This is a genomic window from Streptomyces sp. NPDC054047, assembly GCF_055585065.1.
This window is the reverse complement of record NZ_JBVJKV010000006.1, coordinates 271,485-463,486: the sequence shown is the minus strand read 5'-3', so window position 1 is coordinate 463,486 and position 192,002 is coordinate 271,485. Positions and strand designations below refer to the sequence as shown.

The 192,002-nt window shown below is 71.4% G+C and carries 190 protein-coding genes, 2 pseudogenes and 2 riboswitches (1 of these 194 only partly in view); of the genes and pseudogenes, 95 read left to right on the top strand and 97 right to left on the bottom strand.

Annotated elements, in window-relative coordinates:
- The coding region (locus ACZ6ZP_RS24520) for a DNA-directed RNA polymerase subunit alpha C-terminal domain-containing protein (protein WP_351164454.1) at positions 1-239 on the top strand (239 nt) is incomplete at its 5' end.
- A 164-nt stretch (positions 240-403) separates the two neighbouring features.
- A complete protein-coding gene (locus ACZ6ZP_RS24515; protein WP_469408373.1) occupies positions 404-760 on the top strand; it encodes a hypothetical protein in 357 nt (118 codons plus the stop codon).
- A 16-nt stretch (positions 761-776) separates the two neighbouring features.
- On the opposite strand, the gene ACZ6ZP_RS24510 is transcribed toward ACZ6ZP_RS24515, so the two are convergent.
- A complete protein-coding gene (locus tag ACZ6ZP_RS24510) occupies positions 777-1,235 on the bottom strand; it encodes a MarR family winged helix-turn-helix transcriptional regulator (RefSeq protein ID WP_351164495.1) in 459 nt (152 codons plus the stop codon).
- Positions 1,236-1,361: 126 nt separating this feature from the next.
- On the opposite strand from ACZ6ZP_RS24510, the gene ACZ6ZP_RS24505 reads away from it, so the two are divergent.
- A complete protein-coding gene (locus ACZ6ZP_RS24505) occupies positions 1,362-1,739 on the top strand; it encodes a VOC family protein (protein ID WP_469408371.1) in 378 nt (125 codons plus the stop codon).
- Positions 1,740-1,887: 148 nt separating this feature from the next.
- A complete protein-coding gene (locus ACZ6ZP_RS24500; protein ID WP_469408370.1) occupies positions 1,888-3,474 on the top strand; it encodes an amidase in 1,587 nt (528 codons plus the stop codon).
- 51 nt (positions 3,475-3,525) lie between these two features.
- On the opposite strand, the gene ACZ6ZP_RS24495 is transcribed toward ACZ6ZP_RS24500, so the two are convergent.
- The 4 genes from ACZ6ZP_RS24495 to ACZ6ZP_RS24480 all read right to left on the bottom strand — a co-directional run bounded on the left by ACZ6ZP_RS24495 (position 3,526) and on the right by ACZ6ZP_RS24480 (position 7,813).
- Complete coding sequence (locus tag ACZ6ZP_RS24495) at positions 3,526-4,464, bottom strand: sigma-70 family RNA polymerase sigma factor (protein WP_351164450.1); 939 nt, start codon at positions 4,462-4,464, stop codon at positions 3,526-3,528.
- 10 nt (positions 4,465-4,474) lie between these two features.
- On the bottom strand, positions 4,475-5,665 hold the full coding sequence (locus tag ACZ6ZP_RS24490) for an NAD(P)/FAD-dependent oxidoreductase (RefSeq protein WP_366464886.1): 1,191 nt from the start codon (positions 5,663-5,665) through the stop codon (positions 4,475-4,477).
- A gap of 139 nt (positions 5,666-5,804) precedes the next feature.
- Positions 5,805-6,545, bottom strand: a complete 741-nt coding sequence (locus ACZ6ZP_RS24485; RefSeq protein WP_469408368.1) for a VOC family protein — start codon at positions 6,543-6,545, stop codon at positions 5,805-5,807.
- A gap of 182 nt (positions 6,546-6,727) precedes the next feature.
- Positions 6,728-7,813: a chitinase gene (locus tag ACZ6ZP_RS24480; RefSeq protein WP_469408392.1), complete on the bottom strand. Its 1,086-nt coding sequence runs from the start codon at positions 7,811-7,813 to the stop codon at positions 6,728-6,730.
- A 198-nt stretch (positions 7,814-8,011) separates the two neighbouring features.
- Here ACZ6ZP_RS24480 and ACZ6ZP_RS24475 point away from each other — a divergent pair, with 198 nt between their 5' ends.
- Complete coding sequence (locus ACZ6ZP_RS24475; RefSeq protein WP_469408366.1) at positions 8,012-8,746, top strand: ankyrin repeat domain-containing protein; 735 nt, start codon at positions 8,012-8,014, stop codon at positions 8,744-8,746.
- Between the two features lie 249 nt (positions 8,747-8,995).
- Here ACZ6ZP_RS24475 and ACZ6ZP_RS24470 read toward each other — a convergent pair whose 3' ends face one another.
- From ACZ6ZP_RS24470 to ACZ6ZP_RS24445, 6 genes are all read right to left on the bottom strand, one after another.
- A complete protein-coding gene (locus ACZ6ZP_RS24470) occupies positions 8,996-10,171 on the bottom strand; it encodes a GDSL-type esterase/lipase family protein (RefSeq protein ID WP_351164445.1) in 1,176 nt (391 codons plus the stop codon).
- Between the two features lie 127 nt (positions 10,172-10,298).
- Positions 10,299-10,868: a TetR/AcrR family transcriptional regulator gene (locus ACZ6ZP_RS24465; RefSeq protein ID WP_351164444.1), complete on the bottom strand. Its 570-nt coding sequence runs from the start codon at positions 10,866-10,868 to the stop codon at positions 10,299-10,301.
- Between the two features lie 89 nt (positions 10,869-10,957).
- Positions 10,958-11,740: an oxidoreductase gene (locus ACZ6ZP_RS24460; protein ID WP_351164443.1), complete on the bottom strand. Its 783-nt coding sequence runs from the start codon at positions 11,738-11,740 to the stop codon at positions 10,958-10,960.
- A gap of 153 nt (positions 11,741-11,893) precedes the next feature.
- On the bottom strand, positions 11,894-12,472 hold the full coding sequence (locus ACZ6ZP_RS24455; protein ID WP_351164442.1) for a TetR/AcrR family transcriptional regulator: 579 nt from the start codon (positions 12,470-12,472) through the stop codon (positions 11,894-11,896).
- A 45-nt stretch (positions 12,473-12,517) separates the two neighbouring features.
- Complete coding sequence (locus ACZ6ZP_RS24450) at positions 12,518-14,044, bottom strand: DEAD/DEAH box helicase (RefSeq protein WP_351164441.1); 1,527 nt, start codon at positions 14,042-14,044, stop codon at positions 12,518-12,520.
- A gap of 162 nt (positions 14,045-14,206) precedes the next feature.
- Positions 14,207-14,410 (bottom strand): cold-shock protein, encoded by a 204-nt coding sequence (locus ACZ6ZP_RS24445; RefSeq protein ID WP_100598391.1) that lies wholly within the window; start codon positions 14,408-14,410, stop codon positions 14,207-14,209.
- Positions 14,411-15,067: 657 nt separating this feature from the next.
- Between ACZ6ZP_RS24445 and ACZ6ZP_RS24440 the strand changes: the two genes are divergently transcribed.
- Positions 15,068-16,189: a sugar ABC transporter substrate-binding protein gene (locus ACZ6ZP_RS24440; RefSeq protein WP_468615923.1), complete on the top strand. Its 1,122-nt coding sequence runs from the start codon at positions 15,068-15,070 to the stop codon at positions 16,187-16,189.
- Between the two features lie 34 nt (positions 16,190-16,223).
- Here the strand turns inward: ACZ6ZP_RS24440 and ACZ6ZP_RS24435 are convergent, their stop codons facing one another.
- Together ACZ6ZP_RS24435 and ACZ6ZP_RS24430 are read right to left on the bottom strand one after the other, a co-directional pair.
- Complete coding sequence (locus ACZ6ZP_RS24435) at positions 16,224-17,186, bottom strand: ankyrin repeat domain-containing protein (RefSeq protein WP_469408362.1); 963 nt, start codon at positions 17,184-17,186, stop codon at positions 16,224-16,226.
- Between the two features lie 40 nt (positions 17,187-17,226).
- A complete protein-coding gene (locus ACZ6ZP_RS24430) occupies positions 17,227-18,162 on the bottom strand; it encodes a LysR family transcriptional regulator (protein ID WP_469408360.1) in 936 nt (311 codons plus the stop codon).
- 226 nt (positions 18,163-18,388) lie between these two features.
- Here ACZ6ZP_RS24430 and ACZ6ZP_RS24425 point away from each other — a divergent pair, with 226 nt between their 5' ends.
- Positions 18,389-19,141: a sulfite exporter TauE/SafE family protein gene (locus ACZ6ZP_RS24425; protein WP_361470996.1), complete on the top strand. Its 753-nt coding sequence runs from the start codon at positions 18,389-18,391 to the stop codon at positions 19,139-19,141.
- Positions 19,142-19,285: 144 nt separating this feature from the next.
- Complete coding sequence (locus ACZ6ZP_RS24420) at positions 19,286-19,759, top strand: carboxymuconolactone decarboxylase family protein (RefSeq protein WP_383821145.1); 474 nt, start codon at positions 19,286-19,288, stop codon at positions 19,757-19,759.
- Here the strand turns inward: ACZ6ZP_RS24420 and ACZ6ZP_RS24415 are convergent.
- Entirely contained in the window at positions 19,756-20,694 is a 939-nt protein-coding gene (locus ACZ6ZP_RS24415) for an AraC family transcriptional regulator (RefSeq protein ID WP_351164435.1), read from the bottom strand. The two genes, ACZ6ZP_RS24420 and ACZ6ZP_RS24415, sit on opposite strands and share 4 nt — an antisense overlap.
- Positions 20,695-20,806: 112 nt before the next feature.
- Positions 20,807-21,730, bottom strand: a complete 924-nt coding sequence (locus ACZ6ZP_RS24410) for an NADP-dependent oxidoreductase (protein WP_469408356.1) — start codon at positions 21,728-21,730, stop codon at positions 20,807-20,809.
- Positions 21,731-22,017: 287 nt separating this feature from the next.
- Here ACZ6ZP_RS24410 and ACZ6ZP_RS24405 point away from each other — a divergent pair, with 287 nt between their 5' ends.
- From ACZ6ZP_RS24405 to ACZ6ZP_RS24395, 3 genes are all read left to right on the top strand, one after another.
- Positions 22,018-22,365, top strand: coding sequence for a DoxX family protein (locus tag ACZ6ZP_RS24405; RefSeq protein ID WP_351164433.1), 348 nt, complete (start codon positions 22,018-22,020; stop codon positions 22,363-22,365).
- A gap of 169 nt (positions 22,366-22,534) precedes the next feature.
- Positions 22,535-23,050, top strand: a complete 516-nt coding sequence (locus ACZ6ZP_RS24400) for a lytic polysaccharide monooxygenase auxiliary activity family 9 protein (RefSeq protein WP_351164432.1) — start codon at positions 22,535-22,537, stop codon at positions 23,048-23,050.
- A gap of 163 nt (positions 23,051-23,213) precedes the next feature.
- The gene (locus tag ACZ6ZP_RS24395) at positions 23,214-24,392 is read left to right on the top strand and encodes a serine hydrolase domain-containing protein (RefSeq protein ID WP_469408354.1); all 1,179 of its coding nucleotides are present in this window, start codon (positions 23,214-23,216) and stop codon (positions 24,390-24,392) included.
- Between the two features lie 62 nt (positions 24,393-24,454).
- Here ACZ6ZP_RS24395 and ACZ6ZP_RS24390 read toward each other — a convergent pair whose 3' ends face one another.
- The 5 genes from ACZ6ZP_RS24390 to ACZ6ZP_RS24370 all read right to left on the bottom strand — a co-directional run bounded on the left by ACZ6ZP_RS24390 (position 24,455) and on the right by ACZ6ZP_RS24370 (position 32,187).
- Positions 24,455-27,319 (bottom strand): NHLP bacteriocin export ABC transporter permease/ATPase subunit, encoded by a 2,865-nt coding sequence (locus tag ACZ6ZP_RS24390; RefSeq protein WP_469408352.1) that lies wholly within the window; start codon positions 27,317-27,319, stop codon positions 24,455-24,457.
- A 1-nt stretch (position 27,320) separates the two neighbouring features.
- The gene (locus tag ACZ6ZP_RS24385; RefSeq protein ID WP_469408349.1) at positions 27,321-29,609 is read right to left on the bottom strand and encodes an NHLP family bacteriocin export ABC transporter peptidase/permease/ATPase subunit; all 2,289 of its coding nucleotides are present in this window, start codon (positions 29,607-29,609) and stop codon (positions 27,321-27,323) included.
- A complete protein-coding gene (locus tag ACZ6ZP_RS24380) occupies positions 29,606-30,412 on the bottom strand; it encodes an HlyD family efflux transporter periplasmic adaptor subunit (RefSeq protein ID WP_351164428.1) in 807 nt (268 codons plus the stop codon). Before ACZ6ZP_RS24380 ends, ACZ6ZP_RS24385 begins: the two co-directional genes overlap by 4 nt.
- 129 nt (positions 30,413-30,541) lie before the next feature.
- The gene (locus ACZ6ZP_RS24375; RefSeq protein WP_351164427.1) at positions 30,542-30,769 is read right to left on the bottom strand and encodes a type A2 lantipeptide; all 228 of its coding nucleotides are present in this window, start codon (positions 30,767-30,769) and stop codon (positions 30,542-30,544) included.
- A 428-nt stretch (positions 30,770-31,197) separates the two neighbouring features.
- A complete protein-coding gene (locus tag ACZ6ZP_RS24370) occupies positions 31,198-32,187 on the bottom strand; it encodes a TauD/TfdA dioxygenase family protein (RefSeq protein ID WP_469408346.1) in 990 nt (329 codons plus the stop codon).
- Between the two features lie 1,166 nt (positions 32,188-33,353).
- On the opposite strand from ACZ6ZP_RS24370, the gene ACZ6ZP_RS24365 reads away from it, so the two are divergent.
- A complete protein-coding gene (locus ACZ6ZP_RS24365; protein WP_351164490.1) occupies positions 33,354-33,812 on the top strand; it encodes an RrF2 family transcriptional regulator in 459 nt (152 codons plus the stop codon).
- Here the strand turns inward: ACZ6ZP_RS24365 and ACZ6ZP_RS24360 are convergent.
- Positions 33,809-34,249, bottom strand: a complete 441-nt coding sequence (locus ACZ6ZP_RS24360) for a hypothetical protein (RefSeq protein WP_469408344.1) — start codon at positions 34,247-34,249, stop codon at positions 33,809-33,811. The genes ACZ6ZP_RS24365 and ACZ6ZP_RS24360 overlap by 4 nt on opposite strands.
- A 4-nt stretch (positions 34,250-34,253) precedes the next feature.
- Complete coding sequence (locus ACZ6ZP_RS24355; protein WP_469408343.1) at positions 34,254-34,481, bottom strand: hypothetical protein; 228 nt, start codon at positions 34,479-34,481, stop codon at positions 34,254-34,256.
- Between the two features lie 217 nt (positions 34,482-34,698).
- Between ACZ6ZP_RS24355 and ACZ6ZP_RS24350 the strand changes: the two genes are divergently transcribed.
- The 3 genes from ACZ6ZP_RS24350 to ACZ6ZP_RS24340 all read left to right on the top strand — a co-directional run bounded on the left by ACZ6ZP_RS24350 (position 34,699) and on the right by ACZ6ZP_RS24340 (position 37,755).
- Positions 34,699-35,904: an acyl-CoA dehydrogenase family protein gene (locus tag ACZ6ZP_RS24350; RefSeq protein WP_469408341.1), complete on the top strand. Its 1,206-nt coding sequence runs from the start codon at positions 34,699-34,701 to the stop codon at positions 35,902-35,904.
- Between the two features lie 67 nt (positions 35,905-35,971).
- Complete coding sequence (locus ACZ6ZP_RS24345; RefSeq protein ID WP_351164417.1) at positions 35,972-36,754, top strand: thioesterase family protein; 783 nt, start codon at positions 35,972-35,974, stop codon at positions 36,752-36,754.
- A 179-nt stretch (positions 36,755-36,933) separates the two neighbouring features.
- Positions 36,934-37,755, top strand: coding sequence for an endonuclease I family protein (locus ACZ6ZP_RS24340; RefSeq protein WP_366465025.1), 822 nt, complete (start codon positions 36,934-36,936; stop codon positions 37,753-37,755).
- 56 nt (positions 37,756-37,811) lie between these two features.
- On the opposite strand, the gene ACZ6ZP_RS24335 is transcribed toward ACZ6ZP_RS24340, so the two are convergent.
- Together ACZ6ZP_RS24335 and ACZ6ZP_RS24330 are read right to left on the bottom strand one after the other, a co-directional pair.
- Positions 37,812-38,789 (bottom strand): 2-hydroxyacid dehydrogenase, encoded by a 978-nt coding sequence (locus ACZ6ZP_RS24335; protein ID WP_399980971.1) that lies wholly within the window; start codon positions 38,787-38,789, stop codon positions 37,812-37,814.
- Positions 38,786-39,958, bottom strand: a complete 1,173-nt coding sequence (locus tag ACZ6ZP_RS24330) for a lactate 2-monooxygenase (RefSeq protein WP_399980968.1) — start codon at positions 39,956-39,958, stop codon at positions 38,786-38,788. Before ACZ6ZP_RS24330 ends, ACZ6ZP_RS24335 begins: the two co-directional genes overlap by 4 nt.
- A 125-nt stretch (positions 39,959-40,083) precedes the next feature.
- Here ACZ6ZP_RS24330 and ACZ6ZP_RS24325 point away from each other — a divergent pair, with 125 nt between their 5' ends.
- Positions 40,084-41,280 (top strand): PucR family transcriptional regulator, encoded by a 1,197-nt coding sequence (locus ACZ6ZP_RS24325; RefSeq protein WP_469408338.1) that lies wholly within the window; start codon positions 40,084-40,086, stop codon positions 41,278-41,280.
- A gap of 217 nt (positions 41,281-41,497) precedes the next feature.
- Positions 41,498-42,181, top strand: a complete 684-nt coding sequence (locus ACZ6ZP_RS24320; RefSeq protein ID WP_468615946.1) for a hypothetical protein — start codon at positions 41,498-41,500, stop codon at positions 42,179-42,181.
- 44 nt (positions 42,182-42,225) lie between these two features.
- Here ACZ6ZP_RS24320 and ACZ6ZP_RS24315 read toward each other — a convergent pair whose 3' ends face one another.
- The 4 genes from ACZ6ZP_RS24315 to ACZ6ZP_RS24300 all read right to left on the bottom strand — a co-directional run bounded on the left by ACZ6ZP_RS24315 (position 42,226) and on the right by ACZ6ZP_RS24300 (position 46,361).
- Entirely contained in the window at positions 42,226-43,356 is a 1,131-nt protein-coding gene (locus ACZ6ZP_RS24315) for an LLM class flavin-dependent oxidoreductase (protein ID WP_469408337.1), read from the bottom strand.
- Positions 43,357-43,370: 14 nt separating this feature from the next.
- The gene (locus ACZ6ZP_RS24310; RefSeq protein ID WP_469408334.1) at positions 43,371-44,795 is read right to left on the bottom strand and encodes an NtaA/DmoA family FMN-dependent monooxygenase; all 1,425 of its coding nucleotides are present in this window, start codon (positions 44,793-44,795) and stop codon (positions 43,371-43,373) included.
- Between the two features lie 22 nt (positions 44,796-44,817).
- Positions 44,818-46,095 (bottom strand): LLM class flavin-dependent oxidoreductase, encoded by a 1,278-nt coding sequence (locus ACZ6ZP_RS24305; RefSeq protein ID WP_399980956.1) that lies wholly within the window; start codon positions 46,093-46,095, stop codon positions 44,818-44,820.
- Positions 46,096-46,172: 77 nt separating this feature from the next.
- On the bottom strand, positions 46,173-46,361 hold the full coding sequence (locus ACZ6ZP_RS24300) for a putative leader peptide (RefSeq protein WP_361470957.1): 189 nt from the start codon (positions 46,359-46,361) through the stop codon (positions 46,173-46,175).
- Between the two features lie 49 nt (positions 46,362-46,410).
- A riboswitch (SAM riboswitch) is annotated at positions 46,411-46,526 on the bottom strand.
- Between the two features lie 258 nt (positions 46,527-46,784).
- Here ACZ6ZP_RS24300 and ACZ6ZP_RS24295 point away from each other — a divergent pair.
- Both ACZ6ZP_RS24295 and ACZ6ZP_RS24290 read left to right on the top strand, forming a co-directional pair.
- A complete protein-coding gene (locus ACZ6ZP_RS24295; protein ID WP_351164401.1) occupies positions 46,785-46,922 on the top strand; it encodes a hypothetical protein in 138 nt (45 codons plus the stop codon).
- Positions 46,923-46,997: 75 nt separating this feature from the next.
- On the top strand, positions 46,998-47,729 hold the full coding sequence (locus ACZ6ZP_RS24290; RefSeq protein WP_366464763.1) for a glutathione S-transferase family protein: 732 nt from the start codon (positions 46,998-47,000) through the stop codon (positions 47,727-47,729).
- Here ACZ6ZP_RS24290 and ACZ6ZP_RS24285 read toward each other — a convergent pair.
- The 3 genes from ACZ6ZP_RS24285 to ACZ6ZP_RS24275 form a co-directional block, all read right to left on the bottom strand.
- On the bottom strand, positions 47,717-50,548 hold the full coding sequence (locus tag ACZ6ZP_RS24285; protein WP_469408331.1) for a beta-L-arabinofuranosidase domain-containing protein: 2,832 nt from the start codon (positions 50,546-50,548) through the stop codon (positions 47,717-47,719). The genes ACZ6ZP_RS24290 and ACZ6ZP_RS24285 overlap by 13 nt on opposite strands.
- A gap of 177 nt (positions 50,549-50,725) precedes the next feature.
- Positions 50,726-52,678 (bottom strand): M13 family metallopeptidase, encoded by a 1,953-nt coding sequence (locus tag ACZ6ZP_RS24280; RefSeq protein WP_351164398.1) that lies wholly within the window; start codon positions 52,676-52,678, stop codon positions 50,726-50,728.
- A gap of 61 nt (positions 52,679-52,739) precedes the next feature.
- A complete protein-coding gene (locus ACZ6ZP_RS24275) occupies positions 52,740-55,004 on the bottom strand; it encodes an excinuclease ABC subunit UvrA (protein ID WP_351164397.1) in 2,265 nt (754 codons plus the stop codon).
- Between the two features lie 217 nt (positions 55,005-55,221).
- Here ACZ6ZP_RS24275 and ACZ6ZP_RS24270 point away from each other — a divergent pair, with 217 nt between their 5' ends.
- Together ACZ6ZP_RS24270 and ACZ6ZP_RS24265 are read left to right on the top strand one after the other, a co-directional pair.
- A complete protein-coding gene (locus ACZ6ZP_RS24270; protein ID WP_399980946.1) occupies positions 55,222-56,367 on the top strand; it encodes a S1 family peptidase in 1,146 nt (381 codons plus the stop codon).
- A gap of 180 nt (positions 56,368-56,547) precedes the next feature.
- Entirely contained in the window at positions 56,548-57,531 is a 984-nt protein-coding gene (locus ACZ6ZP_RS24265; RefSeq protein ID WP_361470948.1) for a DUF3048 domain-containing protein, read from the top strand.
- Between the two features lie 87 nt (positions 57,532-57,618).
- On the opposite strand, the gene ACZ6ZP_RS24260 is transcribed toward ACZ6ZP_RS24265, so the two are convergent.
- Positions 57,619-59,847, bottom strand: coding sequence for an MMPL family transporter (locus ACZ6ZP_RS24260; protein ID WP_351164394.1), 2,229 nt, complete (start codon positions 59,845-59,847; stop codon positions 57,619-57,621).
- A gap of 368 nt (positions 59,848-60,215) precedes the next feature.
- Between ACZ6ZP_RS24260 and ACZ6ZP_RS24255 the strand changes: the two genes are divergently transcribed.
- Both ACZ6ZP_RS24255 and ACZ6ZP_RS24250 read left to right on the top strand, forming a co-directional pair.
- Positions 60,216-61,430: a hypothetical protein gene (locus ACZ6ZP_RS24255; protein WP_399980940.1), complete on the top strand. Its 1,215-nt coding sequence runs from the start codon at positions 60,216-60,218 to the stop codon at positions 61,428-61,430.
- 193 nt (positions 61,431-61,623) lie between these two features.
- Positions 61,624-62,652, top strand: coding sequence for a tetratricopeptide repeat protein (locus ACZ6ZP_RS24250; RefSeq protein WP_361470944.1), 1,029 nt, complete (start codon positions 61,624-61,626; stop codon positions 62,650-62,652).
- Positions 62,653-62,661: 9 nt separating this feature from the next.
- Here the strand turns inward: ACZ6ZP_RS24250 and ACZ6ZP_RS24245 are convergent, their stop codons facing one another.
- The 4 genes from ACZ6ZP_RS24245 to ACZ6ZP_RS24230 all read right to left on the bottom strand — a co-directional run bounded on the left by ACZ6ZP_RS24245 (position 62,662) and on the right by ACZ6ZP_RS24230 (position 65,740).
- On the bottom strand, positions 62,662-63,048 hold the full coding sequence (locus ACZ6ZP_RS24245) for a PPOX class F420-dependent oxidoreductase (RefSeq protein WP_351164389.1): 387 nt from the start codon (positions 63,046-63,048) through the stop codon (positions 62,662-62,664).
- Positions 63,049-63,092: 44 nt separating this feature from the next.
- Positions 63,093-63,494, bottom strand: coding sequence for an iron chaperone (locus ACZ6ZP_RS24240; RefSeq protein ID WP_361470942.1), 402 nt, complete (start codon positions 63,492-63,494; stop codon positions 63,093-63,095).
- A 98-nt stretch (positions 63,495-63,592) separates the two neighbouring features.
- Entirely contained in the window at positions 63,593-64,093 is a 501-nt protein-coding gene (locus ACZ6ZP_RS24235) for a hypothetical protein (RefSeq protein WP_351164387.1), read from the bottom strand.
- Positions 64,094-64,294: 201 nt separating this feature from the next.
- Positions 64,295-65,740 carry a helix-turn-helix domain-containing protein gene (locus ACZ6ZP_RS24230; protein ID WP_351164386.1) on the bottom strand — a complete coding sequence of 482 codons (1,446 nt, stop codon included), beginning with the start codon at positions 65,738-65,740 and terminating at the stop codon, positions 64,295-64,297.
- Between the two features lie 244 nt (positions 65,741-65,984).
- Between ACZ6ZP_RS24230 and ACZ6ZP_RS24225 the strand changes: the two genes are divergently transcribed.
- The 6 genes and pseudogenes from ACZ6ZP_RS24225 (at position 65,985) to ACZ6ZP_RS24200 (ending at position 71,688) form a co-directional block, all read left to right on the top strand.
- Positions 65,985-67,325, top strand: coding sequence for a M64 family metallopeptidase (locus ACZ6ZP_RS24225; RefSeq protein WP_361470937.1), 1,341 nt, complete (start codon positions 65,985-65,987; stop codon positions 67,323-67,325).
- A gap of 81 nt (positions 67,326-67,406) precedes the next feature.
- A pseudogene (locus ACZ6ZP_RS24220) lies at positions 67,407-67,847 on the top strand (Fur family transcriptional regulator); the annotation flags it as partial.
- Between the two features lie 102 nt (positions 67,848-67,949).
- Positions 67,950-68,432 (top strand): GNAT family N-acetyltransferase, encoded by a 483-nt coding sequence (locus tag ACZ6ZP_RS24215; protein ID WP_469408390.1) that lies wholly within the window; start codon positions 67,950-67,952, stop codon positions 68,430-68,432.
- A gap of 187 nt (positions 68,433-68,619) precedes the next feature.
- Positions 68,620-69,804: pseudogene (locus tag ACZ6ZP_RS24210) on the top strand (MFS transporter); the annotation flags it as partial.
- 54 nt (positions 69,805-69,858) lie between these two features.
- The gene (locus ACZ6ZP_RS24205) at positions 69,859-70,764 is read left to right on the top strand and encodes an aminoglycoside phosphotransferase family protein (protein WP_351164487.1); all 906 of its coding nucleotides are present in this window, start codon (positions 69,859-69,861) and stop codon (positions 70,762-70,764) included.
- 57 nt (positions 70,765-70,821) lie between these two features.
- Positions 70,822-71,688 (top strand): GNAT family N-acetyltransferase, encoded by an 867-nt coding sequence (locus ACZ6ZP_RS24200; RefSeq protein WP_469408325.1) that lies wholly within the window; start codon positions 70,822-70,824, stop codon positions 71,686-71,688.
- On the opposite strand, the gene ACZ6ZP_RS24195 is transcribed toward ACZ6ZP_RS24200, so the two are convergent.
- Complete coding sequence (locus ACZ6ZP_RS24195; RefSeq protein WP_351164381.1) at positions 71,670-72,674, bottom strand: GlxA family transcriptional regulator; 1,005 nt, start codon at positions 72,672-72,674, stop codon at positions 71,670-71,672. The two genes, ACZ6ZP_RS24200 and ACZ6ZP_RS24195, sit on opposite strands and share 19 nt — an antisense overlap.
- 146 nt (positions 72,675-72,820) lie before the next feature.
- Here ACZ6ZP_RS24195 and ACZ6ZP_RS24190 point away from each other — a divergent pair, with 146 nt between their 5' ends.
- The gene (locus tag ACZ6ZP_RS24190; protein WP_361466998.1) at positions 72,821-73,468 is read left to right on the top strand and encodes an HD domain-containing protein; all 648 of its coding nucleotides are present in this window, start codon (positions 72,821-72,823) and stop codon (positions 73,466-73,468) included.
- A gap of 81 nt (positions 73,469-73,549) precedes the next feature.
- Positions 73,550-74,290, top strand: a complete 741-nt coding sequence (locus ACZ6ZP_RS24185) for a Clp protease N-terminal domain-containing protein (RefSeq protein ID WP_383821233.1) — start codon at positions 73,550-73,552, stop codon at positions 74,288-74,290.
- Here ACZ6ZP_RS24185 and ACZ6ZP_RS24180 read toward each other — a convergent pair.
- Both ACZ6ZP_RS24180 and ACZ6ZP_RS24175 read right to left on the bottom strand, forming a co-directional pair.
- On the bottom strand, positions 74,277-75,332 hold the full coding sequence (locus ACZ6ZP_RS24180; protein ID WP_469408323.1) for an isopenicillin N synthase family dioxygenase: 1,056 nt from the start codon (positions 75,330-75,332) through the stop codon (positions 74,277-74,279). The two genes, ACZ6ZP_RS24185 and ACZ6ZP_RS24180, sit on opposite strands and share 14 nt — an antisense overlap.
- Before the next feature lie 50 nt (positions 75,333-75,382).
- Positions 75,383-76,273, bottom strand: a complete 891-nt coding sequence (locus tag ACZ6ZP_RS24175; protein ID WP_351164486.1) for a (2Fe-2S)-binding protein — start codon at positions 76,271-76,273, stop codon at positions 75,383-75,385.
- A 201-nt stretch (positions 76,274-76,474) separates the two neighbouring features.
- On the opposite strand from ACZ6ZP_RS24175, the gene ACZ6ZP_RS24170 reads away from it, so the two are divergent.
- The 9 genes from ACZ6ZP_RS24170 to ACZ6ZP_RS24130 all read left to right on the top strand — a co-directional run bounded on the left by ACZ6ZP_RS24170 (position 76,475) and on the right by ACZ6ZP_RS24130 (position 88,301).
- Complete coding sequence (locus tag ACZ6ZP_RS24170; RefSeq protein ID WP_361466991.1) at positions 76,475-77,494, top strand: FecCD family ABC transporter permease; 1,020 nt, start codon at positions 76,475-76,477, stop codon at positions 77,492-77,494.
- Positions 77,491-78,546 carry a FecCD family ABC transporter permease gene (locus ACZ6ZP_RS24165; protein ID WP_469408321.1) on the top strand — a complete coding sequence of 352 codons (1,056 nt, stop codon included), beginning with the start codon at positions 77,491-77,493 and terminating at the stop codon, positions 78,544-78,546. The genes ACZ6ZP_RS24170 and ACZ6ZP_RS24165 overlap by 4 nt, the downstream gene beginning before the upstream one ends.
- 13 nt (positions 78,547-78,559) lie before the next feature.
- Positions 78,560-79,426: an ABC transporter ATP-binding protein gene (locus ACZ6ZP_RS24160; protein WP_469408320.1), complete on the top strand. Its 867-nt coding sequence runs from the start codon at positions 78,560-78,562 to the stop codon at positions 79,424-79,426.
- A 92-nt stretch (positions 79,427-79,518) separates the two neighbouring features.
- Entirely contained in the window at positions 79,519-80,523 is a 1,005-nt protein-coding gene (locus tag ACZ6ZP_RS24155) for an ABC transporter substrate-binding protein (protein WP_361466982.1), read from the top strand.
- A 108-nt stretch (positions 80,524-80,631) separates the two neighbouring features.
- Positions 80,632-81,846, top strand: coding sequence for an ATP-grasp domain-containing protein (locus tag ACZ6ZP_RS24150; RefSeq protein ID WP_361467029.1), 1,215 nt, complete (start codon positions 80,632-80,634; stop codon positions 81,844-81,846).
- Positions 81,847-82,358: 512 nt separating this feature from the next.
- Positions 82,359-84,059, top strand: a complete 1,701-nt coding sequence (locus ACZ6ZP_RS24145; RefSeq protein WP_469408386.1) for an IucA/IucC family protein — start codon at positions 82,359-82,361, stop codon at positions 84,057-84,059.
- Positions 84,059-85,285: an MFS transporter gene (locus tag ACZ6ZP_RS24140; protein ID WP_399981057.1), complete on the top strand. Its 1,227-nt coding sequence runs from the start codon at positions 84,059-84,061 to the stop codon at positions 85,283-85,285. Before ACZ6ZP_RS24145 ends, ACZ6ZP_RS24140 begins: the two co-directional genes overlap by 1 nt.
- Positions 85,285-87,102, top strand: a complete 1,818-nt coding sequence (locus ACZ6ZP_RS24135) for an IucA/IucC family protein (RefSeq protein ID WP_469408319.1) — start codon at positions 85,285-85,287, stop codon at positions 87,100-87,102. The genes ACZ6ZP_RS24140 and ACZ6ZP_RS24135 overlap by 1 nt, the downstream gene beginning before the upstream one ends.
- Positions 87,099-88,301 (top strand): type III PLP-dependent enzyme, encoded by a 1,203-nt coding sequence (locus ACZ6ZP_RS24130; protein WP_469408317.1) that lies wholly within the window; start codon positions 87,099-87,101, stop codon positions 88,299-88,301. The genes ACZ6ZP_RS24135 and ACZ6ZP_RS24130 overlap by 4 nt, the downstream gene beginning before the upstream one ends.
- A 31-nt stretch (positions 88,302-88,332) precedes the next feature.
- On the opposite strand, the gene ACZ6ZP_RS24125 is transcribed toward ACZ6ZP_RS24130, so the two are convergent.
- Both ACZ6ZP_RS24125 and ACZ6ZP_RS24120 read right to left on the bottom strand, forming a co-directional pair.
- Positions 88,333-89,331, bottom strand: a complete 999-nt coding sequence (locus ACZ6ZP_RS24125; RefSeq protein ID WP_361466967.1) for a D-2-hydroxyacid dehydrogenase — start codon at positions 89,329-89,331, stop codon at positions 88,333-88,335.
- Between the two features lie 98 nt (positions 89,332-89,429).
- Positions 89,430-89,939, bottom strand: coding sequence for a hypothetical protein (locus ACZ6ZP_RS24120; protein WP_351164368.1), 510 nt, complete (start codon positions 89,937-89,939; stop codon positions 89,430-89,432).
- Positions 89,940-90,183: 244 nt separating this feature from the next.
- On the opposite strand from ACZ6ZP_RS24120, the gene ACZ6ZP_RS24115 reads away from it, so the two are divergent.
- Positions 90,184-91,122, top strand: coding sequence for a GlxA family transcriptional regulator (locus tag ACZ6ZP_RS24115; protein WP_361466963.1), 939 nt, complete (start codon positions 90,184-90,186; stop codon positions 91,120-91,122).
- 20 nt (positions 91,123-91,142) lie between these two features.
- On the opposite strand, the gene ACZ6ZP_RS24110 is transcribed toward ACZ6ZP_RS24115, so the two are convergent.
- Positions 91,143-91,871 carry a class I SAM-dependent methyltransferase gene (locus ACZ6ZP_RS24110; RefSeq protein WP_469408385.1) on the bottom strand — a complete coding sequence of 243 codons (729 nt, stop codon included), beginning with the start codon at positions 91,869-91,871 and terminating at the stop codon, positions 91,143-91,145.
- A gap of 120 nt (positions 91,872-91,991) precedes the next feature.
- Here ACZ6ZP_RS24110 and ACZ6ZP_RS24105 point away from each other — a divergent pair, with 120 nt between their 5' ends.
- On the top strand, positions 91,992-92,822 hold the full coding sequence (locus tag ACZ6ZP_RS24105; protein ID WP_351164366.1) for a slipin family protein: 831 nt from the start codon (positions 91,992-91,994) through the stop codon (positions 92,820-92,822).
- Between the two features lie 227 nt (positions 92,823-93,049).
- Positions 93,050-93,877, top strand: a complete 828-nt coding sequence (locus ACZ6ZP_RS24100; protein WP_469408316.1) for a hypothetical protein — start codon at positions 93,050-93,052, stop codon at positions 93,875-93,877.
- Between the two features lie 89 nt (positions 93,878-93,966).
- Here ACZ6ZP_RS24100 and ACZ6ZP_RS24095 read toward each other — a convergent pair whose 3' ends face one another.
- Positions 93,967-94,650: an alpha/beta fold hydrolase gene (locus ACZ6ZP_RS24095; RefSeq protein WP_361466951.1), complete on the bottom strand. Its 684-nt coding sequence runs from the start codon at positions 94,648-94,650 to the stop codon at positions 93,967-93,969.
- Positions 94,651-94,816: 166 nt separating this feature from the next.
- Here ACZ6ZP_RS24095 and ACZ6ZP_RS24090 point away from each other — a divergent pair, with 166 nt between their 5' ends.
- The 5 genes from ACZ6ZP_RS24090 (at position 94,817) to ACZ6ZP_RS24070 (ending at position 100,860) form a co-directional block, all read left to right on the top strand.
- Complete coding sequence (locus tag ACZ6ZP_RS24090; RefSeq protein WP_469408314.1) at positions 94,817-97,261, top strand: polysaccharide lyase 8 family protein; 2,445 nt, start codon at positions 94,817-94,819, stop codon at positions 97,259-97,261.
- A gap of 334 nt (positions 97,262-97,595) precedes the next feature.
- Positions 97,596-98,039, top strand: a complete 444-nt coding sequence (locus ACZ6ZP_RS24085; RefSeq protein WP_351164360.1) for an SSI family serine proteinase inhibitor — start codon at positions 97,596-97,598, stop codon at positions 98,037-98,039.
- A 143-nt stretch (positions 98,040-98,182) separates the two neighbouring features.
- Positions 98,183-99,124 carry an aminoglycoside phosphotransferase family protein gene (locus tag ACZ6ZP_RS24080; RefSeq protein WP_469408311.1) on the top strand — a complete coding sequence of 314 codons (942 nt, stop codon included), beginning with the start codon at positions 98,183-98,185 and terminating at the stop codon, positions 99,122-99,124.
- 150 nt (positions 99,125-99,274) lie between these two features.
- Entirely contained in the window at positions 99,275-99,625 is a 351-nt protein-coding gene (locus ACZ6ZP_RS24075; RefSeq protein ID WP_366464307.1) for a YciI family protein, read from the top strand.
- Complete coding sequence (locus tag ACZ6ZP_RS24070; RefSeq protein WP_469408310.1) at positions 99,625-100,860, top strand: RNA polymerase sigma factor; 1,236 nt, start codon at positions 99,625-99,627, stop codon at positions 100,858-100,860. The genes ACZ6ZP_RS24075 and ACZ6ZP_RS24070 overlap by 1 nt, the downstream gene beginning before the upstream one ends.
- A gap of 8 nt (positions 100,861-100,868) precedes the next feature.
- On the opposite strand, the gene ACZ6ZP_RS24065 is transcribed toward ACZ6ZP_RS24070, so the two are convergent.
- A complete protein-coding gene (locus ACZ6ZP_RS24065; protein WP_469408308.1) occupies positions 100,869-101,402 on the bottom strand; it encodes an AAA family ATPase in 534 nt (177 codons plus the stop codon).
- Positions 101,399-101,785 carry a YunG family protein gene (locus tag ACZ6ZP_RS24060; RefSeq protein WP_469408307.1) on the bottom strand — a complete coding sequence of 129 codons (387 nt, stop codon included), beginning with the start codon at positions 101,783-101,785 and terminating at the stop codon, positions 101,399-101,401. The genes ACZ6ZP_RS24065 and ACZ6ZP_RS24060 overlap by 4 nt, the downstream gene beginning before the upstream one ends.
- Before the next feature lie 114 nt (positions 101,786-101,899).
- Here ACZ6ZP_RS24060 and ACZ6ZP_RS24055 point away from each other — a divergent pair, with 114 nt between their 5' ends.
- Positions 101,900-102,454, top strand: a complete 555-nt coding sequence (locus tag ACZ6ZP_RS24055) for a GNAT family N-acetyltransferase (RefSeq protein ID WP_469408305.1) — start codon at positions 101,900-101,902, stop codon at positions 102,452-102,454.
- Between the two features lie 27 nt (positions 102,455-102,481).
- Here the strand turns inward: ACZ6ZP_RS24055 and ACZ6ZP_RS24050 are convergent, their stop codons facing one another.
- The 4 genes from ACZ6ZP_RS24050 to ACZ6ZP_RS24035 form a co-directional block, all read right to left on the bottom strand.
- Positions 102,482-103,714, bottom strand: a complete 1,233-nt coding sequence (locus ACZ6ZP_RS24050; protein WP_469408303.1) for an epoxide hydrolase family protein — start codon at positions 103,712-103,714, stop codon at positions 102,482-102,484.
- Positions 103,715-103,770: 56 nt separating this feature from the next.
- Positions 103,771-104,730: a TauD/TfdA dioxygenase family protein gene (locus ACZ6ZP_RS24045; RefSeq protein WP_469408301.1), complete on the bottom strand. Its 960-nt coding sequence runs from the start codon at positions 104,728-104,730 to the stop codon at positions 103,771-103,773.
- A gap of 176 nt (positions 104,731-104,906) precedes the next feature.
- Positions 104,907-105,755 carry an SAM-dependent methyltransferase gene (locus ACZ6ZP_RS24040; RefSeq protein WP_383821637.1) on the bottom strand — a complete coding sequence of 283 codons (849 nt, stop codon included), beginning with the start codon at positions 105,753-105,755 and terminating at the stop codon, positions 104,907-104,909.
- A 129-nt stretch (positions 105,756-105,884) separates the two neighbouring features.
- The gene (locus tag ACZ6ZP_RS24035; RefSeq protein ID WP_469408300.1) at positions 105,885-107,288 is read right to left on the bottom strand and encodes an 8-oxoguanine deaminase; all 1,404 of its coding nucleotides are present in this window, start codon (positions 107,286-107,288) and stop codon (positions 105,885-105,887) included.
- Positions 107,289-107,491: 203 nt separating this feature from the next.
- Between ACZ6ZP_RS24035 and lpdA the strand changes: the two genes are divergently transcribed.
- Both lpdA and ACZ6ZP_RS24025 read left to right on the top strand, forming a co-directional pair.
- The gene (gene lpdA / locus ACZ6ZP_RS24030) at positions 107,492-108,895 is read left to right on the top strand and encodes a dihydrolipoyl dehydrogenase (RefSeq protein WP_469408298.1); all 1,404 of its coding nucleotides are present in this window, start codon (positions 107,492-107,494) and stop codon (positions 108,893-108,895) included.
- 231 nt (positions 108,896-109,126) lie between these two features.
- Entirely contained in the window at positions 109,127-111,304 is a 2,178-nt protein-coding gene (locus ACZ6ZP_RS24025) for an MMPL family transporter (protein ID WP_366464312.1), read from the top strand.
- Positions 111,305-111,320: 16 nt separating this feature from the next.
- Here ACZ6ZP_RS24025 and ACZ6ZP_RS24020 read toward each other — a convergent pair whose 3' ends face one another.
- Positions 111,321-112,133: an isocitrate lyase/PEP mutase family protein gene (locus ACZ6ZP_RS24020; RefSeq protein ID WP_399980867.1), complete on the bottom strand. Its 813-nt coding sequence runs from the start codon at positions 112,131-112,133 to the stop codon at positions 111,321-111,323.
- 201 nt (positions 112,134-112,334) lie between these two features.
- Here ACZ6ZP_RS24020 and ACZ6ZP_RS24015 point away from each other — a divergent pair, with 201 nt between their 5' ends.
- From ACZ6ZP_RS24015 to ACZ6ZP_RS24000, 4 genes are all read left to right on the top strand, one after another.
- Positions 112,335-112,751 (top strand): YciI family protein, encoded by a 417-nt coding sequence (locus tag ACZ6ZP_RS24015; protein WP_351164341.1) that lies wholly within the window; start codon positions 112,335-112,337, stop codon positions 112,749-112,751.
- A gap of 11 nt (positions 112,752-112,762) precedes the next feature.
- On the top strand, positions 112,763-113,983 hold the full coding sequence (locus ACZ6ZP_RS24010) for an RNA polymerase sigma factor (protein ID WP_469408295.1): 1,221 nt from the start codon (positions 112,763-112,765) through the stop codon (positions 113,981-113,983).
- 14 nt (positions 113,984-113,997) lie between these two features.
- Positions 113,998-114,645, top strand: coding sequence for a formylglycine-generating enzyme family protein (locus tag ACZ6ZP_RS24005; protein WP_383821276.1), 648 nt, complete (start codon positions 113,998-114,000; stop codon positions 114,643-114,645).
- A 224-nt stretch (positions 114,646-114,869) separates the two neighbouring features.
- The gene (locus ACZ6ZP_RS24000; protein ID WP_351164338.1) at positions 114,870-115,196 is read left to right on the top strand and encodes a plasmid mobilization protein; all 327 of its coding nucleotides are present in this window, start codon (positions 114,870-114,872) and stop codon (positions 115,194-115,196) included.
- A gap of 24 nt (positions 115,197-115,220) precedes the next feature.
- On the opposite strand, the gene asnB is transcribed toward ACZ6ZP_RS24000, so the two are convergent.
- Both asnB and ACZ6ZP_RS23990 read right to left on the bottom strand, forming a co-directional pair.
- Positions 115,221-117,062 carry an asparagine synthase (glutamine-hydrolyzing) gene (gene asnB, locus ACZ6ZP_RS23995; RefSeq protein WP_469408293.1) on the bottom strand — a complete coding sequence of 614 codons (1,842 nt, stop codon included), beginning with the start codon at positions 117,060-117,062 and terminating at the stop codon, positions 115,221-115,223.
- A gap of 176 nt (positions 117,063-117,238) precedes the next feature.
- Positions 117,239-117,814: a TetR/AcrR family transcriptional regulator gene (locus ACZ6ZP_RS23990; RefSeq protein WP_366464326.1), complete on the bottom strand. Its 576-nt coding sequence runs from the start codon at positions 117,812-117,814 to the stop codon at positions 117,239-117,241.
- A gap of 182 nt (positions 117,815-117,996) precedes the next feature.
- On the opposite strand from ACZ6ZP_RS23990, the gene ACZ6ZP_RS23985 reads away from it, so the two are divergent.
- Complete coding sequence (locus tag ACZ6ZP_RS23985; RefSeq protein ID WP_366464318.1) at positions 117,997-118,941, top strand: DMT family transporter; 945 nt, start codon at positions 117,997-117,999, stop codon at positions 118,939-118,941.
- On the opposite strand, the gene ACZ6ZP_RS23980 is transcribed toward ACZ6ZP_RS23985, so the two are convergent.
- The 3 genes from ACZ6ZP_RS23980 to ACZ6ZP_RS23970 form a co-directional block, all read right to left on the bottom strand.
- The gene (locus ACZ6ZP_RS23980) at positions 118,914-119,360 is read right to left on the bottom strand and encodes a cupin domain-containing protein (RefSeq protein ID WP_351164334.1); all 447 of its coding nucleotides are present in this window, start codon (positions 119,358-119,360) and stop codon (positions 118,914-118,916) included. The genes ACZ6ZP_RS23985 and ACZ6ZP_RS23980 overlap by 28 nt on opposite strands.
- Positions 119,361-119,429: 69 nt before the next feature.
- On the bottom strand, positions 119,430-120,035 hold the full coding sequence (locus tag ACZ6ZP_RS23975) for a TetR/AcrR family transcriptional regulator (RefSeq protein WP_351164479.1): 606 nt from the start codon (positions 120,033-120,035) through the stop codon (positions 119,430-119,432).
- Between the two features lie 22 nt (positions 120,036-120,057).
- Positions 120,058-121,536 (bottom strand): MFS transporter, encoded by a 1,479-nt coding sequence (locus ACZ6ZP_RS23970; RefSeq protein WP_469408292.1) that lies wholly within the window; start codon positions 121,534-121,536, stop codon positions 120,058-120,060.
- A 221-nt stretch (positions 121,537-121,757) separates the two neighbouring features.
- Between ACZ6ZP_RS23970 and ACZ6ZP_RS23965 the strand changes: the two genes are divergently transcribed.
- The 4 genes from ACZ6ZP_RS23965 to ACZ6ZP_RS23950 all read left to right on the top strand — a co-directional run bounded on the left by ACZ6ZP_RS23965 (position 121,758) and on the right by ACZ6ZP_RS23950 (position 125,916).
- Entirely contained in the window at positions 121,758-122,645 is an 888-nt protein-coding gene (locus ACZ6ZP_RS23965) for a Gfo/Idh/MocA family protein (RefSeq protein WP_366464322.1), read from the top strand.
- Positions 122,646-123,100: 455 nt separating this feature from the next.
- Positions 123,101-123,922: an MmyB family transcriptional regulator gene (locus ACZ6ZP_RS23960; RefSeq protein ID WP_351164330.1), complete on the top strand. Its 822-nt coding sequence runs from the start codon at positions 123,101-123,103 to the stop codon at positions 123,920-123,922.
- A 114-nt stretch (positions 123,923-124,036) separates the two neighbouring features.
- Positions 124,037-125,077, top strand: coding sequence for a PhlD (locus ACZ6ZP_RS23955; RefSeq protein WP_351164329.1), 1,041 nt, complete (start codon positions 124,037-124,039; stop codon positions 125,075-125,077).
- 50 nt (positions 125,078-125,127) lie between these two features.
- Entirely contained in the window at positions 125,128-125,916 is a 789-nt protein-coding gene (locus ACZ6ZP_RS23950; RefSeq protein ID WP_351164328.1) for a GNAT family N-acetyltransferase, read from the top strand.
- A 94-nt stretch (positions 125,917-126,010) separates the two neighbouring features.
- Here ACZ6ZP_RS23950 and ACZ6ZP_RS23945 read toward each other — a convergent pair whose 3' ends face one another.
- From ACZ6ZP_RS23945 to ACZ6ZP_RS23935, 3 genes are all read right to left on the bottom strand, one after another.
- Positions 126,011-126,559, bottom strand: a complete 549-nt coding sequence (locus tag ACZ6ZP_RS23945) for an isochorismatase family protein (protein WP_351164327.1) — start codon at positions 126,557-126,559, stop codon at positions 126,011-126,013.
- Between the two features lie 88 nt (positions 126,560-126,647).
- Complete coding sequence (locus ACZ6ZP_RS23940) at positions 126,648-127,091, bottom strand: MarR family winged helix-turn-helix transcriptional regulator (RefSeq protein WP_361466889.1); 444 nt, start codon at positions 127,089-127,091, stop codon at positions 126,648-126,650.
- Between the two features lie 162 nt (positions 127,092-127,253).
- A complete protein-coding gene (locus tag ACZ6ZP_RS23935; protein ID WP_351164325.1) occupies positions 127,254-128,480 on the bottom strand; it encodes an acyl-CoA dehydrogenase family protein in 1,227 nt (408 codons plus the stop codon).
- Positions 128,481-128,647: 167 nt separating this feature from the next.
- On the opposite strand from ACZ6ZP_RS23935, the gene ACZ6ZP_RS23930 reads away from it, so the two are divergent.
- On the top strand, positions 128,648-129,295 hold the full coding sequence (locus ACZ6ZP_RS23930) for a TetR/AcrR family transcriptional regulator (protein ID WP_351164324.1): 648 nt from the start codon (positions 128,648-128,650) through the stop codon (positions 129,293-129,295).
- Positions 129,296-129,352: 57 nt separating this feature from the next.
- On the opposite strand, the gene def is transcribed toward ACZ6ZP_RS23930, so the two are convergent.
- Positions 129,353-129,892 (bottom strand): peptide deformylase, encoded by a 540-nt coding sequence (gene def / locus ACZ6ZP_RS23925; RefSeq protein WP_351164322.1) that lies wholly within the window; start codon positions 129,890-129,892, stop codon positions 129,353-129,355.
- A gap of 142 nt (positions 129,893-130,034) precedes the next feature.
- Between def and ACZ6ZP_RS23920 the strand changes: the two genes are divergently transcribed.
- The 5 genes from ACZ6ZP_RS23920 (at position 130,035) to ACZ6ZP_RS23900 (ending at position 134,538) form a co-directional block, all read left to right on the top strand.
- Positions 130,035-131,273 carry a MurT ligase domain-containing protein gene (locus ACZ6ZP_RS23920; protein ID WP_249585950.1) on the top strand — a complete coding sequence of 413 codons (1,239 nt, stop codon included), beginning with the start codon at positions 130,035-130,037 and terminating at the stop codon, positions 131,271-131,273.
- A gap of 40 nt (positions 131,274-131,313) precedes the next feature.
- Positions 131,314-132,042 carry a type 1 glutamine amidotransferase gene (locus tag ACZ6ZP_RS23915; protein ID WP_351164321.1) on the top strand — a complete coding sequence of 243 codons (729 nt, stop codon included), beginning with the start codon at positions 131,314-131,316 and terminating at the stop codon, positions 132,040-132,042.
- Positions 132,043-132,185: 143 nt separating this feature from the next.
- The gene (locus ACZ6ZP_RS23910; RefSeq protein ID WP_351164320.1) at positions 132,186-133,211 is read left to right on the top strand and encodes a 6-phosphofructokinase; all 1,026 of its coding nucleotides are present in this window, start codon (positions 132,186-132,188) and stop codon (positions 133,209-133,211) included.
- Positions 133,212-133,340: 129 nt separating this feature from the next.
- Positions 133,341-134,291 (top strand): cytochrome c oxidase assembly protein, encoded by a 951-nt coding sequence (locus ACZ6ZP_RS23905; protein WP_351164319.1) that lies wholly within the window; start codon positions 133,341-133,343, stop codon positions 134,289-134,291.
- 85 nt (positions 134,292-134,376) lie between these two features.
- Positions 134,377-134,538, top strand: coding sequence for a hypothetical protein (locus tag ACZ6ZP_RS23900; RefSeq protein ID WP_351164318.1), 162 nt, complete (start codon positions 134,377-134,379; stop codon positions 134,536-134,538).
- A gap of 36 nt (positions 134,539-134,574) precedes the next feature.
- On the opposite strand, the gene ACZ6ZP_RS23895 is transcribed toward ACZ6ZP_RS23900, so the two are convergent.
- Positions 134,575-134,991: an SSI family serine proteinase inhibitor gene (locus ACZ6ZP_RS23895; RefSeq protein WP_361466880.1), complete on the bottom strand. Its 417-nt coding sequence runs from the start codon at positions 134,989-134,991 to the stop codon at positions 134,575-134,577.
- A 269-nt stretch (positions 134,992-135,260) separates the two neighbouring features.
- Here ACZ6ZP_RS23895 and ACZ6ZP_RS23890 point away from each other — a divergent pair, with 269 nt between their 5' ends.
- A complete protein-coding gene (locus tag ACZ6ZP_RS23890; RefSeq protein ID WP_351164316.1) occupies positions 135,261-135,989 on the top strand; it encodes a lysophospholipid acyltransferase family protein in 729 nt (242 codons plus the stop codon).
- A gap of 78 nt (positions 135,990-136,067) precedes the next feature.
- The gene (locus tag ACZ6ZP_RS23885; RefSeq protein WP_351164315.1) at positions 136,068-136,562 is read left to right on the top strand and encodes a YbaK/EbsC family protein; all 495 of its coding nucleotides are present in this window, start codon (positions 136,068-136,070) and stop codon (positions 136,560-136,562) included.
- A 75-nt stretch (positions 136,563-136,637) separates the two neighbouring features.
- Here the strand turns inward: ACZ6ZP_RS23885 and ACZ6ZP_RS23880 are convergent, their stop codons facing one another.
- From ACZ6ZP_RS23880 to ACZ6ZP_RS23845, 8 genes are all read right to left on the bottom strand, one after another.
- Entirely contained in the window at positions 136,638-138,239 is a 1,602-nt protein-coding gene (locus ACZ6ZP_RS23880; RefSeq protein WP_469408281.1) for an alpha/beta hydrolase, read from the bottom strand.
- 151 nt (positions 138,240-138,390) lie between these two features.
- Entirely contained in the window at positions 138,391-139,164 is a 774-nt protein-coding gene (locus tag ACZ6ZP_RS23875) for an urease accessory protein UreD (RefSeq protein ID WP_469408280.1), read from the bottom strand.
- Positions 139,161-139,844, bottom strand: a complete 684-nt coding sequence (gene ureG, locus ACZ6ZP_RS23870) for an urease accessory protein UreG (protein ID WP_351164311.1) — start codon at positions 139,842-139,844, stop codon at positions 139,161-139,163. Before ureG ends, ACZ6ZP_RS23875 begins: the two co-directional genes overlap by 4 nt.
- 91 nt (positions 139,845-139,935) lie before the next feature.
- Complete coding sequence (locus ACZ6ZP_RS23865; RefSeq protein ID WP_399980800.1) at positions 139,936-140,610, bottom strand: urease accessory protein UreF; 675 nt, start codon at positions 140,608-140,610, stop codon at positions 139,936-139,938.
- Between the two features lie 11 nt (positions 140,611-140,621).
- On the bottom strand, positions 140,622-142,343 hold the full coding sequence (locus tag ACZ6ZP_RS23860; RefSeq protein WP_469408277.1) for an urease subunit alpha: 1,722 nt from the start codon (positions 142,341-142,343) through the stop codon (positions 140,622-140,624).
- The gene (locus ACZ6ZP_RS23855; protein ID WP_351164307.1) at positions 142,336-142,665 is read right to left on the bottom strand and encodes an urease subunit beta; all 330 of its coding nucleotides are present in this window, start codon (positions 142,663-142,665) and stop codon (positions 142,336-142,338) included. Before ACZ6ZP_RS23855 ends, ACZ6ZP_RS23860 begins: the two co-directional genes overlap by 8 nt.
- 14 nt (positions 142,666-142,679) lie before the next feature.
- Positions 142,680-142,982, bottom strand: coding sequence for an urease subunit gamma (locus tag ACZ6ZP_RS23850; RefSeq protein WP_135330105.1), 303 nt, complete (start codon positions 142,980-142,982; stop codon positions 142,680-142,682).
- A gap of 199 nt (positions 142,983-143,181) precedes the next feature.
- Positions 143,182-143,802: a TetR/AcrR family transcriptional regulator gene (locus ACZ6ZP_RS23845; protein ID WP_366463873.1), complete on the bottom strand. Its 621-nt coding sequence runs from the start codon at positions 143,800-143,802 to the stop codon at positions 143,182-143,184.
- 124 nt (positions 143,803-143,926) lie between these two features.
- Here ACZ6ZP_RS23845 and ACZ6ZP_RS23840 point away from each other — a divergent pair, with 124 nt between their 5' ends.
- Positions 143,927-144,943 carry an ABC transporter permease gene (locus tag ACZ6ZP_RS23840; protein WP_361466863.1) on the top strand — a complete coding sequence of 339 codons (1,017 nt, stop codon included), beginning with the start codon at positions 143,927-143,929 and terminating at the stop codon, positions 144,941-144,943.
- A gap of 101 nt (positions 144,944-145,044) precedes the next feature.
- Here the strand turns inward: ACZ6ZP_RS23840 and ACZ6ZP_RS23835 are convergent, their stop codons facing one another.
- A complete protein-coding gene (locus ACZ6ZP_RS23835; protein ID WP_351164304.1) occupies positions 145,045-145,332 on the bottom strand; it encodes a type II toxin-antitoxin system Phd/YefM family antitoxin in 288 nt (95 codons plus the stop codon).
- 131 nt (positions 145,333-145,463) lie between these two features.
- Positions 145,464-145,787, bottom strand: a complete 324-nt coding sequence (locus ACZ6ZP_RS23830; RefSeq protein ID WP_351164302.1) for a helix-turn-helix transcriptional regulator — start codon at positions 145,785-145,787, stop codon at positions 145,464-145,466.
- 133 nt (positions 145,788-145,920) lie between these two features.
- Here ACZ6ZP_RS23830 and ACZ6ZP_RS23825 point away from each other — a divergent pair, with 133 nt between their 5' ends.
- On the top strand, positions 145,921-146,310 hold the full coding sequence (locus tag ACZ6ZP_RS23825) for an ANTAR domain-containing protein (protein WP_469408273.1): 390 nt from the start codon (positions 145,921-145,923) through the stop codon (positions 146,308-146,310).
- A 138-nt stretch (positions 146,311-146,448) separates the two neighbouring features.
- On the top strand, positions 146,449-146,742 hold the full coding sequence (locus ACZ6ZP_RS23820) for a WhiB family transcriptional regulator (RefSeq protein ID WP_351164300.1): 294 nt from the start codon (positions 146,449-146,451) through the stop codon (positions 146,740-146,742).
- Here ACZ6ZP_RS23820 and ACZ6ZP_RS23815 read toward each other — a convergent pair.
- The 13 genes from ACZ6ZP_RS23815 to ACZ6ZP_RS23755 form a co-directional block, all read right to left on the bottom strand.
- Complete coding sequence (locus tag ACZ6ZP_RS23815) at positions 146,723-147,733, bottom strand: Ppx/GppA family phosphatase (protein ID WP_351164299.1); 1,011 nt, start codon at positions 147,731-147,733, stop codon at positions 146,723-146,725. The two genes, ACZ6ZP_RS23820 and ACZ6ZP_RS23815, sit on opposite strands and share 20 nt — an antisense overlap.
- A 57-nt stretch (positions 147,734-147,790) precedes the next feature.
- Entirely contained in the window at positions 147,791-148,084 is a 294-nt protein-coding gene (locus ACZ6ZP_RS23810) for a gas vesicle protein K (protein WP_351164298.1), read from the bottom strand.
- Positions 148,081-148,269, bottom strand: coding sequence for a gas vesicle protein (locus ACZ6ZP_RS23805; RefSeq protein ID WP_160509195.1), 189 nt, complete (start codon positions 148,267-148,269; stop codon positions 148,081-148,083). The genes ACZ6ZP_RS23810 and ACZ6ZP_RS23805 overlap by 4 nt, the downstream gene beginning before the upstream one ends.
- Positions 148,266-149,066: a GvpL/GvpF family gas vesicle protein gene (locus ACZ6ZP_RS23800; RefSeq protein ID WP_366463876.1), complete on the bottom strand. Its 801-nt coding sequence runs from the start codon at positions 149,064-149,066 to the stop codon at positions 148,266-148,268. The genes ACZ6ZP_RS23805 and ACZ6ZP_RS23800 overlap by 4 nt, the downstream gene beginning before the upstream one ends.
- Positions 149,063-149,485 carry a gas vesicle protein gene (locus tag ACZ6ZP_RS23795; RefSeq protein WP_361466851.1) on the bottom strand — a complete coding sequence of 141 codons (423 nt, stop codon included), beginning with the start codon at positions 149,483-149,485 and terminating at the stop codon, positions 149,063-149,065. Before ACZ6ZP_RS23795 ends, ACZ6ZP_RS23800 begins: the two co-directional genes overlap by 4 nt.
- Positions 149,482-150,651 (bottom strand): SRPBCC family protein, encoded by a 1,170-nt coding sequence (locus tag ACZ6ZP_RS23790; RefSeq protein ID WP_366463877.1) that lies wholly within the window; start codon positions 150,649-150,651, stop codon positions 149,482-149,484. The genes ACZ6ZP_RS23795 and ACZ6ZP_RS23790 overlap by 4 nt, the downstream gene beginning before the upstream one ends.
- Positions 150,644-151,366, bottom strand: coding sequence for a DNA primase (locus tag ACZ6ZP_RS23785; RefSeq protein WP_469408270.1), 723 nt, complete (start codon positions 151,364-151,366; stop codon positions 150,644-150,646). The genes ACZ6ZP_RS23790 and ACZ6ZP_RS23785 overlap by 8 nt, the downstream gene beginning before the upstream one ends.
- The gene (locus ACZ6ZP_RS23780; protein WP_351164292.1) at positions 151,363-151,626 is read right to left on the bottom strand and encodes a gas vesicle protein GvpG; all 264 of its coding nucleotides are present in this window, start codon (positions 151,624-151,626) and stop codon (positions 151,363-151,365) included. The genes ACZ6ZP_RS23785 and ACZ6ZP_RS23780 overlap by 4 nt, the downstream gene beginning before the upstream one ends.
- Before the next feature lie 3 nt (positions 151,627-151,629).
- Positions 151,630-152,409, bottom strand: a complete 780-nt coding sequence (locus ACZ6ZP_RS23775; RefSeq protein WP_351164291.1) for a GvpL/GvpF family gas vesicle protein — start codon at positions 152,407-152,409, stop codon at positions 151,630-151,632.
- Positions 152,406-152,831, bottom strand: a complete 426-nt coding sequence (locus ACZ6ZP_RS23770; RefSeq protein WP_351164290.1) for a gas vesicle structural protein GvpA — start codon at positions 152,829-152,831, stop codon at positions 152,406-152,408. Before ACZ6ZP_RS23770 ends, ACZ6ZP_RS23775 begins: the two co-directional genes overlap by 4 nt.
- A gap of 65 nt (positions 152,832-152,896) precedes the next feature.
- Positions 152,897-153,268: a gas vesicle protein GvpO gene (locus ACZ6ZP_RS23765; protein ID WP_351164289.1), complete on the bottom strand. Its 372-nt coding sequence runs from the start codon at positions 153,266-153,268 to the stop codon at positions 152,897-152,899.
- Positions 153,269-153,337: 69 nt separating this feature from the next.
- Positions 153,338-153,811: a phage holin family protein gene (locus ACZ6ZP_RS23760; RefSeq protein WP_383821329.1), complete on the bottom strand. Its 474-nt coding sequence runs from the start codon at positions 153,809-153,811 to the stop codon at positions 153,338-153,340.
- Positions 153,771-155,303 carry an amidase gene (locus ACZ6ZP_RS23755; protein WP_351164287.1) on the bottom strand — a complete coding sequence of 511 codons (1,533 nt, stop codon included), beginning with the start codon at positions 155,301-155,303 and terminating at the stop codon, positions 153,771-153,773. The genes ACZ6ZP_RS23760 and ACZ6ZP_RS23755 overlap by 41 nt, the downstream gene beginning before the upstream one ends.
- A 217-nt stretch (positions 155,304-155,520) precedes the next feature.
- On the opposite strand from ACZ6ZP_RS23755, the gene ACZ6ZP_RS23750 reads away from it, so the two are divergent.
- The 4 genes from ACZ6ZP_RS23750 to ACZ6ZP_RS23735 all read left to right on the top strand — a co-directional run bounded on the left by ACZ6ZP_RS23750 (position 155,521) and on the right by ACZ6ZP_RS23735 (position 158,170).
- A complete protein-coding gene (locus tag ACZ6ZP_RS23750; protein ID WP_469408269.1) occupies positions 155,521-156,156 on the top strand; it encodes an ATP-dependent Clp protease proteolytic subunit in 636 nt (211 codons plus the stop codon).
- 7 nt (positions 156,157-156,163) lie between these two features.
- The gene (locus ACZ6ZP_RS23745; RefSeq protein WP_351164284.1) at positions 156,164-156,472 is read left to right on the top strand and encodes a hypothetical protein; all 309 of its coding nucleotides are present in this window, start codon (positions 156,164-156,166) and stop codon (positions 156,470-156,472) included.
- A 363-nt stretch (positions 156,473-156,835) separates the two neighbouring features.
- Positions 156,836-156,999, top strand: a riboswitch (cyclic di-AMP (ydaO/yuaA leader).
- Positions 157,000-157,002: 3 nt separating this feature from the next.
- A complete protein-coding gene (locus ACZ6ZP_RS23740) occupies positions 157,003-157,476 on the top strand; it encodes a C40 family peptidase (protein ID WP_351164283.1) in 474 nt (157 codons plus the stop codon).
- Positions 157,477-157,615: 139 nt separating this feature from the next.
- The gene (locus tag ACZ6ZP_RS23735; protein ID WP_351164281.1) at positions 157,616-158,170 is read left to right on the top strand and encodes a DUF6328 family protein; all 555 of its coding nucleotides are present in this window, start codon (positions 157,616-157,618) and stop codon (positions 158,168-158,170) included.
- Here the strand turns inward: ACZ6ZP_RS23735 and ACZ6ZP_RS23730 are convergent.
- Complete coding sequence (locus tag ACZ6ZP_RS23730) at positions 158,148-158,777, bottom strand: LysE family translocator (RefSeq protein ID WP_469408268.1); 630 nt, start codon at positions 158,775-158,777, stop codon at positions 158,148-158,150. The two genes, ACZ6ZP_RS23735 and ACZ6ZP_RS23730, sit on opposite strands and share 23 nt — an antisense overlap.
- Before the next feature lie 130 nt (positions 158,778-158,907).
- Here ACZ6ZP_RS23730 and ACZ6ZP_RS23725 point away from each other — a divergent pair, with 130 nt between their 5' ends.
- Positions 158,908-159,819 carry a LysR family transcriptional regulator gene (locus ACZ6ZP_RS23725; RefSeq protein ID WP_351164278.1) on the top strand — a complete coding sequence of 304 codons (912 nt, stop codon included), beginning with the start codon at positions 158,908-158,910 and terminating at the stop codon, positions 159,817-159,819.
- Here the strand turns inward: ACZ6ZP_RS23725 and ACZ6ZP_RS23720 are convergent.
- Positions 159,808-160,275, bottom strand: a complete 468-nt coding sequence (locus ACZ6ZP_RS23720) for an ATP-binding protein (RefSeq protein ID WP_351164277.1) — start codon at positions 160,273-160,275, stop codon at positions 159,808-159,810. The two genes, ACZ6ZP_RS23725 and ACZ6ZP_RS23720, sit on opposite strands and share 12 nt — an antisense overlap.
- Before the next feature lie 270 nt (positions 160,276-160,545).
- On the opposite strand from ACZ6ZP_RS23720, the gene ACZ6ZP_RS23715 reads away from it, so the two are divergent.
- The gene (locus ACZ6ZP_RS23715) at positions 160,546-161,406 is read left to right on the top strand and encodes a helix-turn-helix domain-containing protein (RefSeq protein ID WP_469408267.1); all 861 of its coding nucleotides are present in this window, start codon (positions 160,546-160,548) and stop codon (positions 161,404-161,406) included.
- 9 nt (positions 161,407-161,415) lie between these two features.
- Entirely contained in the window at positions 161,416-161,640 is a 225-nt protein-coding gene (locus tag ACZ6ZP_RS23710; RefSeq protein WP_249585990.1) for a DUF397 domain-containing protein, read from the top strand.
- On the opposite strand, the gene ACZ6ZP_RS23705 is transcribed toward ACZ6ZP_RS23710, so the two are convergent.
- On the bottom strand, positions 161,641-162,783 hold the full coding sequence (locus tag ACZ6ZP_RS23705; RefSeq protein WP_361466823.1) for an 8-amino-7-oxononanoate synthase: 1,143 nt from the start codon (positions 162,781-162,783) through the stop codon (positions 161,641-161,643). It abuts the gene before it with no gap.
- 163 nt (positions 162,784-162,946) lie between these two features.
- On the opposite strand from ACZ6ZP_RS23705, the gene bioB reads away from it, so the two are divergent.
- The 4 genes from bioB to ACZ6ZP_RS23685 all read left to right on the top strand — a co-directional run bounded on the left by bioB (position 162,947) and on the right by ACZ6ZP_RS23685 (position 167,416).
- A complete protein-coding gene (gene bioB / locus ACZ6ZP_RS23700; protein WP_469408265.1) occupies positions 162,947-164,203 on the top strand; it encodes a biotin synthase BioB in 1,257 nt (418 codons plus the stop codon).
- Entirely contained in the window at positions 164,196-165,485 is a 1,290-nt protein-coding gene (locus tag ACZ6ZP_RS23695) for an adenosylmethionine--8-amino-7-oxononanoate transaminase (protein ID WP_366463883.1), read from the top strand. Before bioB ends, ACZ6ZP_RS23695 begins: the two co-directional genes overlap by 8 nt.
- Before the next feature lies 1 nt (position 165,486).
- Complete coding sequence (gene bioD, locus ACZ6ZP_RS23690) at positions 165,487-166,209, top strand: dethiobiotin synthase (RefSeq protein WP_469408263.1); 723 nt, start codon at positions 165,487-165,489, stop codon at positions 166,207-166,209.
- 535 nt (positions 166,210-166,744) lie between these two features.
- Positions 166,745-167,416 (top strand): class I SAM-dependent methyltransferase, encoded by a 672-nt coding sequence (locus tag ACZ6ZP_RS23685; protein WP_469408261.1) that lies wholly within the window; start codon positions 166,745-166,747, stop codon positions 167,414-167,416.
- A gap of 8 nt (positions 167,417-167,424) precedes the next feature.
- Here the strand turns inward: ACZ6ZP_RS23685 and ACZ6ZP_RS23680 are convergent, their stop codons facing one another.
- On the bottom strand, positions 167,425-167,787 hold the full coding sequence (locus ACZ6ZP_RS23680) for a VOC family protein (protein WP_351164268.1): 363 nt from the start codon (positions 167,785-167,787) through the stop codon (positions 167,425-167,427).
- 50 nt (positions 167,788-167,837) lie between these two features.
- Between ACZ6ZP_RS23680 and ACZ6ZP_RS23675 the strand changes: the two genes are divergently transcribed.
- The gene (locus ACZ6ZP_RS23675; protein WP_351164266.1) at positions 167,838-168,188 is read left to right on the top strand and encodes a VOC family protein; all 351 of its coding nucleotides are present in this window, start codon (positions 167,838-167,840) and stop codon (positions 168,186-168,188) included.
- A 30-nt stretch (positions 168,189-168,218) separates the two neighbouring features.
- Here ACZ6ZP_RS23675 and ACZ6ZP_RS23670 read toward each other — a convergent pair whose 3' ends face one another.
- Positions 168,219-168,590 (bottom strand): fic family toxin-antitoxin system, toxin component, encoded by a 372-nt coding sequence (locus tag ACZ6ZP_RS23670; protein ID WP_351164265.1) that lies wholly within the window; start codon positions 168,588-168,590, stop codon positions 168,219-168,221.
- 4 nt (positions 168,591-168,594) lie between these two features.
- The gene (locus ACZ6ZP_RS23665) at positions 168,595-168,822 is read right to left on the bottom strand and encodes an antitoxin (RefSeq protein WP_190078868.1); all 228 of its coding nucleotides are present in this window, start codon (positions 168,820-168,822) and stop codon (positions 168,595-168,597) included.
- 233 nt (positions 168,823-169,055) lie between these two features.
- On the opposite strand from ACZ6ZP_RS23665, the gene ACZ6ZP_RS23660 reads away from it, so the two are divergent.
- The 3 genes from ACZ6ZP_RS23660 to ACZ6ZP_RS23650 are packed head-to-tail and all read left to right on the top strand — an operon-like array spanning position 169,056 to position 173,427.
- Entirely contained in the window at positions 169,056-169,910 is an 855-nt protein-coding gene (locus ACZ6ZP_RS23660; RefSeq protein WP_469408258.1) for an ABC transporter ATP-binding protein, read from the top strand.
- Positions 169,911-169,923: 13 nt separating this feature from the next.
- A complete protein-coding gene (locus ACZ6ZP_RS23655; protein ID WP_469408256.1) occupies positions 169,924-172,488 on the top strand; it encodes an ABC transporter permease in 2,565 nt (854 codons plus the stop codon).
- 48 nt (positions 172,489-172,536) lie between these two features.
- Complete coding sequence (locus ACZ6ZP_RS23650) at positions 172,537-173,427, top strand: LLM class F420-dependent oxidoreductase (protein ID WP_361466797.1); 891 nt, start codon at positions 172,537-172,539, stop codon at positions 173,425-173,427.
- 18 nt (positions 173,428-173,445) lie between these two features.
- Here ACZ6ZP_RS23650 and ACZ6ZP_RS23645 read toward each other — a convergent pair whose 3' ends face one another.
- Together ACZ6ZP_RS23645 and ACZ6ZP_RS23640 are read right to left on the bottom strand one after the other, a co-directional pair.
- Positions 173,446-175,071 carry an outer membrane protein assembly factor BamB family protein gene (locus ACZ6ZP_RS23645; RefSeq protein WP_469408255.1) on the bottom strand — a complete coding sequence of 542 codons (1,626 nt, stop codon included), beginning with the start codon at positions 175,069-175,071 and terminating at the stop codon, positions 173,446-173,448.
- 97 nt (positions 175,072-175,168) lie between these two features.
- Complete coding sequence (locus ACZ6ZP_RS23640; RefSeq protein WP_469408254.1) at positions 175,169-176,737, bottom strand: outer membrane protein assembly factor BamB family protein; 1,569 nt, start codon at positions 176,735-176,737, stop codon at positions 175,169-175,171.
- 100 nt (positions 176,738-176,837) lie between these two features.
- On the opposite strand from ACZ6ZP_RS23640, the gene ACZ6ZP_RS23635 reads away from it, so the two are divergent.
- The 4 genes from ACZ6ZP_RS23635 (at position 176,838) to ACZ6ZP_RS23620 (ending at position 181,443) form a co-directional block, all read left to right on the top strand.
- On the top strand, positions 176,838-177,263 hold the full coding sequence (locus ACZ6ZP_RS23635; RefSeq protein ID WP_399980745.1) for a GNAT family N-acetyltransferase: 426 nt from the start codon (positions 176,838-176,840) through the stop codon (positions 177,261-177,263).
- A 181-nt stretch (positions 177,264-177,444) separates the two neighbouring features.
- On the top strand, positions 177,445-178,776 hold the full coding sequence (locus ACZ6ZP_RS23630) for a hemolysin family protein (protein ID WP_351164256.1): 1,332 nt from the start codon (positions 177,445-177,447) through the stop codon (positions 178,774-178,776).
- Positions 178,773-179,786: a hemolysin family protein gene (locus ACZ6ZP_RS23625; protein ID WP_351164255.1), complete on the top strand. Its 1,014-nt coding sequence runs from the start codon at positions 178,773-178,775 to the stop codon at positions 179,784-179,786. The genes ACZ6ZP_RS23630 and ACZ6ZP_RS23625 overlap by 4 nt, the downstream gene beginning before the upstream one ends.
- A 10-nt stretch (positions 179,787-179,796) precedes the next feature.
- Entirely contained in the window at positions 179,797-181,443 is a 1,647-nt protein-coding gene (locus ACZ6ZP_RS23620) for an ABC-F family ATP-binding cassette domain-containing protein (protein WP_351164254.1), read from the top strand.
- Here ACZ6ZP_RS23620 and ACZ6ZP_RS23615 read toward each other — a convergent pair.
- Positions 181,428-181,676, bottom strand: coding sequence for a holin (locus ACZ6ZP_RS23615; RefSeq protein ID WP_351164253.1), 249 nt, complete (start codon positions 181,674-181,676; stop codon positions 181,428-181,430). The genes ACZ6ZP_RS23620 and ACZ6ZP_RS23615 overlap by 16 nt on opposite strands.
- A gap of 307 nt (positions 181,677-181,983) precedes the next feature.
- Here ACZ6ZP_RS23615 and ACZ6ZP_RS23610 point away from each other — a divergent pair, with 307 nt between their 5' ends.
- On the top strand, positions 181,984-184,200 hold the full coding sequence (locus tag ACZ6ZP_RS23610) for a WD40/YVTN/BNR-like repeat-containing protein (protein ID WP_361466784.1): 2,217 nt from the start codon (positions 181,984-181,986) through the stop codon (positions 184,198-184,200).
- A gap of 72 nt (positions 184,201-184,272) precedes the next feature.
- Here the strand turns inward: ACZ6ZP_RS23610 and ACZ6ZP_RS23605 are convergent, their stop codons facing one another.
- The 5 genes from ACZ6ZP_RS23605 to ACZ6ZP_RS23585 form a co-directional block, all read right to left on the bottom strand.
- Positions 184,273-185,409, bottom strand: a complete 1,137-nt coding sequence (locus tag ACZ6ZP_RS23605) for an acyltransferase family protein (RefSeq protein WP_383821644.1) — start codon at positions 185,407-185,409, stop codon at positions 184,273-184,275.
- 151 nt (positions 185,410-185,560) lie between these two features.
- Positions 185,561-186,586, bottom strand: a complete 1,026-nt coding sequence (locus tag ACZ6ZP_RS23600) for a hemolysin family protein (protein ID WP_351164250.1) — start codon at positions 186,584-186,586, stop codon at positions 185,561-185,563.
- Positions 186,583-187,920: a hemolysin family protein gene (locus ACZ6ZP_RS23595; RefSeq protein WP_468616050.1), complete on the bottom strand. Its 1,338-nt coding sequence runs from the start codon at positions 187,918-187,920 to the stop codon at positions 186,583-186,585. Before ACZ6ZP_RS23595 ends, ACZ6ZP_RS23600 begins: the two co-directional genes overlap by 4 nt.
- A gap of 204 nt (positions 187,921-188,124) precedes the next feature.
- Positions 188,125-189,057 (bottom strand): M56 family metallopeptidase, encoded by a 933-nt coding sequence (locus tag ACZ6ZP_RS23590; protein ID WP_469408249.1) that lies wholly within the window; start codon positions 189,055-189,057, stop codon positions 188,125-188,127.
- Positions 189,058-189,063: 6 nt separating this feature from the next.
- On the bottom strand, positions 189,064-189,453 hold the full coding sequence (locus ACZ6ZP_RS23585) for a BlaI/MecI/CopY family transcriptional regulator (protein ID WP_351164247.1): 390 nt from the start codon (positions 189,451-189,453) through the stop codon (positions 189,064-189,066).
- A 352-nt stretch (positions 189,454-189,805) separates the two neighbouring features.
- Between ACZ6ZP_RS23585 and ACZ6ZP_RS23580 the strand changes: the two genes are divergently transcribed.
- The 4 genes from ACZ6ZP_RS23580 to ACZ6ZP_RS23565 all read left to right on the top strand — a co-directional run.
- Entirely contained in the window at positions 189,806-190,231 is a 426-nt protein-coding gene (locus ACZ6ZP_RS23580) for a VOC family protein (protein ID WP_351164246.1), read from the top strand.
- 384 nt (positions 190,232-190,615) lie between these two features.
- Positions 190,616-191,548, top strand: a complete 933-nt coding sequence (locus ACZ6ZP_RS23575; RefSeq protein ID WP_351164245.1) for a trypsin-like serine peptidase — start codon at positions 190,616-190,618, stop codon at positions 191,546-191,548.
- Between the two features lie 10 nt (positions 191,549-191,558).
- Positions 191,559-191,861, top strand: coding sequence for a carboxypeptidase-like regulatory domain-containing protein (locus tag ACZ6ZP_RS23570; protein ID WP_361466771.1), 303 nt, complete (start codon positions 191,559-191,561; stop codon positions 191,859-191,861).
- A gap of 79 nt (positions 191,862-191,940) precedes the next feature.
- Positions 191,941-192,002, top strand: the beginning of a protein-coding gene (locus ACZ6ZP_RS23565) for a hypothetical protein (RefSeq protein ID WP_351164243.1). It continues 199 nt past the right edge of the window; the window shows 62 of its 261 coding nt (coding positions 1-62); it begins with the start codon at positions 191,941-191,943; the stop codon falls past the right edge of the window.

The window sequence follows — 192,002 nt, the reverse complement described above, 5'->3', positions numbered from 1 at the left end:
AGCGCGAGGGCATCCACTCCGTGGGCGAGCTCGTGGCCCGCTCCGAGGCGGACCTGCTCGACATCCGCAACTTCGGTGCGAAGTCGATCGACGAGATCAAGGCGAAGCTGCACGGCATGGGCCTCACGCTCAGGGACAGCCCGCCCGGGTTCGACCCCATCGCCGCGGTCGACACCTTCGCCGCGACGGACGACGCGGACGCCGCGGACGCCGGTTTCGTCGAGACCGAGCAGTACTGATTCCTGCTCCAGGTCGCGCGGAGGTCCCGGGAGCCACTCCCGGCCTCCGCGCCGACCAGGCGCACGTCGGTGCCATCTCAGAGGCGTGCCTCTGAAGCGGGCCGCTCCAGCTTTTTGCTGGGGCGGCCTTTTTTGCTGGAGCGGCCCCGCGCTGCTGTCGGGTCATGTGTACGACACAGGACGCACCGAGCGATCGCGCTCGGCGAGCTTGGATCGGCCCGCTGCTCTCCACCCTGCTCACCCTCCCCACGGCCTTCTTCGCCTTGGTGGGCGCCGCCCTCTCCCCCATGTCCTGCGACTCCTGCACTCAGGCGCAGGCGGCCCGCTTCAGCCCCAGCTTCGACACCGCGTTCACCGTCTTCCTCTACGGTCTCGTCATTCCCGCGGTGCTGCTGCTCGCCGCCTGGTCCCTGCCGCGACGCCGACGCCACGCCGCCCGCCGCACGCTCCTGGCGACGCTCGCTCCCCTCTCCGTACTCGCCCTGTATCCGCCGTTCACCCGTCTCGTCGACTGGCCGTGACCGGCCTCGGGCCGCTTCACCCGCCGAGTGTCGCCGTCAGGCGGTCCAGGTCCGCCAGCAGCGCCGCGAGGCGTTTCGGGGGGATGGCGTCGGTCATCTGCCGGTCGATCGTGTAAACGGCCGTGCGTGCCGCCGCGAGGTGGCGGTGGCCCTCCTCGGTGAGGTGGGCGGGGAGGGCGCGGCCGTGGTCAGTGGTGGTCGCGCGGATGATCAGGCCGGCGTCCTGCAGTCCGCGCAGGACGACGTTCATGGACTGCCGGGTGACGAAGGTGCCGCGGGCCAGCTCGGCGTTGGACAGCCCGGGTTGCTGGTCGAGGAGTTCGAGGCAGGCGTACTGCGGCACGGTCAGTCCGTGCTCGCGCAGGGCCTTGTCCATCGCACCGCGCAGGGCGGCCGCGGCGCCCTTGAGGCGGTAACCCAGTCGCTCCGTCACGTCGGGGACCGGCTCGGTCACGTCGAGGACCGGCTCCGTCATGTCGGGGACCGGGATCGGGTCGGGGGTTGTCCCATCACTCATGTCAGGAGTTTGACATAGGTGAGCGCACACACCTACCTTCCCTTATGTCAAAGTCCTGACATCGAGCATGTTTGAGGAGCCCCCATGACCACCGCCGTTTCCGTCACCGGGCCCGACTTCATCGCACTCCAGGTGCGCGACGTCGACACGGCCGCCACCTTCTTCGAGACACAGCTCGGCCTGCGCCGGGCCCCGGCCTCACCCCCTGGCGCCGTGGTGTTCAGCACCGAGCCGGTACCGTTCGCCGTCCGCGAGCCCCTGCCCGGCGTGGACCTCGACAGCGTGGAGCGCCCCGGCCTCGGCGTCGCCCTGTGGTTCCGGACCAACGACGCCCAGGCTCTCCACGACCGCCTCCAGGCCGCCGGGACGCCCATCGTCACAACCCCGCAGGACGGCCCGTTCGGCCGGATGTTCACCTTCCTCGGCCCCGAGGGCTACGCCATCACCGCACACGGCAGCTGACCGGGCACGCCTTCGCCTTCACCCGCGGGGCGCCTCCCCCGGCCCGCCCCGCCATGGGCGGGCCGGAGCGGCCACGCTCTCCGCAAGACCGCACCCTTGCGCCGGACGCCGCCCGTGTAGTCGGCTGATCCGCATGGGGAAGAAGAGCATGGCCACACTGACCGCCGCCCTTGTCGCGGGGTCCCTTCTGACGGGCGTACCGCATGCCGGTGCGCAGGACGCAAGGCAGGGCACCGACAGCTCGTCGCCGCCGACCGGGTCATCTCTCGTACCCGGAGTCGACCTGGACACCGCCACGATTCCGGAGTTGCAGGCGCGCATGGCGCACGGTTCGCTGACCTCGGCGAAGCTGACCCGGGCCTACTTACGGCGCATCGAGAACGTCGATCCCAGGATTCACTCGGTGCTGCGCACCAGCCCGACGGCCCTGCGCCAGGCGGACGCGAGCGACGCCAGGCACCGGCGTGGCAAGACCCTCGGGCCACTGGACGGCATCCCCGTTCTGCTCAAGGACAACGTGAACACCCGCGACATGCCGACGACGGCCGGGTCACTCGCACTCGCCGGGAGCCCGCCCGCCACCGATGCCGCGCTGGTGACCCGGCTGCGCAAGGCGGGCGCTGTGATCCTCGGCAAGACCAACCTGTCCGAGTGGGCCAACTTCCGCGCGGCCAAGCCGACATCGGGCTGGTCGGCGGTGGGCGGGCAGACCAACAACCCCTATGTCCTGGACCGGAACCCGTGCGGTTCCTCCTCCGGCTCGGCCGCCGCGCTCGCCGCGTCGTTGTCGCAGGTGGCGATCGGCACCGAGACGGACGGCTCCATCGTGTGCCCGGCCGGGATGAACGGCGTCGTCGGCCACAAGCCCAGCCTCGGCCTGGTCAGCCGGTCGGGCGTGGTGCCGATCTCCGCCGAGCAGGACACGGCCGGGCCCATGGCACGCAACGTGATCGACACCGCGCTCACGCTCTCGGTGCTGAGCGGGGGCGAGAGTTCGCGTGGCCGCCCGGCCGAGGACGCGGCGCCCGAACAGCGAACAAGCCTTCGCGGCAAGCGGATCGGACTGTGGCGCCTGCCCTCGCTGGGACCGGAGGTGGACGCGGTGATGACCCGTACGGCGAAGAAGCTGCGCAAGGCCGGAGCCGTGGTCGTCGAGGTGACACCCCCGTACCAGGCGCGACTCGCCGAGCTCGAGTTCCCGGCGCTGCTCAGCGAGTTCCACCGGGACATCGACGCCTACCTCGGCACGCGCGAAGGGCCCCGCGACCTCGCCGAGCTGATCGAGTTCAACCGCGGCCGTCCCGAGGAGCAGGCCTGTTTCGCCGGCCAGGAGCTGTTCGAGCAGGCACTGGCCGCGCCGCCCACCACCGACCCCAAGTACCGTGCCATGCGCGCCGAGTTGAAGGACCTCTCGCGGCGCTCCCTCGACCAGACCATGGCCGCCCACCACTTGGACGCCATCGCCGCGCCCACGAACCCGCCCGCCTGGACGACCGACTGCGCGCGCGGCGACAACGACGTCATCCCGTCCTCCACACCGGCGGCCGTCGCCGGCTATCCGTCCCTCTCGGTGCCCGCCGGGTCCGTGGACGAACTGCCGGTCGGGATGCTCCTGATGGCCGGTGACCACCAGGACGCCGAGCTTCTGTCGCTGGGGGCCGCGGTGGAGCACCGGCTGAAGGCCTGGCGAGCACCGCGCTACCTGCCGACGGCCGAATCCGGCGCCCGGCGGTGAGCACGGGGTCCGGTCCGCGGACAGCGGCAGCCAGGGCCAACCAGGCTCAGGTCACCATGCGTTGACGACCGGCGCACCCGGCTCGTGCTGCCCCCAGGCCTCGCTGAGGCGCACGAGCCGGTCCGCCGCGGCGATACCGCACAGGGAGGCGACCTTGCCGTCACTGACTTCGAACACCACGGCGCCCACGACCCGGCCGTCGACCACGGCGAGGACGGCCGGGGAGCCGTTGACCGGCGCGAGATGGAACGCGGGCGAGCCGCCGGCCAGCCGCCGCTTGGCGGGCGTGGGCCTGAAGCCGGCCCGCACGAGGGAGGCGATGCGCTCGCGCGTGTCGTACCGCAGCAGCCGCCTGGCCAGTCCTGCGCCGTCCGAGACCGCGGTCGCGTCGGCCGTGAGCATCGCCACCAGCCGTTCGGTGCGCCCCGACGTGGCGGCGGCGAGGAACTCCTCGACGACGCGGCGCGCGGAGGCGGGGTCGGCCTCGCCGCCACGGCGGCGCTCGGCGGCGACCCGGATCCGGGCCCGGTGCACATGCTGCTGGCTGGCGGACTCGGTGATGTCGAGGATCGCGGCGATCTCGGCATGGCTGTACGAGAAGGCCTCACGCAGGACGTAGACGGCCCGCTCGACCGGCGCGAGGCGCTCCAACAGAGTCAGTACGGCCAAGGACACCGATTCGCGCTGCTCGAAGGTGTCGGCGGGGCCGAGCATCGGGTCGCCCTCCAGGAGCGGCTCGGGCAACCAGGCTCCGGCCGCTCGCTCGTGGCGCGCCTGCGCCGAGCGCAGCCGGTCGAGGCAGAGGTGGGTGACGACCTTGGTCAGCCACGCTTCCGGCACCTCCACCCGTGCGCGGTCCGCGGCCTGCCAGCGCAGGAACGTGTCCTGCACGGCGTCCTCGGCGTCGGCGGCCGAGCCGAGCAGACGGTACGCGAGCGAGGCCAGCCGACCTCGGCTGGCCTCGAACCGATCGAGGGCTGCGCTGTCCATGCGGAGCAGCCTATGCGGCGACCCTGACACCGGTCCGGTCGGGTGCGGTGACCAGGCGGCGCCTGCGCTTCGGCATGCCGAACGTCGGGTGGGCGATGCCGAAACCGGCCCCCTTGAGCACGCCCGCCTTGAGCCGCGCGGCCGTCCTGCCGCCCAGGTACCAGGACTTCGACCGGGCGCCCCCGTCCACCATCTGGAAGATGGCGTCCCGCCGCCCGAGGCTGATGTGGTTGCCGTAGTACTTCAGCCCGACGGTCGGGATCTCGCCGCCCGTCAGGCGCGCGATGATCGCGGCGGTCGCCTGCATGTTGGTGAAGCCGGCCGATGCGCAGGACATCGGCAGCGGCCTGCCGTTCTCGCCGATCGCGTAGGCGCAGTCACCGGCGGCGTAGACGTCCGGGTGCGAGACCGAGCGCATGGTGCGGTCGACGACGATCTGGCCGCTCTCGGCGACCTCAAGGCCGCTCGCGGCCGCGATGGGGTGCACGGCGAACCCGGCCGACCACACGGTCACGTCGGCCGGGATCGACCTGCCGTCGGCGGCGACCGCCCGCGTCGGCTCGACGGCTTCGATGCCGGTGTGCTCGTGGACGGTGACGCCGAGCCGGTCGAAGGCCTGACGCAGGTGGCGGCGGGCCTTCGGCGAGAGCCAGGCGCCCAGCTCGCCGCGGGCGGCGAGCGCGACCGAGAGGTCGGGCCGGGACTCGGCGAACTCGGTGGCGGTCTCGATGCCGGTAAGCCCCTCACCGACGACCAGTACGGTGGCGCCCTCGCCCAGGCCTGCCAGGCGCTCGCGCAGCCGCAGCGCCGAGGACCGGCCGGTCACGTCGAAGGCGTACTCGGCCACTCCGGGGACGCCCTGGTGGGCCACGGAGCTGCCGAGCGCGTAGAGAAGGGTGTCGTACGCGAGCTCGCCGTCGCCGTCATCGCCGGTCACCGCGACGCTCCTGCGCTCGGGGTCGACGCCGGTGACGCGCGCAAGGCGCAGCCGGACCCCGGTGCCCGCGAAGACGTCGGCCAGCTTGCGGAAGGCGACGTCCTGGCCGCTCGCGAGCTGGTGCAGCCGCATCCGCTCGACGAAGTCGGGCACGGCGTTGACGACCGTGATCTCGGTGTCGGCGGGAGAGAGCCTGCGGGCCAGGTTTCCGGCGGCGAAGGCCCCGGCGTATCCGGCGCCGAGTACGACGATGCGGTGCTTCATGGCGTTGCTCCTGTCTCGTTCGTGTGCCGCTTGAACGAGACAGCGCCCCGATTGCTGACAGGAGCGGGGTGTGACGCCGGTCACCACATCCCGCGTGCTGACGTGTCGGGGCGCGTCGAAGGGGCGTCGAGGCTACGCGTCAGCGCGGAGCGAGGATGTCGAACTCGTTGCCCTCCGGGTCGACGAGGCACGTCCACGGCGAGTCGCCCTGGCCGAGGTCGATGTCGGCGGCCCCCAGAGCCCGGGCCCGGGCCGCCTCCGCGATTCGGTCGTCGCCGGGGTAGGGGCGCAGGTCGAGGTGGACGCGGTTCTTGACGGTCTTCGTGTCGGGTGTGCGCTGGAGCTTGAGATAGGGGCCGACGCCCTTGGCGGAGCGCAGCGTCGCGTGGTCGTCGGTGACCTCGTGCAGGGTCCAGTCCGTCGCCGCGTCCCAGAATCGGGCCATGGCCCGCGGGTCGGCGCAGTCGGCCACGACCGCGCCGATCGGCCCGGCGTCGCGGTAGATCTCCCGGGGCTCCGCCACACAGAACTCGTTGCCCTCCGGGTCGGCCAGGACCGTCCACGGGACGTCGCCCTGGCCCACGTCGACGGGCGTCGCGCCGAGGTCCTTCAGGCGCGCGACCAACTCCGCCTGATGGGCCGGGGAGGTGGTGGCGAGGTCGATGTGCACGCGGTTCTTGACCGTCTTGGGTTCCGGGACGGTGATGACGTCGATGACGACGGCGGAGGGATCGGGATAGGAGAAGCCCTCCGGTTCGAGGTTGGTCACGATGCCGGGTACCTCGACGGAGGCGCTCCAGCCGAGCGCGTCGGCCCAGAACCGGCCGAGCGAGGAGTCGTCCCGAGCATTCATCGCAATCTGAACAAGCCGCATCGTCATGCCGGTGATCCTATGCACACCGACCTGCGGCGTCATACGCATTTACCGCCGCCGACCAGGCGATCGACCCGCTCCCCGACCGCCGCACTCAGCTCGCCGGCCGCCGCACTCAGCGCGCCGACCGCCGCGCTCAGATCGCCGGCCGAAGAGCGGACACGACCCCAACTGACGCGTCCATGAGGCTAATTGAGAGCACTGCGATTCTGCAGCCGCTTCACGTTGTCGCCGAAGGTCCACCCCTTCGAGCCGTCCCAGTTGATGGACCAGGTCATCAGGCCCTTCAGCGCGCCGTTGTAGTGGTTCCACGCCTGCGTCACCAGGCTCGGGGCCATGTAGCCGCCGCCCGCGCCGGGTTGTGCGGGCAGGCCAGGGACCTGCTTGTCGTAGGGGACCTTGATCGTGGTGCCCTGGACGACGAGACCCTTGTTCAGGCAGTCCGTCTGCGCGACGAATCCCTGGACGGTTCCAGCGGAGTAGGAGTCGCCGGAGCAGCCGTACATGCTGCCGTTGTAGTACTGCATGTTCAGCCACCAGAGGCGGCCGTTGTCCGCGTACTTCTTCACGATGGGGAGGTACGTGCCCCAGATCGAGCCGTACGCCACACTGCCTCCGGTGACGTACGCCGTCTCGGGGGCCATCGTCAGGCCGAAGTTGGCGGGCATCCGGGCGAGGACGCCGTCGATGATGCGGACGAGATTGGCCTGCGAGGCGGAGAGCCGGTTGATGTTGCCGCTGCCCACGAGGCCGGTCTCGATGTCGATGTCGATGCCGTCGAAGTTGTACTTCTTCAGGATCGGCACCACGGTCTCGACGAAGCGGTCGGCGACGGTGCTCGAACTGAGGTCGATGCCCGCCGTCGCGCCGCCGATCGACATCAGGATGGTGGCGCCGTCTGCCTTGGCCTGGCACATCTCGGCCGGTGTGGCGACCTTGACCGTCGAGTCCATGCCGTCCTCCCACAGGACGGTGCCGTCGGAACGGATGACGGGGAACGCCGCGTTGATCACGTTGTAGCCGTGGCCGCGCATGCGGGTGTCGGTGATCGGAGTCCAACCGAACGGCGGGTGGACGCCGTTGGCGGCCCCGTCCCAGTTCTCCCAGTAGCCCTGCAGTACCTTCCCCGCGGGCTTCGACTTGACAGCGCACGTTTCGGCCCGGGCGTTCTGAGTGCCCTGTGCCTGTGCGGCTCGGGTGATGTCCTGGTGCTCCTGCGGCGCCGTGCCACGGTTGGGCGCGGCGCCTACGAGCAGCGGTACGGCGAAGGCCATCGCGAGGCCGACCGCGAGGAGGCGGGACGGCGCGCGGCGCGGGATGAGGGCATGGGGAGAGGTTCGGGATGACACGCTTACCTCCTGGACTGTGGTGCCTGGAGACGTAAGTGGTGCGACGGGCCACACCGTAAAGAGGTCCAGACCTTCCGTCAATAGGTCTGGACCAGAGCGATCGAGCAGGAGGCCTCACCCGCCATGGACATCCTCGACTCCCGCGATCCGCTGGCCATTTCAGTGACCGCGGCGATCCGGAAGGGCGACGTCCCCGCTCTGCGTCAGCTTCTGGCCGACCACCCGAAGCTGGCCACCAGCCGCATCAGCCAGGATGGTCCCGCCGCGGGCCGACGGAGCCTGCTGCACATCGCCACCGACTGGCCCGGCCATCACCCCCACGCCGAGGCGGTCATCACCACCCTGATCGCGGCGGGCGCCGATCCCGACGCCCGCTTCGTCGGCGCCCACACCGAGACGCCGCTGCACTGGGCCGCCAGCAACGACGACGTCACCGCGCTGGACGCCCTCATCGCCGCGGGCGCCGACATCGAGGCCTCCGGCGCCGTCATCGGCGGCGGCACCCCGCTGGCCGACGCGCGGGGCTTCGGTCAGTGGCGGGCGGCCCGCAGGCTACTGGAACACGGGGCCCGGGCGGACCTGCAGGACGCGGCCACGCTCGGCCTGCTCGACCAGGTCGAGGCCTTCCTCGCTGCCCCGGACTCCCCCACCGCGTCCGCGATCACCAGCGCCTTCTGGGGCGCCTGCCACGGCGGTCATCTCCCCACCGCGCAACGCCTGTTGCGGCAGGGAGCCGACGTGAACTGGATCGGCTTCGACGACATGACGCCCCTGGACATCGCCCGCGCGCAGGACGCCGACGACATGGTCCAGTGGCTTCTCACCCAAGGCGCCAAGGCACGCGCGGACTTCGGCTGAGACCGGGGCACATGTGAGACCGGGTCACGCACGAGCCCGGGTCACGCGTGAGACCGAGTCACGCACGAGCCCGGGTCACGCGTGAGACCGAGTCACGCACGAGCCCGGGTCACGCGTGAGACCGAGTCACGTGTGAGACCAGGTCACGCACGAGGCCGAGTCACGTGTGAGACCGAGTCATGTGTGAGGCCGGGGCACGCACGAGCCCGGGTCACGTGTGAGACCGGGTCACGTGGTGCGGGCGGCGTCTCAGCCCGCGAAAGCACCGTCGGCCTTGAACGCCAGCTCGGCGAAGCGTTCGCCCATGCGGCGGTGGGTGGCGGCGTCAGGGTGGAGCTGGTCGGGCAGCGGCAGCTCGGCGGCGTCGGCCTTCCCGTACAGGTCGCGGCCGTCGAGGTAGTGGAGGTTGGGGTCCTCGGCCGCCCGCTGCTCCACGATCCGGGCCAGCTCGTCCCGGATGACGCCGAGTGTCAGCTTCCCGCTCGCGGTCTCCTCCGGTTCGCCCATGGCGACGAAACTCAGCCGCCCCTCGCCGAAGGCGGAGAAGTCCGGCGCGCTGGGGCCGGGCGTGTCCTCGTGGATGGGGCACAGAATGGGCGAGACGACCAGCAGCGGCGTGCTGGGGTGACCTTCGCGAATGGTGTCGAGAAAGCCGTGCACGGCGGGGCCGAAGGCGCGCAGGCGCATCACGTCGGCGTTGACCACGTTGATGCCGATCTTGACGCTGATCAGGTCGGCGGGGGTGTCCCGCAGGGCGCGCGCGGTGAACGGGTCGAGCAGGGCGCTGCCGGCCAGGCCGAGGTTGATCAGTTCCACACCGCCCAGGGAGGCGGCGAGTGCGGGCCAGATGCCGGTGGGACTCGCGGCGTCGGAGCCATGGCTGATCGAACTGCCGTGGTGCAGCCACACCTTGCGGCCCTGGTCCGGCACGGGCTCGACGGGCGCGTCGGTGCGCAGCGCGACGAGCTCGGTGGTCTCGTTGTGCGGCAGCCAGATTTCGATGTCCTTGGTGCCGTCCGGCAGTTCGGTGAAGCGGAGGCTGCCGACCGGGCCCGACCGGGTCTCGGTGGAACCGGTGGTCATGTCGACGGTAAGGGTGTTGCCGCCACTCACGGCCGCCTGACCGGCCGGGCGGCCGTCGACGAGCAGGTCGTACAGGCCGTCCGGCCGGGGCGGGGCGCCCACGTAGACGCGCTTGGTGGGCAGCGTGTCCAGTTCGACGGCGGTGGCCCGGGTGCGGAACACCAGCCGTACGCCGGAGGGCTGGGCCTCCGCCATGGCCAGCTGCCCGTCGGTGCACTGGGCGCGGGCCCGCGCGGGCAGCCGGTGCGGCAGGACGCCGTGCGCGGTCTGCTCCAGGTCGAGGGCGCCGCGCAGGAGGTCCGCGGTGATGGGAGTGGTGATCCAGTCGTGCTCGGTGTCCATGGTCTCCGCCTGCTGATCAAGGTTTCTGGGTGGTCGGGAGGCACCGATGCGTCGGTACGTCGCACCTGCCACGGGAGCCGGCCCGCGGGCCCGTGCCGGGGCCTGTGCCGGGGCGCGGCCCACGGCGTCACGGAGCGGGCCAGTTCCGCAACAGGGCGTCGAGGGCGTCCAGGATGCGTGACCACGATTCCTGCGAGCCGGGTTGGCTGTGGCTGAAGCCGCCCGCCATTTCCAGGCTGACGTAGCCGTGGAAGACGCTGCCCAGCATCCGGACCGCGTGGGTCTGGTCGGGCTCCGTCAGGTCGTAGCCGCGCAGGATCGCCCGGGTCATCGTCGAGTGCCTGCCTCCGGCACTGGCGGCCGCCGCCTCCGGGTCGAGCCTGAACTGGGCCGCGGCATAGCGCCCGGGGTGCTCCCGGGCGTAGTCGCGGTAGACGTCGGCGAACGCGGTCAGGGCGTCCTTGCCGGCCCGCCCGGCCAGGGCCGCCGCGCCCCGGTCGGCGAGTTCCTCCAGGGAGAGGAGGGCGATCCTCGTCTTGAGGTCCTGGGAGCTCTTCAGGTGCGAGTAGAGGCTCGCGACCTTGACGTCGAACCGTCTGGCCAGAGCCGAGACGGTCACCTGCTCGAAGCCGACCTCGTCGGCCAGCTCCGCCCCGGCCCGGGCCAGGCGCTCCGTGGTCAGTCCTGCGCGAACCATGCCCTTCCTCTCCTTCGACCCAACCGATTATGCAATTGCCTAAAGCTTTTAGGCAAACCAGTTAGCCATGAAGGGAGGCAGCTGCACCATCACACCGTCTTGACCGTGCCTCCGTCGATCACGTAGTCCGCGCCGGTGACGTTGCCCGCCACGCCCGAGAGCAGGAACGCGATCAGTGACGCCACCTCCTGCGGCTCGGTGATCCGCCCACTGGTGATGTTGAACGCCTCCGGGATCCGCTCGAGGAACGCCCCGTGCTCGACCCCCGCACCGGCCGCGAGCTTGCCGCCGAAGCCGTCGGGGTCCTCCCAGATGGCGGTGCGCACCACGCCGGGCGAGACGGTGTTGACCCGCACGCCCCGCGGCCCGAACTCCTCGGCCAGCGACTTGCCCAGCGAGGTGAGTGCCGACTTGGCCGCGCTGTAGGCGACGGGACCGGCCGCGGGCAGGCGGGAGTTGATGGACGAGACGTTCACGATCGCACCGCGTCGCTCGATGAGACTGGGCAGCGCCGCGCGACTTGTGCGCACCGCGCTGAGCAGGTTGAGGTCGAAGACGCCCTGCCACTGCGCGTCGTCGGTGTCGAGGAAGCCGACCGGCTCCACCGCTTCACCGGCGCCGACATTGTTCACCAGCAGGTCGATGCCGCCCAGCTCGGCGAAGGCACCGTCCATGAGCACGGCCACGCCCTCCGGGGTGCTGAGGTCGGCCGAGACGGCGAAGGCACCCGCCTCCTTGAGCTCGGGGGTGATGGTGCGGGCCGCGCCCACGACGCGTACACCCTCGTCGATCAGCGTCCTGACGGTGGCCAGGCCGATCCCGCGGCTGGCACCGGTGACGACGGCGGTCTTTCCGTTGAGGTCGAGCTTCATGCTGTTCCAGCTCCTTCGGACGAAAGTTTCTTTACCTACAGGTACAAAACATGGGTACACGTCAGCAGCCAAGGACCCACTGAACTCCGTACGCAGAACTGCCCGAACCCGGCGGACCGGCGAACCGGCGGACCGACGGACCGACGAGAACCGTCAGAGAGAGTCGACCGTCGCCTCGATCACCCGGGAAAGACGCTCCGGCCCTTCCACGACCCGCGCCATCAACCGCAGGCCGACGACCGTGGTCAGCAGCAGGCTCCCGACGGCGCGGGCGTCACGAGCCGGGGAGATCTCCCCGGCCCGCTGCCCCTTCTCCACCAGTACGGAGAAGGCCTCCTCGGTGCGGTCGAACATGCGCCGGACCAGGTCGGCCGCCACCTCGTCCGTCCCGGCCAGCTCCGCCGCGGTGTTCACCGCCATGCAGCCGCGCCGGTCCGGGTCGGCGAGATCCATTTCGACGAGCAGCCACAGCGCCGCGCGCAACCGCTCCTTCACGGGCCCCGACTCCTCGAGCATCTCGATGAGAGCCGCGGCCTGACTGTCGCGGTAGCGGCGCAGCGCCCGCTCGAACAGAGCGTGCTTGCTGCCGAAGGTGTTGTAGAGACTGCCCTTGCCGATGCCGAGCGCGTCGACGAGGTCCTGGGGCGTGGTGGCGGCATACCCCTTGCGCCAGAACACGTCCATGGCCCGCTCGACGGCGGCGTCCGGATCGAACTGCTTCGGCCTTCCCATGAACAGAGACTAGGCCGTTCTTGACCCTCAGGTCAAGAACTCTGCTCAGGCGGCGCGACGCACCCGTGCGGCCTTGCGGGCCTCCGCCATCTCGCGGGATTCGGCAGTCCGGCGGGAGCCGCCGCCGGAGCGGCCGGGCTGCCCCGGACGCGTACCCATCCCCCGGAAGGGGGCGCCGCCGCGCTTGGGACGCTCGGTGCTGGGCGCGCTGCCGCCGATCGGCACTCCGGAGGGCGCCTTCGCACCGGTGATGCGGCTCAACGCGGCCTCGCCGGAGCGGACTTGGGTGATCTGCGGCCGAATACCGGCGGCGGACATCAGGCGGCTCATGTCGCGGCGCTGGCCCGGCGTGACCAGGGTGACGACGCTGCCGGACTCACCGGCGCGGGCCGTACGGCCGCCGCGGTGCAGGTAGTCCTTGTGGTCGCTGGGCGGGTCGACGTTCACGACCAGGTCGAGGTTGTCGACGTGGATGCCGCGGGCCGCGACGTTCGTGGCGACCAGGACCGTCACGGCGCCGGTCTTGAACTGGGCCAGGGTGCGGGTGCGCTGCGGCTGGGACTTGCCGCCGTGCAGCGCCGCGGCGCGTACGCCGCTGCCCATCAGGTGCTTGGTGAACTGGTCGACGGCGTGCTTGGTGTCCAGGAACATGATCACCCGGCCGTCGCGGGCCGCGATCTCGGTGGCGGTCGCCATCTTGTCGGCGCCGTGCACGTGCAGTTCGTGGTGCTCCATCGTGGTGACCGCGCCCTTGGAGGGGTCGACGGAGTGGACCACGGGGTCGTGGAGGTAGCTGCGCACCAGCAGGTCGACGTTGCGGTCGAGCGTGGCCGAGAACAGCATCCGCTGGCCGTCGGGGCGCACCTGGTCGAGCAGTTCGGTGACCTGGGGCATGAAGCCCATGTCGGCCATCTGGTCGGCCTCGTCCAGGACGGTGATGCTCACCCGGTCCAGGCGGCAGTCCTTGCGCTCGATGAGGTCCTTGAGGCGACCGGGCGTCGCGACCAGCACCTCGGCACCGGACCGCAGCGCGCCGGCCTGCCGGCCGATGGACATGCCGCCGACCACGGTGGCCAGCTTGAGCTTCAGGGCACGAGCATAGGGAGTGAGCGCCTCGGTGACCTGCTGGGCGAGCTCCCGGGTGGGTACGAGGACCAGGGCGAGGGGCCGCTTCGACTCGGCGCGCTGACCTGCGGTGCGCACGAGGAGCGGGAGCCCGAAGGCGAGGGTCTTGCCGGAGCCGGTGCGGCCGCGGCCCAGTACGTCCCGGCCCGCGAGGGCGTTCGGCAGCGTGGCCGCCTGGATCGGGAACGGCTCGGTCACGCCGAGATCGGTGAGCGTCTTCAGCAGCTGGGCCGGCATGTCGAGCTCGGCGAAGGTCTCCGCCGCCGGGAGACCCGGGGTGACGGTGACCGGCAGGGCGAACTCACCCTGCGGGGCAGCGGGACGACGCCCCTGGCCGCCGGAGCGATTACCGGGACGGGGGCCACCCTGACGGGTGCTACCACCGCGGGAGCCGCCGCCGTTGCGGGGATTGGAATAGCGGTCGTTCGGGCGAGCTGAACGGTTCACGGAGAACCTTCCTCGATATGGCACGCATCGAGGAATTCTCGGTGGATTTCAACCGAACGAATTGCAAGCACGAGCCGAATAAAAGACAAACTTCTGTAAACAGCAACGAGCTGGTGCCCGCACCGAGAGGTGCGGGCACCAGCGTCGTCTTACGCTTCAGCGTCAGGCAGGAACGATGTTCTCGGCCTGCGGGCCCTTCTGGCCCTGAGTGACATCGAAGTTCACCTTCTGGCCTTCCTGAAGCTCACGGAAGCCCTGGGTGGCGATGTTCGAGTAGTGGGCGAAGACGTCGGGGCCGCCACCCTCCTGCTCGATGAAGCCGAAGCCCTTTTCCGAGTTGAACCACTTCACGGTGCCAGTAGCCATACTAAATATCTCCTTCGGGGCAAGCCCGGGACCCGCACTGTGCGGACCCCGGCGTCGCCACGTTGATTGCCCCGTCCGGAAAACTTCTTCCGGAAATACAAAAGTGCCCGGCGGAATTGTCCACCAAAGGCACTTGAAGTCTTATGGGAACCACAACTGCAACTACGATCAACAGTAGCACGAGATGGCCTTCACGGCACGAGCAACCTCGACATATTTCGCCCGACCGGCCGCCGGACCGCGCCACATTGCGGAAATCTACGGGCCTCCCAGGAGGGGCCTGCGGCCTCGACGGGAGTGAACGCGGGCCCCGTACCGCCGCGGGAGCGGCTCAGCCGGGTCGGCCCAGGCCGGCCGCATCGCCGACGCCGGGTCACACGTGTGCGCATCCGACAACAAGTGGACGCCGGGGACCTCCGCCGGCCGCCGAGCAGAGGGGGCAGCTCCCCCGCGACGCCCTCCACTCCCCTCCGCCACCCCTCCCTTCCCTTACGGACACCGCTGTTGTCACGTGTAAATACTGGACAGTTCAATACTGAAACGCACATTCCATTGCAATCTCGTTATGCATTGACTCCTTGACGCCGGGAACCCTCCGGGGTTGGCTTTCAGCCACCTCGGACCACGACGAAGCGGTCCGATCGAGGAAGTGGGCGAATGAGAACCCGTACGCGTGAAGCCGCCGTCGTCGTATCCGTGAGCGCCTTGGCACTCTCGCTTGCCGCATGCGGCAGCCTGCTGGGCTCCGACGACGACGGAAAACAGACCGAGAGGAAGGGTGACGAGGTCACCGTCGGTCTGCTCCTGCCCGAGGCGGAGACGGCTCGCTACGAGAAGTTCGACCACCCCATCATCGAGAAGCAGGTCAAGAAGCTCACCAACGGCAAGGGCAAGCTCGTCTACGCCAACGCCGGCGAGGACGCCGCCAAGCAGAGCAGCCAGCTGGACCAGATGGTCGCCGACAAGGTCGACGTGATCCTGGTGAGCGCGGTGGACGCGAAGAAGATCGCGCCCTCGGTCAAGAAGGCGAAGGAAGCGGACATCCCCGTCATCGCCTACGACCGGCTCGCCGAGGGACCCGTCTCCGGGTACGTGGCCTTCGACAACGAACTGGTCGGCCAGGTGCAGGGCCAGGCCATCCTGAAGGCGCTCAGCAGCGAGAACCGCCGGAACAGCAAGATCGTCATGATCAACGGTTCGCCGACCGACCCGAACGCGCCCGTCTTCAAGGAAGGCGCACTCTCCCAGCTCAAGAACCAGGTGGAGATCGCCAAGTCGTACGACACCGTGGGCTGGAAGCCGAAGACGGCCGGCGTCCACATGTCCGAGGCCATCACCGAGCTGGGCAAGGACAACATCGCCGCCGTCTACTCCGCCAACGACGGCATGGCGGGCGGGGTCATCAAGGCCCTCAAGGCCGCGGGCCTCACCGACCTGCCGCCGGTCACCGGGCAGGACGCGGAACTGCCGGCCGTGCAGCGCGTCGTCACGGGCGAGCAGTACATGACCGTCTACAAGCCCTACCCCGAAGAGGCCGTCGGCGCCGCGCAGATGGCGGTCCGGATCGCCCAGGGCCGCATGGTCGAGTACGACGCCCTGGCCGGGGACAGGTCCGAGAACGCCACCACGAAGAACATCCCCTCCCTTCTTGTCTCGGTGCGCCCCCTGACGCGGGACACCATCAAGTCCACGGTCATCGAGGACGGCATCTACAAGGTCAAGGAGATCTGCACGCCCGAGCTCAAGGCGGCGTGCGCGACGGTGGGCCTCAAGGGCTGAGGGCCCGGAAGCCGATGGGCGGCGCGCCCGGTGCTCAGTTCCAGTAGTCGCGCCGGGGCAGCTCGAGCCATATGTCGGGCGGGCCGGTGACGGCGCGGGCGTCGGTCGGTCGCAGGCCGACGTAGGCGCAGGAGTAGGCGACGGCGTTGTGGCGGTAGAGGTAGGAGGCGAGGACTTCCTCGGCGGAATCCTCCGCGTCGGGTCCGCCTCCGGGGTGCAGGTCCCCGCCTTCCATGACGCCGTCGCGGGCGATGCTGCCCTGGTTGCCGCTCTTGGGGTTGGCATAGAGGCCGTAGCAGACGGTGCCCGCGGAGAGCAGGGTCAGCACCCCGGGCATCTCCGGTGCGTAGCCCCAGGGCTGGGTGAGGACGCAGCCGCCCGGCACGTCGGTGGCGCCGATGACCGGCAGGAACTCGTCCATGTCGTACGACCAGGGGTCCGCCACGAAGGTGTCCAGCTCGGGATCTTCGTAGGGCTCGGCGCCCAGTCGGCGCGCGGCCTCGGCCACGTCGATCCCGGCCACGCACGCCAGGCCCGTGCCGTCGACGTCGAGGTCGCCAAGGGCCGCGGTCAGCCGTCTGCCCTCCGTCGCGGCAGCGGACTCCGCCGGGGTCAGGCCGCGCTCGCCGGAGGGAACCCTGAAGAGGTCCGGGGTCGGCCCCGCCAGGCTGAGCCGGCCCGGGGACCAGCCCGCCAGCATGGGCCGCCACGGGTCGGCCCCGGCCGCGGCCAGGACACGGGCGTTGTCCGCGCGGTCGGACAGGACCGCGGCCCACAGAGCGGTACAGCCCTCCTCCTCCGCGTCGACGTCGTCGACGCGGCGGGCCAGTTCGGCGACCACCTCGGGTGAACCGGACACAGCCGCCCGGTGCAAGGGGCGGCCGGCGCCCCACCCGTGCGGGTCGGCCCCGCGCTCGAGCCGCTCACGCACCAGCGCGAGATCCCGCCAGCCGTCCCAGCCGAGACCCGCCCAGCCGCCCCCCTCGACAACAGCCATGCCACTCCCCCTCGTACTCACTGATACAAGTCACTGAACGCTACAGACGGCCACTGACAATCTCCTCCGACGCCTGCCGGGGAACGCGGGCGCCCGGGCAGGTGTGGCTGACCATGTCGGCGAAGGCTTTGGCCAGGGGCGACAGCGCGTCCCAGCGGCGCACCGCCCAGCCGGTCCACAGGGTGGGCAGTTCCGGGATGGGGATCAGGCGCAGATCGGGGTGGGCAGGACCGCGCCAGCCCGGCAGGTCGGGGACGATCGCATGGCCCAGGCCGAGTTCGGCGAGCAGCAGGGCGGTGTCCCAGTCGGCGACGCTGGTGTCGGAGGCCGGGCTGATGCCGCGCTCGGTGAACCAGGCGTCCAGGCGCGCGCGGGAGGTCGTGCTCTCCGGAAGCCCGATGAGCTGGATTCCGGCCAGGTCGTCCGTGGTGATCAGCGGCTTCGTCGCGAGGGCGTCGTCGCGGTGGACGGCAAGCACCCAGGGAAGTTCGATGACGGGGCGTTGCTCGATGCCCTTCACCGGTGCGCCGAGGCTGATCCAGGCCAGGTCGAGGCCGCCCGCGATGAGGGCGTCGAAGCAGCTGCGGCTGGAGTGCGCGGTCTGGAATTCGAGACTCACCCGGGGATGGCGCCGGCGGAAGGCCACGATCGCGTCGGACATGAAGTGCCGCACCGTGGTGGCGCCGGTGGTGATCCGCACCGCCCCGGCCTCACCCCGCACCAGGTCTCTCAGCCGGCGCAGGGCGTGGTCGATGTCGCCGAGTCCGCCTGCCGCCGCGTTCTGCAGGAGCAGTCCGGCCGGGGTGGGCACGACGCCGCGCGGGTGGCGTTCGAGCAGGCTGAGCCCCAGCTCCCGCTCCAGGCGCTTGATGTGCTGGCTGACCGCGGGCTGCGTACAGGAAAGGTCGCGGGCGACGGCGCTGAGGCTGCCCGTTCGGCAGACGGCGACGAAGACACGCAGGTCGTCGAGGGTCATGGAGAGTGAAGCTACAGCTTGGGGGTCTGCAAGGAAATCCGAGGATTGACTTGGGTGTTGGGCGGGCGGGACGATCTTCCCGGGCCCAGGGCGGCAACCCGGCCCGGCACGCACACCATCCGGAGGGTGCGCGTGCCGGGCCGGGTGCCGACCCGTCGGCTCCGCACCAGACGCTTCCGTCCCGGGCCGCGCTCCGGTACGCCGACCGTCCCGGGAAGGGCGATCCATGCACGCACTCGAGACAGTGGCCATCGCGGCCGCGGCCGTCGCGGCCGGCGGCATCAACGCGGTGGTCGGCTCCGGCACCCTGATCACCTTCCCCACGCTGCTCGCCTTCGGATACCCGCCCGTCCTCGCCAACGTCTCCAACACCGTCGGACTCGTCCCGGGCGTCATCAGCGCGGCGTACGGATATCGCGCCGAGCTCAAGGGGCAGCGGTCCCGCCTCGTCAAGCTGGGCTTCGCCTCGCTCCTGGGCGCCGTCATAGGAGCGGTACTGCTCCTGAAGCTGCCCGCCGACACGTTCCGGGCCGCGGTGCCGGTGCTGATCCTGATCGCCTGCGTACTGGTGCTCCTTCAGCCCCGGCTGCAGAAGTGGCTCGCGCGGCGCGACAGCCCCGGCCGTGCGGACGGCGGTGTTCCGCTGTGGAGCGGTGTCCTGGTCACCGGCGTCTACGGCGGGTACTTCGGCGCGGCCCAAGGAGTGCTCCTCATGGGCCTGTTCGGGTCGTTCCTCCGTGACGACCTGCAGCGCCTGAACGCCGTCAAGAACGTCCTGGCGTCCATCGTGAACGGCGTAGCCGCGGTCATCTTCATCGCGGTGACGACCGTCGACTGGAAGGTGGTCGGTGTGATCGCCGTCGGCTCGACGCTGGGCGGTCTGCTCGGCGCGCGCGTGGGCCGCCGCCTTTCACCCGCCGTGCTGCGCGGGCTGATTGTGGTCGTCGGGGTGACGGCGGCGATCGCCGTGGCCCTGTGAGCGGGACGTGGCCGTGTGACCAGGACGTGGCCGCATCAGCGTCGGGACGCCCCGGCGAGACGCACGTCACCCTCTGCGCTGTCGATTCGCGCCGAGCCGACCCGTGTAGGAGGTGTATCCGCCACCAACGGCTAGGAGTGCACCATGGAAGCCCGCTTGAACCTCTTCGGCAGCCCGCTCGCGGCCAAGTCCCTGAAGCACATCGCCTCGGCGAGCAGGGTGATCATCTCGGAGTCGACGCTGCCGACCGCCACCCAGGACCTGGTGATGCTCCGCGCGAGCCAGATCAACGGCTGCGGTTTCTGCACCGACATGCACACCAAGGACGCCGCACACGCCGGTGAGACCTCCGTGCGCCTCAACCTGGTCGCCGCCTGGCGCGAGGCGAAGGTCTTCACCGACGCCGAGCGCGCCGCCCTGGAGCTGACCGAGCAGGGCACCCGTATCGCCGACGCGGCCTGCGGTGTCACCGACGACGTCTGGGCGAACGCCGCCAAGCACTACGACGAGGAGCAGCTCGCCGCCCTGGTGTCGCTGATCGCCCTCATCAACGCCGCCAACCGCCTCAGTGTCATCGTCCGGCAGCCCGCCGGGGACTATCAGCCCGCGGGGGCCTAGGCCGCCCGGCTCTGGCGCCGGTATCCGCCCGGCGCCAGGCCGTACTCCCGTTTGAAGGCCTTGGCGAAGGCGAACTCCGAGCCGTATCCGGTCCGGGCGGCCACGGTGGTCAGCGGGGCGTCGGACTCGCGCAGCATGCGGGCGGCGGTCGTCATGCGCCAGCGGGTGAGATAGGCCATCGGCGGTTCGCCGACCAGTGCGGCGAACCGCCGGGCGAACGCGGCGCGGGACAGACCGGCCCGCTCCGCCAGCGACTCGACCGTCCACGACGCCGCGGGGTCGTCGTGCATGGCCGTCAGGGCGGGCGCGACCGCCGCGTCGCCCAGGGCCGCGGCCCAGCCCTGCGCGGCGGCCGGGGGCTGGTCGTCCAGCCAGGCCCGCAGGATGTAGAGGAGCAGCGAGTCGATCAGGGTGGGCACGATGCCGTCCGATCCGACGCGGGGGTTCTCCAGCTCGGAGCCGAGGAGTTGGACGGCCGCGCTGAGCTCCGGATGGCGCCCGTGCCGCGTCGGCAGGTGGATCACCTCGGGCAGCTGGCGCACCAAGGGGTGCGGTCGGCCCTGGTCCAGGTGGTAGTTGCCGCACAGCAGGCTGGTCTCGGCGCCCTCGCCGCCGAGCGTGACCGAGCCGATCGGTGAACCCCCTTGGTACTGCTGGGCCTTGAGCTCCGCGGCCGGGGTGGAGGGGTGGTCGGCGAGGATGTGGCCCCGCCCGTCGCGCAGGAAGATCACGTCGCCGGGGTTCAGCGGGATCGGCTTGAGGCGGGGCGGCGCGTCGGGCAGCGGGACCAGCCAGCAGGTCCCGTACAGCACCACGTGGAACCCGGCGCCCGCGACCGGCGGCAGCCGCAGGCCCCAGGGGGCGCGGCCGTTGGTCCGTACGGACGCCGGGTGCCCGGTGCGCATCGAGGCCAGCGCCTCGGTGAGGATGTCCATCGGGCCTCGCCCTTCCTGATGCCGCGTGCCGCAGGTGCCGTGTGCCGCCGGTGCCGGATGCCGCAGGTGCCACGTGCCGCAGGTGCCGTGCCGGCCGGTGCGGTCGGCCTGTTCAGACCGTCAGGACAATCTTGCCCTGTACGTGTCCCGCGGCGACCAGCTCGTGTGCCTTGCCGGCCTCCGCCAGCGGGAACGTCTCCTCGACATAGGGACGGACCCGGCCCGCGTCGATCAGTTCGGCGAGCGCGTCGAGCCCGGCGGAGTCCGGCTCGACCAGGACGCCGGAGAAGCGCCGCCCCGCGGCCTCGGCGCGCGCCGCGAGCTCCCGGTCACCGTGTTCCAGGATGCTGATGAGTACGCCGCCGGGGCGCACCACGCCGAGCGACAGATCGCCCTGGGCCGTCGAGTCGAGGAGTACGTCCACGTCCTTGACGACCTCGGTGAAGTCGGTGGTCCGGTAGTCGATGACCTCGTCGGCGCCGAGGCCGCGTACGAAGTCGTGTCGGCCCGCGCTGGCTATCGCGATGACGTGGGCACCGCGCGCCTTGGCGATCTGTACCGCGAAGTGGCCGACGCCGCCCGCCGCCCGCTGGATCAGCACCCGGTCGCCCTCCTTGACGTCCGCCGCCCCCACCAGGCCCTGCCAGGCGGTGAGTGCCGCGAGGGGGACGGCGGCGGCGTGCACGTGGTCGAGCGAGGCGGGCTTGCGGGCTAGATCGCCGGACGGCACGGCGACGTACTCGGCATACCCGGTGGCGGCGCGGGGGAAGAGCGGCATCCCGTACACCTCGTCGCCCACCGCGAACCCGGCGTCGGCGCCCGCCTCTTCGACCACTCCGGAGATGTCCCAGCCCACGCCGAACGGCGGCTCGCCGAGCAGCGGGAAGGCGCCGGACCTGACGGCCACGTCCACCGGGTTGACGGCACTGGCGTGGACCTTGACGAGGACTTCACCGGCCTGCGGCTTCGGCCGTTCGGTCTCCACGACCTGGAGGACCTCGGGGCCGCCGACGGACTTCTGGGTCACTGCACGCACGGTAACGCTCCCTGGATTCATGCCTTGCTCGGCTGCCCGGACGGGCTGCTCTGCTCGATGTCCTCAACCCTAGGGAGATCGAATGAGCCGCAGAATGGCCTTCTGTCTCGCCTACATGTCCCAGCGTCTTGCGCCCTGACCTCTTCGGCCATGCGTGCCCCAGGTCACACCGTGAGTGGTCTTCGCCGGTCACAATCCCGCGTCGCGAACCGTCAGAGCAGTGAGGCAGTCAAGACGCCCGGCCGGAGTCACTCCGCCCAGGCATCCGTCCGATGGGAGCATTTCTGATGTCCACCGCCTACGTTGTCGTCACCGTCCTGGCCGCCGTCATGGTGGGCTTCTCGGCCGTGTCCGCCCTCCTCCGCGCCAAGTGGGTCGTGGAGCCCATGGCCGACTACGGCGTCCCCCTCTCGTGGCTGCCCTGGCTCGGCGCGGCCAAGGCCGCCGGGGCGGTGGGCCTGCTGGTCGGCCTGATCGTGCCGGCCATCGGCGTCGCGGCCGGGATCTGCCTGGCGCTGTACTTCGCCGGCGCCGTCATCACCGTGGTCCGGGCCCGCTGGTACGCGCACATCCCGTTCCCGCTGGTGTACGCGGCGCCGGTGGTCGGCGCCCTGGCGCTGGGCTTCGCCGCCTAGCCACAGCCCTACGAACAGCACCAGGAGCGCCTCAGTCGCAACTTCCGCACCACGCGCATTACTTGAAGGGTTGACTGAGCCCTGACAACCAGTATGGTCTAGGCCAATGAGTCGACCGAGGCGCCCGGTTGTCTCTCGCCCCTCATCCCCCCACCCAGAGGGAACAGAGATGAACAAGAAACAGAAACTGGCAGCCGCCCTGGGCGCGGGATTCGCGCCCGTGCTCGTCCTGGCCTCCGTCACCCCGGCCAGCGCGCACGGCTACGTCTCCTCACCCCCGAGCCGGCAGGCACAGTGCGCGGCAGGCACCGTGTCCTGCGGCGAGATCACCAACGAACCGCAGAGCGTCGAAGGCCCCAAGGGGCAGACGACGTGCAGCGGCGGCAACGCCCGCTTCGCCGACCTGGACGACGACGGCAAGGGCTGGAAGGTCACCGATGTCGGCTCGTCGCAGGAGTTCAGCTGGAAGCTGACGGCACGTCACAGCACCAGCACCTGGCAGTACTTCGTCGGCGGCAACAAGATCGCCGAGGTCGACGACGGAGGCGCCCAGCCGGGCGAGACCGTCACGCACAAGGTCGACTTCGGCGGACTCAGCGGCAAGCAGAAGGTGCTCGCGGTGTGGAACATCGCTGACACCGCCAACGCCTTCTACGCCTGCATCGATGTGAACATCGGGGGCTGAGCCCCTGAGGGGTGGCTCCCCCACACCACCCCGCACCATCCCGACCACCCAACCCGGCCTGCCGGGCCGCGGCGCCGACGCGCCGACGGCTCGGCAGGCCGGGCTCTTTCGCGCGCGGCACGAAATGAAGCCCACTGTCGGTGGGGGCTGAGATGGTGGACGTATGGCCGATCTGCGCAAGACCCTGGAGACGCACGTCAGCAACAGCTCCGTGGCAGGAGCGGTGGCCCTGGTGGCCCGCGGCGACCGGGGCGAGGAGGTCGCGGCCGTCGGGTCCGTCGATGTCGAGGGCACCGCTCCGATGGCCAGGGACTCCATCTTCCGTATCGCGTCGCTGACCAAACCCATCGTCGCCGCCGCCGTCATGATGCTGGTCGAGGAGGGCCGCATCGCCCTGGACGACCCGGTCGGAGAGTGGCTGCCGGAGCTGGCGTCGCCGAGCGTCGTCCGCACCCCGGGCTCGCCGGTGGACGACGTGGTCCCGGCGGTCCGCCCCATCACCGTGTTCCACCTGCTCGCCTCCCGCACCGGGTACGGCTTTCCCTCCGACTTCTCGCTGCCCGCGCTCGCGCCACTGTTCAGCGAACTCAAGCAGGGTCCGCCGCAGCCGCAGGCCGTCCCCGCGCCGGACGCCTGGATGGCCGCGCTGTCCCGGATCCCGCTCCTGCACCAGCCCGGCGACGGCTGGCTGTACAACCTCAGCTCCGACCTCCAGGGCGTGCTGATCTCCCGGGTCACAGGCGAGCCACTGCCCGAGTTCCTGGCGGAGCGGATCTTCGAACCACTCGGGATGACCGACACCGCCTTCTGCGTGCCGCCCGGCAAACTCGGCCGGTTCACCAGCTATTACGCGGCCGGGGCGGAGGCCGGACCCGAGCGCGACCCCCGAAGCGGCCTGGAACTGCTCGACGCCCCGGGCGGGCAGTGGAGCAGCCCGCCCCCGTTCCCGTCCGGCGCCGGCGGCCTCGTCTCGACCCTCGACGACTGGCTCGCCTTCGGCCGCATGCTGCTCGCCGAGGGCACCACACCGAAGGGCCACCGTCTGCTCACGCCCGCTTCCGTACGCCAGATGACCACCAATCAACTCACCGCCGCCGAGCGGGAGTCCGCCGGTCTCTTCCTCGAAGGGATGGGCTGGGGATTCGGCGGCGCGGTGGACGTCGAGACGGTCCAGCCGTGGAACGTGCCGGGACGCTACGGCTGGGTCGGCGGCACGGGCACCACGGCCCACATCACCCCGGCCACCGGCGCGGTCACGCTCATGTTCAGCCAGTTGCAGATGGGCGGCCCCGGCTTCCCCGACCTGATGCGGGACTTCTGGCGGTACGCGGCCGGGGCGTAAGGCGACAGACGGCGACTTCGGCCCCCTGCCGCTCCGGCGACCACTCCCTGCCGAACGGTCGGCTACTGCATCTGCCGCCGCACCAACTCATGCAACCGCCCGCCGGTGTCCGCCAACAGCTGGGCGGGTGGGCCCTGTTGGACGATGCGGCCCTCTGACATGACGATGACGCGGTCCGCGTCAAGGACCGTGGAGAGGCGGTGGGCTATGACGATGCGGGTGGCGTTCAGGGCGCGGGTGCTGTCGATGACCGTGCGTTGCGTCTCGTTGTCCAGGGCGCTGGTCGCCTCGTCGAAGAAGAGGACGCGGGGGCGGCGGATCAACGCCTGGGCGATCATCAGGCGTTGGCGCTGGCCGCCGGAGACCGCTCCGCCGCCGGAGATCATCGTGTGCAGGCCCATCGGCATGCGCTTGATGTCCTCGGCCAGGCCCGCCATCGCCGCGGCCTCCCACGCCTCCTCCTGCGTGAACGTCTCGGCGCCGCAGATGCAGTCCAGGATCGAGCCGGTGAGCGGCTGGGCGTTCTGCAGGACCACGCCGCACTGGCGGCGGACGGCCGCCTGGTCCAGGGCGGAGAGGTCCTGGCCGTCGTACAGGACGCTGCCCGAGACCGGCTTGTCGAAGCCGATCAGGAGGCGGAGCAGCGTCGACTTGCCGCAGCCGCTCGGGCCTACGACCGCCACGAACTCGCCCGGGCGGATGGACAAGGAGACGTCGTCCAGGACCAGGGGGCCGTCGTCCGCGTAGCGGAAGGACAGGGCGCGGGCCTCGATCTCGCCCTGCAGTTCGCCCGGCTGTGTGCTCGCGCCCCGTACCTCCGGCGCCTCGTCGAGCACCGGCTTGATCTGCTCGAACATCGGGAGGACCGCGGCGGCCGAGAGCAGCGCCCCGGTCAGCTGCGTGACGGACGTCAGGAGCATCGTCACCGCCGTGCTGAAGGTGAGGAACTCACCCGCCGTGAGGCTGCCGCGGGCCGGGCCCGCCAGGAGGATGAACATGATGAGCGTGCACAGCGGCAGGTAGACCGAGTTGAGGACCGTGGTGACGTTCTTGATACGGCCCGCGCGCTGTTGCAGCTCCCGGCTGCGGGCGAACTCCCCCGCCCATGCCGCGTACGCGAAGCTCTCCGCTCCTGCGACGCGGAGTTTGGGCAGGCCGCGCAGGGTCTGGAACGCCTGGTTGTTGAGCTTGTTGCTGAGCTCCACCAGGCGGCGCTGCCAGCGCAATTCCCACAGGCCAAGGGTCAGGAACACAGCCGCGATCAGCACCAGCATGCCCAGTGCGGCCAGGGCCAGTGGGACGCTGTAGAGCAGCAGCAGGACCAGGTTCATCGCGCCGACCGTGCCCGCCTGCAACGCGACGGGGCCGATGCCCGAAAGGACCCGGCGGATCGCGCTGACGCCCATCGCCGCGCTCGCCAGTTCACCCGTGGAGCGCGAGGCGAAGAAACGGGTGGGCAAGCGCAGCAGGCGGTCCCAGACGGCGGGTTGGAGGGCGCTTTCCATGCGGCCCTCCATCCGCAGGATGGTGAGGTTCTGCAGCAGCATGAAGGCCGCCGAGACGATGCTCGTGATCATCACCGCCAGGGAGACCTGGACGATGAGGCTCTTCTCGCCGTTCGGGACGAACACGCCAAGGACCTGGCCCGTCGCGACCGGCACCAGCGCGCCGAACGCGACCGTCACCAGACCGGCGATCGCCAGATTGCGTACGTCGCCGCCGGTGCCCCGCAGGCTGAAGCGGAAGAGCCGCCACGGCGTCAACGACCTCTCCGGCAGCGGCCGGTAGAACATCACGCCCTGCGGTTCGAACTCGTCCGCGTTGGTCTTGTCGATGCGCGTGCGCCGTCCGGACGTGGGGTGCACGGACTCGTAGCCGCCGCGCCGCCACAGCAGCGCGACCGGTGCCCCGCTGGCCGCGCGGTGCCCCACCAGCGGGCCGGTGTTCTCGCGCCACCAGCGCCCGTCGAGCCGTACGGCGCGGGTGCGGATCCGCGAGGCCACCGCGACCTGCTCCACCGGGTCGATCCGGTCGCTGACCGCGCCACCCTCCGCGGCCGCGGACAGCGTGATGCCCGCCGCCTCGGCGACCAGGCGGCAGGCCGCGTACGTGGCGTCGTCACCGCCCCGCGATGCGCTGCGGCGCGCACCGCCCCTGCCGGAGCGGCCGATGGAGTCGATCAGGGTGCGGTCGGCCTGTTCGCGGACCGTCTCACCCGCCTTGATGCCCGCCGCCGTGCGGTCCTCGTGGGCCCGCTCCAGGCGCTCGATCCAGCGGTCGAGGGTGGAGAGCAGCCGGTACTGCTGGTTGACCATGCGCTGCCACATGGCGGCATCCACGAGCAGATCGCCCGCAGCCTGTGAGCTGTAGGCGGAGCCGTACTGCACACTGCCCGGCGCGACCGGCATCCAGAGGATGTCGTCGTCGGTCACCACGTCGTCGGCCATGGTGCGGCCGTCGAGCGGTGCCTCGAAAAGCACCCGGTGGCTGCGTCCGATGCCGAGCGCGAAGGCGTGCTCCAGGAGGCTGAGGGCCTGGTCCTGGGTGTCGTACTGACTGGGGTACTGCTGTTCGTAGGCCCAGGTGTCGCCGTAGTCGGGGCGGTAGAGCTCGCGCAGCGGGATGCGGCGCAGCTCGCAGCCCTGGAGAGGGCGGCCGACGAGGGTGTGCTGGGGGCCTTCGACGGGGCCGAGCAGCAAGGTGCCCGGTTCGAGGCGGCCGAGGAAGTGCCAGTGGCCCTGCTGCACGGCGTCCACCGCGAACAGGTCGAGCGCCCCGGCCACGACCAGCCACAGCACCTGCGGGCCTTCGAGGTGCACGCTGCGCAGGCCCGTGCAGTCGGCCGGGGTGCCGAGCGCGCCGAAGGCGGCGGCGACCGGGTCGTCGTCGTACGCGGCCTGGGTGTACTGCTCCGGTACCGAGGTCACCTCAGTGCTCCTTGACCAGGTCGGCGTAGGGTCCGCCCGCGGCGACGAGGTGTTCGTGGCGGCCGCGTTCCACGACCACCCCGTGGTCGAGGACGACGATCTCGTCGCTGTCGCGCACGGTGCTCAGGCGGTGCGCGATGACGACGCAGGCGCAGCCGCGGCGGCGCAGGTTGTCGATGATGACCTGTTCGGTCTGAGCGTCCAGGGCGCTGGTCACCTCGTCGAGCACGAGGATGCTGGGGCGCCTGACCAGGGCCCGCGCGATCTCCAGGCGCTGGCGCTGCCCGCCGGAGAAGTTGCGGCCGTCCTGCTCGACGCGGCCGTGGATGCCGCCGGGCCTGCGGGCCACGATGTCGAACAGGCAGGCGTCCTTGAGGGCGGCGACGACGGCGTCGTCCGGGATGGAGGGGTCCCACAGCGCGACGTTGTCGCGGATGGTGCCCTCGAAGAGGAACACGTCCTGGTCGACGAAGGAGACGGAGGCGGCGAGCGCGCCGCGCGGGATGTCCTCCAGGCGCTGTCCGTCGATGCGGATCGTGCCCTCCCAGGGGCTGTAGAGCCCCGAGATCAGCCGGGAGACGGTCGACTTTCCGCTGCCCGAGCCGCCGACGAGCGCGACCTGCTGGCCGGGGCCGACCGAGAGGGAGAAGCCCGTCAGGAGCGGCTTGTCCAGGGGGCTGTAGCCGAAGGTGATGTCGTCGAGGGTGACGTGGCCCTTGAGGCGGCGGGTGCTCGCGGCCGGTTCGGGGCGCGAGTAGAGGGCGTCGACGGGGAAGTTCTCCACGTCCTTGAGGCGGGCGACGTCGGCGCCGAAGTCCTGGATGCGGCCCGCGACGCCGTTGAGGCGGGTGATCGGCGCGGTGAAGCGGGTGACCAGGGCCTGGAACGCGACGAGCAGGCCGATCGACAGGTGCCCCTCCACCGCGCGCAGGCCGCCGATCCACAGGATCAGCGCGCTGTTGAGCGTCGCGAGGGTCGGCGCGACCACGCCGAGCCAGGCGCTGGGCACACCGAGGCGCTGCTGCTCCTCCAGGGTGGTGGCGTGCTGCCCGGCCCACCGCCGGAAGTAGCCGTTCTCGCCGCCGGTGGCCTTCATGGTCTCGATCAACTGCAGGCCGGTGTACGAGGTGTTGGTGAGCTTGGCGCTGTCGGCGCGCAGCTTCTGTGTGCCGGTGGCCCGCAGCCGGATGACGATGCGCATCGCGACGATGTTCAGCAGGGCGATGCCGACGCCGACGAGGGTGAGCTGGGGATCGTACGTCCACAGCAGGGCCGCGTAGAGGAGTACGACGATGCCGTCGACACCGGCGGCCGTGAGGTCGCGCGCCAGGGTCTCGGCGACCGCGTCGTTGGACGCGAGGCGCTGGACGAGGTCGGCGGGGCTGCGCTGGGCGTAGAACGTGACGGGCAGGCGCAGCAGATGGCGCAGGAAGCGGGCGCTGCTGAGCGTGGAGGAGATGATGCGCCCGCGCAGCAGGTTCGCCTGTTGCAACCAGGTCAGGACCACGGTGAGCGCCACCATCGCGCCCATCGACGCGAACAGCGCGCCCAGCAGCGAGGTCTGATCACCGATCAGGAACAGGTCGATGTACGTGCGGCTGAGCGCGGGCAGGGCCGCGCCGACCGCGACGAGCAGCAGGCTGGCGAAGAGCGCGGCGAGCATGGTGCCCGTCGTGCCGCGCAGCCGCGCGGGAAGCGCCCGCATGACACCGGGCCTGCGCCCTCCGGCGCGGAAGTTCTCGCCCGGTTCGAGGACCAGGACGACACCGGTGAAGCTGGTGTCGAAGTCCTCGGAGGGGACGAAGCGCCGTCCCTTGTCGGGGTCGTTGATGAACACGCCGCGGCGGCCGAAGCGGCGTCCCATGCCGTCGTAGACGACGTAGTGGTTGAACTCCCAGAAGAGGATCGCGGGCGCCTTGACCTCGGCGAGCGCGGCCGGTTCCATCTGCATGCCCTTGGCCGTGAGGCCGTAACTGCGCGCCGCCTTCAGGAGGTTGCTGGCCCGCGAGCCGTCGCGCGAGACGCCGCACGCGATGCGCAGCTCCTCCAGCGGGACGTGCCGTCCGTAGTGGGCGAGGACCATGGCGAGGGCGGCGGCGCCGCACTCCACGGCCTCCATCTGAAGGACGGTGGGCGTACGGACGGTCTTGTGCCGCTTGCCCTTCGCCGCGGGACGCGGCGGAGCGGCGCGGCGGCGGCCGCGCTGCGGGGGCTCGGGGCGGTGTCTGCGACGGCCGCCGGGGGGCGGCAGTTGCTGCTGGTGCGCCGGGGAGGGGTGCGGTGCGGTCACGGAAGCAGCCAATCGATCGGGCGCTGCTCGGCGAGGTGGAAGGCGCCGCTGGCCAGGGTCATGGAGGTGAGCTCGAAGGGCGGGCCGCCTGCGGTCGACCACTTGTAGCCGGACTTGGTGCCGGAGGAGTTCTCCAGGCGCACGAGGACGCCCACGGGCGGCCCGTCCTTGGTGAACTGCTCGGCCAGTTCCTTGTCGCCGAGGAATCCGCTGATCTTCTGCTCGCTCTGGGCGGCTCGCCCGATCGCCTTCACGCGGCCGCGCAGCATGCCGTACTCCTGGGCGGGCACGGACTGGACCGTGAGGTCCACCGAGGCTCCGACGGGCACGGTGGCCGCGCTGTCCGCGGGTACGTAGATCATGGCGAGGAGGGGGTCGTCGTCGCCCGAGGCGCGCTCGACGGTCGCGACGTCGTCGCCGGTGGTGACGACGGTGCCGATCCTGGCGACCAGCGTGGTCACGCGGCCCGCGGCGATGGAGCGTACGACCTTGTCGCCCCGGTCAGTACGGACCTTGAGCACGGGAGCGCCGGCGGCGAGCTGCTTGCCTTCTTCGGCCAGGACGCCGGTCACCTGTCCGGTGACGGGGCTCTGCAGGACGTAACTGCCCTGGCCGTGGGTGAGGATGCCGGGCGCCTTGAGCGTGGAGGAGATCGAGCCGGTGACGGCCCAGATGCTCGCGGCGGCCATGACGACGAGGGTGACGGCGAGGACGAGCAGGCCCTGGGGTCGGGCGTAGCGCACCGGCAGGTCGAGTTCCTCGGGCGACTGCAGCTTGGACAGAGCCTGTTGGCGGAACTGCACGGAACGCTTCCCTTACTTTGCCTGTGGCGGCTACTTGCCTGTGGCGTCTGCTTTGCCTGTGGCGTCCGTGAGCCCCGGAACCAATGGTTCCGGGGCTCACGAATCATGGCGTCTCGGTGAGCGGAAGGCTCAGAGACCAGCGGTCAGGCCGGAGGCCAGGCCCGTGACGGCGCCGGTGTTGAGACCGGTCGCGCCCTCGACGGTGCCGACGACGCCGCCGACGACGCCCGAGACCGGGGCGATGGAGTCAACGGTGCTGGTGACGTTGCCCGCGACACCGGCGACGAGGCCACCGGAGACGTTGTCGAGGTCGGCGTCGGAAATCTCGAGGGTCTCGACCTGGGGGGTGTAGTTCATGGTGTGAGCTGCCCTTCTCATGAATGGTGCAAAGGTGTTTCCAAACACTGCGGAACCTGATGTGCGAATTCCGCGGTGGCCAGGATCAAAGCACGTTCGCACGTCGTACATCCAATCGACCAAGCGACGGCCGGCGGCGCCTGCGGCATCGAATCACCGCTGCGTGCAGGCATGTTCACCGCGCGGGGGCAGCTCCTTCACAAGATTCACAGAAGGAAATCCAGCGAGCGGAAGGACTCCCTCCACCAAAGCGGACACTCTCGCACCAAAGCGAAAGTTCTGTGGTCAATGCACAGGACTTTGTGTGGCGTCTTCGCCGAATGGCGTGACTGGGCTGCGTATTCGATGTGCAGGTTTATTGAAGGCGTGCCGAATCATGGCCGAAGGGGACACGGTCGTGGCCGCCGAAGGGGACACGCCCTCCTCGCTCAGGCCTCCGCGACCGCACCGTCGGTGGAGGCGCCGGAGGCGATCCCATGGCCGGGCTCCGGCACCGACTCCGGGGCCAGGAGCACCGATCGGCGGCCGTCGACGCCGACCGGCACGTCGCCGTCGACGGTGACGCGGCGCAGGGTGCGCTCGTGGGCGTCGGAGTCGTCGACTCCGTAGTGCTGCGTGGCACGGTTGTCCCAGATGGCGACGTCGCCCGCGCGCCACTGCCAGCGCACGGTGTTCTCCGGCCGCTCCACGTGCGACTGGAGTACGCCGATCAGGGCGCGGGAGTCGACGGCGCGGAACCCGCTGAGTTTCTGCAGGAAGTTGCCCAGGATCAGCGTGTGTTCACCGGTCTCGGGGTGGACGCGGACCACGGGGTGCTCGGTCTGGAACGTGACCGCGGTGAACACCTTCCGGTGCTGTTCGAGCGCCGCGGAGGTGGCGCCGGGGCGGGTGGCCGCGTAGTCGTAGTCGTTGGTGTGCACGCCGCGCACGCTGTCGGCGAGGACCCGCAGCGGCTCGGGCAGGTCCCGGTAGGCGGCGGCGGTGTTGGACCACAGGGTGTTGCCGCCGTAGGGCGGGACGACCTCGGCGCGCAGGATGGAGAACGCCGGGTAGGCGGGCACGAACGTGACGTCGGTGTGCCACTGGTTGGCGCGTCCGCCGTGTTCGTTGTCGATGCCGAGGGCGTAACGGCCGTCCACGGAGGGCACGGTGGGGTGGGCGACGGGGGTGCCGAGCAGCCGGGCGAAGGCCTCGTGGCTCTCCCCGTCCAGGTGCTGCTGGTCGCGGAAGAAGACGACCTTGTGCTCCAGGAGCGCGGCGCGCACGGCGGCCACGGTCGTCTCGTCCAGGTCACCGCCGAGGCGGACGCCGGATATCACCGCGCCGATCCGGCCGCCGACCTTCTGGACGGTGAGGGCGGGGCCCTCCACTACAGGCGCTACGGGTGCTGCGGCTGCTGCTACGGGTGCGGACGTCATGGTTCGAAATCCCTTCGGTGGGGCGGGCGTTGGATGCTGCTCGCGGAGCGGAAAGAGGTCAGCGCGGCGCAGAGGGCGTGGCTGTCCAGCCGAGGTGAGGCGTGCGGAGGTGAGGACGCGAGGGGCAGAAAGCCCGGGTGGCCGCGCGGCGGGGAACTGGTGACTGCGCGGCAGGGCCCGAGTGGCTGCGCGGCAGGGAACGGAGCGGCGGTCAGGCCACGTGCGGGCGACACGCCGTGGAGGCGAGGCGGCCCAGGTCTCCGTGGACCCGCGGGAAGAGCGGGGTCATCGCGGTCATGTCCAGGAGCATGGCCGCCCGCCGGAAGCATGGTCAAGGTCGCTCCCGCCCGCTTCACGACCCTGCAACGAGCCCGACATCGCAAGGGTGAGTCGGGCCACCCCGGCTCGCCAAATCCCGGTCCCACAGGGCAGGTTGCACCGCCCGCCCCGCGAACGCTCCCGGAAGGGCAGCCATGCCGCACACCTCCGCACCGCCCACCTCCGGTGACGCCCACCGGGAAGCGAACGCCGCGGCCGTGCTGCGCGCCGCCCTCGACCAAAGCCCGGTCCCCCGCAGCGCGATCGTCCGCGGCGCCGGGCTCAGTCCGGCCGCGGTCTCCCGCCAGGGCACCGACCTGGCCCGCATCGGCCTGATACGGGAGGTCCCGGGGCTGGTGGCGGCCGACGGCGTGGGCCGACCGCAGATCCCGGTGGACCTGACCTCGCCGGGCGGCGGTGGCCCGGTGGCCGCCGGGATCCACATCGGCGTACCGCAGTCCACCTTCTCCGTACGCACTCCACCTTCTGCGTGGCGGACCTGCGTGGCGGACCTGCGCGGCCGGGTCCTGTCCCACGGCACGCTCCGCCACGAGGGCACCCCCGCCGCCGAGCTGCCGGACGCGGTGGGGCGCGCGCCGGCCGCGCTCCTCGCCGAGCGCACGGCGGGCGGACCGGTTCTGGGGGTGGGCGCGGCCGTCGGCGGTCTGAGCCGTCTGAGCCGTCTGAGCGGATCGTGGGTCCGCACGCCCAACCGGCCGTGCTCCCGGTGGCCGCCGCCACGGTGCCGTTGCACCCGCTGTTCCGAAGTCCGCTGTGGACCCTGCGCGAGGCCGCCCCTTGACCAGGGGCGATACGTGCCGTTCAGGGCAGTGCAGCATAATGCGGCCATGCGGATCTCAGCCAGGGCGGACTACGCGGTACGTGCCGCGCTGCAACTCGCCGCGTGCCAGGACGACGGGCCGCTGAAGGCCGAGGCCATCGCGGACGCCCAGGAGATCCCGCACAAGTTTCTCGAAGGCATCCTCAACGACATGCGGCGCGGCGGTCTCGTCCTCAGCCAGCGCGGCGGCAACGGCGGCTACCGCCTGGCCAGGACCGCCGAAAGCATCAGCATCGCCGACGTCATCCGCGTCGTGGAGGGCCCCTTGGTGTCGGTGCGCGGAGTGCGCCCACCGGAGCTGGCCTACAGCGGGCCCGCGGAATCGCTGTTGCCGCTGTGGATCGCGCTGCGGGCGAACGTCCGCCAGATCTTGGAGGGCGTGTCCCTGGCCGACGTCGCGCGCGCCGAACTGCCCACCCCGGTCACGGCGCTCGCCGCGGACCCGGCCGCGTGGACGAATCCTTAGGCGAAGGCGTGCCCGGTGAGGTCGAGGGCCAGCCGGTTTCCCCAGTCGTTGGTGAAGACGGCCGTGCCTCCCTCGTGGCGCACGCCCACGAAAGGGTTGGCGGAGAACATCACGGCGACCCACCGCAAGGAGCGGTCGGCGTCGAGACGGGCGAGATAGCCGATGTTGCCCATCCCGCTTCCCCCGCCGCAGATCCGTCCCGCTCCGTCCGGCAGTGGGCTCTCGAAGGTGGGGTGCGCCTCGGTGACACCGTCCTCCTCGATGGCGCGGGCCACGTCGATCGGTGCTCCGAGACGGAAGGGGATCGGCTGCCCGGCGTCCGGGTGGTAGGCACCTGGGCCGTCGACGTGCACGGCCAGGCCGGTGTCGTCCGGCCGGTACAGCCCGTCACGGAAGGGCATCTCGCCCACCCCCCACAGCCGCTCGATCAGTCCCACGGCCTCACCCCTGGCGGCGGTTGCGCGGGTGGTTGCGCGCCGTGCGCTCGTTGCCATGCTTGTACGCACCGGTCCAGCGGGCCATCACCAGCTGGGCGTCGCCCGACTCGACCTCGGCGAGGAACTTCTCGGCGCGCGCACCGCGCAGCGTGCCGGCCGCGCGGCCGTGGTGGGTGATGGTCACGCTGGTGTCGGGATGTTGCGCGTAGGTGAAGCCGGAAGGTCTTGGCATGGTCGGATGCTAGGCATCCGGGCCGTCGTCGCGTAACCGAATTACGGTGCGACCTCGGGCGACCGACAGGAGACGCCCTCGGCCGACCGGCCTTCGCGATCCCATACGGCGAGACAACGCCGTCCGCCCCTTGAACACCCCCTTGCCGCCGCGGGAGTTCGCGGCCCACTATTCCTATCAATCAGGTAGGGAAACTAGGAATCTGTGAGGCGTCCCCGTGACAACGCTGATCCCCTCCGCCTCGCCGCGCGTCGTCCGGGAACTCGCCGACGACCTCGCCGTCGACGCGGACCTGCGCGACCGGGCGGGCAAGCCCCCGTTCGACGAGGTCTCGCGGCTGCGCGAGGCGGGCCTGCCCGCGCTCCTGACGCCGTCGGGACAGGACAGCGCAGGCGGCCGGGGCAGCGACTGGCGCACGGCGTGTACGGCGGTCCGGGAGATCGCGGCGGCGGACAGCTCCATCGCCGAACTCCTCGCACACCACCACGCCCTGTCGTGGAGTCCGCGCCTCTTCGCCGCGCCCGAGGACGCCGCAGCGCTCGAACTGCGCGCCGTGCACGAGCAGTGGCTCTGGGGCGGTGACATCGAGCTGCCGGACGCGCAGACAGGCACCGGCCTCGCGCTCACCCCGACCGCCGACGGGTACGTCCTGCACGGCCGCAGGGCACTGACCGCGGGCGTCGCCGTCGCGGACCGGCTCGTCCACACCGCGCGGCGCACGGACAACGGCGAATGGGTCGTCGTCCATGTGGACCCGGCCCACCCCGGCATCAGCGCCGAACCCGCGCACGACCTGCTCGGCCAACGCCTCAGCGGCGCGGGCGCCGTCAGCTACGACGACGTGCCGGTGGCCGCGCACCAGGTGCTCGGCACGGTCCCCGTGGACGAGCACGAGATCTCGCCGTTCACCGCACTCGCGCCGCTGACCCGCCGCCTCCTGCTCGTCCAGGTCGGCCTGGGCAACGCGGAGGGCGCCCTGACCGAGGCGCGCGACATCAGCCGCGCCCTGCCGCGCCCCGCCCCGACGGCCGCTCTCACCACCGGCGGGGACTGCGGGCCGCCGCCCACCGACCCCTACCTGCTGCTCGCCTACGGGGAGTTGGCGACGGCCGCGCACAGCGCCGCCTCGGTGGTGGAACGCGCGACGGAGGCGCTGGCCCGGGGCCTGGCGGCGGGGCCCGCGCTCGGCGCCGACGAGCGTGCCGACATCGCGTTCCTGGTGGGCGCGGCCGAAGCGGTCACCACCCAGTCCGCCCTGCACATCACCACCCGCGTCCTCGAACTCACCGCCGACGCGCCCTCCCCTTCGACCGACCCCGGGCTCGACCGCTTCTGGCGCAACGCCCGCGCCCTGACGGCCCACAGCTCCGCCGCGCACCGCCTTCGCGACATCGGGGAGCACTACCTCAACGGGCTGAACTGACCACCCGTACGATCTTTGCTTACCGACGAGGCGTCCCGCACCCGCAAGGCCGAGAGGTAAGCACCCCGTGAAGACCGGCAGTTACTACGAGCCCATCGACGAGCACCGCTACAAGCCCACGCTCCACGCGGGCGGCGCCTGGGACACCGCCGAACAGCACTTCAGCCCGCTCGGCGGTCTCGTCGTCCATGCCATCGACCGCCATCTGGCCGACCGGCCGGACAGCGGCCTCGTCCTGTCCCGGATCAGCTTCGACATCCTCGGGCGCCTGGCCCTCGACGAGTGCGAGATCCGGGTGGAGACCATCCGGCCGGGCCGCACCATCGAACTCCTCGAAGCCGTCGTGCTCATGGCCGACCGTCCGGTGGTGCGTGCCCGCGCCTGGCTCCTCAGCTCCGCCGACACCAGCGCCGTGGCGGGCGGCGGCGCGGACCGGCTCGCTCCTCCCGAGGCGCTGACGCCCTGGCCGATGGCCTCCGTGTGGCCCGGCGGGTACATCGCGTCCCTGGACGTCCGCCCGCTTGCGCCCCCGCAGCCGGGCCGCACGACGGCGTGGATCTCCACCGGCCTCGACCTCGTCGCCGGGCAGAGCGCGAGCCCGCTGGCGTCCTACATCGCGCTGGTCGACACGGCCAACGGCATCGCCGTACGCCAGTCCCCCACCGCCTGGATGTTCCCGAACGTCGACCTCACGGTCCACCTGCACCGGCAGCCCGAGGGAAACTGGACCGGCCTCGACACCACGGTGACGTTCGGACCCACCGGCCAGGGCATCACCAGCACCGTCCTGCACGACGTCACCGGCCCCGTCGGACACGCGCAGCAGATCCTCACCGTGCGCCCCCTGTAGACCACTTGGGCCCGTATGTCGCGTCCATGACATCGTCACAGATTCGACGCACAACGTTCATACAGTGATGCGCCCACCCGTGCCACTCTCCCGTTGGCCCACTTGTCAACTCGCGTAGAACGCGGCTCCTGTTGGAGGGATCCGCGGTGCGTGAGCCTCCGGGAGAGGACACCCCTCACATGCCCGTCCCTCACATACGTCGCTGGAAACCGCTGGCCATGACGGCCGCCGCGCTTCTCGTCGGGATCACCGTCCCGGCCGCCGCCGACGCCGCGACCACGGCCCCCACGCCGGCCGCGGCACCCGCGGGCGCCTACGACGACACGTACTACAAGGACGCTCTCGGCAAGACCGGTCCGGAGCTCAAGAGCGCCCTGCACACGATCATCAGCGACCAGACCAAGCTGTCGTACGACCAGGTCTGGGACGCCCTGAAGGTCACCGACCAGGACCCGGCCAACAGTGCCAACGTGATCCTCCTCTACACCGGCCGCTCGCAGAGCAAGGACAGCAACGGCGGCGACCCCGACCAGTGGAACCGTGAGCACGTGTGGGCCAAGTCCCACGGCGACTTCGGCACCGCGACAGGGCCGGGGACCGACATCCACCACCTGCGCCCGGAGGACGTGTCGGTCAACAGCACCCGCGGCAACAAGGACTTCGACAACGGTGGCAGCGCGGTCGGCGAGGCGCCGGGCAACAACACCGACTCCGACTCCTTCGAGCCCCGTGACGCCGTCAAGGGCGACGTGGCGCGGATGATCCTCTACATGGCCGTGCGCTACGACGGCGAGGACGGCTTCGCCGACCTGGAGCCCAACGACAAGGTCTCCAACGGCAGCGCCCCCGCCATCGGGCGGCTTTCCGTGCTGAAGCAGTGGAACGACGAGGACCCGCCGGACACGTTCGAGAAGAACCGCAACCAGGCCATCTACGACCAGTTCCAGCACAACCGCAACCCGTTCGTCGACCATCCCGAGTGGGTCGGAGCGATCTGGTAGGTCACGGTCCGTCGGTGGGGCAGCGGCCCGGTGCCGCCGCCCCACCCGGCCGGGCGTCAGGACACGACGTCGCCCAGCGGCTTGCCCTCCAGGTGGCCGACGACGTTCTGGATCGCCGCGAGACCGATGCGCACCAGCGTCTCGCGCGTGACGCCCGCGACGTGCGGGGACAGCACCACGTTCGGCGCCTTGAGCAGGCGCAGGGCGGCGGTGGGCGGTTCGGGGTCGAAGACGTCGATGCCCGCTCCGGCGAGCGTGCCGGCCGTCAGCGCGTCGGCCAGGGCGTCCTGGTCGATGAGCGCGCCGCGCGACGTGTTGATGACGAAGGCCGTCGGCTTCAGGAGCGCGAGTCGTTCGGCGTCCAGGAGGTGGCGGGTGTCGTCGGTGAGCGGGGCGTGCAGGCTGACGTAGTCGGACGTACGCAGGAGCTCGTCGAGTTCGACGTGGCGCGCGCCGCCGAGGCGGGCCTCCGTCTCCGCTGCCGCCGGCCTGGGGCCCGCATAGACGATGGTCATGTCGAACACGACCGCGCGGCGGGCGACTTCCTCGCCGATGTGGCCCAGTCCCACGATGCCGAGCGTCTTGCCGGAGAGCTCGGTGATGGACTGCTGGAGCCGGGGCAGCGCCCAGTCGGCCTCGGTGAGGGCGGTGTGCGCCGGGATGAGCTGTTTGGCGAGGGCCAGCATGAGGGCGAAGGTCTGCTCGGCGACGTTCTGCTTCTCGGCGCCGCTGGAGCCGATCGAGCAGACGTGGACGCCGCGTTCACGGGCCGCGTCCAGGTCGACGTAGTCGAAGCCGTGGCTGGCGCACTGGACGACTTCCAGGTCCGGGGCGGCTGCGATGTGCTCGGCGGTGACCGGCGCGAGACCGGTGATGATGATGTGTGCCTCGCGCAGGGCGGCCGGGTCCTCGCCGGCCGACTCGACGACGGTCACGTGCGCCGAGTCGGGGAGCAGCCCGGCGAGGGCGCCGCCCGCCGCGCGGCCGCCCACGTGGGGCGAGACGATGGCGAGGACGTTCTTCAGGGCGGTCATGCGGTCTCCTCGATCAGGTCGTCGGGGGTGAGGGTGGCGGGCCCGGCGTGCCCGGACAGCGCCAGGGTCAGGTCGAGTTCGGCGAGCAGACAGCGGATGACGTGGTCGACACCCGCCTGTCCGTCGAGGCCGAGCCCGTAGGCGTACGGGCGTCCCACCAGGACGGCCTCGGCGCCCAGCGCGAGCGCCTTGAAGATGTCGTCACCGGTGCGGATGCCGCTGTCGAACAGGACGGAGAGCCGGTCGCCGACCGCCTCCACGACACGCGGCAGGGCGTCGGCCGCCGCGACGGAGCCCGCGACCTGGCGGCCCCCGTGGTTGGAGACCACCACCCCGTCCATGCCGGCGTCGGCGGCGCGGCGTGCGTCGTCCGGGTGCAGGATGCCCTTGAGCACGATCGGACCGTCCCAGTTCTCGCGCAGGAACGCCAGGTCCGGCCAGGTCTTCGCGGGGTCGGCGAACATGCCGACGAAGTGCATCACGGCCGCGTTCGGGTCCTCGTGCACCGGCTTGGCCAGGCCCGCCCGGAACGCCGGGTCACTGAAGTAGTTGGCGGTGCCCACGCCGTGCAGGAAGGGCAGATACGCCTGGTCGAGGTCGCGGGGCCGCCAGGCCAGGAGCGGGGTGTCGAGCGTGACGACCAGCGCCGTGAAGCCCGAGGCCTTGGCCCGGTCCAGGAAGCTCTTGGTGACGTCGCGGTCCTTGGCCCAGTACAGCTGGAACCACCGCTGCGCGTCCCCCATCTCCTTGGCGACCTGCTCCATGGGGGTGCTGGACGCCGAGGACAGGATGTACGGGACGCCGCGGGCCGCGGCCGCGCGGGCGGCGGCGGACTCGCCGTCCGGGTGCATGATCGACAGGACGCCGATCGGGGCCAGGGCGAGCGGCGCGGGCAGCCGGTGGCCGAGCACCTCCACGGACAGATCGCGTTCGTGCACGTCGCGCAGCATGCGCGGCACGATCCGGCGCCGCTCCAGCGCCTCGCGGTTGGCGCGGGCGGTGCTGCCGTTGCCCGCACTGCCGGAGACATAGCCGACGGGCCCTGGTCCGAGGCGCTGTTCGGTCAGCTCCTCGAGGCGGGTCAGGTCGGTGGGCAGGCGGGGTACGGCGCCGGTCATGCCGTTGAGATAGATCTCGTACTGGAAGTCCGCCCAGTTCGGCTTCGTCATGTGGTGGGTCCCGTCCGGTGTCCGTGAGACTGCGTGCGACTGCACTACCTGTCCGACGATCCTTGCCACTGTGACAAGCCCCGTCCATGGTCGTACGCACCCTTTTCCGATGGCACTATCACCCTGTGACAAACAAGCGGGAGCGCGTCCGCCAGGAACTCCTGGCCGATTCCCGCCTCGTCGAGGCGGTCGTCGAGGCGGTGCACGAGCAGGTTCCGGCGTACACGGCGCTCGACGGCGGCAGGTTCCCCGAGGTGCGGGCCATCGCGGCCTGGGCGACGGACCGGCTCCTGGACCACTGGGTGACGGACGGCGCGATCGGCGACGGGGAGCTGCGGCGCTTCCGCGGGATCGCGGCGGCGCGCGCCGCGGACGGCCGCCCCCTGCAGGCCGTGCTGCGCGCCTACCGGGTCGCGGCCGCGGTCCTCGCGGACGAGGTCGCCGCCCGCGCGCCACAGCTGTCCGCGAAGGACGCCTTCGCGCTCGCACAGCTGCTGCTCACCGCCATGGACACCATCTCCGAGGAGATGACGACGGCGTACGCGGCCACCAGTGAGCGCCTCACGGGCGACCGCGACAGATCGCTTCAGCTGCTGCTCGACGACCTGATCGCGGGCCGCCATGCGTCGCTGGGCGCGCTCAGCGCCAGGGCATCGCGCCTGGGCGTCCACCTCCCGGAGCGCTACTGCCTGTTGGTGGCGCAGCCGGTGGACGCCAGGGCCCTGGAGAACGGCTCGTCCGACATCTCCCTCCCCACGTCGACCGCGCTGCTCACGGCCCTCGGTGGCGGCGGGAGCCACGGCACGTCACTGGCGACGACCCACGGTTCGCGTGCCGTACTGCTCCTTCCGGCCACGTCCGCCGACGCCGCGCCGGAGGTCCTGCGCCGGCACGCCTGGCGCGGCTGCGTGATCTCGGGCGAGAGCCTGGACCGCGTCGCGGTCGCCCACCGCCTCGCCGCGGGCGCCCTGGACACCGCTCCCCCGCACGCCCACCACGCCGACCGGGTCCTCACCGACGCCGACGCGCACGTCCTGGCGCTGCTCGCGGGCCACCCCGTGGTCAGCCCCGACCAGATCGGCCGCATCGTCCTCGGCCCGCTCGTCGAACCCGCCCAGCGCCACCTCCTGGAAGCCCTCACCGCGTACATCGACACCGGATCGGCCAACGCGGCGGCCCGCGAGCTGCACCTCCACCCCCAGTCCGTGCGCTACCGCCTGCGCCGCGTCCGCGACATCACCTCGCGCGACCCTCAGGACCCGTGGCAGCGCCTCACCCTGGACATCGCCCGCACGATCGTGCTCGGGGGCCGGAGCGGTTAGGGGCCGGCCGCCGCGGGCGCACGAAGGCGCCGCGCTCCCCGGTGCGCGATCCCTCCTCCCCCGGCGCGCCGCCGCGGCTCAACGCCCCGGCGCACGGATCGAGTTCACCTATCCGGACTGATCGCCTCCACCTCCGTTGTGCCGCCCTCGTGGAGCGCGCGAATCTCGTGGCACCCGTGGCACCGGTTTGCGCCCGCGCGGCGCCGAGAGGAGACACATGCCCAGGTCGTTCAGCGGCGAGGAATTCCTTCAAGCACTCACGGCGGACACGGTCCGCGAGAAGACCGCGATCGTCGGGATGGTCAAGAAGTCCGAAGAGAGCGCGGACAGCGTCCAGTTCGCTCCCGGCACGACGTGTCAGGACTGGACGACGATCCCCGTCGGCCTCATCGACCAGGTGGACCTCCTGCGCCAGGTGCCCTGCGACGACCACACCCACAGCCTCGTCCAGCTCACGCTCAAGGACTCCGACTCCCCCGAACACACCGTCCTGGCCGCACTGCTGGCCCACTACGCGCGCGTCGGCGCCGCGCCCGCACCCTCGCCGTGCGGAGCACCGGCGCACACCCAGCCACCACCGCAGGGACCGCAGGCCCACCCGCAGGTCCAGCCGCAGCCGCCCCGCCGGCCCCGGTCACAGGGCCCAGGAGTCCAAGGCCCGGCGGTGACCCCCCTCACCTGGGGCGTCTCCCCTCAGGGCACACCTCCGCAGGGCACGCCCCAGGCCCAGGCCGCGTGCGTGGACGGCAGCTCAGCCTGTGTGAGCGACGGAAGCGGGGGCTTCACCTGCATGGCGTGCTGTTACGGCTACTGGCACGACATCGGCCCCTGCCTCTACGGCAAGTGGTTCGGCTGCAACGGCGTCAACTACAACGCGTACAACTGCTGGCCCATCGGCTGACCTGTGTCCGTCCGCCGGGCGGCGCCGCCCGGCGGACGGACACCTCACCCCCTGCGCCGCCACTCCTGGGCGAGCAGCTCGTAGGAGCGCACCCGGTCGGCGTGGCCGTGGGTGATGGTGGTGATGAGCAACTCGTCGGCGCCCGTGGCCTCCTGGAGCTGTTCCAGGAGGTCGGCGACGCGGCCCGGGGAGCCGGTGAACTGGGTTTCGGTGCGGTCCTCCACCAGCGCACGGTCCGCGTCGGTCCACACGTGCCGGCGCGCTTCTTCCGGCGTGGGGTACTGGATGGCGCCCTCGGCGGTGCGGATGCTGCGCACCCACGGGCCGTAGCCCGCGGCCAGTTCCCGTGCGGTCTCGTCGTCCTCGGCCACGACGACGTCCGCGGAGACGGTGACGTAGGGCTTGTCGAGTACCTCGGAGGGTTTGAACGCGGCGCGGTAGCCCTCCGCGGCCTCCAGCACCGTGCCGGGGCTGACGTGGTAGTTCGCCGCGAAGGGCAGGCCGTTGCGGCCCGCGACGTCCGCGCTCTGGCCGCCGCTGCTGCCCAGGATCCACACCTGGATGTCGGCGCCCTCGCCGGGCACGACATGCGCTTCGACGCCGTCCGCCGACCGGTAGGTTCCGGCGAGCAGCGCCAGGATGTCGTCGATCTGCTCGCCGTAGTCCTGCGCCTCGGCGTGCGGCTGCTGGAGCAGCTTGCGCTGCAGGGCGACACGGGGCGAGCCGAGCAGATGCTCGTACGAGAACCGCGGCGGGATGCGCAGCCCATTGGGGGCGCGGCCGTCGACCACGGGGGTCGCGGTCGGCGGCGCGGCGCCGGACGCTCCGGGCGGTCGGCCACCGGAGCGGCCGAGGCCCAGGTCGAGGCGCCCGGGGTGCAGCGCGTCGATCAGGCCGAACTCCTCGACCGTGGACAGAGCGGTGCGGTGGCCGAGCTGTACGGCGCCTGCCCCGAGCCGGATCGTCGAGGTCGCGGCGGCGGTGAGGGCGAGGACGACCGCGGGCGAGGTGCCGGCCACGCCCGGGTTGAGGTGGTGCTCGGCGAACCAGTAGCGGGCGTAGCCGAAACGCTCGGTCTGCCGGGCCAGGTCGATGGAGTTGTGCAGCGCCCCGGCCGCCGTGGAGCCGGTCGAGATCGGCACCAGGTCGAGGACGCCGAGAGGGATGGCGGGCATGGTGGGTGGTCCTCTCAGTGGTCGGCGGAGACGGGCTCGGGCAGGCGCGCCTCGGGGGCCGTGCGCGCCCCGGCGTCGGGGTGGGCCAGGCCGAGGTGGTCGCGCAGGGTGGCGCCCTCGTACTCCGTGCGGAACACGCCGCGCTCCTGGAGCAGCGGCACCACGGTGTCGGCGAAGGCGTCGAGACCGCCGGGGGTGATGTGCGGGACGAGGATGAATCCGTCGGACGCGTCGGCCTGGACGAAGGAGTTGATCGTCTCGGCGACGGTGGCCGGGGAGCCGACGAAGGACTGGCGGTTGCCGGTCTCGATGACGAGGTCACGGATGGACCACTTGTTCGCGGCCGCGAGCTCGCGCCACTCCCGCGCGACGGCCAGCGGATCGCGGTACATCCGCACCTGGGCGCGGCCTCGGGCGATGGTGTGCTCGCCGATGTCCGGGTCGATGTCGGGCAGCGGGCCTTCGGGGTCGTACGCGGAGAGGTCGCGGTTCCAGACGAACTCCAGGTGCTTGATCGCGGTCGCGCCGCTGACCTGCTTGCGCCGCACCTCGCGGGAGAGTTCCTCCGCATCGGCGTCCGTATCCCCGAGGACGAAGGTCGCGGCGGGCAGGATGAGGAGCTGGTCGTGGGTGCGGCCGTGGCGGGCCAGGCGGCCCTTGACGTCCGTGTAGAACTCCTGGCCCTCCTTCAGCGTGCTGTACCGGCTGAAGATCGCGTCCGCGCCCGCCGCCGCGAACTCGCGCCCCTCCTCCGAGTCACCGGCCTGGAAGACGACCGGTCGGCCCTGCGGGCTGCGCGGGACGTTGAACTGCCCGTGGATGTCGAAGTGTTGGCCCTGGTGGACGAAGGCCCCTGCCTGGGCGTCGCGCAGGAAGGTGCCGGACTCCTGGTCGGCGACGATCTCGTCCCCGCTCCAGGAGTCGAACAACTCGTTCGCCGTGCCGAGGAATTCCTTCGCCCTGGAGTACCGCTCCTCCTGCGGGAGGAATCCGCCGCGGCGGAAGTTCTCTCCGGTGAAGGCGTCCCAGGAGGTCACCACGTTCCACGCGGCGCGCCCGCCCGACAGGTGGTCCAGGCTGGCGAACTGGCGGGCCACTTCGTAGGGCTCGTTGAAGGTGGAGTTGATGGTGCCGGTCAGGCCGAGGTGTTCGGTGACGGCGGCCAGCGCGCTCAGGACCGTGAAGGTGTCGGGCCGTCCGACGACGTCCAAGTCGTATATTTTTCCGCCCTGTTCGCGCAGCCGCAGTCCCTCGGCGAGGAACAGGAAGTCGAACTTGGCGCGTTCGGCGGTCCGCGCGAAGTGCGCGAAGGAGCTGAACTCGATGTGGCTGCCGGCCTCCGGGTCGCTCCACACGGTGGTGTTGTTGACGCCGGGGAAGTGGGCCGCGAGGTGGATCTGCTTGAGCGGCTTGTCCCGCTCGCCCTGTGTCCTGCTCATGACGGGGTTCCTTCCTTCCGGGTCAGGCGGTGGCGGAGGCAGCGGCGGCGTAACGGCTTGCGGGGCGGGTGAGGCCCAGCAGACCGCGCAGGGTGTCGGCCTCGTACGCGCGGCGGAACGCGCCGCGGCGCTGGAGCTCGGGCACCAGGCCCCGGGTGATCGCCGGGAGGTCGTGGCCGACGCCGGCGGGGCGCAGCCGGAATCCGCTCAGCCCGGCCTGATGCAACTCCTGCAGCAGGTCCGCCAGTTGGGCGGGCGTGCCCGTGAACACCCGTGCGTCGCTGGTGTACGGGTGACCGGCGAGGGCGTCCAGACGATCCCGTCGGGCCACGGCGGCGGCCGGGTCGTCGTCGAGGAACACCACCAGGTCGCCGAAGAGGTGCAGGGGCTCGTCGGAGCGCCCGGCCGCGTCCTGTTCGGCGCGGACCGCCGTGACGACGGCGCGTGCGTGCCCGGCGTCGCGCGGGGTGACGTATCCGATGTCGGCGGAACGGCCGAGCAGCCGGAACGGCGCTTCGGTCGGGGTCTCGTGGGCGAGCGCGCTGACGACGGGACGCCCCTGCGGCGGCCGGGGTGTGATCGAGGGGCCCTTGACGCTGAAGTGCTTGGACTCGAAGTCGATGTAGTGCAGCTTGTCGCGGTCGATGAAGCGGCCGGTGGCGGCGTCCCGGATCTCCGCGTCGTCCTCCCAGCTGTCCCAGAGCCGGCGCACGGCCTCGATGTGGTCGGCCGCCTCGTCGAAGAGGTCGAAGGTCAATTCCCGTACGTCCGGCCTGCCGAGGTCCTCGACGGCTTCGAGGGCGGGAAGCGTGCGGCGCCCGAAGTGCGCGGCCTCGTTGCGGCGTGCGGACACCTGCACCCGTACACCGGCGCGGCCCTCACTGACGTAGTCGAGCGTGGCGATCGCCTTGGAGATGTGGAAGGGCTCGGTGTGCGTGGCCACCACGGTCGGCACCAGCCCGATATGGCTGGTCAGCGGGGCGACACGGGCGGCGATGAGGACGGCGTCGAGCCTGCCTCGCACCTGATCCGTGCGTCCGTCGGGCTCGGTGAAATGCGAGGACTGGAGCCCGAGCGCGTCCTCGATCGTCACGAAGTCGAGCAGGCCGCGTTCGGCCTCGGTGACGAGGTCGGCCCAGTACCGGGCGGTGAGCAACTCCCTTGGGCGGGCGTCCGGTTCTCGCCAGGCGGCCGGGTGCCAGCCCGCGCCGTCGAGCGCGACGGCGAGGTGCAGCCCGGCGGAGGGAGCGGAAGGAGCGGAAGAGGGCAGCGAAGATGAGGGTGAAGGTGATGACGACACGAAAGGTGTGCCTTCCTGATCGACCGTACGAGAACACCGGCCCCTCGGTTCCGAGGGTGCGGCGGCGGGGTGACGGGTCAGGAACGACAGAGCGCGCCGGCGACGCGCTGCAGGTCGATGTGCGGCCGGGAGTACAGATGCACCTGGCGGCTCGGGGCGATCACCGGGACGCGCGGCACGAAGGACACGGGCGACATGGACGGCGCGGACGGCGCGGACGGCTTGGGCGGCGTGGGCTCGGACGACACAGCTGACGCACGTGGCACGTCCGTCACCTCCACCCTTTCCGGCTCGGCGGGCCCCGGGGCCTCGCCGGTCTCGCGCTTGCGGAGCCCTGGATACGGGCACCGCCTGGTCCTCACCTGGAGCACCCCGCCGCGAGGGAGGGTTGCCGGTCAGCAAGCCAGGGCTTGACGCTGACGCTCATAACCTGCTCGGGACGTTACGTGAGGCCGTTGCGGTGCGCAATGCCCGTGGATCATGGGCGTGCTCACATCGCCGGACGCGCCTCGCCCTCCGTCCCCGTCAGGGACAACCGCCGGGCCACTCCTTCTGTTCCGCTCCGGCGCCAGGAGTTCCGCCCGGAGTTGCCTGGGCCTTCTTGACGGCGCCGGGCCCCCGCGCCCAGACTTCCGGGGACGGTCACGTTTTCCCGGACACAACGGGCCTCGACGGCAAGGCTGGTGGACATGACCAGGGCGGTTGGTGAGAGCGGCAGCACCCAGCGGCCCCTCCTGTCCGCGCCCCGGCCCCGCCCCCGCGTCCTGACCAGGCGTCTGCACATCGACCTGCTGCGCGTGTGCAGCGCGTCGATTCCAGCGCTCTGACGTCACGCGGAAGAGACGCCCCCGGCGCCGTGCGCACGGCCCGGTCGGCGCGCCCCCTCAGCTGTCTGGAGAGCCATGCCCGAGATCACTGCGTCGCACCGTTCCCGCACGCCTTCCCCGGAGGATTCCCGCTCCCCGAGCGGCGTCTGTCCCCCACCGATCCGCAGCCGCATCGGCGCCGCCCTGGCGGGCGGCTTCTATTCGGCCCCCCACCGCTACCACCTGTACCTCTCGGCGGAATGTCCCCGCTCCCTGCGCGTCTCGATCACGCTCGACCTCCTCGGACTCAGGGACGCGGTCACGACCACGCTCCTGACACCGGACACCGCCCCGGCGGCGCTCGAAGAGCTGCACCGCTGCTACGAGGCCACCGAGCACCACTTCGACGGCCCGCTGACCGTCCCCGCACTGTGCGACCGATGGAGCGGGCACGTCGTCAGCAACCACACGCCCGACATCCTGGGCGACCTCACCGACCGCCTCGCCGCGCACGGCAACGGCCCGCTGCTCGCCCTGCGCCCACCGGCCCTGGTGACAAGGATCGACGCCTGGCACGAACTCCTCGCCGCCCCGCTCACCCCCGCGACGCTGGACCGCCTCGACCACCGCCTGGCCTCCCACTCCTACCTCGTGGGCGACGAACTCACCTCGGCGGACGTCGACTTGTGGACAACGCTCGTCCACCGCGCCCCGGAAGCGACGGAGGCCACCTCCCCGTACCCCCACGTGCGTACCTACGTACGCCGCCTCCACGAGCACCCGGCCTTCTATGCCAACCACCCTCGCCCCTGTGGTCACCGCGCGTAGGACGCCTCCCGTGCCGTGCGCACCACCTTCCTGCCCTCCGCCGCGCTCAGCCGGCCTGCGCCCACCCAGGAGTCCACGGTCGTCTGGGCGTGCTTGACCAGCGCGCTCTTGTTCCTGAAGGGAGCTGCCGACCAGATCGCGTCGAGGAGCGTCGTGCCGCCCGGGCCCGTCGGGTTGGTGACGCCGGAGTCGGTCGTGCCGAAGACCACCGTCCGTTGGGACCGCTGGAAGTAGGCGTGTGTCGGGTCCTTCGTGCCTTCGGAGAAGGGGGCGAGACGGATGCCGTCGAGCGTGTAGTGCAGCGGCCGGCCGGTGACCGGCGTGAGGGTGGGCAGCAGGTCGCCGGAGAGTGCGGCGTTGCGGTAGAGGCCGAACCGGAGGTAGGTCCTGGCGCTGTCGCGGGCCACGAGATGGACCGGTCCGTAGAACAGGGCCTGGATCTCCGGCTTGTCGAGGGTCTTCTCCACCCGCAGCCGGAAGGGGATCGAGACCCGGACGGTGTCCCCGTCGCGCCAGGTGCGGGAGACCGACAAGTAGCTCCCCGGAGCCGGATCGGCCTTCACCCTGCTGCCGTTTACGGTCACGGCGAAGCCGTCGCTCGCCCACGCCGGTACGCGCAGCCGCAGGTCGAAGGCGGCCGCGGAGCCCCGGACCGTGAGCGTCGCGCCCTGTTCCCTCGGGTAGTCGGTGGCCTGCGTGACCGTGACACCCTTCTCCCTCCAGGTCAGTGTGGAAGGGCTGTAGAGGTTGACGTACAGGGCCGATCCGTCGGCTTTCTGGAAGTAGACCGAGTCCTGGTACTTGGTGGCGCTCTCCATGCCGGTGCCCTCGCAGCAGGTCGTTCCCGCCTTGGGCGTGTAGTCGCGTACATGGCCCGGAAGCAGGCCGATGAAGTACGTGACGAGCGGCTTCTCCGCGTCGGCCTCGTCCTGCTTCGAGCCCAGGACCTGGTTGTACAGGGCCCGTTCGTAGTAGTCCATGTACGCGGGGTCCTGCTCGTGCAGGAACAGCGCCCGGCTGAGCTTGAGCAGGTTGTACGCGCAGCAGGTCTCGGCGGTGGTGTCGCTCAGTGTGCCCGCGATGACGCCGGGCGCCTTCCAGAACTCTCCGGTGCTGGTGCCCCCGATGCCGTACATGCGGGTGGGGACGACCATGCCCCAGAAGTTCTTCGCGGCGGTGAAATAGCGCCGCTCGCCCGTCTCGTCGTACAGCCGCAGGAGTCCGGTGAAGATGGGGATGTGCTGGTTGGCGTGCAGCCCGTCGAGGATGTCGTCGCCCGCGGCGCACGCGTCGATGAGCTTGTCGAGGTCGAAGAGGCGGGCCAGAGCGAGGTGTTCGGCCTTGCCGGTGATGGCGTACAGGTCGCAGATCGCCTCGACGATGCCGCCGAACTCGCCGCTGGAGAAGATGCCCCACATGCGCTGCCGGGTGCTCGCGGGCAGTTTGGACAGGCGGGAGTGCATCCAGTCGCACAGGCCCGACGCCAGGTCGAGCGCCCGGGGGTCGTCCGTGTGGAGGTACGCGTCGAGGACGCCCCGCAGAATCTTGTGCGCGGTGTAGTACGGCGCCCACACGACGGTGTAGTCGCCGCTGGTCATCGACTCCAGGGCGATGAACTGCGTCTCGGGGTACGCCGCGAGGAACCCCGGGTGGCTCGGTCCGCCCCAGGTGCGCCGCAAGGTGGCGCGCCGCCCGCGGCCGGAGCCGTCGGCGAAGGAGGCACCACTGGTCTCGTCGAAGGCGTACGAGGCCAAGTCCCCCGCTCCGGCCGGTGACCCGGCGGCAGGCACCTCCTGAAGTCCGGCGATCTCGCCGGCGGTCAGCGCCCGCGACCAGAGGTTGACCTCGTCGAACACTCCGGCGAAGACGGGGTCGGCCGCGAAGTGGGAGCGGCCGAGCCAGTTGTTCTTCAGGGAGCCGAGGGCGGCCGGATGGAGGGTCATCGCGGTGTTCGCCGCGACCGCGGTGCCGTTGACGTAGAGCGTGCCGGTGGCGCCCCGGATCGTCACGGCCACGTGGCTCCACTCGTCCAGGGCCAGCGGTGCGGTGCCGTTGATGCCCTGCTCGCCGCCCGGTCCGTTGGACGTGATGGCGAAGCGCGGGACTCCTTCCGAGGTGCGGGCGGCGAGGTAGAGGTAGCGGCTCGCGTCGTTGCCGCAGTCCAGGATGCGGGTCCAGGCGGCGTCGTGGGTCGGCTTCACCCAGGCCGAGAGGGTCACGTCCGTGGCGCCGCCGAGGACGCCGGAGGGGAGATCGACGTACTGGCAGGAGCCGCGGACGTTCTCCGCGGCGGTGCCGAACCTGCCGGGGACGCTGAGGACGTTCGGGTCGTGGCGGAGGGCTTCCCGCACCTGTGTCAGCGCCTCGACCATGGAGCGGATCTTGTCGGCGTACGCCTTCTCGCCCGTGCTGCCGTAGGCCTGGGCGAGCATGGTGAGGAAGTGGCCGGTGTAGTGGCCCCGGAGGTTCCCGTTCGCCTCGCCGTCAAGGCCCTCCCACCCGCCGGGGGCCACCGCGCCCCGGGTGGAGAGGCCCGCGTTGGCGCGGAACACCTGGAGCAGCCGGTCCACGTCGTAGCCCCGGCCGTGGTCGAGCATCAGGGCCCGCTTGGCGGCGAAGACGCCCTTGCGCAGCGCCACGTCCTTCAGCGCGAACGGCTGCGCCGTCCAGCTCGAAGGGGTGGCGGCCCGCGCACCCGCCCGCACCACGGATCGCGGAGCCGCTCCCGCCCTGCCTGCCGCGAGGGACGGGATCACCGGCGCCGCCGCCGCGAGAGCTGCGGCACGGAGGACGGCTCGTCTGGCGGGTGCAGGGCCCATGGTGCCTCATTCCGACTCATTGATGTTCGATATACCGGACACAGTTCGGATTACCGACCAAGAAAGTAGGAGTGCGGCGAAGGGCACGTCAATGCTTCTGTCAGGATCCGACGATCAGCGGCCGACAGAGCAGGAATGACCGGCGGCCGCGGCAACAGGGCCGCGACCGCCGGGCGTTCACCAGATCCGGACGCGCTCCGCCCGGTCGAGCCAGAGACCGTCGCCCTCCGCCGTCCCGAACGCCTCGTGGAACTCGTCGAGGTTCCGGACGATGTTGGCCCGGAACTCGGGCGGCGAGTGCGGGTCGATCGTGAGGTACTGCTGCTCCTGCTCCTTGCGGCGCTTGGTGCGCCAGCAGTAGGCCCAGTTCATGAACAGCCGCTGGGAGCCGGTCGTGCCCTCGCTCGTGGGCATCGGCTCGCCGTTCAGCGCGATCTTGTACGCCGTGTGCCCGATGGTCAGGCCGCCCAGGTCGCCGATGTTCTCGCCCACCGTGAGCGAGCCGTTGACGAACTCACCGGGCAGATTGCGCGGCGAGAAGGCGTCGTACTGCTTGACCAGCGCCTTCGACTTCGCCTCGAACGCGGTCTTGTCGGCCGCGGTCCACCAGTCGTTGAGGTTGCCCGCGCCGTCGTACTGCGCGCCCTGGTCGTCGAAGCCGTGGCCGATCTCGTGGCCGATGACCGAGCCGATGCCGCCGTAGTTCTCGGCGGGGTCGGCGTCGGGCGAGAAGAACGGCTTCTGCAGGATGCCCGCGGGGAAGCAGATCTCGTTGGTGCCCGGGTTGTAGTACGCGTTGACCGTCTGCGGCAGCATGAACCACTCGTCGCGGTCGACCGGCGCGCCGATCTTGGCGAGCTGCCGATCGGACTCGAAGGCGGCCGCCGCGTGCGCGTTGCCGAGCAGGTCGTCGGTGGAGACCTCCAGGGCCGAGTAGTCGCGGAAGGTGTCCGGGTAGCCGATCTTGGGGCGGAACGTGGCGAGCTTCTCGTACGCGCGCTCCTTCGTCTCGTCCGTCATCCAGTCGAGGCGGGCGATCGACTGGCGGTAGGCCTCGAGGAGGTTGGCGACGAGGTCGTCCATCATCGCCTTGGAGCTCGGCGGGAAGTGCCGCGCCACGTACTCCTTGCCGACGGCCTCGCCGATGGAGCCCTCGACGAAGGCGACCGCCCGCTTCCACCGGGCGCGCAGCTCCGGGGTGCCGTTGAGGGTGCGGCCGTAGAACTCGAAGTTGTTCCGGACGAACGCGTCCGTGAGGTAGGGCGCGCAGGAGCGGAGGACCCGGACCATCGCCCAGTCGCGCCACTGCTCGATCGGCACCTCGTCGAGGACCGCGGACAGGTGGCGGAGGTAGGACGGCTGGCGGACGCACGTCTCGGCGATGGTGGCCTCGGAGCCGCCGAGCCCTTCGGCGAAGGCGCGCCAGTCGAAGTGTGGCGCCAGGGTGATCAGTTCGTGCAGGGTCGTGAGGTTGTAGGTCTTCTGCACGTCACGCGTCTCGGCCCGCTCCCAGTGTCCCGCGGCGAGGCGGGTCTCCAGGGCGAGGACGCTCTGTGCGGCCTCGGCGGGCGAGGCGTGCTGCCCGAGCGTGAGCAGTTCGGTGAGGTGGGCGACGTACTTCTCGCGGATCTCGGCGAACTTCTCGTCGCGGTAGTACGACTCGTCCGGCAGGCCGATTCCGCCCTGGAGGATGTTGAAGAGGTAGCGGTCGGAGTCGCGGTCGTCCGAGTCGATGTAGCTGCCGAAGAGACCGGAGCCGCCGATCCGCTCGAAGCGGCCGAGGAACGCCGCGAGCTCCCGGGTGTCCCGCAGCCCCGCGACGGCGTCGATCAGGGGCTGCGCGGGGGCGAGCCCGCGGGCGGCGATCGCCTCCTCGTCCATGAACGACGCGTACAGGGTGGCGATCTTGCGCGCGTCATCCGAGCCGGCGCCGTCCGACGCCAGCTCCTGGATGATCACCTTCACTTGTTCCTCGGCCGTGTCGACCAGCTGTACGAAGGGGCCCCAGCTGGAGCGATCCTCGGGGATTCGCTCGGTCTCCAGCCAGTGACCGTTGACGTGGCCGAACAGGTCGTCCTGCGGCCGGATCTCAGGGTTCATGCCCGCGCGGGCGTCATCCAGCATGCTCATTCACGCACCCTACGCGGACACCCCGTCCGAACACGATCGGCTTGTGGCCGCCGAGCTGCCCTCAGCCCGCGACGTACTCCCGCAGATGCTGCGCCGTCACGGTCCGCCCGTCGGTCACCAGGGACGCGGGCGTACCGGTGAACACCACCTGCCCGCCGTCGTGGCCGCCGCCGGGGCCGATGTCGATGATCCAGTCGGCGTGCGCCATCACCGCCTGGTGGTGCTCGATGACGACCACCGAGTTGCCGTCGTCGACGAGCCGGTCGAGCAGCGCGAGCAGCTTGTCCACGTCGGCCAGGTGCAGGCCGGTGGTCGGCTCGTCCAGGACGTACGTCGATGACTTCTCGGCCATGTGGATGGCGAGCTTGAGCCGCTGGCGCTCGCCGCCGGAGAGGGTGTTGAGCGGCTGGCCGAGCCGCAGATAGCCGAGCCCGACATCGCTGAGGCGGCCGAGGATGGTGTGCGCCTGGCCCGAGGGGAAGAAGTCGTGCGCCTCGGCGATCGACATCCCCAGGACCTCGCTGATGTTCTTGCCGCGCAGCCGGTAGGTGAGGACCTCGGCCGTGAAGCGCTCCCCCGCGCACTCCTCGCAGACGGACGCCACGCCGGGCATCATCGCCAGGTCGGTGTAGATCAGCCCGATGCCGTTGCACTTGGGGCAGGCGCCCTCCGAGTTCGCGCTGAACAGTGCCGCCTTGACGCCGTTGGCCTTGGCGAAGGCGGTGCGGATCGGGCCGAGCAGTCCGGTGTAGGTCGCCGGGTTCGAGCGGCGCGAGCCGCGGATCGGCGACTGGTCGGCCACCACGACGCCGTCGCGCCCGGAGAGATAGCCGTGGATCAGCGAGCTCTTGCCGGAGCCCGCGACGCCGGTGACCACGGCGAGCACCCCGAGCGGTATGTCGACCTCGACGTCCTTGAGGTTGTGCAGATCGGCGCCCTTGATGGACAGCTGCCCCTTGGGCACGCGCACCTGCTCGCGCAGCCGGGCCCGGTGCTCCAGGTGCCGGCCGGTCAGTGTTCCGGAGGCGCGGAGCCCGGCCACGTCTCCGGTGAAGCAGATCTCGCCGCCCGCCGTACCGGCCCCGGGGCCGAGGTCGACCACGTGGTCGGCGATCGCGATGACCTCGGGCTTGTGCTCCACCACGAGCACCGTGTTGCCCTTGTCGCGCAGCCGCAGGAGCAGGTCGTTCATGCGGCGGATGTCGTGCGGGTGCAGGCCGATGGTCGGCTCGTCGAAGACGTACGTCACGTCGGTGATGCTGGAGCCGAGGTGGCGGACCATCTTCACGCGCTGGGCCTCGCCGCCGGAGAGCGAACCCGATGTGCGGTCCAGGCTCAGATAGCCGAGCCCGATCTCGACCAGCGATTCGAGCAGCTCGCGCAGGCCGGCGACCAGCGGGGCGACGGCGGGGTCGTCGAGCCCGCGGACGAACGCGGCCAGATCGCTGATCTGCATCGACGAGCAGTCGGCGATGTTCAGGCCGTCGATCCTCGACGACAGCGCGGCCTCGGTAAGGCGCGTGCCGTCGCAGACCGTGCAGCGGGCGAACACGACGGCGCGGTCCACGAAGGCCTTGATGTGGGACTGGAGGGAATCGCGGTCCTTGGCCAGCCAGGTCCGCTGCATCTTGGCCACCAGGCCTTCGTACGTGAAGCCGTTCGAGCCCACCTTCACCTTGACCGGCGCCTTGTGCAGGAGGTCGGCCCACTCCTGCTCGGTGAAGTCCTTGAGCTTCTTGTCGGGGTCGTGGAAGCCGGAGTTGACCATGATCTGCCAGCTCCAGGAGTCCACCGCGTAGTACGGGACGGTGATCGCGCCCTCGTTCAGCGAGAGCTCGCGGTCCACCAGCTGGTCCACGTCGACGGTGGAGGCCTCGCCGGTGCCCTCGCACTCGGGGCACATGCCTTCGGGCAGATTGAAGCTGAAGGCGCCCGACGTCCCGATGTTCGGGACGCCGAGGCGGCTGAAGATGATCCTGAGCATGGTGTACGCGTCGGTGGCGGTGCCCACCGTGGAGCGCGAGTTGGCGCCCATCCGCTCCTGGTCGACGACGATCGCCGCGCTGAGATTGCGCAGGCCGTCCACGTCGGGGCGGCCCAGGCTCGGCATGAACGACTGGATGAACGCGGTGTACGTCTCGTTGATCAGCCGCTGCGACTCGGCGGCGATGGTGCCGAAGACGAGCGAGGACTTTCCGGAGCCGGAGACTCCGGTGAAGACGGTGAGCCGCCGCTTGGGAATGTCGAGCGAGACGTCGCGCAAGTTGTTCTCGCGGGCGCCTCGCACCTGAATCACGTTGTGGCTGTCGGCGGGGGTGACCGTCACTGATGCTCCTTGGCCTGAACCGGGCGGAAGGAAAAGCGTACACCGTACCCAGTCTTCGTCTCACCCCGATTCCCGACACCAATTGCCGCCCGAGAGCGACCAGTTGGTATGGACATGACTACCGGGCCGCTTCTATGCTCCGCCTGAACTCATCGTGAGAGCGCTCTCATCACCCTGTTCCTCCCCACCTCGATGGAACGACAGAAAGGGCACTGCCATGAGACGCAGAACCGGGGTCCGCATCGCCTGCTCCTCCTTGCTCCTGATCGGCACCTGGGCGAGCGCATCGCTCACCTCCCCCGCGAGCGCAGCCCCCGATCCCGCCGCTCCCCCCGCATCCGCGAGCCTGCTCACCGCCCTCCAGGACGACCTCGGGCTCACCGCGAGCCAGGCGCGCGAGCGCCTCGCCGCCGAGAAGACCGCGACCCGCGTCGACCGCGCCGCTCGGCGGGCGGCCGGGTCGACGTACGCCGGATCGTGGTACGACGCGGACACCGAGAAGCTGACCGTCGCCACCACCAGCGCGCGCAAGGCCGACGCCCTGCGCGAGACCGGCGCCACCGTCCGCGTGGTCCGCCACAGCGCGAAGGAACTGGACGCCGCCAAGGAACGCGTCGACGCCCTGCCCGCGCCCAAGGGCGTCAGCAGCTGGCACGTGGCGCCGCGCACCAACAACGTCGTGGTGAACGTCGTCGCCGCTCAGAAGGACGACAACGATGTCCGCCGGTTCGTCGAACGGGCCCGGAAGGCGGGCCCCGTCCAGGTCGAGACGGTCGGCGAGGCGCCGAGCACCTTCGCCGCGGGGACCGTGGGCGGCGACCCGTACTACACCGGCAACGTCCGCTGTTCCATCGGCTTCTCGGTGCACGGAGGGTTCGTCACCGCGGGCCACTGCGGGCAGACGGGAGCCGCGGTGCGCGGCTGGGACAACTCGAACATCGGCAACTTCCAGGGCTCCTCGTTCCCCGGCAACGACTACGCGTACGTCAGCGTGGGCAACGGCTGGTGGACCGTCCCGGTGGTCCTCGGCTGGGGCACCGTCTCCGACCAGCTCGTGCGCGGCTCGGCCGAGGCTCCCATCGGGGCCTCGATCTGCCGCTCGGGTTCCACCACCCACTGGCACTGCGGCAAGGTGCTCGCCAAGAACGAGACCGTGAACTACAGCCAGGGCGCCGTCCACCAGATGACCAAGACCAGCGTCTGCGCCGAACCGGGCGACTCAGGCGGCTCGTTCATCAGCGGCGACCAGGCCCAGGGCGTCACGTCGGGCGGCTGGGGCAACTGCTCCGGCGGCGGCGAGACCTGGCACCAGCCGGTCAACGAGATCCTCGGGCGGTACGGCCTGACCCTGCACACCGCCTGACGGCGGCGGTGCGCGCCGGGCCCGCGGGAGGGTCCGGCGCGTACGCCGCTGCGGTGAGACCTGGCGGCTGGATGGCCCTAACCGGGTTCATCGCGCCCGCCCCGGAGGAAGGACTGCGGCTGCCACTGCAGGAACGAATGGTCCCGGAACCGCGCGTTCGGGGACGAACGGAGAACCGCGATGACAGCAAGGTCCGCCGGGGCCCGACGCCGCACCCGCATCGGCACGAGACTCCTTGCCACGGTCGCCGTGGGCGCGCTCGTCATGGGCGCCGCGCACGAGAGCGCGACCGCGGACCCCGGCGCCCCGCCCCGCGACCGGTCCCCCTTCACCGGAGTGACGGCGGATCAGGGCCCGGTGCTCGCGGTGAAGTTCGACAACGCGCGCATGGCACGGCCGCACACCGGTCTCGCGCAGGCGGACATCGTGTACGTGGAGAAGGTCGAGGGCGGCATGAGCCGCCTGATGGGGGTGTACTCCAGCCGCCTTCCCCAGTCCGTCGGCCCGGTGCGCAGCGCCCGGGAGTCCGACATCGAGCTGCTGCGGCAGTTCGGCCGCCCGGCCCTCGCCTACTCGGGGGTGCGCAGCTCGCTCAACAAGGTGCTCGGGAACTCACCGCTGTACGCCCGCTCGCACGGCCGCCTGCCTGGCGCCTACTTCCGCAGCGCCGGACGCCCCGCCCCGCACGACCTCTTCGTCCGCCCCAAGGCCGTGCTGCGCTCGGCACCGAAGGCCGACCACGCCACCGACATCGGCTTCCGCTTCGGCCCGGCCCCGGCGGGCGGTTCGCCCGCCACGCTGCGGACCGTGCGCTACGCGTCGGCCAGCCACACCTTCCGCTGGTCGTCCCAGGAGCGCCGCTGGCTCGCCTCGTTCGACGGGGTCCCGGCCCGCAGCACCTCGGGGGCGCGGCTCGGCGCGAAGACGGTCGTGATCCAGTACGTGGACATGCCCCCGTCGCGCTTCAAGGACGTCAACGGCGCGGCGACGCCGTACATCAAGACGGTCGGCAGCGGCCGGGCGACCGTCCTGCGGGGCGGCAAGGCGTACAAGACCCGCTGGCAGCGGTCGAGTCCCGAGGGCGGCACGACGTTCACGCGCCCCGACGGAGAGCGCATGCCCTTCGCGCCCGGCCAGGTGTGGATGGTCTACGCGGACCGCTGAGCCGCGGCCCTCGAACAGGCGTCAGCCCGGTGACCGTGATCGGTCACCGGGCTGACGGAGGTACTCCACATACGGAGCGTCAGGTGCTCAGCCGCGTACGGACTCGAGCTCCCGGTCCTGGTCGTCCTCGCGCGCCGTGGGGAAGTCGCCGAGCTGCTTGTGCAGCTTCTCGCCCTCCACGTCGACGTTCGGCAGCGCGCGGTCCAGCCACTTCGGCAGCCACCACGCCTTCTTGCCGAGCAGGGCGAGGACGGCCGGGACGATCGCCATGCGCACGACGAAGGCGTCGAAGAGGACGGCGATGGCCAGGCCGAAGCCCATCATCTTGATCATGTCGTCGTTCTCCATGATGAAGCCGGAGAAGACGCTGATCATGATGACCGCCGCGGCGGCGACGACCCGTCCGCCGTGTGTGAAGCCGGTGACGACGGCCTCGGCGGGGCGCGCCCCGTGGACGTACGCCTCACGCATGCGCGTCACGAGGAAGACCTCGTAGTCCATCGCGAGGCCGAAGACCACACCGATCATGAAGATCGGCATCATGCTCATGATCGGGCCGGGCTGCTCCACGCCGACGATGTCGGCGAGCCATCCCCACTGGAAGACCGCGACGACGGCGCCGAGCGCGGCGGCCACCGACAGGAGGAAGCCGAGCGCCGCCTTGAGCGGTACGAGGACCGAGCGGAAGACCAGCATCAGGAGCAGGAAGGCCAGGCCGACGACGAGTCCCAGGTAGGGCAGGAGCGCGTCGTCCAGGGTCTGCGAGAAGTCGATGGTCATGGCGGTCGCGCCGGTGACCAGGACCTCGGAGCCCGTCTTGTCGCCGAGACCGTCGACCGTCGAGCGGATCTCCTTGACGACGCCCTCGGTCTTGTGGTCGCTCGGACCGGTCTTCGGTACGACGTTGAAGATCGCGGTGTCGTCGGACTTGTTGCCGCTGGCCGGAGTGACGGCGGCGACGCCGTCGATCTTGGCGATCTCCTTGCCGACGGTGTCGGCCGCGGCGGCCGCGCCCTTGTTCTTGTCGGTGTCGACGGTGACCATCAGCGGGCCGTTGAAGCCGGCGCCGAAGGACTCCGACAGCATGTCGTACGCCTTGCGCTGCGTGGTGTCCGGCGCCGACGTGCCCTCGTCGGGCAGGCCGAGCTCCAGGCTGGTGGCCGGTACGGCGACCGCACCGAGGCCCACCACGGCGAGCAGCAGGACCGGGACCGGGCGGCGCAGCACGAAGCGTGCCCAGCGCGTGCCCAGCTTCGGCTTGGCGTTCGGGTCCCGCAGCTCGCTGGCGGGCTTCTTGCGGTCCTTGCGGCGCAGCACCTTCTTGCCCGCGAAGCCGAGCAGCGCGGGGATCATGGTGAGCGCGATGAGGACGGCTATCGCGACCGTGCCGGCCGCGGCCAGGCCCATCTTGGTGAGGATCGGGATGTTGACGATCGCGAGGCCGGAGAGCGCGACGATGACGGTGAGTCCGGCGAACACCACGGCGGAACCGGCGGTGCCGGTGGCGCGGCCCGCTGCCTCCTCCGGTTCACGACCGTCGGTGATCTCCGCCCGGTAGCGGGAGACGATGAAGAGGGCGTAGTCGATGCCGACCGCGAGGCCGATCATCATCGCGAGCGTCGAGGTCGTGCCGGAGAGGTCCAGGAGGCTGCCGAGGGCAGCGATGCCCGAGACGCCGATGCCCACGCCGATGATGGCGGTCAGGAGCGGCATGCCCGCGGCGACCATCGAGCCGAAGGTGATGATCAGGACGACCGCGGAGACCGCGATGCCGATGAGTTCGGCCGTGCCGCCCATCTCCTGCTCGGCCATGACGGCGTCGCCGCCGGTCTCGACGGTGAAGCCCGTCTTGCGGGCGTCGTCGGTGGTCTTGGTCAGCGCGTCGCGCGCCTTGTCGGTGAGTTCCTGGGCGTTGACCTTGTACGTGACGGACGCGTACGCGGTGGTGCCGTCCTTGCTGACGGCGTTGGCCTTGAAGGGGTCGGCGACCTCGGCGACCTGCGGGCCGGTGCCCAGGTTCTTGACCAGCTTCTCGACGTCGGCCTTGGGGCCGGACTCGGTCAGCTTCTCGCCCTCGGGGGCGCGGATGACGACGCGGGCGGTGGCGCCCTCGGCGCTGGCCGCGGGGAACTTCTCGTCGAGGAGGTCGAAGGCCTTCTGGGACTCCGTGCCCGGCATGGAGAAGGAGTCCTCGGGCGGTGCCGGCGCTGCCGAGGCGGAGAAGCCGACGCCGGCGAGCAGCACCACCCACATCAGTGCCACATAGCGGCGTCGCCTGAAGGCGAGGCGGCCCAGTTTGTAGAGGAACGTAGCCACGGCGAAGGGGCTCCCGTCGGTGTCGGCTGGCAGGGTGACTCCCCCCGCGGCACGATCAGCGCACGTCAGGGCGGTCAGCAGGTTTCCTCTTAATAGTCCAGGCCCGGACAGGGCCGGAAGTCAGACTCAGAGCCGGACTATCGGCCCACGGTCGCTGTAGTGCCGTGCACGCCGGGTCATCCTCGGGGAGGAGAGGTGTGGGGGATGTGTAGGACCCACACCGATCGCCCGATCACCGGAGGATTCGCCTCCGTACCTTTGGACACCTGTTCACCACAGAACAACTCGCCCTCATATCACCTCAATAGGAGAGATAAGGTGTCGAGTCAGCTCTCAGATACTTGTCATCACCATCCAGGAGAACCTTCGTGACTCTTGCCATCGCGCCGTCTGAAGCCGCCGACTCGTCCGACGCCACCTCGGTGGAGGCTCCCTCGGTGGAGACTCCCTCGGTGGACGAGCACTCCGCGGTCCCGTCGGACGACACCGCGGCGGTTCCGTCGGCCGACGTGCCCGAGCCGGTGGCCCGGGACGCCCGCGACTTCGGCGCCTACGCACGGACCGGCGGCTGGACCTTCGCCCTGAAGGTCGCGCGCAGCGTGCGCCCCGGCGGGCAGGGAGCCGACGAGACGCCGAAGGTATCGGCGAAGCAGTTCAGCGAACTGGCCGGCTGCTCGGCCGAGCGCGTCATGCGCTACTACAAAGCCTGGGACAAGGCCGCTGACGATGGCGTCGTACCCCACTTCGAGGCGCTCACGCCCGGCGAGGACATCGAACTTCCGGACTCCGACCTCTGGTTGACGTACTACGCGTCCCGCTCCAGCGCGCTCTCCCCGCGCGGCACCGCGATCACGGAGGCCGCCGAGGCCGAGGGCATCCGCCCCACCAAGGCCCTGGAGGTGGCCGAGAACCCCACCGCGCTGCGGGCCGCGATCCTCGCCGACCCCGGGACCGCCGAGGCGGCGCGGCGCGCCCTGATGGACCGGATCGAGGAGGACCCGGCGCTGCGCACCGAGCTGGTGCGCGACATCGTGCGGGCGGACGACCTCAAGAAGGCGGTCGCGGCCGAGGCCAAGGCGGGCGACCGCGTCGACTACGTCCGCCAGATCGTCGACAAGGGCCAGGTCAAGACGCCCGCGGGCCAGATGATCGACGCGCCCGCCGAGCTGAAGGAGGAGGCCGAGCGGCACCTGTCCCTCATCGACGAGCTCGAGGACGGCGAGGACTCCGGCGAGTGGGCACGCGAGGCGTACGACACCGTGAAGGACCTGGTCGCCCAGACCGTCCAGAGCGACCCGCAGCTGCGGGTGCAGGAGCGCCGTGCGAAGTTCTACAACAGCCTCCAGAAGGCGACGAAGGTCTTCGAGGAGCTGACCTTCGACGACGCCGAGGTCGACGACATCTACGAGGACGACATGCTGCTGCGCCTCGAAGAGCTCCAGAAGTCGATCGCCGCGTGCATCACGGCGCTGCAGTCGGCGACCGCGGGCGCCGCCGCACCCGCCGCACCCACGGCACCCGCCGCGCCCGCCGGGGACACCGCTCCCGCCGGGGACGCGGGGGACTCCTGGGACGGCAGCTGACGGCTGCCGGACCTCACCTCCGGGGCCCCGCCCTCCCCGTACATCCCGATGATGACCATGGCCCCGCCCGTAGCCCTGGAGTCGTACGGAATGACCCATACGCGGAGGGATTCGCCGCACCCCGCCCCGCTCATAGCTTCTTGATCAACGTACGGAGACCGACGTACGGAGTTGATCGAGAGGTCATGGATCTATGCACGGCAAGGCATTCGCGCCGGAATACCAAGGCGAGTTGGGTTCGGCACTCGGGGTGAACTCCTCCTACGAGGAGGTGCTGACGAAAGCGGGCCGCGCCCTCTCCCAGGCGGACACCGCCCTGGAGAGGGCGCGCGCCGCTCTCGCCCTGGCCGAGGCCAACCGGCGGCTCGGCCAGGTGGACGACGCGGGCGCCGCGTGGCGGCAGAGCTACCGCAGCGCACGCGTCGCGGGGGACGCGGGGGCCATGGCGTGGGCCCTGTGGAGCGGCGGCACACTCGCCCGCCAGTGCGGCCGGCTGCGGCTCGCCCGGCGGCTTCTGACCTGGGGCGTCGCGCTGGCCGCCGACAGCGGTGAGCGGCTCGCGCACGGCTACGCGCTCGCCGGGCTCGCCGAGACCGGCCGCATCCAGGGGGACTACGCGGCGGTGGCAGCGCTCCACGAGCAGCTGCTCGAACAGGGCCGGGCGCACGGCGAGGCGCGGCACATGGTGTGGGCGATGTCCGGCATCGCCCAGATGCGGCGGAACACCGGCGACTACACCGAGGCGCTGGAACTGTTCGAGGAGTGCGTCAGGATCTCGGCCGACGCCCAGGACGCGCGGGGGCGCGCCTGGTCGCTGCGCGGGGTCGCCGACGTCCTCTCACTGCGCGGCGAGGCGGAGCGGGCGCTCGCGCTGCTCTCGGAGGCGGAGGCCATCTGCCGCACCATGGATCTGGCGAGCGCGCTCGCGTACAACCACAAGATGCGCGGCAACGTCCTGTACCGGCACGGGAGTTACGAAGCGGCCCGCGAGATGTACGCCATCGCCCTGGAGGAGTTCACTGCCATGCGGGAGCCGCGCGGCGTGGCCCTGTCCCGTCTCGGACTGGTCAAGTCGCGCGCCCGCCTCGGCCGCGACCGGAGCGAGACGCTGGCCGAACTCACCGAGCTCGAAGGGGACTTCGCGCGCATCGGGCTGCGGCACGCGCGCGAGACCGCCGCCGCCTTCCGTGGTGAACTGGCCGCGGAGCCGAGCATGACCTGACGCGAGGCGTCACCCGGTGGGCGTGATGCGGATGCCCACCGTCCCGCTCGCGCCGCGCCGGAGCTTGCTGCCCAGCAGGGTGAGGCGGCCGACCAGGCCGTACTTGCGCTTGAGAAGGGTGCGGTAGCGGGCGGTCGTCTCCGCGTCGCAGATCTCGGCGGTGGCGGGGACGGACTCGCCGGTCGGGTTGCCGCGCAGGTCGCAGGGGCCGATCAGGACGTCGGCGCGGTTGCGGATCCGCTTGACCTTCCAGGAGTCCGTCACCGTCCAGATGCCCAGCGCGGCGCCGTCCTCGACGACCCAGACGGGGCTCGGCACCGGAGTGCCGTTCTTGCGGTAACTGGTGACCAGCAGGTACTTGCCGGCCCCGAGCCCCGTCTGCGCTACCTCGTCCACGTAACCGCTCCAGACTTCTTCTCGTCGCTCTTGCTGACCAAAATTCAGCCTGTGGTGCGGATGTCGCCGCCGGCTGCCGTCGGAGGAGTACACCACGGCGGGCGGCGGGTGGCCCTGAGCAGGTCGCGTACGAGGTCGAAGTCGATGTGCTCCGGCTTGCGGAAGCGCAGGCAGCCCTTGCCCATGTCGTGCGCTGCCAGGCGGTCGGCGAAGGCCTCGCGGACGTCGCCGCGCATCAGGTAGAAGGAGATGTACTGCTTCTGGGCGGCGAAGGCGATCTCGGCGGCGCCGTCCCGTTCGTACGCGGGCATCCCGTACGCCATGACCTCGTCGAAGCCCTTCAGCTCCGCGCGGCACAGCTCTCGCAGCCGGACCAGGGCGTCCCTGCGTCCCTCGTCCACCTCGGCCAGATACCCGGCCACGTCCTTCGCCTCGCTCCGCACCATGCCCCGAGGTTACCGAGGGCCGACGCCCTCCGCCGGGAACAGGCGTGCCTCCGGGGCCCGGACGGATCCGGACCCCGGAGGCACGGGTCGTGCGACGGTCAGGCGCCCCACGTGCCCTGGTTGACGGCGCAGTTCCAGCCGTTGCCGTGCACCTTGAACTTGACCTTGTAGGACCTGGTGTTCAGCAGGCGCGTCTTGACCCTGACCCCGAGGCTGGCCTTGCCCTTCAGGCTCTTGTCGTAGACGGAGATGGTCTTCGAGGTCTTGTGCGTGACCTTGCCGCCCTTCGCCTTCGCCGTGCCGAAGCGGACGTTCTTGACGTTGCTGACGGTGAAGGTGACCTTCTTGAAGCTCTTCGTGCTCTTGTTCTTGAGGCCGAAGTACAGGCCGTCGCCCTTCACCCAGCCGCCCGGGCCGATGTAGAACCGGGACGTGTAGACGATGTCGATCGGGCAGCCGGCGCTCTGCGCCGAGGCGACCGACGCCTTCGGCGCCTTCGGGGCGTCCGCCGCGGAGGCGGATCCGGCCAGGCCGAGCTGAGCGGCCGTGAGCGCCCCCGCCGTGGCCAGGACAGCGGCGGTCGTACGTGCGTGGTTCATCAGGCTGATGCCTTTCCCCCTGCGACCCTCTCGGGCCCAACTGTCAGAATGATGCGAAGCATGCGCACAAGGCGGTCTGCGTCCCCGTGCCGCCCGTATTTTTAGCAGGCGGACGGACATGAGGGGACATCAGGTTGTCCGAGCGCACAGCACCGTGACAAAAGCCGGACAATCACTCGGCGAAGCGGAATCCACGGCCCCTCACATCGGCGGAGGCGCCGGCGCGGGCCCCAGGGTCGTGGTGCCCAGAGCGGCCCGGTGGGCGAGGCCGGTGCGGTAGGCGTCCAGGGCGGCCTCCGTCCGTCCCGTGCGCCGGAGCAGATCGCCCAGGAGGCGGCAGAGGTCGGCCACGTCCCCGGCCGCGCCCGCGCGTTCGAGCAGCGGCAGCGCGGCGCGGTAGTGCTCCTCTGCGGCGTCCGGGTCACCGCACTCCTCGGCGATGAGGCCGAGCAGCCGGTGCGCGGCGCCCACATGCACCGCTCCGCGTCCGGCCCGCAGGGCGGGAACGTCGGTGGCCTCCGCGGTCTCCCCGGCGGACCCGGCCGACCCGGCCGACCCGGCTGCCCCCGCTGTCGTGCCGCCCGTCAGCAGGGGCCTCAGCAGCGCCTCGGCCTCACCGGCCTTGCCGCGCCGGCGCAGCACGTCCGCGAGTTCCACCTCGACCTGTTCGGCGAAGAGCGCGGCCCGCTTGGCGGTGAGCATCTCGTGCGCGGTGCGCAGTTCGCTCTCGGCGCGTTCCAGTCGGCCGTCCTGGGCGTGCACATACCCACGCATCCAGTGACAATGAGCGAGTTCGGTTCGGATGTGCAGCTGCTGATAGAGGTCCTGGGCCTTGGCCAGCGACGCGTCGGCCTCGGCGATACGCCCCTGGGCGATGAGCGTGCGGGCCACTCCGCGGTGCATCCCGGCGAGCAGCGCCGGATCGTCCACGCGCGGCGCGAGCGCGAGGGCCAGTTCGGCGGCGTGCGCACCGCGTTCATGCGCGCCCATGTCCATGTACGGGGCGATGGAGGCCGAGTAGAGGAGGAGCAGCGCGTCGGGGTCGTGCAGTCCGGTGGCGTTGAGCTGATCGAGGGCGGTCTCCAACAGGTGACAGGCGTAGCGGAGTTCACCCGTCAGGCGGTGCGCGTTGGCGCGGCCTCGGATGGCGGGCACACGGCGGGGCAGCGGCTCGTCGGCGAGCAGCCGCTCCACCGAGGCGAAGCACTCGTGCGCGTCGTCGAGGTCGCCGGACTCCAGGAGGCACTCGCCGAGGCCGAGGAGCGCGTCGGCCCGCTCCCCCGGCAGCGCGTGCTCGACGGCTTCGGCGCACAGGGCGCGGAACAGGGGGGCGGCATCCTCGGGGGCGCCGGTGGCCAGGGCGCGCCGCGCGTCGGTCAGGCGCAGGCGCAGCTCGGCGGCGAGGCGGGCCGGGCGTCCGGTCGCGAGCTCCTCGGGGGTGACGCCGAGGCGCTGGGCCAGGTGCCGCAGTGCGGCATCGGACGGCCTCACCTTGCCCGACTCCAGCGTGGAGACATAGGCGGGCGTATAGGCGGGCTCGGCCAACTGCCGCTGGGTGAGCCCGAGTTCCGTACGCAGCCGCAGGACGCGCCGCCCGATCACCGCGGGCCCGTCCAGCCGCGCGCCCCCAGTTCCGTTCTCCGTCATCTCTCCCTCTCCACATCCGAGCCAAGCCCATCCATGCCTGAGACAAAAGGAACTTGGGCGTACATGGCGCGAACTCATCATTCCCACAAGCACCTTCCGCCGCGGGCATTGCCTGGCTTCCCTCCAACCCCTACATTGAACCGCGCCTTAACCTCCCTTAACCCCCCACTTATGTCGCGGACTTGCCGAACCCGCTTCCGCGCAGACTCACGGGAGTTCACCCATGCGTAGACACTCATCCCGCATGTCCTCCACGACCGGGACATCCCGCATGTCCCGGATATCCCGCAAGCGCCTCGCCGCGGCCACCGGCGTCGCCCTGGCCTCGGCGCTCGCCGCCACCGCGCCGGTCGCCGCCGACCAGGGCCAGGACGCCGGCGCCCCCGCCGCCCACGAAGCCGCCCAGGTCGAGGTCGAGTACTTCACCGGGCCGGACGGCCACCCCCGCCGGACGCAGGTCCCCGCCTCCGACCCGCTCACCAGGAAGCAGGAGTCCACGATCAAGGACGACGGCGACGTCCTGCCGATCGTGGAGGCCGGGGCGAGCGACGCCAAGGTCGACGTCGTCTTCATCGGCGACGGCTACACCGCCGCCCAGCAGGAGGACTTCCACGCCGACGTGCGCACCAAATGGAAGGAGATGGCCGCCGTCCAGCCGTACGCCGAGTACGAGGACCTCTTCAACGTCTGGGCCGTCGACGCGCACTCGCAGCAGTCCGGCGTCTCGGGCGACCCGACGAGCGACGTCCGCAAGAACACCGCCCTGGACTCGGCGTTCTTCTGCGACGGCATCGAGCGGCTGCTGTGCGTCGACACCAACAAGGTGGAGGCGTACGCGAGCAAGGCCGCCGACCCCGACCTCGTCATCGTGCTCAGCAACTCCACCAAGTACGGCGGCGCGGGCTACAACGCCATCACCTCGCCGTCCGGGTACGACGGCATCGGCACCGCGTCCTCCGACCACGCCGACTCCGACCAGGTGGCCGTCCACGAGACGGGCCACTCCTTCGGCAAGCTCGCCGACGAGTACTGGTACGACGAGAGCACCTACAGCGGCCCGGAGCCGGGCGAGTCCAACCTCACCAAGCTCAGCGCCGACGAGATGGCCGCGCAGAAGGTGAAGTGGCACCGCTGGCTCGGCCAGGAGTCACCCGACGGCGGCACCGTCGGCGCGTACGAGGGCGGCGGCTACCACGGGCACGGCCTCAACCGCCCCACCGAGGACTCGATCATGCGCACGCTGGGCCGCGAGTTCAATCTGCCCGGACGCGAGGCGATGATCGCGGGCTTCCACCAGCACGCGCCCACCCTCACCGCCGCCACCCCCACCGGCCGACAGGTGCGCGGCGGCGAGCGCATCCGCGTCGAGGCGTCGTCGCACGCACGGGTGCGCTGGTACGTCGACGGCCGCGAGGCCCGGCAGGCCCGGGACGCGAGCAGCGTGACGGCCGACGCGCTCGGCGTGCCCGACGACGGCCGCGCGCACACCGTCACGGCACGCGCCACCGACCCGAACAAGGCGGTCCGCACCCCGGAACTGCGCAAGCACCTGACCTCCTCGCTCAGCTGGCAGGTCACGCGCTGACGTGCCGCCGCGGCCGCCGTACGCACGGCGGCCGCCGCGCGGTCCCCACCCTCGTCGACTTGAAAACCGTGTTCATTTACTATGGGGGTCCGTACGGCACCGCTCGACCAAGGAGCCCCCATGGGCAACCCGCAGACAGCGGCCCCGCCGGGCGCGCCGGAGAGCCGGGCCGCCGAGCGCGGGCTGCGCAGGACGCGACAGCGCACCGCCGTGCTCGACATGCTGGGCCGCTGCCCGGACTTCGTCTCCGCGCAGGAGCTGCACGCGCTGATGGCCGCCGCAGGCAGCACGGTCGGCCTGACCACCGTCTACCGCACCCTGCGCGAGCTGGGACGCGCCGGCCTGGTCGATGTCGTACGCGACGAGGCCGGCGAGCGGCTCTACCTCCAGCGGCCCACCGACGAGCACAGCCACTACCTCATCTGCCGCTGCTGCGGCCGCAGCCAGGCGGTCGACGCGGACGTCGTAGAACGCTGGGCGGAGCGCCTGGGCAAGGCCACCGGTTTCGCCGGGCTCGAGCACACCCTCGAACTGAGCGGTGTCTGCGGCCGCTGCCAGGCCGCCGAGGACACCGCCCCGTGCCGCCAGATCCTGTCCAGGAATACTGCGGCCATGACCACACACATGACCGCACACGCGAAGGCGTCGCCGGAGGCGGCGGCGCCCGTACCGGGGTGGGTGCTGCGGGCCGCGGAGGCCACGGACGTCGAGGCCATCGCCGAGCTGCGCGCGCGGGTGATGCGCCCGGACCTGGAGCGGCTCGGCCGCTTCGACGAGCACCGGGTGCGCCAGAGACTGCGGGACGCCTTCTCGCCCCGGCACACCTCGGTCGTCGTCGCCGACGGCTCCTTCGCGGGCTGCGTCGCGCTGCGGCCGGCCGCTGACGGGGTGTGGCTCGAACACTTCTACCTCGACCCCGCCCTCCAGGGCCGGGGCCTGGGATCGGCGGTGCTGCGCGGACTGCTCGACCGGACCGACGCCGAGGGCGATCTCGTCCGCCTGAACGTCCTGCAGGGCAGCGCGGCCCGGCGCCTCTATGAGCGCCACGGTTTCCGCGTCGAGAGCGAGGACCCGATCGACGTCTACATGGTGCGGCGGCCCGGCTGACGGAACGTGCGGCGGCCCGGCCGACGCGACGGCGGCGGACCGGGAACCGTGCCGCACCGCTGAGCGGCCGATTGGCCCACACCCGCGACCAGGAAATGGTCCACAGGCCGGACCATTCGGCTGGCTAGCCTCTTCTCACCGCAGAAGAAACGGCCCAACGGCCGCCTAGCCAGGGAGCGTTGTGCCGATCCAGATCCTGCCGCAGGCCGGTGCGCCACGCGTGCTCGCCGCCGCCCAGCTGAGCAATTCGCTCGGCGACGGCGCCTATTACGTGACCTCGGCCCTCTACTTCACCCGCGTCGTCGGCCTCTCCCCCACCCAGATCGGGCTCGCGCTCACGGTCGCCTGGGCCATCGGTTCCGTCACGGGGGTGCCGCTGGGCGCGCTCGCCGACCGGAAGGGGCCGCGCGGCACGGCGGTCCTGCTCGCCCTGGCCACCGGCGCGTCGGTCGCCTCCTTCCTGTTCATCCGCTCCTTCGTCCCGTTCCTCCTCGCGGCCTGCCTGTACGCCGTCGCCCAGTGCGGGCTGGCCGCGGCACGGCAGGCGCTGCTCGCGGGCCTGGTGACGCCCGCGGCCCGGACGGGCGTCCTGGCCCATCTCCAGTCGACGCTCAACGCAGGTCTCGCCGTCGGTGCCGCGCTCGGCGGTCTTGCCCTGTCCCTCGACACGCGCGGGGCGTATCTGGCGGTCTTCGCGCTGGACGCGGTCAGCTTCCTGCTCTGCGCGCTGGTGCTGCACCGGCTGCCCGCGGTGCCGCGGTCCGCGGCGCGGGGGAAGGGCGAGCCGCGCCTGGCCGTGCTCCGCGACCGTCCCTACGCCGTCGTCACCGCGCTCAACGCGGTCCTGCTGCTGCGGATGCCACTGCTGAGCCTCGCGATCCCGCTGTGGGTGGTGGAGCGGACGAACGCGCCGAGCTGGCTGGTCTCGGCGCTCTTCGTCCTCAACACCCTTGCGGTGATGGCCTTCCAGGTGCGCGTGGCCCGTGACGTCAGTGGACCGCGCACGGCCACGCGTGCGGTGCGGCGCTCCGGTCTCGTCATGTTCGCTTCGTGCGCGGTCTTCGCCCTATCGGCCGCGGGGCTTCCGGTGTGGGCGACGGTGGCGGTCCTGGTGACGGCGGCGGTGCTCCAGGTCGTCGCGGAGATGCAGCAGTCCGCGGGGTCCTGGCAGATCAGCTTCGACCTGGCGCCCGCGCACCAAGTGGGCCAGTACCAGGGCTTCTTCGGCACCGGCGTGCCCGTCGCCCGTACCCTCGGCCCGCTCCTGCTCACCTCTCTCCTCGTGGTGTGGGGCGTACCGGGCTGGCTGCTGCTCGGCGGGATACTCCTCGCGGCGAGTCTTGCGACGGAGCCCGCGGTGCGCTGGGCGGCGAGGGGTATATTCATCGGCCAATCAGCGGCAGCACGGGGAGTGGGTACTCCGCACATGGGCGACGTCGTCGAGTTCGATGAGGCACTGGTCCGGTCCCTGCTCCATGAGCAGCATCCCGACCTGGCGGACCTCGACCTGCACGGGACGGTCACCGGCTGGGACAACCAACTGTGGCGCCTGGGAGACGAGTTGGCCGTCCGTCTCCCGTGCACGGAGCGTGCCCCGGACCTCCTGCGCAAGGAGCACCACTGGCTGCCCGCCCTGGCCCCGCGCCTTCCGCTCCCCGTACCGACTCCGCTGCGGATCGGTGAACCGTCCGCGCGCTTCCCCAAGACCTGGACCATCGCGTCCTGGGTCCCCGGCGAACCGGGCGACCGCGCCACGATCAGCCGCGACGACCACGCGGCCGACACGCTGGCGCGGTTCCTCAGGGCGCTCCACGTGGACGCGCCCGCCGACGCCCCGGCCAATCCGATGCGCGGCGTTCCCCTCAGCACCTTCGCGCACGACTTCGCCGCAGGTCTCCAGGCCATCGTCTCCAGCGGCGGTTACACCGGCGCCCTCACCGCCATCCAGGACGTCTGGGAGGACGCTCTCGCGGCTCCCGGCCCGGCGGGACCGCCGGTGTGGCTGCACGGTGACCTGCACCCCGCGAACGTCGTCGTCTCCGGCGGGACGCTGTCCGGCGTGATCGACTTCGGTGAACTCTGCGCGGGCGACCCGGCGACCGACCTCTCGGCCGCGTGGGTGCTGCTTCCCGCGGGCGCCGCGGCACGGTTCTTCGACGCGTACGCCCGCGCCGACGAGGCGACCGTGCGGCGGGCCCGGGGCTGGGCCGTGTACCGGGCCGTGGGTCTCATCTCCATCGGCCAGGCGGGGGAACAGGGCCTTCCCGGCGGGAAGCGCACCTGGGGAGTGGCGGGCCGGGCGGCGCTCGATCGCGTGCTGGCGGACCGCTGACGTCTCGGCCCTGCACCTGACCACGGGCGGAACCGTGCCGGGCGGACCCGTGATGAGATGCACCGCATGAGTGATCACTTGCTGCGGGCCGACACGGACCTGCGGGCCCGCATAGAGCAGTACTACGCCACCGTGCCGCTGCTGTTCGCCGACGCCGAGGAGTTCGGCTCCCTGCGCCTCTTCGTGCGCAAGGCGGCGGGCGCCCCCTACTACGGCGGCCCGAGCCACGCCCAGCCCACCGCTGCGGGCTCCGCGGAGGTCGCCCCCGCCGACATCGCGCTGGTGCGCGCCCGGCAGCGCGAACTCGGCGTGCCGGAGGCCTTCGAGTGGCTGGACGAAGTCGCTCCGTCCCTGCGCGCCCGCGTCGAGGCCGACGGTCTGCCGGTGACGGAGCGCCCCTTGATGGTCCTGGACCCGCACCACGCGCTGCCCGAGCAGCCCTTGCCCGACGGGGTGACGATCCGCGCCCTGGACGCCGACGACCCGGCGCTCCCGGCCGCCCTCGCCGTCCCCCGCCTCGCCTTCGCCAAGGACGGCGGCTCGGCGGGACGCGCGGAGCTGGCGGTGGCCGCCGCGGAGGTCACGGCGGACGGCACGCTCGACGCCGTGCGCCCCACTCTGCACGCAGGCCACAAGACGCTGGTCGCCGCGCTCGCCGCCGACGGCACCCCGCTGGCCGTGGGCCACTACCACCCGGCGGTCGCCACCACGGAGATCGGCGGCATCGGCACCCTGCCCATCGCGCGCCGCCAGGGCCTGGGGGCCGCCGTGGCGGGGGGACTGGCCACCCACGCCCGCGACCACGGCGTACGGACCGTCTTCCTCGCCTACGCCCAGGAGAGCGTCGCCCGCCTCTACGCCCGGCTGGGCTTCCGCCCGGCAGGCACGACCCTGCTGATCGCGAATCAGCCGGCCCGTTCCTGAGCCACCTCGACCCGGGTCGTGCGGAAGCGTGCGGCGTACGCGGAGGGCGTGGTCCCCAGGTGCCGGGCGAAGGCCCTGCGCAGCGTCTCGTCACTGCCCAGGCCGCTGCGCTCGGCCGCGTCGGTGACGCTCGCGCCGCGTTCGAGCAGCATGCGGGCGGCCTCCAGCCTGAGGGACTCCACGTACGCGGCCGGTGTGGTGCCGAGCTGGCGCGTGAAGAGCCGGGTCAGATGCCGGCCGCTCACGGCGGCCCGCCCGGCCAGGGTCGCCAGGCGGTGGTCGGCCGCCGGGTCGGCGGCGATGGCGTCCAGGACCGGGCGCAGCACCGGATGGCCGGTCGCGGGGGTGCGGGAGGCCGCGGAGAACTGGGACTGGCCGCCGGGCCGTTGCAGGAAGACCACGAGGTCGCGGGCGACCCTCCGGGCGGTGTCGGGGCCGTGGTCCTGCTCCACGAGGGCCAGGCAGACGTCGATGCCGGCGGTGACCCCGGCCGAGGTGAGCACGGGCCCGTCCTGGACGTAGATGGCATCCGCCGTGACGGTGACGTCGGGGTGCAGCCGGGCCAGCGTCGCCGCGTGCTCCCAGTGGGTCGTCGCCCTGCGCCCGCGCAGCAGACCCGCAGCGGCGAGGGCGAAGGCTCCGGTGCACACGGAGGCCACCCGCCCTGCTGTGCCCGCCAGTTGGCCCACGAGCTCGACGAGGTCGGGCCGTTCGGCGAAGGTGACGAGCTCGGCGTGGCCGGGGACGACGAGGGTGTCCGCGCCGCCCGCGTCGGCGGCCGGCAGATCGGCCGCGATCCGCAGCCCGGTGGAGGTCCTGACGTCCTGCCCGTCGGGGGTGCACACCCGCACGGTGTAGCGGCCGCCGGTGTAGCGGGCCGCGGTGGCGAAGACCTCCAAGGGGGCCGCGACGTCCAGGAGGCGCACGCCGTCGAAGGCGAGGACGCAGACGTGGTGGGGGCGGAGTCGGTCGGGTTGTGGGGGCACGGGACCACGGTAGCCGCAGGGCATGTCCAGATGTGTGGGGTACCTGTCCATGAGGACATGGCCGTGAGGGGCGTACGTCGAGCAGGCTGATCCCGGACGGCGAAAGGCATCGCCGCCCCCACCACCTCGACTACAGGAGTCACGCCATGACCGACCACGCCTCTTCCGCCGCCGGAGTCTCCGTGCCGGACACCAAGCTGGCCGCCGCGGCCACCGAACTGGTGCGGGACACCACGAACGAGCTGATCTACCACCACTCCCGCCGCGTCTTCTGGTTCGGCAGCCTGCAGGGCGCCCGGCGGGGGCTGGGCTTCGATCCCGAACTGCTCTACATCGGCGCGATGTTCCACGACCTGGGCCTGGGCGAGCGCTTCCGTGACAGCGGCCGCCGCTTCGAGGTGGACAGCGCCGAGGAGGCCCGCGACTTCCTGCACGGTCACGGCGTACCGGAGGACAGCGTGCGCCGGGTGTGGACCGCCATCGCCCTGCACACGACCCCGGGCATCCCCGAGTTCATGGAGCCGGAGGTCGCCCTGGTCACGGCCGGAGTGGAGTACGACGTCCTGGGCATCGGCTACGACGACCTGACGGCCGAGGACCGCGCCGAGATCACCGCGCTGCACCCGCGCCCCGACTTCAAGCGGCGGATCCTGGCGGCCTTCACCGAAGGCATCGCCCCCAAGCCGGAGACCACCTTCGGCAACGTGAAGGCCGACGTCCTGGAGCACTTCGTCCCCGGCTACACCCGCGGCGACTTCGTCGAGGTCATCCAGAACTCCCCCTGGGCGGAGTAGCCACGGGGGCCATGCGGGAGAGCACAGACGAGTGTCAACCGAGGGTTGACACTCCTTCGACTGTCAACCTACCGTTGACACATGACGCAGCCCGCACAGCCCACCCAGCCCATCCGTCTCGACGACCTGATCCAGGCCATCAAGAAGGCCCACCCCGAAGCCCTCGACCAGCTCTCCGACGCCGTGATCGCCGCCGATCACCTCGGTGACGTCGCCGACCATCTGATCGGCCACTTCGTGGACCAGGCGCGCCGCTCGGGCGCCTCCTGGACGGACATCGGCAAGAGCATGGGGGTCACCCGGCAGGCGGCCCAGAAGCGGTTCGTGCCCAAGGACCCCGGCGAGATGTCGGACCTCGACCCCCGCCAGGGCTTCAGCCGGTTCACGCCCCGGGCCAAGAACGTGGTCATGGCCTCGCAGGAGGAGGCCCGCGCGGCGGGCAACGACCAGATCGGCGCAGGCCATCTGACGCTCGCCCTCCTGACCGAGCCGGACGCCCTCGCCGCGAAGGCGCTGGTCGCGCAGGGGAGTTCACTCGACGCGATCCGCGAGCGCGTCACCGAGGCGCTGCCGCCCGCGGTCGGCGAGGTGCCCGACCTGATCCCGTACGACGCCGGGGCGAAGAAGGTCCTCGAGCTCACCTACCGCGAGGCGCTGCGGCTCGGGCACAACTACATCGGGACCGAGCACATCCTGCTCTCCCTCCTGGAGACGGAGGGCGGCACGGGCACGCTCGCCGGCCTCGGCATCGACAAGACGGCCGCCGAAGCGAACATCACCGAGGCCCTCGACGCGATCCGTTCCTCCGTCAACCAGGCGTGACGGAGCCCGAGTCGGCCGCGCGCACCCGTGCGGCCTCCCGGACGGCCGCCACGTTCGCCTTGCCCTGCCGGGACCCCGCCAGCTTCGCCTTGATGTGGTCGCGCACGAGGATCGGTTCGTAGGCGAGCGAGTCGGCGGCGTCCAGGTGGCTCGGCAGCGTGGAGACGACCGCGTCGACGTTGCCGTCGTGGAAGTAGGCGGCGGACCGGCGCCGGACGATGCCGCCGTCCACGATCGGCGGCTTGACGCGGTGCAGGGTCGACATCCAGCGGTCGTTGGTGAGCCGGGCGGTCAGATCGCCGAGGTTGACCAGGAGCGCGCCGTCGACGGGGCACACGTCGTGCCAGGTCCCGTCGGTGCCGAGTACCTGGAGCCCGGCGACCTGGTCCGCCCACAACACCGTGACCAGACCGAAGTCGGTGTGCTCCCCCATCCCCGTCAGATCGCCGTCGAGGGTGACGGTGCCTTGCGGCAGCGCGTAGTTGTTCATGCGCAGTACGTCGATGGAGTGGTCGGTCAGCGACTCGAAGAAGTCGGACGGCTGCCCCAGGGCGTCCGCGAAGATGCGGGTCAGGGTGCGGGCCACGCGCCCGGCCCGGGCGAAGTAGCCGAGCACGGCCGGCTCGAAGCCGTCGACCTGCGCGGGCCAGACGTTGAGCCCGTAGTCGTCCTCGGAGAGGTCGAGTCCGGGGAACGAGCGGGCTTCGGTGCCGATGTTGAACGCCTCGAAGAAGTCGTTCATGCGCCCGGCGGACTCCACGCCGAGGCTCAGGCTCAGGGATTCGCTCTCGGGCGGGCTGTAGCCGCGGTTCGCCCCGGTCACGCGGTGGCTCTTCTTCACCTCCAGGGGCAGTCCGAAGAAGCCGTCCATGGCAGCGGTCAGGGCGTCCACCGTCTCGTCGGGAACGCCGTGGCCGAGGATCTGGACGAAGCCGACGCGGGCGCACGCCTCGTCCATCTCGCGGGCCACGCGGGCGCGTTCGGCCGCCGTCCCGCCGTCGACGTACGGGGTGATGTCGATGACGGGAACCTGGAAGGGCATGGGCGTCTCCTGGCGTGCGCGAGGGCTACGCCCGATTCCCTATCACGATTTCACTGCCCGGTTTCCGAGGGCACATCGGCGGAGACGATGTCCGCCTCCAGGCGCCGCAGCCGCTCCGCGTCGCAGACGCGCGGGCAGGTGCCGCAGGCCTCGGCGGCACGGATCGTGTAGTAGAGGCAGCAGCCCAGCCGGGTGCGGGTCGGGTGCCGTTCGCCGTCGCGGGTCGTCAGGTGACGGAAGGCGGCGCCGCCGGGGAAGGGTTCGACCGGGCCGGGGAGCAGGGCGTCCACCGCGCGCAGCGCCTCGTCCTCCTGGTCGAGCATGCGCCCCAGGTACCAGATCCCGGAGACGAGGTCGTCCCCGGCCATGCCCCACAAGGCCCGCTGCCCGCGCCGCAGTCGGGGCCCGATGGCCGTGAGCAGCGGCTGCATGTGCGCGACGACCGCGGCGCGGAGTTCGGTGCGCAGCGACTCCTCGTCGGGGAGGGCCCGCACTCCGGTCAGGCCCGCCGCCGGGTCGTCCGGGAAGCAGGCGAAGGAGCCGGGGACGACTTCGAAGGCGCCGGTCTCCAGATGGACGCGTACGTCCTGCGGGCGGATGCGCGGCACACGCCGCTCCAGGTACCAGGCGCCGCTCATCAGCAGGGAGACCGACCAGAGGTAGCCGTGCAGGGCGCGGGACGCGGCGACGTCCGGGCGCGGGGTGTGGTCGTGTCCGGCGCGGATGCGTGCGGCCTCCGCCGCGACGAAGGCTTCCAGAGAATCGTGATGTGCCGTCAGCTCCGCCCCGGTGACCCACCCTTGGACCGCGGTCGAGCCGGGTTGCGCCACCGTGACGGCGAGCGTCGCACAGTGCGCGGTGAGCCGCTGGTAAGTCGAGGTGAGCAGGGCGGCGGGGCTCAGGGCGGTGGCGTTCGACGCCAGGTCCGGGGCCACGGTCAGCGGCACGCGTAACTCCTTGGAAGGCAGGTCCATCGGTCGTCCGGCGGTGGACCCGTCCACCACGAACTAGGTAAGGCTTACCTTATTTTGCTTCAACTTGCCGCATCGTGAACGGCGCGTCGCGCACCTTGTCTTCGCGAGTGATCCCACCCTCACAGCGAGTTGACATCATTAGGTATACCTAACCTAAACTCTCACCCTGTGTCCAAGATCGCTCGGGCCGTCCCGCCAGGCAGCATCTCCACACGGCGGATCCCTCTGCTCCTCGCCGGATTCGGCGCGTTGGTGCTGTGCGCCGCCCTGAGCCTGGCGCTGGGGTCGCGCCCCGTACCCCTGTCCACCGTGGCCGACGCGCTCTTCGGCGACGCCCACGGCCGGGACGCGATCGTGGTCACCGGCCTTCGCCTTCCGCGCACCGTCGTCGCGCTCGCCGTGGGCGCCGCCCTCGGCGTGGCCGGAGCCGTCGCCCAGGGCATCACCCGCAACCCGCTCGCCTCGCCGACCACCCTCGGCATCAACGCGGGCGCCGGGTTCGCGGTCGTCGTCGCGATCTACGCCCTGCATCTCACGCGCCCCGTCGAGTACTTGTGGTTCGCCTTCTTCGGAGCCGCCGCGGCCGGGATGCTCGCCCAGATGCTGGCCCGGCGCGCGGGCGACCTCGACCCGGTGCGCCTGGCGCTCGGCGGTGTCGTGCTCCAGATGGTGCTGCTCTCCTGGACCCAGGCCGTGATGCTGGCCAGCGAACGCACCCTGGACGAGGCCCGCTTCTGGCTGGCCGGCTCGCTGTCCGGGCGCACCCTTGACGTGCTCTGGCCGGTCCTTCCCACCCTCGTCATCGGCCTGGTCCTGGCGCTCGCGATCTCGCCCGCCCTCAACGCCCTCGCGCTGGGCGACGATTCGGCGCAGGCGCTCGGCGTGCCGGTGGCCAGGATCCGCGTTGCCGGCGGCATCGCGGTCGTACTGCTGGCGGGCTCGGCGGTGGCGGTCGCCGGGCCCGTCGCGTTCATCGGGCTCGCCGCCCCGCACCTGGTGCGGCTCGCGGTCGGCTCCGACCACCGGCTGCTCGTGCCGGGCTGTCTGATCGCCGGGCCGCTGCTGCTCCTGGCCGCCGATGTCCTCGGCCGGGTCGTCGTGCGCCCCTCCGAGCTCGAGGTCGGCATCGTCAGCGCCTTCCTCGGCGCGCCGCTCCTGGCGGTCCTGGCCCGGAAGGTGGCCCGATGACCGTCTTCGCCGTACGTGAGGCCAAGGCCGCGCCCACCGGGGTGCGGATGCGGCAGCGGCGCCGCCTGGCGCTGCTCGCCTGCGTCGGACTCACCGTCCTCTTCGTACTCGTCACGCTCGCCCTGACCACGGGTCAGATGCCGCTGTCCGCCTCCGTCGCGCTGCGCGGCCTGGTCGGGCTCGGCGATCCGGCGGACGTGCTGGTGGTGCAGGACTTCCGGGCGCCCCGGGTGATCGCCGCACTCGTCGCCGGGGTCGGGCTCGGCGTCGCGGGCTCGCTGCTGCAACGGGTGTTCCGCAATCCGCTGGCGTCGCCCGACGTGATGGGCGTGACGGGCGGTGCCTCCTTCGGAGCCGTCGTGCTGCTCGCCACGGGGGCGTCCCAGACGCTGATCCCGGTGGCCGCGCTGGGCGGCGGACTCCTGGCCGCACTGCTCCTCGGCGTGTTCGGCTGGCGCTCGGGGATCACCGTCACCCGGCTCGTGCTCGTCGGGCTCGCCGTCCAGGCGGGCCTGGCCGCCGCGGTGAACCTCATGGTCGTCCGCTTCCCCGCCGAACTCGCGGGCTCCGCCCTCCAGTGGACCACCGGATCGCTCTACGGGCGGACGTGGACCGAGGTGTGGGCCGCAGGAGGCGCGGTGGCGCTCGCGCTCGTCGCCGCGTTCGCGCTCCAGCGGCGGCTGGCCGTACTCGACCTGGGCGACGAATCGGCGGGCGGGCTCGGCCTGAACCCGTCGGCCGCGCGGCTCCAACTCCTCGTCACCGCCATCGTGCTGGCATCGCTCGCCGCCGCGCTCACCGGGCCCGTCGCGTTCGTGGCGCTCGCCGTGCCGCACCTGGTGCGGTTCGTGGCCGGTCCGCCGACGCCGGGAACGCTGGCGCTCACCGGTCTGGCCGGGGCGGTGCTGCTGCTCGCCTCCGACCTGATCGTGCAGCAACTGCTTCCGGTGAAGGGCCTGCCCGTCGGAGTGGTCACCGCGACGCTCGGCGCCCCCTGGCTCCTTGTGCTGATGATCCGACAGAGCAGGCCCGTCGACCGGAGTGCCGCATGAACCGGAGTGCCGCATGAGCCCCACGCAGACGTCCACGCCGACGTCCCCACCGCAGCCGCCCGCCAATCAGCTCTCCACGCACGGGCTCGATCTGCGGTACGGCGACAAGGTCGTCGTCGGCGGCCTCGACGTCACGCTGCCCGGCGGCGCCGTCACCGCCATCGTCGGCCCCAACGCCTGCGGCAAGTCGACGCTGCTGCGCGGCCTGACCCGACTGCTCGCACCGGCCGGCGGCAGCGTCGCCCTGGACGGCGCGGACATCCACCGGATGGCGGCGCGGACGCTGGCCCGGCGGATGGGCCTCCTGCCGCAGCAGCCGGTGACGCCCGAGGCCATCACCGTCGAAGCCCTCGTACGCCTGGGCCGCTACCCCCACCAGACCTTCCTCAGCCCCTGGTCCAAGGCCGACCAGGCGGCGGTGGACGAGGCACTCGAACGCACCGGCACCACGGAACTGCGCGACCGAAGCGTCGACCAGCTCTCCGGCGGCCAGCGCCAGCGCGCCTGGATCGCCCTCGCCCTCGCCCAGGACACCGAACTGCTGCTCCTGGACGAGCCGACCACCTTCCTGGACCTGCGGCACCAGCTCGACGTGCTCGACCTGGTCGCCGATCTGCACACCGAGGCGGACCGCACCGTGGTGATGGTGCTGCACGACCTCGGGCAGGCCGCCCGGTACGCGGACCACCTGGTCGTCCTCAAGGACGGACAGCTCGCCGCGGCCGGGGCGCCCGCCGACGTACTCGACGCGGAACTCGTCAAGGACGTGTTCGACGTCGACTGCCGGGTAATCCCCGACCCGGAGACCGGCACCCCACTGGTCGTACCGAAGGGCAGAACCGCCCGCCGCGCCACGGGCGATCCGGCCGTCCCCGCCTGATCACCCCGCCCGGCCCGTCCCCTCCCGTCCTCTCCCGTCTCCGCCCGCCCGTCCCGTTCCAACCTCCGCTCACAGCAAGGGATCCAGCCCTCATGACCACAAGAAGTCTTCCGCGCAGGCTCAGTGCCGTCCTGCTCACCGTCGTCCTCGGCACCGGCGCGCTCGCCGCGTGCGGTGACTCCGAGGAGGACGACAAGGGCAAGGCCGACTCCGCCGCCGACACCGGATTCCCGCGCACCATCAAGCACGCCATGGGCAGCACCGAGATCCCCGCACGGCCGCAGAAGGTCGTCGTCCTCGACACCGGCGAGCTGGACGACGTCACGCTGCTCGGCGTCAAGCCGGTCGGCGCGGTCTCCCCGCACTTCAAGACCGCGGGCGGCTTCCCCTCGTACCTCAAGGACAAGATCGGCGGAGTGAAGGACGTCGGCCCGATGGAGGAGCCGAACCTGGAGCTCATCGCCTCCCTCAAGCCCGACCTGATCCTGTCCTCGAAGGTCCGGCACGAGAAGGTCTACGACAAGCTCGACGCCATCGCGCCGACCGTCTTCACCGAGACCACGGGCTCCCCCTGGAAGGAGAACCTGAAGGTCCACGCCAAGGCCCTCGGCATGGAGAGCCAGGCCGACACGGCGCTGGGGAGCTACGAGACGCGCGCCAAGGCCCTGGGCGACTCCATCAAGGCGAAGTACGACGGGAAGATGCCCTCGGCCTCGGTCGTCCGCTTCATCGCGGGCCCGACCCGGCTCTACCAGAAGTCCGCCTACAGCGGCATCGTCCTCGACGACATCGGCCTCACGCGCCCCGCGTCGCAGAACTCCTCCGACCCGGAGACGACGATGCTGGACGTCAGCCCCGAGCAGATCGACAAGGCCGAGGCCGACCTCATCTTCGTGACGGTGGCCGACTCCCCCGACAAGACCCAGCAGAAGGACGTCACGTCCAACCCGGTGTGGAAGGACCTGAAGGCCGTCAAGAAGGACAAGGTCTTCACCGTCCCGGACGAGACGTGGATGTCGGGCATCGGGGTCCAGGCCGCGGAGCACGTCCTTGAGGACGTGGCCAAGGCGACGGACGTCGAGCTGCCGGCGAAGTAGGTCGGCGCAGCAGGTCTCGCGCCTTCGGGGCGGGCCGTCCACCGGCCCGCCCCACCCCGCCTCACCCCCCACACGCACCTCCGCACGCACCCGGAAGTGGACTCGCCCATGCGGCTGTACGTCCTTGCCCGCAACCCCACCGACTCGGTCACCGAAGGCTTTCTGCCCGCCGCGCGCAGGCTCGGCCTCAAGGTCACCCTCCTCACGGATCAGCCGGACGCCCACCGGCACGGGTCTGCCCAGGAGACCCTCGAATCCCCGGAGACTCCGGAGATCCTGGAGTGCGACGTACGCGATTTCCGCGCCGTCATCAGCCGGATCTCCGCTCACCATCCCCCCGACGCGATCTTCACCAACAGCGACCACCTCCAGACCCAGGCCGCCCTGGCCGCCGAGTACTTCGGGCTGCCCGGCAAGGACTGGCGGGTGGCCCTGCGCACCAAGGACAAGGCGCAGATGCGTCGCCATCTCGCGGCTGCGGGCGCCGACGCGGTCTGGTCGGCCGAGCTCGCCGCGGGCCAGGACGCGGCCGAACTCAGCGCGCTCGACGTGCCGTTCCCGTGCGTGGTCAAACCGCGGGAGGGCGTGGCGAGCGAGGACGTGGTGCTGGTCGAGGCGCCGGGCGACCTGGTGCGGCGGTGCGCGGAGATACAGGCGCGCCGCCCCGGGGCGGCCCTGGTCGTCGAGGAGTACCTCGCCGGGGAGCTGTGCACCCTGGAGACGCTCGGCGACGGCCGCGTCCGGCATGTCCTGGGCGGCTTCCGTACGGAGGTGTCGCCGCCGCCGTATTTCATAGAGGAGCGGCTGACGTTCGTCCCCGCGCACCCGGAGGCGGTGACGGCTCAGGTCCTGGCCCAACTGGACGTGCTGGACGTGGGGTTCGGGGCGTGCCACACCGAGTTCGTGGTGGCTGAGGGGCGGGCCCGGCTCATCGAGGTCAACTACCGCGCCATCGGCGACCAGTGCGACCTGATCCTCGCCCAGCTCCTGGACATACCGCTCTTCGAGCACATCCTCCGTACGCATCTGGGCGAGCCGCTCCCCACGGACCTGGGCGCGCGAACGGACGGCCGGGCACGGCTCGACTATCCGTGCGCGCAGAGAGCCGGAACGCTGACGGCCGCGCCGGGCGCGACCGAAGTGACGGTGGGCGGGGTACGGCTGACGTACCGCCCTCTGCGCGAGATCGGCGAACATCACGAACTCCACGGCACCAACCGCGACTTCCTGGGCGTGGTCCGCGCCACCGGCACCGAACAGGCGGCGGTGGACCGGGCCGTGGCGGACTTCCTCGCCGAGAACCACTGGGAGATCACGCCGTGACGCGGTTGACGGGCGGGACACCTCCGACGGCCGACGGCGTGGACGCCGGCACGGGCTCGGGCTCCGGCTTGGGCTTGGGCTTGGGCTTGGGCGTCGAGGGTGAGCTCCTGTTACGCGTACTGAGCGCACTCCTGCGCGAGGACGTGGCGGGGTGGCGCACCCGAAGCAGTGCGGTCCGCCACCCGGACGGCCTGTGGCTGAGGCTGCCGGTGACGGGAGCGGCCGTGGCGCAGCGGAATGCCTCCGCGCCGACTGAAGCCGCCCCCAGGCTGCCCGCACCCCGGCCCGGCGAGGGCGCGGGCGGGAGCGGCGGGGGCGACCTGCCGATGGCGGTTCCGCCGGGCGTGGTGGGAGTGGTGGGAGGTGACCGCGCGGACGCGGGCGGGAGCAGCCCTCATGCCCTGCCGACAGCGAACCCACCCGTCACGTCACCCGGAAGCTCCACAAGCACCGACGACACCGCCACCGCCGCGCCCCGTCCCGGCACCGGCCCGGATGCGGGCGGCTCGGGGGTGGCGGCCCCGAGCGGTGGCGTGCGTCCGGCACCGGCGCGGGACGGGAGTGTCATCGGGGCCGTGTCCGGCTCGTGCGGGCGTCCCGGCGACGCCCTGCTCATGCCTGTCCGACCGGACGGCTATCAAGGGACGTACGCCGCCCGGCTTCCCCTGTTGCGGTGGGAGTCCGACGGGGGCGAACTCGCCGACGCGGGCAGCATCCTGTCCGCGCTGCGTGATCTCGCCGACCCCGTCGACCGTGGCGGCTTCGATGCCTTCGCGGCGGAGTGCGCGCAGACGCTCGACGCCATGCGACTGCATGCCGGGACGAGGGGTGAGGCGGAGGGCCTGCTCACCGAGCGGTACGGCGGGGACCCCGCCGCCTGGTCCGGGCTCGCGGGTGGGCTCGGCCATGACACGCTCGCCGCGCGTGCGGACCATCCGGTGTATCCGACCTCGCGCGGTCGCTCCGGGCTCTCCGTCGCCCACCTGCGCGCTTACGCACCCGAGTTCCACCCAACTTTCGCGCTGCGCCAGCTCGTCCTGCCCCGCGATGCCGTCACCGTCGGCGGTGACGTCGGCGACTGGCTTGCACCCCGCGAGGCGGGCGTACCCGAACTCGAAGGGAGTCATCTCGTACTCCCCGTACACCCGTTGACCGCGGGCGCAACCCTGCGCGACGCGCTGCGGGAAGCGGGGCTCGAGGGGCGGGCCCAGCTGCTCGACCGGCCCGGACCCGACGTCGTACCCACCCTCTCGATGCGCACCGTAGCCCTCGCCTCGCACCCCGCACAGCACCTCAAGCTCCCGCTCGCCACCGCCACCTTGGGCCTGCGCAACCGGCGCACCATCAAGCCGGGCACCCTCGTCGACGGCGCCGCCGGGCAACGGCTGGTCGAAGCCGTCATCGCCCGCGAACCCCGGTTCCAGGGGGTGGTCCTGCACGCGGACGAGACCCGCTACGCCCACGCCGGGCACCAACTCGTCGCCGCCCTCCTGCGCCGCTACCCCGCCGGCCTCGACGGCGCCGCGGTCGTGCCGATGGCCGCGCTCCTGTGCCCGGCACCCGGCGGTGACCGGCTCCTGATCGACCGCCTGGCCGACCGCTTCTACGGCGGCGACCCCCTCGCCCTCCTGGACGCCACGCTCACCCTCCTCTTCGACTGGCAGACCACCCTCTTCGCCTACGGAGTGGCCCTGGAATCGCACCAGCAGAACATCTCGCTGGTGATGGACGAGGAAGCCCTGGGCGGCCCCACTCGGCTGCGGCTGTTGTTCAAGGACAACGACGGGCCGCGCGTCAATCTCGCCCGCCTGCGTGACGTCATGGGTCAACAGGCGCCCGAAGCAGCTGAGTTCGACGACGCGCGGATCTTCGTCGACGGGGATCGGCCCGTGCTCGACGTGTTCACCACCATCACCCTCCACCTCTGCGCGGGCTCCTACGCCTTCGGGCTTGCCCGGCACGGCCACGCGCCCCTGGAGCGGCTGCTCCGGCTCGTGCGCGCCCGGCTCGCCGAGGCCGTCGAGCGCCTCGGCACGGGCCCCGGCGAGCCGGGCGCGCTGCTGCGGGCGCACGTCCTGGACGCGGCGGAGCTGCCCGTCAAGGCGATGGTCACCGCGGGCACCCTGCTCTCCAAGGAGCGCTCCGGGGCCGCCGACATCAACAAGCACTACACGACAGGGCCCAATTACCTGCGGCAGACGGGGAATTCATGATGGCCACCGCATCGTCGGCGCACGCCCTTACGGAGGGCCCGACCGTGGGCTCGGGATTCGGGCGCCGCCAGGTCCACGCCGTCGCCGCCTGCTACTTCGTCGCGTCCTTCGCCGCGCTCGGTCTGCCCCCGTACCTCACCGCGATCCTCCCCGAACTGGGCGACACCGGCGCCCGCTGGGCCGGCCTCCTGTACGTCGTCCCGACCGTCTTCGGCGCGCTCGGCGCCCCCCTGTGGGGCCGCGCCGCCGACCGCTTCGGCCGAAAACGGCTGCTCCTGCGGGCCCAACTCGGCCTCGCCGTCTCCTTCTTGCTCGCCGGCTGGGCCGACTCCCTCGGCGCGTTCGTCACGGCACTGGTGCTGCAGGGCATCCTCGGCGGCACGTTCGCCGCCTCCAACGGCTATCTCGCCGCCGCGCTGACCGGTTCGGGCCTGTCCAAGGCGCTCACCCTGATGCAGGGTGCCGCACGGGCGGCGCTCGTGCTGGCACCCATCGTCGTCGGCTCACTGACCCCGTGGATCTCGCCGCACCGCCAGTACGCCCTGCTGGCCGTCCTGCCGCTGGCCGCGGCCGCGATGCTCGCCGCCCTGCCGGAACCCACGGCGGCGCTCTGCGATGCGGCGCCGACCGCGGTGCCGGACGCCGCCGTGCCGCTCGCCCCCCTCCGGGCGCTCTACGCCTTCGAGTTCGCCTTCGTCTTCTCCACCGTCATCTCCTTCCCGTATCTGATCGCGCTGGTCGAGGACCGAATACCCGGTGTATCGCCGGTCGTGTCCGGCGCGCTGTTCGCCCTGCCGCACCTGTGCTATCTCCTCTTCGCACTGCGGGTGCACCAGGCCGTCGAGCGCCGCCCCATGCAGGGGATCGCCGCCGGGTTCGCTCTGATCGCGCTCGGTCTGGCCGCGCACGGCGCCGCCGACTCGCTCACCGCCTTCACCGGCGTACGACTGCTGCTCGGCGCGGGCCTCACCCTCGGCCTCGTCAGCCTGTCCGTGCTGGCCGCCGAGTGCGCCCACGGCAGACCCCCCGGAGGGATGTTCGGCACGCTGGAGCTCGTCTCCAAAGGGGGCGCGGTCGCCGCCGGTCTCGCGGCAGCGGCCGGCAACAGCCTCCTCGGCCTGCCCGCGCCCCTCCTGACCGGTACCGCGATCGCCCTGGTCGCCCTGGCCGCCGCCACCCTTCCCGCCCTGTTCCGCCGCTCGCCCCGCATCCGCTGGAGCCGTTGATGTCCTTGCCGACCGGCACGTTCTCCACCCCGTCCTGGGCGCCCGCCCAGTCCGCCGCCCTCATCGCGGGCGCCCCCGTCGCGGGCGCCGCGCCCACCTGTCTGCCCAGCGCCGACCACGCGGTGACGCACACCCTCCTCAACTGTCTGCTGCGCGAGGTCTCGGGGCCCGAGCACCAGACCGCCGTCGTCGACGGCGACCTCCTGCTCCGGCTGCCGCGCCGCGGGGTCCTCCTGCGCGTCGCGCTGCGCCGCGCGTCCCTGCTGGGCGCCCATCGCTTCACCGGCCCGGTGACCGAACAGCGTGACGGGGCCTGGGTGGAGGTGGACTGGCCGCGCCTTGCCGAGTACACGCACGCCGAGCTCTCGCTGCGTACGGGCGTGCGCAACGAGGAGTTCCTGGAGCAGATCGCCTCCAGCCACGAAGGCGTCAGCGCCGCGATCGCCGCCGACCGTCCGGCGACCTCCACCGCGTCGGCCCCGAAGTGGCTCGCGCACTACCTCGCGTCCGAGCAGTCCCTGCTGTTCGGCCACCGCTTCCACCCCACCCCCAAGGCCCGCGGCGGCGACCTCGCCGACTGGTCCGCGTACGCCCCCGAGACCGCCGCCTCCTTCCCGCTGCGCCACCTCGCCGTACGGGAGCACCTGATCGCCGAGGAGTCGGCGCGGCCGGGCGCCACGGCCCCGCTCGACCGCCTCGGGACCGTGCCGGACGGCTACCGTCTCCTGCCCGTGCACCCCTGGCAGTACGACCTGCTGCGGGAGCACCCGGGGCTGCGCGCCGCCCTGGACCGCCGGGACGTCGTCGACCTGGGTCCCGGCGGCTCCCCCTTCGCGGCCACCGCGTCCGTGCGCACCCTGTACGACGGTGAGACCTTCCTGAAGTTCAGCCTGAACGTCCGCATCACCAACTGCCTGCGCAAGAACGCCAGTTACGAACTGTCGGGCGCCGTCGCCCTCACCCGCGTACTCGAAAGCACCCTGGACGACCTGGCCGCCCGCTTCCCGGGCAGCGCCGTGCTCCGCGAGCCCGCCTACCGCAGCCTGGCGCTCCCGGGTCCCGACGGCCGTCCCGACCTCGCCCTGCTGGAAGGCTTCGGGGTCATCGTCCGCGAAGGCCTGGCCGGACGGCTCCTTCCCGGCACGACGCCGCTGCTGGCCGCCGCCGTGGCGGACGAGTACCCGACGGGCCCCGGCCACATCTCCCGCCTCCTTGCGGGGGCGGGGCCGCAGCGGGCGCTGGAGTGGTGGCGTACGTATCTGCGGCTCCTGCTGCCGCCGGTGCTCGCCGCCTACTTCGCCCACGGCCTGGTGCTCGAACCGCATCTGCAGAACGTCCTGATCTGCGTCGACGACGACGGCATGCCCGCCCAGGTCCTCTTCCGCGACCTGGAGGGCACCAAGCTCCTCCCCGAGCGTCACGCCCAGACCCTGGCCGCGCTCCCGCCCGAGGTCGCGGACCCGATGACGTACGACGCGCAGCGCGGCTGGGACCGCGTGGTCTACTGCCTCCTGGTCAACCACGTCGCCGAACTGCTCGCCGCGCTCGCCGACCTCCACCCGCACACCGAGCCCGCCCTGTGGTCCCACGTCCGCGCCACCGTGCAGGAGTTCGCCGACACACACGGCTGCCCGCCCCGGCTCAGCGCCCTGCTCGCCGGAGTGCCGCTGCCCGCCAAGGCCAACCTGCTCACCCGCTGGGAGCGCAAGGCCGACCGGGACGCGGGGTACGTCCGTCTCACCTCCCCCTTTCCGCTCGCCGAGCACGTACGGGACCTGGGTGCCCGCACCGACACACCTTGGAGCACCGCCGGATGACCGCCCCCACTCCCGCCGTACGTGACCACGCTCTCGGCCTGGCCTCGGACCGACTGCCCGCCTATCTCTACGACGTGACGGCTCTGGAGGCGCATGCCGCCGCCGTGCGCGCCGCGCTGCCCCGGCAGGTCGAGCTCTACTACGCCGCCAAGGCCAATCCGGAGCCGGAGATCCTGACCGCGCTCGGCCCGCACGTGGACGGCTACGAAGTCTCTTCGGGCGGTGAACTCGCCCATGTGGCCAAGGCGGTGGCGGGGCGCCCGCTGGCCTTCGGCGGCCCCGGCAAGACGCCGGACGAGATCACGGCCGCCCTGGAACTCGGCGTGGAGCGCTTCCATGTGGAGAGCGCGTACGAGCTGGGGATGCTGGCCGCGATCGCCGCCCGCGTCACGCCGCACACCCGCGTCGGCGTCCTGCTCCGGTTCAATCTCGACCTCAACGCCGAGTCGCTGGCGGGCAGTTCCCTCGCGATGGGCGGGCGCCCCACTCCGTTCGGCATCGACCCGGCCGAGGCGGACTCCGTGGTCGCCCGGTTCACCGACGGCGGCCTCCCCCGGCTGCATCTGCTCGGCGTGCACGCCCATCTGGCCAGCGGCCTGGACGCGCAGCGGCAGCTGGCGGTCGCCGAGTCCATCGTGACCTGGTCGCAGGCGCTGGCACGGCGGCACGGCATCCGGCTGACGGAGGTGAACGTCGGCGGCGGGATGAGCGTGGACTACGCCGACCCCGAAGCCCGCTTCGACTGGGCCGCGTACGGCGACGGCCTGGCCCGGCTCTGCGCGGCGCACCCTGAACTGACGCTCCGCATCGAGCCGGGAAGGGCGCTGACCGCGTACTGCGGCTGGTACGCCACCGAGGTCCTGGACGTGAAGCAGAGCCACGGCGAGGAGTTCGCCGTCGTGCGCGGCGGCACCCACCATCTGCGCACCCCCGCGGCCAAGGGCCACGACCAGCCCTGCACCGTGATTCCGGCGCGCGAGCCGTGGCCGCATCCCTGGCCGCGGTCCGAGGCGCGGCAGGAGCGGGTGACGTTCGCGGGGCAGCTGTGCACCCCGAAGGACGTCCTGTCCCGGCGGGTGGCGGTGGCGGGGCTGCGGGCCGGGGACCGGGTGGTGTTCGCGATGGCGGGTGCGTACGCGTGGAACATCTCGCACCACGACTTCCTGATGCACCCGAGGCCGGGCTTCCACTTCCTCTGACCGCATGCCGTCCCGACCTGCTCCCAGCCCCCTAGTACCCCTGGGACCACCGCACGACGTTGCGCAGCGGCTCCCCGCCGGCCAGCCGCCGCCAGTTGTCCGCGAACAGGTCGATGATCCGCTCCGTCTCGTCGCGCGAGCCGCCCGCGGTGTGCTGGGTGAGGATGACGTTCGGGCAGCTCCACAGCGGGTGCCCGGCGGGCAGCGGCTCCTCGCGTGTGACGTCGAGGACCGCGCCGCCGAGGCGGCCGGACGCGAGGGCGGTGACCAGGGCGTCCTCGTCCGCGAGGGTGCCGCGGCCGGCGTTCACGAAGACCGCGCCGGGGCGCAGCCGGTCGATGCGGCGCCGGTCGAAGAGGTCGGCGGTCTCGGACGTGCCCGGCAGGAGGCCCACGACGATGTCGAACTCGGGGAGCCTGGCGTCGAGTTCCTCGCGGGTGGCGATGTCACCGCCGCTCCGTGCGAAGTGCGCGACGGAGCAGCCGAAGGGCGCGAGGAGGTCGGCCAGGCGCAGGGCGATGGACCCCTTGCCCAGGATCAGGACGTTCGCGTCGCCCAGGAGCCGGAGGCCGGGCCGTACGTCGAGCTTCGACCAGGACTCCCTGGCGCGGAGTCCGGCCAGCACGTCGATGCCGCGGTAGAGCGCGAGGATGCCCGCGAGGCAGGTCTGCGCGACCGGCTCGGCGAAGAGCCCGCCGAGGTTGGTGACGGTGAGGCGCCGGCCCAGGGCCGGCCAGTCGAGCCCGGTGTAGCGGTCGATGCCGACGGACGCGAGCTGTAACCAGCGCAGCTGCCGCGCCCTCTCCACCCAGTCCGCCCTCGGGTTGCCGATGGCGATGTGGGAGTCGGCGAGGACACGCGCGTCGTCGGCCGACTGCGAGTCCGGTTCGGCGAACCAGACCTGGCCCGGCGCGACGGCCCGCAGCCGCTCCTGTTCGGCGGTGTCGAGCGCCAGCTCCACGTACAGGACGGCGTCCGACGGCAGGTCGGCCCGGTCGAGGGCCTGCTGAGCGTGTGGTGCACGGACCATTCCTGATACCCCCGTGGTACGGAAAGCGCTGGTGAACGCACGTTCACCGAACTTAGGGCTTGCGCTCTGCGGGGGTCAACAGCGATCCGCCCGCCGGTTCAGGCGCCGGTCGTGGAGCCGGGCCTGACGATCATGAGGACGGTGACGGTGGCCCAGAGAAGGTTGAACACGCCGGTGTACATGGCGAGTTGGGCACCGGTGCGCTCCCGCACGGCCACCACGCCCGCCCCGTCGGCCAGTTCACCGCGTACGCCGTCGCCTCCTGCCCCGGTCACCGCGTCGAGCGCCGCCTCCTGACGCGGCAGGACGAGGATGATGAGCACCACGGCCGCGGCCATCGTGAGGACGATCGAGGCGATCAGCCAGGCGCTGCCGAGCACGCCCAGGCTGGCGGCAGTCGCGAATCCGGTGATGGGGACGGCGACGCCGACGAACGCGTACACCGAGCAGATGCGCTGGAGCAGCCGCAGCGACGCGAGGGCCGACGCGTCCGACGGGTCGGCCTGTGCGCGGCGCAGGGCCGGGGGGAACATGCTGGCGGCGACGGTGACCGGGCCCACGGCGAGAATGGCGGCCAGCACATGCAGCGTCAGGAAGAACTTGGTCACGGCGGGGCCCTCGGGATTCGAAGAACGGGGGATCTGGCGGCTCCCGATCGGGACCCGGCCGCCGAGATTAGCCAGCGCATCCGCCCGCCGACCAGTGGCATTAGTGACAGGCTTCGCACAGATACCGCCATCGCCCGCCCCGGCCGGTAGCCAGCAGCCTCTCGGCAGGTCGATGGGGCACGACCAGGCCTCATCTCCCGCGCACGCGCTTGGCGGGACGGCTGCTGTGTCGTACGTTGCCGCCATGCACACCGTGGCCGTCCTGGCGCTGGACACCGTCGTCCCGTTCGACCTGTCCACCCCCATCGAGGTCTTCGGCCGCACCCGACTGCCGGGCGGACGGGCCGGCTACCGGGTGCGGGTCTGCGCCGCCGCGCCGCGGATCGACGCCGGTCTGTTCACGCTCCAGGCGCCGTGGGGCCTGGAGGGGCTCGCGGACGCGGACACGATCATCGTGCCCGGCGTCGCCGACGTGTCCCGGCCGGTCCCCGACGCGGTGCTCGACGCGCTGCGGAAGGCGGCGGCCGACGGCACGCGGATCGCCTCCATCTGCGCGGGCACCTTCACGCTCGCCGCGGCCGGTCTCCTGTCCGGGCTCCGCGCCACCACGCACTGGATGGCCGCGGCGAGCCTCGCCGAACGCCATCCCGACATCGACGTCGACCCGGACGTGCTCTACGTCGACAACGGGCAGATCCTGACGTCCGCCGGCGCGGCAGCCGGGCTCGACCTGTGCCTGCACCTGATCCGCAGGGACTACGGCTCCGCCGTCGCCGCGGACGCGGCCCGTCTCTCGGTGATGCCCCTGGAACGCGAGGGCGGCCAGGCGCAGTTCATCGTCGCCGAGGCGCCGCCCACACCGCAGGGATCGGAGCTCGAACCGCTCCTGCGCTGGCTTCAGGAGAACGCCGGGCGCGAGCTCACCCTGGAGGACATCGCGAGCCGTGCGGGCATGAGCACCCGCACCCTGCTGCGCCGCTTCCGGGAGCAGACGGGCAGCACACCGCTGCAGTGGCTGCACCGCACGCGGATCCGGCAGGCCCAGCACCTGCTCGAAACGACGGGGCACTCCGTCGAGCGCATCGCCGTCCAGGTCGGCTTCGGCTCGCCCACCGCCTTCCGCGACCGCTTCAAGCGCGTGGCCGGCGTCAGCCCGCAGGCCTACCGCAGGGCGTTCCAATAGGCCAGGGACCCGGGTGAGGCTCAGGCCTTCCGTGCCTCGACGAGGCACCAGTGGGGGCTGCCGTCGGCGCGGCGGCCGAACGCCTCCAGGGGGTGCAGCCGCACCGTGAACCCGGCCCCGCGCAGGTCGTCGAGCACACCCCGCAGCGGGAAGGTCCGGTAGTACATGACGAACGGCGGACGCCACAGCAGGTTCCGCACCCGCATCACCACGTCGAAACCGAGCAGCGCCCAGTACAGCGGCGAGGTCATGCGCTGCGGCGCGCCGACGGGGAAGGCGAAGACGCCGCCGGGCCGCAGCGCCCCGTGCACCTCGGCGAACAGCCGCGGCCGCTCGGCGGGCAGGAAGTGTCCGAACGCCCCGAAGCTCACCGCCAGGTCGAAGGCCTCGGTGAAGGGCAGGGCACGGGCGTCGGCCCGCACCCACTGCACCGCGGGCCCGCCGCCCCGACGGGCGACGGCGGCCCGGGCCTGGGCCAGCATCCCGGCGCTGAAGTCGACGCCGGTGACCCGCTCCCGGCACAGCGGCAGCAGCGTCTCGACGCCCGCGCCGGTGCCGCAGCAGACATCGAGCCCCGCGTCGAACGGCCCCAGGCCGCCCAGCGTGTCCGCGACCGCGTCGAGCATCCGGTCGGGCGTGCGGAAGGGGGTGTGATCGAACTTCGGGGCCAGCAGGTCGTAGCCGTCCTCGATGGAGGAGAGCGCCTGCACGGTCAGTTCGCGGAGCGTGGGTCCCTGGGAGGTGAACACCGTCCCCACCCTAGTCAGCGGCGTCCCACCCCGGTCGGCGGCGGGCGGCAAGGGCTCGACCATGGACAAACCTGGGCATATCTTGGTAATGACGGCGACTCGGAAGATAGGGGGGTCGTCATGGTCGAAGAGCTGCTCACAGCAGGGGCCGCGGTGGCGGCCGCGGGATTCGTGTACGTGGCGACGGCGGCGCGCGTGGTCAAGCAGTACGAGCGGGGCGTGGTGTTCCGCCTGGGCCGGCTGCGGGAGGAGATCCGCCAGCCGGGATTCACCATGATCGTCCCCGGCGTGGACCGGCTGAACAAGGTGAACATGCAGATCGTGACGCTGCCGGTACCGGCGCAGGACGGCATCACCCGGGACAACGTCACGGTGCGCGTGGACGCCGTCATCTACTTCAAGGTGATCGATGCGGCGGACGCGGTGATCAAGGTGGAGGACTACCGCTTCGCGGTCTCGCAGATGGCGCAGACGTCGCTGCGTTCGATCATCGGCAAGAGCGACCTGGACGATCTGCTCTCCAACCGCGAAAAACTCAACCAGGGCCTGGAGCTGATGATCGACTCCCCTGCCATGGGCTGGGGCGTGCAGATCGACCGGGTGGAGATCAAGGACGTGTCGCTCCCGGAGACGATGAAACGCTCGATGGCCCGGCAGGCCGAGGCCGACCGCGAGCGGCGGGCCCGCGTGATCAACGCGGACGCCGAGCTACAGGCCTCCAAGAAGCTGGCCGAGGCCGCGCACGAGATGGCGGACGAGCCCGCCGCACTCCAGCTGCGGCTCCTTCAGACGGTGGTGGCGGTCGCCGCGGAGAAGAACTCCACCCTCGTCCTGCCCTTCCCCGTGGAGCTGCTGCGCTTCCTGGAGAAGGCTCAGCAGGCACAGACGATGTCACCCGCACCACCCGCCCCCGCGGCGGAGCAGATCCCGGAACGGCCCGCGGCGGCATAGGCATGGTCCCAGCCGTTCGGGCCTGAACCAGCTTCGCGGGAGTTGTCGGACAGGTGCGGATCATCGGCCTTTGACCAGCGTGCACAGGGCGCGGGCCGGGGCGGCCGAGGAGACGCGCGACCGCTGTCATGGCCGGTTACCGCCAGGAGGTCTATCGGGTTGAGCCATGGGTCAGGTAGACGTATCGCCACCGTAGACCCGCCACTCAGCACGAGGAGGCATGCCTCATGACCGGTGCCCGAACCACCACCCCGGCAGGCAAGACCCGGTTCGACGACATCTACGACGAGCCCGACCCCCGCGCCTACTTCCGTACGCTGGCCCCCCTGGAGTACGAGATACCGCACCAGGCTCAGGACGTCTTCCGGGACTCGCTCGCCCAGCGGTCGGCGGAGCGCGGCACCCACCTCCCCGTCACGGTCCTCGACCTCTGCTGCTCCTACGGGATCAACGCGGCGCTGCTCAACCACGACCTCACGCTCGCGGACCTGTACGCGCACTACACCAGCGCGGAGACCGCCGCCCTCACCCGCGGCGAACTCATCGAGTCCGACAAGGAGTTCTACGCATCGCGGCGGCGGGCGGACGCGGTCCCGGTCATCGGCCTCGATACGGCCGAGAACGCGACCCGCTACGCCTTGGAGGTGGGGCTGCTCGACGAGGCCTATGCGGAGAACCTGGAGCGGCACCCGCCCAGCGCCGGGCTGCGCGATGCGGTGGGGCGCGTCGGCCTGATCACCGTCACCGGAGGCATCGGCTACATCACCCACCACACCTTCGACGCGCTTCTCGACGCGACGCGCGTCCCGGTGTGGGTGAGCGCGTTCGTCCTGCGTACGGTGCCCTTCAAGGAGATCCTGGCCGTCCTGGACGCCCATGGCCTCGACACCGAGACCGATCCCGAACGGACCTATCCGCAGCGGCTGTTCAGTGACCCCACCGAGCAGAGCAACGCGGTGGACCAGGTGCTCAAGGCCGGCGACGACCCCACGGGCCTGGAGGCGGAGGGCCGCTACTACACCCGCCTCTACCAGTCACGGCCCCGGTCGGCGTAAGCCCTGACGGACGCGGTGCGGGGCATGGTTGCCCCACGCCCCGCACCGTCCGCCGCACCGTCCGCCGCCCCGACACGGACCGGCTCGACTCAGCTGGTGAAGAACTCGCTGACCTGCTCCGCGAACTGCTGCGGGCTCGCCTCGTGCACCGAGTGCCCGACCGGGATCGTGATCAGCTGGGTGTCGGGGATCTCCGTGGCCATGTCGGGGATGCGGTCCTGCGGCATGCTGCTGTCCGCGCCGCCCGCCACGATCAGGGTCGGTGCGACGATCTCGCCGAGCCGCTCGGCCCACTCCGGGTCGGGGTCGAAGATCTGGGCGCGGACCGCGGGGGACACGGGCCAGTCGAAGTCGAGGGCGCCCTCGGGGCGCGGGGCCTCGACCATGTCGCGCGGGTAGGGCGGCGGCGTCTCCTCCAGGACGAGGCGCTCGACGCGGTCCGGGTGCTCCTGGGCGAGCAGGTACGCCACCACCCCGCCCATGGAGTGGCCCACCACGCCCACGCGGTCGAGGCCGAGCTCGTCGAGGAAGCCGAGCACGTCGTCGCGCATCAGCTCGACCGAGTACTCGTCCGGCCAGTCGCTCTCCCCGTGCCCGCGCAGATCGAGGGCGTACACCCGCCACTCCTGGCCGAGCAGCTGTCCGACCTGCTCCCAGCTCGCCGAGGAATCGCCGAGCCCGTGCAGCAGCACGACGGGCGCTCCGTACGAGTCGCCCCAGGTCCGATAGGCCAGGCGTACGTCGCCCACATCCACCACTGCGTGATCGTTCATACCCCTGACGCTACAGCGCGTTGCGCGACCCATTGAGCAGTGGCCTAGACCCATGCTAGAAAGCGCTTGCTCTTCGCGTGGCTCCCGCGCCCCTTCCGCCTCTCCCCTCGCCTCCCCTCCCCTCGCCTCTCTCGTGCTCCCCTCCCCCACCACCATCGGAGACCCCATGCACTCTCCTTGGTCCCGCCGCGCCTTCCTGTTCACCACCGGCGGCTCCGCGCTCGCCCTGACGGCCTCGGGCGCGCTGCCCTCCGACGAGGCGGCAGCGGCCCCGGCACCGGCGGCCGACGCGTACGAGACGCTGCGCACCAAGTGGCGCACCTTGATCCTCGGCGAGGGCTTCTCCCCCACCGCCGAGCCCTTCAAGAGCCGACTCGCCGAACTCGGCGCCACCGCGAGAGAGTTGCGCTCCACCATGGCCCCCGCCACGGGCTCCCTGTGGCCGGACGCCTCGTACGCCGATCCGGATCCGGACACCGACCAGGAGTCCTACGGCTACTCGGCGAACGTGGTGACCGGTTACAGCAGGCTCAACACCATGGCCCAGGCCTACCGGCAGGAGGGCACGGGCCTGACCGGCGACGCGGGCCTCAAGGCCGACATCCTCACCGGCCTCGACCATCTCCACACGCAGGTCTACAACGAGAACCAGGCGCGGTTCGGCAACTGGTACAGCTGGCAGATAGGCGCCCCGCAGCACCTCCTCGACGTCTGCGTGCTGATGTACGACCACCTGTCGGCGACCCAAGTGGCCAACTACTGCCAGGCCGTGGACCACTTCGTGCCCGACTCGGCGGTCGGCAGCTACACCGGCACGAGCACCGGCGCGAACCGCGTCGACCTGTGCCGCGTGCTCGCGCTGCGCGGGGTCGTCGGCGCCGACTCCGCGAAGATCGCGCTGGCCAGGGACGCCCTCTCCCCCGTCTTCCCGTACGTGAGCACCGGCGACGGCCTCTACACCGACGGCTCGTTCATCCAGCACACCACCGTGCCCTACACGGGGTCGTACGGATCGGTGATGCTCGGCGGCCTCGGCATGCTCTTCTCCCTGCTGCGCGGATCGAGTTGGGAGGTCACGGACGCCAAGAAGCAGATCGTCTTCGACGCCGTGGAGAAGGCGTGGGCCCCGTTCATCTTCAACGGCCTCGTCATGGACGGTGTGGCGGGCCGGGCCATCAGCCGCGGGCTCTCCGCATCCGACGCGAAGAAGATCCAGGCCGACGACCACCGGCGCGGGCATCCCATCATGTCCGCCGTCGTACTCCTCGGCCAGGGCGCGAGCGCGGCCGAGAACGCGCGCTGGCGCGGCCTGGTCAAGGGCTGGATGCGGCGGGACTACTACAGCCCGCCGCTGGGCGACTCCTCGCTCGGCCTGACAAGTCTGGCCCGTCTCGCGGGGGTCGAGGCCGACGCGTCGGTGACCGCGATCGCCGAACCCACCGGTCACCGCCTGTTTCCCAACATGGCCCGCGCCACGCACCGGCGCCCCGGCTGGGCGGCCTCGATCAGCATGGCCGATCCTCGCATCACGTACTACGAGACGGGCAACGGCGAGAATCTGCGGGGCTGGCACACCGGCTCCGGAATGCTCTATTGGTGGGGCGACACCTACGCCAACGGGCAGTACAGCGACGCCTTCTGGCCCACCGTCGACCCCTACCGGCTGCCCGGCATCACGGCCTCGCGCAAGGCGCTCGCGGACGCGGCGGGCGGCGACTGGGGTGCGTCGATGCCGGACGTGAAGTGGGTGGGCGGCGCCAGTGACGGCCAACGGGCCTCCATCGGGCAGTACGTGAAGGGCCTGCAGAGCACTCTGCGCGCGAAGAAGTCGTGGTTCTGCCTGGACGACGCGATCGTCTGCCTGGGCGCGGGCATCGTCTGCACGGACGGCGCGGCGGTCGAGACGACCGTCGAGAACCGCAACCTCGGCCCCACGGGCACCGCACCCTTCCAGGTGGACGGCGCCGCCAAGCCCACCGGCGCCCCCTGGTCGGCGACCCTCACGGGCGCCAAGTGGGCGCACATCGGGGGCCACGGCGGCTACGTCTTCCCCGGCGGAGCGACGGTGAAGGCGCTGCGCGAGGAGCGCTCCGGCAAGTGGAGCGACATCAACAAGGGCGGCGCCACGACCGCGATCGCCCGCACGTACCTCACGCTGTACGTCGACCACGGCACCGCCCCGACGAACGGGACGTACGCCTACGCCCTGATGCCCGGCGCGAGCGCGGCGCAGACGGCGGCCAGGTCGGCGGAGACCGGCTGGCTCCAGGTGCTGGCCAACTCCGACAGCCAGCAGGGGGTCTCCGTTCCCTCCCTCGGATTCACCGGGGCCAACTTCTGGTTCGGCGGCACGGTGGGCAAGCTCACCGCGAGCGCGCCCTGCTCCGTGCAGATCAGCGAGAAGAGCGACGGCACCGCGGTCGTCTGCGTGAGTGACCCGATGCGCGCGCAGACCTCCCTGACCCTCACCTGGAACCGCGCCGTGTCCGCGGTGACGGCCAAACCCGCCACGGTCACGTCGGCGGTCACCGGCGCCTCCCTGAAGCTGACCTTCGGGGATCTCAGCGGCACGAAGGGGATGACACAGAGGATCACCGTCAGGCTCGGCTGAGGCGAGGGCCGGTGCTCGGTCGCCGCGGCTCCGGAGCCCTTAGCACCGATGCTTTCCGGTCGACCATCGATTCCGATAGAAAATCAGATCAATTGTTTTCGCAGGTCAAGCGGTTGTTCTTGCTTGCACCATCGCTTCCGGTCCACATGTTGGACACCCTTCGCGCGCCCTCCCCTGCCTCCCCCGCCCATCCTGAGCTGCCCGAACAGCCGCCCGGCGACCGCTCAGCGGACACATGCATCCGGAAATCGACCATACATTTGGAGCTCACTCTCCGCACCGGCAAGACTCCCGTCTGCAACCAGCAACACACCCGCAACAAAGGAGACTTGACGTGCGTTTCTTCCTCAAGACGGTGGGCGCCACCGCTGTCGTGGCCGCCTGCGTGATGTCCGGAACCGCTGGCACGGCGCAGGCCCAGCCGCAGGCCGCCTCCGCGAGCCTCTACGCGCCCTCGTCGCTGGTCATGGCGGTCGGCCAGGGCGAAGAGGCGGACACCGCGATCATGCAGCGCGCCGTGACCCTGAACTGTTCGCCCAAGGCCTCGGGGACCCACCCCTCGGCGTCCGCCGCCTGCGCCGAACTGCGCGCGGTCGACGCCCAGTTCGCGCAGCTGGTCGGCACGTCGTCCGGCATGGCCTGTACGAAGGAATGGAAGCCCGTCGTGGTCACCGTCGACGGCGTGTGGCAGGGCAGGCGAGTCGCGTGGTCGCAGAGCTTCGGCAACGACTGCGAGATGCGGGCGAGCCTCTCCGAAGGCGCGGCCCTCACGTTCTGATCGCCATCTGCCGCGCAACCGGCGGTAATTGGGTGGACGCGACCTCGGCCCCGACGGTGGGATGAGGCCTCGACATCCACGACAGCGCCTTGGACGACGCCCTGAGCGATGTCCAAGGCGCTTTGCATGACCGGGGGTTGCCCATGCCATCAGAAGGACCCGACGAGGACCACGAGCCCGATCGCGATCCGACCATCGACACGGACCTGGTCCGCCGGTTGCTAGCGGCGCAGTTCCCCCGGTGGGCGGACCTGCCGCTCACGCCGGTCCCGCTGTCCGGCATGGACAACGCCACGTACCGGCTCGGCGACGACCTGTCCGTACGGTTGCCGCGCTACCGCCGGTGGGTCGGGCAGGTGGAGGCGGAGCAGCGGTGGCTGCCGCGGCTCGCCCCGCGGCTGCCGCTCGCCGTACCGGAGCCGCTGGGCAGGGGCGAGCCCGGTGAGGGCTACCCCTTCCCCTGGTCGGTGTACCGGTGGCTGGAGGGCGAGACGGCCACCACCGACTCGCTCGCCGATCCGCTCGGGGCGGCGGCCGACCTCGCCGGGTTCGTCACCGCCCTGCGCAGGATCGACCCCGCGGGCGGCCCGGGCCCCCGGCTCAGCAACGCCTTCCGCGGCGCACGCGTGGGCACCGAGTGCGACTCCCTGTTCGCCGACTCCCTCGTCCGGTCCAAGATCGCGAAGCTGAAGGTGGCGGGGCTCGTCGACAGCGACGCGGTGACGGCCGTGTGGGACGCGGCCCTCGCGGCACCCGTGTGGGACGGCCCGCCGACGTGGGTCCACGGCGACCTCGCGACCGGCAACCTCCTGGCCGTCGACGGCCGCCTGAGCGCCGTCATCGACTTCGGGACGCTGGCCGTGGGCGACCCCGCGGTCGACCTGCTACCCGCCTGGCTGTTCCTGCCGGACGAGGCCCGCGGCGCCTTCCGCGCGGCGGTCGGCGTCGACGACGCAACGTGGGCGCGGGGCCGCGGGATCGCTCTCGCGGGCTCGCTGCCCGTCCCGGACGACCCGTTCTTCGACGATCCGGCGCGGGTGACGGCGGCGCTGCGGCACCTCGACGCGATCATCTCCGACCACTGACCGGCATCGCCCGGCGAAAGGCACCGGGCGGCCACCGCGACCGGGCAGGTCCTTCGCCCCCCTGTCGATCCGGCCGGTCGCCGTTCGTATGGACAGTGAGAGGCCGGCACGAGACCGGCGACGGGTGCGATTCACCAGGGAGAAGCAGCCATGAACCAGTACTTGATCAGCGTCTACCAGCCCGACGGCGGCGTACCGGCTCCGGAGGTCCTCGAGCCGATCATGCGTGCCGTCGAAGCGGTGAACGCCGAGCTCAGGGAGGCGGGCGCCTGGGTGTTCGCCGGTGGTCTCTTCCCGCCGAGCACGGCGACCGTCCTGCGCGTCAAGGACAGCGAGGTGCTCACGACCGACGGCCCGTACGTCGAGGGCAAGGAGCATCTCGGCGGGTTCACCGTCATCCGGGCGGCCGATCTGGACGAGGCGCTCGCATGGGGGCGCAAGGTGGCCCGCGCCATCACACTGCCCGTCGAGGTCAGGCCCCTTCAGCACGGAACCTGCTAGTGGCGACGGGCTCCCCGGAGGTCACCTCCGAGGTGATCGAGCGGGTCTTCCGTGCGGAGTACGGGCGCGCGGTGGCCGTCCTGGTCCGTGTCTTCGGCGACATCGACATCGCCGAGGAGGCGGTCCAGGAAGCGTTCACCACGGCGGTGCGGCGATGGCCGTCCGCCGGCCTGCCGCCGAGCCCCGCGGGCTGGATCATCACCACCGCCCGCAACCGCGCGATCGACCGCCTCCGCAGGGAGGCGTCCCGCGACGACCGGCACGCGCAGGCCGCGCTGCTGCACGCCCAGGAGCCACCGGCCGGGGAGGGACCCGTGCGCGACGACCGACTGCGTCTGATCTTCACCTGCTGCCATCCCGCGCTCGCCCCCGCCGCGCGGATCGCCCTCACGCTGCGTCTCCTGGGCGGGCTGACCACCACGGAGATCGCCCGCGCCTTCCTGGTGCCGGAGCCGACGATGGCCCAGCGGATCGTGCGGGCCAAGGGGAAGATCCGCGACGCGCACATCCCGTACCGGATCCCCCACGAAGCCGACCTGCCGGAACGGCTCCGCGCGGTCCTCGCCGTGGTCTACCTCGTCTTCAACGAGGGGCACACGGCCAGCGCGGGTGACGCGCTCGTCCGCGACGACCTCTGCGCGGAGGCCGTCCGCCTGGGACGGCTCCTGACCGAGCTGATGCCCGACGAGCCGGAGGCCCTGGGCCTGCTCGCGCTGATGCTGCTCTCCGAGTCGCGGCGCGCGGCCAGGACCACCGCGGACGGCGGGCTCGTCCTCCTCGCCGACCAGGACCGCGACCGGTGGGACCGCGCCCTGATCGCCGAGGGCCAGGAGCTCGTCCGCCGCTGCCTGCGCCGCGATCGGCCCGGGCCCTACCAGATCCAGGCCGCGATCAACGCCGTGCACAGCGACGCGCCGACCGCGGCCGCCACCGACTGGGGCCAGATCCTCCAGCTGTACGACCAGCTCCTTGCCGTGGCCCCGAGCCCGGTCGCCGCCCTCAACCGCGCCGTCGCGGTGGCCGAAGTCAAGGGCCCCGCCCAGGCGTTGCCCCTGGTCGACGAGCTCGCCCTGGACGGCTACCACCTCTTCCACGCCATCCGCGCCGACCTGCTGCGCCGCCTGGGCCGCACCGATGAGGCGGCCCGCGCCTACGACGCCGCACTCACCCGCACGGAGAACGCCACCGAACGATCCTTCTTGCTCGCCCGCCGCCAGAACCTGCCCGAGGCGTGAGCCGAGACTCACTTGGTCGTGGCCCCGGGCCCGGCGGCGAGACCGCTGTCGGCGATGACGCGCTCGACCGTCTCGCGCACGGTGCTGGTCTCGGGGACGATCCGCTCGATGCCCCCGGGGAGGCGATCGCCCTCGCGATACCAGTCGCGTAGGTCGCGTTCGCTGAATTCGGCGGCCTGCGGGCGGCCGGCGTGGCGGCGCAGTGTCTCCGCCAGGGGCACGTCCAAGTAGTAGCAGAAGGCACGGTCCGCGTGGTCCTCGTACAGGGACCGGAGCATGTCGCCGTACCGGGACGCGGTGAGGATGCCCTCGACCACCGTGTGGAAGCCGTGGGCCAGTGAATAGCGCGCGATGGTGTCGATCAGCCCGATGTTGGCCGCGCCCGCGATGTCGTGCTCGCGCAGGATGTCCCGGCGCACCGCGTCCTGCCCGACGACGGCCAGGCCCCGGCCACAGCGGTCCCGCAGCTGCCGGGCCACGGTGGACTTGCCCGAGCCGGAGTTGCCGCGCAGCACGATCAGGCGGGGTGGTTCCTCCGTCACCGTGGGCCGCCCAGCCTCTCCAGGACCCGGGCGTGCAGCAACTCGTACTCCTCGCGGAGGCGGCGGATCTGGGGTGGGCGGGGGATGACGACGCCCCCGGTGACGATCTCCTGCGGGGTGAACTGCTCGCGGGTGAGGTCGACTTCCAAGCCCATGCCCAGGCGGTTCCACCAGTGGTGGTCGGTCCACTCGTCGGCCACGCGCACCTCGCCCCGTATCAGCTCGCCGCCCAGCAGGTCCTGGAGGACCAGCGCGGTGACGCCGCACTGGCCTCGGGCCGGGTTGTCCGGGGGCCGGGCGCGGGAGGAGTCCGACGGGTAGGTGTCAGGTCCCCAACTGGCGCGCACGGCCTTCTCGATGTCGGTGAGGCGAGGCGGGTTCATGGCCGGAATCCTCGCAGCCACCACTGACAACCCCGCCCGCGCTCACCCGCACGCCCTGCCCGCGCGCCCCTCGGCTACGCTGCGTGCCGCGCCGACCCGCTCAGGGAGTCGTCCATGAACCCGCCGAGGGAGTCGTCCATGACCGCGGTCCACGCCCAGGAGATCGGCACCGCCCGCCTGATCCTCGTACCTCTGCGGGTCGAGCACGCCGACGAGATGGCCGACGTGCTCGCCGATCCCGCCCTGCACACCTTCATCGGCGGCTCTCCGGACGATCCGCGGGCCCTGCGCGCCCGCTACCGGCGGATGACCGCGGGCTCCCCCGACCCGGCGGTCTCCTGGTGCAACTGGGTGCTGCGGCTGCGCGACGAGGACCGCCTGGCCGGGACGGTGCAGGCGACGGTCGGCCCCGCCGCCGACGGCGGCGCCGCGCTGGTCGCGGAGATCGCCTGGGTCGTGGGGACTCCCTGGCAGGGGCGGGGCATCGCGGTCGAGGCGGCCCGCGGCCTGGTCGACTGGCTCGCAGGGCAGCCGGACGTGCGCGGCGTCATCGCCCATGTCCACCCCGACCACCGGGCATCGGCCGCCGTCGCCACCGCCGCGGGGCTGACCCCCACGGACGAGCGGCAGGACGGCGAGGTCAAGTGGCAGCGCTCCTTGGAGCGTTGAGCCCGCAGGAGGGGCGCGGGCAACGCCTCAGCGTCGGCCGTGGAACGTACGGCGCAGGTCGCCCACCCAGCCCTCGGGCATCTCCCACGGGATGAAGTGGCCGCCGCTCTCGTGCGCGTTGAGGTTCACGTGCCGGTACCAGTCGGCCCGGTCACCGGCGAGCCAGTTCTGGATCCGCTCCTCGGTGGTGGTGACTCCGGGCGGGTTCTCGTGGCCGACGAAGGTGAGGCCGGTGGGGGCCTCGACGACCGGATGCCGGTCGTGCGAGGGCGTCCACGGGTAGCGGTTGGCGTTGGCGTAGTAGCGCACCGACGTGCCGATGGTGTTGTTCACCCAGAAGATCATGGCGTGCGTGAGGAGATCGTCCTTGGAGAAGACGCTCTCCACGTCGCCGCGGTTGTCGCTCCACTTGTCCCAGCGCTCCAAAATCCAGGCGAGCAGTCCGACCGGTGAGTCGCTGAGCCCGTAGGAGAGGGTGCTGGGACCCAGGACGTGGACGGCCAGGTGGGCGGCGAAGCGCCTTTCCAGGGAGAGCAGTTGGCGGTGGGCGGGCTCGGGCAGGCCCTCGGGGATCGGCTGGCCGCCACTGAGGTCCCAGCCCCGGTCGCCGTTGAAGAAGTCGAGCTTCTGGCCGGAGCCGATGTGGATGCCGTGCAGCTCGTCGGCGTACTTGTGGCCGAGCTGACCGGCGACGAGGGCGCCGATGTCGCAGCCCCCGGCGGCGTACTTCTCGTGGCCGAGCGTGTCGGTCATCAAGGTGTGCCAGAGGTCGGCGACCTTCCAGAAGTTCATGTCGGGGTGGTCCGCCAGCGGGGCGGAGAAGCCGAAGCCGGGCAGCGAGGGGACGATGACGTCGAACGCGTCGGCCGGGTCGCCGCCGTACGCGGCGGGATCGGCGAGCGGGTCGACGACCTTGGACCAGTGCCAGAAGGTCCAGGGCCAGCCGTGCGTGAGGATGAGCGGGGTGGGGGCGGGGCCGACGCCGGGCCTGCGCATGAAGTGCACGGGCACGCCGTCGACGCTCACCCGGTAGTGCTCGTAGGAGTTGATGGCCGCTTCGGCCTTGCGCCAGTCGTAGTGGTGCAGCCAGTACTCGGCCAGCTCCTGGAGGTAGCCGCGGCGCACTCCGTAGTACCCGTCGTCGTTGCCCGCGTCGTCGGGCCACCTCGTCAGCCGCAGCCGCGTCCTGAGGTCGTCGAGTACCGCGTCGGGGACGTGGATCGGCTCGGGTGTCAACGGGAAGCGCGCTGCGGCTGACATGAGGTTCCTTCCGAAAGGTCCCGGCCACCGGCGATCGCCCGCCGGTGGCCGACGGATCAGTACGGGCGGTCGCCCGCGATCGCGACACGTTCGGCCACGCGACGGTGCGGGGCGTAGTCGTCGACCGCGTAGTGCTGGGTGGAGCGGTTGTCCCAGAAGGCGACGTCACCGGCCTGCCAGTGGAATCGCACCTGGTACTCGGGGACCTGGGCCTGGCGGACCAGGTAGCTCAGCAGCCGGTCGCTCTCCGCCCGCTCCATGCCCACGATGTGCGTGGTGAAGGAGGTGTTGACGAAGAGCATCTTGCGCCCGGTCTCCGGGTGCCTGCGCACGACGGGGTGGGTGACCGGCGGGAACTGCTCCTGGAGCGGGATCAGCTTCTCGGGCCCGTAGAAGCGGGCGAAGCCGGGGATGAAGTCGTGCACCGCGCGAGCCCCCTCGATGCGTGCCTTCACCTCGTCGGGGAGGTTGTCGTACGCGGCCGCCATGTCCGCCCACATCGTGTCGCCGCCCACCGGCGGCACCTCGCGCAGCTGGAGGACGGCGCCGAGCGCGGGGCGCTCGCGGAAGGTGACGTCGGCGTGCCAGACGTTCTCGTACGTGGGGGTGGCGCTGCCGCCCTTGTCGAACCGGACGACGTCGTCGGCCGACCCTCGCGCGAGCAGCGGATTGGTCTCCAACTCGCCCCAGTTCAGGGCGAAGGCGCACTGCTGCTCGGAGGTGATCTTGGCGCCCCGGAAGAAGAGCACCTTCCACTCCAGAAGGGCGCGGCCCAGCTCCTCGCGCAGCGCGGGAGTGAGCGGCCGCGCGAGGTCGACGCCACGGATCTCGGCGCCGATGAGCCGCCCCTGGGGGACGACGTCGATCAGTTCGTACGGGCGCTCTTCCCAGCCCTCGGGTACGCGGCGCAGGGTTCGGCGGCCTTCGTACATGCCGTCGGCGGGTACGCGGGCCTCGCGGAGCGTGGGAGAGGCGGCGGGAGCAGCGGAGGAAACGGCAGGGGAAACCACGGCCATGGTGATCCTTCAGTGGCGAGTGAGCGGGTGGCGGTACGGAGACGGAACTCCGTGGTGGCTGGAGACGCATCCCCGGGCAGCTAGCGACCCGATCGCTCGCACCCGCACCGCCACGGGACCCCGAAGGTCCTCACGGCGGCGGTCAGGTGCTGGATCATGCACGCCATTGTGTATGGCTATGCCTTGCGGAGCAAACCCCCGTACTCGTAGATCCCCTTGCTCTGCTCGGTGGCGCCCAGGTAGGGGGCCAGGTCCTCGTGGACCGGGGCGAGCGGGGGCTGGTCGGCGTCGGGGCGCCAGTCGACCAGGTTCACCAGGCCGGGCTCGACCGGCTCCAGGCCGTCCAGGAACGCGTCGAGCTCGGCGGGGGTGCGGGTCTGCCAGGGGACGCCGCCGCCGGAGATGTGCGCGCTCATCGCGGCGCCGCGCGCCGGGTCGTCGGCGACGACCTGCGAGAGGCCCAGGTAGCTGCCGGGCGCCGCCCGGTCGATGATCGTGCGCAGGACGCGGCGGGGGCCGTCGGCGTCGGTGAGGTGGTGCACCACCGAGAGGAAGAGCACCGCGACCGGCTCGTCGAAGTCGATGAGGCGGGTCATGTCGGGGTGGCCGAGGATGGCGTCCTGGTCGCGCATGTCGCCGTTGATGACGGTGGTGGTGGAGTCGTCGGCGAGCAGCGCTCTGCCGTGCGCGAGGACGATCGGGTCGATGTCGACGTAGACGACGCGGGTGTCGGGTGCGAAGCGCCGTGCGACCTGGTGGACGTTGTCGTCGGTCGGCAGGCCGCAGCCCATGTCGATGAACTGGCGGATGCCCGCCCGGGTCAGATGGCGCACGACCCGGAAGAGGAACTCGCGGTTCTGCCGGGCGATGTCGACGCACTCGGGGAAGTCGGGCAGCGTCCGCAGCAGGAAGTCGCGGTCGACCGCGTAGTTGTCCTTGCCGCCGAGCATCCAGCCGTAGGCGCGTGCCGACGTCGGCACGTCGAAGGGTATGGACATCGTCTCGGGCTGGTCGTCTGCGGCCACCACGCGTTCTCCACCTCTCCCAGAGGGACATGGGTTGCTCGGTCGCGGCGACACTATCCGGTGGCGTTCGGCCGGGCGCACCCGGGACCGGATCACCAACAAGCTTGCCGATAAAGGCGGTTGAGTGCCTCACACCACCGCCTGCATCCGGCGTGCGATCCGGGCGTGGTCCCGCAGCGCGTCCGCGAGACCGGGCAGGACGGGCTCGCCCCGGTCCACCAGGACGCGGCCCGCCACGACCGTGGTCCACGCCCGCGCGGGCCCGCAGCGCAGCCAGGCCTCCACGGGATCGCTCAACGCCCCGGCCAGCGCGACCTCATGGAGGTCCCAGACGACGAGGTCGGCGCAGGCACCGGGGCGCAGATGCCCCAACTCGTCCGCGCGGCCCAGGCATTGGGCGGAGCCGCGGGTCGCCATGTCGAGTGCGTCGCGCGCGGTCATCGCGGTGGGCCCGCCGCGATAGCGGCCCAGGAGCAGCGCGGCGCGGGTCTCCATCCACAGCGACGCGTGGTCGGTCGACGCGGAGCCGTCGCAGCCGATGCCGACCGGCAGGCCGAGCTCGCGCATCTCGCGTACGCGGGCGGTACCGCCGCCGATGAGCATGTTCGAGCTGGGGCAGTGGGCGACGCCGACTCCGGCGGCGGCCAGGCGCCGCAGTTCGCCGTCGTCGGGGTGGATGCAGTGCGCGACCCAGGTGCGGTCGCTCATCCAGCCCGCGTCCTCGAAGTACTCGACAGGCCGGCAGCCGTAGACCTCTTGGCAGTAGGTGTCCTCGTCGGCATCCTCCGCGAGGTGGGTGTGCAGGCGTACGTCGTGGCGCTCGGCGAGCTCGGCGGTCGCCGTCATCAGCTCCTTGGTGACGGAGAAGGGCGAGCAGGGCGCGAGCGCGACGCGCACGAGCGCGCCGGGTGCCGGGTCGTGGTGGGCCGCGATCAGCCGCTCGCTGTCGGCGAGGACCTCCTCGTCGGTCTGGGTGACGCTGCGCGGCGGCAGGCCTCCGTCGTCCACGGAGCGCGTCATGGAGCCGCGGGTGGCGTGGAAGCGGAAGCCGATGTCGCGGGCGGCCCTGATCTCGGCGTCGATCAGGTACGGGCGGGGATGGACGTAGAGGTGGTCCATCGAGGTCGTGCAGCCGCCCATGAGGAGTTCGGCCATGCCGACGTACGCCGAGACGTGGACGGCTTCCTCGTCGAGCGCGGCCCACAGCGGGTACAGCGTGGTCAGCCAGTCGAAGAGGGAGCCGTTGACGGCGGGCGCGTAGGAGCGGGTGAGGTTCTGGTAGATGTGATGGTGCGTGTTGACCAGACCGGGGGTGACGAGGCGCCCGCCCGCGGAGACGGTCCGCCGGGCCTCGGGCTCGCCGCCGGGGCCGCCGACGGCGCTGACCCGGCCGTCGGTGAGCGCGACCCAGCCTCCGGGCAGTTCGCGCTCGCCGTCCACGACGAGCAGTGAGGCGTCCTTCACAAGGAGATCAGGAAGAGCGGGGGTGACGTCCGGGTTGTGCGGGACGTGGGGACGCGGATCGTGGGGCACAGTGAACCTCCGGCAGAGGGGCGCTACTTGACCGACCAGTCGCGTGGCCCACTCGTGCGCCGCGCCACCGGGGCACCCGCCCGCCGCCGAGGCGGCCACATGCCGCATGATCGAGGCATCGGGCGTTGTGCACCAGCGGTTCCGTCCCATCGGCGAGAACACCACCCGTACGCGAGATACGTACCACCAGAGAGGACCTCCCCATGGAAGACCGCTTCGACGTCGTCGTGCTCGGAGCAGGACCCGGCGGCTATGTGGCCGCCATCCGCGCCGCCCAGCTGGGCAAGCGGGTAGCGGTCGTCGAGGAGAAGTACTGGGGAGGTGTCTGCCTCAACGTCGGCTGCATCCCGACCAAGGCGCTGCTGCGCAACGCCGAGCTGGCCCATCTGTTCACGCACGAGCAGAAGACGTACGGCATCAAGGTCGACGGGAACGTGTCCTTCGACTACGGCGAGGCGTTCAACCGCAGCCGCACGGTGGCCGACGGCCGCGTCAAGGGCGTCCACTTCCTGATGAAGAAGAACAAGATCACCGAGTTCGACGGCCGGGGCACGTTCCTGGACGCGAACACGCTGCAGGTCGCCAAGTCGGACGGCTCCACGGACACCATCACGTTCGAGAACTGCATCATCGCCACGGGCGCGACGCCGAAGCTGCTGCCCGGCACGCGGCGCTCGGAGAAGGTCGTGACGTACGAGGAGCAGATCCTCGCCGACTCCGTGCCGCAGTCCATCGTGATCGCGGGCGCCGGCGCCATCGGCATCGAGTTCGCCTACGTCCTGCACAACTACGGCGTGAAGGTCACCATCGTCGAGTTCCTCGACCGCATCGCGCCCCTGGAGGACGCGGACGTCTCGACGGAGCTCGCCAAGCAGTACCGCAAGCTCGGCATCGACGTGAAGACCTCGACCCGCGTCGAGTCGATCGACGAGTCGGGCCTGCAGGTCAAGGTCACGGTGACCGGCAAGGACGGCAAGCAGGAGGTCCTGGAGGCGGACAAGGTCCTGCAGGCCATCGGCTTCGCGCCGAACGTCGAGGGCTTCGGCCTGGAGGCGACGGGCGTCGCGGTGACCGAGCGGGGCGCGATCGACATCGACGGCCACGGGCGGACGAACGTGCCGCACATCTTCGCCATCGGTGACGTCACCGCGAAGCTGATGCTCGCGCACACCGCCGAGTCCATGGGTGTCGTGGCCGCCGAGACGATCGCGGGCGCCGAGACGATGGAGCTCGACTACCCGATGATCCCGCGCGCCACCTACTCCCAGCCGCAGATCGCCAGCTTCGGCTGGACCGAGGCGCAGGCGAAGGAGAAGGGCTTCGACGTCAAGGTCGCCAAGTTCCCGTTCATGGCGAACGGCAAGGCGCACGGCCTGGGCGACACCGTCGGCTTCGTCAAGATCATCAGTGATGCGCGGTACGGCGAGATCATCGGCGCCCACCTGATCGGCCCGGACGTCACCGAGCTGCTTCCCGAGCTGACCCTGGCCCAGCAGTGGGACCTGACCGTGCACGAGGTCGCGCGCAACGTCCACGCGCACCCCACGCTCGGCGAGGCGGTCAAGGAAGCGGTGCACGGCCTGGCCGGACACATGATCAACTTCTGATGACCAGCTGCTGACGGCAGGCGGGCGCCCTCGGGCGTCATGGCACGCGGGTGCCCCCGGGCGTCATGGCACGCGGGCGCCCCCGGGCGTCACGGCACGCGGCCGCCGTCGGACGTCCCCGGGCGCATCCCGCCCTTGCGCCGAACGGCTCAAGTGGCGGGGCCGCCCGGTCCGGAAGATCCTTGGTCAGTACGCTCTGTTACGCCTCGGGGGCGAGGGAGGCAGCAGCCGATGTTCTCTGGCCTGGGCCGATTCGTGGTCCGTCGCCCGTGGTGGATCATCCTGGCGTGGGTCGTGGCGGCCGGCGCCGTGATCTCCCTGGCGCCGAAACTCACCTCCAGCAGCGACGAGGCGAGCTTCCTGCCGGACCATTACGAGTCCATCCGCGCGGCGGACGTGCAGGAAGCGGAGTTCCCCAAGCAGCAGAACGTCGGCGCGATCATCGTCTTCCAGCGCTCGGACGGCGGAAAGCTGACGGCGGCCGACTCCGCGGACGTCACCCGCGTCTCCAAGGACCTGCAGGCCAGGAAGATCCCCGAGGTGCAGGCGGTCGTGCCCGGCGCGGTCTCGCCCAACAAGCTCGTGCAGACGTCGGTCGTCGCGATGCCCAAGCTCACCAACCCCGAGGACACCGCGCAGCAGGACGCCGTCAAGGACCTGCGGTCCGATCTCAAGCCCGAGCTGAAGGGCACAGACCTGTCCGCCGGAATCACCGGCTCCGCCGCGCAGGCGCTCGACGAGAGCGACGCGTCGGAGCGGGCCGGACTGCTCGTCGGGGTCGGCACGATCGTGATCATCATCGTGCTGCTCCTGGTGATCTTCCGGAGCCCGATCATCGCGCTGCTTCCCGTGGTCCTGATCGGCCTCATCTCGCCGATGGCGACCGGCCTGATCGCCTCCGCGAACAAGGCCTTCGACATGAAGGCCGACTCCTCCATCCAGGAACTCCTCACCGTCGTCCTGTTCGGCGTCGGCACGGACTACATCCTGTTCCTGCTCTTCCGCTATCGAGAGGCGCTGCGGGCGGGCGAGGATCCCAAGGCCGGCATGGTGCACGCCGTCGAGCGGGTCGGCGAGGCGATCACATCGGCGGCGGGCGCCGTCATCGTCGCCTTCGCCGCCCTGACGCTCTCCTCGCTCGGCATGCTGCGCTCGATGGGCCCGGCCCTGGCCATCGCGGTCTTCGTGACGCTGCTCGCCGGACTCACGCTGGTCCCCGCCGTCGTCTCGCTGCTCGGCACCAAGGTGTTCTGGCCCTCGAAGTCGTGGCAGCGGGAGCCGCAGGGCACCGGCTTCGCCCGCCTGGGCACCTCCATCGCCCGCAAGCCCGCCGTCTGGGCCCTGGTGTCGGCGCTGTTCATGGGCGCGCTGACGCTGGGCGCGCTGGGCTACCGGGCCAACTTCGACCTCGCGGGCTCCTCGCTGCCCAAGGACAAGGAGTCCATGGTCGCCCTGGACGACCTCCAGAAGGGCTTCCCCGCGGGCACCACCGACCCGACCTTCGTCTACCTCACCTCGACGGACGACGGACCGCTCCCCGCGGCGCGCACGGCCGCCTTCCGCGGGCAGCTGGACGACGTCCAGGGCGTGGGCGAGGTCTCCGCGCCCCGCCTGAGCACGGACCGTACGACGGCGTCGTTCTCCGTCGTCCTCTCCGATCCGCCCGCCTCCGACAAGGCCCTGGAGACCGTCAAGGACCGCCTGCGCCCGATCGCCCACGACGACGCGCCGACCGGCACCGAGGCACTGGTCGGCGGGACGACGGCGGTGTACGTCGACATCAACAAGGCCGTGGACCGCGACTACTCGGTGGTCTTCCCGGTCGCCGCGCTGGCCATCATGGTCATCCTCGGCCTGCTGCTGCGCAGCCTGGTCGCGCCGTGGTACCTGATGCTGTCCGTCGCCCTCGGCTTCGGCGCGACCCTGGGCGCGACCTCGCTGCTGTTCCAGCAGATCGGCAGCCAGCCCGGGTTGATGTTCATGCTGCCGGTGATCATGTATCTGTTCGTGGTCGCCCTGGGCACGGACTACAACATCCTCATGGTCTCGCGGCTGCGCGAGGAGGCCCGCGAGGGCCGCACCCCGCACGACGCGGCGGGCACGGCGGTGCGCCACTCGGGCCCGACGATCGGCTCGGCGGGCGTGATCCTGGCGGGCACGTTCGCGACGCTGATGCTCGCGGGCAACTCGACGCTCTCCCAGATGGGCTTCTCCTTGTCCTTCGGCATCCTCATCGCCGCCTTCGTCATGGCGATGATCTTCACCCCCGCGCTGACGGCCCTCATCGGGCACGCGGCATGGTGGCCGGGCCACGGCGACCAGCAGCGCGACGCGGGCGCCACCCGCCACCACGGGGACGAAAGGCCGGACGGGGACGGCGAGTTGGACGAGGACGGAGTGCGCCGCTAGCCCCCGCCGCTACTCGCTACCGCCCCGCGCCCTTGCCGTAGGCCGCCGAGAGCGCCTGGGAGTCCGCGTACGACGGCAGCCCCTCCGGCACGGCGCCACCCCGGGCGATCGAGCGAGCCGCATCGACGGCTCCGTGCAGGGCCGCGCGGAAGAGCAGCGAGCCGCTGCTCACCCGGCGCACGCCGAGCTCCGCAAGACGCCCGAAGGTCAGGGCGCCGGGCGCGAAGAGGATGTTCAGCGGGACGTCGAGCACGCCATCGACCAGTGCCGCGATGGCCTTCTCCTCCTGGAGGCCGGGGACGAACACACCGTCGGCGCCCGCCTGTTGGTAGGCCACCGCCCGGCGCTCGGTCTCGCCCGCTCCCCCGGCGCGCAGCCAGTACGTGTCCGTGCGCGCGTTGACGAACAGGTCGGGGGCCGCCTCCTTGAGCGCGCCGATCAGCTCGCACTGCAGAGCCGTGTCGGCCAGCGTCCCGTCCGGGCGCCCGTCCTCGATGTTCACGCCCACGACACCCGCCAGGGCCAGCTCCGCCGCGAGGTCCGCGACGTCCTGGGGCCGCTCGCTGAAGCCGCCCTCGATGTCCACGGTGATCAGCGCGGGCAGCCGGGCCAGGCCGCGGGCCAGGCGCAGGGTCTCCTCCCGGGTCTCGCCCGTGGCGTCCGCCTTCCCGGCGGCCACCGCCACGCCGAGGCTGGTGGTGCCGATCGCGGGGAAACCGCCGTGGGCGAGCGCGGCGGCCGACGCGTGGTCCCAGGCGTTGGGCAGCAGCAGGGGTTCGCCGGTGCGGTGCAGGGCACGGAACTCGGCGGCTCGATGTGCGTACGTCATGCACGCACCGTAGCCGCGCGTCGATTCGGCCGCCGCCGAAACGTCCTGGTCGGCGCGGGAGGGCAGCGGCGGCCGTGCGCGCTCTTTCGACGACGCACCGAATTCTTCGCGGCGTAGTGTCGAGAACGGGTCGTCCGCTCCGACGTCCCCTGTGAGAGTTGCCCACAAGGGGTGACCACCGCACAGTCGAGGAGCGACATCATGAAGTATCTGGTGATGGTTCAGGGCACGCAGGCGGACTACGAGGCGCAGAGCGGCAAGGCGAACGCGACCAGCCCGGCGTGGAGCGAGAAGGACCTGCAGGCGATGTTCGCCTTCATGGGCGCGCTCAACGACGACCTGGCCGAGTCCGGCGAGATGGTCGAGGCACAGGGCCTGGCCGAGCCCTCGCAGACCCGGCTGGTCGACGTGGACAAGGAAGGCCGCCCGGTCATCACGGACGGCCCCTACGGCGAGACGAAGGAAGTGCTCGCCGGGTACTGGGTCCTGGACTGCGAGAGCCTGGACCGGGTCACGGAGATCGCCAACCGCATCCAGACGTGCCCGATCCCCGAGGGCGCGCCGAACTACCCCGTGGTGATCCGCCCCATCATGGGCGGCCCCGACGAAGCGTCCTGAACGGCACGGCCGTGGTCGAGGACCTGCTGCGCCTGCACGCGCCGCAGGTCCTCGGCGCGCTCGTGCGCCGCTACGGACACTTCGGCGAGGCCGAGGACGCCGTGCAGGAGGCGCTCATCTCCGCGGCGCGGCAGTGGCCCGAGCAGGGCGTTCCCGAGAACCCGCGCGGCTGGCTGATCAGGGTCGCGTCGCGGCGCCTGATGGATCAGCTGCGCAGCGACGAGGCGCGGCGCAGGCGCGAGGAGGAGGCCGCCCAGCTGTCGCCCCGGGACGCCTTCACGGCGCCCGCACCGGGCGAGAGCCGCGCGCCGTCCGACGACGACACCCTGACGCTGCTCTTCCTGTGCTGCCATCCCGGGCTGAGCCCGGCCGCGCAGGTCGCGCTGACGCTGCGCGCGGTCGGCGGTCTGACCACCGCCGAGATCGCCCGCGCCCATCTCGTGCCCGAGGCGACGATGGCGCAGCGGATCAGCAGGGCCAAGGCGAAGGTCAAGGGGGTGCCGTTTCGCCAGCCGGGCCCACAGGACCGTGACCAGCGGCTCGCGGTCGTCCTTCAGGTGCTCTACCTGATCTTCAACGAGGGCTACACCGCGACCTCCGGCAGCGCCCTGCACCGCGCGGACCTGGCGCGCGAGGCGATCCGGCTGACCCGGTCCGTGCGCACCCTGCTGCCCCGGGACGGCGCGGTGACCGGGCTGCTCGCGCTCATGCTGCTCACCGAGGCCCGCAGCGCGGCCCGCACCGGCCCCCACGGGGAGCTCATCCCGCTCGACGAGCAGGACCGCTCGCGCTGGGACCGGCGCGCGATCGAGGAAGGTTCGGCGCTGGTCGAGAAGGCCCTGTCCCAGGGCCCGGCCGGGGTCTACCAGTTGCAGGCGGCCATCGCCGCGCTGCACGACGAGGCCGAGCGCGCCGACGCCACCGACTGGCCGCAGATCCTCGCCCTGTACGACATCCTCGTACGCCGCTCTCCCGAACCCATGGCCGAGCTCAGCCGGGCCGTCGCCTTCGCCATGGTGCACGGGCCGCGCGCGGGTCTCGCCGAAGTCGCCGCGCTGGAGGACCGGCTGGCGGGCCATCACCGGCTCGACGCGGTGCGCGCCCATCTCCTGGAGCGGGCGGGCGAGACCGAGGAGGCCCGCGCCGCCTACCAGTTGGCGGCCAAGCGTACGCTGAGCATCCCCGAGGTCCGCTACCTGCAGATGCGTGCGGCCCGCCTGTTGTCCCCCTGAGCACGGAGAACGAGATGATCAGCGTCCCAGCGGGTGAGGTGACGCTGTCGGACCGGCGGACCCGGCGCAGGTGGCCGGTGGAGGTCGCGGCGTACGAACTCGCGGCACACCCCGTCACCCAGGAGCGGTACGCGCAGGTCACCGGCGAGCGGCCGAGCACCGCGACCGGCGACCGGCTGCCGGTCGAGGGGGTCTCGTGGCTGGACGCGGTCCGTTTCTGCAATGCCCTGTCCCTGCGGGAGGGACTGACTCCCGCCTACCTTCTGGGCTTCGATGAGGACGCCGAGTGGGACGAATCCGCCGACGGATTCCGGCTGCCGACCGAGGCCGAGTGGGAGTACGCCTGCCGGGCCGGGACGGACGGCGCGCGGTACGGGCCGCTCGACGAGATCGCCTGGCACGGCGGCAACGGCTCGGGGCGCATCCATGAGGTGGGCGGCAAGCAGCCCAACGCGTGGGGCCTGCACGACATGCTGGGCAACGTGTGGGAGTGGTGCTGGGACCTCTACGACCCCGAGGTGTACGGCACCTACCGGGTGCTCCGTGGCGGCGGCTGGTTCGACGAGCACTGGAGCTGCCGGGCCTCGGTGCGCCGCCGCAGCCATCCGACGTTCCGGATCGACGACGTGGGGTTCCGCGTCGCACGGACCCCCGCCCGTTGAATCCTGCACGTAACGCAGCTCACAGCGACAAGGCCCCGACCTGGGAACACCAGGTATTGGTTCACCGTTGAACAGTACGTAGGTCCCGATCGCGATTCCCCCGTCCGGTCGGGGCCTACCTCTATTTCCGATCGGACATGTCCATCCCGTTCCGTTTCACGCCTTCGAGCGCGAATATGCCAACCGCACCGCGCGGCGCACCCCTCGGACGGCATCATGCGTTCATGGACGGTGCCAAGCCTGTGCAGGTCTTGTTCACGCCCGACGAGTACGAAGCGGTCCAGCGCAACGCGGACCAGCTCGGCCTCACGGTCGATGAGTTCATACGCCGGGCCGCGACCGTCGACGCCACGGATCTCCCCTGCCCCGCCCCCGGCGCCCGGCGCGGCTCCGGCACACCGGCGGCCGTGCCGCCCATCCGCCGGAGCCTGGGCCCTGGTGGCGCGCCCGCGCTCCAGCGCTTCCTGGACACGCTCGCGACCACGGCGGAACCCGATCCCGAGGACCGGGTCCCGCCGCAGCCGACGGTCCGCAGCTGCTCGGGGCAGTGACGCCCCCGGCGGCGACGGCGGCACTCAGGCCAGGGAGATCTCCGGCTCGTACAGGTCGAGCCAGATCGCCAGGTCGAGCGTACGTTCCAGCCCGCGCCGGGATGCCTGGGTGATCTGCGGTACGTCGCGCTGCGCGGCCCGCGTCACCCGGTCCCGGTCGACGAGATCGAAGACCGGGTGGGCGGGCTCGGCCAGGAGATCCTTGACGTGCCCCTGGAGGGCGATCGCGTACTTGGGGTCCTGCGTGGAGGGATAAGGGCTCTTCACGCGGTCGTACACGGAAGCCGGCAGGACGTCCGCCGTCGCCTCCCGCAGGAGGCTCTTCTCCCTGCCGTCGAAGGACTTCAGGGACCAGGGCGCGTTGTAGACGTACTCGACCAGGCGGTGGTCGCAGAACGGCACCCGCACCTCGAGCCCCACGGCCATGCTCGCGCGGTCCTTGCGGTCGAGCAGGACGCGCACGAACCGGGTCAGGTGCAGATGGCAGATCTTGCGCATCCGGAACTCGAAGTCGCTCTCACCGTCGAGGCGCCGGATTCCGGCGACCGCCGTGTCGTAGCTCCGCTGGATGTACGAGGGCAGGTCGAGGGCGGCGGTCAGGTCCGGGCGCAGGACGTCGGCGTCGTCGCCGAACTGCTCGGCGAACTTCACCAGCCAGGGGAAGGTGCTCGCGTTGCGGGCCTCCTCGTCGAAGAACTGCAGATAGCCGCCGAAGACCTCGTCCGCGGACTCGCCCGAGAGCGCGACCGTCGAGTGCTCCCGGATGGCCCGGAAGAGGAGGAAGAGGGAGGCGTCCATGTCGCCGAAGCCCATGGGCAGGTCGCGGGCGCGGATCATCTTGGCCCGGACCTCGGGGTCGGCGAGGGCGTGCGAGTCCAGGACGATGTCGCGGTGGTCGGTGCCGGCGGCCTTGGCCACGTCGTGCACGTAGGGCGTGTCCGGCGTCGAGCGCAGCGCGTCGGCCACGAAGTTCTCGCTCTGGCCCACGAAGTCGACGGCGAAGCTGCGCACGGTCTCGCCCGCCTCGCCGAGTTGGCGCGCGGCGAGCGCGGTCATCGCCGACGAGTCGAGGCCGCCGGAGAGCAGCGTGCAGCGCGGCACGTCCGAGACGAGCTGGCGGCGCACGATGTCGTCGAGGAGTTCGCGCACCTTGGCGATGGACTCCTGCCGCCCGTCGGGGTGCGGGCGGGTCTCGAGCCGCCAGTAGACGTGACGGCGCGGACCGGAGCGGTCGACGGTCACGACGGTGCCGGGCTCGACCTCGTTCATGCCGTCCCACACGGCGTGACCGGGCGTCTTGACGAAGGTGAAGAGCTCGCGCAGCCCGTCGGTGGTCACCCGGGCGCGGGCCAGCGGGTTGGCGAGGATCGCCTTGGGCTCGGAGCCGAACAGGACGCCGTCCGGGGTCTCGTAGTAGTAGAAGGGCTTGATGCCCATCCGGTCGCGGATCATGACGAGCTTGTCGTGCCGGCCGTCCCACACCGCGAACGCGTACATGCCGTTGAGCCGTTCGGCGACCGCCTCGCCCCACTCCAGATAGCCGCGCAGGACGACTTCGGTGTCGGAGTCGGTGCTGAACTCGTGGCCGCGCCCGGTCAGTTCGCGGCGCAGTTCGGTGTAGTTGTAGGTCTCCCCCGAGTAGACGAGGGCGACGGTGCCGCGCGGTGTCCGCGCGGTCATGGGCTGGCGCCCGCCGGGCAGGTCGATGATGGCGAGCCTGCGGTGCCCGAGTCCGGCGGGGCCCTCGATCCAGGTGCCGCGGTCGTCGGGGCCGCGGCAGGACATCGTCTCGGTCATCGCGTCCAGGGTGCCGGAGACGGACCGCAGGTCACGGTCGAAGGAGACCCAGCCAGTAATGCCACACATGCGCTACCTCCTGCTTCACGCTGCTGGTGCGCCACCACCCGAGAAACTAGGTGTAGACAGCAGCTATATGAGCAGCGTGCCCCTCGCGACTGCGTACGGTCAATGAGCCGGTAACACGGAACATCACATTCCGGCCAACGGCAAAGACTTCCCCAAAGGGCCTCCGACCTGCGCTTTCAGTCAGCAGCAGGAGTGGACCGAAGAGCGTCCCGGAGCAGCGCCGCCGCGTCGTCGCGGGCGCGGTCGATCGCGTCCGGAAAGATCCGCAGACCGTGCGCGACCAGCGCGCCCTCGTGCAGCAGCATCAGCGTCCGGCCGAGCTTCGCCGCCCGCCGGGGCGCGATGTCGCGGGCGAGGCCGGTGAACAGGGCGAGCATCCAGGCCTTCTGGCCGGTGATGACCTGATACGCGGGGTGCGCGGGGTCACTGATCTCGGCGTGCGCGTTGACCATGCTGCAGCCCTTGGCGCTGTTCGCCCCGGCCCAGTCGCGCGAGGCGTCGAAGACGGCCAGGATGCGGGCCCGCGGGGTGGTCGCGGCCTCGACGTACGGCGCGAGGAAGGCCTGCCAGCGCTCGTCGCGGGCCGCCAGGTACTCGACGACGATCTGCTCCTTGGAGCCGAACCGGTCGTACAGCGTCTTCTTGGTGACCCCGGCCTCGGCGGCGATCAGGTCCACCCCGACGGCGTGGATGCCGCGGTCGTAGAACAGCGCGCTCGCGGCGTCCAGGGCGCGCCGCGCCCCCGGCGTCATGACGATCCTGCGCGGCGCGCTCCCGGAGCCCGCCGTCACCTTCGCGATCTCGCTCACCCTGTCACCCATGCCTCCATAGTAAACCGATCTGTATACTCGAGCAGCGAGTAGACAGATCTGTATACCTCGGCCACCGCTCCCGACCGCCCTGTCGGGACCACAGCGACCATCGGAGGAACGCCATGAACGTCCTGCTCCCGATCGCGTTCGTACTGACCTGGAGCTCGGGTTTCATCGGGGCCAAGCTGGGCGCCGGGAGCGCGAGTGCGGTGACGGTCCTGATGTGGCGGTTCCTGCCGCTGGCCCTCGTGCTCGCGCTCGTCGCCCTCACCGTGGCGCGCGCGTCCTGGCGCGGACTCACGGCGCGCGACGCACTGCGGCAGGCGGCGGTCGGGGCACTGTCGCAGAGCGGCTATCTGCTCACCGTGTACTACGCGATACAGCTCGGCGTCTCCAGCGGCACGACCGCCCTGATCGACGGCACCCAGCCGCTGGTGGCGGGCGCCCTGGCCGGGCCGCTGCTCGGCCAGTACGTCTCGCGCACGCAGTGGGTGGGGCTCGCCCTCGGCGTGAGCGGAGTCGTCATCGTGACCGCGGCGGACGCCACCGGCGGCACCGACGCTCCCTGGTGGGCCTATCTGGTGCCGTTCATCGGCATGTTCTCGCTGGTCGCGGCGACCTTCCTGGAACGCCGCGCCCCCCGTCCGGTCGCCCCGGCGGTCTCGATGACCGTCCACTGCGTGACCAGCGCCGTCATCTTCACGGCGCTCGCGGTGGGATCCGGCGCCGCGGTCCCGCCGGCGGAGGCGTCGTTCTGGGTGGCGATCAGCTGGCTGGTGACACTCTCCACCTTCGGCGGGTACGGGCTCTACTGGCTGATCCTGCGCCGCTCCGGCGTCACGCAGGTCAACACGCTCATGTTCCTGATGGCTCCGGTCACGGCCCTGTGGGGCGCCCTGATGTTCGGCGAACCCTTCGGCGTACAGACCGCGTTGGGCCTCGCGGTCGGGCTCGCGGCGGTCGCGGTCGTGCACCGCGGGAAGGACTCGGCGTCCACGGTGGTGTGCTCACCGCGGGACGCCTCCACGGGCCGGCCGCGTCAGTCCGCCAGCCGGAAGTCCGCGTAGTCGAAGCCGGGCGCGACGACACAGCTGACCAAGGCCGGTTCGTCGCCGGTGGGACGCGCCGCCTGCCACACGCCGCCGGGCACCAGGATCTGCGGTCGCTCGCCGCGCTCGACGCCCGGCCCAAGCCGCATGGGCGCCGCGCCCTCCTTCGGGAGCTCGCCGTCACCTCCCAGGTGCAGGTCCAGGGGGCCGCCGCGGTGCCACAGCCAGATCTCGTCGGATCGCACCACGTGCCAGCGGGACTCCTCTCCCGGACAGAGCAGGAAGTAGATGGCGGTCGCCGCCGTGCGCTTGCCGGGGTAGCCGGCGGGCGTGAAGGCGTGCCCCGAGGCCCAGGTCTCGACGAACCAGCCGCCTTCCGGGTGCGGCTCCATGCCCAACTCGGCCGCCAGGGCAGGTCGTTCACTCGCGTCACTCATGTGTGCTCTCCATTCGGGAGGCCGGCTCGGGAGGCCGACGGGATTCGGGGGCCCTCAGGATTCGGGCCCTCACGGAGGGGTGAGGAAAGCCTGCACGGTGGGCGCGTACCGCTCGGTGATCTCGGCGATCGGCGTGCCGCGCAAGTGCGGCCCGCGCGCTATCCCGTACATCACGCCCAGACCGAGCAGCGTGCCCACCGCGAGCTCGGCGCGCACGCCCGCGTCGGGTCCTTCGAGGCGCTCGCCCAGGCGCTCCACCACCTGCGTACGGAAGTTGCCGCGCAAGGTGTCGCCCTGTTCGCGGTGGAGCGGGGCGAAGACGATCCGCAGGATGGGGTCGGCGCCGTGCTCGGCCTGGCCGGTCAGCAGGTGGTGGACCATGTGCCGGCCGAGCTCCGCCAGGGGCGCGTCGAGCAGGGCGTCGACGTCGGCCTCGAAGGACATGATGCGGGCGAAGAGCGCGTCCTTGTTGCCGAAGTACTTGAGGACCAACGGCGCGCTCACACCGGCCCGTTCGGCCACCGCCTTGAGCGTGATGTCGGCGTGCGCGTGCCGGGCGAGGAGGTAGCGGGCGGCGCGGATGATGGCGTCCTTCGTCGCCTCGGCGTCGCGGCGGGCGGGTCCGGTGGCGCACGCCCCGGGTTCCGATGCCGCGCCGGAATCCGCCGCGGTCATGGCGTCAGAGGTGTTCAAGGCGTCAGCTTCTTCCTTCCAGGGCCGTCTCCTGCAGGGGTCCTGGCCGCCCGGCGGTCCGCTCGGTGCCGTCGGGTGACGGGTCCGAGGGTATGGCGAGGGCCACGGCACAGGCGGCGAGAGCGATGATTCCGGCCATGGCGAAGGCCAGTTGATAGGCGGGCAGGGTCGGCACGTGCACCCCGTCGAGCACGGTGGTGTGCCGGACGAGCACGGCGGCGACCGCCGCGCTGCACAGGCTCTGCCCGATGGTGCGCATGAGGACGTTCACGCCGCTGGCGGACGCCGTCTGCGCGAGGGGTACCGCCCGCAGGATCAGGGTGGGCAGGGCCGAGTACGCGAACGTCGTGCCCATCGAGACGACGGCCGCCCCCAGGAGGATCACCCACAGGTGACGGCTGTCGACGATGCGGACGACATAGCCGAGCGCCATGACGGCCGTCCCGACGGCCAGCGTCACCCGGGCGCCGTACGCGGTGGACACACGGGCCGACACGGGTGAGAGCACCAGCATGATCACGCCGTTGGGCAGCAGGCAGAGACCGGTGGCCACGATCGAGAGGCCCAGTCCGTAGCCAGCGGCGACGGGCGCCTGCACCAGCTGGGCGGTGACCAGCGAGTTGGCGTAGAAGGCGAATCCGGCCAGGAGCGCCGCCACGTGCGGCAGCGCCACGCGCCGCCCGGCCGCGAGGCGCAGGTCCACCAGGGGCTGTCCCGACCGGAGCTGCTGCCCGCACCAGACGCTCAGGACGACGAGGGCGCCGGCGAGCAGGCCGAGCACGGGTGCGCTGCCCCACCCCCACTGCCCGCCCTGCGACACCGCGAGCAGAAGGCAGACCAGGCCCACGGCGAGACCCAGCGCGCCCCAGGTGTCGAAGCGCCCCGGCGAGCGGACGGGCGACTCGCGCACGGTCCACCAGGCGAGGGCGAGTCCGATGGCGCCCGGCGCGCTCGTGGCCCAGAACATGGCGTGCCAGTTCGCGTACTGCACGATCAGCGCGGCGAGCGGCAGGCCGAGCGCCGCCCCGATCCCGACGGTGGAGCTCATCAGCGCCACCGCCGAACCGGTGCGCTCCGGCGGGAGTTCGTCCCGCAGGATGCTGATCGACAGCGGCACGACGGCCGCCGCCGCGCCCTGCAGCGCGCGGGCCGCGATCAGCACCCGGATGTCGGAGGTGAGCGCGCACAGCGTCGAGCCCACGGTCATCAGGCCGAGCGCGGCGAGCAGCACCCGCCGCTTGCCGTACATGTCGCCGGCCCGGCCCAGGACGGGCGTGAGGACGGCACCGGCCAGCAGGGTGGCGGTGACCAGCCAGGACACCGCGCCCGGTGAGCTGCCGGTCAGGCGCGGCAGATCGGGCAGCAGCGGCACGACCACCGTCTGCGTGACCGCCATGAGAATGCCGCCGAAGGCCAGCACCGGAACCGTCAGACGGGCGCATATGCCTGCGCCACCCGCGGAAGATATCGGGACGAGCTTCATGATCACTCCAGCGCGGACACGAAGTGCAGAGAAGCGAATGGGGGCGAAGCGAAGTGAATGGGAATTCACCATAGCGGGTGAATTGGCTTTCACTACTGCCGAGTTCGGATACGAGATCCAGCCATCCGCGACTTGGACACATCGGCGAAGAACGGCCAACTGCCTTGCGGGCACTGGCCGCCGCCACCGCCGAAGGTATGGAGTCAGCCATAATGCCGCCCATGAAGAGACTGCGAATTGGACTGGTCGGCACGGGCTCCTGGGCCTCGTCCACCCACGCTCCGGCGCTCGCCGCGCACCCGGACGTGGAGCTCACCGGCGTGTGGGGGCGCCGGCCCGACGCGGCCGCCGCGCTGGCGTCGGCGCACGCGATGACGGCGTACGCGGACGTGGACGACCTGTTCGCCGCTAGCGACGCCGTGGCGTTCGCCGTGCCGCCGGACGTGCAGGCACCGCTGGCCGCGCGGGCCGCGGCGGCCGGCTGTCATCTGCTCCTGGACAAGCCGGTGGCGACGACGGTGGGCGCCGCACGTGACCTCGCCGCGGCGGCCGAAGCGGCCCGGGTGGCGTCCGTCGTCTTCTTCACGCTGCGCTTCGCGGGGCCGACGTCGGCCTGGGTGGCGGAGCAGGCGATGACGGAGGGCTGGTTCGCGGGGCGCGCCGACTGGTACAGCTCGTTCTACTCACCGGACGGGACCAGCCCTTTCTCCTCGCCCTGGCGGGCGCAGCGGGGCGGTCTGTGGGACGTCGGGCCGCACGCCCTGTCCATCCTGATGCCGGTGCTCGGGGATGTCACCGAGGTGACGGCGGCGGCGGGACGGGCGGACCTGGTCCATCTGATCCTGCGGCACAGCGGCGGCGCGTCGAGCACGGCGGCGCTGAGCCTGACCACGCCGGCGAAGGCTTCGGGGGTGACGGTGGAGCTGCGCGGCGAGGCGGGAACGGCGCTGATGCCGTCGGGAGGCCGGGCGCTCGACGCGTTCGGCTCGGCGGTCGACGCGCTCGTGGAGTCGGCGCGATCCGGCCGACCGCATGCCTGTGATGTGCGGTTCGGGCTGCGCGTGACGGAGATCCTGGCCCGCGCCGAGGAGCAGCTTCCCGCCGGATGAGCGATGCCCCTCCGACGCGCTGAACCGCCCGGGACAACCGCGGGCGGCCGGTACCGTGGCCGCTACGTAATGGCGAGTGACGGCACCGGCCGCAGCCAGTGGACCCAGGAACCGATTCGGGAAGTCATGCGTCGTACGTCCCGAGTGCGACGTTTCCGACCACACACATCGGATTACGAACAGCCGATCCATACTCTTCCCGCAGCGGCCCAATAGGCCTAGGGGGTACCCAACGCCGAGGAATTTCAGCCAATTTCAAGCTCCCCGGTCAAGATGCCCCACAGTTGTGTCCGCGTGCCCGCCGACGGTGGAACTCGCAGGTCGGTGGTCCCGCTCCGCCCATGATGCCGTACCGGCTGATCGTTTTTCTTCGGGCAATCTTTACTACCAAAGCTGCTGAGAATATTTAGACTGCAGATGCTCAACTCGGCGTGCACCAAGAGGGATTACCCACCATGAACAAGACGGCGCTCCGCGCACTGCTCCGCGAACGACGCGCCCTCATTGCCCCCGAATCGCACGGCTTCAGCCGCCCCACGGGTCAGGGGCGACGGGCCCGCGGCCTTTCTCAGCACCAGGTCGACCAACTGTTGCACCGGGCCATCGGGACGTATCACCGTCTGGAGTCGGGCAGTTACCCCAATCCGCCGACGTCGCTGCTGCGGGATGTGGCGCTGCTGTTCGGGCTCAACGAGCAGGAGTGGGTGTCGCTCTGCCGGTTCGCACTGTTGCAGGAGCCTCCGGGGCCACTGCACCAGTCGTCCGGCAAGGAGATCCCCGGGGTATGGCAGGAGGCCGTCGAGAGCATCGGCCACATGGCATACGTCACCGACGCGTCGTGGGACATGCTCGCCTACAACGAGCCCTTCGCGGAGCTGTTCCCCCACGGGAGAGTGCCCGGCAACACGATGCGGTGGATGCTCCTCGACCCCGCCGGGCGCCAGTCCCTGACGGACTGGCACACAGCCTGGGCTCCCATGGTGCTGCCGCAACTGCGTGCCGCGCTCGCGGCGCGGCCCGAGGACGAAGTTCTGCGCCAGATAGAGAAGGAAGTCCTCGAAGACCCCGAGGCCGCCCCCCTCTACGGGACCACTGGCTTCTTCTCGCACCCGGACGGCGATGAGCGTCCCCTCCACCACGCCGAGCAGGGCCCCGGCTGGCTGACCATGTGCGCGGCGCAACCCATGACGGCGCCCGGCGCCCGGCTGATCATCATGGTGTTCCATCCCGGCGAGAAGCGCGCCCACACCCGCGCGCCCATGCTGCGGGCCCACTGACCAGGCGGTCACGTCTTCAAAGACTCCGGTTGTCGGAGGGGGACCAGTTCAGTGCGGTGAAGTACGTTGTGCCGCACGCCCCCCACATCCGACAAGCCCAGTGGGAGTCACCCCGTGCCCGCCTACGTCTCAAGACCCCAGACCATATTCGGCGACCATAAAATCACCACCGCTGAGATCGCGGACGACATACGCGAGCACCACCCCGACCATCCTCGGCTCAGCGCGATACTCCGTGTCGTGGGCAACTGCGGTGTTCGCACCCGCTACTTCACGCGTCCCATCGAATCCCCCGGCATCGCGGGCAAGGCCGGGATCAGCGCGCGGGCCGAGACCGCTTTCCAGGATTCCGTCACCATGGCCGAGCGAGCAGCCCACGCGGCGCTCGACGCCGCCGGACTGGCCGCCGAGGACATCGACGCGATCGTCACCGCGCATGTCACCGGCTGGGCCGTCCCGAACCTCGACGTACACCTGGTCGCCCGGCTTGGCCTGCGGCCCACGGTACGCCGCATCGCGTTGACGACCTTGGCCTGCGCGGGGGGCACCCAGGCCCTCATCCGTGCCGCCGACCTCGTGGCCGCCCGCCCTGGCAGCAAGGTCCTCGTCGTCGCCGCCGAAGTCATCTCCACGGTCTACAACCATGCTGACACGACGATTGAATCGATGATCTACAAGGCGTTGTTCGGGGACTCCGCCTCCGCTGCGGTTCTCAGTAGCGAAGCATCAGGGCCCGGGATCGGCATCGACGACAGCTTCGAGTACGTCCTGCCGCACAGCCTCGACCGCTATCAGGGGCGGATCGCAAGCGACGGTTTCCACTTCGACTCCACCAAGAGGGCCCTCACCGCCGCTGACGACGTACTGCCCGCCGTCATGGACTGGCACGGCCCGCAGAAGCCCGACTTCGCCGTCATCCACCCCGGCAGTCCTCGCATCATCTCCGACACCACCACCGCCCTGGGCCTCACCCCGCACGATTCCCGCCACTCCACCGAAACCCTCGCCGACGAGGGCAACCTCGGCGGTGTCAGTGTCCTGAGGGTCCTCGAACGCACTCACGCCGCTCCCCCGGCCGACGGCGCCCGCGGCGTCATGGTCGCCTTCGGCCCCGGCTTCGCCACCGCGGCCCTGCGCTGCCACTGGCAGGCGTGACCCGCCCTAATTCGGTTGCCGTGACCCACCTGCCCTGCTGAAGTGCCCGCATGGATCACCAAGCGGTACTGGCCGCGTACGACCGGCAGATCCGGCGTGAGGCGCGGACGGACAGCCCCGGTGCGCGCGTCGAGCGCGCCGGGGGCGTCGTCCGGCAGATCGGTGCCGAGCACGACTGGAACGGCGTCCACTGGGCGGACGTCGACACGGACACGGCGGATGCCGTCATCGCCGAGCAGGTGCGGTACTACACCTCCCTCGGGCGCGAGTTCGAGTGGAAGCTGCACTCCCACGATCGCCCCGCCGACCTCGCCGAGCGGCTCCGGGCGGCCGGCTTCGTCCCCGAGCCGCCGGAGACCGTGATGGTGGCCGAGGTCGCCGGCCTGCCCACGGAGCCCGAACTGCCCGAGGGGGTGCGCCTGCTCCCGGTGACGGACGCGGCCGGCGTGCGGCTGATGGCGGACGCCCACGCGGTGGCGTTCGGCGAGGACGGCTCGGGACTCGGCGAACGCCTCGCCAAGCGGGTCCTCACCCAGCTGGCCGAGACCCCGGACACCATCGTCGCGGTGGTCGCGATGGCGGGCGACGAGCCGGTGAGCTCGGCCCGGATGGAGTTCTGCCCCGGCACCGACTTCGCCGGCCTGTGGGGCGGCGGCACCGCGCCCCGGTGGCGGGGCAAGGGCATCTACCGCGCCCTGGTCGCCCACCGCACCCGCATCGCCGCCGCCCGAGGCTGCCGCTACCTCCAGGTGGACGCCTCCGACGACAGCCGCCCGATCCTGCGGCGCCTTGGCTTCGAACCGCTGAGCGTGACGACGCCGTACGTGTACCAGCCCTGACCCACCGGGCAAGCGGGCATCCCGGAGGCGCGGTTCCCGGCCTACGTGAGCGTCGACGCCTACGTGAGCGTCGGCGCTGACCGCGGCGGTGTGCCTACAGCAGCTTCGCGATGGCCTCCGCCGTGTCGGTCTCGCCGAGCCTCGGGAAGATCTTCTCGATGCTGTTGCGGTGGGCGTCGGCGTCCATGTCGGTCACCGCGTCGACGGCGACCGTGACGTGGTAGCCGTGCTCGTGCGCCGCGCGGGCCGTCGACTCCACGCCGATGCTCGTCGCGATGCCGGCGACGACGACCTGCGTGACGCCGCGGCGGCGCAGCTGGAGGTCGAGATCAGTGCCGTAGAAAGCGCCCCACTGCTGCTTGGTGACGACGATGTCGCCTTCCTGGCGGCCGAGTTCGGGGACCAGGTCCGCCCAGTCGGCGGGCACGTCGCCGCCCCGTGCGGGCCCCTCGGTGCGGCCGGGGGCGCCGCCGGTGACCCGGACCAGGACGACGGGCAGACCGTGCTCGCGGAAGGCATCGGCGAGGCGGGCGGACCGTTCGACGATCTCCGCCGAGGGGTGGGCCGTGGGCAGGGCGGTGATGCCCTTCTGGAGGTCGACGAGGACGAGGGCCGTGGTGGGGTCGAGGGTGGTGGCGGTCATGGTGTGGATCTCTTTCCTACTGGGGGTGGAGCTGGGGAGGCAGACGGTCAGGGGCGGGCGCGCGACGCGCCCCGGAGGCCGGACGTCCTCACTTCTGCACCAGACGCTCCAACAGCACGATGGCATCGGTCAGTTGGCGGCGTTCGGCCGGGTCGAGTCCGTCGGCGAGGACCGTCGAGAGCCAGTCGTGCTTGGCGGCCCGCATCTCGGTGAGGGTGCGCTGCCCCTGGTCGGTCACGGAGACGACGGACTGCCGCCCGTCGTCGGGATCGGGAGCCCGCTCGACGAGCCCCATCTCCTCGAGCGCGCCCACGGTCAGCCGCATGGACTGGGGCCGGACGAGCTCCTCGCGGGCCAGGGCCGCGGTGGTGGTGGGGCCCGTGTGGCCGAGGCGGGCGAGCACGGAGCGCTGCGAAGGGCTCAGCCCGGTCGCCGGTGTCACACCGCGCAAGCGTCGCACGAGTCGCCGGACGACGTTCGACAGATCGGCCGCGATCTGCTCGGGAGTGGGGTCGTCAGAGGGTGCGCTCATGTGCGTCACCGTACGAGGTAGACAGGTAACCTTGCAAGTTTGCCTGCCCGTCTCCCCACCTGCCCAACCCGCCCAACCTGCCCACGGAAAACCGCCCCTGCCGCGGAAGCGACAGGGGCGGACTTTTCACGTATTTCACGCACCGCGCGTGCGGCACCCGTACTAGCGGATCGGCATCCCCGACAACGTACGCGCGATCACCAGACGCTGGATCTCGCTCGTGCCCTCGAAGATCGTGTAGATCGCGGCGTCACGGTGCATGCGCTCCACCGGGTACTCACGCGTGAAGCCGTTGCCGCCGAGGATCTGCACCGCCTGCGCGGTGACCTTCTTGGCGACCTCGCTCGCGTACAGCTTGGACATGGAGCCCTCGGCCGACTCGAACTTCTTGCCCGTGCTCGCCATCCACGAGGCGCGCCAGACGAGCAGACGCGCTGCGTCGATCTGCGTACGCATGTCGGCGAGCTGGAAGGCGATGCCCTGGTTGTCGATGATCGGGCGACCGAACTGCGTACGCGTCTTGGCGTACTCCAGGGCCTCCTCGTACGCGGCACGCGCCGTGCCCACGGCCATCGCGCCGACCGCCGGGCGGGACGCCTCGAAGGTGGCCATCGCGGCGTTCTTCACGCGCTCGCCGCCGGTCTTGACGCGCTCACGGGCGCGGGCGAGGCGCTCGTCCAGCTTCTCCTTGCCGCCGAGCAGGCAGTGGCCGGGGACGCGCACGTCCTCCAGGACCACCTCGGCGGTGTGCGAGGCGCGGATTCCGTGCTTCTTGAACTTCTGACCCTGCGAGAGGCCGGGGGTGTTCGGCGGCACGATGAAGGAGGCGTGGCCCTTGGACCCGAGCTCGGCGTCGACGACCGCGACGACGACGTGCACGTTGGCTATGCCGCCGTTGGTCGCCCAGGTCTTGGTGCCGTTGAGCACCCACTCGTCCTTGGCCTCGTCGTAGACGGCGCGGGTGCGCATGGCCGCCACGTCGGAGCCCGCGTCGGGCTCGGAGGAGCAGAAGGCGGCGACCTTCACGTCGTTCACGTCGCCGTACATCTGCGGGATCCAGGTGCCGATCTGCTCCTCGGTGCCGTTGGCGAGGACGCCCACGGCGGCCAGGCCGGTGCCCATGATGGACAGGCCGATGCCCGCGTCACCCCAGAAGATCTCCTCGGTCGCCATTACGATGCCCAGGCCCGTGGGGTCGAAGAACTGCTGGGCATAGAAGTCCAGGGAGTAGATCCCCAGCTTGGAGGCCTCCTGGATGATCGGCCACGGGGTCTCCTCACGCTCGTCCCACTCGGCGGCCGCCGGACGGATCACATCGGCGGCGAACCCGTGGAGCCAGTCCCGGACCTCCTTCTGCTCGTCGTTGAGCTCCATGGTGAACTCGGCCATGACCCCTCCAGGACCTGCGGTGAAGACGTGCGTTACTTGCGGTAACTGGAGTCTGTTACCGGCCGGTAGCCGATGTCAACTCCCGGCCGCCCGTTCGATGGCCGTCCCGCGCGGGGTGTTACGTTGCGCGTGCGGGGCGCAATCGCACGGGCGGGGAGAGAAACGCTATGGAGACCACCACACAGCAGACCGATCAGCAGCGGTCTGCCGAGCGCCGGCGGCGCGAGTTGCTGGAGGCCGCCGACCGGGTGGTGCTGCGTGACGGGCCCGGCGCCTCGATGAACGCGATCGCCGCCGAGGCCGGCATCACCAAGCCGATCCTGTACCGGCACTTCGGCGACAAGGGCGGACTGTACGCCGCGCTCGCCAAACGGCACACCGACGCGCTGCTCGAATCGCTGCGCGCCGCCCTGGACGCCCCGGCCGAGCGCAGGGAGCGGGTCGAGCAGACGCTCGACACCTACCTCGCGGCGATCGAGGCCCGTCCGCAGGTCTACCGCTTCCTGATGCACCCCTCGGACGCCCTCACCCCCGGCGAGCAGGGCTTCGACGTGGGCCTGCACTCCGCCCCGGTGCTTCGCCGGATGGGCGAGGAACTCGCTCAGGTCATCGAGGAGCGCGTCGACCTCGGTCCGGGCAGCGCGCAGCTCGCCCGCGTGTGGGGGCACGGCATCGTCGGCATGATGCACGCGGCCGGCGACTGGTGGCTGGGCGAACGGCCCTGCTCGCGCGCGGAGTTGGTCAGCAGCCTGGCCGATCTGCTGTGGGGGCGGCTCGCCGCGGCGGGCAACCGCATCGGCGGCCCCGGCTTCTGAGGACCGGCCGGCCGCCGAAGGCCGGCCGTTCGCCGAAGGTCAGCTGTTCGCCGAAGGTCAGCTGTTCCAGGACGCCTTGGCGGCGGCCCGCAGCACCCTGCGCCGCCGCCAGCCCGTGACGTGATCGGTGTAGACGCCGCCCTCCAGGTGGTCGCACTCGTGCTGCAGGCACCGCGCGAACCAGCCGGTGCCGTGCACCCGCAGGGGCTCCCCCCGCAGGTCGACGCCCTCCACCACCGCGTGGTCGAAGCGCGGCGTGGCTGCCTCAAGACCCGGCAGCGAGAGACAGCCCTCCGGACCGCGCACGACGACGCCGTCCACGTCCACTAGGCGCGGATTGACCACGTACCCGAGATGGCGCACATCGTCGTCGTCCGGGCAGTCGTACACGAAGACCCGCTGATTCACGCCGATCTGGTTGGCGGCCAGACCCACTCCCTGGGCGGCGTACATCGTGGCGTACATGTCCTCGACGAGCCGCGCCAGTTCGGCGTCGAAGGCGGTGACCTCCGCACAGGGCTTGTGCAGCACGGGGTCACCGAGCAGGGTCAGGGGTCGTACGCGCCCTGAGGCGCCCGGGATCGAGCCGCTTCGCATGGCCGCAAGGGTACGGTCCTTGGAGAGCCCCGGGGTCGGGGTGGTGCCGCGGTTCGGGCTAGTCAGTGGATCTCGATAGGCTGAGGTTCATCGCGTTGCCGGGGGCAGACGCGGCGCCGTACGCAAGGAGGATCCAGAACTGATGGCAGGCAACACGGACCCGCTGTCGCCGCGGGCCAAGCTGGCCGTGACGGCGGGCAAGGCGGCCGCGGCGGTATCGCGCGCGGCGGGCCGCGGCAGCGGATCGGTGATCGGCGGCCGCGTCTCACTCAAGCTCGACCCCGACCTGCTCGGGCGTCTTGCCACGCACCTGGACGTGGTGCTCGTCTCCGCCACGAACGGCAAGACGACCACGACCCGGCTGCTCGCCGAGGCGCTGCGCGCCAGCGGGCCCGTGGTGTCGAACGCGCTGGGCGCGAACATGCCGGCGGGAATCACCTCGGCCCTCGCGGGCGGCTCGGACGCCAGATTCGGCGTGATCGAGGTCGACGAGAAGTACCTCGCCGGTGTCGCTCGTGACGTGGAGCCGAAGGCGATCGCGCTCCTGAACCTCTCGCGCGACCAGCTGGACCGCGCCGCCGAGACGCGCATGATGGCGGAGGCCTGGCGCGAGGGCCTGGCAGGCTCCAAGGCGGTCGTGATCGCGAACGCGGACGACCCGCTGGTCGTCTGGGCCGCGTCCTCGTCGCCGAACGTCGTGTGGGTGGCCGCGGGCCAGGAGTGGAAGGACGACGCCTGGTCGTGCCCCTCCTGCGGCGGTGTGATGCAGCGTCCCGGGGACGACTGGTTCTGCGGCGAGTGCGGCTTCCGCCGCCCCGCGCCCAGCTGGGTGCTCTCCGGCGACCACGTCCTGGACCCGCACGGCTCGGCCTGGCCGATCCACCTCCAGCTGCCGGGCCGGGCGAACAAGGCGAACGCGACCACCTCGGCCGCCGTCGCCGCCGTCTTCGGCGTGCCGCCGCAGGTCGCCCTGGAGCGGATGTACCAGGTGCAGGCCGTCGCGGGACGCTATGACGTCGTGCAGTTCCAGGGCCGCGACCTGCGTCTGCTGCTCGCGAAGAACCCGGCGGGCTGGCTCGAGACGTTCTCGCTGATCGACCCGCCGCCCACCCCGGTGGTGCTCTCCGTGAACGCCCGCGGCGCCGACGGCACCGACACCTCCTGGCTGTGGGACGTCGACTACACCCGCCTGGCCGGTCACCCGATCTTCGTGCTGGGCGACCGCAAGCTGGACCTCGCGGTGCGTCTCGAGGTCGCGGGCCTGGACTTCCGGGTCTGCGAGTCCCTCGACGAGGCCGTGCAGCTGGCGCCGCCCGGACGGATCGAGACGATCGCGAACTACACCGCGTTCCAGGACCTGCGCCGCCGCGTCGGCAACTGACCCCACCGGACCCTCTAGACCCTCGTAGGGACGAATGAGCATGAGCGACAACAGCCTGCGGCTGGTGTGGGTCTACCCCGACCTGCTCAGCACGTACGGAGACCAGGGCAACGCCCTGGTCGTGGAGCGCCGCGCCCACCAGCGCGGCCTCCAGGTCGAGCGCTACGACGTGCGCAGCGACCAGCCGGTGCCCACCTCCGGCGACATCTACCTGATCGGTGGCGGTGAGGACCGCCCGCAGCGCCTGGCGGCCGAGCGGCTGCGCCGCGACGGCGGCCTGCAGCGGGCGGTGGGCAACGGCGCCATCGTCTTCTCGGTGTGCGCCGGCTACCAGATCCTGGGCAACGAGTTCATCAACGACCTCGGCCAGCGCGAGCCGGGCCTCGGCCTGCTCGACGTGGTCTCCACCCGCGGCGAGGGCGACCGGTGCGTCGGCGACGTCCTGGGCGACATCGACCCGCAGCTGGGCCTGCCCCCGCTGACCGGCTTCGAGAACCACCAGGGCATCACGCACATCGGCCCCTCCGCCCGCCCGTTCGCCCGCGTCTCACTGGGCCGCGGCAACGGCACGGGCGACGGCACCGAGGGCGCGTACAACGGCACGGTGTTCGGCACGTACATGCACGGCCCCGTCCTCGCCCGCAACCCGCTGATCGCGGACCTGCTCCTGAAGCTGGCCCTCGACGTGAACGCGCTGCCGCCGACGGACGACCGCTGGTACGACGCGCTGCGCGCCGAGCGCATGAACGCCGCGCAGCAGCCCGCCTGATGCCCACGCCGCACAGGTGAGCGGCACCGTCCAGCAGTCGGACGCCCGGTGCGGCCCCGCCCCCTCCCGCCTATAGGGTGGCGGGGTTCCAGCCGGACGACGTGGTCCGGACTTCGGCCCACGTTGCAAAGGTTTCCCGGGCTATGCGCATTGGTGTCCTCACCTCCGGCGGCGACTGCCCCGGTCTGAACGCCGTCATCCGTTCGGTCGTGCACCGCGCCGTCGTCGACCACGGCGACGAGGTCATCGGCTTCCACGACGGCTGGCGTGGCCTGCTCGAATGCGACTACCGCAAGCTCGACCTGGACGCGGTGGGCGGCATCCTGGCACGTGGCGGAACGATTCTCGGCTCGTCCCGGGTGCAGCCCGCGCATCTGCGCGACGGCGTCGAGCGGGCCAAGGGCCACCTCGCCGACCTGGGCCTGGACGCGGTCATCCCGATCGGCGGCGAAGGCACCCTGAAGGCCGCCCGGCTCCTGTCGGACGCCGGTCTGCCGATCGTCGGGGTGCCCAAGACCATCGACAACGACATCGCGGTCACCGACGTGACGTTCGGCTTCGACACCGCCGTCGGCGTGGCGACCGAGGCCCTCGACCGCCTCAAGACGACCGCCGAGTCGCACCAGCGGGTACTGATCGTCGAGGTCATGGGCCGGCACACCGGCTGGATCGCGCTGCACTCGGGCATGGCCGCGGGCGCGCACGCGATCGTCGTGCCGGAACGTCCCTTCGACATCGAGGAACTGGCGCGGAAGGTCGGCGAACGGTTCTCCGCGGGCAAGAAGTTCGCGATCGTCGTGGCCGCCGAGGGCGCCAAGCCCCGCGAGGGCTCGATGGCCTTCGACGAGGGCGTCAAGGACATGTACGGCCACGAGCGGTTCGCCGGCATCGCCCGCCAGCTCTCCATCGAGCTGGAGCAGCGCCTGGGCAAGGAGGCGCGCCCGGTGATCCTCGGGCACGTCCAGCGCGGCGGCACCCCCACCGCGTACGACCGTGTGCTCGCCACCCGCTTCGGCTGGCACGCCGTGGAGGCCGTGCACCGCGGCGAGTTCGGCAAGATGACCGCCCTGCGCGGCACGGACATCACGATGGTCCCGCTCGCCGAGGCCGTCGAGACGCTCAAGACGGTGCCCGACGAGCGCTACGCCGAGGCGGAGTGCGTGCTGTAGAGCCGCGCTCTTCCAGAGGCTCTTTTGGAAGGCCCTTTTCGAACGGCCCCCGGACGCGTCGGCGTCCGGGGGCCGTTCTAGTCTGGTGCGGACACACAGCGCACAACCGCACGAATCAGGAGCCAGTGGATGGATCACAGCGGGCACGGCATGAACATGGATCTGCCGCCGTTCACGCTGGGGCGCGGGCTCGAACTCTCGGCCGACCCCTTCTTCCTCATCGGCTGCCTGGTGGCTCTGGCCCTCTACGGCTGGGGCGTGGTCCGGCTCGTACGACGCGGTGACAAGTGGCCGGTCGGCCGCACCCTCTCCTTCGTGGCGGGCGTGCTGACCATCCTGCTGGTGATGTGCACCAAGCTGAACGACTACGGCATGGTCATGTTCAGCGTGCACATGGTGCAGCACATGGTCATCAGCATGCTGTCGCCGATCCTGATCCTGATGGGCGCCCCGATCACGCTGGCGCTGCGCGGCCTGCCGGTGGCGGCCCGCGGCCACAAGGGCCCGCGCGAGTGGCTGCTGTGGATCCTGCACAGCCGCTACATGAAGATCATCACGCACCCCGCGTTCACCATCCCGCTGTTCATCGCGAGCCTGTACGCGCTGTACTTCACGCCGATCTTCGACACCTTGATGGGGTCCAAGGTGGGCCACATCGGGATGATGGTGCACTTCCTCGCCGTCGGCCTGGTCTTCTTCTGGCCGATCATGGGCGTCGACCCGGGTCCGCACCGGCCCGGCTACATCATGCGGATGCTGGAGCTGTTCGCCGGCATGCCCTTCCACGCGTTCTTCGGCATCGCGCTGATGATGGCGTCCGAGCCGATGGTCGGCACGTACAAGAACCCGCCCGCGTCCCTGGGCATCGACGCGCTCGCCGATCAGACCGCCGCGGGCGGCATCGCGTGGGCGTTCAGCGAGGTGCCCTCCGTCCTGGTGCTGCTTGCGCTGCTCTTCCAGTGGTACCGCTCCGAACAGCGCCAGGCACGGCGCACGGACCGGGCCGCGGACCGTGACGGCGACAAGGAGCTGGAGGAGTACAACGCCTATCTCGCCTCACTGGCCGCGCGCGGGCGCTAGCGGCAAAGGGTCTTCGCGGGTCAGGATGGTCTCAGGCCGCGGTTTCGGCGTCGAGGCGCCGGGGCTGCCGGGAGGAGGCAGGGCGATGCCTGATTCGACGAAGACGATGGGTGTGTTCACCCTCGGAGGCTTGGTCGCGGTGACCGCGTACACGGTCGCGCTGGGGAGCAACGGCTGGCTGTGGTTCGGCTGGGTCGTCATCGGGATGCTCACAGTGGCGATGGTGCTCTCGCGCAGCACCCCCTGAGGGGCGCCGCACGGCGTCCGGCACGGTCGAACACCGTCAGAAGCGGAAGACGGCGCCCGTCGAGTTCCCCATCTCGCAGGCGTTGCCGAACGTCTTGTGCCAGCTGACCGGCTTGCCGCGGTGCAGCCCCGTCGCGCTCACCTCGACCGGGGCGTACTGCTTGGTGCAGATTCCCGGCTTCACCGGCAGCGCGTCGAAGTCGCCGCGCGCCGTGTCGATCGCCGCGCAGGCCTCGGCCGCGTGCGGATGGTGTGCGGGCCGCTGGGTCACGCAGTCGAGCAGCACCCCGCGGACCCAGGCGTTGTCGTCCCCGGTGACGGTGAGGAAGACGCCGCTCGACCGGCCGGGGGCCGTTCCCTCGGCCGCGTGGGCGGGCGCGGCCGCGGCCAGGCAGAGCAGCGCGGCGGCGGTGGCCAGGGCGGGGCGCGTACGGGGTGTGGGACAAGACCTCATGGGGACCTCCTGGGACGGGGACGAGCTGCGTCGGAGTCAGGCCAGGCCACCTCCGCACCCGCCGCCCGCCAAGGCGACACGCCGGGCGCTCACCCGTACGAGTCCGGCGCACGGCCCGGATGGGCGTCTGTCGGCCAAAGGGACCGGGTCGCCCGGCTTCGCTCCCTTCTCCCGTCGGGACGGCGCACCTAAACTGACCGCTGCGTGAGGACCCGTGACCTGCGACGACGCAGCACCCAGGCCGGTCCACCTACGTCAAGGAGCAACGGGTGTTCTACTACCTGCTCAAGTACGTCGTCCTGGGGCCGCTGCTGCGGCTCATGTTCCGGCCGCGCATCGAGGGGCTCGAGCACATACCGGAGAACGGCGCGGCGATCGTGGCGGGGAACCATCTCTCGTTCTCGGACCACTTCCTGATGCCCGCCATCATCAAGCGGAGGATCACCTTCCTGGCGAAGGCCGAGTACTTCACCGGGCCCGGCATCAGGGGCCGCCTCACGGCCGCGTTCTTCCACAGCGCCGGGCAGATCCCGGTGGACCGCTCCGGCAAGGAGGCGGGCCAGGCGGCGATCCGCGAGGGCCTGGGCGTGCTGCGCAAGGGGGAGCTGCTCGGCATCTACCCGGAGGGCACCCGGTCGCACGACGGGCGCCTGTACAAGGGCAAGGTCGGCGTCGCCGCGATGGCGCTCAAGGCCCAGGTGCCGGTGATCCCGTGCGCGATGATCGGCACGTTCGAGGCGCAGCCGCCGGGCCAGAAGATGCCGAACTTCCAGAAGGTGTCCATCCGCTTCGGCGCACCGCTGGACTTCTCGCGCTACGCGGGCATGGAGAACGAGAAGGCGGTGCTGCGCGCGGTCACGGACGAGATCATGTACGCCATTCTCGGCCTCTCCGGACAGGAGTACGTCGACAAGTACGCCGCGGTCGCCAAAGCGGAGGAGGCCGAGCGGGCCGCCGCGGCCGGCAGGCGCAGATTCCCCCGGATGCCGCTGAGTTGACGCCCTGACGTACGGTCCTGCCAACGAGCGGCACCGCGCGGACAAGACGCCTTGCCGGCACCAGGGGAGAAGAAGCGGATGAGCGAGCACAGCCTGTACACCAAGCTGATCGGGCTGCTGGACGAGCGGGGCGCGGCGTACCGCGTCATCGCGCACGAAGAAGAGGGCGCCACGGAGGCGGTGAGCGCGCTGCGGGGCAACACCCTCCAGCAGGCCGCCAAGTGCATCGTGGTGATGGTGAAGATCGGCAAGAAGACGAAGCGGTACGTGCTCGCGGTGGTGCCCGGCGACCGCCGCGTCGACCTGAACGCCGTCAAGCAGCTCCTGGGCGGTACGTACGCGGGCTTCGCCACGCAGGAGGCGGCCGAGCGGCTCGCGGGCAGCGTGAGCGGCACCATCCTGCCGTTCTCCTTCGACCCCGAGCTGGAACTGGTCGTGGACCCGGCGCTGCTCGCCCACGACGAGCTGTTCTTCAACGCGGCGCGTCTTGACCGTTCGCTGGCGCTGCGGACCGCTGACTACGAGGCGATCGCCGAGCCGCGTACGGCCGCGATCGCGCAGGAAGCGGCATAGCGAGGGAGACGGCACGGCGAAGGGGCGACCGGGAGGTCCCGGTCGCCCCTTGCCGACATGCCTAGCGGCAGGTCGTCACGGCTTGGGCGTGGCGTGCGGTGCGCACGTCACGTCCTTGCCGTCCACCTTGCCGGTCAGCAGGTAGGTGTCGACACGGTCGTTCAGGCACGGGTTGACCAGGTTCGTGATGCCGTGCGAGCCGGCGTCCTTCTCCGTGATCAGACGCGAGCCCTTGAACCGCTTGTGCAGCTCGACGGCACCCTCGTACGGGGTGGCCGCGTCGCGGGTCGACTGCGCGATGAGGACGGGCGGCAGGCCCTTGCCGGTCTTGACCTCGACCGGCTCGTGCTGCTTGCTCTTCCAGGTCGCGCAGGGCAGGTTCATCCAGGCGTTGGACCACGTCATGAACGGGTTGTCGCGGTGGATGCGGGTGTTGTCGCGGTCCCACTTCTTCCAGCTGGTGGGCCACTTGGCGTCCGCGCACTCGACGGCCGTGTAGACGGCGTTGCCGTTCTCCGACGCGATGTTGCCCGCGGTGTCCGACAGGTCGGGGCTGGCTGCCTCGATCAGCGGCTTGGAGTCACCGGCGACGTACTTGCTGAAGTTCGTCGCGATCCCCACCCAGGCGGAGTCGTAGTACGGAGCGCTCTGGAAGTACGCGATGAGCTCGGCGGGGCCGACCACTCCGCCCAGGGGCTCCTTCTTCGCGGCGGCGCGCAGCTTGTCCCAGTTCACGCTGACCTTCTCGGCGGTGTTGCCGAGGTGGAAGGTGGCGTCGTACTTGGCGACCCACGTCATCCAGTCCTTGAGACGGATCTCGAAGGCGACGTCCTGGTCGAGGTTGGCCTCGTACCAGATCTTCTTCTTCGAGGGGTTGACCACCGAGTCGACGACCATGCGGCGCACGTGCGTCGGGAACAGCGTTCCGTAGACCGCGCCGAGGTAGGTGCCGTAGGAGACGCCGAGGAAGTTCAGCTTCTTCTCGCCGAGCGCGGCCCGGATGACGTCCAGGTCACGTGCGGTGTTCGGCGTCGTCATGTGCGGCAGCATCTCGCCGCTGCGCTCGGCGCAGCCGTCCGCGTACTCGGCGGCGAGCTTGCGCTGGGCGCGCTTGTCCGCCTCGGAGTCCGGCACCGGGTCGAGCTTGGGGGCCTTGACGAACTCCTGCGGGTCGACGCAGGAGATGGGCGCCGAGCGGCCGACACCGCGCGGGTCGAAGCCCACGAAGTCGTAGGCCTTGGCCGTCTTCTCCCAGAGCTTGGCCTTGGTGGCCACGCGGTTGGGGAAGCGGAGCCCGGAACCGCCGGGGCCGCCGGGGTTGTAGACGAGCGCGCCCTGGCGCTCCTTCTTCGTCCCGGTGTTGCCGATGTGGTCCACGGCGAGTTTGATCTTCTTGCCGTTGGGCTTGGCGTAATCGACCGGGACGGTCACCCAGCCGCACGTGACGGCCTTCTCCAGACCCCAGTCGGCCGGGCACGCCTGCCAGTCGATGCCGGCCTTGGCGGCGCGCTGCGCGGCGAGCGCGACACCGCGCGCCTCCGAGCTGGTGCGCTGGCGGGCGTCAGCGCCGGCGCTGCTCCGGGCGTCCGCATTGGCGACGGGCGCCATGATCGCGCCCGCTATGAGCGAGCCCGTGATCAGCGTGCCGGCTGCGCCGAATGCTGTGGTGCGTCTCAACTGGTTCCTCCCCCTGTCGATTTACCTGTCGATTTTCGAACAGTAGGAGGATCCTGTCGGTCGGAGGGTTCAGTGCGACAGACGGGGCGGGTGTTTCTTTACCAATCCGATAGACGGTGCAGGGAACTCCGCTCAGCGGATATGCCCCTGTTCACGTGAGTGTGCGCAGCGCCTCGTCGAGGACGCGGCGGACCCGTAGCGCGTCGGGGGCGAGTGCCGTGACGAGCACGGCCGGACCGGCGAGGGGCGTGAGTGCGGTCGCTTCGGCGAGGAGGGTGGGCTCGGGCCTGTGGTGCTCGAATTCCGGGCGTACGATCACGAGTTGGCCGATCGCCCGGTGGCCCGCCAGGACCGCCGGGCCGTCCCAGCCGCCGGGTGCTCCGGGGCCGCACGACAGTTCCTGGTCGAGGAGCAGGCGGCCCGCCCTGCGCACGGTCAGGCGGCTGCTGAGGCGTCCCGGCTCTTCGCCGGTCCGGCCTAGTACCTGCTCCTCCCGCAGCACGAGGCTCGCGCTCGCGGCGAGCTCGGCCCGCGTGGTGACCCGCAGGTCGCTGTCGCGTACGGAGATCAACTGCTCCGGCAGCCAGCACAGTTCCGCGCCGTCACCGACCGTGAGCCGCACGTCGTACCGCGCCGCCTCCTTCGACTGCCCCGGCAGGGCGAGCGTGGCGGCGGCCGAGCCGATGTGCAGCCGGGCCCCTTCCTCGGCGGCGGCCTCGACGGTGAGGTGGTCGCCCCCGAGGGGGCCGCTCATCGCTCCGACGAGGGTGACCTGGGCGCCCACGCCGGCCGACCGGGTGCGGCGCGGGGCGAGCGGCCCCTCTCCGTCGAGCACGGGCAGGACGGTGCCGCCCCGCCCGTTGCCCCGGGCGGTGATGCGGGCGATGCCGCGTACCCCGGATGCCGCGACGGCGTGCACGGTCATGCGGACGCGGTCCAGGCGGCGTACTGGGCACGCACCCAGGCCGCGACGGGCCCGATGCCCTCGTCCGACCGCAACGACTGGAAGATCACCGGCAGTTCGGCGCGCTGGGCCTTGGCGTCCGCGGCCATCCGGGCGAGGTCGGAGCCGACGTGCGGGGCGAGGTCGGTCTTGTTGACGACGAGCAGGTCGGCGGTGGTGACGCCGGGGCCGCCCTTGCGCGGGATGTCGTCGCCGCCCGCGACGTCGATGACGAAGATCTGCGCGTCGACGAGGCCCTTGGAGAAGGTGGCGGTGAGATTGTCGCCGCCGGACTCGACGAGGATCAGGTCCAGCGGCCCGACCTCGTCCTCCAGGTCCTCCACGGCCTCCAGGTTGGCGGAGATGTCGTCGCGGATCGCGGTGTGCGGGCAGGCGCCGGTCTCCACTGCGGTGATCCGCTCGGGCGGCAGCACGGCCTCGCGCAGCAGGAACTCCGCGTCCTCGCGGGTGTAGATGTCGTTCGTGACGACGGCGAGGGAGCGCTCGTCGCGCAGCTCCTTGCAGAGCGCGGCGACGGTGGCGGTCTTGCCGGATCCGACGGGTCCGCCGAGCCCGATCCGCAGGGCGCGGCGGCGCCCGTCGGGGCGGTGCGCGTCGGCGCTCACGGCGGTGGACTCGTCGTGGGAGTGATCGAGATGCATGTGCGACTCCTCTGTGGTTCAGCAGTTCATTGCGCCTTGCGCGACGGGCTGGTGGGGTGCCTCGTGCGCCGGAGGGAGGCCTGGCCAGGAGCTAGGAAGCGAACAGCCGCGCGGGCCAGGCCGCATGCGCCTCCGCCCCGACCTCCAGGAGCGGCGCGGATGCCGCGGGCAACGCGTCGACTCCGTCCGCCAGGGCCTCCCGGCCCGCCTCCGCCGCCGCCCGGGCGACGAGGTCGAGCTCGGGTGCCAGCCGGGCCAGGACGCCCGTGGCGTCGAAGGGGTCCAGGCTCAGCAACCGCACGGTCGCCGTCGCGGGCCCGCTCACACACTCGTACGCGGAGCAGTACGCGGCGTCCTGGGCCCCCAGCCCCGCCGACCGGGCGGCGAGGCCGAGCACGACGGGCTGGTGCGCTCCCTTGGGCTTCGCGGCGGCCAGCCGGTCCAGCGAGGGATCGGGCCACGCGGCGCGCGCGGCCCGCATCATCTGCCGCCCCAGCCGCCGCCCGGCGACCCGCAGCGCGGCCGAGGGCGTCCGCGCGTCGGCGGCCTCGTCCAGCTCCAGTGGATCGATCCCCAGCGCGGCGGCCGCCGCCAGCGCGGCGGAGACCAGCCCCGTCGTGTGCAGCCGTCCCCGGCAGAATTCCTCCAGGGTGGCCGCGCCGGTGACGCGCCCCGCCTTGACGGCCTCTTCGGCCCCGCCGGAGTGCGCGTGCCCTCCGGCGGGGAACCGGCCGTCGGCCAGGACGAGCAGTGCGGCTCTGGACATATCAGCGCCCGTCAGAACAGGAAGTACCGCTGCGCGAGCGGCAGTTCGGCTGCGGGCGACGGCTCGACGAGCTCCCCGTCGATGGTGACGGCAAAGCTGTCGGGAGCGACCTCCACCCTCGGCAGGGCGTCGTTCTCGCGCATGTCCGCCTTCGTGCGTCCGCGCGTCGAGCGGATCGCCCTGAACTCCTTGGCCAGGCCGAGGCGTTCGGGCAGGCCGTCGTCCAGCGCCGACTGGGTCACGAAGTTGAAGGAGTTCAGCCCGGGCGCCCTGCCGTGCGCGCCGAACATGGGGCGCGGGAGCACCGGCTGCGGCGTGGGAATGGACGCGTTGGCGTCGCCCATCTGCGCGTAGGCGATCTGCCCGCCCTTGATGACCAGCTGCGGCTTGACGCCGAAGAACGCCGGGGCCCACAGCACCAGGTCGGCGAGCTTGCCGCTCTCGACCGAGCCGATCTCGTGGTCGACGCCCTGCGCGACCGCCGCGTTGATCGTGTACTTGGCGACGTAGCGACGTGCACGACGGTTGTCCGCCCGGGTGTCCCCCGGCAGGAAGCCGCGCCGCCGCTTCATCACGTGCGCGGTCTGCCAGGTGCGCATGACGACCTCGCCGATGCGGCCCATGGCCTGCGAGTCCGAGGACATGATCGAGATGGCACCGAGGTCGTGCAGGATGTCCTCGGCCCCGATGGTGGTGGGCCGGATCCGCGACTCGGCGAAGGCGAGATCCTCGGGGACCGCCGGGTTGAGGTGGTGACAGACCATCAGCATGTCGAGGTGTTCCTCGATGGTGTTGACGGTGTGCGGCCGGGTCGGGTTGGTGGAGCTGGGCAGCATGTTCGGCAGGGAGACCGCCGTGATCATGTCCGGGGCGTGCCCGCCGCCCGCGCCCTCGACGTGGAAGGCGTGCAGGGTGCGGCCGGCGACGGCCTTGAACGTGTCGCCGACGAAGCCCGCTTCGTTGAGGGTGTCGGTGTGGACGGCGAGCTGGGCCCCGGTGTCCTCACAGACGTTCAGGCAGGCGTCGATCGTGGCCGGGGTCGCGCCCCAGTCCTCGTGGATCTTGAAGCTGACGGCTCCGGCGCGCAGTTGGGCGTGCATGGACTCGCTGGAGACCGTGTTGCCCTTGCCGAGGAAGCCGATGTTGACGGGGCTGGACTCCAACGCCGCGAACATCCGGGCCAGGTGCCATGCGCCGGGGGTGATCGTGGTGGCCTTGCTGCCCTCGGCCGGTCCGGTGCCGCCGCCGATGAGGGTGGTGACGCCGGAGGCGAGCGCCTCGTCGACGATGGTCGGCGAGATGAAGTGGATGTGGGTGTCGATGGCGCCGGCGGTGAGGATCTTCCCGTTGCCCGCGATGACTTCGGTCTCCGGGCCGATGACGAGATCGGGGTGTACGCCGTCCATCGTGTCCGGGTTGCCGGACTTGCCGATGCCGGTGATGCGGCCGTCGCGTATGCCGACGTCGGCCTTGACGACGCCCCAGTGATCGATGATGACGGCGCCGGTGATGACGGTATCGGGGGCCCCTTCGGCGCGCGTCGTGCGCGACTGGCCCATCGACTCGCGGATGACCTTGCCGCCGCCGAACACCGACTCGTCGCCGGAGAGTCCGGGGCCGCCGGAGCGGTCCTCCTCGATCTCGACGAGCAGGTCGGTGTCGGCGAGGCGGATCCGGTCGCCCGTGGTGGGGCCGAACAGGTCGGCGTACGCGGCGCGGGACAGCTCAGGCATCGAGGGGACCTCCGGTCTCGCCGCGCAGTCCGGGCACGATGCGCAGGCCGGCCAGGGGGACGAGTTCGACGTCGACGGGGATTCCGGGCTCGAAGCGCACTGCGGTGCCCGCGGCGATGTTGAGCCGCTTGCCGTGCGCGGCGGCGCGGTCGAAGTCGAGGCCGGGGTTGGCCTCGGCGAAGTGGTAGTGGGAGCCGACCTGGACGGGGCGGTCGGCGGCGTTGAGGACGGTGAGGGCGGTGACCTCGCGGCCCACGTTGTAGGCGACGGGCTCGTCGGCGAAGAGGATCTCGCCGGGTACGAGGGGCTGGGCGGGACTCATGCGGCCGGCCCCCGTCAGACGATCGGGTCGTGGACGGTGACGAGCTTGGTGCCGTCCGGGAAGGTGGCCTCGACCTGGACGTCGTGGATCATCTCCGGGATGCCGCCCATGACGTCGTCCCGGGTGAGCACCTTGCGTCCCGAGGACATGAGTTCGGCGACGGTGCGGCCGTCGCGCGCGCCTTCGAGGATGTGGGACGTGATGAGGGCGATCGCCTCGGGGTGGTTGAGCAGCAGCCCCCGCGCCCTTCGCTTCTCGGCCACGTCCGCGGCCACATGGATGAGCAGTCTCTCCTGCTCGTGCGGGGTCAGTTGCACGCGTCCCACCTCACAGTCCTCGCTCCGGACCGTGCGGGGTCCGGCTGCCGCGGCCACCGCGACGGATATAGATGTAACACACAGGCAGTGCGCTCGATCTTGCGCACCCCGGTTACGAAATCCCCTGGTGGCGTGGCATCGCAGGCTAGTTGGGAGGAGTTTCAACGAGGTTAACCAGCGCTTGACCGCTCCATGACCGTCAGCTGGGCTGCCCCATACTCATCAGGCCGCGCAAGCCGTCCTCCAGCGCGTCGAGCGGAACATCGTCGAAGAGCGCCAGTTGCGCGGCGAAGCCCTGGGCGGTGGCGACCATGACCCGCGCGACGTGGTCGGCCGGGATGTCGTCGCGCATCATGCCCGCGGCCTGATACCCCTCGACGATCTTCACCCAGGCCACCCGCACCCTGGCGTACCCCTGGTTCATCACGGCGGCGAGTTCCTTGTTGCGCAGGGTCTCCGCCCAGACCTGGACGATCAGCCGCGGGAAGTACGAGGCCTCCCCCTCCTCGACCCCCGTCCTCCGGCTGAGCACCTGGCTCAGCGCACGGCCGACGAGCACGTCCGGCGGGGGCGGCGGGGTCTCCTTGGCCGCGGCCTCGAAGGTCGCCTGGATCCACTCCAGGACCTCGCCGACGATCGCCCCGATCAGCTCTTCCTTGCCCCCGAAGTAGCGGTAGACCGCTCCGGCCGAGAGGCCGACCTCCTTGAGCACGTCCTGCATCGAGGTGGCGTGGAAGCCATTGCGGGCGAAGCAGAGGGCGGCGCCGTCGATGATCTGGCGGCGGCGTGCGTCGAGGTGCTCCTGGGATACGCGGGCCATACCGCCAAAACTAAAACGAACATTCATTCTTGACAAGCGGCGCGCCCGGAAGCACAGTGTGGGCATCTCGTAAAACGAACGATCCTTCTCTTTAACTCGCGAAGATCCCGAAGGAGCTCAGCTCATGTCCACGTCGGTCGCCACCCCGCCTCCGCAGGGCCGCCGCATGGTGGCGGTGGCCCTCCTGGTCTCCGCGCTCGTGGCCCTCGCCCTGTGGGCCTTCGCCTGGCCCGCCGCCAGGACCGCCCCCCGCGACCTGCCACTCGGCGTCGCGGGTCCCGCCGCGGCGGCGGCGCCACTCCAGGCCAAACTCGCCCAGCACGAGGGCGCGTTCGAGATCCATCGGTACGCCGATGAAGCCGCGGCCCGCGACGCCATCGAGGACCGGGCCGTATACGGCGCGGTGGTCGTCACCCCGCGGGGCATGGAACTGCTGACCGCGACGGCCGCGAGCCCGGTGGTCGCCCAGCTACTGGAGCAGGCGGTGGCCGGTCAGGCACCGAAGGGGGCCGAGGTGACCACCACCGACGTGGTGGCCGCGCCCGCGAACGACCCGCGGGGCTCCGCCCTCGGGGCGAGCGTGCTGCCGCTGGTGATCGCGGGGGTCGCGGCCGGTGCGATCGTGACGATGCTCGGCCTGCGCGGCATCCGCGCGGTGGCCTCCCTTGCCCTTGCCGCCGCGCTGGTCGGCGTGGTCGCCGCCGCCGTGACCCACAGCTGGCTCGGCGTACTGACGGGCAACTGGTGGGCGGAGGCAGGGGTGTTGAGCCTCTCGACGCTCGCGGTGGGCGGCATCGTCGCCGGGTGCGCCGCGCTCCTGGGCCCGGCGGGCATCGGGGTCGGCGCGCTGACGATGGTGCTCCTCGGCAACCCGTTCTCCGGCGTGACGTCCGCGCCGCAGCTGCTGCCCGAACCGGTCGGATTCCTCGGCCAGTTGCTGCCGCCCGGCGCCGGGGGCACCCTGCTGCGCTCGGTCTCCTTCTTCGACGGCGCGCGCGTCACGGGCCCCCTCGTCACCCTCGCCGTCTGGGCCCTGCTCGGCCTGACGGCCGTGCTGCTCGGTGCGCTCCGCCGCCGCCCCGCCGCCGCGGCCCGCGACGAGTCGCCGACCGCGGCGAGGGAAGCGGTGCCGGCCGCCTGACCCGGCAGCACACAGGGCCCGGCAGCACACAGAGACGGCCGTACGCCTCCGCTGTAGCGGACGGGGGCGTACGGCCTTTCGCGTACCCAATCGCCCTACGGCTACGTCGCGTTGGGACCGCGGTGCTCGGCGGCGATGCCGAAACCCCGCCGCTCCCCCGCACCGGACGCCGGGGACGAGGTCGAGCGCAGCGCCGACACGGAGCTGACCACCTGCTCCTCCTCCGCGTCCGGCAGCGCCTCGAGCCGTTCCAGGTCGGCGGCGGAGACAAGGGCCACGAGTGGCTTGCCATGGCGGGTGACGACCACCCGCTCACCGCCATAGACGACGCGGTTGATCAGATCGGCGAGCTCTGCACGGGCTTGCGTCACCGGAATCTCGTAGGCCATGCTCCCCAGCTTAACCGCCGCCCCGCGCCCCGATCCGGCCCGCGCCAAACGGATACGCCGCAGGTCAGGGGCGCACCCGAGGCGGGTGAGCGATGCGGCCGACGCGTCCCGTCGCTCCCCGGCGGCTGCAACTACTGAGGGCCGTCGCCGCGTTCGACGTCATGCTGGGCCAGGAGCGTGAGGAGTTCCGCCACGGCGAGGCCTGATTCGGCGGGGTGACGCAGGATCGTCCCCGCTTCGATGCGGTAGGCGTTGGAGCGGCCCTGGCGTGTGTGGGAGAGATATCCACCCTCCTCCAGATCGGAAACGATCTTCTGTACGGCACGCTCGGTGAGATGGCAGCGCGCGGCGATGTCCCGGATGCGCGTGGCGGGGTCGGCGGCGATCGCGGCCAGCACACGGGCGTGGTTGGTCAGGAACGTCCAACCGACGTGTGGTTCAGGTACTGCACCCATGCCTCCAAGATAGGGCCTTTGATTCACGTATTCAAAAAGACGAACTACATTTCCGGTATCTCTTGACGGGTGAACCCCGCCGGACCCACGCTGAGTGAGGTGACGACGCACGGACGCATACGGAGTGGCCGCCATGACAGAACACGCACTTCCTGCGCCGGTCGCGCAGGACAGCGAAGCCACCCACGCCGCGTCCCCCGCCCTGCCGGGCCATGGCGTCGAGGACGCCCAGCCGGATCCGCGCGTCGAACTGGGTCAGCTGCGGCGGGCCATGCGGACACGGCCCGTCATCGACATGGCCCGCGGCATCCTGATGGCCTCCTTCGGCCTGGGCGCCGACGACGCGTGGAGCGTCCTGGTCTCGGTCTCCCAGAACACGAACACCAAGCTGCATATCGTGGCCGCCGACCTGGTCGGCGCCGCCACGGGAGGCAGGATCCCCAGGCCGCTCCGCCGGCAGCTGGCCGCGGCGGTCGCCCAGCTGCGGCCGCCGACGGCGGCGCCCCACGCCGAGGAGAGATGAGCCCGCAGGAACATGGGCCCCTCCCTTCTCCCGGCTCTCCCGGCGCTCATCGGTTTCCCTCCGCCCGGCGAGGGCACTCGTGCCCCGGTTCCGTACCGGTCCGGACAGAGGCCGACTCCACCCCCGAGGGAGGCGTTGATGGAGTGGATGACAAGCGCGCTCTGCGCGCGCGAGGACCCCGAGCTGTTCTTCCCCGTCAGCGTGAGCGGCCCAGCGCTGCGCGAGGAGCTGGCCGCCAAGCGGGTCTGCCTGCGCTGCCCCGTGCTCCGCCCCTGCCTCACCTGGGCTCTCGACAGCGGGCAGGCCTACGGCGTCTGGGGCGGCACCAGCGCGGAGGAGCGTGCGGCGCTGCGCCGCAAGGGCGACACGAACCACAAGGACGCCAAGGACGGCGTGCCCGCACGCGCACCCCTCAGTTCTGCAGAGCGGTGATCCGCAACGGCACCGAGTGCACCAGGAACTCCGGCGCCGGCTCGCGCTGACTGACCTCCGCCCACCACGCCCCGCCGTCCTCCATGTGCCGCAGCAGCACGCCCTCACGGATGGCCCAGGGGCAGATGGTGACCGACTTGACGCCCGTCAGCTTCATCGCCGTGTGCCCCACGATCGCCCCGGCCAGGCTCTGCACGGCCCGCGGCGCCGACACCCCCGGCAGCCTGGCGCGCTCGGCCGCCGGGAGCGCGGCGAGCCGGTCGCGGCAGGCACGCAGTTCCGCTCGGCTCAACTGCCGTGCCATGAAGGGCCCGTGGCGGCCGGGCGCGGCGCCCCCGAGCCGCGCCAGCTGCTGGAACGTCCGCGACGTGGCCACCGCGGTGCGCGGCCCTTCCCAGCGGATCCGCGCGGCGACGTCCCGCAGCTGGTGGCGCACCTTGCGCCGCAGCGCCTTCACGCTCTGTTCGGTCGGCGGGTCCTGGCCCTCGAAGAACTCCCGGGTCAGCCGGCGCGCGCCCAGGGGCAGCGAGGCCACGTAGTCCGGAAGCCGCCCGCGCCCGAAGGCCACCTCGAGCGAGCCGCCCCCGATGTCGAACAGCGCGAGGGGCCCGGCCCGCCAGCCCATCCACCGGCGGGCCCCCAGGAAGGTGAGTTCGGCCTCCACCTCGCCGGGCATGGTGCACAGCGCCACGCCGGTCTCCTCGCGGGTCGTCCGCAACACGTCAAGCCGGTTGGGCGCACTGCGTACGACGGTCGTGGCGAAGGCGAGCGGCTCCTCCGAGCCCCAGCGCCGTGCGGTCGCGGCGGCCTCGGAGACCGCTGTCACCAGCTGCCCCACGGATTCCTCGGGGATCTCCCCGCTCGGCCCGACCTCCTCGGAGAGTCTCAGCTTCCATTTGGCGGTGTGGACCGGCAACGGCACACCGTCCTTCGCGTCCACGACGACCAGCCGGACCGCGTTCGAGCCCACATCCATCACACTCATTCGCATGTGACTCTGAGTACCCATCAGGCCACGCGTCAGTCACTCCGATCGACGCGCGCGGGATCACTCCCTCGGAAGCAGCGACCCCAGCGGCCCGAGGTCCAGATTCAGGTCCTCGGGCCGCAGGCCGTAGCGCTCGCGCAGTTCGGTCATGCGGTCGTCGAGGAGCATGAGGGTGAGCCCGATGCGCTCCTCCTGGTCCTCGCTCAGCTCCCCGGTGTCGAAGCGGCGCACGGCCTGGCGCTCCATGAGCTGGCGCAGGAGTTCCACGACGGTCAGGACGAGCTTGATCAGGTCGCGCTCCACCGTGTCCGGCTCGAGTTCCAGGCGGTTCTTTCCCGGAGTCCGCTCGCTCACAGCAACTCCTCGAAGGGCGATGGCACTTGCTCGTTCACCGAGCTGATGAGTGCGTTCAGATCGATACGGACGAGATCGACGTCCGCGATGCGCAGGGTGAGGTCACCGGTGATGACGACCCCGCCCGCCAGCAGCCGGTCGAGCAGGTCGACCAGGGCCACCTCCCGGCGTTCGACCACGGTCACAGTCCCGCCTCCCCCGCCGTGCCGCCCGCGGTCTCGTCGCCGTCGGACTCCAGGCCGGCGAAGGAGTAGGCGGCCCACGGTCCGGTGAGTTCCACGCGCATACCGGGCCCCTCGCCCTGCACGCTCTCCACCAGTTCCACGAAGGCCTCGGAGTCCGAACGCGACACCAGATAGGCCGCGTTGAGCACGTTGCGCCCCGACTCCTTGGAGAGCGCGGTGTTCTGCGGGGCGTGCAGCCGGGCGTCCTCCGCGTGTTCGCAGAGCGTGTCGTGCAGCCGGTGGGCGAACTTCTCGGCGCTCTCCCACATCTCTTCGTGGGCCCGGTTGCGCTGACGGCGCTGGCGCAGGTAGTCCCGGCCCGACGCCGCCTTCTGCGGCTCCTGCGCCGGGCGGGCGGGCTCCGCTTCGGCATGGATCTTGACGCCCCACTCCACACGGCCGTCGAGCCGGTCGAGCGTCCGCCGGAACGCGTCCTCCCGCTCCTCCATCATCGCGCGCACGCCCGCGTCGTCCCGGAACACGGTGGCGAGCCGCATCGGCAGCGGTGTGGTGACCGCGGTGAGCGCGTCGATCACCGCCTGGTGGGCACGCGCGGTCGCGCTCAGCCAGTCCAGGTCCTCCAGATGCTGCCGGAGCGGCCCTTCGGCGAAGTCCTCCTCCGGCACGGTGCCGACCACGGCGATCAGGCCGTGGTGCGGCAGCTGACCGGGGGGAGCGCCGTCCACCCCGGTCACCTGCGCCTGGAGCGCCGCGTCGAAGGGGCGGCAGATGGCGTAGACGTACCGCAGTCCGCTCATGTGCTTTCCTCCGTCTTGCGTTGGCCCGTCTTGCGTGGCTCCGTCCTGCGCTCCTCAGGCCTGCCCTGCTCCACCTTGCGCCGCGGCGACTTGCTGCGCTCCGCCCGGCTCTGCTCCAGCTGCTCGAGCTCGGCGACATGGGCACGCAACTCGGCGTTCTCACGCGTGAGTTCCTTGCTGTGTGCGCGGGAGGACAGCTCGGGGTCGTCCTCCCACCAGTCGATCCCCATCTCCTTCGCCTTGTCGACGGAGCAGACGATGAGCCGCAGCTTGATGGTGAGCAGTTCGATGTCGAGCAGGTTGATCCTGATGTCCCCCGCGATCACGATGCCCTTGTCGAGCACGCGCTCCAGGATGTCCGCCAGGTTCGCGCCGCCGCCCTGCCCGTACGGCTCCGGGATCCGACTTGGCATGGTCATCGGCGACTCCCGCTCACTGCGGCCTCTTCTTCGTACTTGGCCTCGTCTTCCCCTTCGTCTCCTTCGTCCTCCTCGTCCTGGGCGTACTTCGCCTCGCGCTCGTCCTCTTCCTCGTCCGCGTCCTCCTCGTCCTCTTCTTCCTCCACCTCGCCGTAGGTGTCCCGCTCGTCCTCGTCCTCTTCCGTGCCCTCGTGCTCGTCCTCGTCCTCGTAGGACTCCTCGGGGTGTTCCTCGTCGCGCTCGTCCTCGTCGTGCTCGTACTCGTCCTCGGCGACGTCCTGCGATTCGCCCTCGTCCTGCTCCTCCGCGAGCGCGTCCTCGTGGCTGACCACGACCTCGCCGTCGCGGATCTCACCGCGCCAACCGTCCTCCGCCTCACCCTTGATGGTGATGAAGCGCGCGTAGTTCTTCAGGTCGAGCCGCGCCCGGCGGCCCTGGGCGCGCCAGATGTTGCCGGTCTTCTCGAAGAGACCCTTCGGGTAGTACTCCAGGACCAGCAGGACGCGCGTGAGGCTCTCGGCCAGCGAGTGGAAGGAGACGACGCCCTTCGTCGTGCCCTTCGCGCCCTCCGAGGTCCAGGCGATCCGGTCGTCCGCCACCTGTTCGGTGGTGTGGGCCTTCCAACTCCGGCTGGACCAGAAGACCTTGGCCTGCCAGTCGGAGGTGGTGTCGTCGGCGCGGTTCGCGCTCTTGACGCCCTTGGCGAAGTTGCTGAAGTCCTGGTACTGGGTCCACTGGTCGTACGCGGTGCGCAGCGGCACCCCGACGTCCACGAACTCCATGATGACCGTCGGCTTCTTGCCGGCCCCGCCCTTGCGGCGGCCCTTGCCGCCGGTCATGTTCTTGAAGGCGTCGACCACATTGTCCTTGGCCCGTCCGGCGCCGACCTCGATCGCGGACCGGAGCGGCCCCTTGCCCTCGGCCATCTTGCGGCCGCCGTCGAGGGCGAGCTTGGCGAAGCCCGGGCTGTTGCCCTCGGCGATGTCGTTGAGTTTGCCCGTCGTCTGGCCGAGCTTGTGGCCCACACCGACCAGCATGCGCTGGGCCTGGGCGGCGAGATACTCCTGGACCTCCGCCTTGAGCCGGTCGGCGGCCTCGCTCTGCACGATGCCGGTGATGGGGTTGTCCTTGGCCTTGTCTGTCGCGGACTTCAGGGTGTCACTCACTGCGGCCACCCTCCTTCGGCAGCCGGGCGCCGGTGGCGCGGCGCGCGGTGCTCTTCGTCGCGGCCCTGGCGGGGGTCTTCTTCGCCGCCGTCTTCTTCGCGGGGCTCTTCTGGGTCGCCGTCTTACGGGCGGTGCTCCGCTTGGCCGCCGCCTTCTTGGGGGCGGCGCTCTGCTCCGAAGCCTTCTTCCTTGGCCGGCGCTCCTGCTCGGGCTCCGAGTCGTGCTCCGAGTCGTGCTCCGAGTCGTGCTCCGGCTCGTGTTCCGCCTCCGCGGGCTCCTCGCGGTCCCGGTCGTCCGTGTCGTCCGCCTCGTCCTGGTCGTCGTACTCCTCGTACTCGTCGTACGCGTCGTCCGACTCCCGCTCGTCTTCCTTGCCGCGCCCCGGTATGTCCGGCTTCACGCCCGCGAGTTGATCGCGCACGTCCGCCGTCCGACCGTGCAGGCGGTCGGCGAGGCCCGAGATCTGCCGCTCCACCAGTGCCCCGGTGGCGGCCTTGCCGACTCCGCGCAGGTCTCCGCGCAGCTGGTCGCCGATCTCCTTGAACTGCGGGTTGTTCTGGAGCTGTTGCGACACCAGGTCACCCAGGGCACGCGGGCTCAGATTCATCCGTTTGCCGGCCACCATGGTGCCGACGGCGAACGCCAGCTTCATCTTCTTCGTACGTCCGAGGACGTATCCGGCCCCTACGGCGAGGCCAAGTCCCAGTCGATTCATCGTGTGGTCCCGTTGTCAGTTCCCGCACCGGAGTGCAGGCCTATTTCCAGTCGGTCGAGCAACTCGTCCTCCTGGCGGTCGAATTCCTCCTCACCGATCTCCCCCGACTCGAGCCGCTGCTCGAGAAGGGCGAGTTCGGACCGGACGGTGGCCGGGTCGTAGTAGAGGCGCTCGGCCTCGGCGAGTACCTGGCTCACCGCCCAGAGGCCGCCGCGCACAGGTGCGAACGGCAGCATCAGCACTTCGCCGATCAGTCCCATGCGTTACTCCCGGCCGGCCTGCGAGCCCGCCGACTCCGGCGTGGCTCCCGTCGGCTCGGAGGGCCCGGGCTCGACGAAGCTGTAGGGCGGCAGCGGGCCGTTGACGCGCAGTTCGACGTGCGGGTGCGCCTTGCGGGCTTCCTCGACGGCGGCGAGGAACACCTCGGCCGCATCGCGCTCCACCAGGAACGACAGGTTGGCCAGCCATCCCGTGGACTCCGGGCCCACGCTGACGGCGTGCGCGGCCGGCTCCAGGATGCGGTGCAGCTCCACGGCGTCCTCGGCCTCGCGGCTCTGGAGCGCGGCCACCACCATCTCGCCGAGCTGCAGCTTCTGTTCGTAACTGCCGCCGCCCGCCTGCCGGTTGGCCTCGGCCAGCGCCTGCACCTCGGCGTTGTCGGCCATCACGCGGTGCAGGGCGGCCTGCTCGTCGTGGCTGGCCTTGACGTTGTACTCGACCTTGCCCGCCAGGGTCGCGAGCCGCTCGCGGTAGTGCTCGGCACGTTCGGCGAGCACGCTCGTGACGGACTCGTCGTCCGGGGCGACGTTGCCGAAGCGCATGGGCAGGACCGGACCCGCCGCACCCGCCTCGCTCAGGACGTTCTGGTGGGCCAGCAGGTCGTTGCGCTTGGCGCGCAGCCCCTCGGGGGCCTCACTGACGATCGCCGCCAGGTCGCCTTCCCTGAGGATGCGCACCTGGCGCGCCGGTTTGCCCACGCCGTTCATGCCTTCGGGGAGCGAAGGGTGCGAACTCGCTGCGATGCCATAGACGTACGTGCTCATTCCTGCTCCTCCTTCCTGCGCGACGGGGCGCTCTTGCGGGCACGCGGGCGGGACTCCGCCTGGCCCTCTTCACGCGACTGCTTGAAGGCGTCGGAAATGGTCTCGGCGGCGCCGGACAGCGCGCCCTTGGACTTGCCGCGCGCACCGGACTCGGTGATCTCGCCCACCAGGTCGGGGAGCCCGGGGTCCTTGTGCGGGCCCGACTCCAGGTCGAGGCGGTTGCACGCCTCGGCGAAGCGCAGATAGGTGTCGACGCTGGCGACGACCACACGCACGTCGATCTTCAGGATCTCGATGCCGACGATCGAGACACGCACGAAGGCGTCGATGACGAGACCGCGGTCGAGGACTAGCTCCAGGACGTCGTACAGGCCACTGGAGCCGCCCGATCCGCCGGCTTGCTGTGCAGGGACAACGGTCATGCCGACCGGCCCTCCTTGTCTGGGAAGTCTGTGGATGAACTGCAAAAACCCGTACGGAACGGGCTCTAACGACCGCTGGACTTGGAGTCGGCACGCCCGCGTTCGTAGCGGCGGACGCGTCGGTAGCCCAGGAGCTCGCCCTGTGGGTCGCACTCCACCTGATAGCTCGCGAGGAGACTCATCGTGTCCGGAACCCGGGTGAGTTCCAGGACCTCGATCTCCAACGTCCAGCCGTCATCGGTCTGTTCGAAGGACGACACGGACTCGGCGGCCATCCCGGTCAGCTCGGCAAGCTGGGTGCGCGCTGTGCGCAGCACCTCCATGGGGCCGGGGCGGCGCTTCGCCCTGCCGCTTTCCGCTTTTTCGGTCGAATCGGTCGAATTGCGCGAGTTCTGCGAACCCGCCTTCTTCTTCTCTGGATCTGACGATGTGTTCAATATGGCCACCTCTTCTTCACGAGTGGCCCGTAATCCGTTGGCCAAACATCTCTCGTCAGGCGTCCCGGCTCACCGGCCCCAACGGTGCGGCACCTCAGGGTCCACACCCGCCCCATGGGCCGCGTCCACGGTCGGCGGCGCCACCGGCCGCTCGGGCGCCGGCGGCGACACGGGCGGAGGAGTCACGGACGGTGTGCCCATGGAGGGCCCGTCCGCGGCAGACCGGTCCACGGCAGGGTGGTCCGCGGAGGGGCGGTCCACGGAAGGCCGGGCCGCGCTCCGCAGGAAGTAGGCCACGACACCGAGGACCACCGCTGTGATCAGCGCGGCCGCCCAGTCGGGCAGTCCCAGCGCGAGCGCGAGCCCGAAGGCGAGCGCCAGCGCGGCACCCGCATAGAGACCGGCGGCGCCCGCCCCGGCGTACAACGCGGCCTTGCGGCGCTGCTTGCGTGTCTGTTCCCTCAGCTCGTCGCGCACCGCCTCGCGGGCGGCACGCGTCAGTTCATCGACGAGGCTCTTGTCCAGATGCTCCAAACGATTCATGGCGCCCGAGTACCCGGCCGCCCGGACGCGTAACGCGGCACGGCGGCCGGCGCTCGCCGTGCCGGGTGGCTCGTTCAAAGGCGTGACCGATCTGCAGGACCCGTAGATCGGCACGGTGCGGCCCGACGATCTGGAGCCCGACCGGCAGGCCGCCCGGGGTGAAACCGGCGGGCACGGACAGCGCCGGGCTGCCGGTCGCGGACACCAGGTACGCCGAGCGCATCCAGTCCAGGTAGTCCGCCATCTCCACCCCGTCGACCTTGTCCGGATACTCCAACTCGACAGGGAATGGGACCACTTGACTGGTCGGCAGGATCAGGGCGTCGTACCGCTCGAAGAACGCGCGCACCCGGTGGAAGAGTTCGGCGTGCAGCACGGTGGCCCGCTCCAGGTCGACGCCGGTGAGCGCGCGCCCCTGGCGTACGTTCCGGACCAGGCTGGGCTTCATCCGGTCCGCAGCGGTGTCCAGGAGTCCGCCGAGCGCCAGGTGGAACTGCCAGGCGCGGAAGGTGCGGAACACCTCGTCGGCGCCGGACAGGTCGGGGCACGCCTCCTCGACCGCGCACCCCAGGTCGGCGAAGACCGTGACGGCGGGCGCGAGCACATCGGTGACCTCGCGGTCGACCGGCACCGCTCCTCCCAAGTCCGGCGACCAGGCGATCCGGAGCCCCGTCAGATCCCGGTCCAGCGGCACGCCGAACGCGCTCCCCGGCGTCTCCAGGGCGATCGGCGAGCGCGGGTCGGGCCCGGCGACGACGGAGAGCAGCAGCGCCGCGTCGGCGACCGTGCGCGCCATCGGCCCCTGCACGGCCATCGTCGACCACGGAGCGGTGTCCGGCCAGCTCGGCACCCGGCCCGGCGAGGGACGCAGGCCCACCACGTTGCAGAACGAGGCGGGGTTGCGCAGCGAACCGCCCATGTCGCTGCCGTCGGCCAGGGGGTGCATGCCGCAGGCGAGCGCGGCCGCCGCTCCCCCGCTGCTGCCGCCCGCCGACCGCCGGAGGTCGTACGGATTGCGGGTGGCCCCGAAGACCGGGTTGAAGGTGTGCGAACCGGCCGCGAACTCGGGGACGTTGGTCTTGCCGATGGTGATCGCTCCGGCGGCACGGATGCGCTCGACGATCAGCTCGTCGCGGTCCGGGACGTTGTCCGCGAGCAGCGGTGTCCCGTAGGTGGTGCGGATGCCACGGGTGTCGTGGGTGTCCTTGTGGGCGACGGGCAGCCCGTGCAGCGGGCCGAGCGGTGCGCCACGCACGGCTTCTTCGTCGGCGGTGCGCGCCTCGTCGAGCGCGCGCTCGGCCGCCAGGGTCACCACGGCGTTCACGGCGCCGTCGGCCTGCTCGATCCGGTCCAGGTGCGCCTGGACGACCTCGCGCGCGGACAACTCGCGGGTGCGGATCCTGGCGGCGAGTTCGCGGGCGGTGAGGTGGACGAGTTCGGCGGCCTCGGGGACTTGGGGTACTTGAGGAGCCTGGCTGGCTTCAGGGCTCATTTCAGGACTCATACGACGCCTTCGGCTCGGGACGGCTGACGACTGACGACTGGCGACTGGCGACTGGCGACTGGCGACTGGCGACCAACTGCTGACTGCTGACCCCGGCGGATCACCCGAACATTCTCCTCGCCCTGCCACGAGGTTACGTACGTCCTGTACATTTTTCACAGGAAGCCTTGGGGAGCAGCCGACCCCGGCAGAGGAGATACGTGCCATGAACCGACCGTTCGCCCGCCATGTCCTGCCCGAGTTCACCGAGCGCACCGGCTCGGGGCAACGGACTCTCGATCCGTACTCGAAGCTGCTCGACGAGCGCATCGTCTTCCTGGGCACACCGATCGACGACACCTCGGCCAACGACGTGATGGCGCAGTTCATGCACCTCGAGTACCTGGCGCCCGACCGCGACATCTCGCTCTACATCAACTCCCCCGGCGGCTCGTTCAGCGCGATGACGGCGATCTACGACACGATCCAATTCGTCAGCTGCGACGTGGAGACGACCTGTCTGGGCCAGGCCGCGTCGGCGGCCGCCGTCCTGCTCGCGGCGGGCACCCCCGGCAAACGGTTCGCGCTGCCCGGCGCCCGGGTGCTGATCCACCAGCCCTCGCTCGCCGAGCCGATCCACGGCCAGGCAACCGACTTGGCGATCCAGGCCGACGAACTCCTGCGCACCCGCGCAAAACTGGAGAAGCTGCTGGTGCAACACACGGGCCGGAGCCCGGAGCGCGTCGCGGCCGACATCGAACGGGACAAGATCCTCACCGCCTCCGAGGCGGTCGATTACGGCCTGGTGGACCGGATCGTCGCCAACCGCAAGTCGTCCCTGCGCGCCCCGGACGCGAGGTGATCCGCCGATGCTGCCGCCCGAACTTCCTCCGCTGCCCGCACTCACCCGCGCCGAGGGCGAGTTGATCGACCGGTATCTCGAAGTGGTCGACCTGCTGGGCCGGATCAACCCCGCCCGCGCCTCGGACACCTACGGCGGACTGCGCGCCGCCCAGGCACTGGTCGGCAGCGCCACCGCCCTGCGGGACGCTCTGACGCTCATGCACCAGCGGGGCGAGAGCGCCGTGCACGCGCCGACGTTGGCCCGGGCGCTGCGTGTGCTGGACGGGGAGCGCCGGGCGGGGCGGGTCACCGTGCCGCCCCCGGCGGCGTTCTGAGCGCCCGTCAACCCCGCACTGACGTCCGAACCGTCCGGGGTTCGGCTCAAACGAACCAAACGGGCTACCTCGTTCGGCGTAGACGATCCTCCCAATTCGAGCTGGCCTCAGTTGCGTCAGATGTGTACGCGATGGCCGGAATTCCTCGTTCCGGTGCTGGTCGAACGATCGTCGGGTTACGCGGTCCGATCCCGAATCCGACCGTGTCCACCCGAACGGTTCAGGCGTGAGGAACCTCATAAAAGGCCGTTTCGGCTCGGAATTCGACCCCTTGACGGGTCAAGATCCCTTCCGACGACAAGCCCCCGCCACAGCGGCGGGGCGATCCGGGCGGACGCCGAGTCCTGCCGCCGCCCGGATGACCGGTCGACATCGGTGCATCGGCAGGAGTGGAGGACCCAGGCATGACGGGTCGGTCCGGAAGGTCCGGACAACGACCCTTGGGGTGAAGCCGCACACAGCGGCCGGGCAACTTTGTCAGCCCGAATCCGACAGGTCATCCTTCACAGGCGGCTGACGAAGGGTTGCGCATGACCGCGCTGAATCATGTTCCGTCGCTGCTCACCAGGGCCGGTTCCGTATCGGCCCTCACGCTCGCCGTCGTAGGCGGCACCCTCGTGGCCCCAGGGCTCACGTCGGAAGCAGAGGCCGCGACTCACGGGACGAAAGCGCTCAAGATCGCTGCCTCCAAGAAGGGCTCTCCGTATGGCTACGGAGCGGCGGGGCCGAACCGGTTCGACTGCTCGGGCCTGACGCTCTACTCGTTCAAGCGCACGGGCAAGAAGCTGCCGCGCACCGCCGCGCAGCAGTACAACAAGACCCGTCACATCTCGGCGTCGAAGCGTTCCCGCGGCGACCTGGTCTTCTTCCGCTCCGGCCGGAGCGTCTACCACGTGGGCATCTACGCCGGGAAGGGAAAGATCTGGCACGCGCCCAAGAGGGGGACCGTCGTGCGCCTCGAGAAGATCTGGACGAAGAGCGTCTCGTACGGCCGGGTGCGCTGATCGCCCGTCACTGACCGCCGATCGCAGACCTGTCGGAGGATGGCGGCAGGGGCCGTACGGCCCTTGCCGCCGCTCGACCGGCCCTCTGGTCGGCGCGCCCGCCAGGCGTGGAGCGCGGCGACGCGGATACTCGGACGCCATGTCCGAAAACAATGGTTACCGCTCCACGGGTGAGTCGTCCGACGCACGCAATGAGACACCGATGGAACGCGCCGACCGGAACTTCTCCGAGCTCCTCCAGGAGCTGCGCGTCACGCAGGCCGGAGTGCAGATCCTCTTCGCGTTCCTGCTGACGCTCGCCTTCACCGAGCGCTTTCCCTCGCTCGACACGGTGCAGCGCGCCACGTACGTCACCACGCTGCTGCTCGCCGTCCTGTCCGCCGCACTGTTCACCGCGCCGGCCGCCGTGCACAGATCGCTGTTCGGGCAGCACTCCAAGCCGCGGATCGTGCGGGTGTCGTCCCGGCTGGCCGGCATCGGCATGGCGGTCCTGGTGTTCGCGCTCGCCGGTTCCGTGCTCCTGGTCGTGGACGTGGCGGTGGGCCGCACCGGCGGGATCATCGCGAGTGCGGGCACGCTGCTGGTGTGCGCGGGCCTCTGGGGCCTGCTGCCCGTCCTGGTGCGTGGCCGGGACAAGAACAAGGACTCGGACACCGGCGCGTCGGGCGACATCACGCCGACAGGGCCTCGGTGAGCAGCACCAGGCCGAGGACGCTCAGCGCGGCGCCCGTGCCGCCCTCGATCGCGCGGGCCGTACGCGGCCTGCGCAGCCAGTGCCCCAGCCGGTCGACCAGGAGCGCGACGACCGGGAGCCACACCAGGGCCAGGGCGACGATGATCGACGCGAGCAGCAGGGTCCTGGGCATGGCTGGGCTGCCCGCGGGCACGAACTGGGGCAGCACGCTGAGGAAGGTGACGGGCGCCTTGGGGTTGAGGGCGTTGGTGAGGAAGCCCTGCCGCAGGCTGCCCCCGGTCGCCGGCTGCTCCCCGCCGTCCGGCGCCCCGAAGCTCGCCACCGGCCGGGCCGCCGACCGCAGCGCGCGGTATCCCAGGTACAGCACATAGGCACCGCCCAGGACCTGTAGCGCCCGGAAGAGGGTGGGTACGGCCGCGAGGACCGCCGCGACCCCGGCCACCGCGAGCGCCGTGTGCACCAGGAGCCCGCCCGCGACGCCGATCGCGCAGGCGACTCCGGCACGGCGCGACGCGAGGGAGTTGCGCACCACGACGGCGAAGTCGGCGCCCGGCATGGCGACCATGCCCGCGGCGACTCCGGTGAAGGCGACCAGTTGAGCGTCCATGGCCCCCAGCCTGCCGTTCTTCTGCCTTCAGCAGGTATGTGGAATATCCTGGGTCTGCCTTAAGCAGACGTTTAGCCCCACGCCGTCGGACGGCCCCCGCCGCCCGCCGGCTCCTGCACCGGGAGCGACCATGTACGACCCGACACGGCTCGCCGCACTGGTGGCGGTCTCCGAGGCCGGGTCGATCACCCGGGCCGCCGAGCGCCTCGGCTACACCGTGCCCGCCCTCTCCCAGCAGCTGGCCAAGCTCGAACGGGAGGCGGGCACCGCGCTCCTGGTCCGGCACCACCGCGGGGCGCGGCTGACCGGCGCCGGCGAGCTGCTCCTGGCACGGGCGCGCCGGGTCCTGGACGAGATGGAGCAGGCCCGGCACGAACTGGCCCAGCTGGCGGGCCTGTCCGGGGGCAGGCTGAGCGTGGGGACCTTCACCACCGCCGGAATCCATCTGGTGCCGCCCGCGCTGACCGCGTTCCGCCGCGCCCATCCGGACGTCGATCTGACGGTACGGGGCTATGAACCGCCGCTCGGCATCGCGGCCGTGGCGGCGGGCGAGGTCGACCTGGCCCTCACGCACACGTACGAGCCGGCGGACCCGGTGCCGCTGCCCGCCTCCGTGACCGCTGAGCCGATCCTGGTCGAGGAGCTGGTCCTGGTGACCTCGCCCGGTCACGCGCTCGCGAGCGCCTCGTCGCGGCTGCCCCTGACCGAGCTCGCCGGGCAGCCGCTGATCAGCATGGCGCCGACGCATCCGCCCCGCCAGGGCGTGGAGTCCGCGCTCGTGCGGGCCGGGGCGACGCCCGCGGTCCTGGTCGAGACCCCGGGCTACGCGCTGGTGTGCGCGCTGGTCAGCGCCGGGCTCGGAGTGGCCGTCGTACCGGAGATGGTGGCGCGGACGGCGGCGACGCCGGTGGGGGTCAGGCCGCTGGAGCCGGGGGATCTGCGCCGCACGATCTCGGTCGTCCACCGCACCGACGAGCCGCATCCCGCGGCGGACACCTTCCGGGCCCTGCTCCGGGGCGCCTTCGGACGCTCAGCGGGGTGAGGGCCAGGCCGAGGGGGCCGCGGCCTCGCCTCGGACCGGCGCGGTCCACGGCAGTGCGATCCAGACCGTCTTGCCGCCCTCGGGCGTCGGCGTGACCGACAGCCTGCCGCCGCACTCCATGGTCAGCCAGCGGATGATCACCAGGCCACGGCCGTTGTCCTGCTGGACGGCGGCGGGCAATCGCTTGGGGTAGCGGGGGTGGCTGTCGGTGACCCCGATGCGCAGCTGCTCGTCCCGGTCCAGCTCGACGTCCACCGTGAAGGTGGGCGACTGGCCCCGGGTGTGCTGGACGGCGTTCGTGGCGAGTTCGGAGACGATCAGCCGGACCGTGTCGGCGACTTCGGTGTCGCCCGGCAGGCCCCACTCGGTGAGGACGTTCGAAACGAACTTCCGGGCCGCGGAGACCGAGGCAGGATCGCTCGGCAGGGTGACGGATGCTTCCTGAAGGTCGGCCATGGCGACGTGTCCCTTTCCCACCGGGGCTCGGCTCCGACTCGTAGCGGAAAGCACGAGGACAGTCCCGGAATGGTGCTGCGAGCCACCCTGCCACTCATGGGGTGCTCACAGGGTGCCATCCACCAAGATGTGCATATATCTGTCGCTCGAAGCGGTGAACTCTGCTACGAGAGACCGTATTTGGGTGGGAGGCTGGCGCTTCCCCTACTGTCGCCGGGGAGAGGGCGGCGGGAGGCCGAAAAAGGAGGCTCCGTCCGAAAGGAGACGGACATGCGGTACGGTCCCGCGGTGCGCCGCCGGAAACTCGGCGCCGAACTGCGTGCGCTGCGCACGCACGCCGGGCTCACCAGTGGCCAGGCGGCGGACCGGGTCGGCTGGCATCAGTCGAAGGTGAGCCGGATCGAGACGGGGCGTAGCAGCGTCAAGGCGGCCGACGTACGCCTGCTGCTCGAGGCGTACGAGGTGAAGGACCCCCAACTCCGCCAGCTGCTGGTCGCGCTGGCGGGCTCGGACGACGAAGGCGGTCGCCGCCACTGGTGGCACGCCTACCGCGAGCTGCTGCCGCCCGCCTACCGCGACTTCATCAGCCTGGAGTCACAGGCCTGCCGGATGCGCACCCTGGAGACCACCGTCGTGCCCGGCCTGCTCCAGACGCCGGACTACGCGCGTGCGGTGACGCGGGCCGCCCTTGACGGACTGCCGGACGAGCAGGTGGACACGCTGGTCGAGGTGCGTCTGGCCCGTCAGGACGTGCTGCGCGCGGCTCCGCCGCTGCGACTGAGCGTGATCCTGGACGAGGCGGTGCTGCACCGCCCCGTGGGCGGCCGTCAGGTGCTCGCGGGCCAGTTGAAACGGTTACTGGAAGCCGCACAGTTGCCCCATGTACGACTTCAGGTGTTGCCGTTCGCCGCCGGAGAGCACGTGGGCCTCATCGGATCTTTCGTTATCTTCTCCTTTCCGAACATTGCTGATCTGGATGTGGTTGTTCTAGACCACTTGACGAGTAGCCTCTACCTCGAACGGAAAGAAGACCTCCAGGCATACACGGACGCCTTCAACTCCCTTCAAGGAAAAGCACTTTCACCCGAGGAATCAACGGATCACATCGCCGGGTTAGGTGACGGCGCGTAAGGGGGCACCATGACTGCACTGCCTCGGCACGTACCTTCCAGCACATCTCTGCACGGCGCACGGTGGTATCGCAGCAGCCGCAGCAACGGCATGAACAACTGTGTGGAGACAGCCTCGCTCGCTTCAGGGCCGAAGCAGGGGCTGCTCGCCGTACGCGATTCGAAGAACACGGCAGGGCCCGCCCTGCTCTTCTCACCCGCCACATGGGAGGCCTTCGTCCACGGCCTCCGGTGACTACCGGGGTGCGTTGCGGCTGATCACCCGTACGGCATCGGCGATCTGTGCGCCGGTGAGATCCGCTCGGGCGGTCAGCCGCAGCCGCGAGATGCCGTCGGGCACCGACGGCGGACGGAAGCAGCCGACGGCCAGGCCCGCACCCCTGCAGTCGGCGGCCCACCGCACGGCCGCTTCCGGTGACGGCGCGCGCACGGAGACGACGGCGGCGTCGGGACGTACCGCCGAGAGACCTTCCGCCGTGAGGCGTTCATGCAGTTCGGCCGCGACCGCGCGGGCCCGCGCGGCACGCTCGGGCTCCCTGCGCAGCAGCCGCAGGGCGGCCAGCGCCGCACCCGCGGCGGCAGGGGCGAGCCCGGTGTCGAAGATGAAGGTGCGGGCCGCGTTGACCAGATGATCGATGACCTTGGCCGGGCCGAGGACCGCGCCGCCCTGGCTGCCGAAGGACTTCGACAGGGTGACCGTGGCCACCGTGTGGTCCGTGCCCGCGAGTTCGGCCGCCTGCGGGGCACCCCGCCCGCCGTCGCCGAGCACGCCGAGCCCATGGGCGTCGTCGACGATGAGACCGGCGCCGAACTCGTCACAAACGGAAGCGAGTTCGGTCAGTGAAGCCGCGTCGCCGTCGACCGAGAAGACCGTGTCCGACACCACGACCGCGGGACCCGCGTGGCCGTCCAGCGCCTTGCGCACCGCTTCGGGATCGGCGTGCGGCACCACCTGCGTCGTCCCGCGCGCGAGGCGGCAGCCGTCGATCAGCGAGGCGTGGTTGCCCGCGTCCGAGACGATCAGCGAGCCGTGCGGGGCCAGGGCGGTGACGGCGGCGAGGTTCGCGGCGTATCCGGAGGAAAGGACCAGGGCCGCCTCGAAGCCGCAGAACTCGGCCAGCTCCCGCTCGAGTTCCGCGTGCAGTTCGGTGGAGCCCGTCACCAGGCGGGAGCCGGTGGCCCCGCCGCCCCAGCGCCGGGCGGCGGCCGCCGCGCCCTCGGTGATCTCGGGATGCCTGGCCAGGCCCAGGTAGTCGTTGCTCGCCAGGTCGAGAAGGCCGCCCGCGTCGGCGGGGCGGGGGCGCAGGGTGCGGACGAGTCCGGCCTGTGCGCGCAGGCTCGCCTGCTCGTCGATCCAGTCGAACGGCGCGCTCGCCATGGGGGTTCCTCCGGGTCGTCGGGACTGGCCGGTTTGTAGACAGTGCACAGACCCTAGCCGTCCGGCCACCGGGCCAGGATGTGGCAATACCCACACCTCTCAGCGTTTCTGTTGTGCGAAGTCTCCTTGGAAAGGGAGGCTCTCGTACGTAAGGATCAGCGCCATGGATCTGCTGAACACGCTGGTGGACAAGGGGCTTCGGCGCGAGCTGCCGACCCGTGAAGAAGCGCTGGCCGTACTGGCCACTTCCGACGACGAGCTCCTCGACGTGGTCGCCGCCGCCGGGAAGGTACGGCGGCAGTGGTTCGGGCGGCGGGTGAAACTCAACTATCTGGTCAATCTCAAGTCGGGTCTCTGCCCGGAGGACTGCTCGTACTGTTCGCAGCGTCTGGGCTCGACGGCCGGCATCCTCAAGTACACCTGGCTGAAGCCCGACGAGGCCTCGCAGGCCGCCGCTGCCGGGGTCGCGGGCGGCGCCAAGCGGGTCTGCCTGGTCGCGAGCGGCCGTGGTCCGACCGACCGCGACGTCGACCGGGTCTCGAAGACCATCGAGGCGATCAAGGAGCAGAACGAGGACGTCGAGGTGTGCGCGTGCCTCGGGCTCCTCTCCGCCGGCCAGGCGGACAAACTGCGCACGGCGGGCGCGGACGCGTACAACCACAACCTCAATACGTCCGAGGCGACGTACGGCGAGATCACCACCACCCACACGTACGCCGACCGCGTGGACACCGTGCAGCAGGCGCAGGCCGCGGGCCTCTCCGCCTGTTCGGGGCTGATCGCGGGCATGGGCGAGACGGATGAGGACCTGGTGGACGTGGTCTACGCGCTGCGCGACCTCGACCCCGACTCGGTGCCGGTCAACTTCCTGATCCCCTTCGAGGGCACCCCGCTGGCCAAGGAGTGGAACCTCACCCCGCAGCGCTGCCTGCGCATCCTGGCGATGGTCCGCTTCGTCTGCCCCGACGTGGAGGTGCGCATCGCGGGCGGCCGCGAGGTGCACCTGCGCACGATGCAGCCCCTGGCGCTGCACCTCGCCAACTCGATCTTCCTGGGCGACTACCTGACCAGTGAGGGCCAGGCCGGCAAGACCGACCTGGAGATGATCGCGGACGCCGGTTTCGAGGTCGAGGGCGCCGGCACGGTGACGCTGCCGGAGCACCGCGCGGACGCGCTGGCGGCGGCGGGATGCGGGTCGCACGGGGGCGGCTGCGGGCCGCACGAGAACGGCGGGGGCGGCTGTGGGCCGTGCGGCTCGGCCGAGCCCGCGGCTGCCGCCGGGCCCGCGACGTCCTCCGTGCCCGCTCAGGCCGAGGCCGCCGCTGCCGAGGCCGTGGAGGGCGAGACGCCCGAGGCGCGCACGGACCTGGTGGCGGTACGCCGCCGGGGCGCGGGAACGGACCTGGCGCCCAATGCCTGACCTCTCCGTACCCGAACTGCTCGATCTGGACCGGCGCCACGTGTGGCATCCGTACGGCCCCATGCCCGGTCGGCACGAGCCGCTGGTCGTCGAGTCGGCGAGCGGCGTGCGGCTGCGGCTCGCGGGCGACGGGGGCGAGCTGGTCGACGGCATGTCGTCCTGGTGGGCGGCGATCCACGGCTACAACCACCCCGTGCTCAACGACGCGGTCCGCGCTCAGCTGGACCGGATGAGCCACGTCATGTTCGGCGGCCTCACCCATGAGCCCGCCGTCCGCCTGGCGAAGCTCCTCGTCGACATATCGCCGGAGGGCCTCGAGCACGTCTTCCTCGCGGACTCCGGATCGGTGTCGGTCGAGGTCGCGGTCAAGATGTGCCTGCAGCACTGGCGCTCGCTCGGCCGTCCGGCCAAGCGGCGGATGCTGACCTGGCGCGGCGGCTACCACGGGGACACCTGGCAGCCCATGTCGGTGTGCGACCCCCAGGGCGGCATGCACGAGCTGTGGCAGGGGGCGCTGCCCCAGCAGGTGTTCGCGGACGCGCCGCCCGCGGGGTTCGAGGCGTACGACGACGCGTACGCCGACCATCTGCGCGAGATGATCGGGCGCCACGCCGACGAGCTTGCCGCCGTGATCGTGGAGCCGGTGGTGCAGGGCGCGGGCGGTATGCGGTTCCACTCCCCCGTCTATCTGCGGGTGTTGCGGGAGGCCTGCGACGAGCACGACGTCCTGCTCGTGTTCGACGAGATCGCCACGGGGTTCGGCCGCACGGGCGCGCTGTTCGCAGCTGACCACGCGGGGGTCACGCCCGATGTGATGTGCCTGGGCAAGGCGTTGACCGGCGGTTATCTCACGCTGGCGGCGACGCTGTGCACGCCGCGGGTCGCGGACGGCATCTCACAGGGCGAGGTGCCGGTGCTGGCCCACGGCCCGACGTTCATGGGCAATCCGCTCGCCGTCGCGGTGGCCAGCGCCTCGATCGAGCTGCTGCTCGGGCAGGACTGGCGGACCGAGGTCAAGCGCATCGAGGCGGGCCTGCGCGGCACGCTGGCCGAGGCGGCCGCGCTGCCCGGTGTCCGGGACGTACGCGTGCTCGGCGCGATCGGTGTCGTGCAGCTGGACCACGACGTGGACATGGCGGCGGCCACCCGCGCGGCGACGCGTGAGGGGGTGTGGGTGCGGCCGTTCCGCGACCTCATCTACACGATGCCGCCGTTCATCACGAGCGACGACGACGTGGCACGGATCGGACGCGCGGTGTGCGCGGCGGCGAAGGAGGGCTGAGATGACGGTCATCGTGGTGTCTGGCACCGGCACCGAGATCGGCAAGACGATCACTACGGCCGCCGTGGCCGCCCTCGCGGTCGCCGCGGGGCGCAGTGTCGCGGTGCTCAAGCCCGCGCAGACGGGGGTGGCGCCCGGTGAACCGGGCGACGCGCAGGAGGTGACGCGGCTGGCGGGCGACGAGATCACCACCCTCGAACTCGCCCGCTTCCCCGAGCCGTTGGCGCCCAACACCGCCGCCCGGCGGGCGGGCATGGCGCCGGTCCGTCCGTACGAAGTGGCCGACGCGGCACAGAAGTTGGCGGCGGAGCACGACCTGGTCCTGATCGAGGGGGCGGGCGGCCTGCTCGTGCGCTACGACGACGAGGGCGCCTCCCTCGCCGACGCCGCGCGCCTCCTCACGGCTCCGGTTCTTGTGGTCACTCCTGCGGGACTCGGCACCCTGAACATGACGGCACTCACCACGGAGGCACTGCGGGCCCGCGGCCTGGCCCCCCTGGGCGTGACGATCGGCAGCTGGCCCACCACCCCGGACCTGGCGGCCCGCTGCAACCTCGCGGACCTGCCGGAACAGGCGGGCGCACCGCTGCTCGGCGCGGTACCCGAGGGAGCGGGCTCCCTCACCCGCACGGACTTCCGCGCCCGCGCGGGGGGCTGGCTGGCACCGGAACTGGGCGGAGCGTGGGACAGCGCCGCCTTCACGGCGCTGGAGAGGGCGGAATGAGGGAGGCCTGAGGGAGGCCTGAGGGTGCCCGGGCCGGGGGCGACTTGGACGGGACACAGGCGCCACGCACGTCCGAGAGCGTTGGCCCCGAGGGCACCCGACAGCGCCAGGTGCAACCTCCCAAGGCGGGCCGGCAGAGCGGCGCTGCCGGGCGGGGCCGGCCGGAGCGGGCGGATTCTGCCGCGCGCCGGACGCCATGTGCGGACAGGCGCGTGAGCCCCGAGGGCTCCCGGCGGCGTCAGGCGGAGCCTCTTGGCGGGCCGCCCCGGCGTCGGGCGGGTTTCGGGCGCGTGCCGGGCGCTGCTGGAGAGGGGCGCGGGCGGCCGTGGTCGGCGGCCTCAGCAGCGGCCTCGTCCTCGGCGCCCGGTACCTGCGTGAGTCCCCGGGTGGTGCCGCTCGTGCCGCCACCCCCGCATCTTCCCGAACACGCGCCGTGCCGCGTCGGCGGTGGGGCGACTCGGGGGCGTGCGCGTGGGGGAAAGCCGCGCTGCCGGGGCACCATTGCGGTATCCGCTCGCCCCGTCGAGGAGGGCCCATGTCACCTCGCTCCGCCAAGGCCGCGTCCCGGGACGCCGTGCATCACCCCGTCTTCGCCCGCTTCTACGCCCGTCACAGCGTGGCCGCCGAGCCCGTGATCGCCGCGTACCGCAAGGAGCTGCTCGCCGGGCTCTCCGGGCGCGTGATCGAGGTCGGTGCGGGAAACGGTCTGAACTTCGCGCACTATCCGACGGCGGTCTCCGAGGTCGTGGCCATCGAACCGGAGCGCATGCTGCGGCAGTTGGCCGCCGACGCGGCCGTGCGGGCCGACGTACCGGTCGATGTCGTGCCCGGCGTCGCCGAGGCGCTGCCCGTCAAGAGCGAGGCCTTCGACGGCGTCGTGGCCTCGCTGATGCTGTGCAGCGTGCGCGACGTGCCCCGCGCCCTCGCCGAGCTGCGGCGCGTCCTGCGCCCCGGCGGCGAGCTGCGCTTCTTCGAGCACGGCGTGGCTCCGGGCGCGGGGATGGCGGTCGCGCAGCGCGTACTGGACCGGACGGTCTGGCCCCTGCTCTTCGGCGGCTGCCACGTCGCGCGGGACACCGTGGGCGCCCTGCGCGCCGCGGGCTTCGAACTCGGCCCGTACCGCAGGCTGTTGGTGCCGCCGAAGGGGCCGAAGCTGCCCTCTTCTTACTGCGTGCTCGGCACGGCCCGGCGGCCGGAGCACGACTAGGGCGGACCTCAGATCACCTGCGTGAGGTTGACCGCGTTGCCGTCCGGGTCCTTGATGTGCGCCACGCGCTGCCCCCACGGCATGTCGTTGGCCGGACCGAGCGCCTCCCCGCCCAGGGCGTCCACCCGCTCGAGGAGGTCGTCCACCTCCGCCACCGCCACGCTCAGCAGAATCCGCTGCGCCGTGCCGAGCGGCACGCTCGCGTCCGCGACGACGCCGAGCTCCGAGTCGCCGATGCGCAGGTCGACGAAGAACGCGGGCCCCTCCTCCGGGGTCCTCGACACCTCCTCGGCCCCGAGCAGCTCCTGGTAGAACCGCAACAGGCGGTCGAGATCAGGGGTGATGATCATCGGCTGGATGGCGGCGGGCATGGGCGTCCTCCTGAAGTGCGGCTCTCTCCCACCGAACCTATCCTCGCCGCATGATCAATGGTGCGCACCTCATCATCTACAGCAACGACGCCGAAGCCGACCGGGCCTTCTTCCGGGACGTACTGGAGTACCCGCACGTCGACGCGGGAGGCGGCTGGCTGATCTTCAGGCTGCCGCCCGCCGAGGCCGCCATTCATCCCACCCCCGGGCCCGAGTCCCACGAGCTCTATCTGATGTGCGACGACGTGGCGGCGACGGTGCGCGAACTGACCGCCAGGGGCGTGAAGTTCACCCAGCCGGTCACCGACGCCGGCTGGGGTCTGCTCACCCGCTTCAAGCTGCCGGGCGGCGGCGAGGTCGGCATGTACGAGCCGCGCCACCAGCGGGCCACCGACCTGTGAGGCGCTGCCGGACGGCGGCTCGTAGGGCGGCTACAGGCTCCACTTCCGCAGCTCGTCCGCGATGGCGTGCACGCTCGCCCCGTCCTCCTTCACCAGCCGGGCCAGTTCACGCACCTGCTCGGGCGAGGTGACGACCTTCAGGCCGCTGGCGACCAGATAGGCGTAGGCGGCGGACGAGGCGAAGAGGGCGTTGGAGCGTTCCAGGGCGGGGATGTGCAGGAGGACCTGGAGCAGGGCGGCGGCGCGGTCGTGCGCGCTTTCGTAGACGGGCACACCGAATATCTCCGCCTCGTGCCGACTGACGGCGGCCACCAGGGCACCCCAGTCGGTGACCTGCGGGTCTCCGGGCGTCTTGTGTTCGGCGATCATCAACAGCCAGGCAAGATCGATTCTGAGGTTCAAGGGCTTAACGACGACCCTCGCGCTCGGGACCGAACTCTTCGGCGAAGACGGATTCGTACTGCTTCATGAAGTCGGCGGCGGCCTCGACAAAGGTGTGACCGACCTCGCCGGCGTCCTGTTTGACCAGTTCCTCGATGTAGCGGTTCACGCTCATCCCGCGGGCAAGAGCGCGCTCGCGCGCGGCCCGGGCGGTGCCTTCGTCCACCCGCACGTTCAGCTGGGTCTTCGCCATCCCCTCAAGCTAGCGCCGCGGCGCTAGCACCGACAAGAGGGCATGGGAGGGCGCAGGGGCGCACAGGACGGCCGGGACCGGGCCGGGGGATGGAACCGGTACAACACACCCGGGACAGTGCCCCTTACATACGTCTTCGGTTCACGACCTTGGAGGGATACCGGCACCCGCCCCGACCCTCTACTCTCGGCAGGATTACGGGAGTTGGATCGGTCACGACCCAGGAGGCGGCCTTGTCCACACCTGCTTCTGCACCGGCCACCGGCCTCTCGGAGCCCGCCAAGGTCGCCGCCCGCGCACGCGGTCTGACCAAGGCGTACGGCTCCGGCGAGACCACCGTGCTCGCCCTCGACGCGGTCGACGTGGACATCGCGCGCGGCCGCTTCACGGCGGTCATGGGCCCGTCCGGGTCGGGCAAGTCCACGCTCATGCATCTGCTCGCCGGGCTCGACACGGTCTCCGCGGGTCAGGTGTGGCTCGGCGACACCGAGATCACGGGGCTCAAGGAGCGGGAGCTGACGCAGCTGCGGCGGGACCGCATCGGATTCATGTTCCAGTCCTTCAACCTCATCCCCACCCTCAACGCCGTCGAGAACATCACGCTGCCGATGGACATCGCGGGCCAGCGCCCCGACCGTGCCTGGCTGGAGCACGTCATCGACACGCTCGGCCTGCGCGACCGCCTCAAACACCGGCCCGCCCAGCTCTCCGGCGGCCAGCAGCAGCGCGTGGCCTGCGCGCGGGCGCTCGCATCGCGCCCCGAGCTGATCTTCGCGGACGAGCCGACCGGCAACCTCGACTCGCGCGCGGGACTCGAAGTGCTCGGCTTCCTGCGCGAGGCCGTCGACAAGCTGGAGCAGACCGTCGTCATGGTCACCCACGACCCGGGCGCCGCCGCCCACGCCGACCTGGTGCTCTTCCTCGCGGACGGCCGCATCGTCGACGAGATGGCGCGCCCGACGGCGGAGTCGGTCCTTGAACGCCTCAAGCGGTTCGACGTGATCCACGCGCTGCCACAGGAGAGCCGTCCCGAAGCCGACGGCTCCCAGGGCGTCCCGGGCGCCGACCGCGCTCCGGACCGGGACTGAGGCGGCTGCGGCGATGCTGAAGGCGACGCTCAGGAGCTTCCTCGCGCACAAGGGCAGGCTGCTGCTCTCCGCCCTCGCCGTGATCCTCTCGGTGGCGTTCGTCGCGGGCAGCCTCATCTTCTCGGACACGGTGGCCCGCACCTTCGACCGGCTCTTCGCCTCGACGTCCGCCGATGTGACCGTCGAGCCGAAGGAGAACCTCGACGAGGCGGTGCCGTCGGGGCAGACGCCGACGATCCCCGCCAAGCTCGCCGACCGTGTCGCCAAGGTCGACGGGGTCGCCCGCACGCGGGTGGACACGGCCGTGGAGAACATCACGGTCGTCGACAGCGAGAAGGAATCGGTGGGCTCCACCACCGGCGCCCCCACCATCGCCACCAACTGGTACGTCACCGACCGCAGCCCCGTCGAGCTGACATCGGGTCACGCCCCGCGCGGCGAGGACCAGGCGCTGCTCGACAAGGACACGGCCGACAAGAAGGACGTGAAGATCGGCGACACCCTCACGGTGCTCGCCGCGCCCGGTTCGTTCAAGGTCGAGGTCGTCGGCATCGTCACCTTCACCACCACGAACCCCGGCGCGGCCCTGGTCTTCCTGGACACCCCGACCGCCCAGCGTGAGCTCCTGGGCGACAAGGACGCGGCGACGGGCATCTCGGTGGACGCCGTTCCCGGCGTGAGCGACACCGAGCTCAAGCGCCGTATCGCCGCCGACCTCGGCTCGGGCTACGACCTGAAGACCGCCGACGAACAGGCCGACTCGGCGGCGTCCGAACTGGGCGGGTTCCTGGACGTCATCAAGTACGTGATGCTCGGCTTCGCCGGGATCGCCGTCCTGGTCGGCATCTTCCTCATCGTCAACACCTTCTCGATGCTGATCGCGCAGCGCACCCGCGAACTGGGCCTGCTGCGCGCCCTTGGCGCCGACCGCAGGCAGGTCTGGCGCTCCGTGCTCACCGAGGCGGTCCTGCTCGGCGCGGTCGGCTCCACGGTCGGTCTCGCGGCGGGGATCGGTCTCGCGGCCGGGCTCATCGAGCTGATGGGCCTGTTCGGGATGAACCTGAAGTCCACCGAGATGGTCATCGGGTGGGGAACCCCCGTCGCCTCGTACGTCGTCGGGGTCGGCGTCACGTTCGTCGCGGCGTATCTCCCGGCCCGGCGTGCGGCGCACGTCTCGCCGATGGCGGCGCTCGCCGACGCGGAGATCGCGGGCGTGGGACGGCCGTTGAAGATCCGTGCCGCGGTCGGCCTGATCGTCGGGGCCGCGGGCGCCGCAGCGCTCGTGGGCTGCGCCACCGCGGAGAAGACCTCGTCGGCGGCGTCCCTGCTCGGCCTCGGCCTCGTCCTCACCCTGATCGCCACCGTGATCGCGGGACCGCTCCTGGTCCGCCCGGTGATCCGGGTGCTCGGCGGCGCGTTCCCCGCCCTGTTCGGCTCGGTCGGCCGGATGAGCCAGCGCAACGCGCTGCGCAACCCGCGCCGCACGGGTGCCACGGCCGCCGCGCTGATGGTGGGGCTCGCGCTGGTGAGCGGCATGTCGGTGGCGAGCGCGTCGATGACCAAGTCGTTCGACGAGCAGATCGACAAGACGCTGGGCGCCGACTTCGTCGTACAGAACAGCAACTTCATGCCCTTCTCGCAGGAGATCACCGAGAAGGTGCGGGCCACCGACGGCGCCGGGCTCGTGGTGCGCCAGCGGTTCGCGCCCGTGAAGGTGTCCATGCCGGACGGCAAGAACGTGGAGACGACCGCGGCGGGCTACGACACGCGCCTGGACGAGGTCGCCCGCGTCACGTACGTCGAGGGCGACACCGCTCGGGCGCTCGCGCCCGGCAGCATCGCCATGCAGCGGGACTTCGCGCGGGACCACAAGGTGCGGATGGGCTCCGAGCTGCCCGTGGAGTTCCCCGGCGGACGCAGGACGGAGCTGACGGTGGGCGCGCTCACCGACCAGCCGGGAGCCGAGGGGTTCGGCGTCGAGGGCGGGATCTTCTTCGGGATGGAGACGGTCGAGGAGTACGTGCCGGGCGGCCAGGACTCCGCGCTGTACGTGAACGCGGCATCGGGCACGAACGACGACACGCTGCGCGACCGGCTGGAGAAGACCCTCGACCCGTATCCGCAGGTCCAGGTCCGCGACCAGGCCGACTACAAGGAACTGATCCGCGAGCAGATCGCCGTGATGCTCTACCTCGTCTACGCCCTGCTCGGCCTGGCGATCATCATCGCGGTGCTCGGCGTGGTCAACACCCTTGCCCTGTCGGTCATCGAGCGCACCCGCGAGATCGGTCTGCTGCGCGCCATCGGGCTCGCCCGGCGCCAGCTGCGCCGGATGATCCGCCTGGAGTCGGTGGTGATCGCGGTGTTCGGCGCGCTGCTCGGGCTCGCACTCGGTCTGGTGTGGGGCGTCGCGGCGCAGCAGGTGCTCGCGCTACAGGGCATGACGGCGTTCGCGATCCCCTGGACGACCGTGATCGCGGTGCTGATCGGATCGGTGGTCGTCGGCCTCGCGGCGGCGCTGCTGCCCGCGCTGCGTGCGTCGCGCATGAATGTGCTGGCGGCCATCGCGCACGAGTGATGGACTGGGGCGGTCGTGCCCAACTGTGCTTACGCGTGGGGAGAGTTCATGAGCCGCCCGTTCCGTTTCGGTGTCAACATGGTCACCGCTTCCACCGGCGACGCGTGGCGCGAGAAGTGCCGCAAGGCGGAGGCGCTCGGCTACGACGTCATCCTGGTGGCCGACCATCTCGGCATGCCCGCCCCCTTCCCTTCGGTCGTCGCCGCCGCCGAGGCCACCGAGCGGCCCCGCGTCGGGACGTTCGTGCTGAACGCCGGGTTCTGGAACCCCATGCTGCTCGCCCGCGAGGTGGCGACCACGGACGCGCTCACGGACGGCCGCCTGGAGCTGGGGCTCGGCACGGGCTACGTCAAACCGGAGCACGACGCGGCCGGCCTGCCCTGGGGCACGCCCGGTGAGCGCGTGGGCCATCTCCGGCGCACCGTAGAGGAGTTGGACCGGCTCCTCGGCTCCGAGGAGCACCAGCCGCGGCCTGTGCAGAAACCCCGGCCGCCGCTCCTCGTCGGCGGCAACGGCGACCGCATGCTGAAGCTGGCGGCCGAGCACGCCGACATCGCGGCGTTCACCGGCGCCAAGGTGGCCCCGGGCGACAGCAGCGGCAAGATGAGCCACCTCACACCCGAGGAGCTGGACGAGCGGGTCGCCGCCTACCGGCGCTTCGCCGCGGGCCGCTCCGAACCGGCCGAGCTGAACCTGCTGATCCAGCTGGTCGAGGTGACCGGCGACCGCCGGGGAGCGGTCAAACCGGTCCTGGAGCACATCCCGCATCTCACCGAGGACGAGGCCCTCGCCCTGCCGCTCCTGCTGATCGGCACCGTCCGGCAGATCGCGGACCAGGTGCGCGCCCAGCGGGAGCGGTACGGCTTCTCCTACATCACCGTCCTCGAACCGTACTTCGAGGCGTTCGGGCCGGTCATCGAGGAGCTGCGCGGCGAGTGAGGGCTCGCCGCGCGTCGGCTACTTCGCGGCGAACCCGTACATCATGATCGTCTCCTTGCCCTTCGTCGACGGCTTCGCGAGCAGGTCGGAGCTGAGGTAGAGCGTGTTCTTCCTGAAAAGCAGTTCGGACCTCAAGGGCGACAGCATGCTCGGCCGGGTGGTGGCGTCCAGGAGCACCGTCTCCTTCTTCAGCGTCCTGCCGTCGACGGAGACGACCTGCGTGACCGGGGCGCTCTTGTAGACGAGAACGTTCCCGCCGTCCATGCGGATCGGGAAGATGGGGGAACTGTCGCCCGCCTCCATCTTCTGCCCCGTGGTCTTTCCGGTGGCCAGGGAGAAGACCACGATGTCGTTCGTCGACGAGAACTCCTTGACCCCGTCGCGCTGTTTGGTGGGCACGTAGAGCTTGTCGTTGCCCACCACGATGCCCCGGCAGTCCTGGACGATGGACGCGGTGCCGCACTCGTGCAGGTACTTGTCGTCCGGCAGGGGAATCCGCGTGCGCCGCTCGCCCCGTTCGTCGAGGGAGAAGACGTCCGTGGCGCCGGACGCGCTGATCTCACCGGAGTCGAGGGCGACGACCACCGGCTCGGTGGAGATCACGCTGGGGGCCCGGACGCCCGCGGGCAGCTTGTGGGTCCACCGGGACTTTCCCGTGGCCGGGTCGATGAGCTGGACCTTGAACCGTTCCGATCCGTACTCACCGCAGGAGCGGACCGCGACCAGCCGCGCGCCGCCTCCGTAGCCGACGTCGCGGCACTTGTCCCCCTGCTTCGGCTCCCACAGGATGTCGCCGCTCCGCAGATCGAACGCCGCGCCGCCGTACAGGCCGCCGACGGCGACCGTGTCACCGCTGATGGTGACCTGGTTGAAGGCCGTCTTCTCCTTCTGGTAGCCGATGGTGAGCGACTTGGTCCACAGCTTCTTGCCCTTGTCCACGTCGAACGCGGTGACCTCGGTGCACGGGGCGCGGAAGCCGCGGTCGTCGTGCACCTTGGCCCCCGTGACGACCACGGCGACGCCGCCCTTGCCGACGTCCGGGGAGCCCGCGCACGCCATGCCGGGCTTGGGCAGGGTCCACTTGTCCTCCCCCGTGGTGGCGTCGAGACCCACGATCTTGTCGACCGACGCCTTGGCGTACACCTTGTCGGTCAACCAGGAGCCCTTGGTCTGCCAGGTGTTCTCCCCCTTGGGCAGCTCGGGCTGCACGCCCGACGCCTTGAAGTAGGCCTTCGGATCGGCGGGCGCCTTCTCCTGGGGCTTCACGTACCGGGGCTTGGCTCGGTCACCGGCGGGCTTGGCCGCGGTCTTGTCCTTGCCGTCGCCGGAGGAGACGGCGTACCAGACACCGCCGCCCGCGATCAGTCCGATGGCTGCGACGACGGAGACGACGATCGCGGTGCGGCGCCCGCGCCGGCTGCCTCCCGGTCCCGGTGGCGGGCTGGGGTCGGGTATCGACTGGTAGACCTGATGCGGGCCGAAGCCGCTGGGCGGCGGGGCGAGAGGCGGGCCGAAGCCGGGGGTCTGCCCCTGCTGGGGCGGGCCGAAGGCGCCTTGCGGGGGCGGGCCGAAGCCGCCCTGGGGAGGCTGCGGGCCCTGCGGGCCCTGCGGGGACTGCTCGGGCGGCGGGAAGGGCTGCGTCATCGTGGCTCCACTGCTGGGGCGGGTGGGGGTGTCTGCTGCGGGGTCGAGACCTGGGCCCGGCCGCCCGCGGGGGCACGGGGGTGCCCGGTGCGGGGCTTCACCGGGCGAAGGCGAGCATGCGGGCGTTGCCCTCCTCGCCCTTGCCGCCGTGGCTCTTGCCGGACAGGAGCGTGGGGGTCACGAAGAACCGCCCGTCGGCGTACAGGGTGTGGCCGGCGAACATCCCGGCTTCCATCTCCTGGGCCGCCGAGGTGTGGCGCAGGAGCACGTCCGGCTTGCCGCCACCGGGGCCGAACCGCACCGTCTGCCCGTTCTTGCCGCTCTGCGCCTGTACGTAGACGACCGTTCCGCGCCGGTCGGCGCCGCCCACCGCCACCGGCGTGATCTGCCGCCCGCCGTCGACCGCCCCGGTCCACTTGGCCTTCCCCGTACGGAGATCGAAGGCGACGATCTTGTTGGGTCCAAGGACGCCGTCCTTGGGCTCGGTCGCCAGGTAGAGCGTGTCCGCGCCGACCGCGGCCCCCGGGCAGTTCTGGACGCCCTCGCCGGAGTCTCCCGCCCCGGCGCACATCTCGAACGCGTGCGGGCCCTTGTCGGCGGTGATCCAGGAGCGCTGCTCTCCCTTGTCGTCGACGGCGACGACGGCCCACCTGTCCATCTCCTCGCGGTTCTGGACGGTGATCACGACGGGGTCGACGGAGTAGACCTTCCGGATGCCCCAGCCCTTCTTCGTCCGGTAGCTCCACTTGACGTCGCCGGTGCGGGGGTCGAGCTTCTTGAGCCGGCCGTGCGTGCCGGGGCTCCCCGGCGCGCAGGACTCCACCTGGAGCAGCGCCGTGCCACCCGCGACGCCGTCCATGGAGCAGTTGCCCTCCCGCTCCCGCTTGGTCGTGTACAGCCGCTTGCCGTCGCCGATCCGGTAGGCGCGCATGGTGGCGCTCTGGTCGACCAGGACGGTGCTGCCCGTGATGGAGACGTGGGTCATGCTGGTGTCGTCCCAGAAGCCGCCCGCGGTGAGCTCCTTGTGCCAGCCCTTCTCGCCGGTCTTCAGGTCGATCATCCGCAGCTGGTCGCACTTCGAGCTCTGCTCGGACTTCCTCTTCGTGTACGCGACGACGACCTTGCCGTCCGGTGTGGGGTTCACCGGTGTGTCGCACACCGGACCGGGCAGCGGCACCGTCCACGCCTTGGAGCCGTCCGCGGTCTTGTAGCCGGTGACCTCGTTGTACTCGGCCTGGGCCACGATCCCGGGCACGTGCCAGAGGTCCTGGAGCTGCGCGCCCTTGCCGGGCAGCTCCAGGTCGTTCATGGCGGCCCAGGCCTTGGCCTCACCGGACTTGCGCCCCGCGTTGACGTCGATCACCTCGGCCGATCCGTCGTCCCTCGCGTCGGCGTCCCCGTCCGGCTCGGCCGACTCCCCCTCGCGGTCGGGCGACTGACGTGTCTGCGCCGCGACGGGCTCACGGGAACCGTTACCGCTCCCGCCGTCATCTCCCTGGGTGACGGCATAGAGGCCCACGCCGATCAGGACCAGGGCGACGGCGCCGGCACCGATGGCGACGCCGAGCCTCCGCGGGCGGCCCGGGGTGGGCGGGGCGGGTGGCGGCTGGGCGTAGGGGTTGCCGGGGACCGGCTGGTGCACCGGCTGGGACTCACGATTGACCATGAGTGAGATTCTCGCCCAAACAGCGCCGTTTCTAGAGTCTTTTTCTAGAAAAAGTTTATACCGTTCGCCAGACAGGGCGCCGCGCTGCTTACATCTGCCCATGAGCGATCTCCACATCCGCCGCGCGACCCCCTCGGACATCGACGCCGTCCTGCGGTTCTGGCGCGAGGCCGCGGAGGGAACGAGCATCAGCGACGACCGCGACGGAGTGGCCCGCCTCGTCGCACGCGACCCCGAGGCCCTGCTGCTCGCGGAGCGCGACGGCATCCTCGCGGGCACCGCGATAGCCGGCTTCGACGGCTGGCGCTGCCACCTCTACCGCCTCGCCGTGCACCCCGACCACCGCCGCCAGGGCATCGGCTCGGCGCTGCTCGCCGCGGCGGAGGAGCGCTTCGTGGGCCTCGGCGGGCGCCGTGGCGACGCCATGGTCCTCGACCGCAACGAACAGGCCCACCACGCCTGGCACGCCGCGGGCTACGCGCCCCAGCCGCAGTGGAGCCGCTGGGTGAAGCACCTCACCGACTGACCGGCCGAACCCGGGGTACCCGAGATCGGTCCGCAGGAGTGGGCTTTGCTGGTCCTTTAACATGGACGGACCACTCGAACGTCAACGAAAGGTGTGAGCGTCCGCCCATGGGCGAGCCTCCCAGTACCCGACATCGCGCATTCCCCCGGTCCCTGCCCGATCATGGGACGGAGGTGACCCGATGACCGAAGTGCTCCTGCTCCTCGCGGCGGTGCTGCTCTCGCTGGCCTGCGGCGTCTTCGTCGCGGCGGAGTTCTCCCTCACGACGGTCGAGCGCAGCGAACTGGAGCGCGCCTCCGAACGCGGCGAGCGCGGCGCCGCCGGCGCCCTCAAGGCGGTCAAGAACCTCACCTTCCAGCTCTCCGGGGCCCAGCTGGGCATCACCGTGACCAACCTCGTCGTCGGCATGCTCTCCGAGTCCTCCATCGCCAAGTTGATCTCGGGCCCGCTGCGCGCCATGGGCATCCCCTCGTCGGCGGCCTCGTCGGTGGCCCTGGTCATCGGCACGGCCCTGTCGACGGTCTTCCTGATGGTCGTCGGCGAGCTGGTCCCCAAGAACTGGGCGATCTCGTCCCCGCTGGCCGTCGCCAAACGGGTGGCGACCCCGCAGCGCCTGTTCAGCTCCCTGTTCCGCCCCTTCATCGCGCATCTGAACAACACCGCGAACCGCTCCGTACGCCGCTTCGGCATCCAGCCCACCGAGGAGCTGGCCTCCGCGCGCAGCCCCAAGGAACTGGTGGCCCTCGCCCGGCACTCCGCCAAGGAGGGGTCCCTGGAGGCGGACACCGCCGAGCTGTTCGTGCGCACCCTCAACCTCGCCGACCTCACCGCGGAGAACGTGATGACGCCGCGCGTCCAGGTCATGGCCCTGGACGTCCTCGCCACCTGCGAGGACGTCGCGAACGCCACCCGGGCGACGGGCCTGTCCCGCTTCCCCGTCTACCGCGGCAACCTCGACTCGGTCGTCGGCGTCGCTCACATCAAGGACGTCCTGGCGGTACCGGCCGAGCGCCGGGCGCGCTTCCCCGTCGCCGAGCTGATGCGCGAGCCCCTCCTCGTACCGGAGTCGCTGACCGTCGACCGGCTGCTCGACCGGCTCTCCGGCAAGCGCACGATGGCCGTGGTCATCGACGAGTACGGCGGCACGGCCGGCGTCGCGACCCTGGAGGACATCGTCGAGGAGGTCGTCGGCGAGGTCCGCGACGAGCACGACCCGCACGAGACGCCCGACATCGCCGCCGCGGGCGCGGACGACGACGGCCGCACGCGGTACTCCGCCGACGGCTCGGCCCGCACCGACCAGTTGGCCCGCGTCGGCCTGCGCGCGCCGGACGGACCCTACGAGACGCTCGCCGGGCTCGTCGCGACCGAGCTGGGCCGCATCCCCGCCGAGGGCGACAGCGTCGAGGTGGGTGGCTGGCGGCTCGACGTCGTGGACGCCCGCGGCCGCCGCGCCGCCCGCGTCCTGCTGCACGCACCCCCGCACGACGACCACCAGGAGGAGGAGCGATGATCGCCGTCCAGTTGCTGATCGGCCTGGCGACCCTCGTCGTCAACGCCTTCTTCGTGGGCGCCGAGTTCGCCCTCATCTCCGTACGCAGGAGCCAGATCGAGCCGTACGCGGAGGACGGCGACCGGCGTGCCAAGAGCGTGCTGTGGGGCCTGCAGCACGTCTCCGCGCTGCTCGCCGCGGCGCAGCTCGGCATCACGCTGTGCACGCTGGTGCTCGGCATCGTCGCCGAACCGGCGATCGCGCACCTCCTGGAGCCGATGTTCGACGGGGTCGGGGTGCCGCACGGACTGGTCCACCCGATCTCCTTCGTCATCGCCCTGACGGTGGCGACGTACCTGCACATGCTGCTCGGCGAGATGATCCCCAAGAACATCTCGCTGGCCGAGCCGGTGCGCACGGCGCTGCTGCTCGGTCCGCCGCTGGTGGCGACCGCGCGGGCGCTGCGCCCGGTCATCTTCGCGATCAACGCGTTCGCCAACGGCCTCCTGAAGCTGCTCAGGGTCGAGGCGAAGGACGAGGTGAGCGCGTCCTTCTCGGACGACGAGCTCGCCCGGATGGTCAAGGACTCCAGCGAGGCGGGTCTCATCGACGACCGCGCCCAGGAGCGGCTGCACGACGCCCTGGAGCTGGGCCGCCGCCCCGTCAGGGACGTGGTGCTGCCGCTGGAGAGCGTGGTCTACGCCCGGGTGGGCGTGACACCGGAGGAGCTGGAGCGGCTTTCGGCGGAGTCCGGTTTCTCGCGCTTCCCCGTCGTGGACGACGGCCGTCGTATCGTCGGCTATCTGCACGTCAAGGACGCGCTCGACCGGATGCCCCGCGATCTGCCGTTCCGGGTGCCGGACATGCGGAAGATCGCCCAGGTCCGCGAGACGACGCCGCTGGACGACGTGCTGACCGCGATGCGCGGCAGCCGCACGCACGTGGCGGCGGTGCTCGGCTCGGACGGCAGGCTGGCCGGCATGGTCACGATGGAGGACGTACTGCGGGAGCTGTTCGGTCAGCCCGCCTGACGCGAGGGGGATGCGCGCCGTGAGTCAACTCGTCCTGCGCGACGTGTCGTACGGATATCCGGAGCGGCCCGTTCTCGAACGGGTCTCCCTGTCGGTGCGGCCCGGCGAGAAGGCGTGTGTCATCGGTGAGAACGGCTCGGGGAAGTCGACGCTCCTGCGCCTGCTGGCGGGCGAGTTCGTGCCCGCCGACGGCGAGGTGGCCGTCGTCTCGGACGGCGGCACCGGCTATCTCGCGCAGACCCTGCGCCTGCCGCCGCACGCCACCGTGCAGGACGCGGTGGACGACGCGCTCGCCGAGCTGCGGGACCTTGAGCGGCGCATCCGGGAGGCGGAGGACTCGCTGGGCTCGGCGGGGCCGGACGGACTCGCCGCGTACGGGGACCTCGTCGCGGCCTTCGAGGCACGTGAGGGCTACCGCGCCGACGCGCGCCTGGAAGCCGCGCTGCACGGCCTCGGCGTCCCCCATCTGGAGCGTTCGCGCCCCCTGGGGTCGCTCTCCGGCGGCGAGGCGGCGCGCCTCGCGCTCGCCTGCGTCCTGGCGCCGCAGCCCGAACTGCTGCTCCTGGACGAGCCGACGAACCACCTGGACGACCAGGCGCTCGGCTGGCTCGAGGAGCGGTTGCGCGCGCACCGGGGCACGGTCGTCGCCGTCACCCACGACCGCGTCTTCCTCGACCGGGTCGCCGAGGTGATCGTCGAGGTCGACGGCGACCGCAGGTCCGTGGCGCGCTTCGGCGGCGGCTGGCACGGCTACCTGGAGCAGCGCGCCACGGCCCGGCGCCGCTGGGAGGAGCGCTACAGGAAGTGGAGCGAGGAGGTCGCGCGCCAGGAGCGGCTCGCGGAGGGCGGTTGTGACCGCCTGGCGACGGGCTGGCGGATGAGTGAAAGCCCGCGCTTCGCGGGCCACCAGCGGTCGGTGGAGGGCCAGATCTCCGGTCTCGTCCGCAACGCGCGCGAGCGGCTGCGCAGGCTGCACGCGGAGCCGGTGCCGCGCCCGCCCGACCCGCTGCACTTCACGCCCGGCGAGGGCATCGAGGGCGGCGACCACCCCTTCGTACGCCCGGTCTGCCTGACCGGCGTCACGGTGGGCGAGCGCCTGACCGTCGATCACCTTCTCCTCGCCCCCGGTTCGCGCACGCTGGTGAACGGCGTGAACGGCGCGGGCAAGTCGACGCTGCTCGGCGTCCTGGCGGGAGTGCTGCCCCCGGACGGCGGGGACACCCAACTCCCTTCCCGCATCGGCTACTTGCCGCAAGAGATCGAGTACGTGACCGGCGAGGACACCACCCTCCCCCTGCTCGACGCGTTCGCGGCGGGCCTCGCGGGCCTGCCCGAGGACCACGCCCCGACGCTCCTGTCCCTCGGCCTGTTCCGCGAGGAGGATCTGGTGGTGCCGCTGAAGGGCCTCTCGGTGGGCCAGCGCCGCCGCCTGGCCCTGGCCCGCCTGGTGACCCGCCCGGCCGACCTCCTCCTGCTCGACGAGCCGACGAACCACCTCTCCCCCGCGCTGGTCGAAGAGCTCGACGAGGCGCTTGCGGGCTACCGGGGCACGCTGGTGGTGGTCTCGCACGACCGAAGGCTGCGGGAGCGGTTCAAGGGCGAACGGCTCGCGGTGGAAGCGGGCCGGGTGGACCGGTCCGATCAGGGCCCGGCCTGACGGCTGCGGGCGGTGGGCGTCTCCATGATGCCGGGCCCGCGCGCCCCGACGTTCGCGGCGCCGACCGCTGTGAGGACGGCGAGCAGCGTCGCCATCCCCGCGGTGGCGAGCGCCGCCTTCCAGTCGACGTCCAGGAGGGTCGTCGCCCCGGCGACCAGGACGGCGGCGAGCGACTGCGCGAACGTACGCAGCGCACGCTCCGCGGTGGCCTTCCAAAATCCGGCGGTCCACATCTCTGGCCCACCCTTTCGTGGTTGACGGGTCATCAACACCCGGCATACCGCTGTCGGGTACCGGTGCCCAGGGGGCCTGCGCGTCGCACTCAGAGATCCCGGCGGGTTCGAGGACCACGATCTTGGCGCCGGCCGGGGCCGCCGCCTCGGTGAGCCGCCGCCGAACTCCCGCGGCACACACGCACACCCGGGCCCGTGCGGCACAACGGCCGGGTTGTGACCTTCTGCTCCCCCGTCCCCTCCCCTACCGTCGGCACAGCTTGAAATGGCCATGCCGAAGGACGTGGAAGGAAGAAGAGGGAAGCCCATGCGCAGACGCCTGCTTCACCTGCTCCTCGCCCCGCTCGCGGGTGTCCTGATGGTCACGGCACCGGCCTCCGCGGCGCCCCCGCCACCGGGGGACGTCTACCGCCCCGTACGCGGTCCCGCCGCGCCCGCCGAGTACCGCTACCTCCAGAAGACCGTCCCCGGAGAGTCGATTCCGCGCCACGCCCACGCGGACGCCGCCGCGCAGGCCCGCGAACTGCCCACCACCGGCGGCCGGTGGAAGTCCGTCGGGCCGACCAACATCGGCGGGCGCGTCGTCTCCCTCGCCCTCGACCCCAAGCGCGCGGACACCCTGTACGCCGCCGCGGCCAGCGGCGGCGTCTGGCGCAGCACGGACGCCGGGCAGACCTTCGAGTCCGCGTGGCCCGACGGCTGGACGCAGGCGATGGGCGCGCTCGCCACGGGGCCCGACGGCACCCTGTACGCGGGGACCGGCGAGCCCAACCCCGGCGGCGGCAGCATCACGTACGAGGGAACGGGCCTCTACCGCAGCACCGACGGCGGCAGGCACTGGAAGCAGTCCGGCCTTCGCGACTCGGGCGCGATCAGCGCCATCACGGTGGACCCGGCCAACCCGCGGCGCATCTACGTGGCCGCCGCGGGCTCGCTCTACAACGGCGGCGGTGACCGCGGCGTCTACCGCTCGGAGAACGGCGGCAGGACCTGGCAGCGCATCCTCACCGGGGCGAACGAGTTCACCGGCGCCACCGAGATCGTCGTCCGGGGCAAGCAGTTGTACGCCGTGCTGTGGGACCACCGCCGCACACCCGAACGCCGCACCTACGGCGGTGAGGGCTCCGGCATCTTCCGCTCCGGCGACGACGGCAGGACCTGGAAGCGGCTCGGCGGGGGCCTGCCCGCGCGGGGCCCGGACGTGGGGCGGATCGGTCTGGCCGTCGCGGGGGAGCGTGCCTACGCCATCGTCAACAAGACGGACGGCCCCTTCGAGGGCTTCTACGCCTCCACGGACGCGGGCGACACCTGGAAGCGGACCCCGGCCGACCAGAAGCTCACCGACTCGCAGTCCACGTTCGGCTGGTGGTTCGGCAAGATCTGGACCGACCCCCGCGACGCCGAGCACGTGCACGTCGCCGGCGTCCCGCTGATGACCTCCAAGGACGGTGCCGCCACCTGGACGGCCGACGACACCAGCATCCACGTCGACCAGCACGCGATGATCTGGGACCCGCGCCGCCCCGGCCGCGTCTACTTGGGCAACGACGGCGGCGTCTACCGCTCCGACGCGAACGGCGACGGCGGCTGGGTCAAGGCGCGCCACGAGCCGTACACCCAGCTCTACAGCGCGGCGATATCCCCGCAGGACACCTCGCGGATCTCCGGGGGCTCGCAGGACAACGGCTCGATACGTTCCTGGGGAGGCGATCGCTTCAACGAATACCTCGGCGGGGACGGCGAGGAGAACCTGATCAACCCGACCGACGTGAACAACGTCTACGCCTGCTACCAGTACGGCAACTGCTTCAGCTCCACCGACGGCGGCGACACGCTCACGTACTTCGCCGACAAGACCACGTATCTGCGCCGCAACTGGTTCACGCCGGTCGTCTTCGATCCCCGCGATCCGAAGATCCTCTACTACGGCTCCGAGGTGCTCAACCGCTCCACGGACGGCGGCGCCACCTGGCAGGCCATCAGCCCGGATCTGTCGGGCGGCCCCGGCCCCGACCCGATCTACACCAACTACGGCACGATCACCTCGATCGCCCCCGCCGCGGACGGCCGCACCGTCTACGCCGGCACGGACGACGGCCGCGTCTGGGTCACGAAGGACCGGGGCGCGCACTGGACGAAGCTCGCCGAGGGGCTCCCCTGGGTGACCCGCGTCGTCGTCGACCCGCGGGACGCCGACCGCGTGTACACCACGCACTCCGCCTACCGTTCCGGCTCCGGCACGCCGCACGTCTACGGCAGTACGGACGGCGGAGCGCACTGGAGGAACCTGTCCGGCAACCTGCCGGACGCGCCCGTCAACGACCTCGTCATCGCACGGGGCGGCACGCTCCACATCGGCACCGACCAGGGGGTGTTCACCTCGGGCGCCAAGGGAGGCCACTGGACGCGCCTGGGCCGCGGGATGCCCGCGGTGCCGGTCGACGACATCGAGTACGACGCGGGCAACCACCGCCTGGTGGCCGCGACCTTCGGCAGGGGTTTCTACGAGCTGAACACCGCCTGATCCACGGGACGGGCAACTGCTCCGCTCCCGGCGGCAGTCGAGCCGCCGGGAGCGGAGCGGACGCACGGCCCGTCAGCGCCGCCGGTGTGCGCCTCTGCCGCGGGCCACCGCCTTCGCGTCCTTCTTGAACGCCCACTCCATGTCGGGCTCCATCGCGAACCGGAAGAGGCGCTGCACGGGTGGCGTGCACAGCACGGTGATGAGGGCCCCGGCGCCGAGGGTGACGGTGATCTCGCCGAGCGGTGTGTGCAGCCAGTCGAGGTCGTACCAGTCCCAGAAGCGGGAGCCCTTGGCGATGAACCCGTGCAGCAGATAGCCGTAGAGCGTGCCCGCGCCAAGCGCGGTGAACCAGAGCCTGCGGCCGGGGACCCAGGCGAAGAAGCACGCGACGAGGACCATCGAGCAGCCGAACATCCCGAGCGTCATCACGGCCCCGGACCAGCCGGGCGCCGCCAACTCCTGCGCGCTGTCCCTGCGGTAGAACCACGCGGCGTTCATGCGCGGCGCGGCCCAGTAGGCGAACAGCAGCGCCATGGCGAAGACGGGCAGCGCCAGGAGCCGGGCCTCACGGCGGCGCACGATCTGGAAGTGCTCGGGCTTCAGGCAGAGGCCGAGGACGAAGAACGGCAGGAACTGCAACACCCGTTGCAGGTCCAGGTCGTCGCCGATGTCCGGCGAGACGGAGGCGAGTATGGCGATGGCCAGCGCGATCGGCAGCGGCCAGCGGACCAGCTTCCACAGCGGGGTGGTCAGCCGCCAGACGAAGAGCGCGACCAGGAACCAGGTGAGGTACCAGGGGTCGAGCAGGCTGATCGGGTACGTCGGGTCGTCGCCCGCCCAGCGCTTGAAGAAGGTGTAGGCGACCTCGAAGATGACGTAGGGCACCGCGATGCCCGTCACCAGGCGTTTGAGGCGGCCCGGGCTCGCGTCGAAACTCCGCGAGAAGTAGCCGGAGATGACGATGAACGCCGGCATGTGGAAGGTGTAGACGGTGATGTAGAGCGCGGCCGCGGCCCGGCTGTCGCCGCGCAGCGGTTCCCACGCATGGCCCATCGCGACCAGCACGATCGCCAGGTACTTGGCGTTGTCGAAGAACGAGTCCCGGCGCTTGACGAGCGGCTTCGGCGCCACGGTGGGGGCCTCAGCCGCCGCCGGAGGGGCACTGCGCGCGGCGGGCAGCGGCGCCCGCAGTGCCCCGGTCTGGTTCATCGAGCGGACAGGCTCACTCACGGGACCTCCCGGGGGAACCCGGGCCCGCGGTCGCGCGTCTTACGTCCAATGCGGGTGCTACACCTGTGTAGAACATCACGGGCACCCTAGCCACCGGAGCCCCCGCACGTACAGCCACGCCACCTGTGAATCAGCTGAGCGCCGCCGGTGAGGGCCCGACCAGCTCGGACAGGACGTCCTCCATGGTGACGAACCCGAGCACCGTGCCGCTCTCGCCGGTGACCGCCGCCAGGTGGCTGCCCGCGGCCCGCAGCGCGGTGAGGGTGTCGTCCAGCGGGGTGTCGATGTGCACCCGCGTGACCACGTGCAGGACGCCGCGCGGGAAGGGCCGGTCCCGCTCGGCGATGCCCAGGGTGTCCTTGATGTGGAGGTAGCCGAGCAGGGTGCCGCCCGGACCGGTCACCGGGAAGCGGGAGAAACCGGCGTCGGCGGCCACCCGCTCCAGGCGCGCCGGGGTGACCGAGGCCTCGACGGTGCGCATCTTGGCCACCGGTACGAGGATCTCGCCCACCGGCCGGGTGCCCAGCTCCAGCGCGTCGCGCAGCCGCTCGCCGTCGGCCGCCGACAGGAGCCCGGCCGCGCTGGAGTCGACGACCATGCGGGCGAGCTGGTCGTCGGTGTAGACGGACTCGACCTCGTCCTTCGGCTCGACCTTGAGCAGTTTCAGCAGGGTATTGGCGAAGGCGTTGATGCCGAAGACGACCGGCTTGAGGGCGCGGGTGAGCGCCACCAGCGGCGGACCGAGCAGCAGGGCGGTCCTCGCGGGCGCGGCGAGCGCGATGTTCTTGGGCACCATCTCGCCGATCAGCATGTGCAGATATGTCGCCACGGTCAGGGCGATGACGAAGGCGATCGGGTGCACGAGCGCGTGCGGGATGTGGACCGCCTCGAAGGCGGGCTCCAGGAGGTGCGCGATGGCGGGTTCGGCGACCGCGCCGAGCACCAGCGAGGAGACGGTGATGCCGAGTTGGGCGGTGGCCATCATCGCGGAGATGTGCTGAAGGCCCCACAGGGTGATGCGGGCGCGCTTGTCGCCCGCCTCGGCGCGGGGCTCGATCTGGCTGCGGCGTACGGAGATCAGGGCGAACTCGGCGCCGACGAAGAAGGCGTTGGTGAGCAGGGTCAGGGCGCCGATGGCGAGCTGCAGGGTGGTCATCGGGCTTCCTCCACGGCCTGGCGGGGCAGCTGGAGCGCCGGTTCGGTGATGCGGATCCGGTCGGCGCGGTGGTGCTCGACGGTCAGGACGGCGAGCTCCCACCCGTCGAGGTCCAGGGCGTCGCCCTTGGCCGGGATGCGCGAGAGGCGGGTGGCGATCAGGCCGGCGACGGTCTCGTACGGACCCTCGGGCGCGGTGAGCCCTATCGCGGCGAGCTGGTCGATGCGGACGCCGCCGTCGGCCTCCCACGTGGTGCGGCCGTCCGACGCGGCCTGCGCGGGCAGCAGGTCGGGGACCTCGACGGGGTCGTGCTCGTCGCGGACCTCGCCGACGACCTCCTCGACGATGTCCTCCACCGTCGCCACCCCGGCCGTGCCGCCGTACTCGTCGATGACCACGGCCATCGTGCGGGTCCGACGCATCCGCTCCAGAAGCCGGTCGGCGGGCAGGCTGTCGGGCACCAGGAGGGGCTCGGCGGCCAGGTCGGTGACCGGGGTGAGCTGCCGCATCTCGGGCGCCAGGGCGAGCACGTCGCGGATGTGCACGGTGCCGATGACCTCGTCCAGGCTGTCGCGGAAGACGGGGAAGCGGGACAGGCCCGTGGCGTGCGTCAGGTTCGCGGCGTCGGCGGCCGTGGCGTGCGCCTCGAGGGCCCGTACGTCCACACGCGGGGTCATCACGTTCTGTGCCGTCAGCTCGCTCAGGTGCAGGGTGCGGACGAACAGTTCGGCGGAGTCCGCCTCCAGGGCGCCCTCGGCGGCCGAGCGCCGGGCCAGGGCGACCAGCTCCTCGGGGGTGCGCGCGGAGGCCAGCTCCTCGGCGGGCTCCAGGCCGAAGCGGCGTACGACGTGGTTCGCGGTGTTGTTCAGGTGCCGGATGAACGGTCCGAAGGCGGCGGTGAAGCCGCGCTGCGGCGCGGCGACCACCTTGGCCACGGCGAGGGGCCGGGAGATCGCCCAGTTCTTGGGCACCAGTTCGCCGACGACCATCAGGACCACGGTGGAGACGATCACGCCGAGGACGCTCGCCACCGGGGACGCGGCTCCGCCGAGCCCGGCCGCTTCGAGCGGCCCGCGCAGCAGGACCGCGAGCGAGGGCTCGGCGAGCATGCCGATCACCAGCGACGTGACGGTGATGCCGAGCTGGGCGCCGGACAGCTGGAAGGTCAGCCGCCGGACCGCCTTCAGGGCGCCTTCGGCGCCTCGCTCCCCCGCGTCGGCGGCGCGCTCCAGGTCACCGCGCTCGACGGTGGTCAGGGAGAACTCGGCCGCCACGAACAGCGCGCAGGCGAGGGTGAGGAGCAGGGCGAGCAGCAGAAGCAGGATCTCGGTCACCGTGCCACCCCCGTTCCCTCACGCTCGGACAGCGGCCGGGACATGGCACGGTTCGTACTGGGAGGCTCACCCATTGCGGGTCCGTGGCTCCTTCTCGTACTCGTACGAAGTGTCGTACGAGGGCGGTGGCGGGGAAGCGGTACTGCTTCTACAGCCACTGTAAAGGAACGGCAAACCAGGTTCGCCGGGAGTCCGACGCGAAAACTAGAGCGGGGTGGCCGCGTGCAGGATGAGGACCATCGTCACGGCGGAGTTCGCCGACGACATGGCGGAGGCCGCCGCCCCCGCCGCCGCGGCCCACGCCGCGAGCCCCACCGCGGTGAACAGGGAGGGCCAGCTGCGGGCCGCGGGAGCCGGGCGCAGGAGGGCCGCGACCCGGCGCGGCACGGGTCCCGGGGCGGCGAGTCCGGCCAGGGTCGGGGCCGGGGCGCCGCGGGAGTGCAGGGCCGCCTTGCCGATCGCGCGGGCGACGGCCTTGCGGTCGCCGACGGTGTGGGCGGCGTCCTCGTCGGCCCAGCGCTCGGTCGTGTAGGACACGGCCGTGCGCAGCGGGCGCAGGAAGGGATTGGCGCGCGCGGCCAGCTGCACGGCGAGGAGGTAGCGGTGGTGCCGGGTCGCGAGGTGGGCGCGTTCATGGGCGAACAGGGCGCGGCGCTCGGCGGGTTCGAGGCAGTCGAGCAGGGCGGTGGTGACCACGACCCGGTCGCGTGCGCCGCCGGGCAGCGCGTACGCGTAGGGCACGTCGTCGGGCAGGACCGCGACGGCGGTGCCGGGCAGTCCGGCCAGCGCGCGGTGGGCACGGCGGCGCACCTGGCGGTGGCGCCACAGCGTCCGGCCGCAGGCAGCGGCCACGGCGAGCAGCCCCGGAATGGCCAGACGCCCCGCGACCCCGTCGTACGGGACGGCAGCGCGCACCTCGGGGTCGGACCAGCCGTCCGGCAGCGGGTTCCCGGGCAGCTGGGCGGTGCCGACGACCATCAGGAGGCCCAGGCACAGGGTGCTGGCGAGCGCCATGACCGCGGCGACCGTCGTGAGCAGCCGGGTGGCGGTGCGGGGGTGCAGGCGCTGCTCGGCGAGCCGGGCGACCGGCCAGGCGGTCAGCGGCAGCACGAGGGGCAGAAGGACGAACATCCCCATGACGGTTCAGACGTCCCTCTCCGCCTCGGCCTGGCCCAGGAGCTCACGCAGCAGCTGCTCGTCGCCGGGCGGCAGGGCGGTGAGGAAGCTGGCAAGGACCGCCTCCCGGTCGCGCTCGCCGTCGAGCACCTTGCGCATCTTGCGTGCCGCGAGGCCCGCCTCGTCGGACGAGGGGGTCCACGCGAAGGAGCGCCCGGCGCGCTCGCGGGTCACCGCGCCCTTGTCCAGGAGCCGGGTCAGGATCGTCACGACGGTCGTGTACGCGAGATCCCCGCCGAGCCGCTCCTGCACCCAGCCCGCGGTCGCGGGGCCCTCCGCCTCGCGCAGGGCCGCGAGGACCTGCGCCTCCAGCTCACCCTGCCCCCGCCGCCGGGAACGCCCCCGCTGCTCCGCCACGCCCGTCTCCCTTCCGCTGCCTCGTCGTCCCACTGCCTCGTCGCCTTGGACGAGGCTAACGCCCGCGGGCCGGAGGTGCGCCGCCGGCCGGACGCGGCGCGGGTCCCTGCCCCCGCCCCGGCCCCGGGCGGCGCACGGCCGGAACTGCGTTGCCCCGCCCCCGTGGCGCCCCTTAAGGTCACTGACGTGACTGCCGGGTCGGCCTTGGGCCATGCACGAGTAAGGCGTCCGGCCTCGGCGTGAGCGCGAGGCGGGCCAGAGCCCCGCCGTCCCCTCTTCCGACTTCCCCTCCCCGCGCCCCCTCCTGCGGCGCGCCCTCAGTGGACCCCAAGATCCGGAAGAGACCTCACCCATGCCGTACGACCAGCTCCCGCACGAGACCACTTCACCTGTCACCACCGCCCAGTTGAACCACACCGCCGTCTTCGCCAAGGACCGGCAGCTGTCGGCCGAGTTCCTCGCCGCGATCCTGGGCCTGAAGGTCGGCGCGCCGTTCGGCCCGTTCCTGCCCGTCGATCTCGGCAACGGCGTGACGCTCGACTACTACGAGCTGCGCGACGAGCCGATCCAGTCGCAGCACTACGCGTTCCTCGTGCCCGACGAACAGTTCGACTCCATGATCACCCGCCTGGAGACGGTCGGGGTCACCTACTACGCCGACCCCAACCACACCGAACCGGGCCGGATCAACCGGCTGTTCGGCGGCCGCGGTGCGTACTTCGACGACCCGGTCGGCCACAACATGGAGATCATGACCCGTCCCTACGCCCGCCCCTAGCGTCCGCGGGTGCGGAACGGCCCGCTCCCGGGGGCTGTTTGCCTGTTCGAATCGTGATTGAGGCATAGCGCCCCGCCCGCTCCCGCAGCGGGCGGGGCGCTTGTGTCCGGCCGAGGTCGCTGAGGCCCGGTCCGGGTCCGTTCGCCGTGGGGCGGCGGGGCGGGGTGACGCCCCGAGCGCCCTGTGGGCCCCGGGAGTCGGACAGTTGACGCACTGCGCGCCCCGGACGGCAGAACCTGCGCACGCGCGACGGTCGGCGCAAAAGGCTCATTGCGACACTTGTCCGGCGGCAGTAAGAAGGGGAATCGACCCGAAAAAACGTTGCGGCCGCGGCGTCCTGAAAGGCATCACATCGCAGCTCTGAGAGAAGCCGGGTGATCCAGAATGGCGCAAGATCCACACACCGCAGTGACGAACGAGCCGGACGACGGAGCCATAACCCTGGCCGCCGAGCAGGAGGCGGTCCTGCAGCCGCCCTCCGAGGGCACCGAGGGCCAGGCCCAGCACTCGACGGGCGAAGGCCTGGAGCACGTCGAGGGCTACCGCCGCCCGGAGCACTTCGCGCCGGAGGCCTGGACGGCCCCGACCGCCACGCTGCCCGACATCGGCGAGGCGTCGTACGGCCCGCCGCCCCTGGCTCCGGAGACCGTGCACGGTCCCGATGACCGCATCCAGATCACCAACACCAGCGTGTATCCCTGGCGGGTGCACTGCTACCTGCTGATCACCGCCCGCGACAACGCCCTCTACCAGGGCACCGGCTGGCTCCTGGGACCGCACACCCTGGCCACCGCGGGCCACTGCGTCTACATCAAGGGCAGTGGTGTGGCGGGCCGGGACGGCTGGGTGAAGAGCATCCAGGTCATGCCGGGCCGCAACGGCGCCTCGCTGCCCTACGGCAGCATCACCTGCACCAGCTTCCGATCCGTGACGGGCTGGACGAGCAACGGCGACGAGAACTTCGACTACGGCGCGATCATCACGCCCTCCAACATCGGCTCCACCACGGGCTGGTTCGGCTTCGGCGTCTGGTCGGACTCCGACCTGCTCAAGACCACCGGCAACATCTCCGGCTATCCGGGCGACAAGCCGTCCGGGACGCAGTGGTACGCGGCGCGCGGGATCGACTCGGTCGCTCCGCGCAAGGTGTACTACGACATCGACACCGCGGGCGGACAGAGCGGCAGCTCCGTCTACCGCATCGACAGCACCGGCCGCTACGGCTTCGGCATCCACGCCTACGGCGGTGCCCGGGTGAACTCGGGAACCCGGTTCACCACACCCGTCTACAACAACTACGTGGCATGGAAGGCGTGAGCCAACCCCGATGAACGACAGCGGTTCGGCAGTGGAGATCACCGGCGTCGTCCGCGACGCGTCGGGCACCCCGGTGACGGGCGCTCACGTCCTGTTCACCGACGGGCCCCAGCCTCTGCCGGACATCGCTGCCCTGACGGACGCCGAGGGACGGTTCTCCCTCAGCGCTCCCACGGCGGGCGTGTACACGCTCACCTGCCGGGCGGACCCGCTCTCGGGTCCGCCCGGCACGGCCGAGGCCACCGTCCGCGTCGAGCCGTCGGCCCAGGCCGTCCTGCCGGGGCGGCTGCGGGTCGATCTGACGCTCGGCTAGCTCGGCCGGGGGACGCGTGCGGCGCCGACCGGCAGCGGTGGACGTGCGTGGTGGGCCAGTCCTGTCTAGCGTCACGTGCATGAACACTGTCCCGCAGCGTTTCGAGATCCTGCTGGTCCCCGCGTTCTCGGGGGACGGCGA

Coding starts and splice junctions, on each gene's coding strand:
- asnB (WP_469408293.1), bottom strand. CDS start 117,062: ATGTGTGGCATTACTGGCTGGGTCTCCTTCGACCGTGACCTGCGGTCC.
- bioD (WP_469408263.1), top strand. CDS start 165,487: ATGACGGTCATCGTGGTGTCTGGCACCGGCACCGAGATCGGCAAGACG.
- ACZ6ZP_RS24150 (WP_361467029.1), top strand. CDS start 80,632: ATGCGGCTGTACGTCCTTGCCCGCAACCCCACCGACTCGGTCACCGAA.
- ACZ6ZP_RS24090 (WP_469408314.1), top strand. CDS start 94,817: ATGCACTCTCCTTGGTCCCGCCGCGCCTTCCTGTTCACCACCGGCGGC.
- ACZ6ZP_RS24165 (WP_469408321.1), top strand. CDS start 77,491: ATGACCGTCTTCGCCGTACGTGAGGCCAAGGCCGCGCCCACCGGGGTG.
- ACZ6ZP_RS23905 (WP_351164319.1), top strand. CDS start 133,341: ATGGATCACAGCGGGCACGGCATGAACATGGATCTGCCGCCGTTCACG.
- ACZ6ZP_RS24330 (WP_399980968.1), bottom strand. CDS start 39,958: ATGACGAAGCCGAACTGGGCGGACTTCCAGTACGAGATCTATCTCAAC.
- ACZ6ZP_RS23570 (WP_361466771.1), top strand. CDS start 191,559: ATGAACGACAGCGGTTCGGCAGTGGAGATCACCGGCGTCGTCCGCGAC.
- ACZ6ZP_RS23665 (WP_190078868.1), bottom strand. CDS start 168,822: ATGGCGAAGACCCAGCTGAACGTGCGGGTGGACGAAGGCACCGCCCGG.
- ACZ6ZP_RS24105 (WP_351164366.1), top strand. CDS start 91,992: ATGGTCGAAGAGCTGCTCACAGCAGGGGCCGCGGTGGCGGCCGCGGGA.
- ACZ6ZP_RS24230 (WP_351164386.1), bottom strand. CDS start 65,740: ATGACGGAGAACGGAACTGGGGGCGCGCGGCTGGACGGGCCCGCGGTG.
- ACZ6ZP_RS23875 (WP_469408280.1), bottom strand. CDS start 139,164: ATGACCGTGCACGCCGTCGCGGCATCCGGGGTACGCGGCATCGCCCGC.
- ACZ6ZP_RS23895 (WP_361466880.1), bottom strand. CDS start 134,991: ATGAGGTCTTGTCCCACACCCCGTACGCGCCCCGCCCTGGCCACCGCC.
- ACZ6ZP_RS24335 (WP_399980971.1), bottom strand. CDS start 38,789: ATGACCGCCCTGAAGAACGTCCTCGCCATCGTCTCGCCCCACGTGGGC.
- ACZ6ZP_RS23800 (WP_366463876.1), bottom strand. CDS start 149,066: ATGAGCGGACTGCGGTACGTCTACGCCATCTGCCGCCCCTTCGACGCG.
- ACZ6ZP_RS24160 (WP_469408320.1), top strand. CDS start 78,560: ATGAGCCCCACGCAGACGTCCACGCCGACGTCCCCACCGCAGCCGCCC.
- ACZ6ZP_RS24240 (WP_361470942.1), bottom strand. CDS start 63,494: ATGGTGCGGAGCGAGGCGAAGGACGTGGCCGGGTATCTGGCCGAGGTG.
- ACZ6ZP_RS24270 (WP_399980946.1), top strand. CDS start 55,222: ATGAGACGCAGAACCGGGGTCCGCATCGCCTGCTCCTCCTTGCTCCTG.
- ACZ6ZP_RS24285 (WP_469408331.1), bottom strand. CDS start 50,548: ATGGGCCCTGCACCCGCCAGACGAGCCGTCCTCCGTGCCGCAGCTCTC.
- ACZ6ZP_RS24185 (WP_383821233.1), top strand. CDS start 73,550: ATGACGCAGCCCGCACAGCCCACCCAGCCCATCCGTCTCGACGACCTG.
- ACZ6ZP_RS23750 (WP_469408269.1), top strand. CDS start 155,521: ATGAACCGACCGTTCGCCCGCCATGTCCTGCCCGAGTTCACCGAGCGC.
- ACZ6ZP_RS23605 (WP_383821644.1), bottom strand. CDS start 185,409: ATGAACCAGACCGGGGCACTGCGGGCGCCGCTGCCCGCCGCGCGCAGT.
- ACZ6ZP_RS24050 (WP_469408303.1), bottom strand. CDS start 103,714: ATGTCAGCCGCAGCGCGCTTCCCGTTGACACCCGAGCCGATCCACGTC.
- ACZ6ZP_RS24425 (WP_361470996.1), top strand. CDS start 18,389: ATGCACGCACTCGAGACAGTGGCCATCGCGGCCGCGGCCGTCGCGGCC.
- ACZ6ZP_RS23910 (WP_351164320.1), top strand. CDS start 132,186: ATGCGCATTGGTGTCCTCACCTCCGGCGGCGACTGCCCCGGTCTGAAC.
- ACZ6ZP_RS23650 (WP_361466797.1), top strand. CDS start 172,537: ATGAGCCGCCCGTTCCGTTTCGGTGTCAACATGGTCACCGCTTCCACC.
- ACZ6ZP_RS23655 (WP_469408256.1), top strand. CDS start 169,924: ATGCTGAAGGCGACGCTCAGGAGCTTCCTCGCGCACAAGGGCAGGCTG.
- ACZ6ZP_RS24510 (WP_351164495.1), bottom strand. CDS start 1,235: ATGACGGAGCCGGTCCTCGACGTGACCGAGCCGGTCCCCGACGTGACG.
- ACZ6ZP_RS23710 (WP_249585990.1), top strand. CDS start 161,416: ATGACTGCACTGCCTCGGCACGTACCTTCCAGCACATCTCTGCACGGC.
- ACZ6ZP_RS24000 (WP_351164338.1), top strand. CDS start 114,870: ATGGACGGTGCCAAGCCTGTGCAGGTCTTGTTCACGCCCGACGAGTAC.
- ACZ6ZP_RS24435 (WP_469408362.1), bottom strand. CDS start 17,186: ATGGCTGTTGTCGAGGGGGGCGGCTGGGCGGGTCTCGGCTGGGACGGC.
- ACZ6ZP_RS23725 (WP_351164278.1), top strand. CDS start 158,908: ATGTACGACCCGACACGGCTCGCCGCACTGGTGGCGGTCTCCGAGGCC.
- ACZ6ZP_RS23930 (WP_351164324.1), top strand. CDS start 128,648: ATGGAGACCACCACACAGCAGACCGATCAGCAGCGGTCTGCCGAGCGC.
- ACZ6ZP_RS23945 (WP_351164327.1), bottom strand. CDS start 126,559: ATGACCGCCACCACCCTCGACCCCACCACGGCCCTCGTCCTCGTCGAC.
- ACZ6ZP_RS24430 (WP_469408360.1), bottom strand. CDS start 18,162: ATGACCCTCGACGACCTGCGTGTCTTCGTCGCCGTCTGCCGAACGGGC.
- ACZ6ZP_RS24130 (WP_469408317.1), top strand. CDS start 87,099: ATGACCGCCCCCACTCCCGCCGTACGTGACCACGCTCTCGGCCTGGCC.
- ureG (WP_351164311.1), bottom strand. CDS start 139,844: ATGCATCTCGATCACTCCCACGACGAGTCCACCGCCGTGAGCGCCGAC.
- def (WP_351164322.1), bottom strand. CDS start 129,892: ATGCGAAGCGGCTCGATCCCGGGCGCCTCAGGGCGCGTACGACCCCTG.
- ACZ6ZP_RS23685 (WP_469408261.1), top strand. CDS start 166,745: ATGTCACCTCGCTCCGCCAAGGCCGCGTCCCGGGACGCCGTGCATCAC.
- ACZ6ZP_RS24475 (WP_469408366.1), top strand. CDS start 8,012: ATGGACATCCTCGACTCCCGCGATCCGCTGGCCATTTCAGTGACCGCG.
- ACZ6ZP_RS23825 (WP_469408273.1), top strand. CDS start 145,921: ATGACAGAACACGCACTTCCTGCGCCGGTCGCGCAGGACAGCGAAGCC.
- ACZ6ZP_RS24060 (WP_469408307.1), bottom strand. CDS start 101,785: ATGAACCCGCCTCGCCTCACCGACATCGAGAAGGCCGTGCGCGCCAGT.
- ACZ6ZP_RS24125 (WP_361466967.1), bottom strand. CDS start 89,331: ATGGTCCGTGCACCACACGCTCAGCAGGCCCTCGACCGGGCCGACCTG.
- ACZ6ZP_RS23760 (WP_383821329.1), bottom strand. CDS start 153,811: ATGAATCGTTTGGAGCATCTGGACAAGAGCCTCGTCGATGAACTGACG.
- ACZ6ZP_RS23745 (WP_351164284.1), top strand. CDS start 156,164: ATGCTGCCGCCCGAACTTCCTCCGCTGCCCGCACTCACCCGCGCCGAG.
- ACZ6ZP_RS24015 (WP_351164341.1), top strand. CDS start 112,335: ATGAAGTATCTGGTGATGGTTCAGGGCACGCAGGCGGACTACGAGGCG.
- ACZ6ZP_RS23740 (WP_351164283.1), top strand. CDS start 157,003: ATGACCGCGCTGAATCATGTTCCGTCGCTGCTCACCAGGGCCGGTTCC.
- ACZ6ZP_RS23975 (WP_351164479.1), bottom strand. CDS start 120,035: ATGACCGCGGCGGATTCCGGCGCGGCATCGGAACCCGGGGCGTGCGCC.
- ACZ6ZP_RS23885 (WP_351164315.1), top strand. CDS start 136,068: ATGAGCGAGCACAGCCTGTACACCAAGCTGATCGGGCTGCTGGACGAG.
- ACZ6ZP_RS24420 (WP_383821145.1), top strand. CDS start 19,286: ATGGAAGCCCGCTTGAACCTCTTCGGCAGCCCGCTCGCGGCCAAGTCC.
- ACZ6ZP_RS23865 (WP_399980800.1), bottom strand. CDS start 140,610: ATGTCCAGAGCCGCACTGCTCGTCCTGGCCGACGGCCGGTTCCCCGCC.
- ACZ6ZP_RS23625 (WP_351164255.1), top strand. CDS start 178,773: ATGATCGCCGTCCAGTTGCTGATCGGCCTGGCGACCCTCGTCGTCAAC.
- ACZ6ZP_RS24310 (WP_469408334.1), bottom strand. CDS start 44,795: ATGAGCAGGACACAGGGCGAGCGGGACAAGCCGCTCAAGCAGATCCAC.
- ACZ6ZP_RS24075 (WP_366464307.1), top strand. CDS start 99,275: ATGAACCAGTACTTGATCAGCGTCTACCAGCCCGACGGCGGCGTACCG.
- ACZ6ZP_RS23845 (WP_366463873.1), bottom strand. CDS start 143,802: ATGGCCCGCGTATCCCAGGAGCACCTCGACGCACGCCGCCGCCAGATC.
- ACZ6ZP_RS23615 (WP_351164253.1), bottom strand. CDS start 181,676: ATGTGGACCGCCGGATTTTGGAAGGCCACCGCGGAGCGTGCGCTGCGT.
- ACZ6ZP_RS23840 (WP_361466863.1), top strand. CDS start 143,927: ATGTCCACGTCGGTCGCCACCCCGCCTCCGCAGGGCCGCCGCATGGTG.
- ACZ6ZP_RS23775 (WP_351164291.1), bottom strand. CDS start 152,409: ATGAGCACGTACGTCTATGGCATCGCAGCGAGTTCGCACCCTTCGCTC.
- ACZ6ZP_RS24190 (WP_361466998.1), top strand. CDS start 72,821: ATGACCGACCACGCCTCTTCCGCCGCCGGAGTCTCCGTGCCGGACACC.
- ACZ6ZP_RS24205 (WP_351164487.1), top strand. CDS start 69,859: ATGGGCGACGTCGTCGAGTTCGATGAGGCACTGGTCCGGTCCCTGCTC.
- ACZ6ZP_RS23855 (WP_351164307.1), bottom strand. CDS start 142,665: ATGAGTCCCGCCCAGCCCCTCGTACCCGGCGAGATCCTCTTCGCCGAC.
- ACZ6ZP_RS24295 (WP_351164401.1), top strand. CDS start 46,785: ATGACCAGGGCGGTTGGTGAGAGCGGCAGCACCCAGCGGCCCCTCCTG.
- ACZ6ZP_RS24340 (WP_366465025.1), top strand. CDS start 36,934: ATGCCCGTCCCTCACATACGTCGCTGGAAACCGCTGGCCATGACGGCC.
- ACZ6ZP_RS23730 (WP_469408268.1), bottom strand. CDS start 158,777: ATGGACGCTCAACTGGTCGCCTTCACCGGAGTCGCCGCGGGCATGGTC.
- ACZ6ZP_RS24370 (WP_469408346.1), bottom strand. CDS start 32,187: ATGACGTCCGCACCCGTAGCAGCAGCCGCAGCACCCGTAGCGCCTGTA.
- ACZ6ZP_RS24265 (WP_361470948.1), top strand. CDS start 56,548: ATGACAGCAAGGTCCGCCGGGGCCCGACGCCGCACCCGCATCGGCACG.
- ACZ6ZP_RS24400 (WP_351164432.1), top strand. CDS start 22,535: ATGAACAAGAAACAGAAACTGGCAGCCGCCCTGGGCGCGGGATTCGCG.
- ACZ6ZP_RS23980 (WP_351164334.1), bottom strand. CDS start 119,360: ATGAGTGACGCGAGTGAACGACCTGCCCTGGCGGCCGAGTTGGGCATG.
- ACZ6ZP_RS24465 (WP_351164444.1), bottom strand. CDS start 10,868: ATGGTTCGCGCAGGACTGACCACGGAGCGCCTGGCCCGGGCCGGGGCG.
- ACZ6ZP_RS23785 (WP_469408270.1), bottom strand. CDS start 151,366: ATGAATCGACTGGGACTTGGCCTCGCCGTAGGGGCCGGATACGTCCTC.
- ACZ6ZP_RS23860 (WP_469408277.1), bottom strand. CDS start 142,343: ATGCCTGAGCTGTCCCGCGCCGCGTACGCCGACCTGTTCGGCCCCACC.
- ACZ6ZP_RS23635 (WP_399980745.1), top strand. CDS start 176,838: ATGAGCGATCTCCACATCCGCCGCGCGACCCCCTCGGACATCGACGCC.
- ACZ6ZP_RS24005 (WP_383821276.1), top strand. CDS start 113,998: ATGATCAGCGTCCCAGCGGGTGAGGTGACGCTGTCGGACCGGCGGACC.
- ACZ6ZP_RS23735 (WP_351164281.1), top strand. CDS start 157,616: ATGTCCGAAAACAATGGTTACCGCTCCACGGGTGAGTCGTCCGACGCA.
- ACZ6ZP_RS23950 (WP_351164328.1), top strand. CDS start 125,128: ATGGATCACCAAGCGGTACTGGCCGCGTACGACCGGCAGATCCGGCGT.
- ACZ6ZP_RS23630 (WP_351164256.1), top strand. CDS start 177,445: ATGACCGAAGTGCTCCTGCTCCTCGCGGCGGTGCTGCTCTCGCTGGCC.
- ACZ6ZP_RS24180 (WP_469408323.1), bottom strand. CDS start 75,332: ATGCCCTTCCAGGTTCCCGTCATCGACATCACCCCGTACGTCGACGGC.
- ACZ6ZP_RS24515 (WP_469408373.1), top strand. CDS start 404: ATGTGTACGACACAGGACGCACCGAGCGATCGCGCTCGGCGAGCTTGG.
- ACZ6ZP_RS23920 (WP_249585950.1), top strand. CDS start 130,035: ATGGCAGGCAACACGGACCCGCTGTCGCCGCGGGCCAAGCTGGCCGTG.
- ACZ6ZP_RS24140 (WP_399981057.1), top strand. CDS start 84,059: ATGGCCACCGCATCGTCGGCGCACGCCCTTACGGAGGGCCCGACCGTG.
- ACZ6ZP_RS23755 (WP_351164287.1), bottom strand. CDS start 155,303: ATGAGCCCTGAAGCCAGCCAGGCTCCTCAAGTACCCCAAGTCCCCGAG.
- ACZ6ZP_RS23830 (WP_351164302.1), bottom strand. CDS start 145,787: ATGGGTGCAGTACCTGAACCACACGTCGGTTGGACGTTCCTGACCAAC.
- ACZ6ZP_RS24095 (WP_361466951.1), bottom strand. CDS start 94,650: ATGAACGATCACGCAGTGGTGGATGTGGGCGACGTACGCCTGGCCTAT.
- ACZ6ZP_RS23940 (WP_361466889.1), bottom strand. CDS start 127,091: ATGAGCGCACCCTCTGACGACCCCACTCCCGAGCAGATCGCGGCCGAT.
- ACZ6ZP_RS23620 (WP_351164254.1), top strand. CDS start 179,797: ATGCGCGCCGTGAGTCAACTCGTCCTGCGCGACGTGTCGTACGGATAT.
- ACZ6ZP_RS24375 (WP_351164427.1), bottom strand. CDS start 30,769: ATGAACTACACCCCCCAGGTCGAGACCCTCGAGATTTCCGACGCCGAC.
- ACZ6ZP_RS23680 (WP_351164268.1), bottom strand. CDS start 167,787: ATGCCCGCCGCCATCCAGCCGATGATCATCACCCCTGATCTCGACCGC.
- ACZ6ZP_RS24155 (WP_361466982.1), top strand. CDS start 79,519: ATGACCACAAGAAGTCTTCCGCGCAGGCTCAGTGCCGTCCTGCTCACC.
- ACZ6ZP_RS23720 (WP_351164277.1), bottom strand. CDS start 160,275: ATGGCCGACCTTCAGGAAGCATCCGTCACCCTGCCGAGCGATCCTGCC.
- ACZ6ZP_RS24355 (WP_469408343.1), bottom strand. CDS start 34,481: ATGCCAAGACCTTCCGGCTTCACCTACGCGCAACATCCCGACACCAGC.
- ACZ6ZP_RS24100 (WP_469408316.1), top strand. CDS start 93,050: ATGACCGGTGCCCGAACCACCACCCCGGCAGGCAAGACCCGGTTCGAC.
- ACZ6ZP_RS23705 (WP_361466823.1), bottom strand. CDS start 162,783: ATGGCGAGCGCGCCGTTCGACTGGATCGACGAGCAGGCGAGCCTGCGC.
- ACZ6ZP_RS23575 (WP_351164245.1), top strand. CDS start 190,616: ATGGCGCAAGATCCACACACCGCAGTGACGAACGAGCCGGACGACGGA.
- ACZ6ZP_RS24485 (WP_469408368.1), bottom strand. CDS start 6,545: ATGACGATGCGGCTTGTTCAGATTGCGATGAATGCTCGGGACGACTCC.
- ACZ6ZP_RS24455 (WP_351164442.1), bottom strand. CDS start 12,472: ATGGGAAGGCCGAAGCAGTTCGATCCGGACGCCGCCGTCGAGCGGGCC.
- ACZ6ZP_RS23900 (WP_351164318.1), top strand. CDS start 134,377: ATGCCTGATTCGACGAAGACGATGGGTGTGTTCACCCTCGGAGGCTTG.
- ACZ6ZP_RS24225 (WP_361470937.1), top strand. CDS start 65,985: ATGTCCTCCACGACCGGGACATCCCGCATGTCCCGGATATCCCGCAAG.
- ACZ6ZP_RS24460 (WP_351164443.1), bottom strand. CDS start 11,740: ATGAAGCTCGACCTCAACGGAAAGACCGCCGTCGTCACCGGTGCCAGC.
- ACZ6ZP_RS23960 (WP_351164330.1), top strand. CDS start 123,101: ATGAACAAGACGGCGCTCCGCGCACTGCTCCGCGAACGACGCGCCCTC.
- ACZ6ZP_RS24080 (WP_469408311.1), top strand. CDS start 98,183: ATGCCATCAGAAGGACCCGACGAGGACCACGAGCCCGATCGCGATCCG.
- ACZ6ZP_RS23600 (WP_351164250.1), bottom strand. CDS start 186,586: ATGACCACCCTGCAGCTCGCCATCGGCGCCCTGACCCTGCTCACCAAC.
- ACZ6ZP_RS24500 (WP_469408370.1), top strand. CDS start 1,888: ATGGCCACACTGACCGCCGCCCTTGTCGCGGGGTCCCTTCTGACGGGC.
- ACZ6ZP_RS24280 (WP_351164398.1), bottom strand. CDS start 52,678: ATGAGCATGCTGGATGACGCCCGCGCGGGCATGAACCCTGAGATCCGG.
- ACZ6ZP_RS24250 (WP_361470944.1), top strand. CDS start 61,624: ATGCACGGCAAGGCATTCGCGCCGGAATACCAAGGCGAGTTGGGTTCG.
- ACZ6ZP_RS23815 (WP_351164299.1), bottom strand. CDS start 147,733: ATGCGAATGAGTGTGATGGATGTGGGCTCGAACGCGGTCCGGCTGGTC.
- ACZ6ZP_RS24115 (WP_361466963.1), top strand. CDS start 90,184: ATGCACACCGTGGCCGTCCTGGCGCTGGACACCGTCGTCCCGTTCGAC.
- ACZ6ZP_RS23715 (WP_469408267.1), top strand. CDS start 160,546: ATGCGGTACGGTCCCGCGGTGCGCCGCCGGAAACTCGGCGCCGAACTG.
- ACZ6ZP_RS24055 (WP_469408305.1), top strand. CDS start 101,900: ATGAACCCGCCGAGGGAGTCGTCCATGACCGCGGTCCACGCCCAGGAG.
- ACZ6ZP_RS23770 (WP_351164290.1), bottom strand. CDS start 152,831: ATGACCGTTGTCCCTGCACAGCAAGCCGGCGGATCGGGCGGCTCCAGT.
- ACZ6ZP_RS23795 (WP_361466851.1), bottom strand. CDS start 149,485: ATGACCATGCCAAGTCGGATCCCGGAGCCGTACGGGCAGGGCGGCGGC.
- bioB (WP_469408265.1), top strand. CDS start 162,947: ATGGATCTGCTGAACACGCTGGTGGACAAGGGGCTTCGGCGCGAGCTG.
- ACZ6ZP_RS24505 (WP_469408371.1), top strand. CDS start 1,362: ATGACCACCGCCGTTTCCGTCACCGGGCCCGACTTCATCGCACTCCAG.
- ACZ6ZP_RS24135 (WP_469408319.1), top strand. CDS start 85,285: ATGTCCTTGCCGACCGGCACGTTCTCCACCCCGTCCTGGGCGCCCGCC.
- ACZ6ZP_RS24020 (WP_399980867.1), bottom strand. CDS start 112,133: ATGACGTACGCACATCGAGCCGCCGAGTTCCGTGCCCTGCACCGCACC.
- ACZ6ZP_RS24490 (WP_366464886.1), bottom strand. CDS start 5,665: ATGAAGCACCGCATCGTCGTACTCGGCGCCGGATACGCCGGGGCCTTC.
- ACZ6ZP_RS24415 (WP_351164435.1), bottom strand. CDS start 20,694: ATGGACATCCTCACCGAGGCGCTGGCCTCGATGCGCACCGGGCACCCG.
- ACZ6ZP_RS23590 (WP_469408249.1), bottom strand. CDS start 189,057: ATGGGGATGTTCGTCCTTCTGCCCCTCGTGCTGCCGCTGACCGCCTGG.
- ACZ6ZP_RS23820 (WP_351164300.1), top strand. CDS start 146,449: ATGGAGTGGATGACAAGCGCGCTCTGCGCGCGCGAGGACCCCGAGCTG.
- ACZ6ZP_RS23835 (WP_351164304.1), bottom strand. CDS start 145,332: ATGGCCTACGAGATTCCGGTGACGCAAGCCCGTGCAGAGCTCGCCGAT.
- ACZ6ZP_RS23580 (WP_351164246.1), top strand. CDS start 189,806: ATGCCGTACGACCAGCTCCCGCACGAGACCACTTCACCTGTCACCACC.
- ACZ6ZP_RS24025 (WP_366464312.1), top strand. CDS start 109,127: ATGTTCTCTGGCCTGGGCCGATTCGTGGTCCGTCGCCCGTGGTGGATC.
- ACZ6ZP_RS24480 (WP_469408392.1), bottom strand. CDS start 7,813: ATGGCCTTCGCCGTACCGCTGCTCGTAGGCGCCGCGCCCAACCGTGGC.
- ACZ6ZP_RS24235 (WP_351164387.1), bottom strand. CDS start 64,093: ATGAACCACGCACGTACGACCGCCGCTGTCCTGGCCACGGCGGGGGCG.
- ACZ6ZP_RS23610 (WP_361466784.1), top strand. CDS start 181,984: ATGCGCAGACGCCTGCTTCACCTGCTCCTCGCCCCGCTCGCGGGTGTC.
- ACZ6ZP_RS23915 (WP_351164321.1), top strand. CDS start 131,314: ATGAGCGACAACAGCCTGCGGCTGGTGTGGGTCTACCCCGACCTGCTC.
- ACZ6ZP_RS23990 (WP_366464326.1), bottom strand. CDS start 117,814: ATGACGCCGGGGGCGCGGCGCGCCCTGGACGCCGCGAGCGCGCTGTTC.
- ACZ6ZP_RS23965 (WP_366464322.1), top strand. CDS start 121,758: ATGAAGAGACTGCGAATTGGACTGGTCGGCACGGGCTCCTGGGCCTCG.
- ACZ6ZP_RS23695 (WP_366463883.1), top strand. CDS start 164,196: ATGCCTGACCTCTCCGTACCCGAACTGCTCGATCTGGACCGGCGCCAC.
- ACZ6ZP_RS24395 (WP_469408354.1), top strand. CDS start 23,214: ATGGCCGATCTGCGCAAGACCCTGGAGACGCACGTCAGCAACAGCTCC.
- ACZ6ZP_RS24315 (WP_469408337.1), bottom strand. CDS start 43,356: ATGCCCGCCATCCCTCTCGGCGTCCTCGACCTGGTGCCGATCTCGACC.
- ACZ6ZP_RS24200 (WP_469408325.1), top strand. CDS start 70,822: ATGCACCGCATGAGTGATCACTTGCTGCGGGCCGACACGGACCTGCGG.
- ACZ6ZP_RS24215 (WP_469408390.1), top strand. CDS start 67,950: ATGACCGCACACGCGAAGGCGTCGCCGGAGGCGGCGGCGCCCGTACCG.
- ACZ6ZP_RS23675 (WP_351164266.1), top strand. CDS start 167,838: ATGATCAATGGTGCGCACCTCATCATCTACAGCAACGACGCCGAAGCC.
- ACZ6ZP_RS24320 (WP_468615946.1), top strand. CDS start 41,498: ATGCCCAGGTCGTTCAGCGGCGAGGAATTCCTTCAAGCACTCACGGCG.
- ACZ6ZP_RS24365 (WP_351164490.1), top strand. CDS start 33,354: ATGCGGATCTCAGCCAGGGCGGACTACGCGGTACGTGCCGCGCTGCAA.
- ACZ6ZP_RS23640 (WP_469408254.1), bottom strand. CDS start 176,737: ATGGTCAATCGTGAGTCCCAGCCGGTGCACCAGCCGGTCCCCGGCAAC.
- ACZ6ZP_RS24445 (WP_100598391.1), bottom strand. CDS start 14,410: ATGGCTACTGGCACCGTGAAGTGGTTCAACTCGGAAAAGGGCTTCGGC.
- ACZ6ZP_RS24495 (WP_351164450.1), bottom strand. CDS start 4,464: ATGGACAGCGCAGCCCTCGATCGGTTCGAGGCCAGCCGAGGTCGGCTG.
- ACZ6ZP_RS23935 (WP_351164325.1), bottom strand. CDS start 128,480: ATGGCCGAGTTCACCATGGAGCTCAACGACGAGCAGAAGGAGGTCCGG.
- lpdA (WP_469408298.1), top strand. CDS start 107,492: ATGGAAGACCGCTTCGACGTCGTCGTGCTCGGAGCAGGACCCGGCGGC.
- ACZ6ZP_RS23970 (WP_469408292.1), bottom strand. CDS start 121,536: ATGAAGCTCGTCCCGATATCTTCCGCGGGTGGCGCAGGCATATGCGCC.
- ACZ6ZP_RS24440 (WP_468615923.1), top strand. CDS start 15,068: ATGAGAACCCGTACGCGTGAAGCCGCCGTCGTCGTATCCGTGAGCGCC.
- ACZ6ZP_RS23985 (WP_366464318.1), top strand. CDS start 117,997: ATGAACGTCCTGCTCCCGATCGCGTTCGTACTGACCTGGAGCTCGGGT.
- ACZ6ZP_RS24290 (WP_366464763.1), top strand. CDS start 46,998: ATGCCCGAGATCACTGCGTCGCACCGTTCCCGCACGCCTTCCCCGGAG.
- ACZ6ZP_RS24405 (WP_351164433.1), top strand. CDS start 22,018: ATGTCCACCGCCTACGTTGTCGTCACCGTCCTGGCCGCCGTCATGGTG.
- ACZ6ZP_RS23645 (WP_469408255.1), bottom strand. CDS start 175,071: ATGACGCAGCCCTTCCCGCCGCCCGAGCAGTCCCCGCAGGGCCCGCAG.
- ACZ6ZP_RS24045 (WP_469408301.1), bottom strand. CDS start 104,730: ATGGCCGTGGTTTCCCCTGCCGTTTCCTCCGCTGCTCCCGCCGCCTCT.
- ACZ6ZP_RS24470 (WP_351164445.1), bottom strand. CDS start 10,171: ATGGACACCGAGCACGACTGGATCACCACTCCCATCACCGCGGACCTC.
- ACZ6ZP_RS23780 (WP_351164292.1), bottom strand. CDS start 151,626: ATGGGACTGATCGGCGAAGTGCTGATGCTGCCGTTCGCACCTGTGCGC.